Source organism: Stenotrophomonas sp. YJH_SMC_127 (assembly GCF_059372445.1).
In genome coordinates this window covers 1-210426 of the sequence record NZ_JCAFVO010000006.1, presented here as the reverse complement: position 1 = coordinate 210426, position 210426 = coordinate 1, and the positions used below count along the sequence as shown (strand labels likewise).

Annotated in this window: 186 protein-coding genes, 3 tRNA genes and 2 pseudogenes; 102 read left to right on the top strand and 89 right to left on the bottom strand. The window is 66.7% G+C overall.

What is annotated here, in order from left to right; all coding sequences use genetic code 11:
• Window positions 1-282 precede the first annotated feature (282 nt).
• The 9 genes from AC5QAB_RS15630 to baeS all read right to left on the bottom strand — a co-directional run bounded on the left by AC5QAB_RS15630 (window position 283) and on the right by baeS (window position 9884).
• Window positions 283-1581, bottom strand: coding sequence for a DUF58 domain-containing protein (locus AC5QAB_RS15630; protein ID WP_014648783.1), 1299 nt, complete (start codon window positions 1579-1581; stop codon window positions 283-285).
• The gene (locus AC5QAB_RS15625; RefSeq protein WP_014648782.1) at window positions 1578-2564 is read right to left on the bottom strand and encodes an AAA family ATPase; all 987 of its coding nucleotides are present in this window, start codon (window positions 2562-2564) and stop codon (window positions 1578-1580) included. Before AC5QAB_RS15625 ends, AC5QAB_RS15630 begins: the two co-directional genes overlap by 4 nt.
• On the bottom strand, window positions 2561-3745 hold the full coding sequence (locus AC5QAB_RS15620) for a DUF4350 domain-containing protein (RefSeq protein WP_134809407.1): 1185 nt from the start codon (window positions 3743-3745) through the stop codon (window positions 2561-2563). Before AC5QAB_RS15620 ends, AC5QAB_RS15625 begins: the two co-directional genes overlap by 4 nt.
• On the bottom strand, window positions 3742-5358 hold the full coding sequence (locus tag AC5QAB_RS15615; protein WP_075075643.1) for a DUF4129 domain-containing protein: 1617 nt from the start codon (window positions 5356-5358) through the stop codon (window positions 3742-3744). Before AC5QAB_RS15615 ends, AC5QAB_RS15620 begins: the two co-directional genes overlap by 4 nt.
• Complete coding sequence (locus tag AC5QAB_RS15610; RefSeq protein WP_014648779.1) at window positions 5348-6340, bottom strand: stage II sporulation protein M; 993 nt, start codon at window positions 6338-6340, stop codon at window positions 5348-5350. The genes AC5QAB_RS15615 and AC5QAB_RS15610 overlap by 11 nt, the downstream gene beginning before the upstream one ends.
• Window positions 6337-7026, bottom strand: a complete 690-nt coding sequence (locus tag AC5QAB_RS15605) for an RDD family protein (protein WP_049404933.1) — start codon at window positions 7024-7026, stop codon at window positions 6337-6339. The genes AC5QAB_RS15610 and AC5QAB_RS15605 overlap by 4 nt, the downstream gene beginning before the upstream one ends.
• A gap of 123 nt (window positions 7027-7149) precedes the next feature.
• Window positions 7150-7680: a gamma carbonic anhydrase family protein gene (locus AC5QAB_RS15600; RefSeq protein ID WP_014038860.1), complete on the bottom strand. Its 531-nt coding sequence runs from the start codon at window positions 7678-7680 to the stop codon at window positions 7150-7152.
• 126 nt (window positions 7681-7806) lie between these two features.
• The gene (locus AC5QAB_RS15595; RefSeq protein WP_014648775.1) at window positions 7807-8496 is read right to left on the bottom strand and encodes a response regulator; all 690 of its coding nucleotides are present in this window, start codon (window positions 8494-8496) and stop codon (window positions 7807-7809) included.
• Window positions 8493-9884: a sensor histidine kinase efflux regulator BaeS gene (gene baeS, locus AC5QAB_RS15590; protein WP_478443994.1), complete on the bottom strand. Its 1392-nt coding sequence runs from the start codon at window positions 9882-9884 to the stop codon at window positions 8493-8495. Before baeS ends, AC5QAB_RS15595 begins: the two co-directional genes overlap by 4 nt.
• Window positions 9885-10012: 128 nt before the next feature.
• On the opposite strand from baeS, the gene smeA reads away from it, so the two are divergent.
• From smeA to smeC, 3 genes are read left to right on the top strand one after another with little or no spacing between them, the layout of a single operon-like run.
• On the top strand, window positions 10013-11209 hold the full coding sequence (smeA, locus tag AC5QAB_RS15585) for a multidrug efflux RND transporter periplasmic adaptor subunit SmeA (RefSeq protein WP_049403957.1): 1197 nt from the start codon (window positions 10013-10015) through the stop codon (window positions 11207-11209).
• 12 nt (window positions 11210-11221) lie between these two features.
• A complete protein-coding gene (gene smeB / locus AC5QAB_RS15580; protein ID WP_495233491.1) occupies window positions 11222-14371 on the top strand; it encodes a multidrug efflux RND transporter permease subunit SmeB in 3150 nt (1049 codons plus the stop codon).
• On the top strand, window positions 14368-15783 hold the full coding sequence (gene smeC, locus AC5QAB_RS15575) for a multidrug efflux transporter outer membrane subunit SmeC (RefSeq protein ID WP_495233490.1): 1416 nt from the start codon (window positions 14368-14370) through the stop codon (window positions 15781-15783). The genes smeB and smeC overlap by 4 nt, the downstream gene beginning before the upstream one ends.
• A gap of 112 nt (window positions 15784-15895) precedes the next feature.
• Here smeC and mnmG read toward each other — a convergent pair whose 3' ends face one another.
• Window positions 15896-17785, bottom strand: coding sequence for a tRNA uridine-5-carboxymethylaminomethyl(34) synthesis enzyme MnmG (gene mnmG / locus AC5QAB_RS15570; RefSeq protein ID WP_164110993.1), 1890 nt, complete (start codon window positions 17783-17785; stop codon window positions 15896-15898).
• Between the two features lie 547 nt (window positions 17786-18332).
• Window positions 18333-18824 carry a hypothetical protein gene (locus AC5QAB_RS15565; RefSeq protein ID WP_046433057.1) on the bottom strand — a complete coding sequence of 164 codons (492 nt, stop codon included), beginning with the start codon at window positions 18822-18824 and terminating at the stop codon, window positions 18333-18335.
• Window positions 18825-18983: 159 nt separating this feature from the next.
• Between AC5QAB_RS15565 and AC5QAB_RS15560 the strand changes: the two genes are divergently transcribed.
• Together AC5QAB_RS15560 and AC5QAB_RS15555 are read left to right on the top strand one after the other, a co-directional pair.
• Complete coding sequence (locus AC5QAB_RS15560; RefSeq protein WP_142235062.1) at window positions 18984-19946, top strand: pyridoxal-phosphate dependent enzyme; 963 nt, start codon at window positions 18984-18986, stop codon at window positions 19944-19946.
• Window positions 19931-20575: a YdcF family protein gene (locus AC5QAB_RS15555; RefSeq protein ID WP_069117674.1), complete on the top strand. Its 645-nt coding sequence runs from the start codon at window positions 19931-19933 to the stop codon at window positions 20573-20575. The genes AC5QAB_RS15560 and AC5QAB_RS15555 overlap by 16 nt, the downstream gene beginning before the upstream one ends.
• Before the next feature lie 861 nt (window positions 20576-21436).
• Here the strand turns inward: AC5QAB_RS15555 and bioC are convergent.
• From bioC to bioB, 5 genes are all read right to left on the bottom strand, one after another.
• Window positions 21437-22321, bottom strand: a complete 885-nt coding sequence (bioC, locus tag AC5QAB_RS15550) for a malonyl-ACP O-methyltransferase BioC (protein WP_014648766.1) — start codon at window positions 22319-22321, stop codon at window positions 21437-21439.
• 12 nt (window positions 22322-22333) lie between these two features.
• Window positions 22334-23113 (bottom strand): SDR family oxidoreductase, encoded by a 780-nt coding sequence (locus AC5QAB_RS15545; protein WP_014648765.1) that lies wholly within the window; start codon window positions 23111-23113, stop codon window positions 22334-22336.
• Window positions 23114-23142: 29 nt separating this feature from the next.
• On the bottom strand, window positions 23143-23922 hold the full coding sequence (gene bioH, locus AC5QAB_RS15540; protein WP_164110986.1) for a pimeloyl-ACP methyl ester esterase BioH: 780 nt from the start codon (window positions 23920-23922) through the stop codon (window positions 23143-23145).
• An 18-nt stretch (window positions 23923-23940) separates the two neighbouring features.
• Window positions 23941-25164, bottom strand: a complete 1224-nt coding sequence (gene bioF, locus AC5QAB_RS15535) for an 8-amino-7-oxononanoate synthase (protein WP_014648763.1) — start codon at window positions 25162-25164, stop codon at window positions 23941-23943.
• Between the two features lie 67 nt (window positions 25165-25231).
• The gene (gene bioB, locus AC5QAB_RS15530; RefSeq protein ID WP_069117677.1) at window positions 25232-26275 is read right to left on the bottom strand and encodes a biotin synthase BioB; all 1044 of its coding nucleotides are present in this window, start codon (window positions 26273-26275) and stop codon (window positions 25232-25234) included.
• A gap of 103 nt (window positions 26276-26378) precedes the next feature.
• Between bioB and AC5QAB_RS15525 the strand changes: the two genes are divergently transcribed.
• The 6 genes from AC5QAB_RS15525 (at window position 26379) to AC5QAB_RS15500 (ending at window position 31005) form a co-directional block, all read left to right on the top strand.
• Complete coding sequence (locus tag AC5QAB_RS15525; RefSeq protein WP_481445923.1) at window positions 26379-26999, top strand: DUF3658 domain-containing protein; 621 nt, start codon at window positions 26379-26381, stop codon at window positions 26997-26999.
• 115 nt (window positions 27000-27114) lie between these two features.
• The gene (locus AC5QAB_RS15520) at window positions 27115-27675 is read left to right on the top strand and encodes an HAD family hydrolase (RefSeq protein WP_197561745.1); all 561 of its coding nucleotides are present in this window, start codon (window positions 27115-27117) and stop codon (window positions 27673-27675) included.
• A 123-nt stretch (window positions 27676-27798) separates the two neighbouring features.
• Entirely contained in the window at window positions 27799-29139 is a 1341-nt protein-coding gene (locus AC5QAB_RS15515) for a chloride channel protein (RefSeq protein ID WP_032957527.1), read from the top strand.
• A gap of 93 nt (window positions 29140-29232) precedes the next feature.
• Window positions 29233-29928, top strand: coding sequence for a ComF family protein (locus AC5QAB_RS15510; protein WP_032957525.1), 696 nt, complete (start codon window positions 29233-29235; stop codon window positions 29926-29928).
• Between the two features lie 58 nt (window positions 29929-29986).
• Window positions 29987-30538, top strand: coding sequence for a DUF308 domain-containing protein (locus AC5QAB_RS15505; RefSeq protein ID WP_197561746.1), 552 nt, complete (start codon window positions 29987-29989; stop codon window positions 30536-30538).
• The gene (locus AC5QAB_RS15500; protein WP_046433045.1) at window positions 30535-31005 is read left to right on the top strand and encodes a SecDF P1 head subdomain-containing protein; all 471 of its coding nucleotides are present in this window, start codon (window positions 30535-30537) and stop codon (window positions 31003-31005) included. The genes AC5QAB_RS15505 and AC5QAB_RS15500 overlap by 4 nt, the downstream gene beginning before the upstream one ends.
• A gap of 52 nt (window positions 31006-31057) precedes the next feature.
• On the opposite strand, the gene AC5QAB_RS15495 is transcribed toward AC5QAB_RS15500, so the two are convergent.
• The 6 genes from AC5QAB_RS15495 to AC5QAB_RS15470 all read right to left on the bottom strand — a co-directional run bounded on the left by AC5QAB_RS15495 (window position 31058) and on the right by AC5QAB_RS15470 (window position 38387).
• Window positions 31058-32836: an MFS transporter gene (locus AC5QAB_RS15495; protein WP_197561747.1), complete on the bottom strand. Its 1779-nt coding sequence runs from the start codon at window positions 32834-32836 to the stop codon at window positions 31058-31060.
• 192 nt (window positions 32837-33028) lie between these two features.
• On the bottom strand, window positions 33029-34144 hold the full coding sequence (gene nagA / locus AC5QAB_RS15490) for an N-acetylglucosamine-6-phosphate deacetylase (RefSeq protein WP_197561748.1): 1116 nt from the start codon (window positions 34142-34144) through the stop codon (window positions 33029-33031).
• Entirely contained in the window at window positions 34141-34917 is a 777-nt protein-coding gene (locus AC5QAB_RS15485; RefSeq protein WP_014038836.1) for a DeoR family transcriptional regulator, read from the bottom strand. Before AC5QAB_RS15485 ends, nagA begins: the two co-directional genes overlap by 4 nt.
• Before the next feature lie 33 nt (window positions 34918-34950).
• Window positions 34951-36285, bottom strand: a complete 1335-nt coding sequence (locus AC5QAB_RS15480) for a D-tagatose-bisphosphate aldolase, class II, non-catalytic subunit (protein ID WP_111206572.1) — start codon at window positions 36283-36285, stop codon at window positions 34951-34953.
• 16 nt (window positions 36286-36301) lie between these two features.
• On the bottom strand, window positions 36302-37240 hold the full coding sequence (locus AC5QAB_RS15475) for an ROK family protein (protein WP_197561749.1): 939 nt from the start codon (window positions 37238-37240) through the stop codon (window positions 36302-36304).
• Complete coding sequence (locus tag AC5QAB_RS15470; RefSeq protein WP_049405400.1) at window positions 37233-38387, bottom strand: SIS domain-containing protein; 1155 nt, start codon at window positions 38385-38387, stop codon at window positions 37233-37235. The genes AC5QAB_RS15475 and AC5QAB_RS15470 overlap by 8 nt, the downstream gene beginning before the upstream one ends.
• Window positions 38388-38708: 321 nt before the next feature.
• Between AC5QAB_RS15470 and AC5QAB_RS15465 the strand changes: the two genes are divergently transcribed.
• The 10 genes from AC5QAB_RS15465 to AC5QAB_RS15420 all read left to right on the top strand — a co-directional run bounded on the left by AC5QAB_RS15465 (window position 38709) and on the right by AC5QAB_RS15420 (window position 56382).
• Entirely contained in the window at window positions 38709-42068 is a 3360-nt protein-coding gene (locus tag AC5QAB_RS15465; RefSeq protein WP_495233489.1) for a TIM-barrel domain-containing protein, read from the top strand.
• Between the two features lie 134 nt (window positions 42069-42202).
• Window positions 42203-45178 carry a TonB-dependent receptor gene (locus tag AC5QAB_RS15460; RefSeq protein ID WP_495233488.1) on the top strand — a complete coding sequence of 992 codons (2976 nt, stop codon included), beginning with the start codon at window positions 42203-42205 and terminating at the stop codon, window positions 45176-45178.
• A 65-nt stretch (window positions 45179-45243) separates the two neighbouring features.
• Window positions 45244-46599, top strand: coding sequence for a Gfo/Idh/MocA family protein (locus AC5QAB_RS15455; protein WP_075076247.1), 1356 nt, complete (start codon window positions 45244-45246; stop codon window positions 46597-46599).
• Window positions 46600-46916: 317 nt separating this feature from the next.
• The gene (locus AC5QAB_RS15450; protein WP_495233487.1) at window positions 46917-51602 is read left to right on the top strand and encodes an RHS repeat-associated core domain-containing protein; all 4686 of its coding nucleotides are present in this window, start codon (window positions 46917-46919) and stop codon (window positions 51600-51602) included.
• Window positions 51599-52054, top strand: a complete 456-nt coding sequence (locus tag AC5QAB_RS15445; protein ID WP_032958733.1) for an SEL1-like repeat protein — start codon at window positions 51599-51601, stop codon at window positions 52052-52054. Before AC5QAB_RS15450 ends, AC5QAB_RS15445 begins: the two co-directional genes overlap by 4 nt.
• A gap of 397 nt (window positions 52055-52451) precedes the next feature.
• Window positions 52452-52817: a hypothetical protein gene (locus AC5QAB_RS15440; RefSeq protein ID WP_180886920.1), complete on the top strand. Its 366-nt coding sequence runs from the start codon at window positions 52452-52454 to the stop codon at window positions 52815-52817.
• Window positions 52818-53103: 286 nt separating this feature from the next.
• Window positions 53104-53364, top strand: a complete 261-nt coding sequence (locus AC5QAB_RS15435; RefSeq protein ID WP_197562012.1) for an ankyrin repeat domain-containing protein — start codon at window positions 53104-53106, stop codon at window positions 53362-53364.
• Between the two features lie 683 nt (window positions 53365-54047).
• Window positions 54048-54545, top strand: coding sequence for a hypothetical protein (locus AC5QAB_RS15430; RefSeq protein ID WP_236636274.1), 498 nt, complete (start codon window positions 54048-54050; stop codon window positions 54543-54545).
• Between the two features lie 956 nt (window positions 54546-55501).
• Window positions 55502-55936, top strand: coding sequence for a hypothetical protein (locus AC5QAB_RS15425; protein ID WP_049408873.1), 435 nt, complete (start codon window positions 55502-55504; stop codon window positions 55934-55936).
• The gene (locus tag AC5QAB_RS15420; RefSeq protein ID WP_495223689.1) at window positions 55933-56382 is read left to right on the top strand and encodes an adhesin; all 450 of its coding nucleotides are present in this window, start codon (window positions 55933-55935) and stop codon (window positions 56380-56382) included. Before AC5QAB_RS15425 ends, AC5QAB_RS15420 begins: the two co-directional genes overlap by 4 nt.
• 126 nt (window positions 56383-56508) lie before the next feature.
• On the opposite strand, the gene AC5QAB_RS15415 is transcribed toward AC5QAB_RS15420, so the two are convergent.
• Window positions 56509-56585, bottom strand: a tRNA-Arg gene (locus AC5QAB_RS15415).
• Between the two features lie 149 nt (window positions 56586-56734).
• Here AC5QAB_RS15415 and ubiA point away from each other — a divergent pair.
• The 3 genes from ubiA to AC5QAB_RS15400 all read left to right on the top strand — a co-directional run bounded on the left by ubiA (window position 56735) and on the right by AC5QAB_RS15400 (window position 59969).
• Entirely contained in the window at window positions 56735-57628 is an 894-nt protein-coding gene (gene ubiA / locus AC5QAB_RS15410; protein ID WP_005411493.1) for a 4-hydroxybenzoate octaprenyltransferase, read from the top strand.
• Between the two features lie 478 nt (window positions 57629-58106).
• Window positions 58107-59531: a short-chain fatty acid transporter gene (locus AC5QAB_RS15405; protein WP_014038818.1), complete on the top strand. Its 1425-nt coding sequence runs from the start codon at window positions 58107-58109 to the stop codon at window positions 59529-59531.
• A gap of 273 nt (window positions 59532-59804) precedes the next feature.
• Window positions 59805-59969: a hypothetical protein gene (locus AC5QAB_RS15400; RefSeq protein WP_005414774.1), complete on the top strand. Its 165-nt coding sequence runs from the start codon at window positions 59805-59807 to the stop codon at window positions 59967-59969.
• 54 nt (window positions 59970-60023) lie between these two features.
• On the opposite strand, the gene AC5QAB_RS15395 is transcribed toward AC5QAB_RS15400, so the two are convergent.
• A complete protein-coding gene (locus tag AC5QAB_RS15395; RefSeq protein WP_032958751.1) occupies window positions 60024-60650 on the bottom strand; it encodes a YiiX/YebB-like N1pC/P60 family cysteine hydrolase in 627 nt (208 codons plus the stop codon).
• A gap of 82 nt (window positions 60651-60732) precedes the next feature.
• On the opposite strand from AC5QAB_RS15395, the gene AC5QAB_RS15390 reads away from it, so the two are divergent.
• The 3 genes from AC5QAB_RS15390 to AC5QAB_RS15380 all read left to right on the top strand — a co-directional run bounded on the left by AC5QAB_RS15390 (window position 60733) and on the right by AC5QAB_RS15380 (window position 64560).
• On the top strand, window positions 60733-61245 hold the full coding sequence (locus tag AC5QAB_RS15390) for a hypothetical protein (RefSeq protein ID WP_032958753.1): 513 nt from the start codon (window positions 60733-60735) through the stop codon (window positions 61243-61245).
• 73 nt (window positions 61246-61318) lie between these two features.
• Complete coding sequence (locus AC5QAB_RS15385; protein ID WP_197561624.1) at window positions 61319-63157, top strand: M3 family metallopeptidase; 1839 nt, start codon at window positions 61319-61321, stop codon at window positions 63155-63157.
• Window positions 63158-63159: 2 nt separating this feature from the next.
• Window positions 63160-64560, top strand: a complete 1401-nt coding sequence (locus AC5QAB_RS15380) for a TPM domain-containing protein (RefSeq protein WP_197561631.1) — start codon at window positions 63160-63162, stop codon at window positions 64558-64560.
• Between the two features lies 1 nt (window position 64561).
• Here AC5QAB_RS15380 and AC5QAB_RS15375 read toward each other — a convergent pair whose 3' ends face one another.
• The 3 genes from AC5QAB_RS15375 to AC5QAB_RS15365 are packed head-to-tail and all read right to left on the bottom strand — an operon-like array spanning window position 64562 to window position 67208.
• Window positions 64562-65233 carry a VOC family protein gene (locus AC5QAB_RS15375; RefSeq protein WP_197561625.1) on the bottom strand — a complete coding sequence of 224 codons (672 nt, stop codon included), beginning with the start codon at window positions 65231-65233 and terminating at the stop codon, window positions 64562-64564.
• A 54-nt stretch (window positions 65234-65287) separates the two neighbouring features.
• Window positions 65288-66367, bottom strand: a complete 1080-nt coding sequence (locus AC5QAB_RS15370) for a poly(ethylene terephthalate) hydrolase family protein (RefSeq protein ID WP_197561239.1) — start codon at window positions 66365-66367, stop codon at window positions 65288-65290.
• Window positions 66368-66380: 13 nt separating this feature from the next.
• Window positions 66381-67208 carry an AraC family transcriptional regulator gene (locus AC5QAB_RS15365; RefSeq protein ID WP_197561240.1) on the bottom strand — a complete coding sequence of 276 codons (828 nt, stop codon included), beginning with the start codon at window positions 67206-67208 and terminating at the stop codon, window positions 66381-66383.
• Between the two features lie 186 nt (window positions 67209-67394).
• On the opposite strand from AC5QAB_RS15365, the gene AC5QAB_RS15360 reads away from it, so the two are divergent.
• The 3 genes from AC5QAB_RS15360 to AC5QAB_RS15350 all read left to right on the top strand — a co-directional run bounded on the left by AC5QAB_RS15360 (window position 67395) and on the right by AC5QAB_RS15350 (window position 71717).
• Window positions 67395-67796, top strand: coding sequence for a hypothetical protein (locus tag AC5QAB_RS15360; protein WP_014648738.1), 402 nt, complete (start codon window positions 67395-67397; stop codon window positions 67794-67796).
• Between the two features lie 217 nt (window positions 67797-68013).
• Window positions 68014-70416, top strand: coding sequence for a TonB-dependent receptor domain-containing protein (locus AC5QAB_RS15355; RefSeq protein ID WP_197561241.1), 2403 nt, complete (start codon window positions 68014-68016; stop codon window positions 70414-70416).
• Window positions 70416-71717, top strand: a complete 1302-nt coding sequence (locus AC5QAB_RS15350; RefSeq protein WP_197561242.1) for an aminotransferase class V-fold PLP-dependent enzyme — start codon at window positions 70416-70418, stop codon at window positions 71715-71717. The genes AC5QAB_RS15355 and AC5QAB_RS15350 overlap by 1 nt, the downstream gene beginning before the upstream one ends.
• A gap of 366 nt (window positions 71718-72083) precedes the next feature.
• On the opposite strand, the gene AC5QAB_RS15345 is transcribed toward AC5QAB_RS15350, so the two are convergent.
• Genes AC5QAB_RS15345 through AC5QAB_RS15330 form a run of 4 tightly spaced genes read right to left on the bottom strand, consistent with a single transcriptional unit; the run spans window position 72084 to window position 75956 of the window.
• Window positions 72084-73598: an aminotransferase class I/II-fold pyridoxal phosphate-dependent enzyme gene (locus tag AC5QAB_RS15345; RefSeq protein ID WP_197561243.1), complete on the bottom strand. Its 1515-nt coding sequence runs from the start codon at window positions 73596-73598 to the stop codon at window positions 72084-72086.
• 9 nt (window positions 73599-73607) lie between these two features.
• Window positions 73608-74207, bottom strand: coding sequence for a DUF6436 domain-containing protein (locus AC5QAB_RS15340; RefSeq protein WP_197561244.1), 600 nt, complete (start codon window positions 74205-74207; stop codon window positions 73608-73610).
• Window positions 74207-74485 (bottom strand): hypothetical protein, encoded by a 279-nt coding sequence (locus AC5QAB_RS15335; protein WP_169411283.1) that lies wholly within the window; start codon window positions 74483-74485, stop codon window positions 74207-74209. Before AC5QAB_RS15335 ends, AC5QAB_RS15340 begins: the two co-directional genes overlap by 1 nt.
• 55 nt (window positions 74486-74540) lie before the next feature.
• The gene (locus AC5QAB_RS15330) at window positions 74541-75956 is read right to left on the bottom strand and encodes an aminotransferase-like domain-containing protein (protein ID WP_164109663.1); all 1416 of its coding nucleotides are present in this window, start codon (window positions 75954-75956) and stop codon (window positions 74541-74543) included.
• 182 nt (window positions 75957-76138) lie between these two features.
• Here AC5QAB_RS15330 and cyoA point away from each other — a divergent pair, with 182 nt between their 5' ends.
• Genes cyoA through AC5QAB_RS15305 form a run of 5 tightly spaced genes read left to right on the top strand, consistent with a single transcriptional unit; the run spans window position 76139 to window position 80684 of the window.
• The gene (cyoA, locus tag AC5QAB_RS15325) at window positions 76139-77044 is read left to right on the top strand and encodes a ubiquinol oxidase subunit II (protein WP_014648731.1); all 906 of its coding nucleotides are present in this window, start codon (window positions 76139-76141) and stop codon (window positions 77042-77044) included.
• A gap of 5 nt (window positions 77045-77049) precedes the next feature.
• Entirely contained in the window at window positions 77050-79026 is a 1977-nt protein-coding gene (cyoB, locus tag AC5QAB_RS15320; protein ID WP_032958781.1) for a cytochrome o ubiquinol oxidase subunit I, read from the top strand.
• On the top strand, window positions 79023-79658 hold the full coding sequence (gene cyoC / locus AC5QAB_RS15315; RefSeq protein WP_164109665.1) for a cytochrome o ubiquinol oxidase subunit III: 636 nt from the start codon (window positions 79023-79025) through the stop codon (window positions 79656-79658). The genes cyoB and cyoC overlap by 4 nt, the downstream gene beginning before the upstream one ends.
• Window position 79659: 1 nt before the next feature.
• Window positions 79660-79992, top strand: a complete 333-nt coding sequence (gene cyoD, locus AC5QAB_RS15310) for a cytochrome o ubiquinol oxidase subunit IV (protein WP_006399830.1) — start codon at window positions 79660-79662, stop codon at window positions 79990-79992.
• A gap of 11 nt (window positions 79993-80003) precedes the next feature.
• Entirely contained in the window at window positions 80004-80684 is a 681-nt protein-coding gene (locus AC5QAB_RS15305) for an SCO family protein (protein ID WP_164109666.1), read from the top strand.
• A 259-nt stretch (window positions 80685-80943) separates the two neighbouring features.
• On the opposite strand, the gene AC5QAB_RS15300 is transcribed toward AC5QAB_RS15305, so the two are convergent.
• Window positions 80944-81522: a DNA breaking-rejoining protein gene (locus tag AC5QAB_RS15300; RefSeq protein ID WP_111205639.1), complete on the bottom strand. Its 579-nt coding sequence runs from the start codon at window positions 81520-81522 to the stop codon at window positions 80944-80946.
• A complete protein-coding gene (locus AC5QAB_RS15295; protein WP_197561245.1) occupies window positions 81522-83288 on the bottom strand; it encodes a S8 family serine peptidase in 1767 nt (588 codons plus the stop codon). Before AC5QAB_RS15295 ends, AC5QAB_RS15300 begins: the two co-directional genes overlap by 1 nt.
• A gap of 309 nt (window positions 83289-83597) precedes the next feature.
• Here AC5QAB_RS15295 and AC5QAB_RS15290 point away from each other — a divergent pair, with 309 nt between their 5' ends.
• Both AC5QAB_RS15290 and AC5QAB_RS15285 read left to right on the top strand, forming a co-directional pair.
• Window positions 83598-84038: a DUF2231 domain-containing protein gene (locus AC5QAB_RS15290; RefSeq protein WP_041863928.1), complete on the top strand. Its 441-nt coding sequence runs from the start codon at window positions 83598-83600 to the stop codon at window positions 84036-84038.
• Window positions 84031-85341 carry a PQQ-dependent sugar dehydrogenase gene (locus tag AC5QAB_RS15285; protein ID WP_197561246.1) on the top strand — a complete coding sequence of 437 codons (1311 nt, stop codon included), beginning with the start codon at window positions 84031-84033 and terminating at the stop codon, window positions 85339-85341. The genes AC5QAB_RS15290 and AC5QAB_RS15285 overlap by 8 nt, the downstream gene beginning before the upstream one ends.
• 131 nt (window positions 85342-85472) lie before the next feature.
• On the opposite strand, the gene AC5QAB_RS15280 is transcribed toward AC5QAB_RS15285, so the two are convergent.
• Window positions 85473-86135, bottom strand: a complete 663-nt coding sequence (locus AC5QAB_RS15280; protein WP_197561247.1) for an exopolysaccharide biosynthesis protein — start codon at window positions 86133-86135, stop codon at window positions 85473-85475.
• Between the two features lie 149 nt (window positions 86136-86284).
• Here AC5QAB_RS15280 and yidA point away from each other — a divergent pair, with 149 nt between their 5' ends.
• The 4 genes from yidA (at window position 86285) to AC5QAB_RS15260 (ending at window position 91281) form a co-directional block, all read left to right on the top strand.
• A complete protein-coding gene (gene yidA / locus AC5QAB_RS15275; RefSeq protein ID WP_069117700.1) occupies window positions 86285-87118 on the top strand; it encodes a sugar-phosphatase in 834 nt (277 codons plus the stop codon).
• A 749-nt stretch (window positions 87119-87867) separates the two neighbouring features.
• A complete protein-coding gene (locus AC5QAB_RS15270; RefSeq protein ID WP_197561248.1) occupies window positions 87868-90186 on the top strand; it encodes a TonB-dependent receptor domain-containing protein in 2319 nt (772 codons plus the stop codon).
• A gap of 177 nt (window positions 90187-90363) precedes the next feature.
• Window positions 90364-90753 (top strand): hypothetical protein, encoded by a 390-nt coding sequence (locus tag AC5QAB_RS15265; protein ID WP_032958799.1) that lies wholly within the window; start codon window positions 90364-90366, stop codon window positions 90751-90753.
• A gap of 93 nt (window positions 90754-90846) precedes the next feature.
• Window positions 90847-91281 carry an NUDIX hydrolase gene (locus AC5QAB_RS15260; RefSeq protein ID WP_049408006.1) on the top strand — a complete coding sequence of 145 codons (435 nt, stop codon included), beginning with the start codon at window positions 90847-90849 and terminating at the stop codon, window positions 91279-91281.
• A 25-nt stretch (window positions 91282-91306) separates the two neighbouring features.
• Here the strand turns inward: AC5QAB_RS15260 and AC5QAB_RS15255 are convergent, their stop codons facing one another.
• Window positions 91307-92812 carry a YifB family Mg chelatase-like AAA ATPase gene (locus tag AC5QAB_RS15255; RefSeq protein WP_197561249.1) on the bottom strand — a complete coding sequence of 502 codons (1506 nt, stop codon included), beginning with the start codon at window positions 92810-92812 and terminating at the stop codon, window positions 91307-91309.
• A gap of 332 nt (window positions 92813-93144) precedes the next feature.
• Between AC5QAB_RS15255 and AC5QAB_RS15250 the strand changes: the two genes are divergently transcribed.
• Entirely contained in the window at window positions 93145-94884 is a 1740-nt protein-coding gene (locus AC5QAB_RS15250) for a hypothetical protein (RefSeq protein WP_197561250.1), read from the top strand.
• A gap of 304 nt (window positions 94885-95188) precedes the next feature.
• Here AC5QAB_RS15250 and AC5QAB_RS15245 read toward each other — a convergent pair whose 3' ends face one another.
• From AC5QAB_RS15245 to AC5QAB_RS15235, 3 genes are all read right to left on the bottom strand, one after another.
• The gene (locus AC5QAB_RS15245) at window positions 95189-95782 is read right to left on the bottom strand and encodes a cold-shock protein (protein WP_262216891.1); all 594 of its coding nucleotides are present in this window, start codon (window positions 95780-95782) and stop codon (window positions 95189-95191) included.
• Window positions 95783-95830: 48 nt separating this feature from the next.
• On the bottom strand, window positions 95831-96187 hold the full coding sequence (locus tag AC5QAB_RS15240) for a hypothetical protein (protein ID WP_100450727.1): 357 nt from the start codon (window positions 96185-96187) through the stop codon (window positions 95831-95833).
• Between the two features lie 474 nt (window positions 96188-96661).
• Window positions 96662-97522 carry an OST-HTH/LOTUS domain-containing protein gene (locus AC5QAB_RS15235; RefSeq protein ID WP_495233486.1) on the bottom strand — a complete coding sequence of 287 codons (861 nt, stop codon included), beginning with the start codon at window positions 97520-97522 and terminating at the stop codon, window positions 96662-96664.
• A 254-nt stretch (window positions 97523-97776) separates the two neighbouring features.
• Between AC5QAB_RS15235 and AC5QAB_RS15230 the strand changes: the two genes are divergently transcribed.
• The 4 genes from AC5QAB_RS15230 to AC5QAB_RS15215 all read left to right on the top strand — a co-directional run bounded on the left by AC5QAB_RS15230 (window position 97777) and on the right by AC5QAB_RS15215 (window position 101429).
• Complete coding sequence (locus AC5QAB_RS15230) at window positions 97777-98379, top strand: DUF998 domain-containing protein (RefSeq protein ID WP_197561251.1); 603 nt, start codon at window positions 97777-97779, stop codon at window positions 98377-98379.
• Between the two features lie 55 nt (window positions 98380-98434).
• Window positions 98435-98800 (top strand): hypothetical protein, encoded by a 366-nt coding sequence (locus AC5QAB_RS15225; RefSeq protein ID WP_134971908.1) that lies wholly within the window; start codon window positions 98435-98437, stop codon window positions 98798-98800.
• Window positions 98801-99025: 225 nt separating this feature from the next.
• Window positions 99026-100432, top strand: coding sequence for a hypothetical protein (locus tag AC5QAB_RS15220; protein WP_197561252.1), 1407 nt, complete (start codon window positions 99026-99028; stop codon window positions 100430-100432).
• 703 nt (window positions 100433-101135) lie between these two features.
• The gene (locus AC5QAB_RS15215) at window positions 101136-101429 is read left to right on the top strand and encodes a hypothetical protein (RefSeq protein WP_134971912.1); all 294 of its coding nucleotides are present in this window, start codon (window positions 101136-101138) and stop codon (window positions 101427-101429) included.
• A 283-nt stretch (window positions 101430-101712) separates the two neighbouring features.
• On the opposite strand, the gene AC5QAB_RS15210 is transcribed toward AC5QAB_RS15215, so the two are convergent.
• The 3 genes from AC5QAB_RS15210 to AC5QAB_RS15200 are packed head-to-tail and all read right to left on the bottom strand — an operon-like array spanning window position 101713 to window position 103062.
• Window positions 101713-102171 carry a hypothetical protein gene (locus AC5QAB_RS15210; RefSeq protein WP_134971914.1) on the bottom strand — a complete coding sequence of 153 codons (459 nt, stop codon included), beginning with the start codon at window positions 102169-102171 and terminating at the stop codon, window positions 101713-101715.
• A gap of 31 nt (window positions 102172-102202) precedes the next feature.
• Window positions 102203-102478 carry a hypothetical protein gene (locus AC5QAB_RS15205; RefSeq protein WP_134971916.1) on the bottom strand — a complete coding sequence of 92 codons (276 nt, stop codon included), beginning with the start codon at window positions 102476-102478 and terminating at the stop codon, window positions 102203-102205.
• On the bottom strand, window positions 102475-103062 hold the full coding sequence (locus AC5QAB_RS15200; protein WP_197561253.1) for a hypothetical protein: 588 nt from the start codon (window positions 103060-103062) through the stop codon (window positions 102475-102477). Before AC5QAB_RS15200 ends, AC5QAB_RS15205 begins: the two co-directional genes overlap by 4 nt.
• Before the next feature lie 309 nt (window positions 103063-103371).
• On the opposite strand from AC5QAB_RS15200, the gene AC5QAB_RS15195 reads away from it, so the two are divergent.
• Window positions 103372-103737, top strand: a complete 366-nt coding sequence (locus AC5QAB_RS15195; RefSeq protein WP_134971920.1) for a hypothetical protein — start codon at window positions 103372-103374, stop codon at window positions 103735-103737.
• A 145-nt stretch (window positions 103738-103882) separates the two neighbouring features.
• A complete protein-coding gene (locus AC5QAB_RS15190; RefSeq protein ID WP_075075879.1) occupies window positions 103883-104329 on the top strand; it encodes a DUF4279 domain-containing protein in 447 nt (148 codons plus the stop codon).
• Here AC5QAB_RS15190 and arr read toward each other — a convergent pair.
• Both arr and ubiK read right to left on the bottom strand, forming a co-directional pair.
• Window positions 104322-104756, bottom strand: coding sequence for an NAD(+)--rifampin ADP-ribosyltransferase (gene arr / locus AC5QAB_RS15185; RefSeq protein WP_014648712.1), 435 nt, complete (start codon window positions 104754-104756; stop codon window positions 104322-104324). The two genes, AC5QAB_RS15190 and arr, sit on opposite strands and share 8 nt — an antisense overlap.
• 126 nt (window positions 104757-104882) lie before the next feature.
• Complete coding sequence (gene ubiK, locus AC5QAB_RS15180) at window positions 104883-105134, bottom strand: ubiquinone biosynthesis accessory factor UbiK (protein WP_005419983.1); 252 nt, start codon at window positions 105132-105134, stop codon at window positions 104883-104885.
• Window positions 105135-105289: 155 nt separating this feature from the next.
• Here ubiK and AC5QAB_RS15175 point away from each other — a divergent pair, with 155 nt between their 5' ends.
• Complete coding sequence (locus AC5QAB_RS15175; RefSeq protein ID WP_005411374.1) at window positions 105290-105628, top strand: P-II family nitrogen regulator; 339 nt, start codon at window positions 105290-105292, stop codon at window positions 105626-105628.
• A 125-nt stretch (window positions 105629-105753) separates the two neighbouring features.
• On the opposite strand, the gene AC5QAB_RS15170 is transcribed toward AC5QAB_RS15175, so the two are convergent.
• On the bottom strand, window positions 105754-106413 hold the full coding sequence (locus tag AC5QAB_RS15170; RefSeq protein ID WP_032958814.1) for an RIO1 family regulatory kinase/ATPase domain-containing protein: 660 nt from the start codon (window positions 106411-106413) through the stop codon (window positions 105754-105756).
• A 435-nt stretch (window positions 106414-106848) separates the two neighbouring features.
• Here AC5QAB_RS15170 and AC5QAB_RS15165 point away from each other — a divergent pair, with 435 nt between their 5' ends.
• The gene (locus AC5QAB_RS15165) at window positions 106849-107754 is read left to right on the top strand and encodes an aspartyl/asparaginyl beta-hydroxylase domain-containing protein (protein WP_032954620.1); all 906 of its coding nucleotides are present in this window, start codon (window positions 106849-106851) and stop codon (window positions 107752-107754) included.
• 124 nt (window positions 107755-107878) lie between these two features.
• Here the strand turns inward: AC5QAB_RS15165 and speE are convergent, their stop codons facing one another.
• Entirely contained in the window at window positions 107879-108733 is an 855-nt protein-coding gene (gene speE, locus AC5QAB_RS15160) for a polyamine aminopropyltransferase (RefSeq protein WP_008268330.1), read from the bottom strand.
• 191 nt (window positions 108734-108924) lie between these two features.
• Here speE and speA point away from each other — a divergent pair, with 191 nt between their 5' ends.
• Window positions 108925-110814 (top strand): arginine decarboxylase, encoded by a 1890-nt coding sequence (gene speA / locus AC5QAB_RS15155; RefSeq protein ID WP_014648708.1) that lies wholly within the window; start codon window positions 108925-108927, stop codon window positions 110812-110814.
• Between the two features lie 37 nt (window positions 110815-110851).
• Window positions 110852-111172: a DUF6122 family protein gene (locus AC5QAB_RS15150; protein WP_014648707.1), complete on the top strand. Its 321-nt coding sequence runs from the start codon at window positions 110852-110854 to the stop codon at window positions 111170-111172.
• 163 nt (window positions 111173-111335) lie between these two features.
• Here AC5QAB_RS15150 and AC5QAB_RS15145 read toward each other — a convergent pair whose 3' ends face one another.
• The 3 genes from AC5QAB_RS15145 to AC5QAB_RS15135 are packed head-to-tail and all read right to left on the bottom strand — an operon-like array spanning window position 111336 to window position 113601.
• Entirely contained in the window at window positions 111336-112655 is a 1320-nt protein-coding gene (locus AC5QAB_RS15145) for a sensor histidine kinase (RefSeq protein ID WP_169411307.1), read from the bottom strand.
• Window positions 112652-113311 carry a response regulator transcription factor gene (locus AC5QAB_RS15140; protein WP_495233485.1) on the bottom strand — a complete coding sequence of 220 codons (660 nt, stop codon included), beginning with the start codon at window positions 113309-113311 and terminating at the stop codon, window positions 112652-112654. Before AC5QAB_RS15140 ends, AC5QAB_RS15145 begins: the two co-directional genes overlap by 4 nt.
• The gene (locus tag AC5QAB_RS15135) at window positions 113311-113601 is read right to left on the bottom strand and encodes a PepSY domain-containing protein (RefSeq protein WP_049403791.1); all 291 of its coding nucleotides are present in this window, start codon (window positions 113599-113601) and stop codon (window positions 113311-113313) included. The genes AC5QAB_RS15140 and AC5QAB_RS15135 overlap by 1 nt, the downstream gene beginning before the upstream one ends.
• Before the next feature lie 145 nt (window positions 113602-113746).
• Here AC5QAB_RS15135 and AC5QAB_RS15130 point away from each other — a divergent pair, with 145 nt between their 5' ends.
• Window positions 113747-114181 carry a PepSY domain-containing protein gene (locus AC5QAB_RS15130; protein ID WP_065178854.1) on the top strand — a complete coding sequence of 145 codons (435 nt, stop codon included), beginning with the start codon at window positions 113747-113749 and terminating at the stop codon, window positions 114179-114181.
• 83 nt (window positions 114182-114264) lie between these two features.
• Here AC5QAB_RS15130 and AC5QAB_RS15125 read toward each other — a convergent pair whose 3' ends face one another.
• The 3 genes from AC5QAB_RS15125 to AC5QAB_RS15115 all read right to left on the bottom strand — a co-directional run bounded on the left by AC5QAB_RS15125 (window position 114265) and on the right by AC5QAB_RS15115 (window position 116587).
• The gene (locus tag AC5QAB_RS15125; RefSeq protein WP_014038776.1) at window positions 114265-114744 is read right to left on the bottom strand and encodes a hypothetical protein; all 480 of its coding nucleotides are present in this window, start codon (window positions 114742-114744) and stop codon (window positions 114265-114267) included.
• 126 nt (window positions 114745-114870) lie between these two features.
• Complete coding sequence (locus AC5QAB_RS15120; RefSeq protein WP_049441947.1) at window positions 114871-116079, bottom strand: NAD(P)/FAD-dependent oxidoreductase; 1209 nt, start codon at window positions 116077-116079, stop codon at window positions 114871-114873.
• 13 nt (window positions 116080-116092) lie between these two features.
• Window positions 116093-116587, bottom strand: a complete 495-nt coding sequence (locus AC5QAB_RS15115; RefSeq protein ID WP_032958822.1) for a lipocalin family protein — start codon at window positions 116585-116587, stop codon at window positions 116093-116095.
• Window positions 116588-116769: 182 nt separating this feature from the next.
• On the opposite strand from AC5QAB_RS15115, the gene AC5QAB_RS15110 reads away from it, so the two are divergent.
• Together AC5QAB_RS15110 and AC5QAB_RS15105 are read left to right on the top strand one after the other, a co-directional pair.
• Window positions 116770-117018, top strand: coding sequence for a hypothetical protein (locus AC5QAB_RS15110; RefSeq protein WP_014648700.1), 249 nt, complete (start codon window positions 116770-116772; stop codon window positions 117016-117018).
• Window positions 117019-117113: 95 nt separating this feature from the next.
• A complete protein-coding gene (locus AC5QAB_RS15105; RefSeq protein WP_075075884.1) occupies window positions 117114-119534 on the top strand; it encodes a DUF3772 domain-containing protein in 2421 nt (806 codons plus the stop codon).
• Between the two features lie 499 nt (window positions 119535-120033).
• Here the strand turns inward: AC5QAB_RS15105 and AC5QAB_RS15100 are convergent, their stop codons facing one another.
• Together AC5QAB_RS15100 and AC5QAB_RS15095 are read right to left on the bottom strand one after the other, a co-directional pair.
• On the bottom strand, window positions 120034-122139 hold the full coding sequence (locus AC5QAB_RS15100) for a phosphoglycerol transferase I (protein WP_134965948.1): 2106 nt from the start codon (window positions 122137-122139) through the stop codon (window positions 120034-120036).
• 244 nt (window positions 122140-122383) lie between these two features.
• Window positions 122384-124033, bottom strand: a pseudogene (locus AC5QAB_RS15095) (ABC1 kinase family protein); the annotation flags it as partial.
• Window positions 124034-124238: 205 nt separating this feature from the next.
• Here AC5QAB_RS15095 and AC5QAB_RS15090 point away from each other — a divergent pair.
• Window positions 124239-125165, top strand: a complete 927-nt coding sequence (locus AC5QAB_RS15090) for a DUF808 family protein (RefSeq protein WP_197561756.1) — start codon at window positions 124239-124241, stop codon at window positions 125163-125165.
• Between the two features lie 320 nt (window positions 125166-125485).
• Here AC5QAB_RS15090 and AC5QAB_RS15085 read toward each other — a convergent pair whose 3' ends face one another.
• Entirely contained in the window at window positions 125486-127024 is a 1539-nt protein-coding gene (locus AC5QAB_RS15085) for a GGDEF domain-containing protein (protein ID WP_014648695.1), read from the bottom strand.
• 106 nt (window positions 127025-127130) lie between these two features.
• Here AC5QAB_RS15085 and AC5QAB_RS15080 point away from each other — a divergent pair, with 106 nt between their 5' ends.
• From AC5QAB_RS15080 to AC5QAB_RS15070, 3 genes are all read left to right on the top strand, one after another.
• On the top strand, window positions 127131-127766 hold the full coding sequence (locus AC5QAB_RS15080; RefSeq protein ID WP_197561757.1) for an NAD-dependent dehydratase: 636 nt from the start codon (window positions 127131-127133) through the stop codon (window positions 127764-127766).
• The gene (locus tag AC5QAB_RS15075) at window positions 127766-128473 is read left to right on the top strand and encodes a WYL domain-containing protein (protein WP_197561758.1); all 708 of its coding nucleotides are present in this window, start codon (window positions 127766-127768) and stop codon (window positions 128471-128473) included. The genes AC5QAB_RS15080 and AC5QAB_RS15075 overlap by 1 nt, the downstream gene beginning before the upstream one ends.
• Window positions 128474-128777: 304 nt before the next feature.
• Window positions 128778-129164 (top strand): VOC family protein, encoded by a 387-nt coding sequence (locus AC5QAB_RS15070; RefSeq protein WP_014648692.1) that lies wholly within the window; start codon window positions 128778-128780, stop codon window positions 129162-129164.
• A 123-nt stretch (window positions 129165-129287) separates the two neighbouring features.
• On the opposite strand, the gene AC5QAB_RS15065 is transcribed toward AC5QAB_RS15070, so the two are convergent.
• The 4 genes from AC5QAB_RS15065 to pdhA are packed head-to-tail and all read right to left on the bottom strand — an operon-like array spanning window position 129288 to window position 133170.
• Window positions 129288-130676, bottom strand: coding sequence for a dihydrolipoamide acetyltransferase family protein (locus AC5QAB_RS15065; RefSeq protein ID WP_134967261.1), 1389 nt, complete (start codon window positions 130674-130676; stop codon window positions 129288-129290).
• Window positions 130673-131026 carry an SH3 domain-containing protein gene (locus AC5QAB_RS15060; RefSeq protein ID WP_012512332.1) on the bottom strand — a complete coding sequence of 118 codons (354 nt, stop codon included), beginning with the start codon at window positions 131024-131026 and terminating at the stop codon, window positions 130673-130675. Before AC5QAB_RS15060 ends, AC5QAB_RS15065 begins: the two co-directional genes overlap by 4 nt.
• A gap of 1 nt (window position 131027) precedes the next feature.
• Window positions 131028-132095 (bottom strand): alpha-ketoacid dehydrogenase subunit beta, encoded by a 1068-nt coding sequence (locus AC5QAB_RS15055; protein WP_005414714.1) that lies wholly within the window; start codon window positions 132093-132095, stop codon window positions 131028-131030.
• On the bottom strand, window positions 132088-133170 hold the full coding sequence (gene pdhA, locus AC5QAB_RS15050) for a pyruvate dehydrogenase (acetyl-transferring) E1 component subunit alpha (RefSeq protein WP_049404539.1): 1083 nt from the start codon (window positions 133168-133170) through the stop codon (window positions 132088-132090). Before pdhA ends, AC5QAB_RS15055 begins: the two co-directional genes overlap by 8 nt.
• Window positions 133171-133505: 335 nt before the next feature.
• Between pdhA and AC5QAB_RS15045 the strand changes: the two genes are divergently transcribed.
• The 4 genes from AC5QAB_RS15045 to AC5QAB_RS15030 all read left to right on the top strand — a co-directional run bounded on the left by AC5QAB_RS15045 (window position 133506) and on the right by AC5QAB_RS15030 (window position 138054).
• Window positions 133506-134381, top strand: coding sequence for a tryptophan 2,3-dioxygenase (locus tag AC5QAB_RS15045; RefSeq protein ID WP_100450714.1), 876 nt, complete (start codon window positions 133506-133508; stop codon window positions 134379-134381).
• 181 nt (window positions 134382-134562) lie between these two features.
• Window positions 134563-136062: a peptide MFS transporter gene (locus AC5QAB_RS15040; RefSeq protein ID WP_005411345.1), complete on the top strand. Its 1500-nt coding sequence runs from the start codon at window positions 134563-134565 to the stop codon at window positions 136060-136062.
• A gap of 19 nt (window positions 136063-136081) precedes the next feature.
• The gene (locus AC5QAB_RS15035) at window positions 136082-136687 is read left to right on the top strand and encodes a thioredoxin family protein (protein ID WP_014648687.1); all 606 of its coding nucleotides are present in this window, start codon (window positions 136082-136084) and stop codon (window positions 136685-136687) included.
• Between the two features lie 227 nt (window positions 136688-136914).
• The gene (locus AC5QAB_RS15030; RefSeq protein ID WP_075076646.1) at window positions 136915-138054 is read left to right on the top strand and encodes a hypothetical protein; all 1140 of its coding nucleotides are present in this window, start codon (window positions 136915-136917) and stop codon (window positions 138052-138054) included.
• Window positions 138055-138134: 80 nt separating this feature from the next.
• Here the strand turns inward: AC5QAB_RS15030 and AC5QAB_RS15025 are convergent, their stop codons facing one another.
• The gene (locus tag AC5QAB_RS15025; RefSeq protein WP_014648685.1) at window positions 138135-138629 is read right to left on the bottom strand and encodes a MarR family winged helix-turn-helix transcriptional regulator; all 495 of its coding nucleotides are present in this window, start codon (window positions 138627-138629) and stop codon (window positions 138135-138137) included.
• Window positions 138630-138758: 129 nt separating this feature from the next.
• Here AC5QAB_RS15025 and hppD point away from each other — a divergent pair, with 129 nt between their 5' ends.
• Together hppD and hmgA are read left to right on the top strand one after the other, a co-directional pair.
• Window positions 138759-139871, top strand: a complete 1113-nt coding sequence (hppD, locus tag AC5QAB_RS15020; protein ID WP_014648684.1) for a 4-hydroxyphenylpyruvate dioxygenase — start codon at window positions 138759-138761, stop codon at window positions 139869-139871.
• Window positions 139872-139956: 85 nt separating this feature from the next.
• Window positions 139957-141255 (top strand): homogentisate 1,2-dioxygenase, encoded by a 1299-nt coding sequence (gene hmgA / locus AC5QAB_RS15015; RefSeq protein WP_032957134.1) that lies wholly within the window; start codon window positions 139957-139959, stop codon window positions 141253-141255.
• A gap of 84 nt (window positions 141256-141339) precedes the next feature.
• Here the strand turns inward: hmgA and AC5QAB_RS15010 are convergent, their stop codons facing one another.
• Window positions 141340-141888: a hypothetical protein gene (locus AC5QAB_RS15010; RefSeq protein WP_164109710.1), complete on the bottom strand. Its 549-nt coding sequence runs from the start codon at window positions 141886-141888 to the stop codon at window positions 141340-141342.
• 125 nt (window positions 141889-142013) lie between these two features.
• On the opposite strand from AC5QAB_RS15010, the gene AC5QAB_RS15005 reads away from it, so the two are divergent.
• Together AC5QAB_RS15005 and AC5QAB_RS15000 are read left to right on the top strand one after the other, a co-directional pair.
• Window positions 142014-142670: a hypothetical protein gene (locus AC5QAB_RS15005; protein ID WP_197561760.1), complete on the top strand. Its 657-nt coding sequence runs from the start codon at window positions 142014-142016 to the stop codon at window positions 142668-142670.
• A 72-nt stretch (window positions 142671-142742) separates the two neighbouring features.
• Window positions 142743-143702: a sodium:calcium antiporter gene (locus AC5QAB_RS15000; RefSeq protein WP_014648680.1), complete on the top strand. Its 960-nt coding sequence runs from the start codon at window positions 142743-142745 to the stop codon at window positions 143700-143702.
• 74 nt (window positions 143703-143776) lie between these two features.
• Here the strand turns inward: AC5QAB_RS15000 and AC5QAB_RS14995 are convergent, their stop codons facing one another.
• The 8 genes from AC5QAB_RS14995 to AC5QAB_RS14960 form a co-directional block, all read right to left on the bottom strand.
• Entirely contained in the window at window positions 143777-144166 is a 390-nt protein-coding gene (locus tag AC5QAB_RS14995) for a Na+/H+ antiporter subunit G (protein WP_014648679.1), read from the bottom strand.
• Entirely contained in the window at window positions 144163-144447 is a 285-nt protein-coding gene (locus AC5QAB_RS14990; protein WP_006399171.1) for a K+/H+ antiporter subunit F, read from the bottom strand. Before AC5QAB_RS14990 ends, AC5QAB_RS14995 begins: the two co-directional genes overlap by 4 nt.
• Window positions 144444-144950: a Na+/H+ antiporter subunit E gene (locus AC5QAB_RS14985; protein ID WP_032957141.1), complete on the bottom strand. Its 507-nt coding sequence runs from the start codon at window positions 144948-144950 to the stop codon at window positions 144444-144446. Before AC5QAB_RS14985 ends, AC5QAB_RS14990 begins: the two co-directional genes overlap by 4 nt.
• A complete protein-coding gene (locus AC5QAB_RS14980) occupies window positions 144947-146482 on the bottom strand; it encodes a monovalent cation/H+ antiporter subunit D (protein ID WP_495233484.1) in 1536 nt (511 codons plus the stop codon). Before AC5QAB_RS14980 ends, AC5QAB_RS14985 begins: the two co-directional genes overlap by 4 nt.
• Window positions 146479-146871 (bottom strand): Na+/H+ antiporter subunit C, encoded by a 393-nt coding sequence (locus tag AC5QAB_RS14975; RefSeq protein WP_005414705.1) that lies wholly within the window; start codon window positions 146869-146871, stop codon window positions 146479-146481. Before AC5QAB_RS14975 ends, AC5QAB_RS14980 begins: the two co-directional genes overlap by 4 nt.
• On the bottom strand, window positions 146871-149699 hold the full coding sequence (locus tag AC5QAB_RS14970; protein ID WP_014648675.1) for a monovalent cation/H+ antiporter subunit A: 2829 nt from the start codon (window positions 149697-149699) through the stop codon (window positions 146871-146873). Before AC5QAB_RS14970 ends, AC5QAB_RS14975 begins: the two co-directional genes overlap by 1 nt.
• Window positions 149700-150032: 333 nt before the next feature.
• Complete coding sequence (locus AC5QAB_RS14965; protein ID WP_164166884.1) at window positions 150033-150518, bottom strand: Mpo1 family 2-hydroxy fatty acid dioxygenase; 486 nt, start codon at window positions 150516-150518, stop codon at window positions 150033-150035.
• A 147-nt stretch (window positions 150519-150665) separates the two neighbouring features.
• Window positions 150666-151592, bottom strand: coding sequence for a phosphoribosylaminoimidazolesuccinocarboxamide synthase (locus AC5QAB_RS14960; protein WP_014648673.1), 927 nt, complete (start codon window positions 151590-151592; stop codon window positions 150666-150668).
• A 144-nt stretch (window positions 151593-151736) separates the two neighbouring features.
• Here AC5QAB_RS14960 and AC5QAB_RS14955 point away from each other — a divergent pair, with 144 nt between their 5' ends.
• From AC5QAB_RS14955 to AC5QAB_RS14910, 10 genes are all read left to right on the top strand, one after another.
• A complete protein-coding gene (locus tag AC5QAB_RS14955) occupies window positions 151737-152066 on the top strand; it encodes a J domain-containing protein (RefSeq protein ID WP_005411327.1) in 330 nt (109 codons plus the stop codon).
• Between the two features lie 57 nt (window positions 152067-152123).
• Window positions 152124-152801 (top strand): ribulose-phosphate 3-epimerase, encoded by a 678-nt coding sequence (rpe, locus tag AC5QAB_RS14950; protein ID WP_006474082.1) that lies wholly within the window; start codon window positions 152124-152126, stop codon window positions 152799-152801.
• Window positions 152802-152813: 12 nt separating this feature from the next.
• The gene (locus AC5QAB_RS14945; RefSeq protein ID WP_065178874.1) at window positions 152814-153296 is read left to right on the top strand and encodes a GNAT family N-acetyltransferase; all 483 of its coding nucleotides are present in this window, start codon (window positions 152814-152816) and stop codon (window positions 153294-153296) included.
• A 254-nt stretch (window positions 153297-153550) separates the two neighbouring features.
• On the top strand, window positions 153551-154480 hold the full coding sequence (yegS, locus tag AC5QAB_RS14940) for a lipid kinase YegS (protein ID WP_075076640.1): 930 nt from the start codon (window positions 153551-153553) through the stop codon (window positions 154478-154480).
• A 299-nt stretch (window positions 154481-154779) separates the two neighbouring features.
• A complete protein-coding gene (trpE, locus tag AC5QAB_RS14935; RefSeq protein ID WP_012481441.1) occupies window positions 154780-156255 on the top strand; it encodes an anthranilate synthase component I in 1476 nt (491 codons plus the stop codon).
• Window positions 156256-156322: 67 nt separating this feature from the next.
• Window positions 156323-157108, top strand: coding sequence for an SIMPL domain-containing protein (locus AC5QAB_RS14930; protein WP_049404521.1), 786 nt, complete (start codon window positions 156323-156325; stop codon window positions 157106-157108).
• 2 nt (window positions 157109-157110) lie between these two features.
• Window positions 157111-157698, top strand: coding sequence for an anthranilate synthase component II (locus AC5QAB_RS14925; protein WP_014038739.1), 588 nt, complete (start codon window positions 157111-157113; stop codon window positions 157696-157698).
• A gap of 16 nt (window positions 157699-157714) precedes the next feature.
• On the top strand, window positions 157715-158746 hold the full coding sequence (gene trpD / locus AC5QAB_RS14920; protein ID WP_197562101.1) for an anthranilate phosphoribosyltransferase: 1032 nt from the start codon (window positions 157715-157717) through the stop codon (window positions 158744-158746).
• A 74-nt stretch (window positions 158747-158820) separates the two neighbouring features.
• Complete coding sequence (gene trpC, locus AC5QAB_RS14915; protein WP_495233483.1) at window positions 158821-159615, top strand: indole-3-glycerol phosphate synthase TrpC; 795 nt, start codon at window positions 158821-158823, stop codon at window positions 159613-159615.
• The gene (locus AC5QAB_RS14910; RefSeq protein ID WP_005419826.1) at window positions 159612-160328 is read left to right on the top strand and encodes a haloacid dehalogenase-like hydrolase; all 717 of its coding nucleotides are present in this window, start codon (window positions 159612-159614) and stop codon (window positions 160326-160328) included. The genes trpC and AC5QAB_RS14910 overlap by 4 nt, the downstream gene beginning before the upstream one ends.
• A gap of 112 nt (window positions 160329-160440) precedes the next feature.
• Here the strand turns inward: AC5QAB_RS14910 and AC5QAB_RS14905 are convergent, their stop codons facing one another.
• Both AC5QAB_RS14905 and crp read right to left on the bottom strand, forming a co-directional pair.
• On the bottom strand, window positions 160441-161202 hold the full coding sequence (locus AC5QAB_RS14905; RefSeq protein ID WP_014648664.1) for a sulfite exporter TauE/SafE family protein: 762 nt from the start codon (window positions 161200-161202) through the stop codon (window positions 160441-160443).
• 62 nt (window positions 161203-161264) lie between these two features.
• Complete coding sequence (gene crp / locus AC5QAB_RS14900; protein WP_010482649.1) at window positions 161265-161954, bottom strand: cAMP-activated global transcriptional regulator CRP; 690 nt, start codon at window positions 161952-161954, stop codon at window positions 161265-161267.
• Between the two features lie 149 nt (window positions 161955-162103).
• On the opposite strand from crp, the gene speD reads away from it, so the two are divergent.
• Window positions 162104-162898 (top strand): adenosylmethionine decarboxylase, encoded by a 795-nt coding sequence (gene speD, locus AC5QAB_RS14895; protein WP_014648662.1) that lies wholly within the window; start codon window positions 162104-162106, stop codon window positions 162896-162898.
• 167 nt (window positions 162899-163065) lie between these two features.
• Complete coding sequence (locus tag AC5QAB_RS14890) at window positions 163066-163386, top strand: DMT family transporter (protein ID WP_005419816.1); 321 nt, start codon at window positions 163066-163068, stop codon at window positions 163384-163386.
• An 81-nt stretch (window positions 163387-163467) separates the two neighbouring features.
• Here the strand turns inward: AC5QAB_RS14890 and coq7 are convergent, their stop codons facing one another.
• Window positions 163468-164112 (bottom strand): 2-polyprenyl-3-methyl-6-methoxy-1,4-benzoquinone monooxygenase, encoded by a 645-nt coding sequence (gene coq7 / locus AC5QAB_RS14885; RefSeq protein WP_049440046.1) that lies wholly within the window; start codon window positions 164110-164112, stop codon window positions 163468-163470.
• Window positions 164113-164309: 197 nt separating this feature from the next.
• Here coq7 and rplM point away from each other — a divergent pair, with 197 nt between their 5' ends.
• Both rplM and rpsI read left to right on the top strand, forming a co-directional pair.
• Complete coding sequence (gene rplM, locus AC5QAB_RS14880; protein ID WP_005414692.1) at window positions 164310-164738, top strand: 50S ribosomal protein L13; 429 nt, start codon at window positions 164310-164312, stop codon at window positions 164736-164738.
• A gap of 2 nt (window positions 164739-164740) precedes the next feature.
• Entirely contained in the window at window positions 164741-165133 is a 393-nt protein-coding gene (gene rpsI / locus AC5QAB_RS14875; protein WP_005411311.1) for a 30S ribosomal protein S9, read from the top strand.
• 323 nt (window positions 165134-165456) lie between these two features.
• On the opposite strand, the gene AC5QAB_RS14870 is transcribed toward rpsI, so the two are convergent.
• Together AC5QAB_RS14870 and AC5QAB_RS14865 are read right to left on the bottom strand one after the other, a co-directional pair.
• A tRNA-Gln gene (locus AC5QAB_RS14870) sits at window positions 165457-165531 on the bottom strand.
• Window positions 165532-165586: 55 nt separating this feature from the next.
• Window positions 165587-165663 (bottom strand) — tRNA-Met (locus AC5QAB_RS14865).
• 121 nt (window positions 165664-165784) lie between these two features.
• Between AC5QAB_RS14865 and AC5QAB_RS14860 the strand changes: the two genes are divergently transcribed.
• The 3 genes from AC5QAB_RS14860 (at window position 165785) to bfr (ending at window position 167336) form a co-directional block, all read left to right on the top strand.
• Complete coding sequence (locus tag AC5QAB_RS14860; protein ID WP_014648660.1) at window positions 165785-166405, top strand: RNA pyrophosphohydrolase; 621 nt, start codon at window positions 165785-165787, stop codon at window positions 166403-166405.
• Between the two features lie 108 nt (window positions 166406-166513).
• Complete coding sequence (locus AC5QAB_RS14855) at window positions 166514-166723, top strand: (2Fe-2S)-binding protein (protein ID WP_005411309.1); 210 nt, start codon at window positions 166514-166516, stop codon at window positions 166721-166723.
• 142 nt (window positions 166724-166865) lie between these two features.
• A complete protein-coding gene (gene bfr, locus AC5QAB_RS14850; protein ID WP_005419804.1) occupies window positions 166866-167336 on the top strand; it encodes a bacterioferritin in 471 nt (156 codons plus the stop codon).
• 1 nt (window position 167337) lies between these two features.
• Here the strand turns inward: bfr and AC5QAB_RS14845 are convergent, their stop codons facing one another.
• From AC5QAB_RS14845 to AC5QAB_RS14835, 3 genes are read right to left on the bottom strand one after another with little or no spacing between them, the layout of a single operon-like run.
• Entirely contained in the window at window positions 167338-169578 is a 2241-nt protein-coding gene (locus tag AC5QAB_RS14845; RefSeq protein ID WP_495233482.1) for an ATP-binding protein, read from the bottom strand.
• A gap of 1 nt (window position 169579) precedes the next feature.
• Window positions 169580-171469, bottom strand: coding sequence for an EAL domain-containing protein (locus AC5QAB_RS14840; RefSeq protein WP_134967083.1), 1890 nt, complete (start codon window positions 171467-171469; stop codon window positions 169580-169582).
• A gap of 44 nt (window positions 171470-171513) precedes the next feature.
• Window positions 171514-172131 (bottom strand): DUF4126 domain-containing protein, encoded by a 618-nt coding sequence (locus AC5QAB_RS14835; protein WP_049407839.1) that lies wholly within the window; start codon window positions 172129-172131, stop codon window positions 171514-171516.
• A gap of 179 nt (window positions 172132-172310) precedes the next feature.
• Here AC5QAB_RS14835 and AC5QAB_RS14830 point away from each other — a divergent pair, with 179 nt between their 5' ends.
• The 5 genes from AC5QAB_RS14830 to ampE all read left to right on the top strand — a co-directional run bounded on the left by AC5QAB_RS14830 (window position 172311) and on the right by ampE (window position 176028).
• Complete coding sequence (locus AC5QAB_RS14830; protein ID WP_495233481.1) at window positions 172311-173054, top strand: DUF6776 family protein; 744 nt, start codon at window positions 172311-172313, stop codon at window positions 173052-173054.
• 4 nt (window positions 173055-173058) lie between these two features.
• Window positions 173059-173523 carry a bactofilin family protein gene (locus tag AC5QAB_RS14825; RefSeq protein ID WP_032956754.1) on the top strand — a complete coding sequence of 155 codons (465 nt, stop codon included), beginning with the start codon at window positions 173059-173061 and terminating at the stop codon, window positions 173521-173523.
• A gap of 31 nt (window positions 173524-173554) precedes the next feature.
• Window positions 173555-173947 carry an iron-sulfur cluster insertion protein ErpA gene (gene erpA / locus AC5QAB_RS14820; RefSeq protein ID WP_005419789.1) on the top strand — a complete coding sequence of 131 codons (393 nt, stop codon included), beginning with the start codon at window positions 173555-173557 and terminating at the stop codon, window positions 173945-173947.
• A gap of 153 nt (window positions 173948-174100) precedes the next feature.
• Window positions 174101-175006 carry an NAD(+) diphosphatase gene (gene nudC / locus AC5QAB_RS14815; RefSeq protein ID WP_049407841.1) on the top strand — a complete coding sequence of 302 codons (906 nt, stop codon included), beginning with the start codon at window positions 174101-174103 and terminating at the stop codon, window positions 175004-175006.
• 134 nt (window positions 175007-175140) lie between these two features.
• The gene (gene ampE, locus AC5QAB_RS14810; RefSeq protein ID WP_014648654.1) at window positions 175141-176028 is read left to right on the top strand and encodes a regulatory signaling modulator protein AmpE; all 888 of its coding nucleotides are present in this window, start codon (window positions 175141-175143) and stop codon (window positions 176026-176028) included.
• Window positions 176029-176575: 547 nt separating this feature from the next.
• On the opposite strand, the gene AC5QAB_RS14805 is transcribed toward ampE, so the two are convergent.
• The 9 genes from AC5QAB_RS14805 to AC5QAB_RS14765 form a co-directional block, all read right to left on the bottom strand.
• Window positions 176576-177001, bottom strand: coding sequence for a DUF2752 domain-containing protein (locus AC5QAB_RS14805; RefSeq protein WP_197561964.1), 426 nt, complete (start codon window positions 176999-177001; stop codon window positions 176576-176578).
• 44 nt (window positions 177002-177045) lie between these two features.
• On the bottom strand, window positions 177046-177324 hold the full coding sequence (locus AC5QAB_RS14800) for a CD225/dispanin family protein (RefSeq protein WP_014648653.1): 279 nt from the start codon (window positions 177322-177324) through the stop codon (window positions 177046-177048).
• 34 nt (window positions 177325-177358) lie between these two features.
• On the bottom strand, window positions 177359-177646 hold the full coding sequence (locus tag AC5QAB_RS14795; RefSeq protein ID WP_005419784.1) for a CD225/dispanin family protein: 288 nt from the start codon (window positions 177644-177646) through the stop codon (window positions 177359-177361).
• A 221-nt stretch (window positions 177647-177867) separates the two neighbouring features.
• Window positions 177868-179757 (bottom strand): MFS transporter, encoded by a 1890-nt coding sequence (locus AC5QAB_RS14790; RefSeq protein WP_495233480.1) that lies wholly within the window; start codon window positions 179755-179757, stop codon window positions 177868-177870.
• Window positions 179758-179855: 98 nt separating this feature from the next.
• Window positions 179856-180650: an SDR family NAD(P)-dependent oxidoreductase gene (locus AC5QAB_RS14785; protein WP_014648651.1), complete on the bottom strand. Its 795-nt coding sequence runs from the start codon at window positions 180648-180650 to the stop codon at window positions 179856-179858.
• Window positions 180651-180792: 142 nt separating this feature from the next.
• A complete protein-coding gene (yccS, locus tag AC5QAB_RS14780; RefSeq protein ID WP_014648650.1) occupies window positions 180793-182970 on the bottom strand; it encodes a YccS family putative transporter in 2178 nt (725 codons plus the stop codon).
• Between the two features lie 188 nt (window positions 182971-183158).
• A complete protein-coding gene (locus AC5QAB_RS14775; RefSeq protein WP_495233479.1) occupies window positions 183159-186263 on the bottom strand; it encodes an efflux RND transporter permease subunit in 3105 nt (1034 codons plus the stop codon).
• 31 nt (window positions 186264-186294) lie between these two features.
• On the bottom strand, window positions 186295-189528 hold the full coding sequence (locus AC5QAB_RS14770; RefSeq protein ID WP_495233478.1) for an efflux RND transporter permease subunit: 3234 nt from the start codon (window positions 189526-189528) through the stop codon (window positions 186295-186297).
• A gap of 74 nt (window positions 189529-189602) precedes the next feature.
• A complete protein-coding gene (locus AC5QAB_RS14765) occupies window positions 189603-190847 on the bottom strand; it encodes an efflux RND transporter periplasmic adaptor subunit (RefSeq protein WP_495233477.1) in 1245 nt (414 codons plus the stop codon).
• Between the two features lie 186 nt (window positions 190848-191033).
• On the opposite strand from AC5QAB_RS14765, the gene AC5QAB_RS14760 reads away from it, so the two are divergent.
• The 9 genes from AC5QAB_RS14760 (at window position 191034) to AC5QAB_RS14720 (ending at window position 200150) form a co-directional block, all read left to right on the top strand.
• Window positions 191034-192353: a M20 family metallopeptidase gene (locus AC5QAB_RS14760; RefSeq protein ID WP_032957881.1), complete on the top strand. Its 1320-nt coding sequence runs from the start codon at window positions 191034-191036 to the stop codon at window positions 192351-192353.
• A gap of 616 nt (window positions 192354-192969) precedes the next feature.
• Window positions 192970-193788: an NADPH-dependent 7-cyano-7-deazaguanine reductase QueF gene (gene queF, locus AC5QAB_RS14755; RefSeq protein WP_049439336.1), complete on the top strand. Its 819-nt coding sequence runs from the start codon at window positions 192970-192972 to the stop codon at window positions 193786-193788.
• Window positions 193789-194073: 285 nt separating this feature from the next.
• A complete protein-coding gene (locus tag AC5QAB_RS14750) occupies window positions 194074-194367 on the top strand; it encodes a LysM peptidoglycan-binding domain-containing protein (protein WP_005419771.1) in 294 nt (97 codons plus the stop codon).
• Between the two features lie 45 nt (window positions 194368-194412).
• The gene (locus AC5QAB_RS14745; RefSeq protein WP_241884501.1) at window positions 194413-194925 is read left to right on the top strand and encodes a hypothetical protein; all 513 of its coding nucleotides are present in this window, start codon (window positions 194413-194415) and stop codon (window positions 194923-194925) included.
• Window positions 194926-195282: 357 nt separating this feature from the next.
• Window positions 195283-197505 carry an NADP-dependent isocitrate dehydrogenase gene (locus tag AC5QAB_RS14740; RefSeq protein ID WP_046432822.1) on the top strand — a complete coding sequence of 741 codons (2223 nt, stop codon included), beginning with the start codon at window positions 195283-195285 and terminating at the stop codon, window positions 197503-197505.
• A gap of 316 nt (window positions 197506-197821) precedes the next feature.
• Window positions 197822-198787: a hypothetical protein gene (locus tag AC5QAB_RS14735; RefSeq protein ID WP_014648642.1), complete on the top strand. Its 966-nt coding sequence runs from the start codon at window positions 197822-197824 to the stop codon at window positions 198785-198787.
• A complete protein-coding gene (locus tag AC5QAB_RS14730; protein ID WP_014648641.1) occupies window positions 198780-199328 on the top strand; it encodes a GTP-binding protein in 549 nt (182 codons plus the stop codon). The genes AC5QAB_RS14735 and AC5QAB_RS14730 overlap by 8 nt, the downstream gene beginning before the upstream one ends.
• Window positions 199321-199737: a roadblock/LC7 domain-containing protein gene (locus AC5QAB_RS14725; RefSeq protein ID WP_032961694.1), complete on the top strand. Its 417-nt coding sequence runs from the start codon at window positions 199321-199323 to the stop codon at window positions 199735-199737. Before AC5QAB_RS14730 ends, AC5QAB_RS14725 begins: the two co-directional genes overlap by 8 nt.
• A 53-nt stretch (window positions 199738-199790) precedes the next feature.
• Window positions 199791-200150, top strand: coding sequence for a hypothetical protein (locus AC5QAB_RS14720; RefSeq protein WP_014648639.1), 360 nt, complete (start codon window positions 199791-199793; stop codon window positions 200148-200150).
• A gap of 74 nt (window positions 200151-200224) precedes the next feature.
• On the opposite strand, the gene AC5QAB_RS14715 is transcribed toward AC5QAB_RS14720, so the two are convergent.
• Window positions 200225-200971 (bottom strand): KilA-N domain-containing protein, encoded by a 747-nt coding sequence (locus AC5QAB_RS14715; protein WP_495233476.1) that lies wholly within the window; start codon window positions 200969-200971, stop codon window positions 200225-200227.
• 155 nt (window positions 200972-201126) lie between these two features.
• Here AC5QAB_RS14715 and aceK point away from each other — a divergent pair, with 155 nt between their 5' ends.
• Both aceK and AC5QAB_RS14705 read left to right on the top strand, forming a co-directional pair.
• Window positions 201127-202857, top strand: a complete 1731-nt coding sequence (gene aceK, locus AC5QAB_RS14710) for a bifunctional isocitrate dehydrogenase kinase/phosphatase (protein WP_495233475.1) — start codon at window positions 201127-201129, stop codon at window positions 202855-202857.
• An 80-nt stretch (window positions 202858-202937) separates the two neighbouring features.
• A complete protein-coding gene (locus AC5QAB_RS14705; protein WP_495233474.1) occupies window positions 202938-203828 on the top strand; it encodes an energy transducer TonB in 891 nt (296 codons plus the stop codon).
• 39 nt (window positions 203829-203867) lie between these two features.
• On the opposite strand, the gene AC5QAB_RS14700 is transcribed toward AC5QAB_RS14705, so the two are convergent.
• The 3 genes from AC5QAB_RS14700 to trxA all read right to left on the bottom strand — a co-directional run bounded on the left by AC5QAB_RS14700 (window position 203868) and on the right by trxA (window position 207953).
• Window positions 203868-205442 carry a sensor domain-containing diguanylate cyclase gene (locus tag AC5QAB_RS14700; RefSeq protein WP_495233473.1) on the bottom strand — a complete coding sequence of 525 codons (1575 nt, stop codon included), beginning with the start codon at window positions 205440-205442 and terminating at the stop codon, window positions 203868-203870.
• 208 nt (window positions 205443-205650) lie between these two features.
• Window positions 205651-207396 (bottom strand): transcription termination factor Rho, encoded by a 1746-nt coding sequence (gene rho, locus AC5QAB_RS14695; protein WP_046429862.1) that lies wholly within the window; start codon window positions 207394-207396, stop codon window positions 205651-205653.
• 227 nt (window positions 207397-207623) lie between these two features.
• Window positions 207624-207953 (bottom strand): thioredoxin, encoded by a 330-nt coding sequence (gene trxA, locus AC5QAB_RS14690; RefSeq protein WP_005411275.1) that lies wholly within the window; start codon window positions 207951-207953, stop codon window positions 207624-207626.
• A 508-nt stretch (window positions 207954-208461) separates the two neighbouring features.
• On the opposite strand from trxA, the gene rhlB reads away from it, so the two are divergent.
• Together rhlB and AC5QAB_RS14680 are read left to right on the top strand one after the other, a co-directional pair.
• Window positions 208462-210183: an ATP-dependent RNA helicase RhlB gene (gene rhlB, locus AC5QAB_RS14685; RefSeq protein ID WP_049404055.1), complete on the top strand. Its 1722-nt coding sequence runs from the start codon at window positions 208462-208464 to the stop codon at window positions 210181-210183.
• A 164-nt stretch (window positions 210184-210347) separates the two neighbouring features.
• Window positions 210348-210426: pseudogene (locus AC5QAB_RS14680) on the top strand (cell division ATP-binding protein FtsE); the annotation flags it as partial.

Here is a 210426-nt window from a genome sequence, read left to right as displayed (position 1 = left end):
TTTCGTGCCAACCAAGGTTGGCACCTACCAGGGCGATGCATCGGTTGTTGCAGGGGTAGTGCCGGCCGCTGGCCGGCAACCGGTTTTGGTAGATGCCGACCTTGGTCGGCGCTGTGGGTTTCGGGCCAACCAAGGTTGGCACCTACCAAGGCGATGCGGCGGTTGTTGCAGGGGGTAGCGCCGGCCGCTGGCCGGCAACCGGTTTTGGTAGATGCCGACCTTGGTCGGCGCTGTGGGTTTCGGGCCAACCAAGGTTGGCACCTACCAGAGCGATCGCGGGTATCAGAGCAGCCCTTCGCGCTTCACCGCCAGATAGCGTTCCACCAGCGCGCCGGGCAGGGCATCGGCGGTCACGTCCAGCACCATCACCTTTTCGCTGCGCAGGGCCTCATGCGCCTTCGCGCGTTGCTGCAGGTACAGCGCGGCGGCACCGGCCTGGGTGGCGTCTTCCAGTGTCTGCACCTCGCCCTCCAGTGCGCCGTCCAGCTCGCGTTCGCGCAGGCTGGCCACGCACACCAGGTGGCGCCGCTGCAGCAGGCGCACTGCCGCCAGCAGGTCTTCGATGTCCTCATCACGCACGTTGCTGACCAGCATCACCAGCGCACGCCGGCGCTGGCGCAGCGACACCTCGGTGGCGGCGGCCAGGTAATCGGTGGCCACCGCGCGTGGCTGCAGGTCGTAGCTGGCGCGCAGCAGGTGCTCGACCGTACCCATGCCGCGCTGCGGTGCCACCCAGCGGCGTTCGCCACCGGCAGCGTACAGGCCGGCAGCGTCGCCCTGGCGCAGCGCCAGGTAAGCCACCACCAGCGAGGCGTTCAAGGCATGGTCGAAGTGCGAGAGCCCGCCTTCGCTGGCCAGCATGCGCCGGCCACTGTCCAGCATCAGCAGCAGCTGCTGGTTCTTCTCGTCCTGGTATTCGCGCGAGATCAGCTTGCGCGCACGGGCGGTGGCCTTCCAGTCGAGCTGGCGCAGGCTGTCGCCGATGCGGTACTCGCGCATCTGGTGGAAATCGGTGCCTTCGCCACGGCGGCGCTTCACGTGCGCACCAACCAGCCGCGAGGCTTGGTCGGCACTGAACAATGCGAAGCGGGTGAGCGGCACGAAGTTCGGATAGACCCGCACCTCCAGCGCCGGCGGCAGCGTGCGTTGCTGCCACCACAGGCGCCACGGCGAACGCATGCGCAGGTGCACCCCCTCGAAGCGGAAGTGCCCACGCTGCAGCGGCTGCAGGTGGTAGTGCAGGGTGGACGCCGTACCGGCCTGCAGGCGCACGCGCTGCGGCAGCGCTTCCAGCGGCCAGCCGCCGGGCACCAGGTCGAACACCTGCACCGTCATCGATTGCTCGGCCTGCAGGCGCAGCGCCGCCTCGCGGCGCACGCCCAGCGCCAGCGCTTCGGGCAGCTCGCGCTGTACCTGCGGCGACGGACGCCGCGACTGCCGCCACAGATCCCACAAGGCGGGCAGCGCGATGACGACGGCTGCCAGCGCCCAGCTCCAGCGCGGCAGCCACCCGCCCAGCACCAGGCCGCCCAGGGCAGCCCAGGCCAGCAGCAGCGCCAGCAGCAGCGGGGCCGGTCTCATCGGCGCGGTGCTTCCACCTTGGCCAGCAGCGCGCCCAGCACGTCGTCGGCGTCCTGGCCTTCGATCTGCAGCTCCGGGGCCAGTGCAATGCGGTGGCGCAGCGCCGGGCGCGCAATGTCGCGCACGTCGTCCGGCGTGACGAAGTCACGGCCGGCCAGCACCGCCTGCGCGCGCGAGGCACGCACCAGCGCGATGCTGCCGCGGGGGCCAGCGCCGACCGCGATGCCCGGCCACTGCCTCGTGGCCGCCACAATCCGCACCGCGTAGTCGATCACTTCGTCATCGACGGTGATCGCCGCGGTCGCGCGCTGCAGTTCCAGCAGCTCGCCGGCCCCCAATACACGCGGCACCTGGCTCAGGTCGAAATCGCTGGCGGCACGGCCACTGGTGATCGCGGTCACCATGCGCTTCTCGTCCTCCAGCTGCGGGTAGTCGATCAGCACCTTCAGCAGGAAGCGGTCCAGCTGTGCTTCCGGCAACGGGTAGGTGCCTTCCTGTTCCAGCGGGTTCTGCGTGGCCAGCGCCATGAACGGCGGCGCCAGGGTGAAGGCCTTGCCTTCGATGGTCACCTGGCCTTCCTGCATCACTTCCAGCAGGGCCGACTGGGTCTTGGCCGGGGCACGGTTGATCTCGTCGGCCAGCAGCAGGTTGGTGAACACCGGGCCGCGACGGATCTTGAAGCTCTCGCTCTTCGGGTCGTACACCGCGTGGCCACTGACGTCGCTGGGCATCAGGTCGGGAGTGAACTGCACGCGCCCGTAGTCCAGCTCCAGGGCCTGTGCCAGTGCACGCACCAGCAGGGTCTTGCCCAGACCGGGCACGCCTTCGATCAGCACGTGGCCACCGGCCAGCAGCGCCACCAGGATCTGGTCCAGTACATCGGCCTGGCCGATGAAGGCGTGTCCAACGGCGGTGCGGATGGCATCGACGCGTTCGATCAGGCGGGCGTTGGCGGCCGCCGGCAGCTCGGGGACTTCGGTCATAGCAGGGATCTCATCTGGAGCAGCAAGCGGATGCGCTCGCGCAGGGCGGAGGAATCGTGCGGTGGCGGGGGCGTGAGCGCGCTGGCAACACGGCCTTGCGGCCATTTCAGCAGCTCGGCGATGGCCTGATCGCGCGGCGCACCGTCCAGTGCAGCGGCTACCGGTGCGCGCAGGCGCAGGCGATGCAGGAACAGGGCGAACACGGCGTCGTACAGGCGCGTGCCGTGGCCGAAGCGCAGCAGCAGCTCGCCACTGGCACGCACGTGCTCCAGCAGCGAGCGGCGTTCCAGCACCGGCGACGGCAGCAGGCTGCCGAAGCGCTGCGAGCGGGCCCACAACCAGCCCAGCAGGGCCAGCAGCAGCGGCGCCCACAGCGGCCAGCCCTGGTAGAACAGGCGCGCCCACAGTGACGGCGGGCGGCTGGCATAGACCAGCCAGAACGCACCCTTGCCGTAATTCGGGTCGAGCAGGTAACGGGTCAGGTCGCGGTGCGAGAGATCGTGCAGGCCATCACTGGCCTTGCCCGCGGCCGACGCCAGGCGTGCCGCCGGCGAATCCACCTCGCCGCGCATGAATTCCATGTCGGCCAGCACGCTCACCTTGCCCTGGCCATGGTGCAGGCGTGCGAACACCAGGCTGTGCTCGTTGCCCCAGCGCCGTTCGGCCCGCGCATTGGCGGCAAAGCCCAGCGTGAAGCGACGGCCGCCGCAGAACTCGACGTGGCTGGGATCATCGATGACGTGGAATGGCTGGCAGTCGCTTTGCTGATACAGGCTGTCCACGCCCAGCTGGTCCAGCAGGGGCCCCTGCGTGCTGCTGGCGTCGTCCTCGGCGGGCGGCGGCGTACGCACCAGCAGATGGCCACCACCATCAACCCAGGCCAACAGGGCCCTGGCCGCCGGCGCCGGCAGCTCGCTGCTGTCCTGCAGCAGCACCACCGTATCGTGCGGGCCCAGCGCCATCTGCTGCAGGTCCAGCCGCGGCCGCGAGTGCACCTCGATGCCATCGGCACGCAGGGCCTGGCCCAGCACGTACAGCGGGTTGTAGCCAGCTTCGCCCTGCGGTGGCAGCTGCACGGTCTCGGTCACGCGTTCGTGCGTGCGCAGGTAAAGGATCGTCAGCGGCACGCCGAACAGTACCAGCCCACCCAGCAGCAGCGACCAGAACAGGCGCGGACTCATGCCAGCCACCTGTACTGCCGGCGCAGGGTATCGGCCAATGCATCGAAATCGGCGCGGCTGGGCAGGCGGCCACCGTAGGCGGCGTACTGCCACATGCGCACGATGCGCGCGAACAGGTCACGGTCGGTGGCATCGGGCATGCGCCGCGACGCGCGCAGGCATTGCGCTTCGGTAGCACCGGGCGGAAGCGCGATGCCGCTGCGCTCGCCCACCGTGCGCACGCTGGCGCGGTACAGCAGGGCCAGCGCCTGCCGCGGCCGCCCCTGGTCCCACAGCAGGCCGGCCTGGGTGGCCACGTCCGGCGGCAGCACGACCGGCAGTTCCACCGGTTCTTCCACTACCTCCGGTGCGGCCTCGGCCTTGCGCCGGCCACTGCCGCGCAGCCACGGCAGCCACAGCCGTGCGGTCAGCAGCAGCACCAGCAGCAGGACGCCCAGCAGGCCCCACAGGCCCCACTCGGCCAGGCGTGCCAGCCAGGCGATGCCGTCCTTGCGCGTTTTGCGTTCACCCTTGCTGTTGGTGTCACGCTGCAGCTGCTTGTCTTCCTTCTTTTTTTCCTCGGCCTGCTCGATCGGCTTCCAGCGCGTGACCTGGCGGGTCGGGCGCTGCAGCGGATCTTCATAGGCGCGGTTCACCGCCTGGCGGAAGCCGGCGGTGTCCACTGGCGCTGCACCGAAGATCATGGCCGGTGCATTGGCCGGATCGTTCGCCGCAGTGGCCGGTTCCTCCGCGCTGTCCTCGTCCTCTCCGGCATCGTCTGCCTGTTCTGCGGCCGTCTGCGCGTCCTGCGCATGCACTGGCGCGTAGGCCAGCGGCAGGGCAAGGCACAGCAGCAGGGCCAGCGTGGATGCCGCCGGCAGCAGCCGCTCGCGCAGGCGGCGCAGGGCGATCTCCACGTCCCACGCTTCCATCTGCGTGCGCCGGTTCAAGTACAGGCCGAAGCCGGCGCCGACGTAGAACGGACCGATCAGCACCGAGGCCAGCCAGCACGCCAGGTTGAAGCCGGCCCGCGCCCAGGCGGGTGTGTCCTGGCCGATCATGTCCCACGCGGCACGCCATGATTCGGACATCAGCTCCAGCGGCATGAACATGAACACCGCGCCGATCGCACCGGACACCAGCACCGCTTCAAACGCCATGCAGGCCACGGTCAGCACGGCGGCGGCACCCGCCGCACCAGCGGCCACAGCGCGGCGGCGTGCACCGCGCTGGGCCGGCGCATTGCCCTCCAGCAGGTTCACCGGCAGGCACAGGCTGCGCAGCACGCTGAAACGGCGCCAGCCCAGGTAGCCCCAGAAACCTGCATTGCCCCAGCTGCGTTGCGCGCGCAGGGCCGCCAGCGTACCGACCGGCTCGCCGAAGATGCCACGCGACAGCACGTACAGCGGCGCCCGTTCGAACAGCGGCTTGCACCACCACATCGCCAGCCACGCCCAGCCGAATGCATCCAGCCACCAACCCAGCGCGTTGAAGACCACGAACAGCGGCGCACTGGCCAGCAGCCAGCTGCCCCATACCGCGCGTGCGTGGCGGCGCGACAGGGCACTGCCCAGCTCCATTGCTTCCCAGCCGCTGCGCGCGCGCAGCACCACGTCCAGGTGGTCAATGCGCATGGCCGCCTCCGCGTCCGCCGCGCCACAGCCACAGCAGCACGCCGGCCCACAGCATGCCGGCCACGCTGAACTTGCCCCACGCCGGCACGTCGGCAATCGACGACCAGAAGGCTTCGATGAACGCGGCCACCAGCAGCATGAACGCCACGCCCAGGCACAGGCGCGCACCGATGCGGCCTCCCTCGACCAGTGCATCCAGGCGGCTGCGCCGGCCGGGTGCCAGCAGTTTCATGCCCAGCTGCAGACCGGCACCGCCGGCGATCACGATCGCGGTCAGCTCGAAGGCACCATGGCCTGCGACGAAGCGCCAGAACGGATCACCATGGCCGATGTGCTGCAGGTGGCCCGCCACCGAACCGATGATCACGCCGTTGAACAGCAGCACCAGCAGCGTGCCCAGGCCGGCCAGCAGGCCGCTGGCGAAGGTACGCAGGGCGATGCTGATGTTGTTGAGGATGTAGTGGCCGAACATCATCCAGTCGGTGCCGCTGTCGCGTCCCAGGCGCTCGGCGGCCGGATCGTACATGCGCTCCATCTCGGCGATCTGGCGGTTGTCCATCACCATGTGGATCAGGTCCGGATAGACCTGCACCAGCACGAAGCAGGCCAGCGCCGGCAGCGCGAACATCGCCAGCGCCACCCACATGCTGCGCGCCTGGCTGCGCACCAGCAACGGGAAGTCGGCCACCAGGAATTCCAGCGCACCGCGCCAGCGCGTCGGCGGCGTGCGGTACAGCACGCTGTGGCCCTGCTGCATCAACTGCTGCAGGCGCTGCACCAGCTGCGGGCTGTAGCCGCGCTCGCGGGCCAGCGCCAGCTGCTGGCACAGGCGCCGGTAGCGCTGCGGGAAGGCGGTATCGTCCAGCGCGAGCGCGCTGGCCTTGCGCCGCGTGCGGCGCGAAGCACCGGCGCGCAGCAGCAGCCAGTGTTCCAGGTCCTGCCATTCCTGCTGGTAGCGGGCGACGAACTGTTCCTGCTTCATCGCCGCCCCAGCAGCCAGTTGGCCATGGCATACAGGCGCAGCACGCCGACCTGGCCGTGGGTGCCGGTCAGTGGCTCGGCAATGCCGGCCAGTTCCTGCTGGCGTGCCGCCGACAGCCGCGGCGCGCGCTCGGCGAAGGCCATCAGCGCCGCCTGTTCTTCCGGTCGCAGCGGCTGCGGCGGGGCCAGCACGCTGTCGATGGTGGGCGGAGGCGGCAGGTACAGCACCGGTGCATGCACCACCACGGTACCGGCCACCAGGTCGCCGAGGCGGCGGCCGTGGGAATCGAACAGGCTGCTGATCAGGCCCAGTGCATAGCCGAACGGCAGCATGTCCACGGTGCGCAGCAGGTTGCGGGTGATGGCGGCCATCCAGCCCACCGGCGCGCCATCGCGCGCGAGCACGCGCAGGCCCAGTGCGCGCTTGCCCAGGGTGCGGCCCCACCGCGCTTCGCAGACGATCGGGTAGGCCCAGTAGACCAGGAACATCAGCACCAGGCCGAGCCCGGAGCCGAACGAATCCAGCAGTGCCAGCGGAATCGACATCAGCACCAGCACCGCGATGCGCACACCCAGATCGATCAGCCAGGCCATCGCCCGTGGCACCGGGCCGGCCGCCGGCAACTGCAGCGGCACACCCTCCGGCGTCACCACCTCGCGGTAGGTATCGAGCATCGGTGCGGCCATCAGCGCGATGGCCTTCGTTGTGGGCGGCGGAGTCCTCTCCGGCAGGCAGCCACAGGCATGGGGGTCTCGACAGGTCCTGGTCGGGCCCAGACTTTAGCAGAGCCGCATGGCGGCGTTGGCCGATCAGCCCAGGTATTCGTCCTTCAGCCGCACGTAGTGGTCGGCCGAATAGTGCAGCGACTCGATCTCCTTGTCGCTCAGCGTGCGCGCCGGGCGGGCCGGGTTGCCCACCCAGAGTTCACCTTCACCGACCACCTTGCCCGGGCCGACCACCGCTCCGGCACCGACGAAGCCATGGCGTTCCACACGGGCGCCATCGAGGATGCAGGCGCCCATGCCGATCAGGCTGTAATCACCGATGGTGCAGGCGTGGATGATGCAGCCATGGCCGACGGTCACGCCTTCGCCGATCAGGGTCGGGTAGCCGGCCTTGTTGTACGGGCTGTGGTGGCTGACGTGGATGATGGTGCCGTCCTGCACATTGGTGCGCGCACCGATGCGGACGTAATTGACGTCGCCGCGGATGATCGTACCCGGCCACACTGATACGTCCTCGGCCAGTTCCACGTCACCGATGAGGGTGCAGGCCGGATCGATGTACACGCGCTCGCCGAGGACGGGCATCTTGTCGCGGAAGGGGCGCAGCGGGTTCATCGGTGTCTCCGGAAATCAGGGCGTTCACCGCGATGATACCTGCGTGGTAGTGCCGGCCGCTGGCCGGCAACTTCAATGGGCGCACCTGGAATTCTGCGGTTGCCGGCCAGCGGCCGGCACTACCGGCTAGGGTTCGTAGCTGTAGCCCATGCCGTACACCGAACGGATCGGTTCGCCTTCCATGCCGGCGTCGGCCAGCTTGCGGCGCAGGTTGCGCACATGGCTGTCGACGGTGCGGTCGACCACCACGCGGTGGTCCAGGTAGAGGCGGTCGAGCAGCTCATCGCGCGCCCAGATCCGGCCGGGCGTGGCCAGCAGGGTGCGCAGCAGGCGGTATTCCACCGGCGTCAGGTCCAGGCCCTTGCCGTTCCAGGTGGCGCGTGCCGCCGGTTCGTCGATATGCAGCCCGCTGTTGGCGCGTGCAGCGGGGTCCGGGCGGTAACGGCGCAGCACTGCCACCACCCGCGCCACCACCTCGCGCGGACTGAACGGCTTGCAGATGTAGTCGTCGGCACCGATGTCCAGGCCCAGCAGGCGGTCGATCTCTTCCACCCGCGCGGTGACCATGATCACCGGTACGTCGCTGCCGGCGCGCAGTTCGCGGCACAGGTCCACGCCATCGCGTTGCGGCAGCATCAGGTCCAGCAGCACCAGGTCGGGCTGGTAGCGCGCGAATGCGTCGATCACCTGGCCGCCATCGTCCACCCATTCGCTGGTCATGCCGGCGGCGGCCAGGTAGTCACGCAGCACCGAGGCCAAGCGTGGCTCATCCTCGACGATCAGGATCTTCGCGGACGCGGCGGGGGACAGGCTCATGCGGACTCCGGCAGTGTGACGACCACGCGCAGCCCGCCCAGCGGCGAGGGATCGGCGTGGATATGACCGTGGTGGGCGAGGATGATGTTGTGGCTGATGGCCAGGCCCAGCCCGCTGCCGCCGCTGGCGCGGTTGCGCGAACTCTCCACCCGGTAGAAGCGCTCGAACAGCAGCGCGCACTTGTCGGCCGGTACGCCCGGCGCGGTGTCTTCCACGATCAGCTGCACGCCGGCGGGCACGCGCGCAGCCTGCACGCGCACGCGGCCGCCGCCATGGGTATAGCGCAATGCGTTTTCCAGCAGGTTGGCCAGCACCTGCTGCAGGCGGCGCTCGTCACCGGACACCTGCAGCGGTGTGGCGGGCAGCGCTTCTTCCAGTGCCAGCCCCGCCGTGGAGAAGCGCACGCGCATGCCATTGAGCTCGCTACGCAGCAGCGCCAGCAGGTCCAGCGGGGCGAAGCGGTAGGCCAGACCGCCGGACTGGGTCATCGACAGGTCGTGCAGGTCGTCGATCAACTTGCCCAGCTGGCGGATCTCGCCCTGCAGGGCACCCAGGTTGGCGCGGTCCAGCGGGCGGATGCCGTCCTCGATCGCCTCCAGTTCGGCGCGCACCACCGCCAGCGGCGTGCGCAGTTCGTGCGAGATGTCGGCAATGAAGGCGCGGCGGTTGCGCTCGGTGTCGTCCAGCGCCTGCGCCATCCGGTTGAAGTCGTTGACCAGTGCATCCAGCTCGTCATCGCTGGTGCGCTCGATGCGGGTGGCGTAGTCGCCGGCGGCGAGCCGGTGAGTGGCGGCGGCCAGCTTGGCCAGGCGCTGGCGCAGCGCGCGCGACACCAGCCAGGCCAGCACTACGGTCACCAGCAGCAGTGAGATGCCGATCACCCACCATGCGCGCATCTGGGTGTTGTAGAAATTCAGGTCGTTGGTGGCGATGACGGTCTGGAACGGCACCATGCCCAGCCAGCCGACGGTGTGCCCGTCCAGCTGCACCGGATGCGGCTCGTCGTCGCTGATCGCGTCCGGGTTGCCGGCCACGAACCGATGCTGCGCATCGAACAGGCCCAGCCGCGAGGGAACGCCGGTCTGGTCGGACAGCGGCGGCACGGGCCCCTCGTGCCCATGGCCCAGGTCCGGGCGCAGCAGCCGCGCCCAGCGGTCACTGTCGCCGCGCAGATGCTCCCAGCCGCCGTGCGTGCGGTACTCGCGCTGCAGGTGTGGCATCACGCGCTGCATGCGCAGGTCGCCCTGGTCGTTAAGGTAGTCCAGGAAGCCGGTCTGGAACGCCACGCGGCTGGCAATGCCGTTCACTGCCAGCACCAGCAGGCAGGCGGTGAAGATCGCGAGGAAGGTCTTCGCGGTCAGGCCGAATTTGAATCGAATCTTCGCCATCGCCGGGCCATTAGCGGCGCATGCGGCGCCGAAAGCAAGCGCCCGCTGAGCCGGTCGCACAATCTCCATATTCTCTGCACACTTTCACGGCAGCGTGCACGGGTCAACGAAAGGCCCCCACGCCCCCCATGTCACTCCTGCGTCCGCTGTTCCGCTCCCCCCGTGCGTTGTTGTTGCCCCTGCTGCTGGCCCTGGCGGCCTGCTCGGCGGGCAGGACCGAGGCCCCGGCCACCCCCGAAGTCGGCGTCATCACCGCCCGCGCGCAACCGCTGGCACTGCAGCAGACCCTGCCCGGCCGGGCGGTGCCGTTCGAGGTGTCCGAGGTGCGGCCGCAGATCGGTGGGCTGATCCGCCAGCGGTTGTTCACCGAAGGCCAGCAGGTCAAGGCCGGGCAGCTGCTGTACCAGGTCGATCCGGCGCCGTACCAGGCCGCCTTCGATACCGCGCGTGGCCAGCTGGCGCAGGCCGAGGCCGCTGTGCTTTCGGCGCAGCCGAAGGCCGAGCGCACCCGCACGCTGCTGGGCATGGACGCGGCCAGCAAGCAGGACGCCGACGATGCCACCTCGGCACTGAAGCAGGCCCAGGCCAACGTGATTGCCGCGCGCGCGGCATTGCAGGCCGCCCGCATCAACCTGGACTACACCCGGGTGACCGCACCGATCGACGGCCGCATCGGTACCTCCAGCGTCACCGCCGGCGCGCTGGTCGCCGCCGGCCAGGACGCGGCGCTGGCGACCATTCAACGGCTGGACCCGGTCTATCTGGATGTGACCCAGTCCAGCACGCAGATGCTGGCGCTGCGCAAGCAGCTCGACGCCGGCCTGGTGAAGGCCATCGATGGCAAGGCCCAGGTGAAGGTGCTGCTGGAGGACGGCAGCACCTATGCCCATGAGGGCACGCTGGAGTTCGTCGGCAGCGCAGTCGATCCAGGCACCGGCAACGTGGTGCTGCGCGCGGTCATTCCGAACCCGGAGGGCCTGCTTCTGCCGGGCATGTACCTGAAGGCGGTGTTGCCGATGGCCACCGATGCGCGTGCCCTGCTGGTGCCGCAGAAGGCGGTGCTGCGCAATGAACGTGGCGAGCCGCTGCTGCGCCTGCTCGACGCAAAGGATCGCGTGGTTGAGCGGCGGGTCAGTACCGGCCAGGTGGTGGGCAACCAGTGGCAGATCACGCAGGGCCTGAAGGCTGGCGAGCGGGTGATCGTCAGCAACGGCAGTGCGGTAGCGCTGGGCCAGCAGGTGAAGGCGGTGGCGGCCACCACGGCGCAGCTGGCGGCGATGCCGGCGGTCGACCCGAACGGCAACACCGACGAAAAGTCGCACTGAGGCCTGCCGCGCATGGTTCGTCTCTTCATCGACCGGCCGATCTTTGCCTGGGTGATCGCCATCGCGGTCAGCCTGCTCGGCCTGCTCGCGATCCTGATCCTGCCGGTGGACCGCTACCCGCAGATCGCCCCGCCCACCATCACCATCCGCGCCACCTACACCGGTGCCTCGTCGCAGACCGTGGAAAACGCGGTCACCCAGGTCATCGAGCAGTCCCAGCAGAGCCTGGACCACCTGATGTACATGACCTCGACCAGTGCTTCCGATGGCTCGGCGCAGGTCAACCTGGTGTTCGCCACCGGCACCAACCCGGACACCGCGCAGGTGCAGGTGCAGAACCAGCTGCAGGCCGCGATGGCCACGCTGCCGCAGGCGGTGCAGCAGAACGGCCTGACCATCACCAAGTCCAGCGGTTCGATCTTCGAGGTGCTGTCGTTCACCAGCGAAGACGGCAGCATGGACAACTTCGATGTCGCCAACTTCATGGAAGCGCGCATCGACGACCAGATCAGCCGCGTCAGCGGTGTCGGCAACATCCAGCCGATCGGCCAGGAATACGCCATGCGTATCTGGCTGGACCCGGAAAAGATGCGCCAGTACGCGCTGATGCCGTCGGACATCGAGACCGCACTGCAGGCGCAGAACACCGACGTGTCGGCCGGTGAACTCGGTGGCCAGCCGGCGCTGAAGGGCCAGCAGCTGGACGCGACCGTGACCGCGCGCAGCCGCCTGCACACGCCCGAGCAGTTCGCGCAGGTGGTGCTCAAGGCCGATGCCAATGGCAGCGTGGTGCACCTGGGCGACGTGGCGACGATCGGCCTGGGCCCGGAAAGCTATGACAGCATCAGCACGTTCAACGGCAAGCCGTCGGCCTCGCTGGGCATCGAGCTCAACGCCGGTGCCAACGCCATCGCCGTCTCCAAGGCCGTCGAGGCACGGCTGCAGCAGCTGCAGAAGTACTGGCCGCATGGCTACACCTACCACGTGGCGTTCACCACCACGCCGTTCGTGACCATCTCGCTGAAGGAAGTGGTGATCACCCTGATCGAGGCGATCGCGCTGGTCGTGCTGGTGATGTACCTGTTCCTGCAGAACTGGCGGGCCACGTTGATCCCGACCATCGCGGTGCCGGTGGTGCTGCTGGGCACCTTCGGCGTGTTGGCCGCGTTCGGGTACTCGATCAACACCCTGACCATGTTCGCGCTGGTGCTGGCCATCGGCCTGCTGGTGGACGACGCCATCGTGGTGGTGGAGAACGTGGAGCGGGTGATGACCTTCGAAGGGCTGGCACCGAAGCCAGCCACGTTGAAGGCGATGGGCCAGATCACCGGCGCGCTGGTCGGCATCGTGCTGGTGCTGACCGCGGTGTTCCTGCCGATGGCGTTCTTCAGCGGTGTCACCGGCGTGATCTATCGCCAGTTCTCGGTGACGATCGCCGCTGCGATGATCCTGTCGGTGCTGGTGGCGATGACCATCACCCCGGCGCTGTGCGGCAGCATCCTGCACCAGATTCCCAAGGGCGGCCATCCGCATGGCGACCACGCTGGCGAGCCGGGCCTGCTGGGCAAGTTCTTCATCTGGTTCAACCATCGCTTCGAGCGCACCTCCAACCGACTGCGCCATCGCGTCGACCGCTTCCTCGGCCGGCGCACGCTGGGCGTACTGTTCTACCTGGTGCTGAGCGTGGCCACCGGCCTGTTGTTGTGGCACCTGCCGGGCGCGTTCCTGCCCGATGAAGACCAGGGCATGCTCAACGCGCTGGTGAAGCTGCCCGCCGGGTCCACCCTGGAGCAGACCCGTGCCGTGATGGATCGCCTGAGCGCCGCCGCGGTGAAGGACGACAGCGTACTGTCAATCCAGGCCACCGCAGGTTTCAGTGTCAGCGGCAGTGGCCAGAACGTCGGCCAGGCCTTCATCCGGCTGAAGGATTGGGACGACCGCAAGGACGATGCCGATACCATCGCCGCGCGCTTGACCGCGGCCATGGCCAGCGTGCCCGATGCGCAGGTGTTCATCACCTCGCCACCGGCCATCCTCGGCCTCGGCGATGCCGGTGGCTTCACCCTGGAACTGCAGGACGAAGGCGGTGCCGGCCATGCCGCCGCCGTGGCCGCGCGCAACACGCTGCTGAAGGACGCTGCCAAGGATCCGAAGCTGGTCAACGTGCGCTACGCCAGCCTGGAAGACGCGCCGGTGTACGCGGTGAAGGTGGACGACGCCAAGGCGCAGGCGATGGGTGTCAATCCGCAGGACATCAATGACACCTTGAACGCCGCGCTGGGTGGCGACTTCGTCAACAACTTCATCTACAAGGGCCGCATCAAGAAGGTGTTCATCCAGGGCACGGCCGAAGCCCGCATGCAGCCGCAGGACATCGAGCGCTGGAGCGTGCGCAACCAGGCCGGGCAGATGGTACCGCTGTCGTCGCTGGTCAGCGCGCACTGGACCAGTGCGCCGGCCGCGCTGCAGCGCTACAACGGCGTCTCGGCGATGGAGATCACCGGCCAGCCGGCACCGGGCGTCAGTTCCGGCGAGGCGATGGCCGAGATCGCACGCCTGGCCGACACGCTGCCGGAAGGCTTCAGCCATGCCTGGTCGGACATGGCCTACCAGGAACAGCTGTCGGGGAACCAGGCGCCGATGCTGTATGCCATCTCGCTGCTGTTCGTGTTCCTGTGCCTGGCCGCGCTGTATGAAAGCTGGGCGGTACCGTTCGCGGTGATGCTGGCAGTGCCGGTGGGCGTGTTCGGCGCCGTGCTGATGATGAACCTGCGTGGCCTCAACAACGACGTGTACTTCCAGGTCGGCCTGCTGACCACGATTGGCCTGGCAGCGAAGAACGGCATCCTGATCGTCGAGTTCGCGCGCATCCTCGAGCAGCAGGGCAAGCGCACCCGCGACGCGATCCTGCAGGCGGTCTACCTGCGGCTGCGCCCGATCGTGATGACCTCGCTGGCATTCCTGATGGGTGTGCTGCCGCTGGTGTTCGCCACCGGCGCCGGTTCGGCCGCGCGCCGTTCGCTGGGTACCGGCGTGGCCGGCGGTACGGTCGCCTCGATGGTGCTGGGCATGTTCTTCGTGCCGTTGTTCTACCTGCTGGTGCGCCGCCTGTTCCCGGGCCGCGCGCCGGCCGACGCCACTGCCCCGGAGGCACGCCCATGAAGCCGATGCTGCTGCGCGCCCTGGCGGCCGCAACGATGACCACCGTGCTGGGCGGCTGCGTGAGCATGGCCCCGCACTACCAGCGCCCCGAGGCGCCGGTGCCGGCACAGTTCGCCAATGCCGCCACCGGCGAGACCGGGCCAGCACTGGCGATGCCGGCCTGGCGCGAGGTGTTTCTGGAGCCGCGCCTGCAGCAGGTCATCGCGCTGGCACTGCAGAACAACCGCGACCTGCGCGTGGCGGTGCTGCAGGTGGAGAAGGAACGCGCGCAGTACCGCATCCAGCGCGCGGCGCTGCTGCCGTCGGTGGATGCCAGCGGCAGCGTGACCCGTTCGCGGGTGAGTGATGCCAACAGCGAGATCGGCGTCAGCCAGGTGACCGAATCCGATGCCGTGCAGGTGGGCTTCAGCAGCTGGGAACTGGACCTGTTCGGGCGCATCCGCAGCCTGAAGAACGAGGCTCTGCAGAACTGGCTGGCCAGTGCCGAGAACCAGCGTGCGGCGCGCACCAGCCTGGTCGCCGAAGTGGCCACGGCCTGGCTGGCGCTGGCGGCCGACGAGCAGTCGCTGGCGTTCACCCGGCAGACGCTGGACAGTCAGCAGCAGACCCTGCAGCGCACCGAGGCCCGCCATGCACAAGGCCTGGCCTCGGGCCTGGACCTGTCGCAGGTGCAGACCAGTGTGGACGCCGCGCGCGCTGCGCTGGCCAGGCTGCAGACCCAGCAGGCGCAGGATCGTGATGCGCTGCAGTTACTGGTGGGTGCTCCGCTGGACGCGGCATTGCTGCCCAGCGCACAGGCACTGGACGGCACCGTGGCGCTGGCGCCGTTGCCTTCCAACCTGCCCTCGAGCTTGCTGCTGCAGCGTCCGGACGTGCTGTCCGCCGAACACGCGTTGCAGGCGGCCAACGCCGATATCGGCGCCGCGCGCGCCGCGTTCTTCCCGACGCTGACGCTGACTGCCAACTACGGCCACAGCTCCACCGCGTTGTCGACGCTGTTCTCGGCCGGCACCCGCGGCTGGTCGTTCGCGCCCAGCATCACGGCGCCGATCTTCCACGCCGGTGCGTTGAAGGCCTCACTGGATGCCTCGAAGATTGGCAAGGACATCGGCATCGCTCAGTACGAGAAGGCGATCCAGCAGGCCTTCAGTGAAGTGGCCGATGCCCTGGCCACGCGCGATCACCTGGCCGCGCAGGTGGAGGCACAACGGGCACTGGTCGCCGCCAGCCAGCGCAGCTACACGCTGGCCGAGGCGCGCTATCGCACCGGCCTGGACGGCTATCTGCAGGCGCTGGATGCGCAGCGCAGCCTGTTTGCCGCGCAGCAGGACCTGATCGCGCTGCAGCAGCAGGAAGCGGGAAACCGGGTGACGCTGTTCAAGGTGCTGGGCGGTGGCGCAGACGCACGGTAACGCGCCCTGCTCTGGTAGGTGCCGACCTTGGTCGGCACGGAAGCATGGAGTGTCGCGATCTGATGATTCGTGCCGACCAAGGTCGGCACCCACCAGAAGCGGACGGTGCTGCCTACGCCACGCGGCCCCGGCGTGCACGCTCCAGATGCACCAGCAGCAGCGAGATTGCCGCCGGGGTCATGCCCGGGATGCGCTGCGCCTGGCCGATGGTCTGCGGACGCACGCGTTCCAGCTTCTGCAGGGCTTCGGCCGACAGCCCGCGCACCGTGGCGTAGTCGAAGGCTTCAGCGATTGGCGTGGCTTCATGCCGCTGCTGGCGCTCGATCTCCTCGCGCTGGCGGTCCAGGTAGCCGGCGTACTTCACGCCGATCTCCACCTGCTCGGCCACCTTGGCGTCGGCCACGGCCGGGCCCAGCGACGGCACCTGCATCAGCTGCGCGTAATCCAGCTCGGGGCGCTTGATCAGGTCCAGCACGTTGGTTTCGCGGCTGACCGCCACGCCCAGCGTGTCCTGCACTTCGCGGCCCAGTGCGTTGGCCGGGGTCGCCCACAGCGCGCCCAGGCGCGCGCGCTCGGCGGCGACGGCGGCCTGCTTGGTCTCGAACGCGCTCCAGCGCTGGTCATCCACCAGGCCCATCTCGCGGCCGGCCGGGGTCAGGCGCTGGTCGGCGTTGTCCTCGCGCAGCTGCAGGCGGTATTCGGCGCGGCTGGTGAACATGCGGTACGGCTCGTTGGTACCGTGGGTGATCAGGTCATCCACCAGCACGCCCAGGTAGGCCTCGTCGCGACGCGGGCACCAGCCGTCCAGCCCACGCACCTGGCGTGCGGCGTTGAGGCCGGCCAGCAGGCCCTGCGCGGCGGCTTCTTCATAGCCGGTGGTGCCGTTGATCTGGCCGGCGAAGAACAGGCCGTTGACCAGCTTGGTTTCCAGCGAAGCCTTCAACCCGCGTGGATCGAAGAAGTCGTACTCGATCGCGTAGCCGGGGCGGGTGATGTGCGCGTTGCCGAAGCCGCGGATGCTGCGCACCATCTCCAGCTGCACGTCGAACGGCAGCGAGGTGGAGATGCCGTTGGGGTAGATCTCGACGATGCCCAGGCCTTCGGGTTCGACGAAGATCTGGTGGCTGGCCTTCTCGGCGAAGCGCACCACCTTGTCCTCGATGGACGGGCAGTAGCGCGGGCCGATGCCTTCGATCTGGCCGCTGTACAGCGGCGAGCGGTGCAGCGCGTCGCGGATGATCTGGTGGGTCTGTTCGGTGGTGTGGGTGATCCAGCAGCTGACCTGCTGCGGATGCTCGTCCACCGAACCCAGGAAGGACATCACCGGGCGCGGCGAGTCGCCGGGCTGCTCATCCATCACGCTGTAGTCCAGCGAGCGGCCGTCGATGCGCGGCGGCGTGCCGGTCTTCAGGCGGTCCACCTGGAACGGGCGCTCGCGCAGGCGCGCGGCCAGCGTGGTGGCCGGCGGGTCGCCCATGCGGCCGGCGGCGTACTGGGTCGGGCCGACATGGATCTTGCCGGCCAGGAAGGTGCCGGCGGTCAGCACCACGGCCTCGGCATCGAAGCGCAGGCCGGTCTGGGTGATGACCCCGCGCACGGCGTCGCCTTCGATGACCAGGTCATCGACGGCCGCCTGGAACACGGTCAGGTTGGCCTGGCCTTCAACGATGGCGCGGATCGCCATGCGGTACAGGTTGCGGTCGGCCTGGCAGCGGGTGGCGCGCACGGCCGGGCCCTTGGAGGCATTGAGGGTGCGCCACTGGATGCCGGCACGGTCGGCGGCATGCGCCATCGCACCGCCCAGGGCGTCGATTTCCTTGACCAGGTGGCCCTTGCCGATGCCTCCGATGGCCGGGTTGCAGCTCATCGCGCCCACCGTTTCGATGTTGTGGGTCAGCAGCAGGGTGCGCACGCCGGTACGGGCCGCGGCCAGCGCGGCTTCGGTGCCGGCGTGGCCACCGCCGATGACGATGACGTCGTAACGATGGAAGGACGGGTTCATGGGGCTGTTCAGCTGGGGGCAGGCGCGGCCGGGGCGGCGCCGGGGTGGCGATTTTAGCGCCATTCGGGGCCGCGGCGTCGGTGCCGGCCGGCCGGCGTCGAAATCAGCCCTAAAGTTGGCAGGATTATTGCAGATAACCCAATAGCACCCACCGTGGCTGGCGCCGCAGGCGCCCGTGACCGGAATTGGAACAGGGGCCGGTACAGGCGCACGGTGGGGGAGCAGAGGGCCGGCAGTCGGGGGACTGTCCGGCCCTGTTTTTTTGGGATTGCCGGGAAAGGCCCGACCACGCACGGCGTGGATCTACCGACGCTGGGGCTCTCTCCGGTTGGCGACCCGGCAAAACAGACGGCCCCGCAGTGCGGGGCCGTCTGTCTTCAGAGGTGCCGACATCCGACAGGGCCGGAACAGGGGGGATCCAGATGTTCCTGTCGGATATCGACGTAGAGATTTTCGCGGCGGCCCGTCTCGCTTTTTGTCACTTTGTGACGCGGGCCGTCACCGGTTCCGTAGAGTGCAACCTGGACCGGGTGAAATGCAAGACGGTTCAGCGCTCAACTGTGCGCTGCGTCCCACGATCCATGTTGCGCCACGGGGAACCGTTCATCCTCGGCGCGCTCGGCGCCGGGGTCGGACGGGCCGGCGGTGGCGGCGTCGACGGCTGGATGTTCGACTGCGGCGGGCGACGCATCGAGTCCATGTTCCGCCACGGCGAACCGCCGTTGTACGACGGCCGCGGCGGCGGCGGCGGACGGTTCTCGCCACCGTTGCCGGGCGGGCGCGGTGGCGGACGGTGGTTGTGCGGCGGGCGGTAGATCGGGCGCGAGTAGTACGGATTGCCATAGCCGCCGTAGTAGCCGCCATAGCCGCCGTAGTAAGGGTAGCCGTAGTTGTAGGGATAGCCGGCCGGGTAGCGGTACTCCACCGACGGCGCACCGTGGTAGTAGCTGCCGCTGCGGCCACCGCCGACATAGTCGTAGGTGGTGCAGCCGGTCAGGGCCAGCAACAGGCCACCGGCAAGCATCAGGCGCGTTTTCATGGTGGTTCCCCCAGAGGACGGGTTGTGCAGTCAGCTTCGTGCGCAGGCGTTGAATCGGCCCTTAACTTCACTGCCCAGGATGAATGGAGGTGAAGGCCCTCATGCTGGCATGACCTGTGCCGGGGTCGCCAGCGTGGGGCCATACGTTAATCTTGCGTCATGAGCGATTCACTGTTGCCCCGTGCCGACGATGTCCTGGCTGCCGCTGCGCGGATCGCGCCGCACGCCAGCGTGACCCCGGTGCTGCGCTCGCGCACGCTTGATGCGCTGGCCGGCGCGCAGCTGGCGTTCAAGGCCGAGCACCTGCAGCGCGGCGGCGCATTCAAGTTCCGCGGGGCCTGCAACGCGGTGTGGTCGCTGGATGCCGATCGCGCCCGTGCCGGCGTGGTCACCCATTCGTCCGGCAACCACGGCGCTGCCCTGGCCCTGGCCGCGCGCACCCGTGGCATTCCCTGCCACGTGGTGGTGCCCGAAGGTGCGGTGGCGGCCAAGCTGGCCAACATCGCCCGCCACGGTGCCACGCTCTGGCGCTGCCCGCCGACCATCGCCGACCGCGAGGCCGCCTGCGCCAAAGTACAGGCTGATACCGGCGCGACCCTGGTCCATCCCTATGCGGACCCGGCGGTGATGGCCGGGCAGGGCACCGCGGCCCTGGAGCTGCTGCACAGCGACGGTCCGTTCGACGTGCTGGTAGTCCCAGTCGGAGGGGGCGGCTTGGCCAGCGGTACCGCCCGGGCCCTGCAGTTCGCCAGCCCGCAGACCCGGCTGGTGCTGGCCGAACCGGCCGGTGCCGACGACACCGCGCGCTCGCTGGCCGCAGGCGAGCGCCAGGGCGCGTTCACCCCTGACACCATCTGCGACGGCCTGCGTACCCTGATCGGCGCCCCCAACTTCGCGCTGCTGCGCGCGGCCGGCGTCGAGGTGATCGTGGTCGACGACGCCGCCATCATGGTCGCGATGCGCCTGCTGTGGGAGGTGCTCAAGCAGGTGGTCGAGCCGTCCTCGGCCACCGTGCTGGCCGCGGTGCTGGCACAGCCGCAGCGGTTCGCCGGCCTGCGGGTGGGCCTGGTGCTGTCCGGTGGCAATGTCGACCTGCCCGCGCTGCGTTGGGGGGCGCCTTGAGCCGCGACCGGCACCGGCCCCGCACCGGCCTGCTGGGCTGGCTGTGGCGGCTGTTCGTGCTGCTGGTGGTCTGGCTGCTGGGCGTGACCGCCTGGATCGTCTGGGTGGGGGAGCGCGACCAGGCAGCCAAGGCCGACGCCATCATCGTGCTCGGTGCGGCGGCCTATGACGCCAAGCCGTCGCCGGTATTCGAAGAACGCATCCGTCATGGCCTGGATCTCTATGAAGCCCGGTACGCGCCACTGCTGATCTTCACCGGCGGCTACGGTGGCACCGGCGCGCGCTTTTCCGAATCGCAGGTGGCGCGGCGCTATGCGCTCAAGCATGGCGTGCCGGACGATGCGATCCTGATCGAGACCGCCTCGCGCAACACCGTGCAGAACCTGGTCGAGGCCAAGCGGCTGATGGACCAGCGCGACCTGCACCGGGTGATCATCGTCAGCGACCCGTTGCACATGGCGCGCGCGCTGCGCCTGAGCAAGGCGCTGGGCATCGATGCGCTGGCCTCGTCCACGCCCAGCACGCGCTTCCGCAGCTTCCACACCAGCTGGCGCTTCCTGGTGCAGGAAATCTATTTCTTCCACCGCGACCTGGTGCGGCCGCCGCTGAGTTCGCCGGCCAACACCTGAGGCGGAAACCTGATTTGGGCAGACGCCCATCGTGGAAACGTGAGGTTGCCGGCCAGCGGCCGGCACTACCAGCCGGTCAGGTCTGCCTGCGCCGGATCGGGATCGCCGACACCGCCCGGATTGGGTGGGTGCCGACCAAGGTCGGCACCTACCCGGGCGATTCGCGCACGGTGTTGCATGCGGTAGTGCCGGCCGCTGGCCGGCAGATGTCCATCGTGGAATCGTGAGGTTGCCGGCCAGCGGCCGGCACTACCAGACGATCAGGTCTGCCTGCGCCGGATCGGGATCGCCGACACCGCCCGGATTGGGTGAGTGCCGACCAAGGTCGGCACCTACCCGGGCGATTCGCGCGCGATGTGGCATACGGTAGTGCCGGCCGCTGGCCGGCAGATGTCCATCGTGGAATCGTGAGGTTGCCGGCCAGCGGCCGGCACTACCGGGCGATCAGATCTGCCTGCGCCGGATCGGAATCGCCGACACCGCCCGGATTGGGTGGATGCCGACCAAGGTCGGCACCCACCCGGGCGATTCGCGCACGGTGTGGCATGCGGTAGTGCCGGCCGCTGGCCGGCAGACGCCCATCGTGGAATCGTGAGGTTGCCGGCCAGCGGCCGGCACTACCAGCCGGTCAGGTCTGCTTGCGCCGGATCGGGATCGCCGACACCGCCCAAACTGGGTGGGTGCCGACCTTGGTCGGCACAACCTGTCAGATCGCGATGCCGCCGGCACTGTGCCGACCAAGGTCGGCACCTACCAGAGCGATTCGCGCACGGTGTGGCATACGGTAGTGCCGGCCGCTGGCCGGCAGAGGTCCACCGTGGAATCGTGAGGTGCCGGCCAGCGGCCGGCACGACCGGGCGATCAGGTCTGCTTGCGCCGGATCGGGATCGCCGACACCGGCACCGAGGCCACGTCGTGCCCGCCTTCGCGGATCGGTGCGCCCGGGTCCGGTGCCCAGGCGTGGGCGTAGATCACTTCCCAGCTGCTGGGCAGCTTGCCGTCGGCGCGTCGCATCGGTTCATACGCCGCTGCCGCCGCGGCGAAGCGGCCACGCCCGGTCAGCGTGTGGCGGCGGTCCACCCGCGCATTGGTCGCGCCCATCGCGCGCAGCTCCCGCATCAGCGAGGGCAGGTCGTCGTAGGTCAGGGTGAACAGGTCGCGGTCCAGCACCGGGTCGCGGAAACCGGCCATCATCAGCGCATCGCCGAACTGGGCGATCTGCGCGAAGCGGCTCACGTGCGGGCGGTCATCGGCGGCCGCGAACGCTTCGTTGAGTTCGACCAGCGTGTCCGGGCCGAAGGTGGAGCACAGCAGCAGGCCGCCGGGCTTGAGCACGCGACGGAACCCGGCGAACACCGCCGGCAGGTCGTCCACCCACTGCAGGCACAGGTTGCTGAAGATCACGTCCACGCTGTTGTCGGCCAGTGGCAGCGCGGCGGCGTCGCCGCACAGGCGCTGGAACGGCTTCCACCAGCCGGCCTGGCGCTTGGCCTGGTCCAGCATCGGCAGCGCCACGTCCAGCGCGATCACCTGCGCCTTCGGCCAGCGCTTCTTCATCAGCGCACTGGCGTGGCCGGTACCCGCGCCGATGTCCAGCACTACCTCGGGTTTACGTGCCTCCAGGTAGTCCAGCGATTCCACCAGCCGCGCCTGCACCTCGCGCTGCAGGGCGGCGGCGGCGTCGTAGCTGTTGGCGGCGCGGGCGAACGCGCGGCGGACATGGCGGGCATCGAAGTGGGACGGCATTGCGAAAGTCTCTTAGAACGTACCGGGGTAGGCGCCGCCGTCGATCAGCAGGTTCTGCCCGGTGAGGTAACCGGCCTGTGCGCTGCACAGGAAGGCGCAGGCCGCGCCGAATTCATCCGCCGTGCCGAAGCGGCCGGCCGGGATCTGCTGGCGGCGGCGTTCGGCCACTTCGGCAGCATTGCCGTCCTTGCCCGCACTGTGGGCGAAGTTGGCGCGCAGGCGGTCGGTGTCGAACTGGCCGGGCAGCAGGTTGTTGATGGTGACATTGTGTGCCACGGTGCGGCGCGACAGCCCGGCGACGAAGCCGGTCAGGCCGCTGCGCGCGCCGTTGGACAGCGCCAGGATGTCGATCGGGGCCTTCACCGCCGACGAGGTGATGTTGACGATGCGGCCGAAGCCACGCGCGATCATCGCGTCCACGGTCGCGCGGATCAGCGCGATCGGCGCCAGCATGTTGGCGTCCAGCGCGGCGATCCAGTCGTCGCGCTCGAAACTGCGGAAGTCGCCCGGCGGCGGGCCACCGGCATTGGTGACCAGGATGTCCACCTGCGGGCACGCGGCGAGCGCTGCGGAGCGACCGGCCTCGGTGGTCACGTCGGCGGCGACCACGCGGACTTCGGCGGCGCCGGGCAGGGCGCGCAGCGCTTCGGCGGCGGCCTGCAGCGCAGCCTCACCACGGGCCACGATCACTACGTTGACGCCCTCGCGCACCAGCGCACGCGCGCAGCCCAGGCCCAGCCCCTTGCTTGCGCCGCAGACCAGTGCCCAGCGGCCGTTGATACCCAGATCCATGCATCAATCCTGCGGAATGAGGAAGGCGCTCATTGTCCGCCATCGGCCGGTGACAGGCCGGCAACGAAGTGTTGCAGGGCGGCGGCCACCTCGTCGGCATGGCCGAGGAAGGGCGCATGGCCGCCGTGGGCGATGGTCAGCGCCTGCGCACCGGGGGCCAGTGCCGCGGCGGCCTGCATTGCCGCCGGAGACACCAGCCGGTCACGCTGGCCGGCGATCCACAGGCTGGGCTTGGCCAGCGTCGGCAGTGCGCCACGCAGGTCGGTGCTTTCCAGCAGGCGCAGGCCTTCCAGCAGGGCGCGTTCGGTGGGTGCACCGCGCTCGACCAGGCGCTGGCGCAGCGTGCGCAGCTCCTCGCGGGCGTGTGCCGAGCCCATGACATCCAGCGCCAGGAAGCGTTCCAGGGTGCCACCGAAGTCGGTGGCCAGCTCGCGCCCGAACTGCTCGAACACCGCCGGCTCCACCGCATGCGGCCAGTCCTCGCCACGCACGAAGCGCGGCGTGGCCGCGATCATCGCCAGCCCGCGCACCTTCGGCAGTGTCGCGGCGGCGTGCAGCGCGAACAGGCCGCCCAGCGACCAGCCGCACCACACCGCAGGGGGCGTGGCCGCGGCAATGGCATTGACCACGAACGGCAGGCGCAGCGGCGTGGTGTCCTCGCGGCTGTGGCCATGGCCCGGCAGATCAACCAGATGCAGGGTGAAGTGACCGGCCAGACGTTGCACCAACGGCGCGAACACGCCGCCCTGCAGGGCCCAGCCATGGATCAGTACCAGGTCCGGCCCCTGGCCGGTGACGTCGATATGCATGGGGAAACGGCAACAGGCTCAGGCAAAGACAGGCAGCGGCGGTGGCGCGGCCTCACGCGCGGCCAGGTCGACGCGATCGCGCGCGCTGGCAATGGCTTCGACCAGGCCACGCACCTGCTCGGGGGTGTGCAGCGCGGACAGCGTGACGCGCAGGCGCGCCTTGCCTTCGGGAACCGTGGGCGGGCGGATCGCGCCGACCAGCCAACCGGCCTGTTCCAACGCCTGGGACATCGCCACGGCGCGATGGTCGTCGCCACACAGCAGCGGCTGGATCGGCGTTTCCGAGGCCATCAGGTCCAGGCCATGGCGGCGGGCTTCGCCGCGGAACAGCGCGATCAGATCGGTCAGTTTCGAGCGCCGCCAGTTGTCACGGCGCGCCAGGCGCACCGCTTCCAGTGCTGCTGCGGCCAGCGCCGGCGGCATCGCAGTGGTGTAGATGTACGGGCGTGCGGTTTCGGCCAGGTGCTCGACCAGGTCGTCGCGGCCCAGCACCAGCGCGCCGGAACCGCCCAGTGCCTTGCCCAGCGTGACCAGCTGCAGCGGCACATCGTCCACGCCCAGCCCGGCGGCGGCCACGGCACCACGGCCATCACCGACCACGCCCACGCCGTGTGCATCGTCCACATAGAACAGCGCCTGCTGCAGGCGTGCCACCAGCGACAATGCACGCAGCGGTGCGATGTCGCCATCCATGCTGAACACACCGTCGGTGGCCAGCATCGCCGCGCCGTCGGGCGCGTGCTTGAGCTGGCGCATCGCGCCTTCGGCGTCAAGGTGCGGATAACGGCGCAGGCGCGCACCCGCCAGCCGCGTCGCATCGAGCAGGCTGGCGTGGTTGAGCTTGTCCTGCACGCACACATCGTTCTCTTCGCTCAGCAGCGCCTGCTGCACGGCCAGGTTGGCGGCGAAGCCACTGCCGAACAGCAGCGCGCGCGGGTAGCCCAGCCACTCCGCCACTTCGCGCTCCAGTGCCTCATGCAGAGCGTGGTGGCCGCAGACCAGATGCGAGGCGCCCGCGCCGGAGCCTTCGCGTGCGGCCGCATCCTGCAATGCGTTGACCACGCTGAACTGCTGGGCCAGGCCCAGGTAATCGTTGCTGCAGAAGCCGGTCAGCCACTGGCCGTCCACCTCCAGGCGGACGCCATCACGACGGCTGACCGTGCGCCGCGTGCGGCGACGGCCTTGGGCATCGCGCAGGGCGCGTTGGGCGTGGAGGCGGGCGGTCAGGTCGGGGCGGGCCATGGCGGCTGAATGCGGCGACGGGGCGGCTAGGGTAGCGCGTTGCCGCGGCGCCTGCTTGCGGCCCGTCTCAGGCCGCGTGAGCGCAGCCACAGGCGGGCGCATCGGCGCTGATATCAGCGTGCACGGTGCCGCCGTGGTCGTGGCCCTCGGCATCCACCTGCACCGCCATCGGCTGCAACCCCAGCCGCGCGAACAGGGCCAGGTCGCGCTCGCTCTCCGGGTTGCCGGTGGTCAGCAGCTTGTCGCCGTAGAAGATCGAGTTGGCACCGGCCACGAAGCACAGCGCCTGCAGTTCGTCGCTCATCGCCTCGCGACCGGCCGACAGCCGCACCATCGAACGCGGCATGGCGATGCGTGCCACCGCGATCATGCGCACGAACTCGAACGGATCCAGTTCGGCACTGCCATGCAGTGGCGTGCCCGCCACCTGCACCAGCTTGTTGATCGGCACCGAATCGGGATGCGCCGGCAGCGTGGCCAGCGCCAGCAGCAGGCCCACGCGCTGCGCGCGCGTCTCGCCCATGCCGACAATGCCGCCGCAGCAGGTTTTCAGACCGGCATCGCGCACGTGCGCCAGCGTGTCCAGGCGGTCCTGGTACTGGCGCGTGTGGATGATCGAATCGTAGTAGTCCGGCGCGGTGTCGAGGTTGTGGTTGTAGTAGTCCAGGCCGGCGTCCTTCAGCGCACGCGCCTGCTCGCCACTGAGCATGCCCAGCGTGGCGCAGGTTTCCAGGCCCAGTGCCTTCACCCCGGCGATCATCGCCGCCACCTTCGGGATGTCGCGGTCCTTCGGCGATCGCCACGCGGCACCCATGCAGAAGCGCGATGCGCCGGCAGCCTTGGCTTGGCGTGCCTTGGCCAGCACCGCCTCGGTGTCCATCAGCTTCTGCGCGTTGACCCCGGTGCTGTAGCGCTGTGCCTGCGGGCAGTACGCGCAGTCTTCCGGGCAGCCGCCGGTCTTCACCGACAACAGCGTGGACACCTGCACCTGCGCTGGGTCGAAGTGCTCGCGATGGACTGCGGCAGCGCGGAAAAGCAGCTCGGGGAACGGCAGATCGAACAGCGCCTGCAGTTCGTCGTGTTGCCAGTCGTGGCGGATGGCAGCAGCCATGGCGGGACCTTGGGTACGAGTGGAGCGAGGGCGGCAGTGTGGGTGGGTTGGTGAGCCCTGTCAACTTGGTTGCTTCCAATATGGTTTACATTGATTGACCGCCATGAATGCGCGCTACGGTGTAAGTTCATTGCTGCATACGGACGCGCGAGCACGTGCCATGAACAGCTACCAGCCCTACCCGATCCGCCGCGACGCGGTGCTGTGCAGCCTTGCCGAACTGCCCGACGGCGGCCTGCGCGTGGTGCTGGATGATCTTCGCCAGTCCGACACGCCAGGGGAGTGGAAGAACCACGTCTTCGTGACCTTCAAGGACTACCCGGCAGGGCAGCTCGATCCGGCGACGTTGCCCAAGGAGGAACTCGAGGCTTTCGGCCACTATGTGCTGGTTCGCCTGTTGGCCATCAATGGCTGCCTGCGCGATACGGACGAGCGCTCCGACAACGATGCCCATCTCACTGACCTGGCGCGGCAGAACATCGCCGCGCTGACCAGCGAGGACATCGCCTCGATCGATGAGCAGCTGTTCTCCCTCTGCGACGGGCAGTTCCGAAAGATCGCCTACATTGTGGGCATGGTCATGTCGCTGCAGCCGAAGTGCCGATCGGGAATTCCCGATGTGTTCTATGCAGGGCGTGTACGCATGCTGGTGGAACGGGGCATGTTGCAGGCACAGGGCGACCTCACGCGGATGGGCTGTTGCGAAGTGCGCGTCCGGCAGTAGGCTTGCGCCTACCAGGACCTCATTGGAACTGTGCTTACATCTACCTGCTGGAAGGACACATGCTGAAGTCCATCCAGAAGATGGCGGCATCTGAGGCAATGAAAGAAGGATGCGCATGGAACCGGACACGATGCCGCAGGGCGGAAAGCTGCTGATACTCGATCTGGATGAGACGCTGGTGCATGCCAGCGAGCGTGAACTGGAGCGAGCCGCGGATTTCCGCCTCGTCGGCTACCACGTCTACCTGCGGCCCCATCTGCAGGCATTCCTCGACTATGCCTTTGCCCATTTCACGGTGGGTGTGTGGACGTCGTCCGGGCAACTGTACGCCGAACCGCTGGTGGACCGGCTGATGCCGGGGCGTCCGCTGGCGTTCCTGTGGTCCGCGCCGCGGTGCAGCACGGCCCGTGATTGGGAAACCGGCGGTTACACCTCGCAGAAGCGGCTGGGCACGCTGAAGCGCCACGGCTTCCGTTTGGAGCAGATGATCGGTATCGATGACACGCCCGGCAAGTACGCCAGAAACTACGGAAATCTGGTCGCGGTGCGTGAGTTCACCGGTGATCCGGCTGATGACGAGCTGGCCCATCTGCAGCTGTATCTGGAGTGGCTGCGGCAGCAGCCCAACGTGCGAGCGGTGGAGAAGCGCCGGTGGCGGGAGCGCCTGCACGCATAGGTAGCTGCACAGGGCAGGTGCTATCGGCGAGCACCCGCACTCGCGCGTTTCACCGCATCCTGCAAGGCCTGCAGCCACAATAACCGCTGCCCAACGCAAGCGCTGGCGCGCAGACTGTGCCCCATGACCGATCTCCATCGCCTCCGCGGCCGCATCACCGCGCTGGTTCTCAGCGAGGCCTGGCGCCGCCGCGCCGCGCTCTGGGGCGGCGCTGTGGCCGTAGCGCTGGTGGCCATCCTGTTCGCCAAGGCCAGCGACGCGGCCTTCCATCTGTTCCAGCGCATCACCGCGCACTCGCCGTGGTGGGCCCTGCTGCTCACGCCGGGCATCTTCGCGCTGCTGGCCTGGTTGACCAGTGGCGTGCTGAAGCCCACGCGGGGCAGCGGCATTCCGCAGGTCATCGCTGCGTTGGACAAGCCCGATGAGCCATTCCGGAAGACCAATCTTTCGCCTGCGGTCTCAGCCGGCAAGCTGCTGCTGACCTCGTTGTCGCTGCTCGGCGGCGCGTCCGTCGGACGCGAAGGTCCCACGGTGCATGTGGGTGCCAGCCTGATGTACCTGTTCGGCCGCTGGTTCGGCTTTAGGGATCCTCGCGAGCTCTCGCACTTCCTGCTGGCCGGCGGTGCAGCGGGCATTGCCGCGGCGTTCAACACGCCGCTGGCCGGCATCGTATTCGCCATCGAGGAGCTCAGCGGCCGTTTCGAGCATCGCTTCTCCGGCACCCTGCTGACGGCGGTGATCGTCGGTGGCGTGGTGTCGCTGGGCCTGCTTGGCAACTACACCTACTTCGGCCATGTGAGCGCGCGGCTGCCGCTGGGGCAGGGCTGGCTGGCGATCCTGCTGTGCGGCGTGGTGGCCGGGTTGCTGGGCGGCCTGTTCGCGCGCGCGGTGCTGGCCAGTGCGGCGGGCCGCCCGCGTTGGCTGGGCCAGCTGCGCCAGCGGCATCCGGTGCTGCTGGCCGCAGGCTGCGGCCTGGCGGTGGTGGCACTGGCTTTGACGTTCGGCGACGGCGCGTTCGGCACCGGCTACGAACAGGCGCGCAGCCTGGTGCAGGGGCAGGCGTTGGTCGGCCACGAGTTCGGGTTGATGAAGCTGCTGGCCAACCTGGCATCGTACGTGGCCGGCATACCCGGCGGCCTGTTCTCGCCCGCGTTGGCGGTCGGCGCGGGGCTGGGCCACAATCTGGCGGTGCTGATGCCGGGCGTGGATCCGCGCGCGTTCGTGCTGCTGGGCATGTGCGCGTACCTGACCGGCGTCACCCAGGCACCGCTGACCTCGGCGGTGATCTCGCTGGAGCTGACCGACAGCGGCGATCTGCTCCTGCCGATCCTGGCCACGGTGCTGATCGCGCGGGGCGTGTCCGGTCTGGTATGCCGGGTGCCGATCTATCGTGGGTTGGCGGAGGTGTTGACGGCGTCGGCCGTTGCATCAACCGGGCCTGGGCAGGGCGGACGCCTTTCCTGATCGGCAGCACCCTCTGCAGTTGCGGGCAGTCCCGACACTGCGATCGGTGCTTCGCCGATGGCCGCACATGGGCAGCGCGATGAAGCATGGGCAATGCGCATTGATCTCCTGCGTTCGGCAACCCGTGTCTCCCGCGCACTGCTGGGTGTCCTGCTGCCACTGCGCTGCCTGGTCTGCGGCGATCCGGGCCATGATGATCTCGATCTGTGCCGCGCCTGCCTCGCCGGACTGCCCTGGGCCGGTCGCGCCTGCCTGCGGTGTGCACTGCCGTTGCCGGATGAGGGCCTGATCGTCTGCGGCAGCTGCCGCGAGGAAGCACCACCGCAGACGGCCACGCACGCCAGCCTGCTGTACCTGCCGCCGGTGGACCAGCTGCTGCTGCGCTACAAGTTCCATCAGGACCTGGCGGCCGGTCGCCTGCTGGCGCAGTTGATGCAGCGCGCACCACCGCCCTGGTCCTGCCCGCCGCTGGTGCCGGTGCCGCTGCACCGCCGGCGCCTGCGCCAGCGCGGCTACAACCAGGCTGCCGAGCTCTGCCGGCTGCTGCCGTCGCCGGTCTGGCAGGGGCTGTACCGGCGGCGGCACACCGCACCGCAGTCCGAACGCACGGCCGAACAGCGCAGGGAAAACCTGTTCGATGCGTTCGATGTCCACGGGCCGGTGCCCACGCATCTGACCGTGGTCGACGACGTGATGACCACCGGCAGCACGGTGATGGAAATCGCCGAAACCCTGCGCTGCGTGGGCGCCAGAGAGGTGCGGGTATGGGTGTGCGCGCGGGTGCCGTGATCGCTCCCTTCATCGCAACGGGCTAGGATGAACCCGGTTCCGGATCGAAGGAGTGACCATGAATTCCCCCTTGTCTCCCTTGTTGTCAGCGGTTGGCCGCAGCTGGTGGATCCTGCTGCTGTATGGCCTGGCCGCGCTCGGCTTCGGCATCATCGCCATCGGTTGGCCGCTGTCCGCAGCCATGGCATTGGCCTGGACGCTGGGCGTGATGGCCATCATCGAAGGGGTCATCAGCCTGTTCGCACTGATCAGAGGTGGCAGCGGCGCCTCGCGCGGCTGGCTGGCGCTGTATGCCATCGCTTCGCTGGGCTTCGGCATCCTGGCGGTGATCAACCCGCTGGCCACCGCCAGCGTGCTGGTGCTGTTCCTGGCGGCGTGGCTGCTGGTAGCCGGCATCTATCGCATCGTCTTCGCGATCCGCGTGCGCAAGCAGATCCAGGGCGAGTGGCTGCTGATCCTCAGTGGCGTGCTGGCGGTGGTGCTGGGGCTGCTGTTCGCGGCCAATCCGTATGCAGGCGTGGCGGTGACCACGCTGTGGATCGGCATTGGCAGCCTGCTGTACGGGCTGCTGCAGGTGCTGGTGGCGTTCAAGCTGCGGAAGCTGAAATGAGGGGCGCGCTTCCGCTCCTGCTGGGCGCGGCGCTGGTGCTGGCCGGATGCATGCCGGGTGCCACGCCCGGTGCGCTGGCAGGCAAGGATCATGCGCCGCGCGCCGGCGTGGACGTGCGCCTGAGCGCGGTCGATGCGGCTGGCAACGGCACTCCGGCGCACTGGCAAGGTGAAACCCTGGCCCTGCGCGAGCCGCCGATTGCCGGCAGTGCGGACATCGCCGATGTGCGCTACGTGCTGGACGATGCCAAGCAGCCAGGCCTGCAGATCCGCTATCGGCCAGAAGCGCATCAGCGCATCCACGATGGCACCTCGGCCCTGGTGGGCCAGCGCGCGGCGATCAGCGTGGACGGCCGCGTGCTGATGGTGGCGACGGTGAAAGGCCCCTTCGGGGAATCGATGATGCTGAGCGGGCTGCCGAGCATTGCCGAGGCGCAGGCGCTGGCCAGGCACATCACCGGTCAGTGACGGGCGCGCCAACACCACCACGCTACGCGCGGAGGTCGACCAAGGTCGACCGCTACCGTGCGAACCGTGCCTCGATCTCCTCCAGTGACTTGCCCTTGGTCTCCGGCAGCCAGAACGCGGCTACCAGGAAGAACACGAACGTGCACGCCGTCCAGAACAGGAACATGCTGGCGTAGCCGTAGTGGCCTACCGTGGGCAGGAAGATGGCGGCGATGGTCGTGGACACGAACTGGTTGATCAGCAGGGCGATGCTCATCCCATTGGAGCGGATGCGATTGGGCATCAGTTCCGACAGTGCCAGCCACACGCAGACGCCGGGGCCGACCGCGAAGAACGCGACGAATACTAGGATGCAGGCGGCTACCGCCCAGCCATGCGCCGGCGGCGGCACCGGGCCGATGCGGGCCTGCTCGATGCGCAGCGGTGCCTGTGCGGCCTTGGCCGGGTCGGCGAACGGGTTCAGATGCAGCTTGCGGAAGAACGCGCCGATCACACTGTCCGGCTGCACGGTCCCGGCACGCTCGATGCGCAGCTCGCGGTCGGTCAGGCTGTCGCTGCGCAGGGCGCGCACATTGGTGAAGTCACCGTAGGCGTACGACACGGTCAGCTGCATCGGCCGGCCTTCGCTGTTTATGCCACCGCCCAGGCGCTGCCACTGTGCGTCGTCCAGCACCAGCTGCAAGCCATCGGCGCTGACCGCCGCGTGCAGTTGCGGCTGCACGTCGGCGCGGCCACGCTCGGCCTGGAAGAACAGCGTGGCGGCGGCCAGCAGGGCCACGCAGATGCCGCCGCTGCCGAGCATCAGCAGGAACTTGCGGCCCTTGCGGTCGACCAGCAGCAGCGCGACCACGGTCATCACCGCGTTGAGCAGCTTGATCGCCACGTCGGCGCCGTTGGCCACCGAGCCGGACAGGCCGGCCTGGTTGAGGATGTTCACCGCGTAGGCCAGCACCGAATTGATGCCGGTGGCCTGGGTGCAGGCCAGCACCACGCAGGCCAGCACGAACGGCACCACGTAGCGTCGGCTGAGCAGTGGGTCGCGCTTGCCGTCGCTGCTGCTCGATTCCGGCGCCTGGATCTGTGCAAGGGTGGGTTCCACGTCGGCAGCAGGCAGCACCCGCTGCAGGCTGCGGCGGGCATCATCGACGCGGCCGCGGCGCACCAGCCAGCGCGGCGATTCGGACAGCCAGAAGATGCCGGCACAGAACAGCAGGCCGGGCGCCAGACAACTCCAGAAGATGGTGCGCCACGCATGATCCTTCACCGTGAACAGTTCCTGCGCCTGCTGCGCCAGCGGCAGCGAGCGCACGGCTTCGGCGGCGGCATCCACCGCATGTGCGTGGTACAGCCCGATCAGTGCCGCCAACACCAGGCCGATGGTCAGCAGCAGCTGGAACATCGCCGCACCGCGTCCACGCCGCTCGGGGCTGAGCACTTCGGCCAGGTACAGTGGAATCACCACGCCGATCAGGCCGCCACTGATGCCCTGCAGCAGCCGCCCGAGCAGCAGCGGCGTATAGCCTGAGGCCAGCGCCATGATCGGAATCGACGCGGTGAACAGCAGGCCGGCCAGCAGCATCGCACCGCGGCGACCGATCAGGTCGGCGACCATGCCGGCGAACAGCGAGGACAGCACGCTGCCCAGCAGCACCGCCGCCACCACGAAGCCGAGTTGCTGGCTGCTGAGCTGCCAGGCGTGGCTGGCCGTTGCCTCCAGGTAGGGCAGGGCACCGGCGATGATGCCGATGTCGATGCCGTACAGCAGGCCGCCGAGGCCGCCGATGAAGAGCAGGTAGCGTACGGGCCAGCGCGGGGCGGTGCTTGCAGTCATCGGCAGTTCCTGTGGTAGCGCCGGGCCAGGCCCGGCGGCGGTTCGTCGCAGAGTGCATTCTGTAGAGCCGAGCCATGCTCGGCTGCTTTCCGTTCCGATATCGAGGTTCCCCATGCCGCGCTTCGCGCGGTGAGCCGAGCATGGCTCGGCTCTACAGGGAGCCCGCGCGGCATCCGGGCCGCATCGCTTGCGTCAGGTCAGATCGACCACGCGCCCACCAATGACCACCTGCTGCAGGCGCAGTTCGGCGTCCAGCACCACCAGGTCGGCGCGGGCGTCGGGCGCGATGCGGCCGCGATCACCCAGGCCCAGATAGTCGGCCGGGAAGGTGGAAACCCGCTGCGAGGCGTCGGCCAGGTCCAGGCCGACGCGCACCAGGTTGCGCAGCGCCTGGTCCATGGTCAGTGCGCTGCCGGCCAGCGAACCCGTCGCCAGGCGCACGCAGCCGCCGCACTTGTGCACGCGCTGCTCGCCCAGCGCGTACTCGCCGTCGGGCATGCCGGTGGCGGCAGTCGCGTCGGTCACCGCGTACAGGCGCGGGATCGCGCGCGCGGCCAGCCGGATAACGCCGGGGTGGATGTGCTGCAGGTCGGGGATGATCTCGGCGTACTGCGCATGCGCCAGCGCCGCCGCCGCAATGCCCGGGCGATAGTGGTCGACGCCGGTCATGCCGTTGAACAGATGGGTGAAACCGGAGGCACCGGCCTGCAGCGCCGCCACGCCCTCCTCGTAGGTGCCGGCGCTGTGGCCCAGCTGCACGCGGATGCCCATCGCCGAAAGCGCGGGTATCAACGCGGTGTGCTCGCCGATCTCCGGCGCCAGCGTCATCACCCGGATCGGCGCCAGCGCGTGCAGCTGCTGCACCAGTGCCACCGTCGCCTCGATCGTACGATTGGGCTGTGCGCCCAGCCGCTGGGGGCTGATGAACGGTCCTTCCAGATGCACGCCGGCGATGCTGGCGGCGTCGGCATCGGGCGCCGCCATTGCCGCAGCGACGCCGTGCAGCGCGTGCTCGATCTCGTCCAGCCCGGCGGTCATGGTGGTCGCCAGCAGCGTGGTGGTGCCGAAGCGCAGATGGGTGCGGGCGATGGTGCGTGCCACGTCGCCGCCCTGCATCAGGTCCACGCCGGCCGCGCCATGCACATGCAGGTCGACGAAGCCGGGCAGGATCACCGGCAGCTGCAGGTCGTCGGCGCCGCTGTGGTCGTCCACCTGCAGCTGGCGCACGCGTGAATCGAAGTGGACGTGCCCGCGCCGCCAGCCCAGCGGGGTGAGGATGCGGCCATGCAGGGTGCGGGTCTCGGTCATGCGGTGGGCTCGGCGATGATCACTTCGATGCCCAGCCGCTGCAGCCCTTCGCGGGTTGCATCGTCGATGCCGGCGTCGGTGATGATGGCGTGGATCTGATCCAGCAGGGCGATGCGGTGCAGGCTGACGCGGCCGAACTTGGAGGCATCGGTCAGCACCACGATGCGGCGCGCACGCTCGACCATGCGGTGGTTGAGGCGGGCTTCGGCCTCGTCGTGGGTAGTCAGGCCGAACTGCAGGTCCAGGCCGTCCACGCCCAGGAACAGGGTGTCGAAGCTGTACGAGTTGAGGCTGGCTTCGGCCTGGCTGCCCTGCAGCGACAGCGACTGCTGGCGCAGCAGGCCACCGGTCAGCAGCACGGTGATGCCCGCGGCATTGGCCAGTTCCCAAGCGATGTTCAGGCCGTTGGTCATCACCGTCACGTCGCGATGCGCGCGCAGGTGGCGGGCCAGCGTCATCGTGGTCGAGCCGGAATCGATGATGATGTTGTCACCCGGCTGCACCAGGCGCGCAGCGCGCGCACCGATCGATTCCTTCAGTGGCAGGTTCAGCGCGTCCTTCTCATGGATGTCCTGTTCCTGCGGCGGCGTGCGCACCAGGGTCGCGCCGCCGTGGGTGCGGTTGGCCAGGCCCTGCGATTCGAAGTGGGTCAGGTCGGCACGGATCGTCACCGCCGACACGCCGAAGCGCTCGACCAGATCGGCCACCTGCACCGAGCCGTGCTCGATCAGCAGCTGCAGGATCTGTTGCCGGCGGGAGCGGGTGTTGCGCATGGCCATTCTCGGTTTTGCGGGAAAAGGTAGAGATTAGCCGTTCGCGGGAACGCCGGCAGCCGAACCTGCGTTCTGCGTGCGGGGTCCGGCCTGGTTGGCGCTGCAGGCACGGGCGTACTCACCCAGGCACAGGCCGATGCGGTGCTGCACCAGCGCGGTGGGGGTGTTGGCCAGGCTGCCTTCGCGCACGGCGCGGTACTGCTCCGGCAGGTACTGGCTGAGCAGCACCAGCGGCGGCGCATGCTGCTCCAGGTTGGCGAACAGGGTCTGCACCGCCTGTACCAGCGCCGGCTCGCCCCAGTAGTAGCGGCATCGGTCGCTGAAGGAATAACGGCGCAGCAGGCGCAGCGCGGCGGCATCGCCCTGGTAGTAGGACTGCCAGTACTTCGGCTGCGCCACCATCACCTCGTCCAGCACCTGCGGCAGGTGCGAGCACTGTGCGGCCGGCAGCAGTTCGGCCTCGATCGCGGCCAGCGCGAACAGCGCCTCGCGGTAGGCGAAGGTGGCCGCCGGGCCGACCTTGAGGATGGCGAAGTGGTCGCGTACCAGCGCATGCAGGCCGCTTTCGCGCTGGTAGTCGGTGGAATGCGCTTCGAACACGATGCGCGGCTGCCGCTCGAGGAAGTCGGCCAGCGCATGGGCGGCGTCCGGGTTGTACTCATGCACGCTGCTGTGGTCGAAGTCCACGCCAGGCTGCACCACCATCGCGATCACGCGCTGCCACGCATCGCGCAGCTGTGGCGTGTCGAACGCCTGCTGGTGGATGGCCAGGGTCTGCGCGGCGGCAGCCGGCGTGGTCACCTGCAGGCCTTCGGCCAGCGAGGCTTCGCCGCCGGGAATCGGCACCTCGGTACCGATCACGTAGACCGGCGGCGGCAGGCCGTGTTCGGCGGCGGTGCGTTCGGCGATCTCGGCAAGCTCGGCCGAACGTGCAGCGACGATGGCATCGGGCAGCGGCACCGGGTCATCGGCGCAGGACATGCTGCAGTCGAGGTGGATCTTGTGGAAACCGGCGGCGACGTAGGCTTCGATCAGCACGCGCGCGTGGGTCATCGCTTCGGCCGCCGGGCGCTTCTGCCAGGCATTCGGGCCGAGATGGTCGCCGCCCAGGATCAGCCGTTCGCGTGGGAAGCCTTCCTCATCGGCCAAGGCGCCGACGTAATCGCGGTACTGCGGCGGGGTCATGCCGGTGTAGCCGCCGAACTGGTCGACCTGGTTGGAGGTGGCCTCGACCAGCAGCACGGTGCCATGTGCCTGTGCCACGTGCATGGCCGCGCGCAGCACCTGCTCGTTGCTGCAGCAGACGCTGTACAGGCCGACATTGGCACCGGCGCGGTGAGAAGCAAGCAGGGTCTGCAACGGGGACATGGTCAGGCTCCGGACATCAGGAAAAGGAGGGTTGGCAGGCGAGCAGGGCGGCACCACGTGCGCCACCGGCATCGCCGAAGCGTGGCGGCACGATCGGTGGCACCTGCACACCCTTGAACAGGTGGGCGGCGATGGCGGCGGGCAGGTGCTGGTACAGCGGCGCGTACTGCGAAAGGCCGCCGCCGAGCACGATCACGTGCGGGTCCAGCGCCAGCACCAGCGCGGCCAGGCTGTGGCCGAGCAGGTCGCGATGGATGTCCAGCGCCTTGCGCGCGCGGGCATCACCGGCTTCGGCCAGGGCGATCACCGCGCTGGCGTCGGCGGCGCTGCCACCAAGGTGGCGCTCGATCATCGCCACGCCACTGCCGGACACATAACGCTCCACGCAGCCCTGCAGGCCGCAGGCGCAGTCGATCAGCGGCAGGCCGTGGCGCTGCAGCAGATGACCGGGCACGCTCCAGTGGCCCCATTCGCCGGCCAGCCCGTTGAAACCGGTCAGCAGGCGGCCCTGCACGCAGAAACCACCGCCAGCACCGGTGCCGAGGATGGCGCCGAACATGCTGGGGTAGCCGTCGGCGGCACCGCCGTGTGCTTCAGACAGGGCAAAACACTGCAGGTCGTTGCCGAAATGCAGCGGGCGTTGCAGCCGCGCCTGCAGGTCCGCGGCCACGCTGTGGCCGGTCAACGCAGGCACGTTCGCGCTGAGCTGGCGGCCGCTGCGGCGGTCGCGCACGCCGGGCAGGGCGATGCCGATCGCCGCATCACTGCGGCCCAGTGCGGCATCGGCCTCGGCGACCAGCGCCACGACTGCCTGCAGGAAACCGTCGTAGTCACCCTGTGGGGTGGCCACGCGGCGGCGCCAGGTAACCTGCATCGCCACATCGCACGCCACCAGCTCGATCTTGGTGCCGCCGATGTCGATGCCGTAGCAGGCGTGGACGATCAGCTCAGCCATGGTGGATGGTGACGCCCTTGACGACGCGGTTGACGGTGCCGTCCGGGAACGGGTTGTCCGGGGTCAGGCCCAGCGCGGCCGAGCGCTGCAGTGCGAACAGCTGCGCAAAGCCCAGCCACACCGGTGCCAGCCACGGATCGTCCAGTGCCGGCACGGTGAGGGTGTATTCGTCGTCGGCGCCGATGTCCGAATGCGGACCGATCGCCAGCACCTGGCCGGCCACGCCGTCGCGGCGCAGTTCTTCCAGCAGGTCCTGTTCGTAGCGGCGCGCCAGCGGCTGCACGCTGCGCAGCACCACCACCAGGGTGTTGCCATCCAGCGTCGACTTCGGGCCATGACGGAAGCCCAGTGGTGTGTTGGCCAGCGCCAGCACGCGGCCAGCGGTGAGCTCCAGCACCTTCAGCGCGCACTCGCGTGCCAGTGCTTCCAGCGGGCCGCTGCCGAGGTAGATGATGCGGTTGAACGGGCGCTGCGCCAGTGTCGCCACCGGTGCATCCCACTGCGCCAGGCCTTCGCGGGCCAGCGCGGCGATCTGCTTCAGGCGCGTCACGCGCGCATCCCACGGCGAACGATCGAACACGGTCAGCGCGGCCAGCAGCATGCAGGTCAGGCTGCTGGTCATGGCGAAGGCGCGGTCGCAGCTGGCCGACGGCATCAGCAGGGTGCAGGTGTCGGCACGGCCGGCGCCACGGCGGGCCAGCTCGCCATCGGCGTTGCAGGTGATGTCGAGGAAGCGCGCGTCATCCACGTCGCTGCGCACGCGGTCAACCGCCGCCACGCTCTCCGGGCTGGAGCCACTGCGGCCGAACGAGACCAGCAGGGTCGGACGGTCGCGCTGCAGGTACAGCGCCGGGTGGGTCAGCAGGCTGGTGGTGTGCACCACGCGCACCTCGGCAGGCCATTGCGCGTTGATCGCGTCGGCCACCATTTCGGCGATGAAGCCGGAGCTGCCGGCGCCGGTGAACAGCACGCGCTGGTTGGGATCGTTGAGGCTGTCGCCGAGGAAGGCCTGCAGGCGGTCGCGGGCACGCGACAGGTCCTGTGCCAGGGCTTCCCACAGCGCAGGCTGCTGGGCGATTTCGGTAGCGGTATCGGCTCCGCCAAGGCGCTGCCAGGCGGACACATCGGAAAGCAGGGTGACGTCCATTCGGAGGTTCCAGTTGGGCCAGCGCACCATCTGCGTTTTCTTTCGAAATGTCAAACATCGAAAGTAAAAAGAAAGAAAAAAGCTGGGTGGCTTGCCCTGCGCGCGATGCCGGGAAAAACGAAAGGACCGACGGAATGCCGTATCGCACAATGCTTAACAGGCACCTGCAAGCGCTTACACAAAGTATTGCGGCGCAGCAACTTTCGTTTCAATGGAATATATCTTCCTTTTTTCTTTCAATTTGTTGACATCTTTCGAATCGCTGCCCTAGAGTCGGCCCAACCGCTTTCGAAACGCCCGGTGAACGGGTTGGGAGTCCGCGTGGAAAACTGCGTTCGTCGCTCGCCGCTGATGCTGGCCCTGGTGCCGGCCTTGATGCTGGCGTCCATGACGGCCCGCGCCGAGCCGGTCGGCAACCTGCGTACGGTCAGCGCCAGCGCCAGCCGCGACGGCGTGCAGGGCTGGGACCTGCAGACCGACAAGGGCGCGCGCATCCGCATTGAACTGCCGGCGACCGACATCATCCGCGTGCAGGCCGGCCGCAACGGCACGTTGACCGGCGCCGGCGACAAGGCCGCACCGATCGTGCTGCCGCAGCCCAAGGCGAGCGTGCAGGCACAGCTGGAAGAAGACGCACGGGAAATCCGCGTGCGTACCGAGGCACTGGTACTTCATGTACAGCGGCAGCCGCTGCGCCTGCGCCTGGAACGGCTGGACAACGGCCAGCCCACCGCGCTGTGGCAGGAACTGCAACCGCTGGACCTGGATGCCACGCAGAGCGTGCAGGTGCTGTCCTCGCAGGCCGATGAGGGCTACTTCGGTGGTGGCCAGCAGAACGGCCGTTACCAGTTCAAGGGCCGCGAGCTGGAGGTGTCCTATTCCGGTGGCTGGGAAGAAGGTGATCGGCCGAGCCCGGCGCCGATGCTGCTGAGCAGCCGTGGCTGGGGCATGCTGCGCAATACATGGAGCGATGGCAGCTACGACCTGCGCCAGAGCGACCAGGCCACGCTGCTGCATCGCGAAGACCGCTTCGATGCGTACTACTTCGTGGGCGCCGACCTGCCCAAGCTGATCGAACGCTACACCCAGCTGACCGGCCGCCCCAACATGGTCGCGCGCTGGGCGCTGTCCTACGGCGATGCCGATTGCTACAACGACGGCGACAACAGCAGGAAGCCCGGCACCGTGCCCGAAGGCTGGAGCGACGGCCCGACCGGCACCACGCCCGATGTGATCGACAGCGTGGCCAAGCAGTACCGCGCCCACGACATGCCCGGTGGCTGGATTCTGCCCAACGATGGCTACGGCTGCGGCTACAAGCAGCTGCCGGAAACGGTGAAGGGGCTGGCCGGCTACGGCTTCCGCACCGGCCTGTGGACCGAGAACGGCGTCGACAAGATCGCGTGGGAAGTGGGCAAGGCCGGCAGCCGCGTGCAGAAGCTGGACGTGGCCTGGACCGGCAAGGGCTACCAGTTCGCGATGGACGCCAACCGCCAGGCATTCAACGGCATCCTCGACAATTCCGATTCGCGCCCGTTCCTGTGGACGGTGATGGGCTGGGCCGGCATCCAGCGCTACGCGGTGGCATGGACCGGCGACCAGAGCAGCAGCTGGGATTACATCCGCTGGCACGTGCCGACCCTGGTCGGTTCGGGCCTGTCCGGCATGGCCTACGCCAGCGGCGATGTGGATGCGATCTTCGGCGGAAGCGCCGAGACCTTCACCCGCGACCTGCAGTGGAAGGCGTTCACGCCGGTGCTGATGGGCATGAGCGGCTGGTCGTCGAACGCGCGCAAGCACCCGTGGTGGTACGACGAGCCCTACCGCAGCATCAACCGCGACTACCTGAAGTTGAAGATGCGCCTGACGCCATACATGTATGGGCTGGTGCACGAGGCCGCGCAGACCGGTGCACCGCCGGTGCGTGGCCTTATGTGGGACAACCCGCGCGATCCGCATGCGCAGGATGAAACCTACAAGTACCAGTTCCTGCTCGGCCGCGACCTGCTGGTGGCGCCGGTGTACCGCAGCCAGGCCGCCAGCCGTGGCTGGCGCCGCGACATCCACCTGCCGGCCGGCGGCTGGATCGACTACTGGGATGGCCGTCGCGTGCAGGCCGCCGCCGATGGCCGCCAGCTCGACCGCCAGGTGGACCTGGCCACGCTGCCGGTGTTCGTGCGTGCCGGTGCGATCCTGCCGATGTACCCGTCGATGCTGTTCGATGGCGAAAAACCGCTCGATGAAGTGACCTTCGACCTGTACCCGCAGGGCGACTCGCAGTACACGTTGTACGAAGACGATGGCAACACGCGCCGCTATCAGCAGGGCGAGTCGAGCACGCAGGTAATCCGCGTGCAGGCGCCGGCGCAGGGCAGTGGCCCGGTGCAGGTGCAGATCGACGCCGTGCAGGGCCAGTACAACGGCCAGCTGGCGCAGCGCCGCTACGGCCTGCGCGTACTCAGCCGGCAGGCACCACGTGCGGTGCAGGCCGGTGGCCGCGCGCTGCCGGCGCTGGCCGATGCTGCCGCCTTCAACAGCGCCAACGAGGGCTGGTACTTCGATGCCAAGGACCGCCGCGGCACCGTGCATGTGCGCACTGCCACCCAAGACATCCGCCAGCCACTGCAGCTGCAACTGGACTTCGCAGTCGCTGCCGCAGCCACCGATGATGCCTATCCGGCCGCACCGGTGCTGGGCCGCGAACTGCCGGCCGACAGCCTGCTGGTGGTCAACCGCCCGGCCGAAGAGCCTGGCCATGCGTTGGAAAATGCTTTCGACGACGATCCGGCCACCTGGTTCCGCAGCGTGCGCAACCAGGCCGTGCGCACCGGCGCCCACGAGTGGGTGATCGGCTTCGGCGAGCGGAAGATGATCGATGGCATCGACATCGCGCCACGCAATGACAAGAACTGGAAGCACGGGCAGGTACGTGACTATGAGGTCTACCTGGGCGACAGCAACGGTGAGTGGGGCGAGCCGATCGCCCGTGGCCGCCTGCAGTTGAAGGAAGGCGTGCAGCGCATCGACTTCCCGGCCCACGCCGGCCGCCTGCTGCGCTTCCGCGTGCTGAGCGTGCAGAACCCCGAAGGCGACGGCGCCAGCAGCACCGACCCGATGGTCACCGCCGCACAGGGCAGCGCCCGCGCGTTCGATGCACTGCAGCCGCGCGATGTCGGCCCGATCGCCCTGTCCACCTTCCACATTCTCGAACACCAGGAACCGGAGCGACCGGCCCGGCAGCGCTATCTCTCCGAGCTGCCGGTGCCGGCCGCGCTGGCCAGCCAGCTGCGTACCGACCAGTCCTTCCGTGGCGACGCCGGCATGCGCATGAACGGCCTGCAGTTCCGCCGTGGCCTTGGGGTCGGCGCCAACAGCCGCATCGACCTGCGCCTGCAGGGCGGCTGGCACCTGCTGCGTGCCGACCTCGGCATCGACGACGCCTGCCGCAACGCCGGCGGCCTGCAGTTCCAGGTATGGGGCGACAACCGCCTGCTGTACGACAGCGGCCTGGTGAAGGCGCCCGGCGTGGTCAAGCCGGAGCTGGACATCCGTGGCCTTTCCACCCTGAGCCTGCGCACGCTGGGTGCGCAGGGCAGCCAACCCGCCCAGGTCTGTGCCAACTGGGCCAACGCCGTACTGATCGGCCAGGAGGGCGACTCCGCCAGCATCGTCGCCCCATGACCCCCACGTAACACCGCTCCTCCCCCGCCCCATCCCGACTACGGCCCTCATGGCCGTGGCCCGGGAGCGTTTTGCCCGCCGAACGCCCACGCGCTCACCCAGTTGCGCCGCACCCTTGCCAGGAGAGAACCCCGATGTTGCCCGCCCGCCACCACCGCCCCCCCTGCCGCCCGATCGCTCCGCTGACGCTGGCCATTGCCGGCGCGCTGTTCTCGCTTGCCGCTCCTGCCTTCGCCCAGGAGAGCAAGGACAACGCCACCGACCTGGCCCGCATCGAGGTCACCGGCTCCAACATCCGCCGCACCGACGTTGAAACCGCCTCGCCGGTGCAGGTGATCAGCAAGCAGGACATCCAGAACATGGGTGCGCGCACGCTGCTGCAGGTGCTCGACAACCTGCCGGCCGCCCGCCCGGCGCAGCAGGACGCGCGCTCGCTGTTCACCGGTTCCGACGGTGCCTCGCAGGCCAATCTGCGTGGCCTCGGTGCCCAGGGCACGCTGGTGCTGCTGAACGGTCGCCGCCTGTCGTACTACGGTGCACCGGCCGGGTTCCAGACCCAGTTCGTCAACATCGATGCGATTCCGGCCGCGGCCATCGAGCGCATGGAAGTGCTGACCGACGGTGCCTCGGCGGTGTACGGCACCGACGCGGTGGCCGGCGTGATCAACGTGATCACCAAGCGCAACTTCCAGGGTGCCGAGATCAGCTTCACCAACGACACCTCCTCGCGCATCGATTCCTACGGTGAGCGCCAGGCCAGCATCACCGCCGGCTTCGGTGACCTGGCCGAGAACCGCTTCAATATCTATGGCGCGGTCAACATGTACCGTCGCGACGCGATTCCGCTGAGCGATTTCTACGACAAGCGTCCGGACCAGTACTACGTCAACAATCCGAACTACCTCAACAACCTGCGCCTGGGCGTGGGCAGCAAGCCGGGTCAATTCAATCCGGGCACCTACTTCGCCTTCGATCCGGTCACCGGCCGCCGCGTGCAGGAAGCTGCGCCGGGCTGCAGGAACGTGCTGACCAGTGAAGCGGCCGGCCCGCGTTGCGTCTGGGAAACCTGGATGAACAACGAGATCGATGCCGGCGCCAAGTCCGAGCGCAACACCGCCTACCTCAACGGCACCTTCCTGGTCGGTGACAACACCGAGATCTTCGCCGAGGCGACCTATACCGACATCGACCTGCGCGCCAACGGCGGCACGCCGCGCACCTATGGCACCACGACCGGCAACCCGACCAGCTGGTTCTCGCGCAACACCGGCAACACCGTCAACCAGTTCCTGTACCCGTTCCTGGGCCCGAACAACGAGTACAACCACGCCAGCCCGCAGTTGAGGGCCATGATGGGCGGCGTGGTCGGCCTGAACTACCTGCTGCAGGATGCCGGCCCGAACTATTTCGGCCAGCGCAATACCGACAAGAGCTACCGCGTGCTGGCCGGTGCGCGTGGCAACCGGGGTGACTGGAACTGGGAAACCGCCTTCGCCAGCGCGGGTACCCACTCCACCACCTACCAGACGATCAACGTCAACACCAAGGGCTTCGAGAAGGCCTTCGGCCCGTACACGATCGATCCAGGTACCGGTCGGGTGATCATCTCCGACCATCCGGCGTACAAGTTAGGCGAGATCAGCGACGCCAACGCCGCGCTGATCCGTGAAGCGTTCCCGACCTTCGACATCCAGTCGTGGACCCGCCTGCACACCCTGGACGGCAAGATCGAAGGCCCGCTGTTCCAGCTGCCGGCCGGCGAGATGCGCGCCGCATTCGGCTTCAACGCCAGCCGCGAAACCTTCTACACCCCGGGCAACGCCGATGCGGCCAACGGCCTGATCACCCAGCAGGGCGGCTCGTGGTTCGACGGCAAGCGCAACACCTACGCGCTGTTCGCCGAGACCGTGGCACCGATCACCGACAAGCTGGAGCTGGACGCCGCGGTCCGCGTGGACAAGTACCCGAACTTCAGCGCCAACGTCGCGCCGAAGATCGGCTTCAAGTACCAGGCGTTCGACCAGCTGATGCTGCGCGGTACCTACTCCACTGGCTTCCGCGCGCCGAGCCTGGCCGAGTCCGGCAATGGCGGCGTGTTCGCCCAGCTCGGCGGCTTCCGTGACGAGCTGCGCTGCGGCGAGACCAATGCCATCGCCAACCTGCTGCTGAAGTCGCAGCGGCCGGGCGATGTCGATTTGGGCAAGAGCCTGCTGAACGTCGATTGCAGCCGTACCGTCGCGCGCATGACCCAGCCGAACAAGGACCTGAAGCCGGAGAAGGCGAAGATCGCCACCCTCGGCTTTGTCTACGAGCCGGCCAGCTGGCTGTCGGTGTCGGCCGACTACTGGTTCATCTACCGCAACAACGAAATCGTCGCGCCGGACTATCGCCGCATGGAAGACATCATCTCGATGTCGCGCTCGCCGATCACCGACAGCGACCGTGCCAACCTGGCCCAGCTGGCGGCAATGTGCGCCGATCCGGCCAGCGGCGTGAGCTGCCCGGCCACTCTGCCGGGCTACTCCGCCGGCAACGTGGCCAGCGTGGTGGGCCAGTACAAGAACCGCGGCAAGACGCTGATCGACGGCTTCGACATCGACGCGCGCAGCCGCTTCTCGCTGGGCGACTGGGGCAACCTGAACATCGGCCTGGCCGCCACCATCGCCAACCGCAACCGCTTCTACATGGATGCGGAGAACGGCTGGTACTACGGCGACGTGGTGGGCTACTACAACAACCCGCGCCTGCGTGCCACGCTCAATGCAGACTGGACCTACAAGCAGGTGACCACCAGCATGTTCGTCAACTATGTCGGCGGCACCAAGTGGGCTACCGACCAGATCGACGAAGAGAGCAACAACAGGGAAACCTGCACCGGCGGCTACCTGGCCCTGCAGAAGAGCAAGTGCGATGGTGCACCGTCGTGGTGGACCGCCAACATGAGCGTCACCTGGCGCCCGGACGATGCGTGGAACCTGAGCTTCACCGTCAAGAACCTGTTCAACCGCCTGCCGTTCTACGATCCGAACAGCTTCCTGGGTGACTCCAGTGACTACGCAACCATCTTCGGTCGTGGTTACAGTGTGACCATCGGCTACCGGTTCAAGTAATTCCGTTTGCGTGACCTGGCGTGCCGGCTGCGGCCGGCACGCTGCCAAGAGGAGAGATGTTTGCCATGAAGCGTAGGGAATTCATCGCGGCCAGTGCCGCTGTTGCCGCCAGCAGCCTGCTGCCGCAGACCCCCGCCTGGGCACGCGGACGCAAGGTGCGTCTGGCCATGATCGGCACCGGCATGCGCGGGCTGGTGCTGCTGAAGGAGCTGGTGCGTCGCGACGACGTCGAAGTGGTTGCCCTGTGCGACATCGAGCCGATCATGCTGGGCCGTGCCACAGAGATGGTGGCGAAGGCCGGCAAGCCCGCGCCGAAGACCTATGGCCAGGACCGCGACACCAACGCGTGGAAGCGCCTGCTGGAACAGAAGGGCATCGATGGCGTGATCATCGCCACGCCGTGGGAATACCACGCACCGATGTCGATAGCCGCGATGCAGGCCGGCGTGGCCGTCGGCTGCGAAGTGGTGGCTGGCATCACCCTGCAGGACCACTGGGACGTGCTGAAGACCCAGCTGAGCACCGGCACCCCGTACATGCTGCTGGAGAACGTCTGCTACCGTCGCGACGTGATGGCGGCGCTGCAGATGGTGCGCCAGGGGCTGTTCGGCGAGCTGGTGCACCTGCAGGCCGGCTACCAGCATGACCTGCGCGGGGTGAAGTTCAATTCCGGCGACCCGAACCAGCCCTACGACAGCGGCGTGGAATTCGGCCCCAAGGGCTGGAGCGAAGCACGCTGGCGCACCGAGCATTCGGTGGAACGCAACGGCGAGCTGTACCCCAGCCACGGCATCGGCCCGTGCGCGATGTACACCGGCATCAACCGTGGCAACCGCTTCACCCACATCAACGCCTTCGCGACCAAGGCACGCGGCCTGCACGAATACACCGTGGCCAAGAGTGGCGGCACCACCCACCCCAGCACCAAGGTGAAGTTCAAGCTCGGCGACATCGTGACCACCACGCTGGCCTGCGAGAACGGCGAGACCATCCTGCTGCAGCACGACACCTCGCTGCCGCGCCCGTACTCGATGGGCTTCCGCGTGCAGGGCACCAAGGGCCTGTGGATGGACGTCAACCATTCGATCCACATCGAAGGCCGCAGCCCGCCGCACCAGTGGGAGGAGTTCAAGAAGTACCAGGACGAGTACGAACACCCGCTGTGGAAGCAGAATGCCGACACCGCCGCCAGCGCCGGCCACGGTGGCATGGACTGGTTCGTCATCCATGCATTTGTTGAAGCACTGAAGGCCAAGGCACCGATGCCGATCGACATCTACGACGCGGTGACCTGGAGTGCGATCACCCCGTTGAGCGAGCAGTCGATCGCCAACAGCTTCCAGACGCTGGAGTTCCCGGACTTTACTGCTGGTGCGTGGAAGACGCGCAAGCCGATCTTCGCGTTCGACGGTAAGTATTGAGGTTTACACCCTTCCACGCTGTGACGGAGACGCCGGGCACTGCCCGGTGTTTCCGTTTCTGGAAGCATTCGTCTTGTAGAGCCGAGCCCACGCCCGGCTGCTTGTTCGGTCGGTCGCTCGCTTTATCAGAAAACTCTGAAATCCGACCCACTCCACAGTTTCTGACTTGAATGTGTAAACCACATCGGAGATAACGTTCCCCGTGCGGTCATGGCCGCATTCCGGACCAGGGACGATCCGAAGCATGACGTGGTGAGGCAGCTGCCCCACGTTCTCGTTCCCGCCGGAGCTGTGTTCGTCCAGGAAGGAGAACAGGGATGTTGGAACGACTGAAGACCATTTCGTGTGCCGCACTGGCGATGATCGCGCTAGGGAGCTTGGCTCCTTGGGCTGCGCAGGCGCAGGAGGTGCAGAGGAAGTGGGAGAGCTACCTGTCGATGGGTCAGCCGCGAGCCACCGAAGCGGCGGTGCAGAAGGACATCAAGTCGCTCTTTTCCCAGTACGAAAAGGACAAACCCTTCGATTGGTATGTCAAACGCCAACGCGTCCTTGGAAAGAAGGTCATCTACGACTACCGGGTGAGGCCCGAGAAGATCGTTACTACCGACTGGGTCTACATCCACTCAGGGCAGGAGTACTCCTCCGAAGATCAGATTCGTAGCGTGATCCTCGCCACCCGCGTCAGCGACCCGCAGTGCCCGGCGACTTCACTCACGGAGGATCCTTGGGTGGAGCTCCTTGGACTTGGCAGGGGCGACGACGGTAGCGTCACCAACGAGGAGAAGGATTTCCATTACACCTTGAACTTCTATCATCAGAGCACTCAAGAATGCTCGTCGATAGTGGGGTGGGAGCGTGTGCGCCGGGCCAGAACGGCGCTTTGTCCGAATCGACCGTCCCTGACGTGGAATGAGGCCCTGCAGATGTGCTCACTGGTCCAGCAGGACGAGCCGCACATGTCGCCCATGCTCTCCTACACAAGCGCGCCGCTGCCGCCGCAGCAGTGTCCTGTTGGTAACCCGTGTGACCCGACCACTGGCGATAAATCCCAGCCTGAGCCGGATTTCAACCTTGGATGGGTGAGCTTCCAACGCCACTATCACTCCCTGACAAGCACGGCGGGCGGCGCGTTGGGCACGGGCTGGACCCATTCCCACAATCTGCGGCTTACCGCAGGCGTAGACGATTCCACCTTCCCTCCCAGCCCCGAACTGAAAGTTGGGCTGATCGGTGCCGATGGCGGGCAGACCGCATTCCAGAAAGTGGGGGCAAGCTACGAAGCCATGGACGGAAGCGGCGATCGCGCTGTCCAGCAGGGCACCAACTGGCAACTTTCACGTGCCGGAGAGCGCATTTATTTTGATGCCGCTGGCCTGATGCAGCGCCGCGATTTCGAAGACGGAACGTCGCTGACCTATGCGCACGACAGCCGTGGTCGCCTGCTCAGCATCACCCATTCAACCGGTCGGCGTGTGGACGTCCAGTATCTCGCGCCGGGTGACGATTCGCTGATCACGGCCCTGGTGGTCGCCGGCCAGCCTGTGGTGAGCTACACGTACTCTCCTGCTGGCGAGCTGACCACTGCGACCTATGCAGACGGCGCCAGCCGTACATACCACTATGAGGACGCCCGCTTCCCGGGCTACCTGACCGGCGTGACCGCCGAAGACACCCGGCGCTACAGCTGGTTCGGCTACGACGCCAAGGGGCGGGTCACCTGCAGCCGCCATTCCGGCGACTGCAGTCAAGCCGACGTGGGCATTGATGGCGTGCGCCTGGAGTACACCCCGGCAGGCACCACCATCGTCACCGACGCACTGGGCAAGCAGAGCACCTACGCATTGACCGCCAGCGGCGCCAGTGGCCTTCCGCGCAAGGTCAATGGCATCACCGAGAGCAATGGCAGTATCACTCGTGCCTATCTGCCCGAGGGCACCGATTTCCGGCGTCGGCTGCAGTCGGTGACCGATCGCCGTGGCTTTGTCACCCAGTATGCCTATGCCGAGGCCAGCGATCCTGCCGCAGGCGCCGTCAGCGTGACCACCACCACCGAAGCGGCCGGTACCCCGGATCAGCGCGTCAGCGAAACGCGCGTGGCCATGGATAGCAATCGGCCGGTGCAGCAGACCGTCGGTAACCGTGAGATCCGCATCGCACGCAATGCGCGCCTCCAGCCGACCACCATCACCGTGCGCGACATGGTGACCGGTGACACCCGCGTCACCACGCAGACCTACTGTGAGGCCGAGGGCCCGGAGTGCCCGCTGGTGGGACTGCTGCGTAGCGTGGATGGTCCGCGCAGTGATGTGGCGGATGTCTCCACCTATGCCTACTACACCGCGGACGACACGGGATGCGCGGCCAATGGTGCCTGCAGTTATCGCAAGGGCGACCTGCGCAGTGTGACCAATGCGCTGGGCCAGACGGTTGAGACCCTGGCCTACGACGCAATCGGGCGGCCCCTGTCGGCGAAGGATGCCAACGGCGTGGTCACGGCCTACACCTACCATGCCCGTGGCTGGCCGACCTCGGTCACCGTGCGCGGTGCCACCGCGGCCGAGGACCGGACTACCCAGATCAGCTACTGGCCGACCGGTCAGGTGCAACAGGTCACCGAGCCTGACGGCAGCAGCGTTACCTATGTCTACGACGCCGCCCAGCGCTTGACCGATATTGCGGACAACAGCGGCAACACGATCCACTACGCATTGGACAACGCCGGCAACCGGCTCAAGGAAGACACGCTGGATACTGGCGGCACCCTGCGTCGCACCTTGGCACGGACGTTCAACACGCTCGGCCAGCTGACCGCATTGAAGGACGCAGGCAATCACGCCACCGGCTTTGCCTACGACGCCAACGGCAACCCGCAGACGGTGACCGACGCCCTGCAGCGCGTGACCAGCCAGCAGTACGACCCGCTCAACCGACTGGCCCAGTCCCTGCAGGATGTGGGTGGCGTCGCGGCGGAGATCCGCAGTCAGTACAACGCGCTGGACCAGGTCACCCAGGTCACTGACCCGAAGGGCCTGCATACCACCTATGCCTACAACGGTTTCGGTGACCTGACCGGCCAGGTCAGCCCGGACAGTGGCGCCAGCAGCTTCACCGTGGATGCGGCAGGCAATCGCAAGACGGCCACCGATGCGCGCGGCGTCACCGCTACCTATCACTACGATGCACTCAACCGCCTGATCGGCATTGCCTACCCGGACCCCAATCTGGACGTGGGCTACAGCTATGACGTGGCGCCAGCGGTCTGTGCCGCCGACGAACGCTTTGCCAAGGGACGCCTGGGGCAGGTGCTGCATGCCAATGGCAGCACCCAGTACTGCCACGACCGCTTCGGCCAGGTCACCCGCAAGGTGCAGACCGTCAATGGTGTCGCCAGCACGCTGCGCTATGCCTACAGCAAGTCGGGTCGCCTGGCCGCGCTGACCTACCCGGATGGCAGCGTGGCTGACTACGTGCGTGATGCCCAGGGCCGCATCAGCCAGATCGGCCTGACCCGGCCTGGCCAGGCGCGCCAGATCGTGGTGAACAACGTGACCTATGCGGCCTTCGGCCCGGCGACCGGCTGGACCTACGGCAACGGCCGCCAGCTGCAGCGTCCGCTGGATCTGGATTACCGCCCGCAGGCGGTGCATGACCCGGCCGCCGGTGGCCTGTCGCTGGGCTATGGCTACGATCCCGTCGGTTCGATCACCGAGCTGAAGAACGGCACAGGCTCGACGGTGCTGGCCAAGTACGCCTACGACACGCTGGGCCGCCTGACCCAGACCCAGGACGGTACGACCGGCACGCCGATCGAAACCTATGCCTATGACGCCACCGGCAATCGCACTTCGCTGACCACTTCGGCGGGCACTGCCAGCTACACCTATCCAGCAACCAGCCATCGCCTGACTGCGGTGGATGGCGAAGCACGCAACCATGACGCAGCGGGCAACACCACCAGCATCGGCAGCAAGACGTTCATCTACAACGATGCTAACCGCATGAACGCGGTGAAGCAGGGCAATGCCGTACTGGAAAGCTACGGTTACAACCATCGCGGTGAACGCGTACTGCGTACCCCGGCCGGTGGCGCAGCGCAGATCACCCTGTATGACGAGGCGGGGCAGTGGCTGGGCAACTACTCGGCCACGGGCCAGGCGCAGCAGCAGGCGATCTGGCTGGACAACTACCCGGTGGCGCTGATCAGCGTGCCGGGTACCGGTGTGCCAGAGCTGGCCTACGTGCAGCCGGATCATCTGGGCACGCCGCGCGTGGTGATCGATCCGGTTCGGAATGTCGCGATCTGGGAATGGAGCAGCAAGAGCGAAGTGTTCGGCAACCAGATCCCAAGTGCCGATCCAGATGGCGATGGTGTGGCATTCGAGCTGGCACTGCGTTTCCCGGGCCAGCAGGCGACGGATGTGAGTGGGCTGCTCTACAACTACCAGCGCGAGTACGATCCGGCTGTGGGGCGCTATTCGCAGAGTGATCCGATTGGGTTGATGGGGGGGATCTCGACCTATGGGTACGCTAGCGCTTCCCCGGCAAGGCGGGTCGACCCTCACGGGCTCACCGACCTAAACTATATTCCACCCCACGACAATCCTGATTCTTATCTGGGCAATAAAATGATTCCGTCGCCCCCGAATATGCTTACCATTAGCATTCACCACAACGGAAGTAACTTCATAGGGCCCGATGGTAGAAGCATGTCTGTTGAATCGCTGGCGCAGTCAATTCGACGCGATGCAGATCTTTCAAAGTATCTGTATATCAGGCTCTATTCCTGTCGAACAGGTAAGTCGGTAAATGGTGGGCCGATCCCAGCTCAGCAGCTATCTAGGGCGCTGAATATGACGATTCAGGCGCCTACCGAGTACACCTGGGCAAAGAACGATCCTTTGTATCCGGATCAAGGAAACTATGGAAAAACACCTGAAGGGAAGAAAGATAAAAGCAATCCTGGAGAGTGGGTGAATTTCATGAAGGAGGGTGGGGTCAAATGAGCATGTTCAAGAAGACTGGTCTTGTCCTGTATCTGGTGGGTGCAGGGTATGTAAATGCGCAGGTGCCCCCTCAGCCGGAAAGGCCGGTGGTTGAGCTTGACGGCTCGATCGCGACGGATAGTGGCGCTGAGCTTGATGATAAGCAGCTACTTGCGTTGACTGGCCGCGCAGACGCGGGCGACGCTGAGGCAGCGTTTCGAATCTCACGCCACTTTGAGGGCAGAGGCACGGCTGGCAGCTCCCACATGTGGCTTGTCTATGCCGCAGCACTGGGGCACCCGATTGCACAGTACAACGTGTTCTTCATGTTGAAGGACAAGAAGGACTGCGCGTCATCAAGTGAGGCATACGCATGGCTCAAGAGTGCCGCGTTGAAGGGGGTGAGAGGCGCGGACTCTGAACTTGAGCAAGCGGCCCGCATAGCAGCTCAACGATGCGGTAGTAAAGGATAGGGAGAGAGAGGTCACTTGCCGATTGAGGGCTAACAACGTCCAGCTACGCACTAAGTCCCCAGGCTCACATGGTGCGCAGAGGATGGGCGTGGGCTTTCGGCTACCGGTCGTATGTCAATAGATGGGAATGACAATGGAATTCTCATCTTGTACGGGGTAATGGGACGTTGTGGGGAGCAAGTGCATCGAAGTGGTTGCTGTGAGCCTGAATAAGAGGCCTGCCAAGGTCTTCGGAGGGTGCTCAGGAGCGCTTTGAAGATTCTTAAGTGAGTGGGTCTGAGGTGGGAATAGGGAAGTGGGAATTTCATTTGCGAGCGTTCTGTTGGTGTGCTTGCGGGCGGGGCAGAGATTGCAGCTGTTGAGCCAGCTTGTAGCATTGGCCAAATAGAAGGAACTTGTGAGTATTGATATTCATGATCTCCAGTTAGCTGGAATTCGTCTTGATCCGGTGTCCGGAGTGACTGTTTCTCTGTTCGATGACTCTGTGCAGGGATCCTATGATTTGGTCTTTGGTCGAGTCAGGAAGGCGAGCATTGATGGTTTCTCTAGCCAGAATGTCGTGCTCGATCTTAAGGTCTTCAATCGAAAGGATGATTCCTTTGAATTCCAGCGGTGTTGCTTCCTCCTTGGTCTAGACCCAGTGGCTGCCCGGGAAATTGTCGATGGTGACACCTTGGTCTTCATTGAGGCCTCTGTCGGCGCAGAGATTGCACTTCTAGTAGAGGGCACTTGGGAAGGCCGGTTGATTCCTGTCAAATCATGATTCCTGAGCAGAGCTTCCCGGGGCGATCGAGCTATCGATCACCGGGGGCAACAGCAGACGGATACGCCGGATGGGGACGGAATTTTCATTTCCACGCGAATCCATCGTGGGTGCGGAGTGATCTGTTGAGGGTATCGCTCCACGACGCACGCTCCGCCTGGCTTGAGTGGGTGCGGGCTGCGGGGCATCTAGGTCGACACGGAGCTGACGGAGGGATGGATTACAGGACGGATCACCATCGGGCCAACGCAATGGGCTCTACCGTGCGTGCAGCCCGATGAACATCATGGATCCTGTACTCAGCGAACTGCTTTCCCGGCTCGGTGTCGGCACTGACTTCGGCGATACGGTGCTGACTTGTCCGGAGACCCAAGGGGCCTATGAGGACACGCCCCTGCATGTGGTGGCCTATTACAACGATGTGGCCCTCCTCAGCGCATTGATGCCCTTCGTGACCACCATCGATGTGCGTGGTGATCTTGATCTGACGCCGCTGGCAAGCGCGGTGGCACATGGCAGCGTCGCGGCTGCGGCCTATCTCCTATAGTGTGGTGCAGACCCACACGCACGGAATGAGCTTGATCGGACACCACTGGAAATGATGTGCCAGGACCCGAGGTTTGATGATGTGGTGCGTATGGTCGACGCCGCAGATGGAACCTGCTGATGGAAACTTCTGAAAAGAGGTTTTACCGATGCGCCTGATGACCTTCATCTGTCCACTTTGTGGCGCCAGCGGGCAGCGCTTTCCCCTGCGATTTGCTGGAAGGCGTCAAGCAAAGATGTCCTGCCGGAGGTGTCGCGTCGAGCTTCGTTCAGACCCGCGGTTGGGCACGTACACGCTCTATCTTCTGTACACACAGGTCATCATCCTGGTGGCAGCATTGCCGCTGATCGGGGCCAGTGTCGCGGGTGAATGGGCGCGGCTGGGAATGATCTGTGCGGTGGTGCTGGTGCTGTGCTGGTTCCCCGGCGCGATCAGGCACGCACGAAGTCCGATCGTGCGCGCTTGCCGGGATCCCGATTACAGTTATGCGCGCAGGCCGGGTGTTTCGACTACGCACGCTGCCGCAAACCCGGGGCAGAGTAGCGACACGCCAAGCGCCAGCCCATGATAGGGAAGTCAAGAAATGACATGCCATCTTGGGCACGAGGTGCAGTCCCTGAATCGTTTTGCAGAACGGGTTGCAGATGGTAACTAACATTTGGCCGGCCCTTTCTGGGGCTCTCATGTCCATGCCGAAGGCTGGTATCTTGCGTGCAGCGGTGCTGCTCTTGCCAATGCTAGGGGGCTGCAGCATTCACCAGTTTCAACATACGGAATGGAAGTCGGACTGGGTAGATGTTTCGTCCGATGCGATTTTCCCTGGCAATTCAACGACTCTGCCGCTTGACCGCATTTCCACGCTTGATCCTGATAGTGAAGCAGCCATTGCGGAGTGGATGTTGGAGCATTCGCTGGCCGTGGTATCGGCATCAGAGGTTGAAGGGAAGATCGGTCCAATGCCGTTGAGTGACCTGAAGCCAGCGCCCGGGGAGAGCGTCTACTTCGTCAGGGCCGCTTCGGATGAAAGTAGGGGCAAGTTCATCGGCTACGTCAACGACAAGGGACTTCTCATCATGTATGGGGTGATGGGGGGCTGCGGTGAGCAGAAGCAACGGGTGGTTGCCGTGAGCCTTCGGGAGAAGCCCGCCAACGTATTCGGTCGATGCTCGGCGGCGCTATAGTGCGCTGAAGCGCCGAGCTCCGCCTACTGCCTGGCGGATGACGCCAGGTGTGCGACCAATGGCGCGCTCGGCAACCGCAAGGGAGATCGGCGCAGCGCGACCAATGCGTTCGAGCAGATCGTTCTGGGGAGGTAATGGAAAACAGTCAAAGGAAATCGGGGTTGCTCAAGAGTTCTCTCGATGCCAAAGGCTTCTTCCTGCGCGCTTTGTCTGTCGCGTCCGTCTGTGTGCTCGCCCTGAGCGCATGCGAGAATGACCGCTTAGGGGAGCTGCAGCTGAAACCCATCTACGCGGAACTGAGTAGTGCGTATTACGGTGGGATGTGCGAGGGTGCAGCCGGTCCAGACGCCAGTATCGAGAAGGTTCGTGCGGTGCGCATTGGTACGATCGCTGGTGATTGCGCAGAGCTCTATTTGGACGGAGTAGATAGGAAGGGTGAGCCCGTGATCTATGGAGCGAAAACTGGGGATCGGCCTGAATGTGCTGGATTGATACGGAAGCTCGAAGTCGGACGGGCAAGCGCGGCAGTTCTCGGCAGGGCGCGGGAAATATGCAGATAGTGATTTTCAGATATTCTCCGTATGACCTCCACTGTTGGGGGGCGCAGATGCCCGCTGTGGGCCGGCAGTCGCAATCTTCTTCTCAGTGCCAGCCTGGCCTTAAGAAACTCGAATTCGGCGTCTGGTATGAAGATGAATTTGGATACCTTGGAAAAGGTCTCATCAATACTGTTCGACGCGCTCCGCTCCAGGGGCTTGCAAGAGAACTGGCCGCACTGTTCAGGAGGTATCGGATTCCACTGGCCCAGCTGCGAACGCTGGAGGCAGGCAGGTACTCTCGAGCGCTGCGCGATGCGTTGCGCGAGTAGGGCGCCAAGCGGGATGCAAGGTGCATGAGCTCCCGCGCTCCTCCACCAAAGAACGCGATCGGCCTGCACGCCCTCGGAGAGGTACAAGATGAAAGCCAGGCAGATTCTTCGGTACGGGCTGGCCTACGCGGTGTCGTGTGGAGCACTCTGGCTGTTCCTGCACTTTGTGGGCAGGGCGCTTTACGCCTTCGACTCACATCAGGTTTTCTTCTGGCTGTATGCCGTCAGCCTTCTGTTGCTGGGAATTGGCGCACGGGTTCCCGCCGCTGGCCGCCTGACGATCAGGCGGCTTGCCAAGGGGGCTGGCTTGGGGCTGCTCGCGGGCCTTCTGGCCCAGGTCGTGGTGCTTGTACTGGAAGCCTATAGATTCAGCGGATTCAGCCCATCGCTGCTCTGGCAGGTACCGGTTTCGCTGACGGTGATGAGCGTCGTGCTGCTCACGCCGCTCTGGGGCGCAGTGCTGGTTGCCCTCACTGCCGCTTGCCGCCGCGACAACAACCCACATCAGGCCTCGAACCCATGAAGCGCCTGACTGCCTTTTGCCTCGTGGTTGCACTGACATCCTGTGCGGCGCATCCGAACCGCACCACGAAGTGTCCGCCGGCCCATCTCACCTACGTCGGCACCGAGAGAGTCGACGGACTGACCTACGGGCGCTTCCAGATCACCCACAATGCTGATCAGCCGCTTCAGCTGTGGGTGGATGAGAGACGCAGGTTGAACTCAAGGACCGCTCGCGCAGAGATGAGGCGCACAGGCGAGGATGCCTGGCGGCCTCACAACGTGATCCTTGAGGAAATCACGCCGGGAGCGATCGGGCTGTCGATCGGACAGGGTGAACAGCAGAGCGTTTTTTTCGACGGTGATGGCCTGTTCCTGCCCGGGCAATCCAGCGCGGGTGAGGAGTACTCCATGGTGGTACGGGATGCAGCCGGTTGCGAGCATCGCTCGGCAACGTTCATTCCCTGACATTCCTGGCGGCGTGCCGGATGCATGGCCACCATCGCCCTAGCTTCCGCCGCAGGCGAGCCGGATTCCTCGCGACATCGCAGCATCGCCCAGTTGGGACGCTGCGTACAGGCAATGAAGGAAAAATGGCGCGCCCGGAGGGATTCGAACCCCCGACCAATGGCTTCGGAAGCCACTACTCTATCCGGCTGAGCTACGGGCGCGTTGTAGAACCGCCGCGCCGTCGGCCGGTGCCGGGGCGGGCATCGCAACGCCATGAAGCGGTGCGGGACCGGCATTCTATCCAGTTTCGCCGAACAAATCTCCCCCCACGGGCAAAGCCCTGCCAGAGGGGCAGGAGTATCCTATCGCCATGGCTGATACCCCCCTCACTTCGCCGCAGTCGCCGGCGACGCCGCGTTGGCGGCATTACTGGAGTCTGATGCGCGCTGATCGCCCGATCGGCACGCTGCTGCTGCTGTGGCCCACCTGGTGGGCGTTGTGGCTGGCCGCGGGCGGCCTGCCGCCGCTGTGGACGCTGTTCGTGTTCACCGCCGGCGTGTGGCTGACCCGCTCGGCCGGTTGCGTCATCAACGACTACGCCGACCGCTGGCTCGACCCGCATGTGGAGCGCACCAAGGCGCGCCCGCTGGCCACCGGTGCGATCAGCGGCCGCGCCGCGCTGGCGCTGTTCGCCGTACTGATGCTGGTGGCGTTCGGCCTGGTGCTGACCCTGAACGGGCTGACCATCGGCCTGAGCTTCATCGGCGTGTTCCTGGCTGCCAGCTATCCGTACCTGAAGCGCTACACCCATCTGCCGCAGGTCTACCTAGGCATGTCGTTCGGCTGGGGCATCCCGATGGCGTTCGCCGCCGTGCAGGGCGAGGTGCCGATGCTGGGCTGGCTGCTGTATGCCGGCAACATCCTGTGGTCCACCGCCTACGACACCTGGTACGCCATGGTCGACCGCGAGGACGACCTGAAGATGGGCTCGCACTCCACCGCGATCCTGTTCGGTGATCTCGACCTGGTCATCCAGGGCGTGCTGTACGCACTGTTCCTGGCCACGATGGCGCTGGTCGGCGTGCGTGGCGGGCTGGGCGGGTACTACCTGGCCGGCGTGGCCGTGGCCACCGCGCTGGTGGTGTACGAGTTCTGGATCTGCCGCAACCGCGAACGCGGCCCGTGCTTCAAGGCGTTCCTGCACAACAACTGGGTGGGTGCCGCGCTGTTTGCCGGCATCGCCGTGGACCTGGCGCTGCGTTGATCCCAAGGCCTGGTAGAGCCGGCCGCTGGCCGGCTGCGCCCGTGCGCGATCCCGAGGTTGCCGGCCAGCGGCCGGCACTACCGCCTTCCACCACCTGCGATGATGCCTGGATCTGGTAGAGCCGGCCGCTGGCCGGCTGCACTCGTGCGCGATCCCGAAGTTGCCGGCCAGCGGCCGGCACTACCGCCTTCCACCACCTGCGATGATGCTTGGATCTGGTAGAGCCGGCCGCTGGCCGGCTGCGCCCGTGCGCGATCCCGAGGTTGCCGGCCAGCGGCCGGCACCACCGCCTTCCACCACCTGCGATGATGCCTGGATCTGGTAGAGCCGGCCGCTGGCCGGCTGCACGACCATCCCGATTGGGAAATTGCCGGCCAGCGGCCGGCACTACCGTTCTGTGCCGCCTACGACCAATAGGTGGCTGACAGCCCGCACCCCACCGCCCAGAATCGGGCCATCGAACCTGGGAGGGTGAATGATGGCCTCTACGGCAGCAGTACAGGACGGCTGGATGGCGCGCGCAGCGCTGCGTTCGGCCGCCTGGGCGGAAAAGTGGTTCCCCGATGCGTATGTGTTCGCGGTGCTGGGCGTGGTCATCGTCGCGCTGGCCGCGATGGGCTTCGGCTCGACCCCGCAGGCCACCGCGAGCGCCTTCGGTGACGGCTTCTGGAGCCTGATTCCCTTCACCATGCAGATGGCCTTCGTGGTCATCGGTGGCTACGCCGTGGCGACGGCGCCGGTGGTCGCACGCTTCATCGATTTCCTCGCCCGGGTGCCGCGTACCGGCCGCGGTGCGGTGGTGTACGTGGGCCTGGTCAGCATGCTCGCCTCGCTGCTCAGCTGGGGGTTCTCGCTGGTGTTCGGTGGCCTGCTGGTGCGTGCGCTGGCCCGTCGTACCGAACTGCGCATGGACTACCGCGCCGCCGGTGCTTCGGCGTACCTCGGCCTGGGTGCGGTGTGGGCAATGGGGCTCAGTTCCTCGGCCGCACAGCTGCAGGCCAACCCGGCCAGCATGCCGCCGGGGCTGGTGGAGATCACCGGCGTGCTGCCGTTCACCGAAACCATCTTCCTGTGGCAGTCGATCGCGCTGACCTCGGTGCTGATCCTGGTCTCGCTGCTGATCGCCTGGCTGACGGCACCCGCGGCGGGTAGTGCGCGTACCGCCGAGGAGTTCCCCGGTGCTGCACAGGCCGAGCCGGAACCGCTGCAGCGACGCACGCGCCCGGGCGAATGGCTGGAATACAGCCCGCTGCTGACCGTGCTGCTCTCGCTGCTGGCGTTCGGCTGGCTGTTCAACGAGTTCGCCAACAAGCCGGTGATCACCGCCATCGCCAACCTCAATACCTACAACTTCCTGTTCATCTCGTTGGGCCTGCTGCTGCACTGGCGCCCGCGCAGCTTCCTCAACGCGGTGGCCAAGGCGGTGCCGAGTACCACCGGCGTGCTGATCCAGTTCCCGCTGTACGGCGGCATCGCGATGATCCTCACCCACGCCGCTGGCGGTGACGGGCAGACCCTGGCGCACCGGCTGTCGAGCCTGTTCGTGCACGTGGCCAGCACCGATTCGTTCGCGCTGGTGATGGGCGTCTATTCGGCCGTGCTGGGCTTCTTCGTGCCGTCCGGTGGCGGCAAGTGGATCATCGAGGCGCCGTACGTGATGCAGGCCGCCAACGAACTGAAGGCGCACCTGGGCTGGGCGGTGCAGGTCTACAACGCGGCCGAAGCCCTGCCCAACCTGATCAACCCGTTCTGGATGCTGCCGCTGCTGGGCGTGCTGGGCCTGAAGGCACGCGACATCGTGGGCTTCACCTTCATCCAGCTGCTGGTGCACATCCCGCTGGTGCTGGGCCTGTTGTGGCTGCTGGGCATGACCCTGGCGTATGTGCCACCGGTGATGCCATGAATGCAGAGCTGGCTTCCCTGCATGCGCCGGGAAACCAGCCTCGTTCAGCGCGTGTTTCCGGCTGCGAGCGCCATGAATGCGAGCAACGCTGGGGATGGCATGAGGACATGCCGAACCCGCATGAATCCTTCAGCCGCTTGTGCCACAAGGGCTTCTGCGCGTTCATTCACGCGCGTACACACCGGTGTAGCCGTCCGCCAACGCGCGATTAACTCTTCGCTGCAGACGATGGCCCCGTCCACCGCATTCCGCGCGTGGCTTTGGAGATCGGACATGGCACAGCAGAACCAGAACCCGAACCAGAAGCAGCAGGGCCAGCAGAACCAGCAGGATCAGCAGCAGGGCCGTGGCCGCGACCAGCAGCAGCAACAACAGCAGGAACAGCAGCAGCGCAACCAGCGCAATCAGCAGCAAGGTGGGCAGGACGAGGAAGAGTGACGTCGGTACCCACCCTGGGCAACCCCCGAAGCCCCGCCGCGCGCGGGGCTTCGCTTATTCCAGCACGCCGATGCGTTGCAGCACCGGGGCGGCCGACATGTCATTGGGATTGGTGCCGGGCTGATCCTGCGGCACCTCCATGCCCATGCCGCGGTACAGATCGACCCAGTGCTGGGCGATCTGCCCGGTCTGCGGATTGCGGAAGTTCATCGGCTGCAGCGCGAACACATGGTGCGCACGGAACGCACGCTCGATGAAGTCGGAACAGTAGTAGCTGTCCTCGTTCAACACATACGACGTGTTGTACGGCTTGCCCAGCATCATGCGCGCGGTGGCGACCGCATCCTTGATCGCCGCCTGCTGCGGTGCCCGCAGGCGATAGACCACGATCTGCCGCTGCTTGGTCCGGGCGTCCTGGCGGAACTCGACCAGCGATTGCCGACGCGATCCCTTCTCGTCCGCATGCAGTACCTCCCAGCCGTTTGGCGCCACAGCGACCAGGGCCACATGATCGAAGCTGGGCGCGCCCTGCTTGCCGGTGGCATCGTCGATGGCCGCACTGAGGCCGCTGCGGCCGGCGGTGACGAACAGCAGATCGCCTTCGTGGACATCGACGGCCATCGCCAGCGCTGGCCACAGGGCGGGCAACAGCAGGCCGATCATGAGCAGGAGGCGACGCATGGAGAGTCTCGGTCAGGCGGAATGCCGGAATTGTAGGGCGCGCGGTAGCATGGGACGACCCAACCGGATTCAGGATGAGCCCATGCGTCGAAACCGTTCCGCTGCCGTGCTGATGCTTGCCTGTGGCGTGGCCCTGGTTGCCTGCACGCCCGAGCCCCAGGTGACGCCCACGGAAGTGGCGCCTGCACATCCCGCGCCGTCGTCCACGGCGGCAGCGGTCCAGCCCGCACCGGTGCCTGCCAGCGGCGAATGCCCCTACTCGCAGTTCGATGCGTTCCTGAAGCACTTCGGCAACGAGATCGCGCTGCAGGAAAAGGCCACCGCCGATCCGCTGCTGGACAGCTACATCGATGCCGAGGCCGAGCCGGAACCGCGCAAGGTGGAAAGCCGCCTGGCGCTGGCCGATGTCGAGTGGCCGGTGATGCCTGATCCCGCCGCGTTGGCCGGGCAGGGCCGCGAGATGCAGGTCAGCACGCTGGCCGATGGGCAACGGCAGGTACAGATCCGCACGCCGGACAGCAGCGACCAGCAGACCTACACCTTCGCGCAGTCGCCCTGCTGGACGCTGGTCAAGCGCGAGGATGAGTCGATCTGATGCCTGTCCCGGCACAGGCGCGGCCGGGCGGGGGCTGCTAGGCTCGGAGCCTGATCCAGGCAGGGAGACGCCGATGCGGGCTCGCAGGATGTGCACCATCACCGCCACCATGACTGTCATGCTGGCAATGGCACCCTTCACCGGCGTCCAGGCGCAGTCGCTGCCGGCCGACGATAGCGCCTACTTCGCCAGTGCGGCAGCCGAACAGGCCGCGCGCGGCGAGCTGGGCAAGCGTGTCGAGGCCCTGCAGCAGGCTTCCGCGCTTGCACCTGCGCAACGCTTCCATCAGGCCGAGGCACTGCAGGCGCAGTGCCTGCGCCATCACAGCTATCTGCATCTGCAGGCCGCACGCAATGCCCGTGACCATCGCCCGACGCAGGCGCTGGACCAGATGATGGGGCTGTGCAGCCGCATCGCCCACACCGGCCGCGCGGCGCTGCGCGAAGCGCCCGCAGACGCGGCGTGGGCCGCACCGTATGCCTTCCTGCGCGCGCGTGCGCTGAAGGACGCTGCAGCACCGGCCAGTACCGCACTGGATGAGGCCGTGGAGGCCCTGGCCGATCCGGCGCTGGACAGTTTCGCACGGCTGCGTGGGCAGATCCTGCGCAGTGCCGAGTACCCGCAGATCGAGCGTGATGGTCGGCACTGGGACACCGGGCACGACAAGCAGGCACTGGCCCAGCAGCAGGACCGCGCGTTGCGGGAAGCGGGCTGGAAGGGTTACTGGCAGGGCCTGCACTCGCGCCGCGAGCCGATGGCCTCGGTGCTGCTGGGCCTGGTGCAGGTGAACGATGCCGCCGCGCGCCTGCAGGGCGATGGTTCTGCACCGGCGCGGGGCTACCAGCGCATGGGCCTGGATGCATCGGCGGTGGATGCTACGCTGCAGGCGATCGGACGCCATGCAGGGGACCGTCGCGCCTACCAGGACATGCTGCTGCGCCACGCCGCGCGCTCAGGCATCGATGCGCCGCAGCTCTGGGATACCACGTTGCCCGATGCCGGCTATATGCCACCGGTATTGACGCTGGCGCAGCTGCGCGACAATGCCGCCGATGCCATGCAGCACCTGGGGCCGGCGTACGTCAGTGAGCTGCGTGCGCTGCTCGATCCGGCCAACCGGCGCATGGATCTGGCCACCGAACGTGGTGACCGCAGCCAGGACGCGTTCTCGGTAAGCGCTCCCGGCGTGCCGGCAATGCTGTTCGTTGGCGTGCGCCGTGGTGATCTGGAAAGCGATGTCGAGATCGCCCATGAAGCCGGTCATGCCATGCACGGTGAGTGGATGCAGCGCGGCCATGCCTCGCCACTGCAGCGCAATGGCAGCCAGTGGCTGACCGAGGCCTTCGCCATCTACAACGAACTGCGCTTCCGCGACCAGCTGTACCAGCAGGCAGAGGACCCGCGGGCCAAGGCCTATTACCTGAAGTCACTGCTGGACGATATGGTGCTGCAGCTGTTCACGTCTTCCGAAGAGGCGCAGCTGGAGCAGTCGATCTACGAGGGCGTGGCGGACAACACGCTGGGTACCGCCGATGACCTGGACGCGTTGACCAGCCGGGTGCTGGCGCGCTTCGGGCAGGACCCGGAGCGCTATCCGCAGCTGCGCAACGGCTGGATCGGCAAGCGCCTGATGTATGACCACCCCAACTATCTGGTGAACTACCTCTATGCAGGGCTGCTGGCCGTGCAGCTGTTCGTGCAGGATCAACGCGACCCGGCAGGGTTCCGTGAACGCTATCTCGCGGTGCTGGGTGAAGGTTTCGATCGTGCGCCGACCGAGCAGGTGGCGCAGTTGCTGGGGCACGCGCCCGACTGGCCGGCGCTGGTCGATGCCGATCTGCAGGTGTTCAATCAGGCGGCCGCGCAGCTGCAGGCGCTGCATGCGCGGATCGAGGCAGGGCAGGGCACGTGAAGATGCTGCGCAGGACGACGTGCACCCGGGTCACGGCATGGCTGTTGATGCTGTTGTGCCTGTTGCCGATGGTGGTGATGGCCGGTGCTGCGGTCCCTGCGCTGGATGACCCGGTGGTGGACGCCGCCAACGCACTTTCGGCGGATACCCGCGACATACTGCGCACGCAGGCCCTCAAGTTGCAGGCGCGCACCGGCGCGCAGCTGCAGGTGCTGGTGGTCGACCATGCTGGCGACGAGGGCATCGAGGCCTACGCACAGCGGGTGTTCGACCAGTGGCAGCTGGGCCGGGAAGGCGTTGACGATGGCGTGCTGCTGCTCGTGGCCGTGCAGGACCGCCGTGTACGCATCCAGACCGGTTACGGTCTGGAGGGCGCGATTCCAGATGCCTATGCCGCCCGCATCATCGACAAGGCGATCGTGCCGCGTTTCCGCGATGGCGACCTTGACCAGGGCCTGCTGGATGGAACGAAGGTCGTGGTCGCGCTGATCGATGGCGAGGACCTGCCGGCCTGGGAAGCGCCATCGATGCGCAACGTGCTGCCGGCCGATTGGCGCAGCGCGGATTCCGTGGTTGCACTGACGCTGCTGGCCGGCTTCCTTGCGGGTCTGTGGCGCTCACCGCCCTCGGCGCCCGCGGCCAGGATGCCGGACGACCTCGCACGCAGGCACCGCGAGCGCCAGCGTGGAGCGCCACGCGAGGTCACCACGCCGCAGGCGCGCCCGAAGCGATTGCCGGCCTGGGCCCGCCCGATGCTGGTGACGGCTGTGGTAGCCGCGGGTCTGCTGTCGGCGGCTATGTGGGCGCCACGCCAGGCATTGGCAGCGGTCTGCATCGTATTGGCGTTGTGCGTACCGGTGGCGAGCCTGCTTGGCTGGTGCTGGCGCCGCAGCCGAGGTGTGCGCGTGGTGCTGCTCGGCATGCTCGGGGTCAGTTCGGGGTTCTTGGTGGTGATGGTGCTGCGTGGCCAGTTGCCGCCCAGTCTGGCCCTGCACACGTTGCTGGACCTGGCGGCAGGCATCGTAGCCATGCTGCTGTTCTTCCTCGTGCAGGCGTGCCGCGCGCGCTGGCACAAGGACCGCAGCAGCTTCGGGGTGAGGTTCGCAGTGCTCTTGCTGCTGACCGCTGGCTACGTGCTCTTCGCACTGCTGGCCATTGATCGCGCCGACCCGGTGGCACGCCTTGCCGCGACGATCGGGTGGAGTGCCGGCACGGTCGTGCTGTACTTCGCCTGGATTTTCACCATGCTGCCCGGTGAGAAGGCACGCGGCAGCCGCAGATCATCCGTCGGCCACCGCAGTGCGTCCAGCTCCCCGTCATCAAGTTCGTCTGCGAGCAGCTCCAGCAGCTGGTCCGGAGGCGGCGGCCGCAGCGGCGGAGGTGGTGCGTCGGGCAGCTGGTAGTTCAGGCTGCCTGTACCCGCCAGCCGAGCACAACGTCCTCCACGACACCGGGGCCAGCCACGTCGCCGACCTGCAGCAACAGCCCCTGCGCATTGGGCAGGTCCTTCTGCTCAGGAAACCACCGTCGATCGGCCGCGACCACGATCAGCAGGCCCTCGTCGTCGCCCATCGGTGCGAACTGCGGCGAAGCCGGGCTGATCGGCTGCAGGCCGAAACGTTGGTTGGACAGTTCGCGTACGGCCTCGACATCGCGGCTGGGCAGGCCGACTTCGCTCAGGCAGGTCAGCTCGCTGCCATGGAACACGCCTTCGCGAGCGCTGGCCGGCAGGCGGCGGCGGCCGATCACTTCAAGGATCAGGCCGTCCGGGCCGGTGAAGTACACCGACTGCGACTGCCAGCTGCTCTCCAGCGCGAAGTAGTCCAGCCCCGCCGGATTGCGCTGCAGCGGCGTGCGCTCACGCAACCACGTCATTGCCTCGCTGAAGCGGTTGTCCGGCACGTTGAAGGCCAGATGCACGCCACCCACCGGACGCCCCGCCGCAGGCTGAAGTTCGAGGGTGCTCCAGCCGATGTGCACATGGTTGCCGACCACGCGCTGCTGCAGCACATCGTGGAAATATGTGGCCACGGAAGCGACGTCGGATACCGGCAGAGTGAGGTGCAGCAGGCGCATGATCGATTCTCCGTGGACGCGCCCACTGTAGCGCCGGGCCATGCCCGGCGGCCACTAGCGCAGCGAATGGTTGAAGAACCGTATTGCCGCGTCCGCTGCCTGCGCGTGGGTCTGCGCCTTCGGCACCGATGTGCTGCACAGGTCCTGCAGCCGCTGTTGTCCGGCCGGGGTGCATGCGGCGAGGAAATCGTAATGGCCGACACCGGGCAGCACCTGCAGTGCAGCGCCCGCAATCACCGCACGCGCAGCCTCGCCATTGGTCTGTGGTGGCGCGATCGTGTCCGCCTGGCCCAGTACGATCGACACCGGCTGTTTCAGCGAGGAGAGCTGCTCGGGCGCAAAGGCCTGCACGATTGCCGGCGCCAGCAGGAACACCGCGCGCACGCCGGGAATGGCGCGTGCGTCGTTGGCGTGGGACATCCATGGCGACAGCTCGGGCGACGCCGCAGCGGCAACGCGCGCCTCCATCGTGTGCGTTGCCGCCTCCTGTTGGGGCCGGCAGACGCCGTCATCCGGATGTTCGGTGCAGAAGTCCCGCAATCGCTGCAGGTCCGGTCGCGCACCGGCTGCCAGCAGCGCGGTGTAGCCACCGGCCGAGAAGCCGGCGACCCCCAGGCGCTCAGGATCGACATGCGGGCCCAGCACCGGATCAGCTTGCACGGCCGCCAGTGCGGCACGCAGGTCATCGGCGCGCAACCAGGTCAGAAGGCTGCCGGGCAGGGTCATGGTGTCAACGCCGTTGTTGCCTGGATGATCCACCGCAATCACCAGATATCCGGCCCGCGCCAGCGCCGTGCCCAGCCAACCCATCATGCGCGCGCTGCCGCCGTTGCCATGCGAGAGCAGCAGGGTCGGCAGGCGATCACCCGCGACCGGCGCATCCTTGGCCGACCGGCCGACGTCGAACAGCGGCGCGTCGGGTGGACCGATGGTCAGCGCGTTTTCGCGGCTGCCGGCCTGTGCCGGATACCAGACCGTGTAGCGCAGCGCGTCGCGGTGCCCTGCGTCGCGCACGGCGGCGCTGGCCAGCGTCGTCGTGCCGTGGCGCTCGCCGGCGACGCCGCTTTCGCGCGCGGCGCCGACGCTCGCGAACGCCAGCAGCATTCCTCCCAGCACAGCAGCGGTCATGCGCATCTTCAACTCCTTGTCAGTGGGGACGTTCTTCCACCGGCAGCCAGATCTCCACGCCGCCGTTGCCGCTGTGCTCGTCGAACCGGGCGTCGTAGCGCTCCAGGTCCGGCGCATCGGCAAGGCTCAGGTTGGACGCAGGGAGATAATGATCCAGCAACCAGAACCAGGTCGAGCGGATGGCCGAGATGTGTCCGCCGTGCCAAGCCACCAGGTAGCGGCGCGCCGGGATGTCCACGCGTCGCCAGTGCGCAGGCACGCTCGGCACCGCGCTTGCCGGTAGTGCCGCAATGTAGTCGAAGCCACCATCGTCATCACTGTTGCAGCACACGCCGAAACTGACCGGTGCCGGCGTCGGCCACTCGCGGTTGAGCTGGGCCCATTGGCCCGGAATCGCGCCGCTGCTGTCGCGGGTATGCCGCATGCCGACGCCTGCCACCTGGAACGCGGGCGTATCGAGCAGCCGGGGGGCTTCAATGCAGGCTGACGGGGCCTCGTCCAGGCGGATCGCCTGCACCAGCGTCAGCCCATCGGTGCCCTGTTCGCGTACCCGTTCCGGTGTCTGCCCGAACTGTTCGCTGAAGGCACGGGTAAAGGCAGCATGGGTGGTGTAGCCGGCCCCCAGCGCCACCTGCAGGATGTCGCCCGCGCCGTTGGCCAACCGCTGCGCGGCAGCGGTCAGGCGGCGCCCGCGCAGGTAGCGCACCACCGAGGTGCCGGTGCGGGCCTGGAACAGGCGTGACAGATGAAACGGCGACAGGCCGGCCGCAGCGGCGATGTCGGCCAGCGCCAATGGCTGGTCCGCATGGGTTTCGATGTACCACAACGCCTTGCCTGCCGCGCTCATCCTGCCGTTCCCCGCATCCAATGCCGGCACAGTAGCGGATCGGCAGGCGCGGCGTTTAGCAGTTCTTGCGCTGCCGGGGCTTTGCGTCTGCCTGCGTACCGGCAACAATGCGTGCTTCATGGACGTGATGGGGGGCAGGGAGATGCGATCGACGACGGGGGATGCCAGGCCAGCGGAGCCCGGCCGATGATCGAGATGATCGAAATGCTGCTTGCCCTCTGGGTACTTCCCAGTCTGTTGACCCTGGCGCTGATGCTGCTGATGTTGTTCGGCGCGCCACGGTGGCGCGGCAACCCCTGGGTGTACCGTGTCGGCTTCGCGTTGCTGGGCGGGTTTCTGACACCGACGTTGTTGGGGGCCGGTCACGGTGGGTTGCCGTGCGCGACTATCGGCGGGCTGGTGATGATACTGACGCAGCTGCAATGGATCGGCGATCTGCAGGTCGACTTCATGGGGATCGGGATTCGCAACAGGGGCATCTGGATCATGTCCACCCCCGCCTTGGTGGTGTTCGCTGCCATGATGTTCGTTCCGCTGCGAACGGCACGGCCAGCCCGTTTCGGCTTTGGCGACGACGCCAACGGCTAGCCGCTGTGTGCGGGGATGGGGCGTGGGTCTGCATTGCCACCCATGCATGGCGTGGATCTACGGATGAGCCCTGGCAGGGGCCAACCTTGGTTGGCGCATCAAGCTGTCGTACTGACGTCATGCCTCCTTCACACATCGCGCCGAGACTGCGCGCCTTGTCCAGGCCTGTTGTGTGCGCACAGGTGCTGGCCCTGTCGCGTCCTCCCGGAGCCCTGCCGTGCATCGTTCGAAGCTTTCGCGTTCCATCCTCCTTGCCCTTTCCATGGCCAGCGCAGGAGGCGCGATCGCAACGGAGGCCGATGCGGTCGATGCCGCCGGCGGCAGCCGCGCCGCGCCCACCCAGCTCGACGCGATGCTGGTCACCGGTACCCGCGCGTCCAACCGCACCCAGTTCGAAACGCTGGCGCCGGTGGATGTGTTCAGCAAGGAAGACATCAGGTCCGTCGAATCCACCGACCTGAAGGACGTGCTGGCCCAGCTGGTGCCGTCGTTCGTGGTGCAGCGCCTGCCGATGGCGGACGGCCAGGTGTTCGTGCGTCCGGCCACGCTGCGTGGCCTGTCGCCGGACCAGACCCTGGTGCTGGTCAACGGTCGCCGCTTCCACCGCAGCGCGCTGCTCGGCAACCGTGGTGCACAGGCCGCTGACCTGGCACAGATTCCAACCAGCGCGATCAAGCGCATCGAGGTGCTGCGTGATGGCGCGTCGGCGCAGTACGGCTCGGACGCCATCGCCGGCGTCATCAACATCATCCTGGAGGATGGGCCGGGTAGCGAGATCACCGCCGGCTACTCGCAGTACGCGCAGGGCGACGGTGCTTCGCGCGATTTCAGTGCGCGCACTGGCTGGTCGCTGGGTGACTACGGCAGCCTGGTGCTGTTCGTCGAATCGTCCACCTCCGACGCCACCTCGCGCACCCGCCAGCGCCCCGATGCCATCGCCTTCCAGGCCGCGCATCCGGAGCTGGAGGTGCCCAACCCGGTGCAGCGCTGGGGCCAGCCGGAACTGGAAAGCCGCCGCGTCGGCTTCAACGTAAAGGCCAACGCCAGCGATACGCTGGAGCTCTACGCCTTTGGCCTGTACAGCCACAGCGATGGCGTCAGCGATTTCAACTGGCGCAACCCGGACACCACCACCGGCGCGTACCGCACCACCGCCATCTTCCCGGGCTGGAACCTGCGCTCGCTGTATCCGGTCGGCTTCAGCCCGCAGTACGGCAACGTGCAGAACGACCTGCAGCTGGTCGGTGGCCTGCGCGGCGAGATCACGCCGAAGCTGCGCTGGGATGTCAGCGCCTCGTATGGCCGCAACGCCATCGACTATCGCCTGAAGAACTCGATCAATGCCTCGCTCGGTCCGGCCAGCCCGACCGACTTCGATCTCGGCCGCCTCACCCAGACCGAGAAGAACGCCAACGCCGACTTCAACTACGAATGGGACGTGGCTGCGCTGTCCAAGCCGATCAACGTCGCCTTCGGTGGCGAGTTCCGCCAGGAAACCTACCAGGTGCGCGCCGGTGATCCGGCCTCGTACGCGGTGGGTCCGGGCGCGGCCGCGGGCCTGGAGGCCAACTCCAATGGCGCGCCGGGCTTCTCGGCCAGCCAGGCCGGGCAGTGGAGCCAGCGCAGCAAGGCCGCCTACGTGGACATGGAAGTGCCGCTGGGCGAGCGCTGGAGCATCGGTGCAGCCAGCCGCTATGAGGACTTCTCCAGCTTCGGCAGCACACTGGACGGCAAACTGTCGGCGCGCTTCGCGATCACCCCGGACGTCGCCCTGCGCGGCACCGTGTCCACCGGCTTCCGCGCGCCGACGCCGGCGCAGCTCAACACCACCAGCACCACCCAGGGGTTGGATACGCGCACGCTGCAGATCTTCACCAGCGGCCGCCTGTCGCCGAACGATCCGCTGGCGCAGCTGCTCGGTGCCAGGCCGTTGAAGCCGGAAGAATCGCGTACCGCATCGCTGGGCCTGACCTGGCGCACCGACCTGGGCCTGTCCGGCTCGGTGGATGTCTACCAGATCAAGCTCAGCGACCGCTTCAGCCAGTCGGCCAGTTTCGCCATTCCGGCCGGTACGCCCAATCCGCTGGGCTATACCTCGGTGAACTACTTCACCAACGACTTCGACACCACCACCACCGGCGTGGACGTGGTCGGCAACTACCTGCGCGACCTCGGCGCGGGCCGCATGACGCTGACCCTGGCCTACAACTACAACCGCACCCGCGTGGACAACGGCAGCACCTCGGTGGCCACCAACGAGACCCAGCGCGTGCTGTTTGAAGACCGCCTGCCCGAGCACAAGGGCAGCTTGACCGGCAGCTGGGACATCGGTGCCTGGTCGTTGATGGCGCGCATGCGCTACTACGGTGCCTGGACCGACTCCAGCGGCAATGCGGTTGGCGATATCTACCAGCGTTTCGGTGCGATGAGCTTCCTCGACCTGGCCGTCGGCTATCGCATCAACGAACATCACAGCCTGCGCGTGGGTGCCGACAACGTGTTCGACCGCTATCCGGACGAAGCCACCTTCCAGGCCAGTCGCGGCCTGGTCTACTCGCGCAACGCGCCGTACGACACCGACGGTGCCAACCTGTACGCACAGTACCGGCTGAGCTTCTGATGGACCGCAACCGCCGCGTCCTGTTGCGTGCCGGTGCACTGTTGCCGGCTGCAGCTGCGCTGTCTTCACTGCCCGCCATGGCGGCCGCGGGTTACGCTGCGCCCATGCAGATTCCCGCAACGACCGTAGCGCCGGACGCGCTGGCCCGCGATGAAGGCTACTGGGCCGCCGTGGCCAGCCACTTCGACATCACCGATGAAGTGAACCACCTGGAGAACGGCTACTGGGGCGCGATGGGCCGCGAGACGCTGGCCAGCTACCAGCGCCACACCGCCGAGGTGAACCGTGGCAACGCCTGGTACGGCCGTCATGAGTTCCCGGCGCAGTACATGGCGGTGCAGCGGCAGGTGGCCGAACTGCTGGGCGTGGGCGCCGACGAGATCGCACTGACCCGTGGCGCCACCGAAGCGATGCTGGCGCTGATCGGTGGCTACAACCGCCTGCGGCCCGGCGACCAGGTGCTGTACGCCGACATCGACTACGACAGCATGATCGGTGCGATGCGTTGGCTGCAGCAGCGCCGTGGCGTGCAGGTCGAGCGCATCGCGCTGCCGGTGGTGCCCGACCATGCGCAGATCCTGCAGGCCTACGAGGCCGCGTTCGCGCGGCTGCCACGCCTGAAGCTGGTGCTGCTGACCCAGGTCAGCCATCGCCATGGGCTGGTGCTGCCGGTGGCCGAGATCGCCGAGCGTGCACGCGCACGCGGTATCGACGTGATCGTCGATGCGGCGCACGGGTTCGGCCAGATCGACTACGCGGTGCCGCAGCTCAAGGCCGATTTCGTCGGCATCAACCTGCACAAGTGGATCGGCGCACCGGTCGGTGTCGGCGCGATGTACGTGCGCAGGGGCCGCGTTGCGGACCTCGACCCGTACATGGGCGAGACCGACGACGGCCGCGTGGGCAGCCGCGTACACACCGGCACGGTCAACTTCGCCGCTTACCTGGCACTTCCGGAGGCGATTGCCCTGCACCAGCGCATCGGTGCGGCCAACAAGCAGGCGCGCCTGCGTTACCTGCGCGAGCGCTGGACGCTGCCGGCGCGGCAGATGGCGCACATCGAAGTGCTGTCTTCGCCGGACCCGGCGCTGGCCAGCGCATTGGCCAGCTTCCGCCTGCGTGGGCGCACCAGCGTGGCTGACAACATCGCGCTGCAGAAGCGCCTGTTGGACGAACATCGCGTGTTCACCACCCATCGCGACGGCTTGGACTCCGGCGCCTGCGTGCGGGTGACGCCGTCGGTGTTCACCCGGCCGCAGCAGATGGATGCGCTGGTGCAGGCCCTCTCCGCCTTGGCCTGACCCTGCTTTGGTGGGTGCCAACCTTGGTTGGCACATTCCAACCGTGCCGGGGAATCTTCCGCCGGCCAGCGGCCGGCGCTACCGGTCGGGTGGGTGCCAACCTTGTTTGGCACATTCCAACCGTGCTGAGGAGTCTTCCGCCGGCCAGCGGCCGGCACTACCGATCTGGTGGGTGCCAACCTTGGTTGGCACATTCCAACCGTGCCGGGGAATCTTCCGCCGGCCAGCGGCCGGCACTACCGGTCGGGTGGGTGCCAACTGTTGGTTGGCACATTCCAACCGTGCTGAGGAATCTTCCGCCGGCCAGCGGCCGGCACTACCGGTCGGGTGGGTGCCGACCGTTGGTCGGCACATCCCATTCCAGGGCTACCGCTCGATCGCCGGCAACGCGTCCGACAACAACAACCGGTCAATCCGCCGCAACGCGCTCTCCAGCTGCCGGCGATCGGCCGCCAGCCCCAGCGACAGCCGCACGCCGTTCTGATGCTGCACCCCCGGCGGACAGAACGCCGAAGATGGCGCGATCGCCAGCCCCTGCAGCTGTGCGGTACGCACCAGGGTGGCGTCAGTCCATGGCGCTGGTACCCGGCACCAGGCATGCAGGCCTTCGGCGCGCAGCAGCAGCGAAGGCGCCAGCAGGTAGCGCGCCATGCGCATGCGCTCGTGCGCTTCGCTGCGCACCTGCGCCAGCAGCGATTGCGCCGAACCATCCAGCAGCAGCTGGCTGGCCAGCGCCGCCACCAGCGGATGCCCCATCAACCGGGTGGCGCGCAAGGCCGAAGCCATCGCCTCGGCGTGCGCGGCACCCGGGCAGCGCACGAAGGCCGTGCGCAGGCCGGGGCTGATCACCTTCGACAGCGTCGCCACGTAGAACACATGGCGCGGTGCCAGCGCCGCCAGCGGTGTCGGTGCATCCTCGGCGAGGTGCCAGTAAGGATCGTCTTCGATCGCCAGCAGGCCTTCCCTCTCCAGAACACGCGCCAGCGCTTCGCGCCGCTGCAGCGGCAGGCTCAGCGCGGTCGGGTTCTGGCAGGTGGGGTTGAGATAGACCAACCGCGCGCCGCTTTCGCGTGCCAGCCGGGCCAGCGCATCGGGGCACATGCCGTGTTCGTCGCTGTCCACCGGCAGCAGCCGCCGGCCCAGTGCGGCGGCGGCCTGCAGCAGGCCCGGATAGACCAGCGCATCGCAGAGGATCGCATCATCGTCGCGGCCCTGGCTGAGCAGGATCGCGGCAAGCGCCACCTGCGCGCCTTCGGTCAGCAACAGGCTGGCATCCTCCACCGCGCCCAGCATCGGTTGCAGCCAGCGCGCTGCCGCGTGGCGGTCGGTGGGATTGCCGCCGCCCAGGTGGTAGGTCATCAGGTTCGGCGCGTTGCTGCGCGCAAGCACGGCGGCGGCACCGCGGCGCAGGGTCTCGGCCAGCGCATCGGCATCGGGCACCGGCGGCACGTTCATGCTCAGGTCCACCACCTGGTCGAAGCCGGCCTTGGGTGGTGCGATGAAACTGCCTTGTGGCCCGCGCGCCTCGATCAGGCCGCGCTTGCGCGCTTCGTCGAACGCCCGCGTTACCGTGGTCAGGTCGACGCCGAGCTGCTGCGCCAACGCGCGTTGCGAGGGCAGGCGTTGTCCTGGTGCAAGACCACCGCGACGCACCGTGCGCTCCAGCGAATTGACGATGCGCAGGTAGATCGGCCCGTTGTGCGCGAGCACGTCCTGCACCCATTCGCGGGCTGCGACATCCGGTCGCGGCATGTACGGAGCATGTCGGGGCGTATCGTTGCTTCCAACGGCGGGAGCCTGTCCATAACCATCGGTCGGTTCGGACAGGTGACCGCCGTTATTGCTTGTGGCGGCCACAGCGGCCAGCGTCAGTGGTGTCATTGCGCGTCCTCAGCGCTTGGCCTGCCAGGGGCAGTAGCAGCCCACGGCAAGCAGTCCTTTCGGGCGCACGGTTTCGCCGCGCACCAGTCTGTCCAGCAGTGGTTCGACGAAGCTGTTGGCCGAGTTGCAGACCATGCCGATGCTGTACGGGCCGGCATAGGCGAGGTGGCCCTGCCGGTCCCAGATCGCCACGGCAGGGCTGGCCGGGATGTGTTCGATGCCGTCGATGGTCGGCAGGTTGATCACCTTGTTGCGCAGCGGCTCAGGCAGTTCGCCGTGGGTACCGGGGCGGCGGATCGCATAGAAGTCGATGCCGGCGCGGCGGTACATGCTGATCAGGTAGCTCAGGTGTGCGCCGGTTTCGCGGTTGCAGACGGCACACGCCGGGTCCCAGAAGTGCACCACGCGGATGCGGCCGGTATCACCGGCCAGATCGGACGGCAGGCGCAGCTGCGAGTCGTCGAAGACGATGGCCTGTTCGGTGAACGTCGACTGCGCGCTGTAGCCGAAGTACTGCCACAGCGCAGCCGCCACGCCGGCCATGAACAGGCAGGCGAGGGCGATCATCGTCGGCAGCAGCCAGCGGCGGCACGGCGCGGCTGCGCCCATCAGGACGCGTCCCCGCCGAACTTGTGCACGTACTGCTTGCGCATCTCGCGGCAGGAGTCGGCCTGCGCGCGACGCTGGATCTCGCTACGCGACGGATCCTCGCTGCGCTGCACGCATTGCTCGATGGCGTGGCGCTCGGCGGCCTGCACATCCACGGTCTGCGGCTGCAGGCAGACCCAGGCCAGCGCGGCCAGCATCAACACCACAAAGCCACCACAGCCGGCCATTACCAGGTGGAACTTCAGTCTCTCGGCGCGCATCGACGCACGTCCCTTCATCCATACATTGCATACAAAATATCATCTTGTATGGATACGGCGCCATGCGCCCGGTTCAGACGATGGCGTTGTGCCGGGCCTCGGGGGCCTCAGACAGGATCTCGTTCAGTTTGGCCAGCGCCCCGGCCAGCGCATCCTGGTCAACTGCGCCGCCCAGCGACAGGCGGATGGCGTTGCCCGGTGGCGGTTCCTCCACGCTGAAGGCGTCCGAACTGGCGATGCCCAGCCCCTGTTCCTGTGCGGCCTGGATCAGCCGGTACTGGTCCAGCCGCGGCGGTAGCGGCAGCCATACGTGCAGGCCGGCCGGGTGCGCCCGCGCGCGGGACGGCAGGTACTGCGCGGCAATCGCCTGGCGCTCGCGCAGCTCCTGCTGGAAGCGCTGCACCATGTCCTGGGCCTGGCCGCTGCGGATCCATTGCGACGCCACCGCCACCATTGACTGGGTCGGCATCAGCGCGATCGCACGCAGGGCGTCCAGCACCGGTTCCATCGGTTCGCCGCCCGGCACCACCAGGTAGGCGGTGCGCAGGCCCGGTGCCAGGCACTTGGACAGGGTGGAGATGTAATACACCGGGCAGCCGGCGTCGCGGTGGGCGGCCAGCGGCGGTGCGGCGTCCCCGGCCAGCAACCAGTAGGGATCGTCTTCGATCACGGTCAGATCGTGGCGCTTGGCAACCGCCAGCAGGGCCTGCCGGCGTTGTGCCGACATCGTCGCCGTGGTCGGGTTCTGGATGGTCGGTACCAGGTACAGCAGGCGCGGGCGGCGTAGCTGGCAGGCCTCTTCCAGCGCGTCGGGCAGCATGCCTTCGGCGTCCATCGCCACTGGCACCACACCCCGCTGCAGCACGCGCGTGGCGGCCAGCAGGCCCGGGTAGGTCAGCTGCTCGGCGGCGATCAGCTCGCCCGGCTGGGTGCGGGCCAGGATCAGTGCGCACAGTGCGGTCTGCGCGCCGGGGCAGATCACCACCTGGTCGGCACCCACCGTGCCCAGCACCGGTGACAGCCACTGCACGGCGGCGGCGCGGTCCTCGCGGGTGCCGGCGCCGACGTGGTAGCTCATCAGTTCGCCCTGGCCCAGCTGCTGGCCCACGTGCTGGAAACCGGCCTCCATGCCCTGTGCGAACGGCGCGCTGCCCAGCAGCGGCGGGATGTTCATGCTCAGGTCCACCGAGGTGCTGCGGTTGCCGGCCGACAGCGCGATGAAGGTGCCGCCGGCGCCCTGCGCATCCAGCAGGCCAGCCTGGCGCAGCTCGGCAAAGGCCCGGGTGACCGTGGTCAGGTCCACGCCCACCTGCTGGGCCAGGTCGCGCTGCGGCGGCAGCCGGTCGCCCGGACGCAGCACGCCGTCATCCACTGCCTCGCGCACCTGCTGGGCGATCTGCAGGTACAGCGGGCCAGCGCCCTCGCGGAAGGGGCGAACCCAGGTGCGATTGGGGTGTTTCAGGCGGCGGCCGGCGGCAGGTGGCGTCATCGGTCAGTTTTTCCATACGTGCAGATGCACAAGTCCATACAATGATGTATCTTGTATGGGCTTGATTGGGGTGGATCGCTCTCTTGTAGGCGACCTCGTACCCACAGTGTAGCCGCTCCACGCCCGGGCGCTGCGCGCAGGCGAGCCGGTCAAGCGCGCTTCTTCAACAGGGTTGACCTCCAATGAATATCTGCTGGAACCGCATCCGCCTGGCGCTGGTCGCCCTGGCCTGCGTCGGCCTGTCGGGCTGTGACTGGGTGCTGCTGGATTCGAAGGGCATGGTCGGGCTCGCCCAGCGCGACCTGATCCTGATCTGCATCGGCCTGATGCTGATCGTGGTGATACCGGCCATCGTGCTGACCTTCGTATTCGCCTGGCGCTTCCGCGCCGGCAACACCAAGGCGAAATACACGCCGGACTGGTCGCATTCCACCAAGGTGGAGATCGTGGTCTGGGGCGTGCCGCTGCTGATCATTGCCGGCCTGGCCGTGATCGTGTGGAAGTCGACCCACGAACTGGACCCGTACAAGCCGCTGGACGTGGCCGGTGAGCCGCTGCACGTGGACGTGATCGCCACCGACTGGAAATGGGTGTTCGTATACCCGGACCTGGGCATCGCCACGGTCAACCAGCTCAACTTCCCGGCCAACCGCCCGCTGGCGTTCAACATCACCTCCAACTCGACGATGAATACCTTCTTCATCCCGCAGCTGGGTGGGCAGATCTACGCGATGGCCGGCATGCGCACGCAGCTGCACCTGATCGCCAACGAGCCCGGCCAGTTCCGTGGCATGTCCGGCAACTACAGCGGGCATGGCTTCTCGAACATGAAGTTCATTGCCACCGCCAGCAGCAACGAGGAGTTCGAGCGCTGGGTGGCCGAGGTACGCAGCGCACCACAGGCGCTGGACTTCAACCAGTTCAAGGCGCTGGCCGCACCGTCGAAGAACGCGCCGGTGCAGCACTTCTCCAGCGTCGAACCGCTGCTGTTCAAGAAGGTCATCGACCAGTTCATCGGCGTCGGTGAGAACACCGCTGCTGCGTCCCCGGCGGGTGCTGCCGGTGGTGCCCAGGTTTCCCAGGAGTAACGAACATGTTGGGTAAATTGACGTGGGAGGCCGTGCCGCTGCACGAGCCGATCGTCGTGGTCACGCTGGCGGCCATGGTGCTGGGTGGCCTCGCGCTGCTTGGCGCGGTGACGTACTTCAAGCTATGGGGCGTGCTCTGGCGCGACTGGTTCACCACCGTGGACCACAAGAAGATCGGCATCATGTACGTGGTAGTGGCGCTGGTCATGCTGGTGCGTGGCTTCGCCGACGCGCTGATGATGCGCGCGCAGTTGGCCGCGGCCGGGCCAGGCAGTGATGGCTTCCTGCCACCGGAGCACTACGACCAGATCTTCACCGCGCATGGCGTGATCATGATCTTCTTCGTGGCCACCCCGTTCGTGGTCGGCCTGATGAACATCATCGTGCCGCTGCAGATCGGCGCACGCGACATGGCGTTCCCGTTCCTCAACGCCTTCAGCTTCTGGATCTTCGTGGTTGGCGCTGCGCTGATGATGATCTCGCTGGGCGTTGGCGAGTTCGCCATGACCGGCTGGGTGGCCTATCCGCCGCTGTCGGGCATCGAGTTCAGTCCGGGCGTAGGCGTGGACTACTACATCTGGGCGTTGCAGGCCTCGGGCATCGGCACCTTGCTGACCGGCGTCAACCTGTTCATCACCATCCTGCGCATGCGTGCGCCGGGCATGACCCTGATGAAGATGCCGGTGTTCACCTGGACCGTGCTGGTCACCAGCGTGATCATCATCGCCGCCTTCCCGATCCTGACCGTGGCGCTGGGTGCGCTCACCCTGGACCGCTACCTGGACTTCAACTTCTACACCAACACCTTGGGTGGCAACCCGATGATGTACGTGAACCTGGTGTGGGCCTGGGGCCACCCGGAGGTGTACATCCTGGTGCTGCCGGCGTTCGGCATCTTCTCTGAAGTCACCGCCACGTTCGCGCGCAAGAAGCTGTTCGGCTACAAGTCGATGGTGGGCGCCACGCTGGCGATCGGCATCCTGTCGTTCATCGTCTGGCTGCACCACTTCTTCACCATGGGTTCCGGTGCCAGCGTCAATGCCTTCTTCGGCATCATGACGATGATCATCGCCATTCCCACCGGCGTGAAGATATTTACCTGGCTGTTCACCATGTACGGTGGCCGCGTCGAGTTCAGCGTGCCCATGCTGTGGACCATCGCCTTCCTGGTCACCTTCACCATCGGTGGCATGACCGGCGTGCTGCTGGCCATCCCGGGCGCGGACTTCCTGCTGCACAACAGCCTGTTCCTGGTCGCGCACTTCCACAACACCATCATCGGCGGCGCGCTGTTCGGCTACCTGGCCGGCTTCGCCTACTGGTTCCCGAAGGTCTTCGGCTTCACCCTCAACGAGCGCCTGGGCAAGTGGTCGTTCGCCTGCTGGGTGATCGGCTTCTACCTGGCCTTCATGCCGCTGTACATGCTGGGCTTCATGGGCATGACCCGCCGCATGAACCAGTACGACAACCCGGCGTGGACGCCGTACCTGATTGCCGCCTTCATCGGTGCACTGTTCGTGTTCGCGGGCATCATCCTGATGCTGGTGCAGATCTACGTGAGCGTGCGCGACCGCAAGCGCAACCTGGACCTGACCGGCGACCCGTGGAACGCACGCACGCTGGAATGGGCCACGCCGTCGCCGCCGCCGTTCTACAACTTCGCCGTGGTGCCCAAGGCCGATGAGCTGGATGCCTTCCACGAAGCGAAGAAGCGCGGCCTGCCGCCGCCGCCGAAGACGTACGCCCCGATCCACATGCCGAAGAACACCGGCGTGCCGCTGATCCTCAACATCTGGATCCTGGTGCTGTGCTTCGCCCTGGTCTGGCACATCTGGTGGATGGCCGCGGCCAGCTTCATCGCGATGATCGTGACCCTGATCGTGCGGTCCTACGACGAGGACGTGGATTACTACGTCAGTTCCGAAGAGGTGGCGCGCACCGAAGCGGCCAACCTTGCCAAGCTGAAGGAGGTACGCGCATGAACCTGTTGACCCGCCCCGAGCTGGCCAGCGAAACGCAGGCGCACGAGGACCACCACGAGCACGACCACGGCCACGAACAGGGCGGCATGAAGGTGTTCGGCATGTGGGTCTACCTCATGTCCGACCTGGTGCTGTTCGGTTCCCTGTTCGCCTCGTACGCGGTGCTCAGCACCGCCTACGCCGGTGGCCCCACCGGCAAGGACCTGTTCTCGTTGCCGTTCGTGATGGCCGAGACCTTCCTGCTGCTGGTCTCCAGCATCACCTACGGCCAGGCCGTGCTGGCCATGCATCGCCACGACACCTCGGCGGTGTTGCGCTGGCTGGGCGTGACTTTCGTGCTCGGTGCCTCGTTCATCGGCATGGAGATCTACGAGTTCTCGCACCTGATCCACGAAGGCGCGGGCCCGAGCACCAGTGCCTACCTGTCGGCGTTCTTCGCGCTGGTCGCCACCCACGGCCTGCACGTGGCCAGCGGCCTGATCTGGATGGCGGTGGTCATGCACCAGGTCTACCGCCGTGGCCTGACCCCGACCAACATCACCCGCGTGTCGTGCCTGAGCCTGTTCTGGCACTTCCTGGACCTGGTGTGGATCTGCGTCTTCACCTTCGTCTACCTGATCGGAGCCTTCTGACATGGCCCACGTCGAAACCTCGCGCGCCGGCAATGCGCACGGCTCCACCAAGTCCTACCTGATCGGTTTCGTGCTGTGCGCGCTGCTGACCGTGGTGCCGTTCGCACTGGTGATGAATCCGGTGCTGTCGCGGCCGCTCACGCTGTTCCTGCTGGTCGGCTTCGCAGTGGCGCAGATCCTGGTGCAGCTGGTCTATTTCCTGCACATGGACCGCAAGTCCGAAGGTGGCTGGAACCTGGCCAGCTTCGTGTTCACCCTGGTGATCCTGTTCATCGTCGTCGCGTTGTCGGTCTGGATCATCTGGAGCATGCACTACCACATGATGATCAACTGAGCCTGCGAACCGTGAAAGGCATTGCGTTCCCCCATCGTGGCCTGCGCCTGGCCGCAGGCCTGCTGCTCGGCCTGCTGGCCGGCTGCAGCGCGCAGTCGCGCATGGACTTCTATGCGAAGGACATCGCCTGCGAAGAACTTGGCCAGCAGTGGTCGATGCCCGACAGCCACGGCACCGTGCGCGGCCCCAAGGACCTGCAGGGGCAGGTGACCTATCTGTTCTTCGGTTTCACCAGTTGCCCGGACGTGTGCCCGACCACCATGGTCGAGCTGAGCCAGGTCAAGCACCTGATGGGCAAGGATGCCGACCAGCTGCAGGTGGTGTTCGTCAGCGTTGACCCGGCCCGCGACACCCCGGAGGTCGCGCGCACCTACGTGGAAGCGTTCGACCCCAAGGCGATCGCATTGGTCGGCAACGAAGCACAACTGGCCGCGATGGCCAGCGACTTCAAGGCGTTCTACGAAAAGGAACCCGGGCAGGTACCGGATACCTACACCATGAGCCACATTGCCGGCGGCTACGTGTTCGACCGCCAGGGCCGCCTGCGCCTGTTCGCGCCGTACGGCATGCCGGTGGAAAAGCTGTTCTCGGACGTGCAGCGCCTGCTGCTCGAGCCCGGCCACCCGGCCGCCGGCAACGACGCGCTGGCCAGCTGCCACCTCAAGCACAGCGGCACACTGGCCGCGCGGTAACGCCGGTGGGTGCCAACCTTGGTTGGCACGTCCGAATCTGCTCCTGGTAGATGCCAGCCTTGGTTGGCACAGCTGTAGAGCCGAGCCCATGCTCGGCGCCGCGCGCACCGCGCCTGCGGCACCCCGTAGACAGCAGCCGAGCATCGGCTCGGCTCTACACGCGCACGGCCCCGGCAGGTGTCGACCGTTGGTCGGCACACCCCCACACCAATCCCCGGCCGGCCAGGAGAGCCAGCCGGCCGGGGCACCGCTCAACGCCTTACTTGGTCTCTTCCCACTGCACCACGTCCGGCTCGGTGGCGCGGATACCGGCGGTGGACAGCAGCTTGGTGCTCGCATCCAGCGCCGCGTTCACCGACGGGTACTCCACGATCGCCTGGCCCGACGCCTTGGAGACCTTCACCACGGTGCCACCGGTGGCCGTAGCCGCGCGCTGGGCCGATGCTGCATCGGTGAAGAACACCTTGACCCGCGAGGTCGCCACCACCGGCGCTCCGTCACGGGAGACCGCCGCCGCGAACTTGCCGGCACCGGCATCAGCAGGCGCCGCCGCGGCGCCATCCAGCGAACGCTTGGTACGCGCGCTGGTGGTCGCCGCCGCCTGCGGGGTGATCGTGAACTGGCCGCCGCTGGCCTGCTTTACCGTTGCCGAGGGCGACAGCTGGAAACGCGTGCCGCCCACATCGAACGAGCGGCCGGTAGCGGACGCCTTCAGTTCCTGAGCATCCACGGTCGACAGGGTCCTGGCCGGAGGGGTCTGTCCCGAGCTCTGTGCCCAGGCAGGGGAGGTCATCGCCGCGAAGGCGAGCGTGCTCAACAGAATGGTGGTCTTCATCATCAGTGCCCCAGAACGCGGATCTTGAAGAATTCGAGGTTGCCACGCGATGCAGCGGTCGCGGCCTGCCCCATGTCGGTCACTTCCAGCGTCCAGGTGCCCGTGGCGTTCTCATCCAGGAAGGCATTGCTGGACAGCAGGTCCCAGCTGGTGAAGTTGCTCTGCGCGCCACCCGTGCCCGAACCGATCGCGGTGAACGCCGGTTGCACCACGCTTCGGGTACCGCTGGGTGACACCAGCACGAACTGCAGCTGGCGCGTGTTGCGGTGGTTGACCCGGAAGCCCAGCTGCACGCTTTCGATGTTGCGCGCGCCGTTGGCCAACTGGAAGGTCAGGCGTGCGGCGGCGGCCGAGGTGTTGCCGATGGCCACGGTACGCGTGGTGTTGCGCCAGCCGCTGTCGACCAGCGCACCGAGCGACTGGAAGTTCTCGGCCACCTGCACCGCGCGTGCAGCGTTGACCACGCCGAAGCCATACCAGTTGCTGTAGGCACGGCCGGCAGCATTCACCGTCCAGCCCGGCACCAGCGTGCGCCCGTCGGCCAGCGTCACCGCCGGCTGGTTCGGGTGGTTGCGGGTGGCGGTGGTGGCCAGGATGTACTTCACATCGCGATAGGACAGGTTCGGATTGGCTTCCAGCACCAGTGCCGCCACGCCCGAGACCATCGGCGCTGACGCCGAGGTGCCGTTCATCTTGGCGGTGTAGTTGCAGGTGCTGTCGATGGCCGACAGGTTGCTGTCCAGCGTGTTCTGGCGGTTGGTGTTCTTGTTGCTGCCCTGCGCGCACCCGGTCACGTCGGTGGTGACGATGGCCGGGTCGTAGGCGCGTGCCACCAGGCCGGGGGCGTACTGGGCCTGCAGGCCGTATTCGCCGCCGAAGGCCGACACCCACAGCGCCGAGCCGGTGGAGGAATACGACGAGCGCACGCCATCGGCTCGCACCGCGCCTACCGTGATCACGTTGAAAAGGTTGTTGCGCGGATCACGGCCAGCCGGCACGCAGCCGGTGTTGCGGTTCTTGGTGTCGGTGGTGCAGACATCCTGGGTCTGGCTGATCGAGGCATTGTTGAAGTTGTTGCCCGCCGACTTCACGTAGATGCCGCCGCGGCCACCGCGCGTACCCGACAGTGCCTGCTCATACGAACGAATCGTGTTTTCGCTGTACGCCAGCGGCAGGTTCGGATTGCCCGGGCCGGCGCCCCAGCTGTTGTTGAAGACCTGCACGTCGGCCGATTCCGCGCCGTCCCACCAGGCGTACTCGATGTTGCTCTGCTGGTTGCCCAGGGCTGAGCGCGAAATCGGATTGAAGCCCTTCAGCGTCGCCGCCGGGGCCACACCGCGCACGCCCAGGTTGTTGGCGCCCACCGCGCCCGCAATGCCGCCGACCATGGTGCCGTGGTTGTCGACATCCGGGTTGGTCGGGGTGGGGTTGTTCGAGCCGTTGATGAAGTTCTTGCCGGCCACCGCGGCCACGTTGGCGGCCAGGTCCGGGTGCGCGATCTGCAGGCCATCGTCGACGATGGCGATGGTGACGCCCTGGCCGCGGATGCCGTTGCGGAACAGGCCATCCACGTTCAGGTCGTTGCCGGCCACCGGCAGGGTGTCGGCCGGGACGGTCTGCCCGGTGTTGAGCAGGTGCCACTGGATACCCGCCAGCGGATCGGCCTGTTGGGCCTGCGCGGTGGCGGCCAGGCTGCCCAGCACCAGGGCAGTGGCAAGGGCCAGGCGCGCAGAGCGCGGTGGCGCGGAGCGTTGCGTGTGTCGCTTCATACACGAATCCTTCTGTTGTGAATCGGCATGGCAGGACGGCGGGGCGGAACTGCCCCATCGCAACGAGCCAAACGCGACACAACGGAGAACCCCCTACCTCTTCACACAAGCAATCTGCAGATGTGCCAATTGCGTCACAAACGCTTATTCCGTGGGGTAATGACGGCTGCAGCGGCCCGCATCTGGTGGGTGCCAACCTTGGTTGGCACGCGTATCCACGCATGGCGCGAATCTACCCAGCATCATCGCGCGCCCTCACATCGCGCTGTGCTACTACAGCCCGTGCACCCTTCCGCACGGAGCACGATGATGGTCAATCCGCTCGCCCAGGCCCATCGCGGCCTCGGCACCACGCTGTTCAGCCTGTTGAACCCGATACCCTTCGGCTTCTTCGTCGGTGCACTGATCTTCGACGCGATCTATCTCAACAGCGCCGAGGTGATGTGGGGCAAGGCCGCCGCTTGGCTGATCACGTTCGGCCTGCTGATCGCCATCGTGCCGCGCCTGATCAACCTGTTCGCGGTCTGGCGCCGCAACGGCACGGCCACCCGCATCGACCGCATCGACTTCTTCCTCAACCTGGTCGCGGTGGTGCTGGCCATCTGGAACGCCTTCGTGCACAGCCGCGATGCGTATGCCGTTGCTGTGCCGGGCACGATCCTGTCGGCGCTGACCGTGGCCCTGATCGCCCTGGGCCTGATCCTGTTGTCATTGCAGCCGCCGGTGCTGCAGGGAGGTCGTCATGGCTAAGCACATCCTGCCCGCCGTGGCCGCGCTGGCACTGGCCGTCACCCTGTCGGCCTGCGCCGGCAAGGCCGAATACCATCCGGCCGACCAGTCGGGACCGCAGCCGCCACTGCCCAAGCCGGCCAACTTCCTGATGCCGCCGATGCAGGTGCCCAAGGGCGTGGGCTGGGCCGACGGCCAGGCCCCCACGGTGGCCGAAGGCCTGAAGATCGAGCGCATCGCCGCCAACCTGCAGCACCCGCGCCGGCTGCTGACCCTGCCCAACGGCGATGTACTGGTGGTGGAAGGCAATGGCCCCGGCGAAGAGCCGGTCACCACACCCAAGCAGTGGATCGCCGGCAAGGTGAAGGCGCGCTCGGGCAAGGCTGGCAAGGGCGGCAACCGGGTCACCCTGCTGCGCCGCTCGCCAGGCACGAACACCTGGACCCAGCACGTCTACATCGAAGGCCTGCACTCGCCGTTCGGCATCCAGCTGATCGGTGACACGCTGTATGTGGCCAACACCGGCAACATCATGCAGTACCACTACGTGCCCGGCGAAACCCGCATGGCCGACAAGGGCCGCGAGTTCACCGACCTGCCCAGCACCATCAACCACCACTGGACCAAGGAACTGCTGGCCAGTCGCGATGGCAGCAAGCTGTACGTGGGCGTCGGCTCCAACAGCAACATTACTGAAAATGGCCTGGCCGTCGAATACCGCCGCGCGGTCGTGCTGGAGGTGGACGTAGCTACCCGTGGCAGCCGCATCTTTGCGTCGGGCATCCGCAACCCGACCGGGCTGGACTGGGAGCCGAGCACTGGCCAGCTGTGGGCCGTGGCCAACGAGCGTGATGAGATCGGTGCCGACCTGGTGCCGGATTACCTCACCTCGGTGAAGGAAGATGGCTTCTACGGCTGGCCCTACAGCTACTACGGCCAGCACGTGGACGAGCGCGTGCAGCCGCAGCGGCCGGACCTGGTGGCCAAGGCGATCGTGCCGGACTATGCCATCGGCTCGCACGTGGCACCGCTGGGCCTGCTGTTCTACACCGGCCAGGCACTGCCGGCGCAGTACCACGGCGGCGCCTTCATCGGCGAGCACGGCAGCTGGGACCGCTCGCCACTGAGTGGCTACGAAGTGGTCTACGTACCGTTCAAGGACGGCAAGCCGACCGGGCGGCCGCAGACCGTGGTCAGCGGCTTCACCTCGAAGGACGAGAAGACCCTGATGGGTGCGCCGGTGGGCATGGCGATGGATGCCGAGGGCGCACTGCTGGTGGCCGACGACGTGGGCGACGTGGTGTGGCGGGTGTCGGCGAAATAGCTGTGTAGCGTCGAGCCACGCTCGACTGCTGTGGATCCGGCCTTTGTAGAGCCGAGCCCATGCTTGGCTTACGCGCGCAGCGCGCGGGTTTCCGTGCACCGAGCGAACAGCAGCCGAGCATGGGCTCGGCTCTACAGTTCGGCGGTACTGCTGCGGAACCCGCTGAACACCGATTCGGCGGCAAATCCCACGCCGCCCAGCAGCACGCCGAAGTACACCACCGTGGCCACCACGAAGCCGTAGCCGGCTGCCACCGCCGCACCATCGCGCTGGATGAAGCCAATCGCAAACGACATCAGCGCCAGCGCCGGCAGCGTGTTGCTGAAGGGAATCGGCCCGGCCGGCGCCATCAGCAGCAGGGTGGCCACGACCAGCGCCAGGTTGTTCAGGCGCATCATCCTCTTCGAGCGCACCATCACCGCCAGCCGCATCGGCCGCGACAGCCGCTCCATGCGGTGCACCCATTTCAGCGCACGGCCCAGGTTGGCCTTCAGCTTGTCGGTGGCGATCTCGCGGCGCGCCAGCTTCTGCGGCACCCATAGCGGGCGGTTGCGCACCCGGCTCAGGCCGATCAGCAGGATCGAGGCGCCGAACACGGTGCTCAGCCCGGGAATCGATACGGGAATGATGAAGATGGCCGACAGCAGGATCACGATCAGCAGCAGGCCTTCATCGCCCAGCGCGCTGAGCAGGGTGCCGACGCTGACCTGTTCGCCGGGCAGCTCGTCGATCATCTGCTCGATCTGCTGGGCCAGGGGCGCGCTGTCGTTGGTTTCGGGGGCACGGTAGGTCATGCGTCGCAAGGTTCTCCAGGGAAGGGCGGTCAGCGGGCCGTCCTGCGGTGGGGGACGCACAGGCTCCTGCAGTATCCCGGCCAACGTGGGCAAAGAGGTGAACCGGGCATGAGGGGGTAAACTGGCGTGCCCCGCACGAGTTGAACGCAATGGACATGGGCCGCAGGCAATCGACCATCGAACTGGTCGCCATCGACATGGATGGCACGCTGCTGGACCCGTCGCACCAGCTCACCCCCCGCGCCAGGAAGGCCATCGCGCAGGCGCGGGCGCTGGGCGTGCACATCGTGCTGACCAGTGGCCGCCCGGTTCCGGGCCTGGCGCCGTACCTGCACGAGCTCGGCATCACCGGCAACGACGACTACTGCATCGCCTGCAATGGCGGCCTGGTGCAGCGCATCGGCACGCGCGAAACCGTGGTCGAGTACCCGCTCAGCTTCGACGACTTCCTGTTCTGCGAGCAGGTCGCCCGCGACCTGGGCGTGCACTTCCAGGGGCTGGACAGCCAGCGCATGTACACGCCCAACCAGGACATCAGCTACTACACCGTGGCCGACTCGCATCTTTCGCGGATGCCGCTGTCGTATCGTCGCGTGGAAGACATGGACCCGTCGATGTCCTTCATCAAGCTGATGATGATCGACGAACCCGAGGTGCTGGACGCTGCCATCGCGCGCCTGCCCAGCGCGCTGACCGAGCGCTTCGCGGTATTGAAGAGCGCACCGTTCTTCCTGGAAGTGTTCGACCACCGCGCGGGCAAGGGGCCAAGCCTTCAGAAGCTGGCCGAGCACCTGGGCATTGAGCGGGCCAACGTGATGGCCATCGGCGACCAGGAAAACGACCTGACCATGCTGCAGTACGCCGGCACCAGCGTGGCGATGGGCAATGCCATCGACGCGGTGAAGGCGGTGGCGCGGTTTGAGACCAGCAGCAATGCCGACGAAGGCGTGGCGCGCGCGATCGAGCGTTTCGTCCTGCAGTAACCGCGCGTCCCTATGCTCTGGTAGCTGCCAACCTTGGTTGGCACACACAATCGGCAAGCGCCGACCAAGGTCGGCCTCTACCAGGCCCCATTCGCCCCGGCAGGTGCCAACCTTGGTTGGCACACACAATCGGCAAGCGCCGACCAAGGTCGGCCTCTACCAGGCCCCATTCGTCCCGGCAGGTGCCAACCTTGGTTGGCACACACAATCGGCAAGCGCCGACCAAGGTCGGCCTCTACCAGGCCCCATTCGCCCCGGTAGGTGCCAACCTTGGTTGGCACACACAATCGGCAAGCGCCGACCAAGGTCGGCCTCTACCAGGCCCCATTCGTCCCGGTGGGTGCCAACCTTGGTTGGCACACACAAACGGCAAGCGCCGACCAAGGTCGGCCTCTACCAGGCCCCATTCGTCCCGGTGGGTGCCAACCTTGGTTGGCACACGAGCACCGACCAAGGTCGGCCCCCACCATGCCGGGGCTATACCCGCGTATAGCCCACCCATCCCCACCGCCATCGGCGCTGTACCACCGCGCAATGGCGTATGCGGCAGCGCGATGCAAGAATTTCGCACGTCGAAATCACGCCATCGAATCCTGCGGCAGATGATCGTCTTCCTCTGCTGACCGGCGCGCACCGCGCCGTCGCTCTCTCAACGCAATCGCACCGCCAGCTAGGGCGCCGACACCGGCGCTGCAACGCGCTGGGCGTGCGCCTGCGCGGCTCTCTCCCTGCACCCTGGATCTACTGCCATGAACACCCCACCCACGACGCGCCTCGCCCTGGCCATCATCGCGGCCACCACTGCACCTGCCTACGCCGCAGAAACGCACGACGCCGCGCTCGACACGCCCACCACGCTCAACGCCCTGCAGGTCATCGCCACGCCGCGCGGTGCGGCCGTGGCACCGACCCAGGTGGTCGGTCCCAACCGCTACATCATCAAGGCCGAAGACCTCGACGCGATGGTCACCGGCAACAACGGCCTGGCCATGCTGAAGCAGGTGCCGGGCGCGAGCTATACCGCCACCGATGGGCTGGGCCTGGATATCTCCGCCACCAGCCTGTTCGTGCGCGGCTTCCGCATGAACGAAATGGGCATCACCTTCGAAGGCGTGCCGCTGAATGACAACGGCTTCCTCTCGCTTACCGGCACCAGCGTGGTGAACGTGGGCGTGCCCGATGGCATCGGCGCGATCACGGTCAGCCCCGGTGGCGCACCGGTCAGCGTGTTCTCCAGCAGCGTCAACGGCGGCAGCCTGGAATACCGCCTGCGCGACCTGCAGGACACGCCCAGCCTGCGCGTGAAGCAGGGCGTGGGCAGCAACAGCACGCTGGTCACCACCGTATCCGGGCAGAGCGGCCAGCTCGGTGAGCATGGCCCGAAAGTGCTGGTCGACCTGCAGCGCGTGTCCGCCGACAAGTACCAGGGCGAGGGCACGCAGAACTTCCTGCGCGGCGACCTGAAGCTGCAGCAGGACGTCGCCTGGGGCGATGTCACCGTGTTCCTGTCCGACAGCAAGGCCAAGGTCTGGGGTTACAACAACATTTCCTTCGACATGATCCGCAAGCTGGGCTGGAAGGCCGACATCTTCTACCCGGACTACGCCTGGGCGTACTACGTGGCCTCGCCGGAGAACGCAGACAAATCCTGCGGCGCCTATACCTGTGGTGAACTGTCCGGGCTGATTCCCTACGACACCGGCCAGAGCACGCGTGACCGCGTGTCCTCGATCAACCACCGCTTCCAGATCAGTCCGGCGCTGAGCGGCAACGTGCAGCTGTACAACGCCAACAGCCACACCCAGGCCACGCTGACCGACCCGAACGTGCCGTCCCCCAACGGCGCGCCGTTCTCCGAACAGGTGCAGACCCCGCGCCTCAACCGGCTGGGCGGCATGCTCAATCTGCAGTTCGAGACCGGCGCGCACACCGTCACCGCCGGTTTCTGGCAGGAGAAGAGCAAGGCCGCCGCCAAGACCGAGTGGTACCAGCAGCCGCTGCTGGGCGAGGGTCCGCCGCTGAAGGCCACCGGCCCGTTCGATGTGTACGGCCCCGCGTTCAAGACCGACAACGCATCGAGCTGGGTGACCCGCTCGCGCCAGTTCTACCTGCAGGACGACATCGTGCTGAACGACACGCTGAAGCTGGGTGTCGGCTTCAAGGCCGTGGACTTCCGCACCAGCGGTGGCGGCCTCGGTGATGCCAAGGACCGGCCGGTGAACGGCACGCTGCGCGCGAAGAGCAACTTCCTGCCGCATGTCTCGCTGTTCTGGAGCCCGACCGAATCCACCGATGCCTTCATCGACCTGGCCAATACCATGAACGGCTACCGCGTGGCCCAGCGCGGCAACATCGGCTACACCGCCTCGGCGTGGACCATCACCGACCAGGAGGAGTTCGACCGCGTGGCCGGCACGCTGCGCCCGGAGAAGAACTGGAACCTCACCGTGGGCGCATCGCATCGTTTCGACCGGCTGACGATCACCGGCGACGTGTTCTACAACGACATCCGCAACCGCTTGCTGTCGGCCGCCATCGGTACCCAGTTCGCGCAGATCAACACCGTGCGGCTGATGCCGAAGATGCACGTGATCGGCGCCGACCTCGGCATCACCGCCGACCTGACTGACCACCTGCAGTTCTACCAGGGCGTGGCCGTGGCCCGTTCGTACTACGACAGCGATTTCGTGGTGGGTGACACGGTGTACCCGATCAAGGGCAACGCGCAGCCGGGCTACCCGCAGATCTCGCTGGTCAGCGACCTGTCCGCCCACTTCGGTGACTGGCGTTTTGGTGCCACCAGCACCTCGTACCTGCGCCAGCCCTTCACCTACGAGAACGACATCCGCGTGCCGACGTTCTGGCAGGTCAACACCTATGCCGCCTACCGCTTCGGTGCCGACAGCGCCGTGTCCGGCCTGGAGCTGCGGCTGGACGTGAGCAACCTGTTCAACCGCCACAACATCGGCACCGCCACCATTGCCGGCTCGTCGTTCTCGGGGGATTACCAGACCCTGCAGCGCAGCGCGCCACGGCAGCTGATGTTCAGTACCTCGATGGCGTTCTGAGGCGATGAAGGTGGGGTCAGAGCCCTTTGCTGCGCAAAGGGATCCGACCCCGCAGCCACCCCGTGATCGGGGTCAGATCCCTTTGCGCAGCAAAGGGCTCTGACCCCCAAAACCCGCCTAGAAACCCGCCTTGCGCAAACAACAGGGGTTTTCTGGCGGCGACGCAAGGTTCCCACAATGTTGCTGGGTCATCCTGTTGGCATGGCACAGCACAACCCGCGAACCCCGTTGTTCGGCATCCGGGGCCCAGGACGGCCTCGGCAGGCGCTGTCCGTGGCGCCTGCAATCGACCTGCGGGCCGAGTACCGGTTCTGGCAGGTCTACGAACGCGTGGTCCGCCCGCTGCCCGGCGGTGGGCTGCGCCGGGCCTGGCTGGTGTGCCAGAAGGTGTACCGGGACCGCCTGCGGTTCCCGCATGACACCCGTGAAGCCGCGCTGGCGCGTGTGCTTTTCGGCAGCAACAGCACGCCCGAGCGCGCAGCCGAACTGCAGGACCTCTTCGGCCTTGTCAGCCGCCGCATGGCGTCCGTTGCCGTCCGGCGACAGGCGCCCATCCCGGGAAAGTGAATCACTGGCCAGGAATCGACACGCGTTGATGGCTTTCTCTTGGTCCGCCTGCTTTTGGCCTATTCTGGGGCGGGCCGGTAAGGACGGGAAACGATGGAAATCAGACGATCTGCACGCCTTGTGATCGTTGCTGAGGATGCGGTGTTGCTGTTCCGGTATCACGATGAACACCACGCTCCCTTCTGGGCTACACCGGGCGGGGAGCTTCTGCCCGGGGAGGGATATGCGGACGCCGCACGGCGTGAGCTCAGGGAGGAGACCGGATTGGATCTGCCGATAGGCGTGCGGCTGGAAAAGCGCGATGCCATCTACGCGGTCGCCCGATCAACGCCCGCGCGATGGCTGGAAGAATATTTTCTGGTCCGCAGCCCCAACCAGCCCGACATCCAGCGTGACGGGTGGACGGAGGAGGAAAATGCCACGATCAGGGCGTGGAAATGGTGGCGCGTAGAAGAGATGAGAGAACAGCCTGCTTCCCTGTTCAAGCCGGAATGGCTGCCGGATCTTTTTGAACGTGTGCCCGCATGACGCGGCCTGATTCTGCCCGCTGCAATTACGTGCTCGCCTTCCCGCGGTCCAACTGCCGGTAGCCAATGGCCTCGGCCAGATGCGCCGTCTGGATCGTTTCGCAACCCGCCAGATCGGCAATCGTGCGCGCCACCCGCAGAATCCGGTGCATCGCCCGCGCCGATAGCTGCAGGCGCTCGATGGCCTGTTCCAGCATGTCCTGATCTGCCTCGCTCAGTCGGGTACAGGCCCGCAGTGCCGCTGGCGGCAGATGCGCGTTGAGCCCGCCACGCACCTCCTGCTTGGCATGGGCGGCTTCCACCCGTGCACGTACCGCCGCACTGGGCTCCCCCAGCGGCGTGCTCTCCCGCAACTCCACTGCGTCCATGCGCGCCACACTGATATGCAGGTCGATACGGTCCAGCAACGGACCAGACACCCGCGCACGGTAACGGTTGATACGCTCTTCGCTGCACAGGCAGCGGTTGCTGCGGTCACCGGCCCAGCCGCACGGGCAGGGGTTCATCGCCGCCACCAGCTGGAATCGCGCTGGATACTGCACGCTGCGTGCCGCGCGGGCGATGCGGATGTGGCCGGACTCCAGTGGCTCGCGCAGGGTCTCCAGCGCGCTGCGGTTCCACTCTGGAAGCTCATCCAGAAACAGCACGCCGTGATGGGCCAGCGAGATCTCGCCGGGGCAGGGCGGATTGCCGCCGCCCACCAGCGCCGCCGCGCTGGCACTGTGGTGCGGTGCCCGGAAGGGCCGCTGCCGCCATCGCCTTGGGTCCAGCCCTTCGCCACTCACCGAGGCAATCGCGGCCAGCTGCAACGCCTCGGCTTCCTCGGTATCCGGCAACAGGCTGGGCAGGCGCGAGGCCAGCAGCGTCTTGCCGCAGCCCGGACTGCCGATCAGAAGCAAATGATGCCCACCCGCTGCGGCCACTTCCAACGCGCGCCGCGCATGCGCCTGACCGCGCACGTCGGCCAGATCGGGCAGCGGCAACGGCGTCGTGTCCACGCGCTCCACGGACGGCAATAGACGCGGATTGCCCAACCCGGCGCAGCACTCCAGCAGCGTGCGCGCCACACGCACATCAGCATGCTCGGCCAACGCAGCCTCGGCGGCATTACCCGGCGGCACCACCAGGATGCGCCCGGCTTCAGCGGCGGCGATTGCGGCGGGCAGCGCTCCGGCCACCGGCCGCAGCTCGCCAGTCAGCCCCAGCTCGCCCAGGAACTCGTATTGCAGCAGCGACTGCGGATCGACCTGGCCACTCGCGGCAAGAATGCCCAGCGCGATGGCCAGGTCGTAGCGCCCACCTTCCTTGGGCAGGTCGGCAGGCGCGAGGTTGAGCGTGATGCGCCGCTGCGGAAAGTCGAAGCGTGCACAGAGCAGGGCGGCACGCACGCGCTCGCGGGACTCGCGCACGCTGGTCTCGGCCAGGCCGACAATCTGGGTGGCGGGCAGGCCGCCAGAGAGGTGCACTTCCACCCGCACCAGCGGGGCATCGACCCCGGCGCGGGCACGGCTGTGGACCAGCGCCAGGCTCATGTGTGGATTCCTGCAGAAAGACGCTTGATGGTGCGGCAGGTGCTCTGCAGGGACTATCGGGAATTGCTGGTGAAGCGGCTAGGGGGATTCCGGCCAAACGCAGCCCGGTCCTCAAGCTGGTCCTCTGAATGGCATTTTGCGTAGCCCCACGCAGACTATTCGATCCGGCTGTGCGCAAGGTCGTTAGATATCCTCGCCGCTCCAAAATTGAGTTGTATATACGGGGTGTTTGGAATCGACGTCCCCCAGGTTCTGAGTGGCACGATCCGAGTCATTGCCTCGTTGATACGGTCCGGTCAAGATGCGAACTAAGCTCTTTTATTGGATGGCATATGGAAGCCTTGAGAAGATACCTGCTTGCGCCCCCGTCCGGCCACGCGATCTTGCTGAACGGTCCTTGGGGAAGCGGTAAGTCGTACCAGTGGAGCCATTTCTCGCTGTCACTAAGCGAGATCAAGCGAGAGCCGATTTCGCTGTCCGTCGCAGGACTTGTATCGCAAGAACAGCTTGAAGCCGCTCTCTTTCAGGCTTCCTTGAGTGGCCTTGGAAATGAGGCAATGAGGGAGGCTGCCACCGTGATCGGCCGAGCACTGCTTCGGACAGTCAGAATTGAACCGAATGACATTAAGCTGAAGTCCGATTTCTCTTCGGGAAAGACAGTTGTCTGTCTGGATGACGTAGAGCGATTTGAGGGGAAGTTCTCGATCCTCTTTGGATTTATCGTCAACCTGTTGGACAGAGCGCGAGTTCATTGCGTACTTCTGGCCGATGAGCGGAAGGCGATGGAGAAATTCGGTAGTGAATTCGGAGTATCCAAGGAACGAATCATTGGCCGTACGGTAGTGGTATCGTCCGATACTGCTGCATTCAGCGAGGAAGTGATCAAGGGGCTGGCGGATCAGGGAGCTCGGGATCTGCTGATGCACCATTTTCCCTATATTAGGAGCTTGCTGAATCTTAGTGGTACTTCGAATTTGCGGACAATTCGATACTTCCTCATGGAGGTTGCGTCTCTTATTTCTGACATTCGACCAGTGGAGGGGACTGCCGTGCGTCCTCTCCTCAGTGCTGTGTACTTCTGGGTTCTATCTGCAAGTCGGAACGCCGCAGAGCGCGACATTGCTGCGGCCGTCTTCCGCATGGGTGGAATGGCAGTAGCAATTCAAATCCACGTGAATCGAGACAGCCCCTCAGTGGCCGGTGACGACATTGCCGTCTGCGCAGCACGCCTTGTATATGATAGCGGTTTGATGGATGAAGCGACGACGTGGCCAAAGTCCACAGCATTCGCTACGTTGGTCGAGGGCGCTGAGGCCGATGTGGCGATGATTGCGGAGGATTTTAGCCTTCATGCTCCGGAATCTATCTCGAAGGTACGTGCTCTACAGGCAGCGCTCAATGGCTATAGCCAGATGACAGACGATGAGCTCCAGACGGCAATTGGCGAGGCGAAAGAGGCCATTAAGAGCGGTTTGGACGCTGATCTAGTGGAGCTAGTAGAGCTCTACCGAACGCTTCGTCATTTTCGGAATCTTGGGTTCATTGCGCAAACAGAGTCCGACTTCGACAAGGATATGAACCTTGCGTTCTCTACCTACGACCCGTCGGTCGTCAGCTGCGACCACGCGGGATTAGAGTTTCTGTCAGATCACCAGGGGGCTGATAGCCTTCCGATCTGGGGTGTGATTCGAGACCTCGCCGATCGTATTGAGCAGCATGCTAGAGTCGAACGGAACAGGAACATGCTGGCGCAACTAGCCGATCCTTCGAGCGAGCTCCCAGATATGATCGATTGCCGAGGGATGTTCGCAGATTTGGATCCACATGCCTACGCGACCGAGCTGATCGCTGGCGCTCCAGTTGCAACTGACCGGCTCTCGAAGGCAATTCGCAGGGCTTATCGAGTATCGAATGTTGAATCGTATCTCCGAGGTGAAGCACCATTCTACGAGGCTCTGGCCGCCGAGTTGGGCGCAATCCTTGTGCTCGATTCGCCGAGAACCATCGCTCAAGTTTCAGTCCTATCTGTTAAAGACCAACTGTCTGCTTTGGCGGCTCGGGTCGTGGTGTAGCGGTAATTTCATAGGTCGGAGGTGCTGTTCCCACTGTCGGCCTCATTCGAGATCTCCATTGAAGTCGATCCTGCCGCAACACGTATCGTTTCCTCTCGACCGGGCTGCCTCCTCTCTATTTGGTGCTGGACAAGTGGGGGCCCATTGAATCCGATCTCGGGTCAATGGTCCTGTCACTAGCGGTAAGCCCTTGCGAATAGGCTGCAAGGACCATCAGAGAGATAGAAGCTGCACAAACGTGTGAGTCGCAGCGGCAGGGATGTGGCGTGTGGGATGTGCGGTCGGCCGATCCTTGGCGGTGGGGCTAGCAGAGAGGAAGGAAGCAGGGCTCTTGCTGCTGGGCGAGGAGAAGTTGATCTCGATCTGAGGGGTCATCGCAGGTTGCTGACGAAGCGACTATGGGGCCCTGGCGGGCGCTGAGCTGTCCCCCAAGCAGGCACCGCTGCTCATCCAGCACCAACCCATTGAAGCGCCCAAACCGCGTCTCAATCCACGAAGGCCCCGCACTTTCCACCAGCAACCGCCCCTGGCTCTGGTGCAGATCCAGCCAGCGCTCGAAGCTGATGCGCAGACGTTCGATATCCGGTGCCCGCCAGTGGGCATCGGCAGGCATGCGGATCAGCACGCGCGAGGGCGCGTTCTCCACCTCCATCACCAGCACGCCCTTGCAGCGGATCTCGAAGGACGTCGCCCCGGCATGGCGCGCGTGCAGTTCAAAGCCCTCGTGGGCCTTCGCGGTCACGAAGCCGCGCGCATCACTGTGCAGCAGGCGGTAATCGGCCGGCTGCAGCTTCTGGTAGGCCCACACCTGATCGCCCGCGGGCTCGGGCCACTCCACCCACATCGCGCCGATCACTGCGATGCACACCACCGCAGCGGCCAGGCCGTGCATCTTCATTCGTCGCCCCCGCACACAGGCAGAAAGGTCCGCGCCATAAGCGTGCGCTCAGTCCTTGGGTCGCATCCGCTCGTGGATGAAGGCGGTCAGCGCCAGATCGGCCATCACCAGCCCCTCCATCACCCGGTCGCCGACGTACTGCTCGGGCTCACCGTTCTGGCGCGTGCGCTCGGCCGCCAGCAGGATCTCCTGCACGATGCGCTGGCCGGTGAGTGCGCAGTCGGCGTCGGACAACTGCATCTGCCGGCTGCGTAGATGATGCCGCTCGGGCCAGGGCTGGCCATCGGCCGCAGCGCCTGCGCCAATGGCGTGCAGGATGGCGATGAGGCTGTTGGGGTCAGGGCTCGGAGCGCGTGACGGCGCTTCCTGGATCGGGCGCGGGGGAGGGGAGTGCGGCGTGGTCATGGCGGGCTCCGTGCATGCAGGCAGAAGCCGCCACCGATAAAGGTGGCGGACAGGGCGTGGCTCGAAAACCGGTTGCTAGACAAAGCCGGCGGGCACGAGGCCCCCACGCCCCGCCCGCCATAGCCGGCAGACGGATTGCCAGCCGGCACCACGCGCGGTGGTGCCGGCTGGCAAGCGCAAACTTACGTCTAGCAATCCGGGTTTTCGAGTCCCGACCACCGATGCACGGTGGCGCAGTAACGATTACCTGCTGTTGTGCGGAATGCCAACGGGTAGGGGTCAATGCCGCCAAAACCCGAGACGCTTTTGGCATTGTCGCATAGCACCGGAAGCGGCGAGAGCCTTGGCGTGCTTGGCGCAGCGGCACTTCTGGAACGGAGTCGTCAGAACCTTCCGCTAGAGACGCAGGGAGCGGCAAATGCGACAGCACTTGGTAGGCGAAAGCGTATTGCTACTACCAATAGCGGCGCCTGGCTAGCCAGTCGAATCTGGCCGCTCGCGGAACCAAGCCCCGAACTGGCCGTGGTGCGCGAAGTGGCGCAGTTCGAACTGACGAGATTCGTGAATGACGTGCCGCCATCGGGCACAGCCGTACTTCTTGGGGGTTTGTTCCGGGTGGTGCTCTGCTACCCAGCGAACGGCTGTGTCCACACTCACCCAGCCGTCGATCGCCCGTTCTCGGAAGGCCTGTCTCAGCGCACTGACAATACCTGTGAGCGGCCAATGGATCTGCCCATCAGGCGCGATGCCGTTGACCATAAACTCATGGAACTGGGGAGAGTGAACCAGCTCCGCAAAGGCTTTCGCTCCCCGCGCAACATCTGCCGCAAGTGCACGCAGCCGTTGAAACTGGCGGTCGATCTGAGCGTAGGAACGGCTGAGTGCAGCCTGTGCCTTCAGGCATCCTTCGACAGTCTGGATATCGTATTGCTCGATGAAGTGGTGAACGAGCACGTTCCTGAGGTTCACCAGTTCGCGCAGGTCGGCTTGCAGCGTTGCATGGGATTGCTCTGGAAACTCTAGCCCCATGTGCAGAGCGACGAAGCTTGAATTGCTGTCGTAACCCGATGGGCCGCCAGGGGCTTCGCTGCCCTCTTTGACCACGCATTCGGCAGTCAGGTGACCTACCAGCACCCCCATGGTCTTGCCGCTGATCTCTGCTTTGCGCTTGTCCAAAGCCATTGGGAGTGTTTCCGGCGTACCGAACAACTTCTGAAAGGCGAGCATGGATTTCATCAGTTGCTCGCACTGCTGACGTCGCAGAATGCAACGGCCAAGAAGCTGTTGCACTTCGTGCTGTGCACCGACAATGTCATTCTGGTCGACGGCGGACATGGCAAACCTGAGCATGGGACACGTCGACTTTACAGCCAGAGATGGTGGAAGCTCAGGCTGGACCAGAATGATGAGGTTGTTGTCTGCATCGCTTGCGGGCATGAGTGACTTTCTGCCTATTGACCCCTTAGGGCGTCGCGCAGAAGGTGACTACCTCTGTAGTCAGCCGGAGCCACCCTGCCCCGATCAGGAAGGTTCTGCGGTGTTTGAACGGATTCCACCCACTGGCGCAGGCCAAACAAGGACCACTATACGTGTCACACCGCAGCCGACTGCTTCTCTGTGCGGGTCTGGTCCCGCTTCCGTGGTTCCTGTTCTGGACCAGCGTTGCCGCCCTGTTCGCGCCGGGCTACAACCCGCTTGCGCAGCACGCCAGCGAGCTGCTGCAGGCGCCAACGCTTGCAAGCATCTGCGGCAGGATCGCGGCTATCGGCTCCGGTATGGGCTTCGTGGCGTTCTCCATCGGGGTATGGCGGGAGTCCGGTCGCCGGATTGCAGTAGGTGCAATCTGCTGGTTGGTCTTTGGCATTTCCATGCTGACCAACGGGCTCTGGCCCATGGGCCATCCGATGCACGGCTTCTACACCATTGGTATCGCAAACATCATTGCACCGGCGATGTCGCACATCGAATTGAGCGCGTGGTCTGCCAACCGAAGGGCGTATGCCGTGACCGCTGTGGTGAGCATCGCGAGCATCGTCTATCTCTGGTTGAACGTGGTGGGAGCGGATCCGGAGGGCTACCGGGGGCTGACACAGCGCGTGTTCTCGTCGATCAACTCGCTGTGGCCATTCCTGGTTGCGTTGTATCTGCTGCGCCGGGGTTCAAGCGCGCTGAAGGCGCAGCCGACGCATTGATGGGCAGGCGTGCCGGCACATGGACGACCATTGAGCGTGTGGGGTTGAGAAGGGAATGAGGATTTTTCGCCGTCAGCTGATCTACGTTCGAGTGCACCAGGACCACTTCATTGCGCGCGTGGTGGGTGGAGACAGGACCATCCGTCGCCAGTGTCATGCCCTTGGCAATCGCGCGGGTCCGATCAAGGACTTTTCGAATATCCGGCCCCTGCTCAAGGCGATCTTCTTGGAACTCCTGCCCGGGTTCTCTTTCGTCAAGCCGTGGGGGATTCTGCACTTTGATCCGGTTGAGTACCCGATCACGAAGGAAGAGTTGGCCGGATTTCAGAAGGCTGCCATGCGAAGTGGCGTGAGCTTCTGTTTTCTCTCCACGTGGGAGCAGCGGCATGAAGACAGGGATCTGTTGGAGATGTTCAAGTAGGGTTCGGCCCGATACTTCGTTCTAGGACACGCAGATTCTTGGGCCGGTTCGAGGCACTGCGAGAGTCCGCCCTTGACCGAAGGCGGACACCGAGCTCCCCTCTTAACCGGACATTCAACGCGATAAACTAAGGAAATTTGGAGGCATTCGCTGGGTGGCGTGCAGAATGGCTTTCAAAAGGCACCTTACATGATTTCGTTTTAACAAGTATGGGAGTTCGAGCGCTTGAAGACGGCAGTGGAGACACATTTTCAGGGGCTTTGGCGGCGTGCTCAGGCGCCAAACGCTCCAGCCATCTCCACCGTGACCATCAAGGCGTGGGCGATGGAGAGGGGCCTCGACGTCTCCGATGTCCAAGAGTGCCGGGTCGGTCTCTTCCGGCCGATTCCTGCAGTGGTTCTGACCGCAAACGATGCCAAGGCGTGCTTCCCGTTGATCTCCAAGGACAGCCATGAGTGGCGGGCCAACCGCTCGGCCGCTGATCGCACTGCCGATCTATGGGCGCGGGTCGAATGGTTCGTCCCGCTCTGGGTGAGCAATCAGCAGATGTCGAAGCTCTTGGCCGCAGTGGAGCATCGGCATGGCGCCGACGCCATCAGTCAGTTCGACTATCACCTGTCGACGGTGTACAACTTGCCCTTCCAGTCTGTTTGCATCGCGCAGCTCCTGCCTCGAGCGCGCAGCTTGGCGCCATTCGCTCCGCTCGCACGCGAGGCATATCTCGCCTTCTACAGCGGACAACGTGCCGCAAGCGTGGCCGCGCTGATCCCGGTCATTGAAGGTGGTGTTCAACGGATCGCCGGCGCGGCTCCCCTTCTAAGTCCCCACGATGCGATCGACCACACAATTGAACGCGCCTGCAGTCTGGCAGCCGATTTGTATTTTGAAAGGATGTGGGTGCCGCAGGAGTACCGGTCGATCGATTTCCTGTTTGGTCAGGACGAGCGGGTTATGGTTTTCGAGACGTTCCGTCGGTGGCTCCAGACCTGCTTCTTCCAGAACATCGATAGCTACAGCGGGACGACATCTCTCAATCGACACTTGTTCGCTCACGGCAAGTCCACCGACTGGCAGCAATCATCAAATTTTTCTCGCTTGGTAGTAGCCATCACGATGCTCGGCGTTATCGAAGCTTGGCACGATGAAACCAACGTCGTTCCCTTGCTCTTCCCGGAGATGAATCAAGACAGCAAGTTGCTGTGGCAGCAGGCCTTGATAAGAGGTCAGCTCCAAATGGCGCTGAACCGGCATGAGCAAGCCGAGTTCCAGGCTCATGGTCGCTTAGTGCCGGAACTGCCCACCGACAATGGCGTGACTCTGCGGAAGGCCGTGCTTTCGGAAGATGCCATCAATGACCTGGTCCGTCCCCTGCGAGATGCCGGCTGGAGCGTAACGGTCACCGAGCCAGATCCGGCAGCGCTCTTTGTCATTGCAATCGCTACAACTCAAAAAAGGCGTCTCGAGGTCGCTCTGCTTTACAGCTGCGCGACCTCGAACGAGCTCTATCGCGAGCTTGCTTCAAAGGTCGACGTGATCCTGTATCGGGGAGCACCGTACGAGCAGGACAGCTTCGCGGCCGGTATTGCACTTCACGTCGGGCCAGTTGCGGGTTGGCAGCCTCCGCTCGCTTGAGATGGCTCTGGCCACCTTGACGTCTCTAGATCTGGCTTGGCGGGCTCGGCATTAGCGTTTCAGTCACTCATTTTGTGTCCGACCGAGGCGCTTGGGCGGTACTGAGCGAGACTGGTTGGTCTGCCAAGTGGGTCAGTTTCAGGAGGAGATGTGGATCGGTAGTCCGCAGTTGATCGGCTTCATAAGCAGACACTGGTTTACGCCTGCTATGGTCGACAGCAGACGTGCCGGCACCAGGCAACGGCGTCAAGAATGCTAGAGTCCGCCCTCAACCTAAAGCAGACCTCGCTCAGCCCGTTGGGGCGGCCACAAAACAGCTCCTTATCGCGCTGGCCGCGGGTCTCGTCGGTGCAATGCAGAAACACGCAAGGCCCCGGCACCAAGACGAAGTCAAACTCTCCTTGTAGCTGAGCCCGGCCCCTATACAAAAGCTTTGCGCCCATGCGATCACATCACGCTGCACCCGGCCCTTGCGGACATTTCCTCTCAGCGCCCGACGCCGGGCAGGAGTATGATCACGGCGCGTTCCCAAAAACCTTGAATAAGTTGCGGGTACGCCGAGATCTCGTCAGATCGCTTGACATAACTCGTCTGCTGTGGATAGAGAAGGTGCAGCCTGCCATATCTGCAGGTCACCTGAGTTCTCAATTTGTTCAAGTTGCCTCAGTACGAGCCCTAGCCCGCCTCTTCAATGGAGAAAACCATGGCATTAACCAAAGCTCAGATCGCTGAAATCGACAAGCTGATCGGAAAGAACAAGAAGGCCCCTGACATCATGCAGACGATGATCAAGGATCACGGTGCCGAGATCAGGGAGGTGACCGAGTACCTAAAGGAGAACAAGACGCTGCAGGCGATGCTCAAGACTGCAAGCCATCAAGTCAAGAAGCTCGAAGCTGCTGGTGACGCGGCGACGCGCAGCGCAATCGCCGCAGATCTCCAAAAAATCATCAAAAATTCGATCAAAATCGCTCGCTCAAACAACAGCGACGCCTGACGAGCCCCGCCAAGGTAGCGTCTCTTTGTCAGTTGGCATCCGGCGTCGGGAGACGCCGGGCGCACAATCGTCCGCCGCTCGAATACCTGAAAGCGGTCACCGATGGCAGTCCGCTCTTGGCCGGAGGCGGACATTTGCCAAAAGCTTAGGCTAGGGGCTGCTATCTAATATTGGGACTGATGCTGCGCTTGGAACTGGTTCTGAGTCGTCGCTCCGCCTCGTATTTGAAGAAACTACTCAGCACAAGCCGTCTGACGCCGTTGTCTCGTCTGTTCAACTGAGCTCATTGGACGGTGGCCAGCTGTGCGCAGGATGCGGTCAGGTATCCCATGAAGAACGATTCCGTCCCCGGGCTGTAGCGGCGCTTCTCCTCCAGCCATGCGATATCCGCTTGCGCATTCATGAATGCAGCAAATAGAAAATCCTGAGCTGGATCGAGCTTGTATCGATCAACCAACGCCTTGAAATACGGATCATCGCTGGAACCTGTTTTCCGATACTTCGCCGCCTGGTTGGTGATGCTCCCCAACTGCCCCGCTTCTTGTGCTTCCAAAGCCGCGGCTGAGCTCTTCAGGCAAGCGATGCTGATCATGCTGCGCTCCTCGTTGCCCTTCATCATGTCACGCAACTGCATTTGGACCGTTGGGGTAGATTCCGATTTCTCAGGCGCTGCTGACGCGCCGAGCGGGCCGGTGACCGTTACAAGGAACAGGAGCAAGCGACTGACAATTCGGGTAGACATGTTTCGTTTCCTTACTTTCAGAACCCGAGCCTCACGGGCCAAATGGTTTTTGCTCCACCAGGTCGGTTCCCCAGTAGTGATTGAGTGCGGATTGTAGTGCTTGCGGCACGTCGAAGGCAGTGGTCGGCGCTTTTACAATGGTCCGGCGGTTCCGTGTTATGGTCCAGTCGTAACGATCCTCACCATGATTCCGGAACACGCATATTTCATAGCGTGTGGACTCCTTGACTTCCACCGTTAGCCAGACGCTGCCATCGCTATCCGTACCAATGAGAAACTTGAGCTCTTCGGCTGCTGACCTATTCATAGCGCAAAGTTCACGTAACCGAGTGCTGACAACGCACGAAGGCTGTTGACCTCCGTGGCAAATTTTGTGCTGATGCCATGCAGAACTGCATGGCGATTCCGCCCGTCAAAATCGGCAGGCAGATCCTTCGTATCCTTAGAAAAAGGGCTGTCTTCTGCATATGGGGCTAGAAAAACCCAGTCCGCAGAACCGTCTTCTGCTGTCTTGGCCAGGGTCCTAATACCCCGATCTTTGCTCTTCGTGAAGAGCTGTCGTCCGCTTCTTCGGTCGTAGACAATACCGTCAGCTTGGATCAGAAAAACAGGGACGCTGAGCGCGTACTTACCTGCCTTGTGAGCCTCCCACGCGTCTTGGATGTGCTGGGCACGATCCGGTGCGTTGGCGCACATCCGAGAGACGATGGTGTCACCTTCAGCCTGATAGTATGCAATCAACGCGGCATCTGCCTCCGCCTCTTGGCCTGAAGAATAGTCATTGTCGAGGTGTATGACCGACGGAAGATCCATGTCGCTATCGATAAACCAGCCTTGCTGTACGATGCCGCGGATGCCGTCTCGAAGCATGTAATTCGATTCTTTGATCATGGCACCTATCCCCTCGAGTGAGGAGCGAGCTTCGTTAAGCTTTACAACAAACGGACGAATCGTAGCGCCAGTACCGCGAAGCATGGTCGGTAGAGTATGGGAGGCATCGAGGACAGGCTGCATGGCTGCGGTATACCTCTCCCGCAGCCCTGCGGTTTCCTCGCGTATGAACGACGTACTCTTGCAGCACTTTCACGGATGAAGGGCACAGCGCTTGGGTCCGTTGCGGCAGAATGCGCGGCGCAGGTCCGGCTTCCGGATGGCGCTTGATGATTTGCACGGCTGGGCTTTTGGGGGGCGGTGCGGGGAATGAAGATATTTCGCCGGCAATTGTTCTACGTTCAAGTGCACCAGGATCACTTCATCGCTCGCTTGGCAGGTGGTGACAGAACCATTCGTCGCCAGTGCCGCGCCCTTGGCAATCGCGCGGGGCCGATCAAAGACTTCTCCGCCATGCGACCCATGCTGAAGGAACTCTTCTCGGAACTCGCGTCCGGGTTCTCACTCCTCAAGCCGTGGGCGCTCCTGCACTTTGATCCGGTCGAGTATCCGATCACGAAGGAAGAGCTCGCGGGGTTCCAGACGGTTGCCATGCGCAGTGGGGTGAGCTTCTGCTTGCTCTCCACGTGGGAGCAGCGGCATGAAGACAAGGACTTGTTGGATATGGTCAAGTAGGGTCCGGCCAGCTCTCCGTTTAAGCGCAAGCCGATTCCCGCGCTTCAGGCTATTCTGAAGCTGCTGTCGTCCGGTTCCGGCTGGAATCTGACATCAACGAGGCCTACGTACTGGAGTTCCTTCCGAAAAGGACAACTGGATCCCAATGGCCGCATTCGATCATTCCCTGGTAACCCTCCGATTCTTCGGGGACGACCTCCTGCCCGAAGAAGTCAGTGCCTTGCTCGGGGCGACGCCGACCGCATCGCATCACAAGGGCCAGGAACTCAGAGACAGCCGATCAGGCACCGTGCGTATCGCCAGGACTGGCAGCTGGCAACTTGATGCGGAGCGTCGTGAGCCTGAAGATCTGGACGCTCAGATCTTCGAGATCCTCGATCAACTCACCGGCGATCTCGCCGTATGGCAGGCTCTGGCACGCTTCCGACCTGATCTGTTCTGTGGCCTTTTCATGGGCAGCAGCAATGATGGTGTCTCGCTTTCGCCTCGCGCGCTGCTCGCCTTGGGTGAGCGCGGCATTGAGCTCGGGCTGGACATCTATGAAGCCGATGAAGAAGTGCGCAACGCCCAGCGCCAGCAGGCCATCAGTTGATGATCTCCCCACTCCCCGAAGCAACAAACGCCTTCAACTGCCGAACGAACTCCGCGTCGTAGGCTTCCCACTCCGTAACCTCCCCAACCACCCGCAACGGCTGCGCACTCCGATACGATCGCGTCGGGTTGCCGGGAAACTTCTTGTTGGTCACGTTCGGATCGTCCTCGAACGGCCCGGTCGGCTCCACCACATACACGCGCGGTCGCCCTTCACCGCGAGCCATCTCCGCAGCCAACCCGGCGCCCTTGGCAATCGTGGTGAAGTAGATGTGGTTCATCACCACGCTGTCGCGATAGTTGGAGCGGAAGCCCGCGCTCAGCAAGTCGCCCACGGCCAGGTCAGCGCGGGTGCCGTGATAGAACGGCCCAGCCACCTGGTCGCAGGTGTCATGCGAAACGGGTGTCCAGTCGGTGTCCTGTGCCATTGCTGCTGCCCCTCTCTGTGCTGCCGGATCGACAGGCCGGCGAGTCTAGGGCGCCCGGTGGGCCTTGCTGCAAGGCCCCATCCGGGAAATAATCTGTAAACGGGAGGCGCAGTGCGCCTCCTTTTTTCATTCTGCGGCGCCGCGCCCTTCCAGCTCGCGCACGGCGGTTTCCAGCGCGTCCAGCTTCTGGCGGGTCTTCAGCAGCACGGCGCGCTGCACTTCGAACTCCTCGCGGGTGACCAGGTCGAGCTTGGCCAGGCCGGCCTGCAGCGCGCTCTTGAAGGTGGCCTGCAGTTCCTCGCGCGATTCGCGCAGGCCCGGCGGCACCAGGTCGCTGAGGCGACGGGCGAGGTCATCGATTTGATTCAGGTCGATCATGGGGTGCTCCGTGGGGGTGGGCCCGTGCATCCGGCGCGGGCAGGCCGTTCGGGCACAAGGATACTGCCGGCACCCACTGCCCGGACAGGCGGCAGCGGCTTCGCACGGGCCGTGTTCAGGCGCTATCCTCCACGCCGGAAGACAGGAGATAGACGATGAAGATGGTCATGGCGGTGATCAAGCCGTTCAAGCTCGACGACGTGCGCGAAGCGCTGGCCGAGCGTGGGGTTACCGGGATCACGGTGACGGAAGTGAAGGGCTTTGGTCGCCAGAAGGGCCACACCGAGCTGTACCGTGGCGCGGAGTATGTGGTCGATTTCCTGCCGAAGGTGAAGCTGGAAGTGGCGGTGACCGATGACCAGGTGGAGGCGGTGGTTGAGGCCATCGTGAAGGCCGCCGGCACCGGCAAGATTGGTGACGGCAAGGTGTTCGTGTACGACCTGGGCAGCGTGGTGCGTATCCGTACCGGCGAGTTGGACGCGGACGCGTTGTAACCCGCTCGGCGGGATGTTGTAGAGCCGAGCCCATGCTCGGCTGCATTTCGCGCGATGCAGGAACAGCAGCCGAGCGCGCGCTCGGCTCTACAAAGAGCGGTAAAGCGGTCGAGCGAGCTCGACCCCTACCGCCGCTTGGCCCACTTGTAGAACCGCTTCCAGCCCTGGCGCACGGCGGCGACCCAGCCCGGGTCGGCCACCAGTGCGGCCTGCGCGGCACTCGGCGCCTGGCCGGTCACGCGCTGGCGGATCTTCAGCAGGTTCTTCATGTCGCTGCGGCGCATCTGCCGGCTCAGCGGGCCACGGCGCAACCAGCGGGGTACGCGCCAGGCGGAGGTGAAATCCAGCAGGACCGGCACGCCGCCACTGACCACCACGTTGGTGCCATGCAGGTCGTTGTGGGTGATGCCGGCGGCATGCAGGCGGCTGAGCGCGTGTTGCAGCTGCTCGAACACGTCATTGCCGACGGCCTGCGCGGTGCTCAAGGTCTGGCCGGGAATGAACTCCATGCCGAGTGCCAGGCCGCCCAGGGTGCCGAGCAGCGCGGGGGCATGCTTCCAGCCGCCGAGGCGCTGCAGCATGCGTGCTTCACGGCGCACCATCAGCCGCGCGATCAGCGAAACGGGAGTGCCGCGGTAGCGGGAGTAGTCCTTGATGACCGCCTCGCGCCCGTCCAGGCAGGTGCGGTAGACGTCGGGGGCCAGGAAACGTTCGCCGCGCTTGAGCAGCAGCGGGGAGGCGGCATCATTGCCGCAGGAGGAGGGGGGAAGAGCAGGAAGATGCATGTCGGGGTCTCGGACGACCCGGTGGGTGGCGCAAAGCGTCAAGCGAACCGGTGTTACAGGGAGTTACTAAGTTTTCGTTAATTTTAGTACTCGCCAGTTCGCTATTCCACGATTTGTCGGAGAAATGTCGGGGTCGTGGCTGGAACAGTTCGTCACGCAGAATCGGACAATTCCGTCTCACTTAGAAGGTTTGCCCCGGTGAATCAATGAGTTGGGCGCGCTTCCAGCCCATTCATCGGCGGCGCGCTGAACGCCACGCACGTCCGGCTTGACCCCGGCGCACGCCCTGCCGACCATAAGCTGTTAACCCGCGACATCGGCGGCCGCCCCCTCCGGCACGTCCCCGTCCCCTGCCGCGTTCCGAACCGGTGCTGGCCGCCTGGCCGTGCATCGCCCCGTTTCCCGTTCCGGCCGCGGCTGGAGGAAAGTGCTTTGATCATCAAAATCGTCATTGCAGCGCTGTTCGTGGCCTGCGTGCTGTACATCCACTTCCGTGGCAAGGTCCGCGCGCGCTGGTCGCGCCAGCTGCTGGACCACTCCAGTTTCATGGCCCCGATCAACGTGGTCATGTACATGTTCTCGAAGGTGCCGACCACGCCGTTCCTGGACCCGGGCAAAGAGTTCCCGCAGCTGGAGCCGCTGCGCCAGAACTGGCAGATGATCCGCGACGAGGCGCTGGCGCTGCGCGACGCGCAGAAGATCGCTGCCTCCAGCACGTTCAACGATGCCGGCTTCAATTCGTTCTTCCGTCGTGGCTGGAAGCGCTTCTACCTGAAGTGGTACGGCCCGTCGCACCCGTCCGCGAAGACGCTGTGCCCGAAGACCACGGCGCTGATCGAGTCGATCCCGGACGTGCGTGCGGCGATGTTCGCGCAGCTGCCACCGGGCAGTGAGCTGCGCCCGCACCGCGACCCGTTCGCTGGCTCGCTGCGCCTGCACCTGGGCCTGAGCACGCCCAACGACGATGCCTGCTACATCGAAGTGGACGGCATCAAGAAGAGCTGGCGCGACGGCGAGTGGATGATGTTCGACGAGACCTACATCCACCATGCGCACAACGAGACGCAGCAGGACCGGGTGATCCTGTTCTGCGACATCGCCCGCCCGCTGCGCTTCGGCCTGCCGGGCCTGTTCAACCGCGCGGTGGCGGCCACGCTGCTGGCCGGTGGTGCATCGCCGAACCTGCCGGGTGACCCGACCGGTGGCGTCAACAAGGCGTTCGGCAGTGTCTACAAGGTGCGCCTGAAGGCCAAGGCACTGCGCGAGCGCAGCGTGGTGGCCTACCAGCTGATCAAGTGGGGCCTGGTGGTGGCGGTGATTGCGGGCATCTGGGCGCTTTGACTGTAGAGCCGAGCCCATGCTCGGCTGGGTTTACCGCAACCTGTCCGAAGAGCAGCCGAGCGTGGGCTCGGCTCTACAGAAAGCAGAAAACCCGCGCTGTCGCCAGCGCGGGTTTTTGTTTGGATCAACCCTTCAGTGCCGCCTGCACGAACGGCGGGGTCACCAGCACGCCGGTGTGCAGCGCGGCGGTGTAGTACAGGGTGTTGAAGGTCTTGGCGGCCGAGTCGGCCTGGCGGAAGTCGAAGCTGCTGTCGCCCTTGCGCGCCATGGTCACGCTCCACCAGCCGGTGGGGTAGCACGGCTGCGGGAACGGCAGGGTCTTGAACGAACCGAAGCCGGCCTTGCCCATCTCGGTGCGCATTTCGTTGATCAGGTCCAGCTGCATCAGCGGCGATTCGGACTGCTGCACCAGGATGCCGTCGTCCTTCAGGGCCTTGAAGCAGCTCTCGTAGAAGGCCTTGTTGAACAGGCCTTCGCCGGGGCCGACCGGGTCGGTCGAATCAACGATCACCACGTCCACGCTGCCGGCCGGGCAGTTGGCCATGTAGGCTACGCCGTCGTCGAACAGCAGCTCGGCGCGGGCGTCATCGTTGGAGTCGCACAGTTCCGGGAAGTGCTTGCGCGCCATCACGGTGACCTGCTCGTCGATGTCGCACTGGGTCACGCTCTCCACGCCCTTGTGCTTGAGCACTTCGCGCAGGGTGCCGCAGTCGCCGCCACCGATGATCACCACGCGCTTGGGCGCAGCGTGGGTGAACAGCACCGGGTGGCTGATCATCTCGTGGTAGAAGAAGTTGTCCTTGCTGGTCAGCATGATGGCCCCGTCGATGGTCATCAGGTTGCCCCAGTCGGTGGTCTGGAAGATCTCGATCTTCTGGAACGGCGACTGCACCTCGTCCAGCTTGCCGGTGATGCGGTAGCCGATGGCCGAGCCGGTGCGCTCGAAGTGTTCGATGTACCAGTTGTTGCTGTCAGTCATTGGAAAACAGTCCTGTTCGGAGGGGTGGAGCCGGGCTGGCGGGCGGGGCCGCGTGGCACAGATGCCACATCCGGACGGATCGGCCCGTTCAGGTTGGAACCTGTCACGGGCGCGGGCGCGCATGATAACGAACCTGTGGGCATATAGGCGTTATCATGCCCCCCCTTTTATTGCCAACAAGGCCGACTGAAATGACCGATTGGTCCCTCGACCAAGCCCGCAAGACCTACTCGATCCCGCATTGGGCGGACGGTTACTTCGACGTGGATCAGGCCGGGCACATGGTGGTGAGACCGACCGGGGCGGACGGCCCGGTGGTATCGCTGCCCAAGGTGGTGGACGCTGCGCGCGCGGCCGGTGCCAAGCTGCCGCTGCTGGTGCGCTTCCCGGACATCCTCGGCCAGCGCCTGGGCAAGCTGCAGGCGGCCTTCGCTCAGGCCCAGCAGGACTGGGAGTACAGCGGCGGCTACACCGCCGTGTACCCGATCAAGGTCAACCAGACCCGCGGCGTGGCCGGCACCCTGGCCAGCCACCACGGCGAAGGCTTCGGCCTGGAAGCGGGCAGCAAGCCCGAGCTGATGGCCGTGCTGGCGCTGTCCCGCCCGGGTGGCCTGATCGTCTGCAACGGCTACAAGGACCGCGAGTACATCCGCCTGGCCCTGATCGGCCGCAAGCTGGGCCTGCAGACCTTCATCGTCATCGAGAAGCCGTCCGAGCTGAAGCTGGTGCTGGAAGAGTCCAAGGCGCTGGACGTGAAGCCGGGCCTGGGCGTGCGCATGCGTCTGGCCTCGCTGGGCGCCGGCAAGTGGCAGAACAGCGGTGGCGACAAGGCCAAGTTCGGCCTGTCGCCGCGCCAGCTGCTGGACCTGTGGAAGTCGCTGCGTGACACCGAGTACGCCGACTGCCTGAACCTGCTGCACTTCCACATGGGCTCGCAGATCTCCAACGTGCGCGACATCGCCAACGGCATGCGCGAAGCCACCCGCTACTTCGTGGAGCTGTCGCGCCTGGGCGCGAAGATCACCCACGTCGACGTGGGTGGTGGCCTGGGCGTGGATTACGAAGGCACCCGTTCGCGCAGCTTCTGCTCGATCAACTACGGCCTGCATTCCTACGCCAGCAACATCGTGCAGCCGCTGGCCAATGCCTGCGAAGAGTTCGGCCTGACCCCGCCGCGCATCGTCACCGAGTGCGGCCGCGCAATGACCGCGCACCACGCGGTGCTGATCGCCAACGTGTCGGAAGTGGAAGAGGCACAGGAAGGCCGCGTGCCGGACCAGCACGACGACGAGCCGGCGGCGATCCGCCACCTGCGCGAGATCCACGACGAACTGGACGTGCGCCCGGCGGTGGAACTGTTCCAGGAAGCGCAGCATTTCCATGCCGAAGGCCTGGCCAGCTACGCGCTGGGCCAGATCGACCTGCCGCAGCGTGCGCGCATCGACGACCTGTTCTACGCCATCGCCCATGGCGTGCGTGCGCGCCTGAGCTACGACGAGAAGAGCCATCGCCCGGTGCTGGACGAACTGAACGAGCGCCTGGTCGACAAGTACTTCGTCAACTTCAGCGTGTTCGAATCGATCCCGGACGTGTGGGCGATCGACCAGGTGTTCCCGATCGTGCCGATCGAGCGCCTGGATGAAACCCCGGACCGCCGCGGCATCATCGCCGACATGACCTGCGACTCGGACGGCATGGTGGAAACCTATGTCGAGAACGAGAGCCTGGACAGCTCGCTGCCGCTGCACAAGATGAGGCCGGGCGAGAGCTATCGCATCGGCTTCTTCATGGTCGGCGCCTACCAGGAAATCCTGGGCGACATCCACAACCTGTTCGGCGATACCGACGCGGTGGAAGTGCTGGCCGATGCCGATGGCTATGCCATCACCCAGCAGCGCCGCGGCGACACCACCGACGTGATGCTGGACTACGTGGGTTACCGCCTGGACGAACTGCGTGCGACCTATGCGCAGCGCGTGGCTGCAGCGCAGCTGTCGCCGGAACGCGCACAGGAACTGTCGGACGCGCTGGAAGCCGGCCTGACCGGTTACACCTACCTGTCCGACGAGCCGCTGGTGTGATGGACGGCGCCGGGTTTGCCCGGCGCCACCGTTGCCGATGAGCGCGCGCGCGATCTTCCACCTGTTCCTGCATGCCGCCGTGCCAGCGTTGCTGGCATGGCTGTTCTGGCGCAAGCGCTTTGCCTCGGCGTGGCTGCTGATGCTGCTGGGCTGGATCATCGACCTGGACCATCTGCTGGCCGACCCGATCTATGCACCGAACCGCTGCAGCATCGGGTTCCACCCGCTGCACACCGCACCGGCCATCGCAGTCTATGCCGGGCTGTGCGTGCCGAAGAAAACGCGGTTGTTCGGCATCGGTTTGATCATCCACATATTGCTGGACGCGATTGATTGCTGGTGGATGCATCACCGTTGATGTTTGATGTGTGTCGACCAAGGTCGACACCTACCGGGTGTACGGCGACCGGTCGGATTGGCGCTCGGTAGAGCCGGCCGCTGGCCGGCTTCCGCTGGGTGTTCCCGGTGATCACGTGGCTGCCGGCCAGCGGCCGGCACTACCCACCGTTGGGTTGGCCGCGTCACGCCACCGGCAACCACAGCGTCGCACGAAGGCCCGGCTGTGCATTTTCCAGCTGCAACCGCCCGCCATAGCTGGCGGCGATATCGCCCACGATCGCCAGGCCCAACCCGCTGCTGCCTTCGCGCTCGTCCAGCCGCACACCACGCTGGGTGACCCGTTCCAGCGCGTCTGCGGCCAGGCCGGGGCCATCGTCGCGCACTTCGACGCGTAGCTGCCCTTCGCTGGTTTCCGCTTCGACAGTGACCTGCTGTTGCGCCCAGCGCCCGGCATTGTCCAGCAGGTTGCCCAGCATCTCTTCCAGATCCGCACTGGCGCCGGCGAACTGCAGCGCCGGATCGATGCCTGCCGCCGTGAACGTGATGCCACGTTCGCCATGCACGCGTGCCATCAGCCGGCACATCGCCTGTGCGACGGCCGCCACGTCGGTGCGCTGGCGATGGTCGGCAGCCAGTCCTGCAGCCAGGTAACGGTCAACACTGGCCTGCATGCGCGCACTCTGCTCGCGCACGGTGGCACGCCAATGCGTGCCGTCGCTGTCAGCTTCGGTGGCCAATACGCTCAGTGGAGTCTTCAGCGCGTGCGCCAGATCCTGTGCACTGGTGCGCGCACGCGCGACCATGCGTTGCTGGTGGTCCAGCAGCGCGTTGAGTTCCTCACCCAGCGGTGCGACCTCCGCGCCCAGTCCCTGTGTGTCGATGCGCTGCGCATCGCCGCGACGTACCCGTTCCAGCTGCGCACCGAGGCGATGCAGCGGGCGCAGGCCGAAGTGCACCTGGCTGGCCAGCACCGCCAGCCACGCCGCGACCAGCACGCCCAGTGCGATGGCGGTGCGCTTGCGGAACGCGGCAACATCGGCATCCAGCGCGCTGCGGTCGGTGGCGACCACGGCCACGAACGGTTCGCTGGCGCGTGGCAGGCGCACCTGCTGCACGCGTGCACGCAGGAATTGTTGCAGCGGCCCGGGCAGATTGCGCGTGGCCGGCCCGGCGGCCTTCGCCGGCAGGGTTTCATCCCACAGCGAGCGCGACTGCAGCAGCACGCGGCCATCGGCACCGGCGATCTGCCAATAGGCACCGGAAAACACGCGCTGGAAGCGCGCATCATTGGGTTCCTGGCGCAGGCGCAACTGCCCGTCCGGGTCCACTTCGGCCTGTGACAGCAGGGTCAGCATGTCCTGCTGCAGTTCGTGGTCGAGGCGGTCGCGCGCGCTGCGCTTGAACAGCTCGCCCAGCAGAGCGCTGGCCAGCAGCGAGACCAGCAGCAGCCCGACGCCGCCGGCCAGCAGCAGGCGCCGCCGCAGCGACGGTTGCCGGTTCATGGCTCGGCCAGCCGCCAGCCCTGGCCGCGCACGGTCTGGATCAGATCGATGCCGAGCTTGCGGCGCACGCGTCCGAGCAGCACGTCCAGTGCGTTGGAGTCCGGGTCGTGGCCGCCGTCGAATACCTGCTCGCCCAGCCGGTCGCGGCCGATCACTTGTCCGCTGTGGTGGATGAAGTAGCTGAGCAGGCGGAATTCCTGCGGACTCAGTGGCAGCGGCTGTCCATCCAGCTCGAAGCGGCCGGCGTTGACGTCCAGCTGCAGCGGGCCGCAGTGCAGGCGCGGGCTGGCGTGGCCATGGCTGCGGCGGATCAGGGCGCGCAGGCGCAGCACCAGCTCATCGGCCTGGAAGGGTTTGGTGAGGTAATCGTCGGCACCGGCATCGAAGCCGGCCAGCTTGTCGTGCCAGCGCCCGCGCGCGGTCAGCACCAGCACCGGAAACCCCCGGCCGTTGCCGCGCCAGCGCTCGATCACGCTCAGTCCATCCAGCCCGGGCAGGCCGAGGTCGACGATGGCGGCCTGCAGGTCTTCGATCTGGCCGATTTCTTCGGCCTCGCGGCCGTCAGCGACCACCGCCACCACGTAGCCGGCCTGTTCCAGCAGGGGCACCAGGCGCTGTGCCAGTGCGGCATCGTCTTCGGCCAACAGGATGCGCATCAGTCGTCGAGCTCCGTCTTCAGCAGCTTTCCGCTGCGCGCATCATAGTCCAGCTCCACCACTACGCCGTCGCCGCGCAGGATCTCCACTTCGTAGACGCCGTCGTCCAGCTCCACTTCCAGCAGCTGGCCCGGGTAGCGCTTGAGCGCATCGCGCACCACGCTCTCCAGCGGCACGTAGCGGCCCTGCTGCACGGCGCGACGCGCGACCTGCTGCGCCGGGTCCTGCAGGGGCGCGGCGGCGGTCGGGGCGTTGGCCAGGGCCAGCAGCAGGGGCAGGGTGGCGAGCATGCGGGTAAGGAAAGAGAGAGGGGTACAGGCGCGAGTGTGGCGGGGATGACTAACAGCCGGCTAACAGCCACGGCTAAGGCGCTGTTAACCGGGCCATGCATCGTGGCGTTGCCGGGATGGTCCGGCAACGAACAGGAGAACCCCCATGTTGAAGTCGCTCACCCTCGCCACTGTTGCCCTGCTTGCCGTCGCGCCGGCCGTACAGGCCGCGCCGCTGGGCATGGCCCAGGTTGAACAGACCCTGCGCAAGGCCGGCTACACCCAGATCCACGAGATCGAACGCGATGATGGCCTGTGGGAGGCTGACGTGAGCCGCGCCGATGGCCGCTTCAGCGAGGTCTACGTGGACCCGAAGACCGGCGAGATCTTCGATGAGCACAGCGGCCGCGCGCTGCTGACTACCGAGCAGGTGCTGGCACGGGCGCAGTCGCATGGCCTGCGCGAGATCCATTCGCTGGAACGCGATGGTGCGACCTGGTCGCTGGAAGCCCGCAATGCCCGCAACCAGAAGGTAGAGGTGCGCCTGAGCGGCTATGACGGCCGCATCCTGCACAGCGAGCGCGATGGCTGGCTGGATTGACGTTGGCCTCTGTAGAGCCGAGCCCATGCTCGGCTTTGCGGCCAACCGTAGCCGAGCATGGGCTCGGCTCTACAGGGGCTGGCTTACCAGCCGTACGGCGGCGGGTAATCCCAGCCAGGCCCGCGGCCGTAGTAGCCGCCATACGGGCCGAAGAAGCCCGGGCCCTTGCCCTCACTCACGTGGATGTTGAGGTTGACCCCGTGGGTCTTGCCTTCATCGGTGGTGTAGTTCTTGCTCAGGTTCAGCGTGGCCGCGTTGTAGTGGCTGTTGCCGCCGTTCTTCGAATAGCCGATGCCGGTGGTGAAGCTGCCGGACACCTTGACCTTGTCGTCGGTCACGTCGGCGATCTTCGCATCGTCGTGCACGCGCGGGCCGCTCTTGTCACCGTAATAGGTGCCGGGCGGGTCCTGCTGCAGGGCCGGGTCGTTGAGGTAGCGCATCGGCGCCTGCGGCAGCGTCAAGTCCAGGCCGGCAGCCTGCGGCGCAGTGGCGCCAGCGGCGGACTGGGCCAGCACGGTTCCCGGCAGGGCCAGGCACAGCAGCAGGGTCAGGGGGCGGATCATGACGGCGCTCCAGCGGACAGGTGGCCACGCAACACGCGGCGGTACAGGCCGACGCTAGCAGGGGTTGCTTGAATGATGCCTGTCGGCGCCCGCTTGCGGTAGAGCCAGGTCATGCCTAGCTGCACGCTACAACCGTTCGAACCCGAACAGCGATTCCAGCGCATGCCTGCGCCGCTCGATCCGGGCCCGCAGCAGCTGGGCGCCGATCATCGAATAAGTGATGCCGTTGCCGCCGTAGGCCATGGCGAAATGGACCCGCGGTCCCCACTGCGCGTGCGGGCCGAAGAAGGGCAGGCCGTCGGCGGTTTCGGCGAAGGTGCCGGCCCAGGAAAAGGCGGGTATCGGATCCAGCCGTGGGAACCAGTGCCGCAGCTGCTTCATCAGCTTGCCGGCCTTGCCATCAACGCGCCGGTCGCGCCGGGCGGGGATATCGATGGCGTCGTCCAGCCCACCCACCAGCAGGCGGCGGTCGCCGGTGGCGCGCAGGTACAGGTACGGGCGGGCGCTTTCCCACACCATCGTGTTGCGCAGCCTGCCGAGCACGTCCGCTTCGATGGGATCGGTGATGAAGGCATAGCTGCTGCGGTTGCGCGCAACCCGCTGTTCCAGCCACGTCTGGTTGGCATAGCCCATGGCCAGGACCACGTGGCGGGCACGGACCGAGGCGCCGGCCTCGGTCATCGCGGTGACGCCCTGCGCGCCAGGCTTGAGCGTGTGCAGCACGGTGCGGTCGTGCACATGGCCGCCGCGGCGGCGCACTCGTTTGAGCAGGCCGTAGGTGAGACAGTAGGGATCGACCCGCGCCGCCTGGCGGGTCAGCAGGGCGCCGCCGGCATCCACGTCGAAACGCTCGCGAAGCGCTTCGCGGTCCAGCCAGCGGGCATCCAGGCCGATGCTGCGCCGCGCCTCACCTTCGGCCATCAGGCGCGGCACGTCGCGATGGCGGCTGGCCAGGTACAGGCTGTCCATGCGCTGGAAATCCACGTCCTTCAACCCGCGTGCCACTTCGCCCAGTGCCGGGATTGCCTCCGCGCAGGCCCGGTACGCCCGTGCTGCGGCGTCCTGCCCGTAGCGTTCGGCCAGTTCGAGCAGATGGGTATCGATCTCGTACTGCAGCAGCGCGGTGCTCGCGGCCGTGCTGCCCCAACCGATATCGCGCTGCTCGATCACGGCCACGTCATGGCCATGGTGGGACAGCTCGTCGGCAATCAGCGCGCCGGTGATGCCGCCACCGACCACCAGCACGTCGCAGCGCAGATCCTTCTCCAGCGGGGGGAACGCCTGGATCAGTCCGTTGCGTACGGCCCACCACGGGTAACCGCTTTTCAGGTCCATGCGTGCGTGGGGCTCAGGCTGTGGGTTTGCCGGTATGTGGCGTCTGGATCAGTTCGGACAGATCGAAGCCCTGCAGGCGGGCCGCCGCCAGATAATGGTCCTGCACGGTCGCGTCCAGGCGCGGCTCGCGCGCCAGCAGCCACAGGTACTTGCGATCCGGGCTGCCGACCAGCGACACGCTGTAGTCCGGGGCGATCTGGATCACCCAGTAGTCGCCCTTGGCGAACGGCAGCCAGCGCAGGCCCTTGGGCAGGAAGCTGACCTCCAGCCGCGCGCTGTCGTTGTCGACAGCGCAGGCCTCGCCGGTGGCCTCTTCGATCTCGCCGTCCATGCGGCAGCGGTTGGTGACGCCGACATTGCCGTTGTCGAGCAGGGTGTAGTGCGCCGATACGTCGGTGCAGCCTTCCGGCTCGTGGCGCATCGGCAGGCGTGCGATCTCGTACCAGGTGCCCAGGTAGCGCGGCAGCTTGAGGTCGGCGACGGTTTTCAGCGGCGGGTGCTCGGTCATCGGCGGTCGTGGCAGGGGTGGGCCTCCACGATGCCGATGGCCTTGCCATGGGCGGGTGAAGCCGGGGCGATGGCCGTGTCCAGAACGTTCCGTCGCCCCGGCGGAGCGCCCGTTGTCACCGGCCTGGGGGTATCCTGCCGCCAGCGCCGTGTTTTCCTGATCCAACCGAGGTGGAGGTGCCGATGTACCAGGTGATCCTGTTGAAGAGTGAATCTGCGTTCGCGCGCGAACAGTGGCCGCAGGTCGACGAACTGGTCGACTACGAAGGTGTGAGTTACAGCCTGCGCGCCGGCCCGCGCCAGCCGCTGCCGACCGACCACGACTGGCACCCGGTGGCGGTGTACGCGCCCGATGAGATCACCGAGGAAGAGTTCCAGGACTGGTATGCGCTGCAGCAGCCGACGGTGGAAGAGCTTCGCCTGAAGTACTGATGCGCGACGCTGGCGGGGCCGCCCATCCGGCCTTGACCGGCTCTGCCGTATAGTCGCGCGCAGGCGCGGTGGTCCGCGCGAACCGGTGTGGCTGCGTGTCTTCTTTCCTGCGATCGATCCGTGCACGGGGGCCCTGGTGGGTCCTGCTGCTGTGCACCGCCTTCCTGCTGTCCGCGCCGGTGCTGGCGCAGGATGAGGACCCCACGCCGAAGCAGCAGCTGGCGGATATCGATTCCAGCCTGAAGGATGTGGAGCGCAAGCGTGGCGATGCAGAAGCCACCGAGACGCTGGCGATGCTGTCCGAGAATGCCTCGCAGGCACGGCGCGATGCCGAGGCGCTGGAAAAGGCGCTGCAGCCGCAGCTGGACCGACTCAACGAACAGCTGGCGCAGCTGGGAACGCCGGCAGAAGGGGCCGCTGAGCCGCCGGAGCTGGCGGCGCAACGGCGCACCCTCACCAAACAGCGTGACGGCCTGGCCGCTTCGGTGGTGCAGGCCAAGGCCAGTGCCGTGCGTGCGCAGCAGCTGGCGGCGGACATCGAGCAGCAGCGAGCCGCGCAACGCACGGAAGAACTGGGCCAGAAGGTGGCCTCGCCGTTGTCGCCCGCGCTGTGGAGCAAGGTGGCCGAGCGTCTGCCGATCGATATCGCGCGGGTTGTGCCATTGGCCGGGCAGGGCCGCGATGCGCTGGTCGCCGGTATCCGCGCCCATGGCTGGGGCACGCCGTTGCTGGGCCTGCTGGCCGCGCTGGTGATGATGTTCCCACTGCGGCTGTGGCTGCGCAGGCTGGGACGCCGCTTTGCTGCGTCCGAGCGTGCGCCCGATGGTCGCCTGCGCCGGTCCGGCCTGGCCATGTGGCTGCTGCTGGTGGGCACGCTGTTGCCCGGTTACGCCGTGGTGGTGCTGATGGCGGCGCTGGATGCCATCGATGCGATCGCGCCGCGCCTGCAGGTGGTGGCCGATGGCCTGGAGACCGCAACGTTCCGCGCGGCCTTCATCGCCGCACTCAGCGCCTGCCTGCTGGTGCCCAAGCGCCCGTCGTGGCGGCTGTTGAACCTGGACGACACCGCCGCGCTGAAGCTGCGCAAGTACGCCTGGGGCGCGGCGGCGCTGGCCTGGCTGAGCACGGTGCTGGTGGCCCTGGACCAGGCCACGCGCACCAGCGACGTCACCACGGTGGCGCTGGACGGACTGATTGCGCTGACTTACCTCGGCCTGATCATGGCCATGCTGGTGACCCTGGCGCGCCTGCATCGCCGGCAGACCGCCGAGGCCGAGGCCAAGCTGGAAGCGCAGGCCGATGGCGTGGGTGCAGCCACGCCGGTGCGCCGCAGCAGCTGGCTGGTACTGGCCCGGGTAGCGGGCAACATCGCAGTGGTGGCCGCCATCATTGCCACGTTGCTGGGCTACCTGAATTTCGCCAAGTTCGTGAACCAGCAATTGATCGGCGGTAGCATCGTGGTGTTGGCCGCGACGTTGCTGTTCAAGTTCGTCGATGACCTGAGCACGTGGATGCTCAACGCCGACAGCAAGGTCGGCCAGACCATCCTGCTCAGCACCGGCCTGAGCGTATCGCGGCTGGAACAGGCGGGCGTCCTGCTGTCGGCGGCGCTGCGTACCATCGTCGTACTGATCGCGCTGCTGGCGCTGGTGGCGCCGTTCGGCAACATCGGCGCGGTGGTGGAGCGCTTCACTTCACTGTTCACGACCGGATTCGATATCGGTGGCACCAAGCTCGCACCGGCGGGGATCGTGTTGGCGGTACTGGCGCTGCTGGCCGGCCTGGCGATCACCCAGCTGGTGCAGCGCTGGCTGACCGACACCTACCTGCCCAAGACCGAGCTGGACCTGGGCGCGCGCAATTCGGTGAGCACCGTTGCCCGATACGTGGGCATCATCATCGCGGTGATCTGGGCGCTGTCGGCGATGGGGCTGCAGCTGAGCAAGCTGGCCCTGCTGGTCAGCGCACTGTCGGTGGGTATTGGCTTCGGCCTGCAGGTGATCACCCAGAATTTCGTCTCGGGCCTGATCCTGCTGGCCGAGCGCCCGGTGAAGATCGGCGACTGGGTGAAGCTGGGTGACCAGGAGGGCGACATCCGCCGCATCAGCCTGCGATCGACCGAGATCCAGGTGGGCGACAAGTCGACGCTGATCGTGCCCAACTCCGAGCTGGTCACCAAGACCGTGCGCAACATGACGATGGGCAACAACCAGGGCCGCATCCAGATCCAGTTCGCGGTGCCGCCCAGCACTGATGTCGGCAACCTGCGGCAGGCGCTGCTGGATGCGTACACCGCGCACACCAACGTGCTGAAGCAGCCGGCGCCGACGGTCTACATCGACAGCATTGCCGGTGGCCAGATCACCATCAACAGTTTCGCGTACGTGGCCAGCCCGCGGCAGGTGTATGCAACCCGCAGCGATCTGTACTTCAGCCTGCTGCAGATCCTGGCCGAGCGGAACATTCCGCTGTCGACCCCGACCGATATCCACATCATCCGCGACCCGCAGGAGTAGGGGTTGTTTTGCAGGGCCGCGCCCTGCACCCGCGGTAGTGCCGGCCGCTGGCCGGCAACTTCAACAGCAACAGCAACAGCTGATTTCCTGCGGGATGGCGGGGTGGGACCGGTTGCGGGAGACGCCGTAAACCCCCAGGCCGGCCCAGCCGCTGGCGGCTGTGCGTTCGGGCGCTTGCGAAGCAGTGCTTCGCAAGCAAAGCGCCCTCACCCATGGGGGCTTGGCCGCGGCATCCATGCCGCGGACACTCCCGCGACCGGACCCACCCCGGCTTCGACAGTTTCCCGCGATCTGTCGGAAATGCTCTTGGGGTCAGATCCGTTTTCCGGAGGAAAACGGATCTGACCCCATCTTGATTTTCGATATCTGACAGAGTGTGTCGACCAAGGTCGACACCGCCCCGCCAAACTACGGATTGCACGCTGTTGCCGTTGCTTCTGAGGTTGCCGGCCAGCGGCCGGCACTACCACGGGTGCAGGGCGCAGCCCTGCAAAGAACCCTATCCCCGTGGTCGGCTGCGCGAGGGCACCAGTGCGAACGTATCCACCGCCAGCTTCTCGGCATGGTTCAACCACGCGCGGATCTCCAGATCATCCACTTCATGGTCCAGCCCGAACGACACGTTGATCTTGCCATCGGCATCGGGCTGCACCCACTGCTGGGCCAGCACCACCTTGCGCTGCGAGGACACCGCCTCGATCCAGAAACCGCGATCCGGGCGCGTGCTCGCCACCAGCTGCAGCATGTACTGGCCGGCACGGGTGCGGCGGCCCTTCTGGGTGATCATGTGCGCCTGGCGCACGCTCGGGCGCGGGCCCTGGAATGCGTCCAGCGGTGCATCGACCGCGATGCCGCCGCGCAGGTCGTTGTCGCGGTACAGCTTGATGCCGTTGTCGCGGTTGACGAGCAGCGCACACCAGTCGCCGTCGGCCGAGCCGTCCTCGAATGCGGTGCAGCGATCAACATAGGCCAGCGTGTTGTCCGGATCCGCGTCATCGAACTGGCGCGAGGTGTTCTCCAGGTAGACCGACTTCAGCCCCCAGTCCTTGTCGTACTCCAGCAGCACCGGTGGCTGCACGTGCTGCAGGCCGACCACGACCTGGTCATCGCCATCGATCTTCAGTTCGCGGGTCGGTTCGCCCAGCCACAGTGAGCGGGCGAAGGCCAGGTACTGCGGGTAGTCGCGGCCACCATCGCGCCGGGCCGCCACGCTGGCGCTGGGTGCGCGTTGGCTGTCGATCAGCGAGCGGCCAAAGCCCATCGTCTTCAGGTTCGGGTCCAGCAGGCTGAGCAGGGTCGCACCCGAATCCAGGGTGGTGCCGGCGTCGGCGCTGAGCTGCTGCGGGGCAATGCCATCGCCCAGGAACAGCAGCAGGTTCTCGCGCTTCTGCCGGGTCAGGATGTGGGTCAGATCGTTGGGCATCGCCAGGTGGTCGGAGGCGATCACGATCAGCGTGTCCTTGCCGTACGGGCTGGCCTGGATGCGCTGCACCAGCTGCGAGATCAGCCGGTCGCTGCACTTGAGCGCGTTGAGCATGTTGATGTTGCCGTACTGGCTCTGGTAGCGCTCGCCCTTGCACGATACCGGCAGGTGGCCCGCCGGGTGGTGGGTGTCCATGGTCAGCGTGGTCAGCATGAACGGTGAACCGGCGCGCGAGAGCTGTTCGAAGCGCTGGTAGGCGGTGTCCAGCAGCACGTCGTCGTGCACGCCCCAGGCCGAGTAGTGGATGCGGCCGATCTTCTTCTGCTGCTTGAACCACGCCAGGTCATGCACTTCGTCGAAGCCGTGGCTGGCCAGGAACTGGCCCTTGCCGGCGAACTGGCCGTTGGCCCCCCCCAGATAGTGGTTGGTGTAGCCCTGCTGCTTCAGGTAGTCGCCCAGGCACACCGCCTTGGGCAGGAAGCTGCCCATGCGGTCCATGCTGTTTTCATCGCCCTGCGAGGTGGTCAGCGGCACGCCGCACATCGACGACACCAGGCCGGCGATGGTCCAGCCGCTGCCTTCGGCCGAGGCCAGCCCACGCACGTCCAGCGACTCGGACGCCAGGCGGTTGAGGTTGGGCATCAGGCCGGGAAACACGGCCTCGTCCAGATAGGTGCGTTCCAGGCTTTCGCCGTAGATCCAGACGATGTTGCGCGGGCGCTGCAGCGGCTGCGTCGGCACCTGGTACTCAGGGGCGATGCGGGCGAAGTCGACCGGGCGCAGCTGCTGGTACAGGCGCTGGCCGTCACGGGCCAGCGGGCTGATCATGATCGTGGCCACCCACACGGCCGCGAAACCGGCGAACAACGCGCCACCGTGGCCGGGCCGGCGCCAGCGCTTCACCCGTGTGGCGAACAGTGGCAGCAGCGAGACCAGCGCCAACACGACGAAGCCGGCGATGTAGCCCTTGAAGTCGGAGACACCGGCACCTTCCATGTCGGCGCCGAGGTGGTACAGGGTGGCGGCATTGAGCCCATCACCGGACAGCTTGTCGATCAGCCACCACGCGCTGAGCATCAGCAGCAGCAGCGAGAACGCGCCGGCCTTCCACCACACCCACTTGTCGGACGCGAGGAACAACCAGCACAACAGCAACAACGACAGCAGCAGTATCCAGAGCATAGGCAGCTTCGGCAGTGACGGGGTGGTGGTGATGGACGTCGTACCGACGCGTGTCCATCCGACCGGCGCTGCCGCAAGCACATGCATGTGACAGGCCGATGACCCGATAGTGCATGCACGAACCTGACTGAAATGTTTGTTGAAATGACGCGCGCGTAATCGCGCTCAGAAGGTAAAACGAGCGTGAAAGGGGTGGCTGGATTGCATTAAAAAATGCATGAATACGGGCGTTTTCGTAGATGCGCTAGCGATGCCCGCGTTCTTCGCGTGCCCGCGCACGACGGTCGAACAGCAATGCACTGGTTACGATGCCCAGGCCGAGCACCACGCCGATGAACAACAGGATCAGGGCGATGAGCGGGTAACCGAACAGGTGCCAGCCGGTGTCGATCCTCATCATCATCGCGGCGGCCATGATCAATGCGGCGCTGATGATGCCGGCCGCCACGCGGTTGGCGATCTTCTGCAGGTTCTCCATCAGCCGCGATTCTTCCAGGCCGGTGACCTTCATCTGCAGGCGGTTCTCGGCCAGCAGCGCCATGATGTCCGACAGCTTGCGCGGCCCATCACGCAGCAGCTGCTGCAGCTCCATCGCCTCGCTGGCGATGTTGGCTGCAGACAGCGACTTCTTCAGGCGCGCACGCATCACGTGCTGCAGCTGGCGCTCGACGATGCGGCGCGTGTCCAGCTCTGGCGCCAGCAGCCGGCACACGGTTTCCAGGTTGAGCAGGGCCTTGCCGAGCAGGCTCAGTTCCGGCGGCGTGCGCAGGCCGCAGGCGGTGGCGATGCGCACCATGTCCAGCACCACGCGGCCTTCGGAGAAACTGCCGCTGGCCGCATAGCGCGCGATCAGCTGACCGGTCTCGCGCAGGTAGCGCTCTTCATCGAAGGCCTCCAGCCGCGTGCTGATACTGATCAGGTCATCGGCCACTTCCTCGCCACGGCCGTCGACCGCCGCGAACAGGATCTTCAGCAGACGCTCGCGCAGGCGCGGCGGCATGTGCGCGACCATGCCCAGGTCGAAGATCGCCAGCCGGCCATCGGGCATCACCCGCAGGTTGCCCGGGTGCGGGTCTGCATGGATCTCGCCATGCACGAAGATCTGGTCCAGGTAGCCGCGGATCAGCGCCGCCGCCAACGGGTCCATGTCCTGCTCGGTGCGGCGTACGCCGGAGATCGCATCCACGCGCACGCCGGTGGCAAGCTCCATCGTCAGCACGCGCTGGCTGCTGTAGTCCCAGATCGGCTGCGGCACCCACAGCCGGCGGAACGGCCGCAGGTGCCGTCCGAAGCGCGCCAGGTTCTCGGCCTCGGCGTGGTAGTCCAGCTCCTGCATCAGGGTCTTGGCGAACTCGTTGAGCCAGTCGCGCAACCGCACGCGGCGACCGACCTGGGTCAGGTGGTCGGCGGCCAGCGCGAAGCTGCGCAGTGCCTCCAGGTCCGAGCGCAGCTGCGCGGCCACTTCGGGCTTCTGCACTTTCACCGCCACCTGGCGGCCATCGTGCAGCACCGCGCGATGTACCTGCGCGATCGAAGCACAGCCCAACGGCTCGGGATCGAACGAGGCAAACAGCTTGTTCACCCCTACGCCCAGTTCCTGCTCGATGATCGCGTGGATGCGCTCGACGGGGATCGGCGCCACCTTCTCCTGCATGCGCTCCAGCGCCGTGGCGAACTCCACCGGCACCATGTCCGGCCGCGTGGACAGCATCTGGCCCAGCTTGACGAAGGTCGGCCCCAACGCTTCCAGGTCGCTGACGAACTGTTCCGGATTGCCGTCGGCGGGCACATCGGCCTGGTTGCTTGCCGCATCCAGGTTCATGCCCGAGAACACGCCCGAATGGCGGTAGCGCATCAGCAGGCGCAGGATCTGGCTGCGCCGGCTCATGCCTTTGACCAGCGGGGGATTGCCATTGGCGGCGGACGGATTGCTCAAGCGGGACTCCCATGCGACGAAGACAGGTAGCGCCGGCTGCGGGCCGGCAATGTCCGGATTCCGCAGTGTCGCCGGGGGGCGGTGGGCATGCGGTGAACCCGGTGTCTTCCGCAGTCCACACCGGATCGGTCAGAATCCGCCTATTCCCTTTCTTGGACGCCCCATGGCCGGTGCCAGCCTGTTCGCCCTGCTCGACGATATCGCAACCCTGCTCGACGATGTCTCGGTGCTGACCAAGGTCGCCGCGAAGAAGACCGCCGGCGTGCTCGGTGACGATCTGGCGCTGAACGCGCAGCAGGTCACCGGAGTCAACGCCAACCGCGAACTGCCGGTGGTGTGGGCGGTGGCCAAGGGCTCGCTGGTCAACAAGGTGATCCTGGTGCCGGCGGCCCTGGCGATCAGTGCGCTGGAAACCTGGCTGCACAGCCGCGGCTGGAACGTGCCCCTGATCGTGCCGCTGATGATGATCGGTGGTGCCTTCCTGTGCTTCGAGGGCGTGGAGAAGCTGGCGCACCGCTTCCTGCATTCGGCCGACGACGATGCCGAGCGCCAGACCGAACGCCGCAAGGCGCTGGCCGACGCGCAGGTGGACATGGTCGCGTGGGAGAAGGACAAGGTGAAGGGTGCGATCCGCACCGACTTCATCCTTTCGGCCGAGATCATCGTACTGACCCTGGGCGTGGTCGCCACCGCATCATTCACCAACCAGCTGGTCACGCTGGCCGTGGTTGCACTGGCGATGACGGTCTTTGTCTATGGGCTGGTGGCGGGCATCGTCAAGCTGGATGACGTGGGCCTGTACCTGTCGCGCAAGGGTGGGGCTGTGGCCGCCTTCGGTCGCGGCCTGGTCGCGTCGGCACCGTGGCTGATGAAGTTCCTTTCGGTGGCCGGCACCATTGCCATGTTCCTGGTCGGCGGCGGCATCCTGGTGCACAACGTGCCGGCGCTGCACCACGCAGTACAGGCGCTGGGCGGCGAGGGCCAGTGGGGCTGGCTGGTCAGTGCGGTGGGCAACATGGTGGTGGGCATCATCGCCGGCGCCATCGTGCTGGCGGCGGTGACCGGGTTCCAGAAGCTGCGCGGCAAGTAGTCACCGGCAGGTTCCCCGGTAGAGGCCGACCTTGGTCGGCGCTTTGTTTCCCACGCGTGCCAACCAAGGTTGGCACCTACCAAAGCGGTTCAAGGTGGTCGGCATCGTCGCCGGCGGGTTCCCCGGTAGAGGCCGACCTTGGTCGGCGCTTTGTTTCCTGCGTGTGCCAACCAAGGTTGGCACCTACCAAAGCGGTTCAGGGTGGTCGGGATCATCGCCGGCGGGTCGCCGGGTAGAGGCCGACCTTGGTCGGCGCTTTGTTTCTGCGTGTGCCAACCAAGGTTGGCACCTACCAACGTAGTTTGCTGCGGGCCGGACGGTCAGCCTGCCTGCACCCGGTTCTTGCCCTGCCGCTTGGCCGCATAGAGCGCGTCGTCCGCGCGCCGCAGCAGGGTCTCGGTATCGTCGCCGGGTTGCCATTGCGCCAGCCCGGCACTGAAATGCACCGGTACGCGCCGGTCCTGCACGGTCAGCACGCGATGCGCCAGTGAACGCTGAAGGCGCTGCACCGTGGCCATGCTGTCGGCGCCCTGGGTTTCCGGCAGCACCAGTACGAACTCGTCGCCGCCCAGCCGCGCGATGCCATCGGTGGCGCGCAGCAGCAGCTTGCAGACGGCCACCAGGTGCTGCAGCAGTGCATCGCCACCGGCATGACCATGTGCATCGTTGGTCTGGTGGAAATCATCCAGATCGATCACCGCCACGCCCAGCGGCGAGTTGTTGCGTGCGGCACGGGCCAGCTCGCGTTGCAGCAGTTCGTCCAGGCCACGGCGGTTCAGCGCCTGGGTCAGTGGATCGATGCGTGCCAGGTCACCGGCCGCGCGCAGTTCCTGCTCCAGCTCGGCGATGCGCTGCTCGGCACGCTCCACTTCCTGCCGTGCGTTGGCCAGGTGATCGCGCGCCTGCGCGGCCTGCTGCTGCACCTTGCCGGTGTCGCGCATCACGTCCTGCAGCAGCTGGTTGAGGTCGGCGATGCTGCGCGCCTCGCGCAGCTGCAGTGCGTAGCTGCCGATGCGATCGTGGTACTCGCCGGTGCTGGTGGCCATGCCATCCATGCGCTCGATGAACTCGCCCATCAGCCCGCGCATCGCCGCCTTCGAATCGTCGATGCCCTGGCGCAGCAGGCCCTGCTTGTAGATCACTTCGCGCAGTTCGGCGCGGGTGCGCTCGACCGCCTCAGCTTCCAACGGCCCGTCCAGCAGCTGGCGTACCGCGGCGATCTGGCCCTGCAGCCAGCTGCGGTCATCCAGCAGCTCGCTCACGTTCTCCAGCAGCAGCGCGAACAGCTCCAGCAGCAGTGCCTGCTGCTCCTGCCAGCTCTCGGCACGCACGCCGACCTGGTGGCCAAGTTCGCGCACGCCCTGCTCGATCGGTTCCAGCGCCGTGCCTGGCTGCCACTGGCGCAGGTGCATGGCCAGTGCCTGCGCCTGTTCGCGCAGGTCCGGGTCGTGCTGCAGCAGCGCCACCACCGCGCCGCCCAGCAGCAGCCGCAGCTGCTCGGACAGGCGCAGGCTTTCGGGTTGCCCATCCGGCGAATGCTGTTCGATGGTGCGGATGTACTTGTCGATCAACTGCCGCATCGCGCGCCCGTAGCGCGGCCAATCGGCGCTGGCCTGCGCCGACTGCAGGCGGTCGCCCATATCGCCCAGCTCGCCGGGCAGGGTGGCCATGCCGTTGGCGAACGCGGCCAGCAGCGGTTCCGGCGCGTCGGCGCCTGCGAACAGCTGCTGCAGCGCCACGCCACCGCCGCCCTGCAGCACCACGCGGTCGCCCAGCCCATCGTCCACCACCGCGCGCACGCGTGCCGGCGGCCCAAGGGCGGTACCGGGGGCAGGGCGGTGGTCGGGCTGGTCCGTCATGGAGCGAATCCTGGGGGCTGGCAGGGACTGGTTCCAGCATATCGGCGCGGCCGCCGACGGCTTGAACGGCTAGGATGGGCGACAGGATGCCGCAGTGGAGGTGGTGATGCGCGTGATGTTGCTGGGGGCGACCGGCCTGGTCGGTGGGCTGACCCTGCCCCGGCTGCTGGACGACCCGCGCTGCAGCGCCGTGATCGCCCCGACCCGTCGCCCGTTGGGCGCAGCCCACGGGAAGCTGGAGAACCCGGTACTGGCCTTCGATGCGCTGCCCGCCGCCGCCGGGTGGGCGGGCGTGGACGCGGTCATCTGCGCGCTCGGCAGCACCATTGCCCAGGCTGGCAGCCGCGAGGCCTTCCATCGCATCGACCATGATTACCCGCTGGCGTTCGCCCGTCTGGCGCAGGCGCAGGGTGCGCAGACCTATGTGCTGAATTCCGCAGCCGGTGCCGATCCGCGGTCGTCGATCTTCTACAGCCGGGTGAAGGGTGAATTGGAGCGCGATCTGCGCGCGCTGGGCTTCACCTCGTTGACCCTGGTCCGCCCAGGGTTGATCGGTGGCGAGCGCAACGAGGTGCGGCGCGGCGAACGCCTGGCACTGACGGTGCTGGGTGCACTGGGGCCGGTGTTGCCACGGGCATGGCGGATCAACCCGGCCAGCGAAATTGCCCGGGCGCTGGTCGAGGCCGCGCTGGCCCCTCAACCGGGTGAGCACGTGGTGGCATCGAGCGCACTGGCCGGCTGATGTCACGTGCGCTGCGCCTCACCCAGCTTCAACAGCTGCTGCGCCGCCATCGGCGGCCGGTGGCCGGCCAGGTGCTGGCCGACGCGCTGGGAGTCAGCCTGCGCACGCTGTACCGCGATATCGAAACCCTGCGCGAGCAGGGCGCCGACCTGCGCGGCGAGGCCGGCGTCGGCTACCAGCTGACGCCGAGCGATACCCTGCCGCCGATGACCCTGCCACCGGCCGAGATCGACGCGCTGGTGCTGGGCCTGCGCTGGGTTGCGGCCCGTACCGAACCCGCGTTGGCCGAAGCCGCACGCGATGCCCTGGCGCGCATCGCCCATGTGTTGCCCGCAGCGCGGCGCGAGACCCTGCGTGACAGTGGCCTGCGGGTGGGCCCTTCGCGTGCGGCGGCCAAGGTTCCCCCAGCTCGTCTGCAGGCCGTGCGAGAGGCTGTCGGTTCACAGCAGCGCCTGAAGTTCGGCTACGAGGACGCGCACGGCCAGCGCAGCGAGCGCATCGTCTGGCCGTTCGCGCTGGGCTACTTCGATGAGGTGCCGATGCTGGCGGCGTGGTGTGAGCGCCGCGAGGATTTTCGCCATTTCCGCCTGGATCGCATCCGCCAGGTGCGCGTGCTGGAGGAGCACTACCTCGTACCACGCGCCACGCTGCTGCGGCGCTGGCAGAAGGCGCAGGGCATCGCGCCGGACTGGCTGGACCGTTCGTAGCGTCGGGCCTGCTCGACTGTCATTGCGCTTCGCTTTCTGCTGCTGGTGCGATGGGTTGGCGGCTTTTGCTCTTTGCTCTTCGATCTTTGCTCCTGGTAGGGGGCGAGCTTGCTCGACCGCCTTTGATCTTCGCGAACAGCAGTCGAGCAAGCTCGACCGCTACCAGGGCAGTGGCAACAGCAGTCGAGCAAGCTCGACCGCTACCAGGGCGAGGGCAACAGCAGTCGAGCACGCTCGCCGCTACTGACAGAATCTGTCAGCAGGCTCGTACCACCATGATCGCTCCCAACAACGGAGCTTCCCCATGTTCACGCCCAGCACCCTGCTGCAGTACGTGCGCGACGTCGCCACCAGCGCCACCTTCTACAGCGGCATCCTCGGCAAACCGCCGGTCGAGCAATCGCCTGGCTTCGCCCTGTTCCTGCTCGGCGATGGCGCCGCACTCGGCCTGTGGCAACGCGATGACGTGCAACCGCCGGTGTCTGCGCAGGCAGGCGCCGCCGAACTGGCGATGGTGGTCGCAAACCCCGAGGCCGTGCAGCAGATGCACGATGCGTGGCGTGGGCTCGGCGTGCAGATCCTGCAGTCGCCGGTGACGCTGGAGTTCGGCCACACCTTCGTCGGTGCCGACCCTGATGGCCACCGGCTGCGTGTGTACAGCCGCGCCGAAGGCATGGTCGCGCGCGATTGATCGCCCGCATTGTGTAGATCCACGCCATGCGTGGATGCCGGAAAAAAAACGCCGGGCAATGCCCGGCGTTCTCTCCAAGTCATGTGCCAACCAACGGTTGGCACCCACCGGTCAGGTGGCCGATCAGCTGGCCAGTGCCAGGTCGTCCATCATCGCGCGCAGGAAGCGGGCGGCTTCACCGCCCGTGGCTGCGCGGTGGTCGAAGGTGACCGACAGCGGGATCACCTTGTGCGCTTCCACGCCGCCCATCACCGGGGTCATCTGGTGGCGGGCTCGGCCGGCACCGACGATGGCCACGCACGGCGGCACCACGACCGGGGTCGCGTAGCGGCCGGCGAACATGCCGAAGTTGGACAGCGAGATGGTGTAGCCACTCAGTTCCGACGCCGCGATCGAACGCGATTCCACCTGCTCGCGCAGGCGGTTGACGCCTTCGCGGATGCCGCGTGCGTCGAGCATGTCGGCGTTGCGCAGGGCCGGCACGAACAGGCCGTCGTCGGTGTCCACGGCGATGCCGATGTCCACCTGCGCGTGCAGGGTACGGGTCAGCGCTTCACCGTCGAACCAGGCGTTCATCGCCGGCACCTTCTGCGCGGCGACCACGATCGAACGCACCAGGCGCGCGGTGACGTCGTTGCCGGGCAGCCAGGCATGGATGTCGGCGTCGTCGTTCAGCGTGGTCGGCACGACCTTGCTGTGCGCATCGGCCATCACGCGGGCCATGTTGCGGCGCACGCCCTTCAGCGGTTCCGGCTGGCCCTTGGCGACCACGCCGGGCGGCTGGGTGCGCATCGGCTTGCCGGCGGCAGACAGCGGGGTGCGGGCTTCGCTCTGCACCGGGGCGGACACCTGCGCCGGGGCCGGCGTGGCATTCGCGGCGGCAGCGACCGGTGCCGGTGCGGCGCCGAGTTTGGCGGTGCCGTTGGCGGCGGCCTGCTTGACGTCGGCCATGGTGACCGCGCCATCGGTGCCGGTAGCGGCCACGCGGCTCAGGTCCACGCCCAGCTTGCGCGCCATCGCCCGCACGGCCGGCACGGCCTTGACGCCACCGACGGCCAGCGCCTGTTCGGCATGCACGGCATTGGAGCTCTGCATCGCGCCGACCACGGTACCGGCGTCATCGCGCTCGGCCGCGGCGGGCTTGGCCTCCTCGGCGGCTACCGGAGCGGCCGCAGCCGGCAGCGGCGGCGGGGTCGGTGCGGCCGCCGGTGCAGCGTGGCCATGGCTGTGGCCGGTGTCCTGGCCATCGGCTCGCTGCGGCAGGTTCGGGTCCAGTTCGAAGCTGGCCAGCACCGAGCCGGTCGGGATGATGTCGCCGGCGCCGCCGGACAGCTTCAGCACCTTGCCGGAGAACGGCGAGGGCACTTCCACCACGGCCTTGGCGGTCTCCATCGACACCAGCGGCTCGTCCAGCTTGATCACATCGCCTTCCTTGACGAACCACTCGACGATGGTCGCGTCCGGCAGGCCTTCGCCCAGGTCGGGCAGGTTGAAGTTCTTGGTCTGGCTCATTTGCAGTTCTCTTCCAGCAGTTCCAGTTCGCGGGCCGGCAGCCAGCCCGTCGCGCCATTGGCGCGCTCGGACCACCACCACCCGCCGTGTTCGTGATGAAGCTTCACCATCTCGCCGCTTTCCACATCCAGCTCGCGGGCGTCGTAGTCGCACAGCGCTTCGGCGCGACCCTCGTCCAGCAGCTGCAACCAGGCGATGGGCGCCCATCCAGCGCGCCCATCGTTGGTGCGTACCCAGGCAAACGCCGGCCATTCCTCGTCACGTACACCTACTTCGACGATCTGGCCGGTGCGGAACCGGAGCGGGTTGGGATACTGGCTGCGGTAAGCCCCCAGAAGGCGGGCCCGCATGTCAGCCGGCCGCCACCGCGCGCTTGGCCGCAGCCACGATCCGCTCAACGCTCGGCAGGTACTTCATTTCCAGGCGGAACAGCGGAATGTGGGTGTCGTAGCCAGTGACGCGCTCGACCGGTGCCAGCAGGTCGTAGATCGATTCCTCGGCCAGGCGCGCGGCGATCTCGGCGCCGAAGCCCGCGGTCTTCGGGGCCTCCTGCACGATCACGCAGCGGCCGGTCTTGGCCACCGATTCGGCGATGGTGGCGAAGTCCAGCGGACGCAGCGTGGCCACGTCGATGACTTCGGCACTGATGCCTTCACCGGCCAGCTTGTCCGCCGCTTCCAGCGCTTCCTTCACCTGCGCGCCCCAGGTCACCAGGGTCACGTCGGTGCCGTCGCGCAGCACGAAGCAGACGTCCAGCGGCAAGGCTTCGCCGTCGTTGACGACCACTTCCTTGTACTGGCGGTAGATGCGCTTGGGCTCCATGTAGATCACCGGATCCGGCTCGCGGATCGCGGCCAGCAGCAGGCCATAGGCACGCTGCGGCGACGACGGCAGCACCACGCGCAGGCCCGGCACGTTGGTGAAGATCGCCTCGTTGGCTTCGCTGTGGTGTTCCGGCGCGCGGATGCCACCGCCCCACGGCACGCGCAGCACCATCGGGCAGTGCAGGCGGCCACGCGTGCGGTAACGCAGGCGTGCCGCGTGGCAGACGATATGGTCGACCATCGGGTACATGAAGCCGTCGAACTGGGCTTCGGCCACCGGCTTCATGCCCTGTGCGGCCAGGCCGATGGTCAGGCCGGCGATGGTGGTTTCGTCCAGCGGGGTATCGAGGATGCGGTCCGAGCCGAAGCGCTGCTGCAGCCCGGCGGTGGCGCGGAACACGCCGCCGTTGACGCCCACGTCCTCGCCCAGCACCAGCACCGACGGGTCGTGTTCCAGCTCCCAGGCCAGCGCCTGGGTGATGGCTTCGATGAGGGTGATCGGGGTGGTGGTCATGCTCTCTTCTCCGCGCGCGACCGCAGCGCTGTCGGCGGCGTTGGTGTGCGCGCCGGGCGCGCCGTTCTTGATCTCATCCATGGCGCTTCTCCAGGGCGATCGCCTGGGCACGCTGGGCCAGCAGGTCCGGCGGCGGATCGGCATACAGGAAGTCGAACATCGCCTCGACCGGCTGCACCGGCGTGTTGAGGTACAGGTTCACTTCCTCGTCCACGCGCTTGCCGCACTCGGCGACCCAGGCGCTTTCCTCATCCTCGCTCCACACACCGGCGTTGATCAGGTACTTGCGCAGGCGCAGCATCGGCTCGCGCTGCCAGGCATCCTTCACTTCAGCATCGTCGCGGTAGCGGCGCGCGTCATCGGCGGTGGTGTGGTCGGACAGGCGGTAAGTCATCAGTTCCAGCACGGTGCCACCGTCGCCGGCCAGCGCACGTTCGCGCGCCTGCTCCATGGCAGCCAGCACGGCGATCAGGTCGTTGCCGTCCACCTGCAGGCAGTGCAGGCCGCCAGCCAGGCCCTTCTGCGCCAGCGTTTCGGCACCGGTCTGGGCCGAACGCGGGACCGAGATGGCCCAGCCGTTGTTGACGATGCACAGGATCAGCGGGAGCTTGTAGGCGCCGGCCGAATTCAGTGCCGCGTAGAAGTCGGTCTTGGAGCTGCCGCCGTCGCCGCACACCGCCACGGCGATCTGCGGTTCCTTGTTGAGCTTGAACTTCAGCGCGGCGCCTGCGGCATGCAGGCACTGGGTGGAGATCGGCACGCAGAACGGGAAGTCCTTGGCCGCGTTGCCGCCGTAATCGTTGCCGCGTTCGTCGCCGCCCCAGTACATCAGCACGTCGTGCGGGCGCACGCCACGCATGAACATCGCGCCATACTCGCGGTACGAAGGCGCGAACACGTCGTCCTTCTGCATCGCCGCGCCGATACCCACGTGCGCGGCTTCGTGGCCCAGGCAGGCGGCATAGGTGCCCAGCTTGCCGGTGCGCTGCAGTGCGATGGATTTGCTGTCGAACGTACGTACGAACAGCATCTGCTTGAACAGCGGTACCAGGACCTGGGGGTCGCGCAGCGACGCGGGCAGGTCATCGCGGACGAGTTTGCCGTCCGTATCCAGGTACTGCAGGTATTCGATCTTGAATTCAGCGGCAACCGTCATTGCGTACTGCACCTTCGACAGAGAAGTTACAAATGATATGAATCGCCATGTTAAGGAACGCGTACGGAATAGCCTTCCTGCGCCGCAACACGGCAACGCCCTGTTTTACCCCTGCCGGCGGGTGGGGGGCCAATAACAACAACGTATTCAGTCGTTGCTGCAAAGCATCAGAATACGCCTCTGGCTGACTGCTGGCGCAACGACCCGATCGGTTCCACGCGCAGGCCCCGCATCGGCCAATGCTCCACGGGGCACCGCACGCCCCGGTATGGACCCGGCGGCTGCCAGCGCGGCGGCAACGCGCTACCCTTGCCGCCCCCGATCTGGTCCCGCCCATGTCCGTCGACAACAACCAACGCGATCTCGAAGCCGGCATCCACACCGACCTGCAGGGAAGCCTGACCTACGGCGGCTACCTGCGGCTGGACCAGCTGCTCAGCGCGCAGCAGCCGCTGTCCAACCCGCCGCACCACGATGAGATGCTCTTCATCATCCAGCACCAGACCTCGGAGCTGTGGCTGAAGCTGCTCGGCCACGAACTGCGTGCGGCGATCGGCTTCCTGCAGCGCGATGAAGTCTGGCAGTGCCGCAAGGTGCTGGCGCGCAGCAAGCAGGTGCTGCGCCAGCTGACCGAGCAGTGGTCGGTGCTGGAAACGCTGACCCCGTCCGAATACATGGGTTTCCGCGACGTGCTGGGCCCATCGTCGGGCTTCCAGTCGCTGCAGTACCGCTACATCGAGTTCCTGCTGGGCAACAAGAACGCGCAGATGCTGCAGGTGTTCGAGCACGACCCGGCCGGGCAGGCGCAGCTGCGCACCGTGCTGGAGGCGCCGAGCCTGTACGAGGAATTCCTGAAGTACCTGGCCCGCTTCGGCCATGCCGTGCCGGCGGTCTACGAGGCCCACGACTGGACCCAGCCGCACGTGGCTGACGACGCATTGCAGCCGGTCTTCGAACGCATCTACCAGGACACCGACCGCTACTGGCGCGAGTACGCGCTGTGCGAGGACCTGGTGGACCTGGAGACCGCCTTCCAGCTGTGGCGATTCCGACACATGCGCACGGTGATGCGCGTGATCGGCTTCAAGCGCGGCACCGGCGGCTCGTCCGGCGTGGGCTTCCTGGCCAAGGCGCTGGAGCTGACCTTCTTCCCCGAACTGTTCCAGGTGCGCACCAGCCTGCAGGCGGCACCCCCGGCAGAACTGGGCTGACCCCCATTCAGCTTGGACCCCGGCCATTGGCTGGATCGTTTCAGATGCAAGTTCAGCGAGCAGGCTGGCACCTGCCTCAAACGGCGTGTATTTGACGTGAACGGCAGAAGTCGGTGATCCTCGCGCGTTGCTCCAACTGCACAGCGGACGTGCTCGTCATCCACCGAACCAGGAAATCCGCATGAGCGTAAACGCCACTGCGAACACCCCAGAGCCGGCGCTGCCGGACTTCAAGACCACGCTGGGCCACCCGCGCCCGTTGTGGATGCTGTTCATGACCGAGTTCTGGGAGCGCTTTGCGTTCTACGGCATCCGCTGGGCGTTGGTGCTGTACATCGTCGCCCAGTTCTACAACGGCAGCGCTGCCGGTGAAGGCGACGCCAGCCGCATCTATGGCGCCTACCTGGCCCTGGTATACGCCGCGGCGATCTTCGGTGGCTACGTGGCCGACCGGGTACTGGGCTACCAGCGCTCGATCCTGACCGGCGCGATCATCATGGCCGCCGGCCTGTTCATGATCTCGCTGCCGCAGGAGCACATCTTCAAGCTTGGCCTGGCCACGATCATCGTAGGCAACGGCCTGTTCAAGCCCAACATCTCGACCATGGTCGGCAAGCTGTACGGCCTGAAGGACGAGCGCCGCGACTCCGGCTTCACCATCTTCTACATGGGCATCAACATCGGCGCGATGATCGCCCCGGTGCTGACCGAGTACCTGGCCCGCAAGGTGTTCGGTACCGACGCGATGCCGTCCTACAAGGTCGTGTTCATCGCCTCTGGCGTGGGCATGCTGATCTCGCTGGTGTGGTTCTACATCGGTCGCGCCGGCCTGAAGGGCATCGGTGCACCGCCGGCCGGCGCTGAAGGCTTCGGCCGCATCATCATGGTGCTGGCCGGTGCCGTGGTCGCCATCCCGGTGGCGTACTTCCTGCTGGCTACCGGCGCCACCGCGCTGGCCTGGATCCTGGGTGCGATGTTCACCGCGCTGGCCGTCCTGCTGCTGGTCGAGGGCATCCGCGAAGGCAAGGTGCAGCGCGACCGCGTGATCGCCATGCTGATCATCTTCGCCTTCAACGTGATGTTCTGGATGTTCTTCGAACAGGCCGGCAGCTCGTTCACCTTCCTGGCCGAGAACATCGTCAACCGCCAGTTCGGTGACTGGACCTTCCCGACCGCGTGGTTCCAGTCGGTCAACTCGGTGGCCATCATCACCCTGGCACCGGTCATCGCCTGGATCTGGGTGGCCATGGGCCGCGCCAATCCGTCCATCCCGCGCAAGTTCGGCCTGGGCCTGCTGTTCAACGGCGCCGCCTTCGCCCTGCTGATGTTCGCCCTGTCGCAGATGGTCGTTGACGGCAAGATCCCGTTCTGGACCCTGTTCATGGTCTACGTCATCCAGTCCGTGGGTGAGCTGTGCCTGTCGCCGATCGGCCTGTCGATGGTGACCAAGCTGGCCCCGGTGCGCCTGGTCGGCTTCGGCATGGGTGGCTGGTTCCTGTCCACCGGCATCGGCAACAACCTGTCGGGCATCTTCGCCGGCGTGGTCAGTGGTGAAGGCGGCATGACGGTCGAGTCGGCCCTGAAGGGGTATACCTTCGGGTTCTGGGCCCTGATCGGCTCCGGCGTGGTGCTGTTCCTGATCGCCCCGCTGATCAACAAGCTGATGCACGGCGTCAAGTAATGATGAGAGGGTAGAAGGCATGCGAAGCAAGCTCGGTGGTGCAATGGTGGTGGTCTGTGCGGCGCTGATCGGCGCCTGTTCGCAACCGCAACCGCCTGCCGCCGCCGAGCCCACGCAGCCCCTGGATACCCGACCCACCGAGCCACCGGTTGCTGACCCCAGCGAACCGGTGGCCTCGGGCAACACCCCGGTGGCGGCGGACATCGCCGCCATCGCCGGGCTCGGCGCGCAGTTCGACCCGGCCCGCAACCCCGCCGACGACCTGGCCACCGCCAAGGTGGAAGCCCAGCGTGGCAAGAAGCGGATCCTGCTGGAGGTCGGCAACGCCGCCTGTGAGCGCTGCCGGGCGCTGGACGACGTGGTGGAAGGCAACGGCGACCTGCGTCGCTTCCGCGATGCCCACTACGTGTGGGTGAAGGTCAACGCCAGCGACGAGCAGCCCAACACCGCCTTCTTCGCCCAGTACCCGGTGATGGCTCGCGACTACCCGTACCTGCTGGTGCTCGATGCAGATGGCGGCCTGCTGGTATCGCAGGCCACCGGCGAGCTGCGCAGGGGCGAGGCGTTCCAGCCTGCGCGGGTGAGTGCCTTCCTCAAGCAGTGGGCGCCTGACAAACCGGAATAGGGTAGTGCCGGCCGCTGGCCGGCATGCTCTGGTGGGTGCCGACCGCTGACCGCCCACCCCGGTGGGTGCCGACCGTTGGTCGGCACTGAGGCGCATCCACGCCTGGCGCGGATCTACTGCGCGCACCGTCACACTCTCTGAATCGGCGTCTCAACTTCACCGTGAGCACGCCGTTACCGGCAAGGACCTCAGTCGACACCCCGTCGATGCAACCTTCCGGAACGCCCATGCACAGCGACCACGCCGAACGATTGCCCGAACCCGCCAGCGACCTGGCCGAGGGTGGGGCAGGCGAGGGCGTGACCCTGCCAGCGCAGGAGGCCCTGCTGGACGACGCGGGCACCGGCGAGGACGCCGTTGAACTGGCGCCGCCACGCCATCGCCTGCCGCAGATCGCGCTGCCCGACAACGTGGTGCTGAAGGGGGCGGTGCAGAAGCTGGTCGAGCAGAAGTCCCGGCTTGATGCGCTGGCCGCCGAAGGCCAGCTGGCCGGGCTGCTGCCGCCCGAATGGCAGGGCCACGGCGCGCGCGCGATCGAGCTGTCCACCTTCATCCAGGGCGTGCTGCCCTTCCTGCAGCCAGGCGAACGTGGCGAAACCGCTCCCGCGCGACTGCCGGTGCGGCACGTACTGGGCGATGACAGCCGCTGGGGCCTGGACGATGTGGCCGAACCGAAATCACTGGCGTGGTATCTGGCCAGTGACGAGCGCGCCACGGCCGGCAGCAAGGACGTCGCCGAGGCGTATCTGGTGGGCGCACTGGGCCTGGCGTGGATGCAGGAAGGTCGCAGCCGCCCCGGCTTCCTGCGCGCGATGGGCCAGGACAGCCTGGCCGCGCGGGTGACCATGCTCGGCTATCCGCCGGCCAACGAACTGGCGCTGTACAGCGTCACTGCGCACGGCCAGCCGCAGATCTGGTGCGTGCACGGGCGCCGCCGCATGCGCCCGCTGGTGGCGCCGTGGTTGAGCGTGCCGCTGCTGACCGCCTACGGCGTGCCGGCGCCGGTTGCGTGGCCGTCCAGCTTCCCGCCGGTGGAAGCGGTGGCCGAGCTGCTGGCGACCGCCCGCCTGGGGCGCGCGCTGCCGGAAGTGGACCTGGCCAAGGCCGTGGCGAAGATCGCCGAGGACGCTGCCTCGGACGCCTGGCAGCCGGTCAGCCTGCTGCAGCTCAACACCTGGTCACCGCGCTGGCACTTCTTCCTGGGCACCTTCGTCGGCCTGCCGTCGTTGCTGCTGGTGGCGGCGGCGCTGGCGCTGCCGGGGGCGGTCGAAGCAGCGACGGTGGCCGCCTCGCTGGGCTTCGCCGGCGGCGCCATCGCAGCACTGGCCGTGCCGTGGATCCACGCACGCCGCAAGCACCTCAGCTGAAAAAAGGGGACGGAGGGGATTAAGCCGCAATCAGCACAGGTGTGCCTGATGCGACTTAATCCCCTCCGTCCCCTTTTCTTCTAGACGCCTTCGCCCATCCGCTCCAGGCCTTCGCCGGCCAGGCGAAGGATCAGCTTCTCCAGCACCTGCTCTTCTTCTTCGCTCAGCACCGACATCAGCTTGCGGGTGATCTCGATCACCATCGGCGCGATGGTCTCGTACACCTCGAAACCGGCGGCCGACAGCGCAAGCACCGAGCGGCGGCGATCGTCGCCGTGGGTCTCGCGCTTGATGAAGCCGCGCTCCAGCAGGCGGGCCACGGCGCGGCTGACCGCCACCTTGTCCATCGCCGTGCGGTCGGAGACCTCGCTGGCCGAGGAGCCCGGGTACAGCGCCAGGATGGTGATCACCCGCCACTCGGGGATCGCCAGACCGTAACGATCGCCGTACAGCTTGGCGATGTTGCCGCTGACCCGGTTGGACAGCACGCTCAGCCGGTACGGCAGGAACTGTTCCAGGTCGAGCAGGACGTGCGAGGCACGCAGGCGGGTCGAAACGGGATCGGCGGGGCTCATGTTGCGGTGCACCTTGCTGGTGGTTTCAAGTGTAACTATAAGGGGTGGGTCCAGACCCTGCATTCTCGCCGGGTCCCTACCTGCCCGCACCTGGTTTGTACCGATGCGGTACCGATTCGGAGCCACGCCATGAATACCGCAGTCCCGACCGCCTCGCATCCCAATCCCGGCATGCAGGTCACCACCTTCGAGAACCCGATGGGCATCGACGGCTTCGAGTTCGTCGAATTCGCCGCCCCGGCCGGCCGTGGCCAGGAGCTGCACGAGTACTTCCGGAAGATGGGCTTCAGCGCGGTGCTCAAGCACAAGCAGCGTCCGATTACCGTCTATCGCCAGGGCGACGTCAACTTCCTGGTCAACGAAGACCCCGATTCGTTCGCCGCCGACTTCGCCGAAAAGCATGGCCCCTGCGCCTGTGGCTTCGCCATCCGCTTCAAGAAGCCGGGCCAGGAGGTCTACCAGACCGCGCTGGGCAACGGCGCCGAAGCCATCGCCTTCAAGCCGGACAGCAAGGCGGTCAGCGCGCCGGTCATCAAGGGCATCGGCGACTGCATGCTGTACCTGGTCGACCGCTATGGCAGCGCCGGCAGCATCTACGACGGCGACTACGAGCCGATCGCAGGGGCCGACCTGCACCCGTTCGGCTTCGGCCTGACCTTCATCGACCACCTGACCCACAACCTGTACTTCGGCAACATGCAGCAGTGGTCGGACTACTACGAGCGCCTGTTCAACTTCCGCGAGATCCGCTACTTCGACATCAAGGGCCTGAAGACCGGCCTGGTGTCCAAGGCGATGACCGCGCCGGATGGCATCGTGCGCATCCCGCTGAACGAATCGTCCGACCCGAAGAGCCAGATCAACGAGTACCTGGACGCGTACAAGGGCGAGGGCATCCAGCACATCGCCTGCTTCACCGAGAACATCTACGAGACCGTCGAAGCGATGCGCGCGCAGGGCGTGGATTTCCTCGACACGCCGGAAACCTATTTCGACGTGATCGACCAGCGCGTGCCGAACCACGGTGAAGACGTGGCGCGCCTGGCCAGGAACAAGATCCTGATCGACGCCGATCCGGAAACCCACCAGCGCAAGCTGCTGCAGATCTTCACCCAGAACTGCATCGGCCCGATCTTCTTCGAGATCATCCAGCGCAAGGGCAACGAAGGCTTCGGCGAAGGCAACTTCACCGCGCTGTTTGAAAGCATCGAGCGCGACCAGATCCGCCGCGGCGTGCTGTAAGGTCCGCAGGCAATGTCGGCGTCCCGCCGGCATTGCCTGTCCGAATGGTAGTGCCGGCCGCTGGCCGGCAATCTCTGGAGTTCCCATGTCCCCCGCCATCACCGCCCGCGGCTACCAGTCCGGCTTCGGCAATGAATTCGCCACCGAGGCCGTCGCCGGCGCGCTGCCGGTCGGGCAGAACTCACCGCAGAAGGTGGCCCACGGCCTGTACGCCGAACAGCTGACCGGCACCGCCTTCACCGCGCCGCGCGGCAGCAATCGCCGCAGCTGGCTGTACCGGATCCGCCCGGCGGTAACCCATGGCGAGTTCACTCCGTTCGCGCAGTCGCAGCTGCAGTGTGATTTCGGCGCACAGCCGGCTTCACCGAACCAGCTGCGCTGGAGCCCGCTGCCGCTGCCGGAGCTGCCGACCGACTTTGTCGAAGGCCTGTACACGATGGGTGGCAACGGCTCGCCCGACGCGCATGCCGGCGTGGGCATCCACCTTTACGCTGCCAACCGCGACATGGTCGGCCGCTACTTCTACGACGCCGACGGTGAACTGCTGATCGTGCCGCAGCTGGGCGCACTGCGCCTGCTGACCGAGCTGGGCGTGATCGAGATCGAGCCGCAGCAGATCGCGGTGATCCCGCGCGGCGTGCGGTTCCGCGTGGAACTTCCCGATGGCCCGAGCCGCGGCTACATCTGCGAGAACTACGGCGCGCTGCTGAAGCTGCCCGACCTTGGCCCGATCGGTTCCAACGGCCTGGCCAACCCGCGTGACTTCGAGACCCCGCACGCGGCGTTCGAGGATGTCGATGGCGATTTCGAACTGATCGCCAAGTTCGAGGGCCGCCTGTGGCGCGCGCCGATCGACCATTCGCCGCTGGACGTGGTGGCCTGGCACGGCAATTACGCGCCGTACCGCTACGACCTGCGTCGCTTCAACACCATCGGTTCGATCAGCTACGACCATCCGGACCCGTCGATCTTCCTGGTGCTGCATTCGCCCAGCGACACACCCGGCACCAGCAACATGGACTTCGCGATCTTCCCGCCGCGCTGGCTGGTGGCGCAGAACACGTTCCGCCCGCCGTGGTTCCACCGCAACATCGCCAGCGAGTTCATGGGCCTGGTGCATGGTGCCTACGATGCCAAGGCCGAAGGCTTCGTGCCGGGTGGCGCATCGCTGCACAACTGCATGAGCGGTCACGGCCCGGATGCGCCGACCTTCGACAAGGCCTCCAATGCCGATCTGTCCAAGGCCGATGTGATCAAGGACACGATGGCCTTCATGTTCGAGACCCGCGCGGTGATCCGTCCGACCGCGCAGGCGCTGGCCGCCGGCCATCGCCAGGGCGATTACCAGCAGTGCTGGAACGGCCTGCGCAACAACTACCGCTGACCCGAAAAAGGGGACGGAGGGGATTAAGCCGCAATCAGCACACGTGTGCCTGAAACGACTTAATCCCCTCCGTCCCCTTTTTCTTCAGGCGGCCTCGGTGAACGCGTCGCAATGCTCCAGCGGCAGCGCTTCCAGCAGGCGTTGCCGCACACGCTGGCAATAACCCTCCGAGGTCAGCCCGGGCAGCATCTGCATCGCCGAGTGCAGCACCTGCAGTACTTCACTTTCGGCGCGCGCCTGCTGCAGGTCGCGGAACAGCGCCGCCGCCTGCGGGTGGCGCTGCATTTCCAGGATGCCCAGTACATAGATGCGCGCGGCCACCAGCGAGCGGCGGCGCTCGCTGCCGGTTGCGGGTGCGGCCGGTGCCGCCGCCGGCGTGGTGGGTGCCGGTGCTGCCGCGTCTGCGGGTGGTGGTGGTGGCGGTGCGGCTGTGGCGCCGGTACCGGTGCTCAGGTAGCCGGCCTGCACCAGCTGGATGACCATGGCGGGCGCGTCCTGGCCGAGCAGGCCGGTCAGGTCGGCGATGCTGCGCTGGCCGTCGCACAGGATCAGCAGCCGGCGCTGGCGCATGTCCAGCGGCGCGCGATGGGCCTGCAGCGCGGTTCGGGCGAGTTCGGTCTTGCGCGGTTGCATGGAAGGGACAGCCAAGTCGGTGCACGCCGAGCCTGAACGAAGGCGATGAAACCGCGATGACAATGCAGCGCCTGCACACGGGATGGGCTAGCGTGCAGCCATCTTCGTGCCAGGGAACCGCACCGATGAAGCACCTTCCGCTTGCTGGTCTGTTGCTCCTTTCGCTCACCGCCTGCAGTGCTGGCCCCGACAAGCAGGGGGCGGCCGGCAGTGGCAGCGACACCCCGGCCGAAACCGCCTCGGCGACCGGGCCCGCGCAGTCGGCGGATCCCGACCTGGCCGCCCGCCCGGCCAACGACCTCCGCAAGGACAGTCCAGCGCGCCTGGACGGCTTCGGCGGTGCAACGCTGGGCGCCGGCATCGCCGAGGTCCGCAGCGGCTTCGGCACGCCGCTGCAGGGACTGGGCACCGACGCCAATGGCAAGCCCCTACCGGCCGACGACAGCAACGACGGCTGCTACTTCCTGCGTCCGCAGGGCGCCGAAGACCCTCGCCTGATGATCGAGGCACGCAAGCTGGTGCGCTATGACGTGCGCAGTGCGGCGATCATCGCTCCGGGCGGCGGCAAGGTCGGCATGACCCTGGGCGAGCTGCAGGTGCTGTACCCAGAGCGCGCGGACGTCGGCCCTGACAAGTACGACGAGAAGGCGCAGCACCTGCGCGTGCGGCCGGCGCAGGAAGGCGGGGCGGTCATCGACTTCGCGCTCGGCGCCGATGGTCGGGTCAGCGCCTGGCGGGTCGGCCAGACCCCGCAGGTCGATTACGCCGAAGGCTGTGGCTGATCCTTGATCCACCGCCCAGCCATGCGCTCGGGCCAAGCGTAGAATCGCGCCACCACTGCTGGGGAGTGCTCGATGATCGCCATTGCCATTGCCTGGTTCCTGCTCGGCCTGCTGTTGCTGGCGCTGGGCGGGGATTCCATCGTCAAGGCCGTGTCCGGCCTGGCCCAGCGCTTCGGGGCCAGCCCGTTCACTGCCGGGCTGCTGCTGCTCGGGGTGACCACCTCGTTGCCGGAACTGGCGGTCAATGCGCGCGCGCTGGCGGTCGGCCAACCGGAGCTGGCACTGGGCAATGCCGTGGGCAGCAGCATCGTCAACCTGGGCTTCACCCTGGCGGTGGCAGCCATCGCCGCCCCCCTGTTGCTGCGCGCGCGCCTGCAGACGGTGCTGTGGTGGTCGCTGCTGGTGGCCGGCGTGCTGCTGGTCCTGTTCGGGCTGGATGGTCGCCTGGCGCGCTGGGAAGGCGGCGTGCTGGTGGCAGGCTTCATCGTCATGCAGGTGCTGCTGCTGCGCCGCGGCCGCGTTGAGCGTGCCGAGGTGCAGGCGGCCATCGCCGAGTCCGCCCTGAGCCGCACCAGCCTGCCGTTGAACGTGCTGCGGGTGCTGATCGCAGCGCTGACGCTGTACTGGGGCGCGCGCCTGGTCGTGGGCGCCGCCGCTGACTTCGGTGCCGCGCTGGGCTGGACACCGCTGCTGGTCGGCCTGCTGCCGGTGGCGATCGGCACCGCACTGCCGGAGGTGGCAACCGCAATTGCTGCCGCGCGTCGCGGCCACGGCGACATGGTGCTTGGCCACGTGCTGGGCTCCAGCGTGGTCAACCTGCTGCTGGTGATCGGGGCGATGGCGGTATTGCAGCCGTTGGCGTTGCCGGCCTCGTTCGTGCGCCTGGAACTGCCGGCACTGCTGGCGTTCGCCCTGGTGCTGTACCCGATGCTGCGTGGCGATCTGAAGATCAGCCGCAGTGAAGGCGGAATCCTGCTGGTCGCGTTCGCCGGCTGGTTCGTGCTGGAGCTGCTGCTGGTCGGCGCGGCATGAGGTAGTGCCGGCCGCTGGCCGACAACCTCACTGCCTCTGACGGAACCCTTGCCACTGCCGGCCAGCGGCCGGCACTACCGGTTCTGCGTGGCTTCCTCTTCCCGCGCCGGTTCCGGCGGCGGAAGCTGTTCCTCGGCAGCCGGCTCGTTGCCCGGCAGGCTGGGACGGGTTTCCATCAGCAGCGACAGCGCCGCCTTGGCCATCATGTGGGCGCTGATCGGCGCGGTGATGAACAGGAATACGGTGATCAGCAACTCGCGCGGCTGCGGGTCCTGGCCCAGGAAGATGTGGTAGCAGACCGAGCACACCAGCACGCAGCCCACGCCCAGCGTGCTGGCCTTGGTCGGCGCGTGCAGGCGCTTGAAGAACGTGGACAGCTTCACCAGCCCCAGTGCGCCGACCAGGATGAAGAAGCAGCCGAACAGCAGCAGGATCGACAGGCCGATCTGGATCGCGGTGATCATTCGACGATGTCCCGGCGCAGCACGAACTTGCTCAGCACCACGGTGCTGCCGAAGCCGAGCATGGCGATGACCAGTGCGGCTTCGAAGTAGATCGCGGAGTTGAGGTACATGCCGAACAGCATCAGCTCGGCAATGGCGGTCACCGACAACGTGTCCAGTGCGAGGATGCGGTCGGGCACGGTCGGTCCGCGCAGCAGGCGCCAGGTGGCCAGCAGCATGGCCAGGCCGACCACGTGCATGCACACGACCAGCGTGGTCTGGATGATCTGGAATCCAGTCATGGGAAGATCTCCATCAACGGCGCCTCGTAGCGGCGCTTGATCGTATCGATCAGGTCCTGTGGGTCCTCCAGGTGCAGCACGTGCACCAGCAGGAACTTGCGGTCGTCGCTGAGCGCGGCCGAGACCGTGCCCGGGGTCAGCGTGATCATGCTGGTCAGCGCCGCGATGCCGTGGATGTTGGCGATGTCCAGCGGCAGCCAGATGAAACCGGGGTGAATCTTCTTCTCCGGGCCCAGCACCTGCAGGGCCACGCGGATGTTGGACATCAGGATGTCCCACAGGGTCACGCACACCAGCTTGGGCAGCGGCCGCAACGTGCCGATGCGCGCGAACTCGCGGTCCAGGCGTGCGGCGAACAGCGGCACCACCACGCCCAGCACCAGCCCCAGCACGATCTGGCCGAGGGTGAAGCTGTCGGACATCAGCAGCCAGAACGCCACCACCATGATGCTGAGCATTGGCGAGGGAATCAGGCGACGGAACAGGGAGCGCTGGGCGGTCATGGCTGGCGGATCTCCGGTGCGGTCGCGCGCAGCTGCTGCACGTACTCGCTGGGTTGCAGCAGCTGTGCAGCGGTGGCGTCGGTGTAGCGCATCAGCGGTGCAGCGGCCAGGGTCATGGCGATACCGTAGGCCAGCAGGATGCAGGCAGCGTACAGCTCGACCCGGCGCAGGCGTGCCTTGCGCGGCTTCGGTGCCTCCGGATCGACAGGCGGCACGCGCCAGAACAGGCGGATGCCGCCGCGGGTCAGGCCCATGATCACCAGCAGGCTGCTGACCAGCACCGCGGTCCAGACCGGAGCGGTGTACTGCGCCGGCATGCCGGCCAGCAGTGCGGCCTTGGCCAGGAAACCGGACAGCGGCGGCAGGCCGGCCACCGACACCGCGCCGATCAGGAACAGCACGGCGGGTGTCTCCTTGCCCGGCATCGGCGCGACCACTTCCTTGCGGTCGCTGGCACCGCCGCGACGACGGCGGATCAGGTCGGCGATCAGGAACAGCGCGGCGGCGACGAAGCTGCTGTGCGGCAGGTAGTACAGGCCGGCCGACAGCACCTGCGGTGTGCCCACCGAGAAGGCGATGAACAGCGTGGCTGCCGACACGATGACCAGGTAGGAGATCAGCACGCGCAGGCGGGTCGCGGCGAGGGCGCCCAGGCCGCCCAGCACCAGCGTCGCCACACCGGCCCACAGCAGCCAGTCACGGCCGTAGCCGGCCATCGCGCCGGCATCGTCGCCGAACCACAGCATCTGGATGCGCAGCACCGAGTACAGGCCGACCTTGGTCATGATCGCGAACAGCGCAGCCACCGCCGCCGGTGCGCGCGAATAGGCTTCCGGCAGCCACAGGTACAGCGGCATCAGGGCGGCCTTGGCGCAGAACACCAGCAGCAACAGGCCCATCGTCGCCTTCACCAGGGTCAGCTGCGCCGGCGGTACCTCGGCGATGCGCTGCGACAGCTCGGCCATGTTCAGCGAACCCAGCGTGGCGTACAGCAGGCCCAGCGCGATCAGGAACAGGGTCGAGGCGGTGACGTTGAACACCACGTAGTGCAGGCCGATGCGCATGCGCAGGCCACGGCCACCACTGAGCAGCAGGCCGTAGGAGGCGATCAGCATCACCTCGAAGAACACGAACAGGTTGAAGATGTCGCCGGTCAGGAACGCACCGTTGAGGCCGACCAGCTGGAACTGGAACAGCGCATGGAAGTGCGGTGCGCGGCGGTCCCAGCCCGAGCAGGCGTGCAGCAGGCAGGGAATGGCCAGCAGCAGGGTGGTCAGCAGCATCCACGCCGACAGCCGGTCGGCCACCAGCGCGATGCCCAGCCGCGACGGCCAGTCGCCCAGCAGGTAGACGCTGATCTCACCACTGGCGGTGGTGGCAAACAGCAGGCCCACCGCCAGCGCCAGCGCCGACAGCGCGGTCCAGGTCACCGCGCGCTGCACCCTGGGGCCGTAGCGGCGGTGTTCGACGAACAGCGACAGCGCGGCGCCGAGCAGCGGAATCAGGATCGGCAGGATCACCAGATGGTTCATGCGCGGTCCTCGCCCTGGCGCGGCGAGGCGCTCTCATCCTGCAGGTCGTCGTCGGGCTCGTGGGCGTCCACATGGTCGCTGTGGTTGTCGCTGCGGCTGCGCATGGCCAGCACGATGCTCACTGCGGTCATCGCGAAGGCGATCACGATCGCGGTCAGCACCAGTGCCTGCGGCAGCGGGTCGGTGTAGTTGCCCAGGTGGCTGTCCACGCCCTCCTGCAGCACCGGCGCCTTGCCCAGCACCACGCGGCCACCGGCGAAGATCAGCAGGTTGGTCGCATAGGACAGGAAGGTCATGCCGAGGATCACATCGAAGCTGCGCGCACGCAGCAGCAGGTAGATGCCGATGGCGGTCAGCACGCCGATCGCGGTAGCCAGGGCCAGTTCCATCAGTGCATCTCCCCGGTGCGTGCCGAGCGGCGTTGCAGGTCGATCTCACCCTTGCGGGCGGTACGGGTACGCGATGGCTTGATCGTGCCCATCATCGACAGCATCAGCATGGCACCGCCGAACACCACCAGATAGACGCCGATGTCAAAACCAATCGCACTGGCCAGCGGCACGTCGCCGATCAGCGGCAGGTGCAGGTCGAGGTGGCCGCTGGTCAGGAACGGCACGCCGAACAGCATCGACGCGCTGCCGCTGAGCAGGGCGATCAGCAGGCCCATGCCGATGCAGCGGATGTAGTCGAAGCCGAAGCGCGACTCCACCGACGCAGTGCCCTGGATCACGTACTGGATCAGCAGCGGCACCGCCAGCACCAGGCCGGCGATGAAGCCGCCACCCGGCGCGTTGTGGCCGCGCAGGAACAGGAAGATCGACACGGTCAGGGTCAGCGGGAACATGATCTGGGCCAGGTCGGCCGGCACCGGCAGCTTGATCGGCGGGCCGGGCATGATCTGCTCCGGCGCCATCCGCGTGCGCCGCAGCAGGGCATGCACCACCAGCGCGGCGATGCCGAACACGGTGATCTCGCCGAAGGTATCGAAGCCGCGGAAGTCGACCAGGATCACGTTGACCACGTTCTGGCCATAGGCCTCGGGCAGGGCACGGGCGAGCAGCTCGCCGGCCATGGTGTTCGGCGGCAGGGTCATCGCGGAATAGGCCAAGGCGCCAAGTCCGGCACCGGCGATGATCGCGATCACCGCGTCACGGCGCTTGCGCCAGCGCGGCCGCTCCGGCCCGGACTGCGCAGGCAGGTAGTTCATGCCCAGCAGCATCAGCACCAGGGTCACCATCTCCACCAGCAGCTGGGTCAGGGCCAGGTCCGGCGCGGACAGGAACACGAAGGTAAGCGCCACCATCAGGCCGACGCCGCCGACCAGCAGCACCGCCAGCAGGCGCTGCTTGTAGATACGCAGGGTAGCCACCGCGCAGGCCATCATCACCAGCCACAGCGCCCAGCCCAGCAGCGGGATCGGCTGTGGCCTGGTCCAGTTCGGCGAGGCGGGGTTGGCCACGAACGGCGCGGCGGCGGCCACGATCGCCACCAGCACCAGGCCCAGCAGCATGCGCTGAAGGCTGCCGTTGGCGATGCCGTTGGTCAGGCGCATGGCCAGTGCGGAGATCGCGTCCAGCTGCGCATGGAACACATTGCGGCCAGTGCTGACGTTGGTCACGGCGTGCAGGTTGATCAGCTTGCGCAGGCCGAAGTACAGCGCCACGCCGCCGATCACGCCGATCGCGCTCATCGCCAGCGGCAGGTTGAAGCCGTGCCATACCGCCAGGCTGTACTCGGGCATGGCGTCGCCGAGGATCGAGGCCGCAGCGGCGTGCAGCACCGGCGCTACGGTCAGTGCCGGTGCCACGCCCACCGCCACGCAGATCACCACCAGCAGTTCCACCGGCACCTTCATCCAGCGCGGCGGTTCGTGGGGCACGCGGTCCAGGTCGTGCGGGCCGGGGCCGAAGAAGGTGTCGTGCACGAAGCGCAGGCTGTACGCCACCCCGAATACGCCCGCCAGCAACGCTGCGATCGACACCGCCGTGCGCATGATTCCCGGGCCGCCTGCCGTGATCGCTTCGGCGAACAGCATTTCCTTGGACAGGAAGCCATTGAGCAAGGGGATGCCAGCCATCGCCAGCGAGGCGATGATCGCCAGCGCGCTGGTGAACGGCATCAGCCTGCGCAGGCCTCCCAGCTTGCGCATGTCTCGGGTACCGGTCTCGTGGTCGATGATGCCGGCGGCCATGAACAGCGAGGCCTTGAAGGTGGCGTGGTTGAGGATGTGGAACACGCCGGCCACCACCGCCATCGGCGTGGACAGGCCGAACAGCAGAGTGATCAGGCCCAGGTGGGAAATGGTCGAGTACGCCAGCAGGCCCTTCAGGTCATGCTGGAAGATCGCATTCCAGGCGCCGATCAGCAGGGTCAGTGCGCCGATGCCGCTGACCGTGTAGAAGAACAGGTCGCTGCCGGCCAGTGCCGGATGCAGGCGCGCCAGCAGGAACACGCCGGCCTTCACCATGGTGGCCGAGTGCAGGTAAGCCGAGACCGGGGTCGGCGCCGCCATCGCGTGCGGCAGCCAGAAGTGGAACGGGAACTGCGCGCTCTTGGTGAAGATGCCGGCCAGTACCAGGAACAGGGCGTAGGGGTACAGCGCGCTGGCGCGGATCTGCTCGCCAGCGGCCAGCACCACGTCCAGGTCGAAGCTGCCGACGATGCGGCCGATCAGCAGCACGCCACCGAGCAGGGCCAGGCCGCCGCCACCGGTGATCACCAGCGCCATGCGTGCGCCTTCGCGGGCGTCCTGGCGGTGCGACCAGAAGCCGATCAGCAGGAACGAACTGATGCTGGTCATTTCCCAGAAGATCATCAGCAACAGCAGGTTGCCCGACAGCACCATGCCCAGCATGGCGCCCATGAACAGCAGCAGGTAGCAGTAGAAGCGGTGCGCGTTGTCCTGCTGGCTCAGGTAGTAGCGCGCATACAGCACCACCAGCGCGCCGATGCCGAGCACCAGCCCGGCGAACATCCAGGCCAGCCCGTCCAGTCGCAGGGTGAAGTCCAGCCCGAGCTGCGGCAGCCAGGGCACCAGGGTGCGGACCACCTGGCCATCGAGCACCGACGGGGTCAGCCAGCCGAGGATGGCCAGCCCGCCCAACGGCGCCAGCGCCGCCAGCCAGGCAGCAGTCGAGCGCGAACTACGGGGGAAGGCCGCAACAGCCGCTGCCATCAGGAACGGCAGGGCCAGCAGCAGGGGCAGGCTGGGGAGCATGCAGGGAATCCATGATTCACGAGCAGGTCAGGGAGGATAACAGGCTGCGAAATGTCGCCGAAACCCATCGAACAGCGATCAATTGCATGTAACGTTCGCTGATTCATTTTTTCTGCGATGCAACATCACATTCCTGCATCCCTTCCCTGGCTGCCCTCGGGGGACACCCTACGCCCACGCAGGGAGACCGCAGGCCCTGTCGCACAGGGGCTGCCGTCGACGGGCGGGCAATGGGGAGCGGATCACCGGCGCAGGCTGGCAGGGCTCCCGTGGACTACGGGTGACGGAATCCGCCCGTTCAGGAAACGACGGCCGCTGTCGGCCGCCGCCAGGTCAGTAGCGCCAGTCCAGCTTGCGGTAGAACTTGGCCATCACCCAGGCCGGGCCGATCAGCAGGTAGGTCAGGTCGGTCAGGAAGCTGGGCTTGCGGCCCTCGAGTTTGTGGCCGATGAACTGCGCGATCCAGGCCACCACGAACACGCCCACCGCCAGCCAGCGCAGGGCCTGCAGGCCGATCTCGGCCTCCAGCAGCCGGCACAGGCAGCCGAACACGAAGAACTGGATGAGCATGCCGATGCCCAGCGGGCGCGACAACTTGTTGTAGAAGCACCACGCGCTGAACATCGCCAACGCCGACCAGATGCCGTACTGGAACCAGGTGATCAGCGGCGGCAGGCACCACAGCAGGGCCACCACCGACCACAGGATCGCCGGGACCGCCACCACGTGGATGCGCTGGTTGATCACATTGCGGTGGTCGTCGGAGTAGCTGGCGAAATAGCGGTCGATCGGCCGCGCAAGCTGGGTGGATGTCTGCATGCTGCGTCGCTTCCTCGGGCAACGGTAGTGCCGGCCGCTGGCCGGCACTCCAGAGCATAGCCGAGTTCGCGAGGTTGCCGGCCAGCGGCCGGCACTACCGCGATCAGAGCGCCCCCCGCCTTTCCGGCCGGGGGGGACGCGGGGGGATCAGTCGACGCTGATCCCGGCCAGGCGCTGCAGCGCCTCGGCGTACTTGGCGCGGGTGCGCTCGATGATCTCGGCCGGGATGCTCGGGCCCGGGGCGGTCTTGCCCCAGTCCAGCGTCTCCAGGTAATCGCGCACGAACTGCTTGTCGTAGCTCGGCGGGCTGGTGCCCACTTCGTATTCGTCGGCCGGCCAGTAACGGGAGGAATCCGGCGTCAGCATCTCGTCCATGATGTACAGGCGGCCATCGGCGTCGGTACCGAACTCGAACTTGGTATCGGCCAGGATGATGCCGCGCTCGCGGGCGTAATCGGCCGCGAACTTGTAGATGCGCAGGGTGGCGTCGCGCACGCGCTCGGCCAGTTCCGCACCGACCTGCTTCACCATCGCATCGAAATCGATGTTCTCGTCATGGTCGCCGACGGCGGCCTTGGTCGAGGGGGTGAAGATCGGCTCCGGCAACTGCTCGGCCTGGCGCAGGCCATCGGGCAGGTCAATGCCGCTGACCTTGCCGGTGCGCTGGTAGTCCTTCCAGCCGCTGCCGATCAGGTAGCCGCGGGCGATCGCTTCCACCGGCACCGGCTTCAGCTTGCGGGTGACCACCGCACGCTTGGCGTACAGGGCTGGGTCCACGCCTTCGGGCAGCACGCTGGCCACGTCGATGCCGGTAAGGTGGTTGGGCATCAGGTGCGCGGTCTTGGCGAACCAGAAGTTGGAGACCTGGCAGAGCATCTCGCCCTTGCCCGGAATCGGGTCAGGCAGCACCACGTCGAACGCCGACAGGCGATCGGTGGCGACCATCAGCAGGTACTCGCCCGGCGGGGTTCCGGCTGGCAGCCGCTCGCGCGGGATATCGAACACATCACGCACCTTGCCGCGATGGCGCAAGGGCAGGCCGGGGAGATCGGATTGCAACAGCGTGGTTGGCACGGGCACTCCTGGGGCGTTGTCGATACGGCTGCTGCCCAACGGACCCGGCGGGCCCGCTGACCAGCGGGCGGCCTAGTGTAAAGCGGTCCGGGCCCGCTGTGACGTAAAATGAGCGTCCATTTCGTCGGTCGACCCCGGAGCGCCATGCGCTGGTACGGAAAACTGCTCGGATTCATCGCCGGCGCCCTGCTGTTCCGGCCCAATCCGCTGTTCGGCGCGGTGGTCGGCCTGTTGATCGGCCACGCCTTCGATTCGGACTGGTTCCGCCTGAACAAGGAGAACCCGTACCGGGAGCTTGGGCTGACCTCCGAGGCCACCGATGCCGAGGTCGAGCGCGCCTACCGCAAGCTGATCTCGCAGTACCACCCCGACAAGCTGGGCGGTGCCGCCCCCGAGCTGCAGCAGCAGGCCGAGCAGAAGTCGCGGCGGATCAATGCCGCCTACGACCGCATCAAGACCCTGCGCAAGCGCTGATTCCAGAGTCCCGCCTGCGGGCGGGAGAACCTTTTCCCCGTTCCGAAGGCCCCGGCCATGTCCAACTGCCTCATCGCCCCCTCCATCCTGTCCGCCAACTTCGCCCGCCTCGGCGAGGAAGTCGACAACGTCCTCGCCGCTGGCGCGGACTGGGTCCACTTCGACGTGATGGACAACCACTACGTGCCGAACCTGACCATCGGCCCGATGGTCTGCCAGGCGCTGCGCAAGCATGGCGTCACCGCGCCGATCGACGTGCACCTGATGGTCGAGCCGGTGGATCGCATCATCCCGGACTTCGCCGAGGCCGGTGCCACCTACATCAGCTTCCACCCGGAGGCGAGCCGCCACGTGCACCGCACCATCCAGCTGATCCGCTCGCTGGGCTGCAAGCCGGGCATCGTGCTCAATCCGGCCACTCCGGTGGACATCCTCGACTGGGTGCTGGATGACCTGGACCTGGTGCTGCTGATGTCGGTCAACCCGGGCTTCGGCGGCCAGGCCTTCATCCCCTCGGCGCTGGACAAGCTGCGCGTGGTGCGCAAGATGATCGATGCCAGCGGCAAGGACATCCGCCTGGAGATCGATGGCGGCGTGAAGGCCGACAACATCGGCGAGATCGCCGCTGCCGGCGCCGACACCTTCGTCGCCGGTTCGGCCATCTTCAACGCCAGGACCAGCTACCAGGATGTGATCGCGCAGATGCGCGCCAACGTCGCTGCGGCACGGGGCTGAGCCATGAGTACGGTGGCCGTGTTGAACATCCGCCCGGCCACCGTCGCCGATGCGGGACTGATCCTGCATTTCATCCGCGAGCTGGCCATCTACGAGAAGGCCGAGCATTCGGTGCAGACCGATGAGATCGGCATCGCCGAGAGCCTGTTCGGCGCCGATGCCACGGCGCGCGCGTTGATCTGCGAAGCCGACGGCGAGGCCATCGGCTATGCGGTGTATTTCTACAACTATTCCACCTGGCTGGGCCGCAAGGGCATCTACCTGGAAGACCTCTACGTCAGCCAGGAAAAGCGCGGTGCGGGCGCCGGCAAGGCACTGCTGAAGTACATCGCGCGCCAGGCCGTGGCCGAGGGCTGCGGCCGTTTCGAATGGTCGGTGCTGGACTGGAACACCCCGGCCATCGAGTTCTACACCGCTGCCGGTGCCAAACCGCAGGACGAGTGGACCGTGTACCGGTTGCAGGGCCAGGCGCTGCACGATTTCGCCAACGGGTGAGGCGTGTGGTGGCTGCGTACCGCAACCCGGTGGGTGCGAACCTTGGTTCGCACTCCCTGCGTACCCCCCCCAAAAAAAAAGCCACGCCAATCACTGGCGTGGCCTCGCTGCATGCGTGGGAGGCTGATCCTGCCTCCATCCATCGTCCCTGCTATGGCCTTCCATTCTCCAGCAACTGAATGACACCTGCGTGACATTCACCGCGGGCAAACAGCGCATTGCTAGCCTGTGCCACCCCCTCCTGGAAGTACCGCATGACCACCCCGCGCTGGCGCCTGATCCTCAATGGCAAATCCGCAGGCAACGAGGAACTGCGCGAGGCTGTCGGCCATTGGCGCGGGCAGGGCGTGCAGCTGGACGTGCGGGTGACCTGGGAGGACGGTGACGCCGAACGCTACGTGGCCGAGGCCATCGATCATGGCGTGGACGTGATCGTTGCCGCCGGTGGCGATGGCACGCTCAGCGCGGTGGCCGAAACCCTGGCGCATCGTGAGGAAGCGGCGGATGCGCTGCCCTCGCTGGCGCTGATCCCGATGGGGACCGCCAACGATTTCGCCACGGCTGCGGGTATTCCGACCGAGCCTGAGGGCGCGTTTGCGTTGATCGGACAAACCACGCCGCGTGCCATCGATCTGCTGCGCGTGGATGCCGATGGCACGCCCTGGTGGTGCGCCAACCTCGCCAGCGGTGGCTTCGGCACGCAGGTGACGGTGGAGACCGATGCCGGCCTGAAGAAGATGCTGGGCGGGCTGGCCTATGTGATCACCGGCATCGCCAAGCTGGGCCGCATCGAGCCGATCACCGCGCGGCTGTCCGGCCCGGATTTCGCGTGGGAAGGCGACTTCATCGCCCTGGGCATCGGCAATGGCCGGCAGGCCGGCGGTGGCCAGCAGTTGTGCCCGCAGGCCGTGATCGACGATGGGCTGCTGGATGTCACCGTGCTTCCGGAACTGGAAGGTGAGGTCACCGCCACGCTCGGCCAGATGCTGAAGTCGGGCACCCAGGCGGCGCTCGAACAGCTGGCCACGCGCGCGCGGCTGCCGTGGCTGCAGGTGGAGTCCGAGCGCCCGTTGACCCTCAACCTGGACGGCGAACCAGTCCAGGCCCGCCAGTTCCGCATTGCGTGCGTGCCGGGCAGGGTGCGGATGCACCTGCCGACCGGATGCCCGTTGCTGGCCGGGTAGGGGGTAAAGTCGACTGTTGGTCGACTGCTTTTCGTTCCGACGGCGTAAAACCCCGCGCTACGCGCGCAAGTCGACCAACAGTCGACTCTACCGGTCCGCGTCGTTGGTTCCCGTGGCCGGCCCCGCCCGTCCCGTGGTTCAGTTTCCCAGGGTTCCCCTCCCGCCCCGGCTGCGATACAGTCAGGGGGTGTCCAGCCTGACGACCCCGCATACCCTTTCTTCCGCACGCCGTTGGTGGCGATGGTGGCCCGTTGCCGTCGTCCGCCCCCATAACGCTGTGTCCCGGAAGGAAAGTCGTCTTGAACTCGCACGCTCAGTTTCAGCAGCAGGCCGCTGAAGGCCACACCCATATTCCCGTCGTCCGTGAAGTGCTGTCCGACCTGGACACGCCGCTTTCGGTCTATCTGAAGCTCGCCGACGGCCCCAATACCTACCTGTTTGAATCCGTCGAAGGCGGCGAGCGCTTTGGTCGTTACTCGATCATCGGCCTGCCGGCGCGTCGCGTGTACGCCTTCCATGGCCACACGCTGACCGTGCGCGAAGACGGCCAGGTGGTGGACACCCGCGAAGTGGCCGACCCGTTCGCCGAGGTCGAGGCGCTGCGCAGCGCCCACTCGGTGCCGAAGCTGGAAGGCCTGCCGGGCTTCACCGGTGGCCTGGTCGGCTGGTTCGGTTTCGAGTGCATCGGCTACATCGAGCCGCGCCTGGCCCCGCCGGCCGGCCGCGATGAGCTGGGCACGCCGGACATCCTGCTGCTGGACTCCAACGAGCTGGCGGTGTTCGACAATCTCAAGGGCCGGCTGTACCTGATCGTGCACGCCGACCCGCGCGTCGACGGTGCCTTCGAGCAGGCCCAGGCGCGCCTGGATGCACTGACTGCCAAGCTGCGTGCACCGGGTGCCGGCTATCCGGCGCCGCTCAACAGCGACGTGCTGGACGAATCGGATTTCGTCTCCGGTTTCACCCGCGAAGGGTTCGTCGATGCGGTCCAGCGCAGCAAGGAATACATCCGCGCCGGCGACATCTTCCAGGTGGTGCTCAGCCAGCGCCTGAGCGTGCCGTTCAAGGCGCGCCCGGTGGATGTGTACCGCGCGCTGCGTGCACTGAACCCGTCGCCGTACATGTACTTCCTGGATGTCGGCGACCTGCAGGTGGTCGGTTCATCGCCGGAAATCCTGGTACGCCTTCAGGATGGCGAAGTCACCGTGCGCCCGATCGCCGGCACCCGCCCGCGTGGCGCCACGCCCGAGCTGGACCTGGCGCTGGAAGCCGAGCTGCTGGCCGATCCGAAGGAACGCGCCGAGCATCTGATGCTGATCGACCTGGGCCGCAACGATGCCGGCCGCGTCTCGAAGGCAGGTACCGTGGAGGTGGGCGAGCAGTTCGTGATCGAACGCTACAGCCACGTGATGCACATCGTCAGCGAAGTGACCGGGCAGCTGCAGCCGGGCCTGAGCTATGCCGACGTGCTGCGTGCCACCTTCCCTGCCGGAACGGTCAGCGGCGCGCCGAAGATCCGCGCGCTGGAAGTGATCCGCGAGCTGGAACCGATCAAGCGCAATGTCTACGCCGGCAGCATCGGCTACATCGGCTGGCATGGCGATGCCGATACCGCGATCGCGATCCGCACCGCGGTGATCAAGGATGGCCGCCTGTACGTGCAGGCCGGTGCCGGCATCGTCTACGACTCGGACCCGGACAAGGAATGGGACGAGACGATGAACAAGGGCCGCGCGCTGTTCCGCGCCGTCGCCCAGGCCGCCAAGGGCCTGTGATCCTCCCCGTGCCGTGGCCTGCGCCGCGGCACCTTCCGCTGTTCCCATTCAAGACAAGGAGTACCGCATGAAGCTGCTGAGCGCATTGCTGTGGTCGTCACTGCTGGCCACGATGGCCCCGTCTGCGTGGGCGCAGGCCAACACGATTCCCTCGCAGCCGCACCTGCTGGTGAAGGGGCAGGGCAGCCGCACGGTGATGCCGGACCGGTTCGGCCTGCAGTTGAACATCGAAGAGACCGACATGGACGCCGACGCCGCGCGCCGCCGCGTGCAGGACAACGTTGCCCGCGTGCTGGCACTGTTCAAGCAGCACAAGGCGGTGGAGGGCAGCGTGCGTGCGGACAACCTGCGGATCGGCCCGGCCACGCGCTATGAGCAGAACCGGCAGGTCTTCATCGGTACCCGCGTATCGCGCCAGCTGCGTGCCAGCTTCGCCAGCGTGAAGGCGATGCAGGATGTGCTGGGGGCGTTGAAGGCCAACGAGAACGTACAGGTGAGCAGCCTGGCGCCGACCTATTCGGGCGAAGTGGCGCTGCGCCGCGAACTCAAGGGCGAGGCAGCGGCCCAGACCCGCGAGTCCGCGCAGGGCCTGGCCAAGGCCTATGGAACAAGAGTGCGTGGCCTGTACAGCATCTCCGATGTGGCGCCGGACTTCGCCTACGGCATCCGGGCCGGGCAATGGCCGCAGCAGGGCGAGGACGGCGGGGACCTCGACAGGATCTCGGTGACCGGCAGCTACGCGCCCGCCTCCGCGCCCGCGCCCGCGCCCGCTGAGCCCGAATCCATTGAAGCCGGCCCCATCACCTACACCGAAAACGTGTACGCCATTTTCCTCATAAGCGACGGAACCTGACCATGTTGTGGATGATCGACAACTACGACAGCTTCACCTACAACCTCGTGCAGTACCTGCAGACGCTGGGCGCCGAGGTGAAGGTGGTGCGCAACGATGCGATGAGCGTGGACGAGATCGCCGCGCAGAAGCCCGAGCGCATTGTCATTTCGCCCGGCCCGTGCACGCCCAACGAAGCGGGCGTGTCGCTGGAGCTGATCCAGCGCCTGGGTCCGACCACGCCGATCCTCGGCGTTTGCCTGGGCCACCAGGGCATCGGCCAGGTCTACGGCGGCACGGTCATCCGTGCCGGCAACATCATGCACGGCAAGACCTCGCCGATCCGCCATGAAGGCAAGGGCGTGTTCGCCGGCCTGCCGGACCGCTACCAGGCCACCCGCTACCACTCGCTGGTGGTGGACAAGAACAGCCTGCCCGATGTGCTGGAAGTGACCGCCTGGACCGAGAACGACGACGGCTCGATCGAAGAGATCATGGGCCTGCGCCACCGCCAGTTCCCGGTGGAAGGCGTGCAGTTCCATCCCGAATCCATCCTCACCGAACACGGCCACGCCCTGCTGCGCAATTTCCTGCAGCGTCCGGCGGCCTGATCCAAGGAGCATTCCCATGAGCTTCTCCCCCCAGGAAGCCCTGCAACGCACCATCGAGCACCGCGAAATCTTCTTCGACGAAATGGTCGACCTGATGCGGCAGATCATGCGCGGCGACGTGTCGCCGATGATGACCGCCGCCATCCTCACCGGCCTGCGCGTGAAGAAGGAGACCGTGGACGAGATCGCCGCGGCGGCCACCGTGATGCGTGAATTCGCCCGGCCAGTGCCGGTGGCCGATACCTCCAACCTGGTTGATATCGTCGGTACCGGTGGCGATGGCTCGCACACGTTCAACATCTCCACCTGCTCGATGTTCGTCGCGGCCGCCGCCGGCGCGCGCGTGGCCAAGCATGGCAACCGCAGCGTGTCGTCCAAGTCCGGCAGTGCCGACGCGCTGGAAGCGCTGGGCGCGGTGATCGAACTGCAGCCGGATCAGGTGGCCGCCGCCATCGAGCAGACCGGCATCGGTTTCATGTTCGCGCCGATCCACCATCCTTCGATGAAGGTCGTTGCGCCGGTACGCCGCGAGATGGGCGTGCGCACCATCTTCAACATCCTCGGCCCGCTGACCAATCCGGCCAGCGCGCCGTCGGTGCTGATGGGCGTGTTCCATCCCGATCTGGTGGGCATCCAGGCCCGCGTGCTGCGCGAGCTGGGCACCGAGCGCGCCATGGTGGTCTGGGGCCGCGACAACATGGACGAGATCTCGCTGGGTGCCGGCACGCTGGTGGGCGAACTGCGCGACGGCAAGGTGCGCGAGTACGAGATCCACCCGGAGGACTTCGGCATCGCCATGTCGGCCAGCCGCAACCTGCGCGTGGACAGCCCGGAGCAGTCCATCCAGATGCTGCGCGCGGTACTGGACAATGAGCCCGGCCCGGCGCTGGACATCGTTGCGTTGAATGCCGGCGCCGCGCTGTACGTTGCCGGCGTGGCCAGCGACATCGGCGACGGCCTGGCCCGCGCCCGTGCCGCCATCGCCAACGGCAGTGCCCGCCAGCGCCTGCAGCAGTATGTTGAGACCACCCGCGCGCTGGTTGCCTGAGCGCGCGGTTCAGCCTGACCCCGTCGATGGCCGATAATGGCCGTCCTCACCGCCCCCGCACCGAACCGAAGACGATGAGCGACATCCTGCAGACGATCCTGGCCCGCAAGGCCGAAGAAGTGGCCCAGCGCCGCGCCCAGCGCCCGCTCGAGGCGCTGCAGGCCGCCGTGGCCAGCGCCCCGCCGGTACGTGGCTTTGTGCGCGCCTTGCAGGCGGCGGTGGCCAACGGCGATCCAGCGGTGATCGCCGAGGTGAAGAAGGCCAGCCCGTCCAAGGGCGTCATCCGCCCGGACTTCCGCCCGGCCGACATCGCCGTCAGCTACGAGTTCGGCGGCGCCAGCTGCCTGTCGGTGCTGACCGACGTGGACTTCTTCCAGGGCGCCGACGCCTACCTGCAGCAGGCGCGCGAGGCGTGCACGCTGCCGGTGCTGCGCAAGGACTTCGTCATCGACGCCTACCAGGTGTACGAGGCACGCGTGCTGGGCGCCGACTGCATCCTGCTGATCGTCGCCGCGCTGGACGACACCCAGCTGGCCACGCTGTCCGAACTGGCGCTGTCGCTGGGCATGGACGTGCTGGTGGAAGTGCACGACATCGACGAGCTGGAGCGTGCGCTGCAGGTGCCGGCGCCGATGATCGGCATCAACAACCGCAACCTGCGCACGTTCGAAGTGTCGCTGCAGACCACGCTGGACATGCAGAACGCGGTGCCGCGTGACCGCCTGCTGGTCACCGAGAGCGGCATCCTTGGCCCGCAGGACGCGGCGCTGATGCGTGACGCCGGCATCCATGCCTTCCTCGTCGGCGAAGCCTTCATGCGCGTGGAAGAGCCGGGCGAGGGCCTGCGTCAGCTATTCTTCGCGGCATGACAACGCACTATCCAACGCCGCGCGAGGATGCGCCGCTGGTGGTCTTCGACTTCGACCACACCCTGTACGACGGCGATTCGGGCACCCACCTGTTCGCCTCGCTGATCAAGCGCAACCCGCTGCGCATGCTGGCGGCGCTGCTGGTCACGCCGATCGCCGGGCCGATGGTGGCGATGCTGCCGACCCGTCGCGCGGGCATCTCGGTCTATGTGTGGATCGGCAGCTTCGGCCTGCACCGTGCGCGTGACTTCAACAAGGTGATCGACGCCTATGTGCTGCGCAACCAGGCGCAGATGCGCGCCAAGCTGCTGCCGCAGGCGCTGGAGGTGTTCGCCGCGCACCGCGCCAAGGGCGACCGCGTGGTGGTTGCCACAGGTGCGCCGCCGGAGCTGGCGCGCGCGATCCTGGCTTTCGTGGCCCACCAGGACGTACCGGTGATCGGCACCGAGGTCGGCCCACGGCTGGGCGGCGTCGGCCCGACCCGCCACTGCCACAATGAAGAGAAGATGCGCATGCTGCGCGAGCGCGGCTACGGCGACATCGATATCGCCTATTCCGACAGCACCGCCGACCTGCCGCTGCTGCTGGCGGCCAAGGCGCCGGTAGTGGTTAACCCCAAGCCGGGCCGGGTGGCGTTCTTCCGCCGCGTGCTGCCGGCGGGCACCCGCATCCTCAACTGGGGTTGCGTGGACCGGGGCGGCGACAAGGCCTGATCCCGCCGCACGGTGATGGATCTGCCGGCCAGCGGCCGGCACTACCCTTCTCCGTCGCGGTTGTGCCGGCGCTTCTCTGTCCCGGTAGTGCCGGCCGCTGGCCGGCAAACGCTCAGCGGTACAGGTGCCCGTACACCGCGTGGCCAATCTGGAACAGGCTGATCCCCAGCACCAGCACGCCGACGGCCACCAGCACCCAGCGCTCCTTCACCCGCTTGACCAGGATGGCCGCTACCGGCGCGGCCATCATGCCGCCGATCAGCAGGCCGGCGACGATCTGCAGGTGCTGCACCCCCATCGACAGCAGGAAGGTCGCCGACACCGTCAGCGTGACCACGAACTCCGCCGCATTGACCGTGCCGATCGTGGTGCGCGCCTGGCCACCCCGGGCGAGCAGGGTGGACGTGGCGATCGGCCCCCAGCCGCCGCCACCGCTGGCGTCGAGCAGGCCCGCGAAGAAGCCCAGCACCGGTACCCGGCGGATCTCGCCCTTGGGCATCCAGCGTCCGGCCGCGCGGGCCAGGATGATGATCGCCAGCACCAGCAGGTACAGGTAGATCAGTGGCCGGATGATCTCGCCCGGGATCTGCGTGAGCACGTACGCGCCCACGGCACCGCCCACCGCGCCAGGCAGGGCCAGGCGCAGGAACAGGCGCTTCTCGACATTTCCGGCTGCGAGGTGCGACACACCCGAGGCGCCAGTGGTGAACACTTCAGCGGTGTGGATGCTGGCGCTGACCTGCGCCGGGGGCAGGCCCATGCTCAGCATCACCGACGAAGACACCAGGCCGAACGCCATGCCCAGCGCGCCATCGACCAGCTGTGCGCCCAGGCCGATGAGGATGAACCACCAGAATTCGCTGCTCAGTTCCATGCCCCGAGCCTAGCGCGCGAAGGAGTGCGGACCAAGGTCCGCACCCACCGGGTGCTCAACGGTCAACGGGTGCCGTACAGCACCACGGTCTTGCCACGGGCATGCAGCAGGCCGTCGGTCTGCAGCTTCTTCAGCACGCGGCCGGCCATTTCCCGCGAGCAGCCGACCAGGCGTGCCAGCTCCTGGCGGGAGACGCGCAGCTGGCTGCCCTGCGGATGGCTCATCGCCTCCGGTTCCTGCGCTAGGTCGTGCAGGGTGCGCACGATCCGGTCGGTAACGTCCAGGAATGCCAGGCGGCTGGCCTTGCGGCTGGTGTCGAGCAGGCGCTTGGAGATCTGCTGGCCCAGCGCGTACAGCAGGCGCGGGGCGTCGGCCGACAGCGGGCCGAGGAACAGCTGATGCAGGCGCTCGTAGCTGATTTCAGCCAGCTCGCAGGCGGTACGGGTCCGCAGGATCACCTCGCGGCGGTCCGATTCGACGAAAAGGCCCATCTCGCCGACGAACTCGCCGGCACCGAAGTAGCCCAGCACAAGCTCGCGATCGTCATCTTCCTCGGCCATGATCGAAACCGAGCCGCTGATGACGTAATACAGGGTTCCCGCCGGGTCACCGGGTCGGAAGACGTCGGTACGGGTGGGATATCGCCGCCTGTGGCTGTGCGCCAGGAAACGATCGATTGTGGCGATATCCAGGGCCAGTGGACTGCTAGCTAGGCGCACGGTTGACACGATAGGGGCGCTCCCTCTGCGCATGAACGGATTCACGGGGTCGATAGCGGAGCTTAACCAGCGCAATTGTTAAGGGCAAACAGTGTGCCAGAACTCTTGCGTCTTCACGTTCCCCCCGGGGGCAGTTTGCCCCATAATTCCCCCTTTCCCTTCTTACACAGGAATCGACCGCCGTGGTCAAGCCGTTGCCTCGCCTGAGGCTGCAGGGTTTCAACAACCTCACCAAGGCGCTGAGCTTCAACATCTATGACGTGTGTTACGCGCGCACCGAAGAGGAGCGTCAGCGTTACATTGAATACATCGATGAAGAGTACAACGCCGACAGGCTGACTCAAATCTTGACCGATGTCGCCGAGATCATCGGCGCCAACATCCTGAACGTGGCCCGCCAGGACTACGACCCGCAGGGTGCCTCGGTGACCATCCTGATCTCCGAAGAGCCGGTGATCGACAAGAAGCAGGCCGGCAAGGAACTGATTCCCGACGCCGTGGTCGCGCACATGGACAAGAGCCACATCACTGTCCATACCTACCCGGAAACCCATCCGCAGGAAGGCATCGCGACGTTCCGCGCGGACATCGACGTGGCCACCTGTGGCGTCATTTCGCCGCTGAAGGCCCTGAACTACCTGATCGAGAGCCTGGAATCGGACATCGTGATCATGGACTACCGTGTCCGTGGCTTCACCCGCGATGTGAAGGGCAAGAAGCATTACATCGATCACAAGATCAACTCGATCCAGAACTTCCTGGCCAAGAACATCAAGTCGCGTTACGAGATGTTCGACGTCAACGTCTACCAGGAAAACATCTTCCACACGAAGATGCACCTGAAGGACTTCGACCTGGACCAGTACCTGTTCGAGGAAAAGGCCAAGAACCTGTCGTTCAAGGAACGCATGAAGATCGAAGCGCTGCTCAAGCGCGAGATCGAAGAGCTGTTCCACGGCCGGAACCTGTCCGAGTAAGCCCCATGTGCGATGCCCGCAGGCATCGCCGCCCAGGCGGGACGACCCGCCCCGTGGAACCAGTGCCCCGCACGCGTTACAGTTCCACGGTGATGTACCGACCCACGGCCCGGTGTGAAAACACCGGGCCGTTTCGTTTTTCCCAAAAAGGTAAGGAGCCCCCACCCATGCCCTGGATCTATCTGCTGCTGGCCGGCCTGTTCGAGATCGGTTTCGCCCTCGGAATGAAGTACTCCGAAGGCTTCAGCAAACCCCTGCCCACCGTTGCCACGGTGGTGTCCGCCCTGATCAGCCTGTACCTGATGAGCCAGGCGATGAAGAGCATCCCCGTCGGCACCGCCTACGCGATCTGGACCGGCATCGGCGCCATGGGCGTGGCGGTGCTGGGCATCTACCTGTTCAACGACAGTGCGTCGCCGGCCCGCCTGGCCTGCGTGGGCCTGATCGTAGCCGGCGTGATCGGCCTGAAGCTGGTCTCGCCGAACTGATTGATGGCCCGACCAACGGTCGGGCCCCACCGTCGCCCCCGCACCTCCTGGTAGGCCCGCACCGTTGGTGCGGGCGACCCTTCAAATGCGGTAGGCGATGGTCTTCATCACCCTGGAAGCCAGCGCCATCGCGCCCGGGATCGGGAACGGCAGGCGGCGTGCGCCGGCCTGTTCGGCGTGCTCCGCATGGCGGGCCTCGTCTTCCTTCATCACCTGGATGACCGCGCGGCTGCGCAGATCGCCGGCCGGCAGGTCGACCAGGTGCTCGTCCAGATGGGCTTCCACCTGGCGCTCGGTTTCAACCACGAAGCCCAGGTTCCAGCCGTCGCCGCGCAGACCCGCCAGGGTGCCGATGGTGTAGCTGCCGGCGTACCACAGCGGATTGAACAGGCTCGGGCGGCTGTCCAGTTCATCCAGCCGGGTCGCGCACCAGGCCAGGTGATCGGTCTCTTCCTGGGCCGCTTCCAGCAGGTGTTCACGGGTGGCCGGGTCGCGGGCCACGGCCGCCTGGCCGAAGTACAGGCCCTGTGCGCAGACCTCGCCGACATGGTTGATCCGCATCAACCCCGCGGCGTGGCGGCGCTCGGCGCGGCCCATGCCCGGCTCGCCGGTGCCTGCGGCCGGGTAGGGGCGGGCCGCCGGAGGGTTGCCGAACACCGTGTCCAGGGCGCGCTGCGCCTCGGTCAGCAGGTGGTCCAGCGGGGTGGTCTGGCGGAGCACGGTCATGGCGGCACGCGGTGGGGCGGGAGACCCGCCGATTCTCGCCCGCCCCCGCTCCCCCTGCCAACCCGGGGCAGGGCCAGCTTGCACCGAGGGCGTGACCTGCGTACAATCCCGCCTCTTGCGCTTCACCTTTCACAACGCGTGGCAGAGTTCCGGCGAGTCCTTCGCCGCAATGAGCCCGACCTAACCTAGAGTTCTTCATGAGCACTTTCACTGCCAAGAACGAGACCGTCCAGCGCGACTGGTACCTCGTCGACGCCGAGGGCAAGACCCTGGGCCGTCTCGCCACCGAGCTGGCCCGCCGTCTGCGCGGCAAGCACAAGCCGGTCTACACCCCCCACGTTGATACCGGCGACTACCTGGTCGTCATCAATGCAGAAAAGATTGCCGTCACCGGCAAGAAGCTGCAGGACAAGATGTATCACCGTTTCACCGGCTACATCGGCAACCTGAAGACCGAATCCCTGGCCCAGGCGCTGGAGCGCCACCCGGAGCGCGTGATCGAGATCGCCGTGAAGGGCATGCTGCCGAAGGGCCCGCTGGGTCGCCAGATGTACCGCAAGCTCAAGGTCTACGCCGGCACTGAGCATCCGCACGCCGCACAGCAGCCGCAGGTTCTGGATATCTAATCATGGCTATCACTCAAAACTACGGCACTGGCCGCCGCAAGTCCTCCACCGCTCGCGTGTTCCTGCGCAAGGGTTCGGGCAACATCACCGTCAATGGTCGTCCGCTGGACGAGTTCTTCGGTCGTGAGACCGCGCGCATGATCGTGCGCCAGCCGCTCGAGCTGACCAAGAACACCGAAAGCTTCGACATCCTGGTCACCGCCGCTGGCGGCGGCACCACCGGCCAGGCCGGTGCGATCCGCCTGGGCATCGCCCGTGCGCTGGTCGAGTACGACGAAACCCTGAAGTCCGAGCTGCGCAAGGCCGGCTTCATGACCCGTGACGCCCGTGAAGTCGAGCGTAAGAAGGTCGGTCTGCACAAGGCCCGCCGCGCCACCCAGTTCTCCAAGCGCTGATTTACCGCGCCTGGTTGGGCTCCTGTGGGTGCCCGCTGGTTGGAAAAGCAAAAGCCCGGCTTCGGCCGGGCTTTTGTCGTTCTGGGGTTGTGGATTTCCTGGTTGCCAGCCAGCGGCCGGCACTACCCGGGGTTTCGCATCTCGGAAGGGGTGGGGTCAGAGCCTTTTCCTTTGGAAAAGGATCCGACCCCGGGCCTCTCTCTGGAGAGGAGCCCCCTTGTTGTTCAAGGGGGTGCGCCGACAGGCGCGGGGATAAGGTGGAATGCGCGACCAAATTAAAAGCAAAAGGCCAGATCTTTCGATCTGGCCTTTTGCTTTTAATTTGGCTGCCCCGGATGGATTCGAACCACCGAATGCCTGAGTCAGAGTCAGGTGCCTTACCGCTTGGCGACGGGGCAAAACGTGCAACTATTTTCTCACTTTTCACACTGAAAAACAACTTGATTTTCAGTGTGGTGGCTATGGGTGGACTCGAACCACCGACCCCAGCATTATGAGTGCTGTGCTCTAACCGGCTGAGCTACATAGCCTTGGTGAGCCCGCTATTCTGCGGATGTGTATCGACCCTGTCAACACTTTTGTGTCGTGCTTGTGGGCCGACAGAGGGCATGGGATAGTCCCGACCAGTAGATTTTCTTAGGAGTCCGCATCGTGATCGATCCGGACGGCTATCGACCGAACGTCGGCATCGTGCTGATGCGGCAGGACGGCCAGGTGTTCTGGGCACGACGCGTGCGCCGGGATGGCTGGCAGTTCCCGCAGGGTGGCATGAACACCGACGAGACGCCTGTCGAGGCCATGTATCGTGAACTGCAGGAAGAGACCGGCCTGCTGCCTGAGCATGTGGAAGTGCTCGGGGCCACGCCCGGCTGGCTGCGCTACAAGCTGCCGGCGCGGGCCATCCGCCGCAACGAGCGGCAGGTCTGCATCGGCCAGAAACAGGTCTGGTTCCTGCTGCGCCTGACCGGCGACGAATCCCACGTGACGCTGGACCACACCGACTCGCCCGAGTTCGACCACTGGCGCTGGGTCGACTTCTGGTACCCGGTAGAGCACGTGGTGATGTTCAAACGCGGCGTCTATGCGCGTGCCCTGCGACACCTCGCGCCACTGGCGCGCGGCGTGGCCGGGCAGGGCGTCACCGCCATGCCCAAGAGCGCCGCGGAGGCCTGGATGCCGGGCCACACCGCCGGGCACGACCGCCCGCGCAAGCGCCCGCGGACCCGAGGGTACTGGCCGAAGAAGGTCACGGGCGACGGCCCGGCCAGCTGACCGGCTGAACGGTATCGAGAATGGTTCAGGTCTCTGATTGACAACCATTCTCGTTTCCATTGGAATAGCCACCAGGCCGCTTGTGGCCTGTCAGCCCGGTTCCCGCCTGTGTACGTCTGCATCTGCAACGGAGTCACCGACCACCAGATCCGCGAAGCCGCCAGCCATGGCGTCAGCACGGTGGCCGAACTGACCATGCGTACCGGTTGTGGTGCCACCTGCGGTTCCTGCCTGGACATGGCCGGCGACCTGCTGGCCAAGGCACGTGCGACCCACGATCTGCCGCTGCCGGTATTGGGCCTGGCGCAGGTCGCCTGATCGCCTTTTCGCGGCGCGTTGACGCCGCGCTTTCGCATCCTTCACTTTCGGCCGCGCAGGCCAATGCGCACGATTCGCGTTCCTTCACGAGCGCACGCGAGGCGTTAAAGTGCCTGCGTTTTCAGCGTGCAGGAGCACCCCCATGAAGGGCGACACCAAGGTCATCGAATTCCTCAACAAGGTCCTCTACAACGAGCTGACCGCGATCAACCAGTACTTCCTGCACGCCAAGATGCTGAAGAACTGGGGCATCAAGGAACTGGCCGAACACGAGTACAAGGAATCGATCGACGAGATGAAGCATGCCGACATGCTCGCCGACCGCATCCTGTTCCTTGAAGGCCTGCCGAATTTCCAGGCGTTGGGCAAGCTGCGCATCGGCGAGAACCCGACCGAGATCCTGCAGTGCGACCTGTCGCTGGAACGCGATGGCGTGGTCACCCTGCGCGAGGCCGTGGCCTATTCCGATTCGGTTGGCGACTACGTCAGCCGCCAGCTGTTCGTGAAGATCCTCGATTCGGAAGAGGAGCACATCGACTGGCTGGAAACCCAGCTGGACCTGATCGAGCGTATCGGCGAGCCGAAGTACCTGCTGAGCAAGCTGGAAGAGTGAGTCAGCCGCCCTGGCCGGCGCGGTGCTGTGCCAGGTAGCCCGTCAGTGCAACACGCGCCCGGGCGAATTCCGCAACCAGCAGCGCCACCGCCACCGCGGGGCGCTGCAGGCTGCCACTACGGGCTTCGTGCTCGATCCGCTGCGCGATCGCCGACAGCGACAATGCGCCGACGTTTGCACTCGATGACTTCAGGCTGTGCGCTGTGGCCTGCAAGCGCAGCTCATCGCCGTTCTGCGCGGCCAGCTGCAACTGCTGCACCATCACCGGCGCATCTTCAAGAAAGACCATGACGATCTGGGTGGCAGCGTCGCCGATCACGGTGTGCAGTTCATCCAGCACGTCGCGGTCGATCACCGGTTTCGGCGCGGCTTGGCTTGTCGTCTCCTGTAGAGCCGCGCCATGCTCGGCTGATGGAGTGGGAGTGCAACTGGCCGTCAGCCGAGCATGGCTCGGCTCTACGGACGGCTCCGCAGAAAGTTGTCCAGGTGATGCAGCTTTGCCGCCACCCCAACGCAGCAGCAGCGCATGCAGCGTGGCGCGCGCGATCGGCTTGGACAGGTAATCGTCCATGCCCGCCTGCAGGCAGCGCTCGCGGTCACCGGCCATGGCGTTGGCGGTCATGGCGATGATCGGCAGGCGCGCGCGCCCGGTCTCCACTTCTTCGGCGCGCCAGCGGCGCGTGGCGGCGTAGCCGTCCAGCACCGGCATCTGGCAATCCATCAACACGATGTCCACGCCGCCTTCGCGGAGGGCGGCCAGCGCCTGCTCGCCATCGGCGGCGTTGCGCACTTCGCACTGGAACACGCGCAGCAGTTGTTCGGCGACCATCCGGTTGACCGTATTGTCCTCCACCAGCAGCACACGCAGATGCAACGGCGGCAGCGTGGCAGCCGGTTGCTCGTTGTCCGCGCTGGCCAGCAGCGCAGCGGGGCGGGCGGGGGCGACCGGTGCAGCCAGCAGTGCATGCAGGGCCGCATCGTCGAAGTGCGGGGGCAGCTGGCGCTGGCGCTGGCGTTGTGGAAGTGCGCCCTCCTGCAGCCACAGCACCTGCAGCGCATCGTCGTCACCACGTTCACTCAGCGCCAGCTGCAGCGTGGCCTCACCGTTGCGGCGTGCGCGGGCATCGACCAGCAGCCATGCCGGTGCCGGTTGTCCGGGCCGCGCGGGAGCGCGCAGGCGCTCGACCACGGCATCCAGCTGTGCCAGCACCTGCACCTGCAGCCCATGGTGGGCGGCGATGCGCTCGATACGTGCCTGCAGCGTTGCATCGGCACTGAACAGCAGCAGCGGTGCCGGTGCGCGCGCCATCGCCGGCAGGTCGCCAGCGACCTTCAGCAGCGGGATCTCGAACCAGAAGGTTGCGCCCTGGCCCGGCGTGGAGTGCACGCCGATGTGCCCGTGCATCAGGTCGATGATGCGCTTGCAGATGGCCAGGCCCAGGCCGGTGCCGCCATAGATGCGGGTGGTGGATGCGTCGGCCTGGCTGAAGGACTGGAACAGGCGTGCCTGCAGCGCGTCGTCGATGCCGATGCCGGTATCGATGATCTCGAAGCGCAGCTGGTGCTGCGCGGCACTTTCACCCAGGCGCAGCACGCGCAGCTGCACCTGGCCGCGGGCGGTGAACTTGATGGCGTTGGCCAGCAGGTTGCTCAGCACCTGGCGCAGGCGCACCGGGTCGCCGCGCACCGGCAGGCGCACCGATGGATCCAGTTGCAGGCCCAGGGCCAGGCCCTTGGCGTCGGCGGCCCGCTGCATCAGCTGTACCACGCCATCGAGCAGGTCGCGCAGGTTGAAGCTGGTGATCTCCAGTTCCAGCGCCTGCGCTTCCAGCCGGGAGTAGTCGAGGATGTCGTCGACGATGCGCAGCAGCTGTTGCGAACTGGCCGAGGCGGTGGCCAGCATCTGCCGCTGGTCTTCGCCCAGCGGCCCGCGTGCGATCAGCTCCAGCATCGGCAGGATGCCGTTGAGCGGGGTGCGGATCTCGTGGCTCATCGTGGCCAGGAACTCGCCCTTGGCCAGCACGGCCGCCTCGGCGGCCTGCTTGGCCTGCAGCAGCTGTTGTTCCAGCTGGCCCTGGCGTTCGGTGGTATGGCGAAGCTGGTCGCGTTCGGCGGCCAGCGCACTGTGCGTGCGCTGCAGCTGGGCCAGCGCATGGTTGCGCGCGCGCAGGCGCAGGCCCAACAGCAGCAGCGCGATGGCGGCCGCAGCAAGGGCAACCAGCAGCACGCCCCACAGCGGCACGTCAGAGCACCGCGTTGTGGAAGTCGAAGTTCAGGTCGCTGCCGGCCGACTGCACCATGTTGCCCTGGATGTAGTCGACTCCGCCTACCCACATCGCCGCTGCAGCCTGCGGATCCTCGATCTGCTGGCCGATGATCTGCAGTCCGGCGGCATGGGCCTGTTCGATCGTCTTGCGCAGTTCCTCGCGCGTGGCCGGATTGGAGTGGCTGCTGGAGAAGCGCGCAGCCATGCGCACGAACGACAGCGGCAGCTGGGTCAGCAGTGCATCGGCCTCGCCGCTGGGTTCGAACTGGCTCAGGCAGAAGCGCACCCCCGCGCTGGCCATGCGCTGGCAGAACTGCTGCAGCGGCACGGTGTGGATCAGTGCGTCGGGCAGGCGCACGTCGATCACCAGCGCACTGCCGGGCAGGTCACGCTGCTGCAGTGATTCCAGCAGCCAGTCGGCGAAGGCATCGCGCTGCAGGGTGCGCAGCGACTGCGAGACGAACAGGCTCAGCGGCTGCGTTGCGTGCCGGTACAGATCCAGCAGGCCCAGTGCGTGGTCCATCACCTGCTGGTCGAGGTCGGCGATGCGCCCGGCGGCTTCCGCGGCGGGGATCACCTGGCCGGCCGCCAGCACCGTGCCATCGGCCTGGCGCAGGCGCAGCAGCAACTGGTATTGCGCGGTGTTGCCGCCTGCCACGGCGACGATCGGCTGGTAGGCCAGTTCCAGCTGGCCCTCCAGCAGCGCCAGGTGTTCCTGTTCGGTGACCGCCTGGCGATGCACATGGCCCGCCACGCCGGCGCTGAGCAGGCGCGCCTGCAGGGTGGTGCGCTCAACCGCTTCCAGCGCACTGCTGGCATCCTCGAAGCCCGGCGACAGCGGCGCATAGCCGACCACGCCGCGCAGATGCACGGATTCGTCGTCGCGGATCACGAAGGCGCGGGCCGACAGCTGCTCGCGCAGGCTCGCGGCGATGCCTTCGAGGGCGTCCTCGTCGGCGTTGCGGGCCAGCAGCAGGAAGCTGTTGTCGTTCAGCCGCGCCAGCAGGTGCGGATGGCCGGCTTCGGCCAGGCGCTGCCCGGCCTGCACCATCAGCCGTTCAAACGCGGCATAGCCATAGCGTTCGCGCAGGCCCAGCGCACTGGCCACTTCGATGAAGAACACGCCGCCCCGGTCGCGGTGGGCGAGTGCGGTGTTGAGCTGCTGCAGCACATGGTGGCGCGTCGGCAGGCCGGTTTCCGGATTGCTGGTGGCCGGTGCGCCGGTGGCGCCCGGCAGGGTCGCGGCCTGGGCACGCGCGCGGCGGATGCGGTTGGCCACCGCTGCGATCAAGTGGCGCGGCCGGATCGGCTTGCTCAGGTAGTCGTCGGCGCCGCTGTCGAGCACTTCGAACTGGCGCTCTGGATCCGGATCGCCGCTGAGGAACACGATCGGCAGCAGCTGCAGGCCGGGCTGCTGGCGGATCAGCGCGGTCAGGCGCATGCCGTCCAGCCCGGGCAGGTGCAGATCCATCAGGATCAGGTCGGGGCGGTGCTCCTTGATCGCCTGCAGCGCGGCATCGGCATCGCTGTGCACGATCGCCTGCATGCCGGCGCCGTGCAGCACGCTCTGCGCGAACAGCGCCTGGGCGCGATCGTCTTCAACGATCAGCACGCGGTAGGGCGAGTCCGAGGGCGGCGGGGCCAGATCGTTGTTGCCGGCTTCGGCCAGTGCGATCGGGCCGGGCAGCGGCGGCGGTGCGCTGTTGACCGGCGCCGGGGCATCGGTCGCGATGGGCGGCGGGGTCGCAACCGTCGGTGCGGCCACAGCGGGGCCTGCCGCCTCGGGCGCCCAGCGCTGCCAATGATCGGCCGGAGGGGTTTCAGCGCGTCCCGGGCGGGCGCCCGCGGGGGATTCGTTTGCGGCCATCGGTGCTCCTGGTGTTCGCGTCCATTATGCGACAAGCCCGGTGCTCAACCGGTACTGCTGTGCCCCGGCGGTGCTGCCGATGCACCGCGCGCCAGCCAGCGCACGCCCTTCCACAGCGCGCGCCAGACCAGCCACACCAGCAGCGCGCCGGCCAGGCTGCAGGCCAGCACCACGATCAGCGCGATCCACGGGTGTGCCAGGGCCAGCGCCAGGCCACCGACTACCACGGTGTCCTCGGCGGCGGAGGCGACCCAGTTGCTGGCCGGTTCCGGCGAGGTATTGAGCAGCGCGCGGGTACCGGCCTTCAGGCCGTGGCTGGCGAGGGCGACGCCGGCACCGGCGGCGAGTGCGCCGGCGCCGAGCTGACCGTCCGGCGACAGGGTAGCCGCTGCGAGGAACGCGCCGGCCGGCACGCGTGCGAGCGTCTGCACCAGGTCCCAGACCGAGTCCACGCCGGGAATCTTGTCGGCGAAGAACTCGGCGATGGCCAGCGCCGCCGACGTGCCCAGCACCCACCAGGATTCGGTGGCCTGCAGAGCGGGCGGCAGGTCGACCCAGCCGAGCAGGCCGGCAAGGCCGACGCCGAACACGGTGAGGTAGACGCGGATGCCGGCCAGCCAGGCCAGCAGGATGCCGATCACGAACAGGTGGGCTTCGGTCATGGCGATGCTCCGGCGACGGAACTGTGCAGGGGACCACACTATCGACGATGGCATGCCTGAACGCCACAGACCGTGGCCGGCCACGGCGCAGGAAACCCACCCGTCCTGTCATACACTAGCCCGTCGTTTGCCACAGGGGCCGTACCGGTGTCGCCCTCGCGATACCCCGGAAACCACCCATGACCAACCGTCCTCCCATGCGCGTGCAGGTACGCCTGCCCGGCGCGCCGCAACCGCCGGCCGACCGTCGCCGCCTACTGGTGATCGGCGGCATCTGGCTGCTCAGCCTGGTGCTGGCGGTGCTGGGTGGCTGCTGGATGGCCACGCCACGCGATGCCCAGGGCCAGCGCCTGCAGGCTGCCGAGAAGCGCGCCGAGACGCTGCAGGCGCAGCTGACCGAGCTGCGCCAGAAGCAGGCCACGCTGGAAGCCTCCGACCGCATCAGCCGCGCCGCCAATAACGAGGTGCAGTCCTCGCTGGCCGAGCGCGATGAGGAAATCGCCGGCCTGCGCGCCGACGTTGCCTTCTATGAGCGCCTGGTGGGTTCGACCAGCCAGCGCAAGGGCCTGAACACCCATTCGATCGAGTTCAGCCCGGAAGCGGCCGGCACCTGGCAGTACACCGCCGTGCTGACCCAGAACCTCAACCGCGGCGCCATCAGCCAGGGGCAGATGCGCTTCACCGTGGAAGGCGTGAAGAACGGCAAGCTGGCCACGATCAGCTGGGATGATCTGCACCAGCGCAGCAAGGTGCCGGGACAGGATTACTCGTTCCGGTACTTCCAGCAGCTCACCGGCAGCGTGATGCTGCCGGCTGACTTCACCCCGCAACGCGTGCGGGTGACATTGGGGAGTGGTACGGGGGGTACCACCCAGGTATTCGACTGGAAACAGGCCGGTGCGCCGGCCGGCAAAGGGGAGTAGGCAGATGTTCGGAAGCAGCAAATCCAACCGTGAAGGCCAGCTGGTGGTGGATGCCCTGATCGGCAACCAGGTGGTGATCCGCGGCGATGTGGAATTCAGTGGTGGCCTGTATGTGGAAGGTCGCATCCACGGCAAGGTGATCGCCACCGAAGGCGCCAGCGGCGCGACCCTGACGGTCGCCGAGCATGGCGTGATCGAGGGTGAGATCCGGGCCCAGGTGGTGGTCATCAGCGGCCGTCTGGACGGCGATGTACACGCCACCGAGAAGGTCGAGCTGACCCCCAGCGCACGGGTCAATGGCAACGTCCATTACCAGGTGGTGGAGATGAATGCGGGCGCCCAGCTGAACGGCCGCCTGATCCATGCCAGCGCCCCGATGGCGGCCCTGCCGGCGCCGGAAGGCGATGAGGCCAATGGCGGCAAGGGCGACACCGCCGCACGCCGCAAGCTGGCCGAGGCGATGGCTTGAAAGCCATCCCCGGCACCCCCATGCTGGCACCATGAGCACGCTAGTCTCCCTGCCCGGCGCCACCCCGGTTGCCGCGCCCGATTACCAATCGCTGGAGCGCCCGCTGAACTTCACCGAGTCGGCGGCCGCCAAGGTCAAATCCCTGATCCAGGAAGAGGGCAACCCCGACCTGGCCCTGCGTGTGTACATCGAGGGCGGCGGCTGTTCGGGCTTCCAGTACGGGTTCGAGTTCGACGAGAACCGTGCCGAGGATGACCTGGCGGTACAGACCAGCGGGGTGACCCTGCTGGTCGACCCGCTGAGCCTGCAGTACCTGATGGGCGCCGAGGTGGACTACACCGAGAGCCTGACCGGTGCCCAGTTCGTGATCCGCAACCCGAACGCAAAGACCACCTGCGGCTGCGGCAGCAGCTTCAGCATGTAAAAGGCCTGTGGCCGGAATGTGCCAACCAGGGTTGGCACCTGCCAGAGCGGGTAGATCCACGCCATGCGTGGATGAACCTTCCTGCATCCACAACGGCAGATTGCGCACAGCGCCGACCTTGCCACCCGCATCGATTGGCGGCACGCTTGCAGGATGCCCAATACTCCTTCGCCGCTTTCCGGTTTCGCCTTCGTGGGTGAACCGCTGGAGCGCGCCGATGCCCTGCGCGAAGATGCCGATGCACTGGCGCGCCTGTGGCCGGGCGCGCGCATTCTCGTGCTCGATCAGGACGGCAGCGCCTTCACCGGCGATGACGATCAGCCACTGGCGCTGACCGGCGCCGACATCGGCGGCGGCCCGGGTGCCGCGATCTTCCTCGGCCTGCGCGGAGAGCAGGCGTGGTTCTCGGTTGAAGCCACCAACGTCACCATCAGCGCACCACGCCGGCTTGATCTGCGCCAGGCCGCGCTGCTGTGGTCGATGGCCGATGCGACCGCCTTCAGCTATGCCCGCGGCATGTCGTACTGGCACTCGCGCACCCGCTTCTGCGGCGTGTGCGGCGGCGCCGTGGCGTTTGCCCGTGGTGGCTTCGTCGGCCGCTGCGGGCAGTGTTCCACCGAACACTACCCGCGTGTCGACCCGGCGGTGATCGTCGCCGTGGAAAACCAGGGCCGGCTGCTGCTGGGCCGGCAGTCGAACTGGGCCCCGCGTCGCTACTCGGTGCTGGCCGGCTTCGTCGAACCCGGCGAGACCTTCGAGCAGACCGTGGTGCGGGAAGTCCATGAAGAGAGCAAGGTGCGGGTGACGGCCTGCCAGTACCTCGGTTCGCAGCCCTGGCCATTCCCGGGTGCGCTGATGGTTGGCTTCCGCGCACAGGCGCAGGATGACCTGCCGACCGTGGACGGTGAGCTGGAAGACGCGCGCTGGTTCAGTGCCGACGAGGTCGGCGCGGCACTGGCGCGCGACGTGGAGGACGATGGCCAGGGTATCCGCCTGTCGCCGCCGATCTCGATTTCGCGCGGCCTGATCGAGCATTGGTACCGGCAGCAGGAGGGCTGAGCCGGGCCGGCTGGGGCGATTGCATTGCCGCCACCTGAACACGGCCCGGGTTACAGTGCGGGTCATCGCGGAGGGCGCCGCTGCGACAGGTAAGGTAGCGGCGCCGAGCGTTCTGTTTTGTAGGGAGACCTGCCATGTTCACCACTCTGGCCGCCGTGCTGGTGGCACTGGCCCTGGGCCATGTTGCTCCGGCCGCTGCTGCCTCGCTGCGCCGTTTCGACGGTTTCCGGCGTTGGCTGGGCTGGCTGGATGCGCGTGGTGGCAAGGCCTGGCAGGGACCGGCCGGCGTTGCCTTGGCACTGCTGCCGCCGCTGTTGCTGATGGTGCTGCTGGCGTGGCTGTTGCGCGGGGTGCTGTTCGGCCTGCCGTCGCTGCTGCTGGGCGTGGCGGTGCTGGCCTGGTGCTGGGGCCCGCGTGACCTGGACCGCGATATCGAGGCCATTATCGATGCCGATGATGCGGCGACGCGGCAGGCTGCAGTGCGCAACCTGCAGTCGGCCGGCGGCAGCCTGCGCGAGGACATTCCGTCACTGGTCGAGGCGACGGTGCTCAACGCACTGCGGCGCTGGTTCGCGGTGCTGTTCTGGTTCCTGTTGCTGGGCCCGGCTGGCGCGCTCGGTTACCGGCTGCTGGCGCTGATGGCGGAGAGCCCGATGCGCGCACGCGTGCCGGTGGAGCCGCTGGCGCTGGCGCAGCGCCTGCTGGGCTGGATCGAGTGGCCGGTGGCGCAGCTGATGGCCTTCTCGATGGCGCTGGTGGGCAATTTCGATACGGCGTGGAAGGCCTGGCGCCAGGCCCATGGCGAACGCCTGGCCGGCAACATCGGGTTCCTTGGCGCGGTGGCGCGGGCCAGCGTCAACGCCGAGCTGCGTGAGGATGCGCACGATTACACCGAGGCAGGGTTGCTGCCGGTGTGGCAGCGGTTGCCGGACCTGCGTGATGCGATGAGCCTGGTGTGGCGGATGCTGCTGCTGTGGCTGGCGGTCCTCGCCCTGCTGGTGATTGCAGGCTGGGTGACGTAGTTGCTGTTGCAGGGCTTGCAGCCCTGCACCTGCAGAAGCCAAAGCCAAAGCCAAAGCCAAAGCCAAAGCCAAAGCCAAAGCCAAAGCGGCTCTGGATTGCTGAGGGTTGGGCGGGGCGGTGTGGGGCTGCAGGACACGCCGTAAACCCGTCCCTGGGGGCTCGATGGCGCCATCCATGGCGCCAACGGTCCTGCTGCCCCACACCGCCCCACCCCCGACAGTTTCCCGGTGACGGTGGGTCAACCGCGACTGCCGGTGGGTGTCGACCTTGGTCGACACGGTCGATCCACGCCATGCGTGGATACAGAGCGAAGCGATCCGCTTCTGTTTTTGATCTTCTCTTTCTTTTCCGTGGTGGACGCACACGGAAACTGTCCGTGGCCGGGCGGGATGGGTTTGCGGGGGTGTCCGCGGCATGGATGCCGCGGCCAAGCCTCCACGGACGGATTCACGGCGTCCCCCGCAAACCCATCCCGTCCGGCCAACCCCAGGGCTTTTGCCTTCAAACGTCGCCCACCGCGAGGGGCTGCGCCGTTGGCTGGAAAACCTAGATCGGTGCCAGTGCGGTGAACGGTGCCCAAGGCAGGTTGCGCAGCAGCGCATACCCGGGCAGGACCCAGAGCCAGAACATGGGATTGGCCAGTACCCGCATGAGCGGGTCGAGCACGCGCGGCCGGATGCCGGCGACGTTCAGCAGCATCAGCAGCAGGAACGGCAGGCTGATGACCAGCAGCGGGTTCATCGCCATCGCGCCGGGCAGGTCGAAATGGACCAGTGAATACAGGCAGCGGGTGCTGCCACAGCCCGGGCAGTACAGGCCTGTCAGCGCGTACAGCGGGCAGCTCGGCAAAGGATTGCCGGCGACATACGGATTGACGTTGCGCAGCACCACCGCGGCACCGGCGGCCAGGCCGGTGGCGGCCAGCAGCGGTGCCCAGCGGGCGAATCGGGAGCGGGCGGGAAGTGCGGACATTGCAGCAACGGATCCGGCGCAGGCGCCGGATCCGTCCACGCGGATCAGTAGCCGCTGTTGTTCATTGCACCCATGCCGCCGACAGCGACGATCAGGATGCCGTACAGCACGCCGACCACGACGGCGGCGATGGCCGACCAGATCGCCCACTTCTTGGCCTTGGCGGCGGAGTCCTGGGCACCGGCGATGTCGCCAGCGGCCAGCTTGCCGTTGACCTGCGCGGCGTAGACGATCGACACGATGCCGGCCGGCAGGCAGCAGAACAGGGTGCTCAGGATGGCCCAGACCAGATTGTTCGGGACCTGCGGAGTGGCGGTGTTCATGGGTTCAAGCTCCTTGATGGGTGGTGGTGGTGAATCATTGGTCGGAAAGAGCGCCCAGTACGGCCAAGCCGCCGAACAGCCCGAACCACAACAGCAACAGGACCGGCAGGGCCACGGCCGAAGCCACCGCCCACCAGCCCGCCTTGCGCGACGCACTGTAGGCCCCCGGCAGGTCGCCGGCGGCGCGGCGGCCATCGACCTGGGAGGCATAGACGATCGACACCACGCCCAACGGCAGGCAGCAGAACAGCGTCGTCAGGATCGCCCAGACCAGATGGTTGGGGATGTAGACCGGACGGCTGAGCGGTGGCGGTTGATTCAAAGCAAGACTCCATTCCTTGGTGGCCGGCCATGATGAAACGGCCGAACCTCCCCCCTGTGGGTGCGTAATCTACCTCAACCCGCGCTGCATGTATGCGGTTACAGTCAGATACTGGCCGGTATGGCCCTTGATCTGACGCATCTGACGGACCTCTGCGATGCATCGGAGGGCGAGGATGGGGGCTTGTCGCTGGGACGGTCTACCCGTGTCCGTGCGGTCGATCAGGCGTGATCACCACGCAGGGCCCGCACCTGGGCCTCCAGCACCGGGGCGCTGGTGGTGCGGCCATCCACGGCCGGTGCCGCCACCACCTCGACCGTGGCGCGGAAACGACGCGGCACCCGCATGCGGCCAAGGCGGCTGTCGCGGCGGCTCCACATGCTCGACCACATGCCGCGCAGCGCCATCGGCACCACCGGCACCGGCCGCCGCTCGAGGATCTTCTCGACGCCGGACTTGAACGGCGCCATCTGCCCGTCGCGGGTCAGCGCGCCCTCGGGGAAGATGCAGACCAGTTCGCCTTCGGCCAGCGCCGCGTCGATCTCATCGAACGCACGCTGCATCAGCGCCGGGTCTTCGCGCGCCCCGGCAATCGGGATCGCCTTGGCGGTCCGGAAGATCCAGCGCATCACCGGGATGTTGAAGATCTTGTAGTACATGACGAAGCGCACCGGGCGCGGGATGGTCGCCGACAGGATCAGCGCGTCCATGTAGCTGACGTGGTTGCAGACCAGCAGTGCGGCGCCTTCGTCCGGCACGTTGGCCTCGATGCCGTGCGGGCGCAGCCGGTACAGGGTGCGCACCATCAGCCAGCTGAGGAAGCGCATCAGGAATTCGGGGACGATGGTGAAGATGTAGATCGCCACCAGGGCGTTGGCGATGGCCAGCGCCAGGAACTGCTGCGGAATGGTCCAGTGCAGCAGCTTGTGGGCGGCCAGCGACAGCAGCGCCGCAGCGACGATGAAGCCCGAGTTCTGGATGTTCAGTGCGGCGAACACGCGCGACATCTGCGCCTTCGGCGTGCGGCTCTGGATCAGTGCGAACAGCGGCACCACGAAGATGCCGGTGAACAGGCCGATGCCGATCAGGTCGATGACGATGCGGATGCTGCCGGGCTGCTGCAGGAACGGCCCGATGGTCAGCCCGTGCACTGTCGCTTCGCCGCTGCGGGCGAAGTACAGGTCGAGCAGGAACGCGGTCATGCCGAACGCGCCCAGCGGTACCAGGCCGATTTCCACCGTACGTGCTGACAGCTTCTCGCACAGCAGCGAGCCGACGCCGGTGCCCACCGAGAACAGGGCCAGCGCGAAGATGTACAGGGTCGGCTGGCCGCCCAGGTTGGTCACCGCATACGCCGGCAACTGCGAGGTCAGCACGGTGCCGACGAACCAGAACCAGGACACGCCCAGGATCGAGTTGCGTACGGCTTTCTGCTGGCGCGCCATGCGCAGCACCGCCAGCGATTCCGGCAACGGGTTCCAGTTGATCTTCAGGTTCGGGTCGCCGGCATCGACCTTGGGAATCAGGCGGGCGGCAATGTTGCCGCAGATCGCCAGGGCGATGATCGCGCACGCGGCCACCACCGTGCCGTGACTGCCAGCCACGGTGAACATCAGGCCGCCGACGATCATGCCGGAGAGGATCGACATTGAGGTGCCCATCTCGACCAGGCCGTTGCCGCCGGTCAGCTCTTCTGGCCTGAGCACCGACGGCAGCACTGAGTACTTCACCGGGCCGAACAGGGTGGACTGCATGCCGGTGCAGAACAGCGCGACCAGCAGCACCGGCAGGCTCTGGGTGAGGAAGCCGGTGGCCGCCAGCGACATGATCACGATCTCCATGGTGGTGGTGATCACGATCAGTCGCGATTTTTCCAGTTTGTCGGCGATCTGCCCGGCCAGCGCCGAGAACAGGAAATATGGCAGGATGAAGATGGCCGGTGCCAGGGTGGCGTACAACCCCAGTTCTTCCTCCGGCACAGCCATGAACAGCAACATGCTGATGATCGCCTGCCGGTACACGTTGTCGTTGAACGCACCGAGCGCCTGGACCACGAAGAACGGCAGGAAACGGCGCTGGCGCAGCAGGGCGAACTGGTTGTGACCGGACATGGAACCTCCTTGACCGGCGCAGCCTAGCATTCCTTCCCCTCTGCTGTGGATGCGGACCTGTGGGTGCGGACCGTTGGTCCGCACACCTGCCAGCACTCTCAGACGATATCGTCGACCACGCCGCCATCCACGCGCAGCGCCGCACCCGAGGTTGCCGAGGCCTGCGGCGAGGCCAGGTAGACCACCATGTTGGCCACTTCCTCGACCGTGGCGGTGCGCTGGATCACCGAGGACGGCCGGTGCGCCATCACGAACTCACGGCCGATCTGCTCCAGCGGCTTGCCGCTGCGCTGGCGTTCATCCTCGAACATCGCCGCAAAACCATCGGAGAGGGTCGGGCCGGGCAGCACCGCGTTGACGGTGACGCCACTGCCGGCCACGCGCTTGGCCAGGCCGCGCGACAACGACAGCTGCGCGGTCTTGCTGACCCCGTAATGGATCATGTCGGCGGGAATGTTGCGCGCTGATTCGGAGGAAATGAACAGCACGCGGCCCCAGCCGGCATCGACCATTGCCGGTAGCAGCGCACGCGACAGGCGCACGCCGGACATCACGTTGGTCTGCCAGTAGCGCTCCCAGGTCGCGTCATCGGTCTCGAAGAAGTCCTGTGGGCCGAAGATGCCGGCGTTGTTGACCAGGATGTCGACCTTGGGCAGGCCGGCCAACAGTGTTTCGACACCGGCTGCATCAGAGAGATCGGCGGCGACGCCGAGCACGTCGGCTCCCGGCACGGTGGCGAGCAGGTGCCGGCGGGCGCGCTCGACGCTGTCGGTGCTGCGGCCATTGAGAATGACACGCGCACCAGCGCTGGCCAGTCCTTGGGCGATGGCCCGGCCGATGCCGGCGGTGGAGGCGGTGACCAGCGCGGTGCGGCCACTGAGCTCGATTTTCATGGCGATAGTCCGGAGCGGGGGGATTGCCCAGTATCCGCGCGGCCGCGTGATCGAACCGCAGCGCCAGGCGCAACGCGCCGTTGCACACGGCGCAATTGACCCATGCCACGCGTGGGTGGGATCTCCGATCAGCGATGAGGAGTCAGGTCAGGCTGGTCACCGCTTCATTGGCCGCTGCCCGCACCTTCGGCAGCATTCGCAGCACCAGCGCCATCTGCGTGCGGATCAGCTGCAGTTTCGGCGGCATCGCCTCGTCGATCTGCTCCAGCTCGGCGGCCACCGCGCGGTCGGCGTCGTTGTCATCGTCGGCGACCGGTTGCCGTGCGGTCAGCGCCGAGGCCAGTTGCTGCAGTGCCTTGCGCACGCGCTCGCCGGCCGCCAATGCCAGCGGGTCGCCCGCATAGCTGTCCACCTGGTCGCGATGCGCGCCCAGCGCCGACAGGTGTCCCAGCAGTGTGTTGGACAGCGCCAGGAAGCGGAAGCCGGCATCCAGATTGCGGCGCACATGGCCGGGCTCACGCAGCATGTTCGACAGTGCGGTGGACAGCGCGGCATCGGCATTGTGCATGTCGCGCCGCGCGATGCGGTAGGCCAGGTCGTCGCGCATGCCGCTGCGGTACTGGCCCAGCACCGAATCCAGGTAGCGAGCCGCAGTGTCCAGCACGCGTGCCAGGACGAGATGCAGCTGCCGGCCCTGCCAGTCGGGCAGGACCAGGAACGCGGCCGCCGCTGCGATCGCGCAACCCAGCACCGTATCGACCATGCGCGGCACGATCAGCACGAAGCCGTCGCCGATCAGGTTGAAGCAGGTCAGTGCCATCACCGTGATCGCCGCCGACGCCACCAGGTAGCGGTCGGTGCGGGTGAAGAAGAACAGAAGTGCAGAGAGCAAGGCGATCAGCAGCTGCACGTGCAGCTGCGGGAACAGCTGCAGCAGCGCCCAGGTCAGCACCAGTCCGGCCAGGGTACCGACGATGCGCTGGGCCAGGCGTTGGCGGGTGGCGCCGAAGTTGGGCCGGCACACGAACACGATGGTCAGCAGTACCCACGAACCGTTCTGCGCATTGAACAGGCGGATCGCTGCAAAGCCGGCGATCAGCGCCAGCGCCATGCGCAGCCCATGCCGGAACAGCACCGAGCCGGGCGTAAGCTGCTGGCGGATGCGCACGCCCATCTCGCGCAGGGTGTGTGGGTTGCTGTCGCGCAGGCGGGTATCGACGTTGTCCAGGCTGGCTTCGGAGCGCTCGGCATCCAGCAGGCGCCGTTCGATGCTGCGCAGGTTGTGCACCAGCAGGTCCAGCGAGCCCAGCAGGCGCTGCCATTGCGGCCGCTGCTGGTCGCGCAGGTAGGCCAGCGCATCGGCCAGGTCGCGCCCGGCCTGCTGGTTGCCTTCGCCGTACACGAACGGACGGCGCAGCCGGATTGCCTCGCCCAGGCGGGCACAGGCCTGTCCCTGCAGGTCAAGCAGGCGCTGGCAGCGGTACAGCACGTCGCTGTGGAAGAACGCGTCCACCAGCGCGCCGTACGGGTAATGCGAGGAACTGGCGCGCTCGTGGAAATCCTGCGCCATGTAGTACAGGCGCAGGTAAAGGCCGGAGTTCACGCCGGGTCGGCCGGAGCGGCCGAAGCGGGCCAGGATCGCGGTCTTGGCCTCGTTCAGCGCGCCGACCACGCGGCGGTTCTGTTCGGCCAGGTCGAGCTGGCGACGTTGCAGGTCGGCTTCGCGCACCGGCTCGAACAGCGCGGCCTTCAGCTGCAGGTAGCGGCCCAGCTCAACGTACAGTCGCGCCACCCGCTCGCGGACCGGCCGGTTGGCGAACAGCGCGGTCCACAGGATCGACAGCAGGCCGTACCAGACCGCACCGGCCAGCAGGTGGCTGACCGCTTCCAGCGCACTGTGCAGGTCGCTGGCACCGTGCTGTTCCAGGCCGATCATGGTGTAGATCGCCAGCGTCACCGTGGCCTGGGCAATGGACGCATAGCGCTCGCCGAGCGCGCCGAGCAGGGTCAGGCCGAAGGTGGACAGCGCCAGCGCGCCGATGAAGATCCACGGCCACGGGAACAGCCAGATGACCGATGCTGCGGCAATGCAGAAGCACAACAGCGACAGCGCCACCGCCTTGGTCCGGCCCCACCAGTTGTCATCGGTTTCGGCGATGGCACTGGCGATGATGCCGAGGAACACGCCGGGCAAGGCGGTCAGCGCATCCAGCTGCCAGCACACCGCCAGCGCCGCGGTCAGGGCGATGAACACCCGCAGGCCGTAACTGGCCTTCTCGTGGGCCCACAGGCGGCTGAGGCGGGATTGTCGGGCGGACATGCAGGCTCGGCGGAAGGGTCTCCGACCATTATTGCGGGTGTGGGGTGAAGGGGACAGCCCGCGCAGGAATCCGGTAGTGCCGGCCGCTGGCCGGCAGATTTGCGGTACGGAGAAAGCCGGCCAGCGGCCGGCTCTACCCATAGATCCACGCCGCGCGTGGATGGGCCCTTCTACGCCCGCTGCGCGCGCTAGAGCAGCTTGGCTTCGCGCCTGCGTGCGCGGCGTGCGCGCCAACGCTCGGCCAGGCACGAGAAGATCACGTACAGCGCCGGCGTGCTGAGCAGGGTCAGGCTCTGCGAGAACAGCAGGCCGCCGATCATCGCGATGCCCAGCGGGCGGCGCAGCTCCGACCCTTCACCCAGGCCGATCGCCAGCGGCACGGCGGCCAGGATCGCGACCATCGTGGTCATCATGATCGGGCGGAAGCGCACGATGCTGGCCTCGCGTGCGGCGTCGCGCGGCGCCAGCCCATGCTCGCGCTGCGCCACCAATGCGAAGTCGATCATCATGATGGCGTTCTTCTTGACGATGCCGATCAGCAGAACCAGCGCGATCATCGAGATCACCGACAGTTCGGTGTTGGTGCCGAACAACGCCAGCAGCGCGCCCACGCCCGCCGCCGGCAGCGTGGACAGGATGGTGACCGGGTGGATCAGGCTCTCGTAGAGCATGCCCAGCACCAGGTAGACGGTCAGGATCGCGGCAAACACCAGGATCAGCATGTCGCTGGGATCTGAATTGAAGCCGAAGCCCGCATCGTCGGCCAGGCGGATGTCGCCAGGCATGCGCATGCCGGCGACGGTGGCATCGATGATCGCCTTGGCCTCACCCATGCTCACGTTCGGAGCCAGGTTGTAGCTGAGGTCCATCGTCGTGTACTGGTTCTCGTGGGTGATCTGCGAGGGGGCCAGGCCGGGCATCTGCGTGGCCACCGCGGTGATCGGCACCATGTCGCCGTTGCGCGCACGCACGTACACCTCATCCAGCGCCGCCGGGGTGGCGGTCTGCGAGGGCAGGGCGTTGACCACCACGCTGTACTGGTTGATGTCCGAATAGATGGTGGAGATCTGGCGCTGGCCGAACGCACCGTACAGCGCGCCGTCGATGGCGCCGACAGTGATGCCCAGGCGCGCGGCCTTGGCGCGGTCGATCTGGATGTTCTGGCGCAGTCCGGCATTGTCCACGTCGGTGCCGACGTCACGCAGCTTCGGGTTCTTCTTCAGTTCCGCCTGCAGCTTGGGCAGCCATTCCTGCAAAGCAGCCAGGTCGTTGCCCTGCAGGGAAATGCGGTACTGCGCGCCCTGGCTGGAACCGCCGCCATCGTTGCTGGGCAGGTCCTGGATCGCGCGCAGGCGCAACTGCAGGTCGGGGTAGCGATCGGCCTTGGCACTGAGTCGCGCCAACGCATGTGCGGTGGTTTCGCGGCGACCGTCGCTGCGTGACTTCAGCTCGATGTTGAACTGTGCACTGGAGCCCTGACGGCCGCTGCCGAGGCGCACACCCACGGTTTTCACTGCCGGGTCGGCCATCAGCATGTCGGTGATGCGACGCTGGCGGGCGACCATGTCCTCGAAGGAGACGGTGGCGCTGGAATTGGCGCGGCCCCAGATCAGGCCGGTGTCCTGCGGCGGGAACGCGCCCTTCTTCACCGCCCCGAACAGGAAGATGGTGACGCCGATCAGGATCAGCGGCGTCAGCGACAGCAGCAGCGCGTGGCGCAGCGAGAAGTCCAGGAACACGGTGTAGATGCGCAGCATGCGCTCGTGGCCGGCATCCAGCCAGCGTCCGAAGCGCGACGGCGGCGCGCTGTGGTCATGGGCGCTGAGGAAGCGGCTGCACAGCGCCGGGGTCAACGTCAGCGAAACGATCATCGAGACCACGATGGCCGCCACCAGGGTGACGGTGAACTCGCGGAAGAACGCGCCCATCATGCCGCTGGCGAACAGCAGCGGGATGAACACCGCGACCAGCGAGGCGGTGATCGAGACAATGGTGAAGCCGATCTCGCGCGCACCGGTCAGCGCCGCCTGCATGCGCGGCATGCCCTCATCGAGGTGGCGCATGATGTTCTCGATCACCACGATCGCATCGTCCACGACGAAGCCGATCGCGATCACCAGCGCCAGCAGGCTCAGGTTGTTCAGGGTGAAGCCCATCACGTACATCACCAGCGCGGCACCGGCCAGCGACAGCGGTACGGTCACTGCGGCGATCAGCGTCGGTGCCAGCCGGCGCAGGAACAGCGCCATGGTCAGCACCACCATCGCCAGGCTGATCAGCAACGTGATCTGCACTTCATGCAGCGACGAGCGGATGGTCGGCGTACGGTCGAAGTACGGCGTCATCGTGGTGCCGGGCTGCAGGTAGTCGCGCAGGGTCGGGATCTGCGCCTTGACCCGGTCCACGGTCTCCACGATGTTGGCGCCGGCACGGGTGAACACGTACATCACCACCGCCGGTTTGTGGTCGAACCACGCGGCCTGGTAGGCATCCTGCTGGCCGTCGTAGACATTGGCGATGTCCTTCAGGCGGATCACCCGGCCATCGCCCTGGGTCTTGACCACCAGATCGGCGAAGTCGGCCGCACGCGCCACCGAATCGTTGGCGATGATCGCGGTTGTGGTGTTGCCGTCGCTGAGGAAGCCGGTGGGCGAGGTCACGTTGGCCGCGCGCACCGCATTGCGCAGGTCATCGGCGGTCAGGCCCAGCGCGTTCATCAGGCGCAGGTTGACGTCCACGCGCACCGCTGGCGTCGACGCGCCGGCGATGTCGACCGAGGCGACGCCACTGATCTGGCGGATGCGCTGCGCCAGCAGCGAATCGGCGACGTTGTACAGCTCATCGGCCGACTGCGTCTGCGAGGTCAACGCGATGGCGATGACCGGGTCGTCGTTCGGGTTCGCCTTCTGGTACATCGGCGACCCCATGCCCGAGGGCAGGTCGGCCTGGGCCGAGTTGATCGCCGTCTGCACGTCCAGCGCGGCCGAGTCGATGTTGTGGCCGCTCTGGAAGATCATGAACACCAGCGAGCTGCCTTCCGAGCTCGACGAGCGCATGCGGTCGATGCCCGGCAGCTGGCCGAGATGGCGTTCCAGCGGCGCGGTAACCGTGGAGGCCATGGTCGCCGCATCGGCGCCGGACTGGCTGGCATGCACGAAGATCACCGGGATCTCGATGTTCGGCAGTGCCGATACGCCCAGGCGCAGGTAGCAGATCAGGCCGACCATGAACAGGCCGATGGCCAGCAGCGCGGTGCCGATCGGGCGGCGGATGAAGGGGCCGGACAGGTTCATCGTGCGGCCCCTTGCAGCAGCGGGGCGTGGATCATGCCTGCGGCTCCTGCAGCGAACCGTCGCGCAACGCACGCTGCTCGCGGCGGCGGGCAAGCCACTCGGAGAAACGCTCCATGTACAGGTAGATCACCGGGGTGGTGTACAGGGTCACCAGCTGCGACAGCAGCAGGCCGCCGACGATGGCGATGCCCAGCGGGCGGCGCAGCTCCGAGCCGATCCCGGTGCCCAGGGCCAGCGGCAGCGCGCCCAGCATGGCCGCGGCGGTGGTCATCATGATCGGGCGGAAGCGCAGCAGGCAGGCACGGCGGATCGCTTCGTGCGCGTTGGCACCGGCGCGGCGGGCCTCGATCGCGAAGTCCACCATCATGATGCCGTTCTTCTTGACGATGCCGATCAGCAGCACGATGCCGACGATGCCATCCACCGACAGGCTCAGGCCGCACAGCATCAGCGCCAGCAGCGCGCCGACACCGGCCGGCGGCAGCGTGGAGATGATCGTGATCGGGTGGATGTAGCTCTCGTACAGCACGCCCAGCACGATGTAGATCACCACCAGCGAGGCCAGCAGCAGCCACACCACGTCCGTCTGGCTGCCAGTGAACTCGGCGGCCTTGCCGATGAACTCGGCATGCAGGTGGGTGGGCATGTCCAGGCTGTCCTTGGTCTCCTGGATTGCACGCACCGCTTCGGACAGCGAATAGCCCGGCGCCACGTTGAACGAGACCGTCACCGCCGGCAGCTGCTGCTGGTGGCTGACCACCAGTGGCGCGCTGCTCACCTTGCCTTCGGCCAGCGCCGACAGCGGGATGATGTTGCCTGCGCCGACGGTGATGCCGGTGTTCTGCGCGCCGATGCCGGTGGCGGTCGACGAGTTCGACGAGGTGACCTGGCCGAAGCTGGTGGCATTGGTGCCGGTCAGCGCGCCGGCGCCATTGGAGGCCACCGCCAGCTGCTCCATCAACGCGGTGCTGGTGCGGAACTCCGGCGCCACTTCCAGCACCACGCGATACTGGTTGAGCTCGGTGAAGATGGTGGAGATCTGGCGCTGGCCGAACGCATCGTAGAGCGTGTCGTCGATGGTCTGCATCGGCACGCCCAGCACGCTGGCCTTGTCGCGGTCGATGTTCAGCTCCAGGGCGCGGCCCTGGTTGGACAGGTTGTTGTCGACGTCAGCCAGTTCCGGGCGCTTGCGCAGCGCTTCGGTCAGGCGCGTGGCCTGGGTGGCCACCGTTGCCGAATCGACGTCCGACAGCGAGTACTGGTACTCGGTAGCGGCCACGCGGGTATCCAGGGTCACGTCCTGCACCGGCTTCAGGTACAGCGCCACGCCCGGGATTCCGGCCACCGCCTTCTGCAGGCGCGGCAGGATCTGCTCCAGGCCATCGCGCTGGCTGCGCTCCTTCAGCACGATCGACAGCTGGCCCTGGTTGAGCGTGGGGTTCATGCTGCCGGCACCGATGAACGCCGACACGCCGGTCACATCCGGGTCGTGGCGCAGTGCTTCGGCGACCTGCTTGGTGCGCTGTTCCATCTGCGGGAAGGCGATGTTCTGGTCGGCCTGCACCACGCCGGTGATCAGGCCGGTGTCCTGTTCGGGCAGCAGGCCCTTGGGAATCAGCACATACAGCAGCACGGTCAGCACCAGTGCACCACCGGCCACGGCCAGGGTCAGGCGCTGGTGGCCCAGCACCCAGTCCAGGCTGTGCTCGTACAGGCCGACGGTGCGCGTCCACAGGTTCTGCTTGCCGGCGGCCGCTGCGCGCTCATGCGCGTCTTCGCCCTCGGGCAGGGCGTCGGGCTTGAGCAGGTAGGCACACATCATCGGGGTGAGCGTCAGCGAGATCAGCATCGACAGCACCACCGCGATGCTCAGCACCCACGCGAACTCGTGGAACAGGCGTCCGGTGACGCCGGGCATCAGCAGCAGCGGCAGGAACACCGCCACCAGCGAGACGGTCAGCGACAGCACGGTGAAGCCGATCTGGCGCGCGCCGATCTCGGCCGCTTCCTTGCCACTCTTGCCCTGCTCGATGTAGCGCACGATGTTCTCGATCATCACGATCGCATCGTCGACCACGAAGCCGGTGGCCACCACCAGTGCCATCAGCGAGAGGTTGTCCAGCGACATCCCGGCGAACGCCATCACCGCGAAGGTGCCGGCCAGCGACAACGGCACTGCTACCGACGGGATGATCGTGGCCCACAACCGGCGCAGGAACACGAAGATCACCGCCACCACCAGGCCGATGGTGAGGATCAGGGTGAACTGCACTTCATGCACCGAGGCGCGGATGGTCTCGGTACGGTCGTTGAAGATCTCCAGGTGCACGTCGGCCGGCAGCACGCCCTGCAGCTGCGGCAGGATCGCGCGGATGCGCTCGACGGTCTGCACGATGTTGGCACCAGGCTGGCGCCGGACTTCCAGCAGCACCGCCGGCTTTCCATCGGCCCAGGCGGCCAGCTGGTCGTTCTCCACGCCATCGATCACCTCGGCCACGTCCGACAGCCGCACTGGGCGGCCGTTCTTGTAGCTGATGATGGTGTCGCGGTACTCGGCGGCGCTGGCCAGCTGGTCGTTGGTGCCGATGCTGTAGGACTGCGTCTTGCCGTTCAACGAGCCCTTGGGCGCATTGACGTTGGCCTGGGTCAGTGCGCTGCGCAGCTGCTCCAGGGTCAGGCCCATGTTCGACAGCTGCGCCGGATTGACCTGGATGCGCACGGCAGGGCGCACGTTGCCGGCGATCGACACCAGTCCCACGCCCTGCACCTGCGACAGGCGCTGGGCCAGGATCGAGTCGGCGTAGTTGTTGACGTCGCGCAGCGGGCGCGTGTCGGAGGTCAGCTTCAGGGTGACGATGGCCGCGTCGGCCGGATTCACCCGGTTGTAGACCGGCTGGTAGGGAAGCGACGAGGGCAGGGTGGCCTGGCGGATCGCCGCCTGCACGTCCTGCGCGGCGATGTCGATGTCGCGGTCCATCGAGAACTGCAGGATGACCGTCGACAACCCGGCCGACGAGTCGGAGGTCATCAGCTCCAACCCGGAAATCTGCCCGAACTGGCGCTCCAGCGGGGTGGTGACCAGCGAGGCCATGGTGGTGGCGTTGGCGCCAGGGTACTGGGTGGTGACCACCAGGCTGGGCGCATCGATTTCCGGCAGCGCCGACACCGGCAGCTTGCGGTAACCGAGGATGCCCAGCAGCAACAGGCCCGCCATCAACAGCGAGGTAGCGATCGGGCGGCGGATGAAGATCGTCGAAAAGCCCACGGACTGATCCTTGCTGGCACTTCAATGTCGGCGCCGGCGGGTATGCCGGCGCGAGGGAGATCAGTGGCCTGCGCTCAGCGCGGGCCACCACCGCGGCGGCCACCGCCGCCTGCGTTCTTCTGCTCGGCCGCCTTCAGTTCGGCCTCGGTCGGTGCGGCCGGGGTCTCGCCCGGCTTCAACGCGGTGACCTTGCTGCCCGGCTTCAGGCGGAACTGGCCTTCACTGACCACCCGCTCGCCGCCCTTCAGGCCTTCGGCGATCTGCACCTGGCTGTCGCCCACTTCCACGCCGCTGCGCACGGTCTGCATCGTTACCGTGTTGTCGCCCTGCACGATGTAGACGTACTCGCCATCCGGGCCACGCAGCACCGCCTGGGTGGGGATGACCACACCACCGGCGATCGTGCGCAGCTGCATGCGCACGTTGACGAACTGGCCCGGCCACAGGCCGTTGTCGGTGTTGTCGAAAATCGCGCGCGCCTTGAACGTGCCGCTGTCGGCACTGATCAGGTTGTCGACCACGTCGAGCTTGCCGTCGCCGGACAACACATGCGAATCGGCACGGTCCAGCGCGGCCACCGGCACCGTGCCGGCGGCCTGCGCCTGGCGCACGTCGCCGAGCTGGCGCTCGGGCAGGTTGAACAGCACGTGGATCGGATGGATCTGGGTCAGCGTGACCAGCGCGGTGCCGGCGTTGACCACGTTGCCCGCGTCGACCGCGCGGATGCCGGCGATGCCGGAGATCGGTGCGGTGACCTTGGTGTACTGCAGCTGCACCTGCGCCGAACGCATGCTGGCCTCGTTGGCGGCCACGGCGCTTTCGTACTGTGCCACTTGGTTTCGCTGTGTATCCAGATCGGTCTTGGCGACGTACTGGCGATACTCAGGCGCGTTCGAGCGCTGGAAGTTGGAGCGCGCAGTGGCCAACAGGGCTTCGTTCTGGCGCTTGGCTGCGGCGGCCTGGTCATAGCTGGCCTGGGCCGTGCGCGGATCGATCACCGCCAGCACGTCACCCTGCTTCACTTCCTGGCCTTCGCGGAAATTCAGGCTCATCAGCTGGCCGCCGACCTGCGGGCTGACGGTAACGGTGTTCATCGCAGTCACCGTGCCCAGCGCGCTGGCATACACCGGCACGTCCTGGCGCGTGGCCTCCACCACGGTCACCGGTACTGGACCGGCATTCGGATCCTCGCCGCCCTGGCGCGCCCCCGCAGCTGCACCACCGGCCTTGTCCTTGCCCCCGCCCATGACGCGCAGGCCGACCACGGCCAGCACCAGCACTGCCACGACCAGCAGCACGATCTTCCAAACACGTGACATTACGAGGACTCCGAGAGGGCTGGACCAGGCGGGACGCCGGGGCAATGCGCAAAGCATACCTGTGCCACATCACGTTTCCTGCATGACGGATGGGACGGGCGCTAAGACCGGATCGAGCGCCGGAGGTTCCCGTGGCGGCGGTGTTGCCCTACATTCAGCTGGAACCCTTCTGCCGTGGAGATTGCGATGCGCCGTTCGCTGCTGCTGTCCGCCCTGCTGCTGGCCCTGCCGGCCCTTGCCCACGCCCAGGACGGGCAGCGCCCGGAAGTGACCGCCGCCGCGCAGCGGCTGCAGGCCAAGGTGGTCGAATGGCGCCGCGATTTCCACCAGCATCCGGAGTTGTCCAACCGCGAGGCGCGCACCTCGGCCGAGGTCGCCAAGCGCCTGCGTGCGATGGGCCTGAAGCCGAAGACCGGCATCGCCCACCACGGCGTGGTGGCGATCATCGAGGGCGGCAAGCCGGGGCCGAAGATCGCCCTGCGCGCCGACATGGACGCGCTGCCGGTGACCGAGCAGACCGGCCTGCCGTTCGCCTCCAAGGCCACTGACCAGTACCGCGGGCAGACCGTGGGCGTGATGCATGCCTGTGGCCATGACGCCCACACCGCGACCCTGCTCGGCGTGGCCGAAGCACTGGTGTCGATGAAGAAGGACCTGCCGGGCCAGGTGATGCTGATCTTCCAGCCGGCCGAGGAGGGCGCACCGCCGCCGGAAGAGGGTGGTGCGGCACTCATGCTGAAGGAAGGCCTGTTCGCCGATTTCAAGCCGGAAGCGGTGTTCGGCCTGCATGTGTTCTCCAGCGTGCAGGTGGGTCAGATCGCGGTGCGCGGTGGCCCGTTGATGGCGGCCTCGGACCGGTTCGGGATCAAGGTGATCGGCCGCCAGACGCATGGCTCGGCGCCGTGGAACGGGGTTGATCCGATCGTCGCCACCGCCGACCTGGTGGGCACCGCGCAGACCATCGTCAGCCGCCGCGCCAACCTGTCCAAGCAGCCGGCAGTGCTGACCTTCGGCGCGATCAACGGCGGCATCCGCTACAACATCATTCCCGATGAAGTGGAGATGGTCGGCACCATCCGCACCTTCGACGAAGGCATGCGCCAGCAGATCTTCGCCGACCTGCGCAACGTGGCCGAGCACACCGCCGCCGCGCATGGTGCCAAGGCGGTGACCGAGATCTACGAAGCCGACGGCAACCCGGCCACGGTGAACAACCCGGCACTGACCGCGAAGATGCTGCCGAGCCTGCAGGCGGTGGTGGGCAAGGACAACGTATACGAGCCACCGCTGCAGATGGGTGCGGAAGATTTCTCGCTGTACGCCAAGGAGGTGCCGGGCATGTTCTTCTTCGTCGGCTCCACCAGCGCGGGCATCGATCCGGCAACGGCGCCGGCGAACCATTCGCCGAAGTTCCTGCTGGATGAGAAGGCGCTGGATGTCGGGTTCCGCGCGCTGCTGCAGGTGAGCCTGGATTACCTGCACGGTGCCGGCACCCCGGCGGGGTGAGGGTTTCCGCAGGGCTTGCAGCCCTGCACCCGCCGAGACCAAAGCCACGTCAACGGCAAAAGCTGGTTTCCTGAGGGATGGCGGGGTGGGTCCGGTGGCAGGGGACGCTGCAAGTACGTCCATGTAAGCTCGGTCGCCGCATCCATGCGGCTCACGCCCCTGCCACCGGACCCGCCCCGCCTTCGACGGTTTCCCGCGAGCTGTCGGAACGACATCCTGCTTTGGTGGGTGTCGACCTTGGTCGACACGGCAGGCGTCGTGAACGTCTGAAGAATCGGCTTTTGATCTTGATTTTCTGATCTTTCCCGTGGTGATGGCCGCGCGCAAGGAACTGTCAGGGGCCGGGTGGGCAGGCGGGGCGGGGGTGTCCGCGGCATGGGCCCGAGGCATGCCTCGGGCGGGTTGGGCAGGACGCCCAACCCAGGCCTTGCCGTGTGCGCAAGACAGCGCACACGAGCAAGCCGCGGCCAAGCCCCCATGGACGGGTTTACGGCGTCCCCCGGCCAACCCACCCTCCCGGCCAGCTCCTGTATCCGGCAACACAACCACCACGGAGGGGCTCCGCCGTTGGCCAGCCCGGCCGAAGGCCCGCCGTCCGCGCGATACAATGGCGCCCATGAACACCCCACAGGATTCCAGCCTCGGTCGCGAGGTCAGTTACCCGTCGCAGTACGATCCCGGCCTGCTGTTTCCCATCCCCCGCAGCGGCGCCCGCGCCGAGATCGGCCTCGATGATGCCGCGCTGCCGTTCGTTGGCCACGACCGCTGGCATGCCTTCGAGCTGAGCTGGCTCGACGCGCGTGGCAAGCCGCAGGTCGCCGTCGCCACCGTGCAGGTGCCGTGCACCTCGCCGCGGTTGATCGAATCGAAGTCGTTCAAGCTGTACCTGAACTCCCTCAACAGCACCCGTATCGACAGCGCCGAGGCACTGCGCGCGCGCATCGTGGCGGATCTGTCGGCCTGCGCCGGTGCGCCGGTCGAGGTCGAGTTCGGCCTGCCGGGCCTGCGTGAGACGCCGCTCGGCGAATCCATCGATGGGCTGGACCTGGAGATCGACTGCTACGGCCCGCCGCAGGCAGACTTCCTCGCCGCTGATGCCGGCGAGGTGGTGGAGGAAACCCTGGTCTCGGCGCTGCTGAAGTCCAACTGCCCGGTTACCGGCCAGCCGGACTGGGCCACGGTCAGCCTGCGCTACCGCGGGCCGAAGATCGACCGCGCCGGCCTGCTGCGTTACCTGGTCAGCTACCGCGAGCACGCCGAGTTCCACGAGCAGTGTGTTGAACGGATCTTCAGCGAGGTGTCTGCGCGCTGCCAGCCGCAGTGGCTGGAAGTGGAGGCCCGCTACACCCGTCGTGGCGGCCTGGACATCAACCCCTGGCGTGCCAGCCCGGGCATCGCCGCCCCGGCCGCGACCTACCGCGAACTGCGGCAGTAACCGCCACAGGCGGTTGCCCGTTGCGCCGGGCCATGCCCGGCGAGCACCGGCCATCGGCCGGCACTACCATGATTCGCAGGCGGTTACGGGTGGAGCCGGCCGCTGGCCGGCAATCGGCCAAGGCCGGATCCCCCTGGCACAGCCGGCCAGCGGCCGGCACTACCGGGCGTCCATTCCCCCGATTGTTCAGCCGCCCCGGGGGGCGGCTTCACATCTGCACCATCCCCATTTAACAACCTCCATGGCACCGTGCGAATCACGTAGTCATGCAGACGGGAGTTGTGGATGAGTACCGAGAAGAAAGCCGATTTCTCCGGCGTCAGTGGCAGTGTCGACAGTACCGCCGAGCAGGTGCCGAAGGCGGACTTCTCCGGCGTCAGCGCTTCGGTGGACAGCACCGCAGACGTTGTCAGCGGCGGCACCTATACCGTGCAGAAGGGTGACTCGCTGTCGAAGATCGCCAAGCAGCATCTGGGCGACGCCAATGCCTGGAAAAAGATCTTCGAAGCCAACCGCGATGTGCTTGATGACCCGGACAAGATCTTCCCGGGCCAGACCCTGAAACTGCCGCCGAAGTAAGCCGGCCATCGAACGCCGTCCGACAATCCTTGGGAGGAACCCCGAATGATCAAGACCACCCCGCTACAGACCGCCCTGATCGCCGCCCTGCTGGGCAGCGTTGCCCTGGTCGGTTGCAAGAAGAAGGAAGAGTCGACCGACAGCAACGCCCCTCCGGCAGCGACCGCCCCGGCCGAACCCGCAGCTCCCGCGCCGATGACCGGCGCACCGCCGCCGATGGCCGAAGCCGCTGCGGTCAACGTCTCGTCGGTCACCGTCGGCAAGACCGCCGCCGCCGACAAGTCGGTTGCGACGACGGCTTTGTTCGCACCGAAGGATGACATCATCGTCTCGGTCAAGACCGACGGCGCTGCCAACAACGTCACCGTTGGCGCCAAGCTGACCTACCAGGACGGCCAGGTAGCCGGCGAACAGAACGCCACCCTGAACACCAGTGGTGCGGAAACCACCAACGTCACGTTCAAGAATGCAAAGGGCTGGCCGGCCGGCAAGTACCGCGCCGAGGTCACCGTCGATGGCAAGGCGGCCGGAACGCCGCAGGAGTTCGAGGTCAAGTAAGTCCTGCCGACTCTCTCCCGGCAGGGCTCACGATGGACGCAGCCGCGAGGCTGCGTCCTTTTTTGTTGGGCGATGGCTGGCTTCATCCACGCATGGCGTGGATCTGCTGATGCTGTGGGGGGCTTCATCCTGGCGCGGATGGATCACAGCGTTGCCGCCGTGCAGTACCGCCGCGTATGGCACAGCTTTGCCCCGCGCGGCTGAAAACGCGACAATGCAGGGGTTTCCCCGCCGCGCGCCCACCCTGACGGCGACGGGGGAAAGCGTGGGGCCCGGCCCCGCGCGCGACACGGTTGCACGTGGCCCGGCGCTGGCGCCGGCCTTCCCCTGAGCACTGCTACAGAGTCCAAGTCCCCCATGTCCAAGATCCTCTACACGCTGACCGACGAAGCACCGTTCCTGGCCACCCAGTCGCTGCTGCCGATCGTCGGCGCCTACACCGCCACCGCAGGCATCGTGGTGGAAACCCGTGACATCTCGCTGTCCGGCCGCATCCTGTCGCTGTTCCCCGAACTGCTCAGCGACGCGCAGAAGGTCAGCGACGACCTGGCCGAGCTGGGCCAGCTGGCGACCACCCCGGACGCCAACATCATCAAGCTGCCGAACATCTCCGCCTCGGTGCCGCAGCTGAAGGCGGCCATCAAGGAACTGCAGGACCAGGGCTATCCGCTGCCGGATTACCCGGAAACCCCGGCCGACGACCAGCAGCGCGACTACAAGGCGCGCTACGACAAGGTCAAGGGCAGTGCGGTGAACCCGGTGCTGCGCGAAGGCAACTCCGACCGCCGTGCACCGCTGTCGGTGAAGAACTACGCGCGCAAGCATCCGCACCGCATGGGCGCCTGGGCGTCGGATTCGAAGTCGCACGTCGCGCACATGGCCGCCGGTGACTTCTACGGCAGCGAGAAGTCGGCCACCCTGGCCAACGCCGGTTCGCTGAAGATCACCTTCCACGGCAAGGACGGCAGCGCCGTGGTGCTGAAGGAAAAGACCGCAGTGAAGGCGGGCGAGATCGTCGATGCCGCCGTCATGAGCCGCAAGGCACTGGCCGCGTTCATCGGCGAGCAGATTGCCGATGCCAAGGCCCAGGGCGTGCTGTTCTCGCTGCACCTGAAGGCGACCATGATGAAGGTCTCCGACCCGATCATGTTCGGCGTGGCGGTGAACGAGTTCTACAAGGACGTACTGACCAAGCACGCCGACGTGCTGAAGCAGGCCGGTTTCGATGCCAACAACGGCATTGGTGACCTGGCTGCGCGCCTGCCGTCGCTGCCTGAAGCCACCCGCGCCGCGATCGAGGCCGACCTGGCCGCCGAGTACGCGCAGCGCCCGGGCGTGGCCATGGTCAATTCGGACAAGGGCATCACCAACCTGCACGTGCCGAGCGACGTGATCGTCGACGCCTCGATGCCGGCGATGATCCGCGACTCGGGCAAGATGTGGAATGCCGAAGGCAAGCTGCAGGACACCAAGGCGGTCATTCCGGACCGCTGCTACGCCGGCGTGTACCAGGCCGTCATCGACGACTGCAAGGCGCACGGTGCCTTCGACCCGGCCACCATGGGCTCGGTGCCGAACGTCGGCCTGATGGCGCAGAAGGCCGAGGAGTACGGCTCGCACGACAAGACCTTCCAGATCGCCGCCGACGGCGTCGTCAAGGTCACCGATGATGCCGGCGCCGTGGTGTTCGAGCACGCCGTGGAAGCTGGTGACATCTGGCGCATGTGCCAGACCAAGGACGCGCCGATCCAGGACTGGGTCAAGCTGGCCGTCGAGCGCGCCCGCCTGAGCAGCACCCCGGCCGTGTTCTGGCTGGACGCCGCCCGCGCCCACGACGCGCAGGTCATCGCCAAGGTCGAGCAGTACCTGAAGGACCACGACACCACCGGCCTGGACATCCGCATCCTGCCGCCGGTGGAAGCCACCGCGTTCTCGCTGGACCGCATCCGCAAGGGCGAGGACACCATCTCGGTGACCGGCAACGTGCTGCGTGACTACCTGACCGACCTGTTCCCGATCATGGAACTGGGCACCAGCGCCAAGATGCTGTCGATCGTGCCGCTGATGGCCGGTGGCGGCCTGTTCGAGACCGGTGCCGGTGGTTCGGCCCCGAAGCACGTGCAGCAGTTCGTTGAAGAGGACTACCTGCGTTGGGATTCGCTGGGTGAGTTCCTGGCCTTGGCCGCGTCGCTGGAACACCTGGGCAACCGCTACGACAACGCCGCTGCCCGTGTGCTGGCCAAGGCGCTGGACGAAGCCAACGGCCAGTTCCTGGACAACGACAAGTCGCCATCGCGCAAGCTGGGTGGCATCGACAACCGTGGCAGCCACTTCTACATCGCGCTGTACTGGGCCCAGGCCCTGGCCGCGCAGGACGAGGACGCCGCCCTGAAGGCGCGCTTCGCCCCGCTGGCCAAGACGCTGACCGACAACGAGCAGAAGATCGTCGAAGAGCTGATCGCAGTGCAGGGCAAGGCCGTGGACATCGGTGGCTACTACCGCCCGGACGTGGCCAAGGCCAGCAAGGCGATGCGCCCGAGCGCGACCTTCAACGCCGCGCTGGAACAGCTGCGCGGCTGATCCACTGCCGTTCGGCCGTGACACCGGAACCCGCGCTTCGGCGCGGGTTTCTTTTTATGGCGCTGGGGTCAGATCCCTTTTGCAAGCAAAAGGGATCTGACCCCATTCGACCCGTGTCCAGAACCGTGACATCCGTCGGTCGTCGGAATGCCGTCAACGGGGCATGAAACTTGCCCGCGATGGCGGTCGCAGAATGGATCGGCGCGGTTTCGCAGTCGCCTTGAATCTGAGCAATCGATCACGACGGCCGCCGCTGGCGATGCCCTAGCCTTGGCGACGCGAGGCCACCGGGGAGGTGGCCGCACGGGGAACACGGATGGCACGCGTGCTGGTAGTGGGAACCGATATCCAGGGCGAGCAGGCCCTGCTGCAACGGCTGCGCTTGGCCTCGGCGCTGCCGGATGGCCAGGTCCGCCGCAGCCAGGATCTGGACGATTGTGATCTGCTGGTCATCCGCGATACCCCGGCGCTGCGCAACGCCGCCCAGCGCATGCGACAGCAACGTCCGCGCCTGCAGTGCTGGATTGAGGACATCGGCGGCCAGCTGCGTGATGGCGACGGGCATCAGGACGTGCTTGATGACGGTGCCATCGGTCGCGCGTTGCGTCGCATGCAGTTGGCACCGGAGCCCCTGGTCATGCAGACACCTGCGCCGATCCGCCTGGCAGATGGCGCGCACGCCATCACCCGCCTGCTGCGCGAGCGGCTGCCGCTGCGACAGGGCCAGGCACTGCTGGGTGATGCGGGCGAGCCTCTGCTGCTGATGGATCTGGAGCACGATCAGGCCGTGCTGTTGCAGGAGCCGGCTGCGGCGCTGGTGGAGCGGCTGGCCGATGCCTTTGAGCGCCTGCAGCTGGACGCGCTGACACCGGCGCGCCTGCAGGCCCTGGCCGGCGAGCGGCCACGCCAGCCGCTGCGGCCACTGCTGTGGCAATGGGCGCAACGCAGCCGCCATTGGCAGGCGCTGGACGAGCGCCTGCGCGGCGCCTCGGTGAAGCTGCTGCGCTGGCCGGACTTCCGCGTACTGGGCCATGACCACGATGGCTTCCGCCTGTGCTCGCTGCTGCTCAAGCGTGCGTGCACGGTTGAGGAATGCACGATGCTGCTCGAACTGCCGGCGGCGGCCGTTCGCGATTTCATCCATGCCGCCTATCTGTGTGGCTACGCGCAGCTGCAGGCCGCCCCGGCGACGCTGATGATGGCGGCAGGTGGCACCCGCACCGACAACGGACTGCTCGCCCGCCTGTGGCGGCACCTGCGCGGGAGCGAGCGCAATGCGTGAGCACAAGGTGGTCGTGCTGGGCGGCATGGGCAGCGGCAAGTCGACGCTGGTACGCAGCATCGCGGCTGGCGCGGTGGTCGACACGGATGTGGCCAACAGTGATCGCCTCGGCGCCGACAAGGCCTCCACCACCGTGGCGCTGGACTATGCAGACATCGACCTGCCCAACGGTGAACGCCTGCGTCTCTACGGCACACCCGGCCAGCAGCGTTTCGATTTCCTGTGGCCGATCCTGCTGCAGGGCGCGCGTGGCGCGGTGCTGCTGCTGGATGCGCGCCGCGCCGGCCTGGCCAGCGAGCTGGAAGGCTATCTGCAGGTGCTGCAGCCGTTCGCATCATCCTTGGCACTGGTCGTGGCGGTCACCCACCTGGACCAGGCACCGCAGGCCGCACTGGATGACTGGGCCATCCGTGCCTGCCTTGACGACCAGCCGCTGCCGCTGCTGGCCGTGGATGCCCGTGACCGAGGACAGGGACTGCTGCTGATGGATGTACTGATGAGCGAAATGGAAGCGCACGCACTGGTGGCTGCACATGGCTGACGGGCAGGTGGCGGTACTGCCCGACGCCGGTCAGCGTGAGCGCCTGCAGCCCCTGCTGCAGGACCTGCAGCAGCGGGTCGAAGGCGTGCGCACGGTCGTGCTGGCCAGCGTCGATGGCTTTGCCCTGGTCAGCGCCGGCGCCGAAGGGCGCGGCGAACGGCTGGCGGCGATGACCAGCGCGATGCTGGCGCTGGCTGCGGCGGTCGGGCGCGAACTGGTGCTGGGCGATCTGCAGACACTGATGCTGGAAGCGGCGGGCGGAAAGGTGCTGATGCTGGCGATCCAGGCCGAAGGGCGCGCACCGTTGCTGCTGATGGCGGCCTGCGACCAGCGCAGCGTGATCGGCCAGGTGCTTTGGCAGAGCAGGGAATGTGGCCAGGCGATCCTGGCCGAACTCGGCGGATCGTGAGCCCGGCCGCAGGGGAACAAGGGGCTCGGACCAACATCGACAAGGGGTGCGACGTGGCTGGATTGAATGATTCGTTGAACGCACTGATGGGCATCGACGGCGCGCAGGCAGTGGCGCTGGTCGATTACGAAAGCGGCATGCTGCTGGGCGAAGCCGGTGCTGGCATGGACATGGAAGTGGCCGCCGCCGGCAATACCGAAGTGATCCGCGCGAAGATGAAGACCGCCGCATCGCTGAACCTCAACGACAGCATCGAGGACATCCTGATCTCGCTGGGCAAGGCGTACCACATCATGCGCCCGGTGGCGAAGAAGAAGGGCCTGTTCTTCTACATCGTGCTGGACCGTACCAAGTCCAACCTGGCATTGGCCCGGCGCAAGGTGCAGGACGTGGAGGCCGAACTGGCGATCTGAGCGGCCGCCTCCGTAGCGCCGGACCATGCTCGGCTGCTTCCAGCCGAAGCAGCCGAGCACGTTCGGCGCTGCCTTCAGGCTGCTGGAAGCAGCAGTGCAGAGACGAACGAGAGAGCCTTGCTGTCGCGTGCGGCGAAGTACCTGGGCGCATGATCTGGCAGCCACACTTCGTTGAAGTGGCGGCGGAAGTCCTCGTAGAACTCGTTGGGATACAGCTTGGCCTGCACCGTGCGGCCGTCCGGGTAGGCGTGGTCATACGTGGGCAGCGCATCGGTGTCGACGCCGCGATGATCCCTCAGCCATTTGCAGAACAGGCGGCCTTCGGAGATGTCCGGCACCAGCGCCTGCGGGAGCGTATAGCCCGCCTGCTCCAGCGGTGCGATCAGGTTCAACGTCAGCTCGTTGAGCATCGAGAAATGGGTGTACGGCACCTTGGCACGGTTCTGCATGTAGCGGTCGATGTGCACGGGCAGCAACGCATTGGCGCGACCCTGCTGCCATTCCACCACCCACTGCGAGACCTTCACTGCGAACCTGCGCGACAGCCACTGGCCGAGGTGGATGGCGAGGTACGGGTGGATCCAGGTGCCCTGCATGGCCGGGTTCCCACCGGATACCACGTGGATCAGCTCATTCTCGGACAGCTTCGTCTGCGCCATGAGCTCCTGCAGGAACTCCTCCGTCGATTTCAGTGCCCGGTAGTCGGACCAACGCTTGCCGACGGACTGGCACAGGGCGGTCGCGCTGATGTGGCCGTCGCGGGCGCGCTGCGGGATGACGTTGCCTTCCTCCACGCGCGGAATAAAGGTCATTTGCTGCATGCGTCACCTCGTGCCGTTGTTGGGCCTGAAAGGGTAGGCAGCAGGGAGGCATCAGGTCTGTAGGAATCGTTGCGTTTGTCGCGGCATGCAGTGGCCCTACACAAGCCACCCCACGCCAGCGTATGGTGAGGCAGGTCCTCCCGGGTGAGCCCTGCATGTCCGAGCCTGACACCGTTGCCGACTTGGCGTCGCGCATCGCCGGCGCCATTCACGCCGGCTTCGAGCAGTATCACGCCCGCTTTGCGGCGATCACCGCCCGTGCGCGGCAGCGTTTCGAGCAGCGCGACTGGGTGGGCGCGCGCCGGGATGCAGTCGAGCGCATCGCGTTGTACGACCTGTGCATCGCCGAACAGATGGATGCGCTGCGGCGTCTCGCCGGCGAAGCGATCGGGGAACGCGCGCTGTGGCTGCAGGTGCATGCGCGCTATAGCGCACTGCTGCGGGGGCTGATCGACGCCGAACTGTACAAGACCTTCTACAACACGCTGTCGCGGCGCTTGTTCTCCACCCGTGGCGTGGACCCGGCGCTGGAGTTCATCGCCTTCGATGTCGAGCCGTCCGATGCGATCACCCACCCGGTCGCACGGCATACCTATGCGGTCTCGCCGACGCGGCCGGTGGAGGCTCTCCAGCGCGTGCTGGCCGATTACCGCTTCGACATTCCCTATGCGCACCAGCTGCGCTGCGCGGCGGCCATCGCTGTGCGCCTGCAGGATGATCTGGCCCACTGGGGTGATACGCCGGTGCGCAGCATCGAGCTGCTCGACACCGTGTTCTACCGGGAGCGCCGCGCCTACCTGGTGGGTCGCGTGTTCGGCGAACACCGCTTCTCACCGTGCGTGATCGCCCTGGTCAACGATGGGCAGGGCCTGCGTGCAGATGCGGTGCTGACCCGGCGTCGCGATGTCGCCCATCTGTTCGGCGTGTCGCGCAGCTATTTCCAGGCCGACCTTGCCACGGTGGGCGATGCGGTGGTGTTCCTGCGCAGCCTGTTGCCGGGCAAGCCCATCGATGAGATCTACACCGTGCTGGGTCGCGCCAAGCAGGGCAAGACCGAGCGCTACCGGACCTTCTTCCGCCACTTCAACGAACATCCGCAGGAGCGGCTGGTGCCCGCCGAAGGCACGCCGGGCATGGTCATGGCGGTGTTCACCCTGCCCAGCTATCCGCTGGTGTTCAAGCTGATCCGCGACCGCTTCGCCTGGCCCAAGGCGATGTCGCGGCAGCAGGTGGAAGAGAAATACGCGCTGGTGTTCAATCTCGACCGCGTCGGCCGCCTGCTCGATGCGCAGCCGTATCGCCACCTGCGTTTCCCGCGCGACCGCTTCGCCCCGGCCTTGCTGGAAGAGTTGCTGCAGCAGTGCGCGCAGAGCGTGCGCGTCGATGGCGACCAGGTGGAAGTCGCACTGTGCTACGTGCAGCGTCGCTTCCGTCCATTGAACCTGTACCTGCGCGAGCAGGGCGGCGACGCGGTGCGTGCGGCGGTACTCGACTACGCGCAGGCGATCACCGACATGGCGCGCAACAACATCTTCCCCGGCGACATGCTGCCGAAGAACTTCGGCGTATCGCGGCATGGCCGGGCAGTCTTCTACGACTATGACGAGCTGTGCCTGGTCAGCGACTGCGTGTTCCGCGCCTGGCCGCAGCCGCGCACGCCGGAGGAAGCCATGGCCGACGAACCCTGGTTCCATGTCGGGCCACGCGACGTGTTTCCCGAGCGCTTCGGCCCGTTCATGGGCCTGCCGGCGGGCGAGCTGGCGGCGGTGCGCGAACATTACCGGCACCTGTTTGATCCCGCGTGGTGGCAGGGCCTGCAGGCGCGCTTCGCCAGCGGTGATTATCCGGATACCCCGCCCTATGCGGCGGTCCATCGCCTGGCCTGAACGGCGTGGCGTGGACTGCCTGCCGGTCCCGCTCGGACTGCGGTACGCTCGGGGTTCACCTCATCACCATGGATCCGGCAATGATGCGTTCCCCCCTGTTCCTTGCGCTGGCCCTGGCGTTCGCCGCCGGTGCTCCCCTGCTGCCGGCCGATGCCATGGCCCAGAACGCGCGCGCCGTGCGCGCCACTGCCGAGATGAGCATGGTGCTGTCGGGCAGTATCGACGTGGCGGCCGATGGTTCGGTCAGCACGCTGGTCCTGGACCAGCGTGCCATGCTCGCACCCGGCATCGTGTCGTTCGTGGAAGGCGCCATCCGCGGCTGGCAGTTCGAACCGACGTTGCGCGATGGCACGCCGGTGGCCGTCCACGCGCCGCTGCGCGTACGCCTGCGTGGCAAGCAGCAGGAAGACGGCAACTACCAGATCAGCATGACCAGCGTCGACTTCAGTGAATATGATCCGAAGGCTACCGATTCGATCACCCAGAAGCGCATGCCGCCGCCGCGCTACCCCGAAGAGGCCTTCCGCAATGGCGGGCAGGGTGACGTACTGCTGCTGGTCAAGGTCGCACGCGACGGCACCGTGGCCGATGTCATTGCCGAGCAGGTGAACATGACCGTGGTCGCACCGGAACGGACCATGGCCAGGATGCGCGACATCTTCGCCAAGGCCAGTATCAGTGCGGCCCGCAAGTGGACCTTCTCGCCGCCGACCACCGGCGAGGACAGCACGCGGGATTCATGGACCGTGCGCGTGCCGGTCACTTTCGCCCTGAACAACAGCGACAACGGCCAGCCGGAACGCTACGGCCGCTGGCGTGCCTTCATCCCCGGCCCGCGCCAGGCCGCACCCTGGCGCACGCCGGATGGCGCCGGACAGGCGGGAAGTGATCTGCTGCCGGCCGGCGGCGTGTACATGGTCGGTGGCACCCAGCGCGGCCTGCGCCTGCTGACGCCGCTGGCGCAGCGCTGAGCCCGGTGCGATGGAGCGGTCGGCCAGGCCGGCCGCTTTTCAGTCCGCGTACGGGTAGACCACCACGCGGTTGCGGCCCTGTTCCTTGGCCATGTACAGGGCCTTGTCGGCCAGCCGCAGCGCCTGCTCGGCATCGACATGGAAGCTGGGGAAGTGGGCCACGCCCATCGACACGGTGATGGTGCCGACCGGCTCGAACGGATGATCGGCGATGTGCTGGCGCAGCCGCTCGCCGGCCTGGCGCGCCGAGTCGGTACTGATGCCCGGCAGCAGCAGCAGGAATTCCTCGCCACCGGCACGGCAGAGGATGTCGCTGTCGCGCGAGTAGCGGCGCATCTGGTCGGCGATATGGACGATGGCGGCGTCACCGACGTCATGGCCGTGGCTGTCGTTGATCGATTTGAAGCGATCGATGTCCAGCGCCAGGATCGCGAACGGAATGCCCTGCACCTGCAGCGCATCCAGCGCCTGCTGCAGGCCGCGGCGATTGAGCAGGCCGGTCAGCGGATCGGTACGGTTGGCGCGGTTGAGTGTGCCAATGCGGTCCTGCAGGGCGTTGAAGCTGTGCAGGACCGCCTGCTTGAGCTGGGCAACCTCGAAGTACCATGCGCGGATGCCGCTGACGTGGTTGATCGCGCTGCCGGTGTCCTCGCCACCCTGCACGTTGCGCGCAAGCTGCCACAGCGGCATCGAGATGCGCCGGGCGAACCACCAGGTGATCAGCAGTGACAGCAGGCCGAGCGGGATCGCGTTCCAGATCACCGCGGTCATCAACCGTGACAACGGCTGCAATGTGGCCTCGGTCGGCCGCTGGGCGATGATGCCCCAGCCGGTGGCCGGTACCGGCGCGTAACCGGCCAGCATCGACACGCCCAGGTTGTTACGGACCTGCTGCGCGCCGCGCTCACCGCGCACCACCGCCTTCACCGCCGGGTTGCCGACCACGTAGTCGCCGACCCGCTTGCCGTCGGCGTGGTACAGCAGGCGGCCATGGCGGTCGACCACGTACAGGTAGGAGCCGTCGCGGTAGTAGTGCTTGCCCAGCAGCGTATGCAGCGCGCTGCGCTGGCGCAGGTACAGGGTGCCGCTGACGTAGCCGCGATAGTGGCCCTGGCGGTCGAAGATCGGGTGCGACAGCGAGACCAGCAGCTTGCCTGTGGTCGACTGGTACGGGTCGCTGATCATCGGCTGGCGTGCAGCCAATGCGGCATTGTTGCCGACGCTGTGCAGGACCTCGCCCTGCAGCTGCAGGGTCTGCGGCGAGGTGGCGATCACCAGGCCGTCGGCGTCCACCACCAGCGAGGAATTGAAGCTGTTGGTCTGCAGCTGCAGGCGGCTGGCCTCGTCCTGCGCCTGTGCCGGATCGAGGTCACTCTGGCCGAGCCGGGTGGCGGCGTAGGCCAGCTCCTGCTGCGCGGCCAACAGGAAGTTCTGGGTGGTCTCGGCCAGCTTGGTGGCATAGACGCGGTTGGCTTCCAGGGTATTGCCGACCAGCTGGTCGCGCTGCACGCGGTAGCTGGCCAGCAGGGTATTGGCCAGGGCGATGATGGCGCTGAGCAGGGCCAGGGCGAGGATCAGCTTGCCCAGGTTGAGGCGGGGAGACAGCGTTCGCATGCGTCGACGGATCCGGCAGGAGGCTGGACCCGACCGGTTCTCCGGAAGGGGCGACAGCGGAATCGGTGGCCACGCCCGCAGGGCCGGGCAGGGTATCGGGCGGATTATCGCCAAAAGTCGGCGGCGGCAAAGTGAAGTGGGTCGCCCTGCCGGCAAAAAAAAACCTGCCGCAGCGAGCGGCAGGTTCCTTTCGATGCAATGCCGTGGATCAGCGCTTCATCGAGCCGAAGAACTCGTCGTTGGACTTGGTGTTCTTCATCTTGTCCAGCAGGAACTCCATCGCGGCCATTTCATCCATCGGATGCAGCAGCTTGCGCAGGATCCAGATCTTCTGCAGCAGTTCCGGCTCGATCAGCAGGTCCTCGCGGCGGGTGCCGGAACGGTTGATGTCGATGGCCGGGAACACGCGCTTTTCAGCGATACGGCGGCTCAGGTGCACTTCGCTGTTGCCGGTGCCCTTGAACTCTTCGTAGATCACCTCGTCCATCTTCGAGCCGGTGTCGACCAGCGCGGTGGCGATGATGGTCAGGCTGCCGCCTTCCTCCACGTTGCGCGCGGCACCGAAGAAGCGCTTCGGGCGGTGCAGGGCATTGGCGTCCACGCCACCGGTCAGCACCTTGCCCGAGCTCGGCACCACGTTGTTGTAGGCGCGGGCCAGGCGGGTGATCGAGTCGAGCAGGATCACCACGTCCTTCTTGTGCTCGACCAGGCGCTTGGCGCGCTCGATGACCATTTCGGCCACCTGCACGTGGCGCGCGGCCGGCTCGTCGAAGGTCGAGCTGATGACCTCGCCGCGCACGGTGCGCTGCATTTCGGTCACTTCTTCCGGGCGTTCGTCGATCAGCAGCACGATCAGGTGCACGTCCGGATGGTTGGTGGTGATGGCAGTGGCGACCTGCTGCATCATCATCGTCTTGCCGGCCTTCGGCTGGGACACGATGAGCGAGCGCTGGCCCTTGCCCTGCGGCGCCATCAGGTCGAGGATGCGGCCGGTAATGTCTTCCGACGAACCGTTGCCACGCTCCAGGGTGAAGCGGCGGCGCGGGAACAGCGCGGTCAGGTTCTCGAACAGCACCTTGTTCTTCGACGCTTCGATCGGCTCACCGTTGATGGTGTCGACGATGTTCAGCGCGAAGTAGCGCTCGCCGTCCTTCGGGAAGCGGATGCGGCCGGAGATGTGGTCGCCGGTGCGCAGGTTGAAGCGGCGGATCTGGCTGGGCGAGATGTAGGTGTCGTCCGGGCCGGCCAGGTAGCTGGCTTCGGCCGCGCGCAGGAAGCCGAAGCCGTCCGGCAGGATTTCCAGCACGCCATCGGCGGCAACGCCGTCGCCGTGGCGGGTAAGCACCTTCAGCAGGGCGAAGATCACGTCCTGCTTGCGGGCACGGGCCACGCCTTCGGAGATCTGCAGCTGCTCGGCGATCTCCAGCAGCTTCTGTGCCGGCATGCGCTTGAGGTCGCTCAGCGAGTAGACCGGGAAGCCCTCGGGCACGTTGGCGTGCGGGCGCGGCACGAAGGGCTGCTGCTCGCCGCCGTCCTGCGGCATGCCGTCATCGCGGCCACCGCGGTTGCGGTCGCGGTCGCGACGGTTGCGGAAACGGTCGCGGCGATTGCCCTGGCCCTGCTGGCCGTTCTGGTTGTAGGGGTTGTTGTTCTGACCCTGGCCCTGGTGCTGCCCACCGCCCTGGTGGTTCTGCTGGCGCTGTCCGGATTCGCGGCCTTCGCCACCCTCACCGCCGCCGGAGGCGGGGGCTTCAGTGGCAGGCGCGCTCGGCGCGGGGGCGGCTGCAGCCGGTGCCGGCGCTTCGGGCGCGGCTGCCAGCGGCAGGGTCGGTTGCGCCGGAGCGGCGCTGGTTTCGGCGGCTGCCGGGGCGGCGGCCTTGCTCACGCGGGGCTTGCGCACGCGCTTTTCGGCGGGCGCATCGGCGCTGCCGGTTTCGGAAGTGTTATCGGACAAGAGCGTTATTCCTCGCTTGAAGGTGCGAGCGCCCGGCTGGGGCGGCGAACGTTGGGAATGGGTCTGGAAGAAACTGCGTCCAGAGGGTGCGGCACGCGAGCGCGGCCGGATATGCCGACACTATCATCGGCCTGCGGCGGCATGCAAGGGTCGCCGGGAACAGCATTCATGATGGACGCGGGGCGCCCGCCGGCAGCCGCGGGCGGCGGCTGCCGGGAACAGCAGGATCAGGCCAGGGCCTTGTCCAGCAGGCCGGCCAGCTGGGCCTTGCCCACCGCACCGATCTGCTCGCCGACCTTCTCGCCGTCCTTGAACACGACCAGGTACGGAATCGAACGCACGTGGTACTTGGCGGCCAGTGCGCGGTTGTGGTCGACGTTGACCTTGGCGATCTTGGCGCGGCCCTGGTAGGCATCGGCCAGTTCGTCCAGCGCCGGGGCGATCATCTTGCAGGGGCCACACCACTCGGCCCAGAAATCGACCAGCACCGGTTCCTTGGAATTCAGCACTGCGCTATCGAAGTCGGCGTCGCCGACATGTACAACCTTGTCGCTCATCTTGGTTTCTCGTCTTGGATTGCACCCGGCCATGCCGGAGGTGGGTGAACTGGGCCATGCCCGGTGGCGCGACCCTCGTCGTTGCCTCGCGGCGCACTGCCGCGGTGCGTTCGGCGGGATGCCTGGACGCTCACGGCCGGCAGTGTACCCCTATCGCAGGGCAGGGACAGGCGCCGGTTGGAACCCAGCGTATCGTGATCGCTTCGATGGCCGGTATGTGTCGGATTTCACTGTCTTCCTGTACATGGGGCTGGCAGTGGGCGACACCAGCGAACCCGGGCAGGCCGTTCAAGTCCGGTGTGGCTGGGTGAAGGTGGCGTCTCTGGATGCCATGAGACGCTGCATTCCGGTTTGCCTGCCCGAGTGCGGTAAACTGGGGCATTGTGCGGCGCGCGGACCGGTGGTCCCAGCCTGCCAACCCGCCGCAGGGGCCGCAGTTTGCGACGGTGCCCCTAGACGATGAAGTGCCAGCCGCCCCACGGGCCGGCGGCCATACCAAGACGGACTCATGAGCGACAAACCGCTGACCGATTTGACCTTCTCCTCCTTCGAGCTGCATCCGGCCCTGCAGGCCGGCCTTGAAGGAGCCGGATTCACCCGCTGCACCCCGATCCAGGCGCTGACCCTGCCGGTCGCGCTGCCCGGCGGTGATGTTGCCGGCCAGGCCCAGACCGGCACCGGCAAGACCCTGGCCTTCCTGGTCGCTGTCGTGAACCGCCTGCTGACCCGCCCGGCGCTGGCCGACCGCAAGCCGGAGGATCCGCGTGCGCTGATCCTTGCCCCGACCCGCGAACTGGCCATCCAGATCCACAAGGATGCGGTGAAGTTCGGTTCCGACCTGGGCCTGCGTTTCGCGCTGGTCTACGGCGGCGTGGATTACGACAAGCAGCGTGAGCTGCTGCAGCAGGGCGTGGACGTGATCATCGCCACCCCGGGCCGCCTGATCGACTACGTCAAGCAGCACAAGGTGGTCTCGCTGCATGCCTGCGAGATCTGCGTGCTGGACGAAGCCGATCGCATGTTCGATCTGGGCTTCATCAAGGACATCCGCTTCCTGCTGCGCCGCATGCCGGAACGCACCATCCGCCAGACCCTGCTGTTCAGTGCCACCCTCAGCCATCGCGTGCTGGAGCTGGCCTACGAGCACATGAACGAGCCGCAGAAGCTGGTGGTCGAAGCCGAGACCATCACCGCTGCGCGCGTGCGCCAGCGCATCTATTTCCCGGCCGACGACGAGAAGATCCCGCTGCTGCTGGGCCTGCTGTCGCGCAGTGAAGGCGCGCGCACCATGGTGTTCGTCAATACCAAGGTGTTCGTCGAGCGCGTCGCCCGCTCGCTGGAAAAGGCCGGCTACCGCGTCGGCGTGCTGTCCGGCGACGTGCCGCAGAAGAAGCGTGAGAGCCTGCTCAACCGCTTCCAGAAGGGCCAGCTGGAAATCCTGGTGGCCACCGACGTGGCCGCGCGTGGCCTGCACATCGACGGCATCAAGTACGTCTACAACTACGACCTGCCGTTCGACGCCGAAGACTACGTGCACCGCATCGGTCGTACCGCGCGCCTGGGCGAAGAGGGTGATGCGATCAGCTTCGCCTGCGAACGCTACGCGATGGGCCTGCCGGACATCGAGGCCTACATCGAGCAGAAGATCCCGTCCGAGCCGGTCACCAAGGAACTGTTGACGCCGCTGCCGCGCCCGGAACGCCCGGCCCCGGCTGCTGGCGAGGAAGGTGAGGAGAACGAGAGCGTCGGCCAGATCTTCCGTGAAGCGCGCGAAGCCCGCGCCGCTGAAGAAGAGCGCCGTGGTGGTGGTCGCAGTGGGGGCCGCTCCGGCGGTGGCCGTGGCGAGCGTCGCGACGGTGAGCGCAGCGGCGAGCGCCGTTCGCGTGGCCCGCGCAAGCCGCGCGTGGAAGGCGAGCAGGTTGCAGCTGCCCCGGCCGAAGGTGCTGAAGCCGCTGTCGCCCAGGCTCCGCGTCCGCCGCGCCCGCCGCGCGCCGAGGGCGCGCCGGAAGGTGCCGTGGATGGCGAGCGCAAGCCGCGCAAGCGCCGTCGTCGTCGCCACGGACGTCCGGTCGAGGGTAGCGAGGGTGTGCAGGCCAACGCCGGCAACGGCGCCAGCCCGGTGACCCCGGTGCAGGTGATGGCCAAGCCGGTGCGCACGGCGGCCGACAGCGGCGATTCGTTCCTGACCCGCATCGGCCGCAAGATCCGCCGGATGCTGTCGGGCAGCTGATCGGCGCTGCCGATCAGCGGGTAGCACCCGACCGCTGGTCGGGTCGCTTTGAACGGTAGTGCCGGCCGCTGGCCGGCAACCCACATGGCTGCCGGCCAGCGCCCGGCACTACCGATCGGCGCGACCGTCTCCACGAGGTCGCGCCGCTCCTGCATAATCGGGGCATGAGTGTCCTGCGCTTCGACAATGTCAGCAAACAGTACGCCGGTGGCCACGAGGCGCTGATCGATGTCAGCTTCGAGG

What these genes read in the sequence shown, in the direction of transcription:
- AC5QAB_RS15630 (WP_014648783.1), bottom strand. Translation starts at nt 1,581, where the DNA reads ATGAGACCGGCCCCGCTGCTGCTGGCGCTGCTGCTGGCCTGGGCTGCC.
- AC5QAB_RS15625 (WP_014648782.1), bottom strand. Translation starts at nt 2,564, where the DNA reads ATGACCGAAGTCCCCGAGCTGCCGGCGGCCGCCAACGCCCGCCTGATC.
- AC5QAB_RS15620 (WP_134809407.1), bottom strand. Translation starts at nt 3,745, where the DNA reads ATGAGTCCGCGCCTGTTCTGGTCGCTGCTGCTGGGTGGGCTGGTACTG.
- AC5QAB_RS15615 (WP_075075643.1), bottom strand. Translation starts at nt 5,358, where the DNA reads ATGCGCATTGACCACCTGGACGTGGTGCTGCGCGCGCGCAGCGGCTGG.
- AC5QAB_RS15610 (WP_014648779.1), bottom strand. Translation starts at nt 6,340, where the DNA reads ATGAAGCAGGAACAGTTCGTCGCCCGCTACCAGCAGGAATGGCAGGAC.
- AC5QAB_RS15605 (WP_049404933.1), bottom strand. Translation starts at nt 7,026, where the DNA reads ATGGCCGCACCGATGCTCGATACCTACCGCGAGGTGGTGACGCCGGAG.
- AC5QAB_RS15600 (WP_014038860.1), bottom strand. Translation starts at nt 7,680, where the DNA reads ATGAACCCGCTGCGCCCCTTCCGCGACAAGATGCCCGTCCTCGGCGAG.
- AC5QAB_RS15595 (WP_014648775.1), bottom strand. Translation starts at nt 8,496, where the DNA reads ATGAGCCTGTCCCCCGCCGCGTCCGCGAAGATCCTGATCGTCGAGGAT.
- baeS (WP_478443994.1), bottom strand. Translation starts at nt 9,884, where the DNA reads ATGGCGAAGATTCGATTCAAATTCGGCCTGACCGCGAAGACCTTCCTC.
- smeA (WP_049403957.1), top strand. Translation starts at nt 10,013, where the DNA reads ATGTCACTCCTGCGTCCGCTGTTCCGCTCCCCCCGTGCGTTGTTGTTG.
- smeB (WP_495233491.1), top strand. Translation starts at nt 11,222, where the DNA reads ATGGTTCGTCTCTTCATCGACCGGCCGATCTTTGCCTGGGTGATCGCC.
- smeC (WP_495233490.1), top strand. Translation starts at nt 14,368, where the DNA reads ATGAAGCCGATGCTGCTGCGCGCCCTGGCGGCCGCAACGATGACCACC.
- mnmG (WP_164110993.1), bottom strand. Translation starts at nt 17,785, where the DNA reads ATGAACCCGTCCTTCCATCGTTACGACGTCATCGTCATCGGCGGTGGC.
- AC5QAB_RS15565 (WP_046433057.1), bottom strand. Translation starts at nt 18,824, where the DNA reads ATGAAAACGCGCCTGATGCTTGCCGGTGGCCTGTTGCTGGCCCTGACC.
- AC5QAB_RS15560 (WP_142235062.1), top strand. Translation starts at nt 18,984, where the DNA reads ATGAGCGATTCACTGTTGCCCCGTGCCGACGATGTCCTGGCTGCCGCT.
- bioC (WP_014648766.1), bottom strand. Translation starts at nt 22,321, where the DNA reads ATGCCGTCCCACTTCGATGCCCGCCATGTCCGCCGCGCGTTCGCCCGC.
- AC5QAB_RS15545 (WP_014648765.1), bottom strand. Translation starts at nt 23,113, where the DNA reads ATGGATCTGGGTATCAACGGCCGCTGGGCACTGGTCTGCGGCGCAAGC.
- bioH (WP_164110986.1), bottom strand. Translation starts at nt 23,922, where the DNA reads ATGCATATCGACGTCACCGGCCAGGGGCCGGACCTGGTACTGATCCAT.
- bioF (WP_014648763.1), bottom strand. Translation starts at nt 25,164, where the DNA reads ATGGCCCGCCCCGACCTGACCGCCCGCCTCCACGCCCAACGCGCCCTG.
- bioB (WP_069117677.1), bottom strand. Translation starts at nt 26,275, where the DNA reads ATGGCTGCTGCCATCCGCCACGACTGGCAACACGACGAACTGCAGGCG.
- AC5QAB_RS15525 (WP_481445923.1), top strand. Translation starts at nt 26,379, where the DNA reads ATGAATGCGCGCTACGGTGTAAGTTCATTGCTGCATACGGACGCGCGA.
- AC5QAB_RS15520 (WP_197561745.1), top strand. Translation starts at nt 27,115, where the DNA reads ATGGAACCGGACACGATGCCGCAGGGCGGAAAGCTGCTGATACTCGAT.
- AC5QAB_RS15515 (WP_032957527.1), top strand. Translation starts at nt 27,799, where the DNA reads ATGACCGATCTCCATCGCCTCCGCGGCCGCATCACCGCGCTGGTTCTC.
- AC5QAB_RS15510 (WP_032957525.1), top strand. Translation starts at nt 29,233, where the DNA reads ATGCGCATTGATCTCCTGCGTTCGGCAACCCGTGTCTCCCGCGCACTG.
- AC5QAB_RS15505 (WP_197561746.1), top strand. Translation starts at nt 29,987, where the DNA reads ATGAATTCCCCCTTGTCTCCCTTGTTGTCAGCGGTTGGCCGCAGCTGG.
- AC5QAB_RS15500 (WP_046433045.1), top strand. Translation starts at nt 30,535, where the DNA reads ATGAGGGGCGCGCTTCCGCTCCTGCTGGGCGCGGCGCTGGTGCTGGCC.
- AC5QAB_RS15495 (WP_197561747.1), bottom strand. Translation starts at nt 32,836, where the DNA reads ATGACTGCAAGCACCGCCCCGCGCTGGCCCGTACGCTACCTGCTCTTC.
- nagA (WP_197561748.1), bottom strand. Translation starts at nt 34,144, where the DNA reads ATGACCGAGACCCGCACCCTGCATGGCCGCATCCTCACCCCGCTGGGC.
- AC5QAB_RS15485 (WP_014038836.1), bottom strand. Translation starts at nt 34,917, where the DNA reads ATGCGCAACACCCGCTCCCGCCGGCAACAGATCCTGCAGCTGCTGATC.
- AC5QAB_RS15480 (WP_111206572.1), bottom strand. Translation starts at nt 36,285, where the DNA reads ATGTCCCCGTTGCAGACCCTGCTTGCTTCTCACCGCGCCGGTGCCAAT.
- AC5QAB_RS15475 (WP_197561749.1), bottom strand. Translation starts at nt 37,240, where the DNA reads ATGGCTGAGCTGATCGTCCACGCCTGCTACGGCATCGACATCGGCGGC.
- AC5QAB_RS15470 (WP_049405400.1), bottom strand. Translation starts at nt 38,387, where the DNA reads ATGGACGTCACCCTGCTTTCCGATGTGTCCGCCTGGCAGCGCCTTGGC.
- AC5QAB_RS15460 (WP_495233488.1), top strand. Translation starts at nt 42,203, where the DNA reads ATGTTGCCCGCCCGCCACCACCGCCCCCCCTGCCGCCCGATCGCTCCG.
- AC5QAB_RS15455 (WP_075076247.1), top strand. Translation starts at nt 45,244, where the DNA reads ATGAAGCGTAGGGAATTCATCGCGGCCAGTGCCGCTGTTGCCGCCAGC.
- AC5QAB_RS15450 (WP_495233487.1), top strand. Translation starts at nt 46,917, where the DNA reads ATGTTGGAACGACTGAAGACCATTTCGTGTGCCGCACTGGCGATGATC.
- AC5QAB_RS15445 (WP_032958733.1), top strand. Translation starts at nt 51,599, where the DNA reads ATGAGCATGTTCAAGAAGACTGGTCTTGTCCTGTATCTGGTGGGTGCA.
- AC5QAB_RS15435 (WP_197562012.1), top strand. Translation starts at nt 53,104, where the DNA reads ATGGATCCTGTACTCAGCGAACTGCTTTCCCGGCTCGGTGTCGGCACT.
- AC5QAB_RS15430 (WP_236636274.1), top strand. Translation starts at nt 54,048, where the DNA reads ATGTCCATGCCGAAGGCTGGTATCTTGCGTGCAGCGGTGCTGCTCTTG.
- AC5QAB_RS15425 (WP_049408873.1), top strand. Translation starts at nt 55,502, where the DNA reads ATGAAAGCCAGGCAGATTCTTCGGTACGGGCTGGCCTACGCGGTGTCG.
- AC5QAB_RS15420 (WP_495223689.1), top strand. Translation starts at nt 55,933, where the DNA reads ATGAAGCGCCTGACTGCCTTTTGCCTCGTGGTTGCACTGACATCCTGT.
- ubiA (WP_005411493.1), top strand. Translation starts at nt 56,735, where the DNA reads ATGGCTGATACCCCCCTCACTTCGCCGCAGTCGCCGGCGACGCCGCGT.
- AC5QAB_RS15405 (WP_014038818.1), top strand. Translation starts at nt 58,107, where the DNA reads ATGGCCTCTACGGCAGCAGTACAGGACGGCTGGATGGCGCGCGCAGCG.
- AC5QAB_RS15400 (WP_005414774.1), top strand. Translation starts at nt 59,805, where the DNA reads ATGGCACAGCAGAACCAGAACCCGAACCAGAAGCAGCAGGGCCAGCAG.
- AC5QAB_RS15395 (WP_032958751.1), bottom strand. Translation starts at nt 60,650, where the DNA reads ATGCGTCGCCTCCTGCTCATGATCGGCCTGCTGTTGCCCGCCCTGTGG.
- AC5QAB_RS15390 (WP_032958753.1), top strand. Translation starts at nt 60,733, where the DNA reads ATGCGTCGAAACCGTTCCGCTGCCGTGCTGATGCTTGCCTGTGGCGTG.
- AC5QAB_RS15385 (WP_197561624.1), top strand. Translation starts at nt 61,319, where the DNA reads ATGCGGGCTCGCAGGATGTGCACCATCACCGCCACCATGACTGTCATG.
- AC5QAB_RS15380 (WP_197561631.1), top strand. Translation starts at nt 63,160, where the DNA reads ATGCTGCGCAGGACGACGTGCACCCGGGTCACGGCATGGCTGTTGATG.
- AC5QAB_RS15375 (WP_197561625.1), bottom strand. Translation starts at nt 65,233, where the DNA reads ATGCGCCTGCTGCACCTCACTCTGCCGGTATCCGACGTCGCTTCCGTG.
- AC5QAB_RS15370 (WP_197561239.1), bottom strand. Translation starts at nt 66,367, where the DNA reads ATGCGCATGACCGCTGCTGTGCTGGGAGGAATGCTGCTGGCGTTCGCG.
- AC5QAB_RS15365 (WP_197561240.1), bottom strand. Translation starts at nt 67,208, where the DNA reads ATGAGCGCGGCAGGCAAGGCGTTGTGGTACATCGAAACCCATGCGGAC.
- AC5QAB_RS15360 (WP_014648738.1), top strand. Translation starts at nt 67,395, where the DNA reads ATGATCGAGATGATCGAAATGCTGCTTGCCCTCTGGGTACTTCCCAGT.
- AC5QAB_RS15350 (WP_197561242.1), top strand. Translation starts at nt 70,416, where the DNA reads ATGGACCGCAACCGCCGCGTCCTGTTGCGTGCCGGTGCACTGTTGCCG.
- AC5QAB_RS15345 (WP_197561243.1), bottom strand. Translation starts at nt 73,598, where the DNA reads ATGACACCACTGACGCTGGCCGCTGTGGCCGCCACAAGCAATAACGGC.
- AC5QAB_RS15340 (WP_197561244.1), bottom strand. Translation starts at nt 74,207, where the DNA reads ATGGGCGCAGCCGCGCCGTGCCGCCGCTGGCTGCTGCCGACGATGATC.
- AC5QAB_RS15335 (WP_169411283.1), bottom strand. Translation starts at nt 74,485, where the DNA reads ATGAAGGGACGTGCGTCGATGCGCGCCGAGAGACTGAAGTTCCACCTG.
- AC5QAB_RS15330 (WP_164109663.1), bottom strand. Translation starts at nt 75,956, where the DNA reads ATGACGCCACCTGCCGCCGGCCGCCGCCTGAAACACCCCAATCGCACC.
- cyoA (WP_014648731.1), top strand. Translation starts at nt 76,139, where the DNA reads ATGAATATCTGCTGGAACCGCATCCGCCTGGCGCTGGTCGCCCTGGCC.
- cyoB (WP_032958781.1), top strand. Translation starts at nt 77,050, where the DNA reads ATGTTGGGTAAATTGACGTGGGAGGCCGTGCCGCTGCACGAGCCGATC.
- cyoC (WP_164109665.1), top strand. Translation starts at nt 79,023, where the DNA reads ATGAACCTGTTGACCCGCCCCGAGCTGGCCAGCGAAACGCAGGCGCAC.
- cyoD (WP_006399830.1), top strand. Translation starts at nt 79,660, where the DNA reads ATGGCCCACGTCGAAACCTCGCGCGCCGGCAATGCGCACGGCTCCACC.
- AC5QAB_RS15300 (WP_111205639.1), bottom strand. Translation starts at nt 81,522, where the DNA reads ATGATGAAGACCACCATTCTGTTGAGCACGCTCGCCTTCGCGGCGATG.
- AC5QAB_RS15295 (WP_197561245.1), bottom strand. Translation starts at nt 83,288, where the DNA reads ATGAAGCGACACACGCAACGCTCCGCGCCACCGCGCTCTGCGCGCCTG.
- AC5QAB_RS15290 (WP_041863928.1), top strand. Translation starts at nt 83,598, where the DNA reads ATGGTCAATCCGCTCGCCCAGGCCCATCGCGGCCTCGGCACCACGCTG.
- AC5QAB_RS15285 (WP_197561246.1), top strand. Translation starts at nt 84,031, where the DNA reads ATGGCTAAGCACATCCTGCCCGCCGTGGCCGCGCTGGCACTGGCCGTC.
- AC5QAB_RS15280 (WP_197561247.1), bottom strand. Translation starts at nt 86,135, where the DNA reads ATGACCTACCGTGCCCCCGAAACCAACGACAGCGCGCCCCTGGCCCAG.
- yidA (WP_069117700.1), top strand. Translation starts at nt 86,285, where the DNA reads ATGGACATGGGCCGCAGGCAATCGACCATCGAACTGGTCGCCATCGAC.
- AC5QAB_RS15270 (WP_197561248.1), top strand. Translation starts at nt 87,868, where the DNA reads ATGAACACCCCACCCACGACGCGCCTCGCCCTGGCCATCATCGCGGCC.
- AC5QAB_RS15265 (WP_032958799.1), top strand. Translation starts at nt 90,364, where the DNA reads ATGTTGCTGGGTCATCCTGTTGGCATGGCACAGCACAACCCGCGAACC.
- AC5QAB_RS15260 (WP_049408006.1), top strand. Translation starts at nt 90,847, where the DNA reads ATGGAAATCAGACGATCTGCACGCCTTGTGATCGTTGCTGAGGATGCG.
- AC5QAB_RS15255 (WP_197561249.1), bottom strand. Translation starts at nt 92,812, where the DNA reads ATGAGCCTGGCGCTGGTCCACAGCCGTGCCCGCGCCGGGGTCGATGCC.
- AC5QAB_RS15250 (WP_197561250.1), top strand. Translation starts at nt 93,145, where the DNA reads ATGGAAGCCTTGAGAAGATACCTGCTTGCGCCCCCGTCCGGCCACGCG.
- AC5QAB_RS15245 (WP_262216891.1), bottom strand. Translation starts at nt 95,782, where the DNA reads ATGAAGATGCACGGCCTGGCCGCTGCGGTGGTGTGCATCGCAGTGATC.
- AC5QAB_RS15240 (WP_100450727.1), bottom strand. Translation starts at nt 96,187, where the DNA reads ATGACCACGCCGCACTCCCCTCCCCCGCGCCCGATCCAGGAAGCGCCG.
- AC5QAB_RS15235 (WP_495233486.1), bottom strand. Translation starts at nt 97,522, where the DNA reads ATGTCCGCCGTCGACCAGAATGACATTGTCGGTGCACAGCACGAAGTG.
- AC5QAB_RS15225 (WP_134971908.1), top strand. Translation starts at nt 98,435, where the DNA reads ATGAGGATTTTTCGCCGTCAGCTGATCTACGTTCGAGTGCACCAGGAC.
- AC5QAB_RS15215 (WP_134971912.1), top strand. Translation starts at nt 101,136, where the DNA reads ATGGCATTAACCAAAGCTCAGATCGCTGAAATCGACAAGCTGATCGGA.
- AC5QAB_RS15210 (WP_134971914.1), bottom strand. Translation starts at nt 102,171, where the DNA reads ATGTCTACCCGAATTGTCAGTCGCTTGCTCCTGTTCCTTGTAACGGTC.
- AC5QAB_RS15205 (WP_134971916.1), bottom strand. Translation starts at nt 102,478, where the DNA reads ATGAATAGGTCAGCAGCCGAAGAGCTCAAGTTTCTCATTGGTACGGAT.
- AC5QAB_RS15200 (WP_197561253.1), bottom strand. Translation starts at nt 103,062, where the DNA reads ATGATCAAAGAATCGAATTACATGCTTCGAGACGGCATCCGCGGCATC.
- AC5QAB_RS15195 (WP_134971920.1), top strand. Translation starts at nt 103,372, where the DNA reads ATGAAGATATTTCGCCGGCAATTGTTCTACGTTCAAGTGCACCAGGAT.
- AC5QAB_RS15190 (WP_075075879.1), top strand. Translation starts at nt 103,883, where the DNA reads ATGGCCGCATTCGATCATTCCCTGGTAACCCTCCGATTCTTCGGGGAC.
- arr (WP_014648712.1), bottom strand. Translation starts at nt 104,756, where the DNA reads ATGGCACAGGACACCGACTGGACACCCGTTTCGCATGACACCTGCGAC.
- ubiK (WP_005419983.1), bottom strand. Translation starts at nt 105,134, where the DNA reads ATGATCGACCTGAATCAAATCGATGACCTCGCCCGTCGCCTCAGCGAC.
- AC5QAB_RS15175 (WP_005411374.1), top strand. Translation starts at nt 105,290, where the DNA reads ATGAAGATGGTCATGGCGGTGATCAAGCCGTTCAAGCTCGACGACGTG.
- AC5QAB_RS15170 (WP_032958814.1), bottom strand. Translation starts at nt 106,413, where the DNA reads ATGCATCTTCCTGCTCTTCCCCCCTCCTCCTGCGGCAATGATGCCGCC.
- speE (WP_008268330.1), bottom strand. Translation starts at nt 108,733, where the DNA reads ATGACTGACAGCAACAACTGGTACATCGAACACTTCGAGCGCACCGGC.
- speA (WP_014648708.1), top strand. Translation starts at nt 108,925, where the DNA reads ATGACCGATTGGTCCCTCGACCAAGCCCGCAAGACCTACTCGATCCCG.
- AC5QAB_RS15150 (WP_014648707.1), top strand. Translation starts at nt 110,852, where the DNA reads ATGAGCGCGCGCGCGATCTTCCACCTGTTCCTGCATGCCGCCGTGCCA.
- AC5QAB_RS15145 (WP_169411307.1), bottom strand. Translation starts at nt 112,655, where the DNA reads ATGAACCGGCAACCGTCGCTGCGGCGGCGCCTGCTGCTGGCCGGCGGC.
- AC5QAB_RS15140 (WP_495233485.1), bottom strand. Translation starts at nt 113,311, where the DNA reads ATGCGCATCCTGTTGGCCGAAGACGATGCCGCACTGGCACAGCGCCTG.
- AC5QAB_RS15135 (WP_049403791.1), bottom strand. Translation starts at nt 113,601, where the DNA reads ATGCTCGCCACCCTGCCCCTGCTGCTGGCCCTGGCCAACGCCCCGACC.
- AC5QAB_RS15130 (WP_065178854.1), top strand. Translation starts at nt 113,747, where the DNA reads ATGTTGAAGTCGCTCACCCTCGCCACTGTTGCCCTGCTTGCCGTCGCG.
- AC5QAB_RS15125 (WP_014038776.1), bottom strand. Translation starts at nt 114,744, where the DNA reads ATGATCCGCCCCCTGACCCTGCTGCTGTGCCTGGCCCTGCCGGGAACC.
- AC5QAB_RS15120 (WP_049441947.1), bottom strand. Translation starts at nt 116,079, where the DNA reads ATGGACCTGAAAAGCGGTTACCCGTGGTGGGCCGTACGCAACGGACTG.
- AC5QAB_RS15115 (WP_032958822.1), bottom strand. Translation starts at nt 116,587, where the DNA reads ATGACCGAGCACCCGCCGCTGAAAACCGTCGCCGACCTCAAGCTGCCG.
- AC5QAB_RS15110 (WP_014648700.1), top strand. Translation starts at nt 116,770, where the DNA reads ATGTACCAGGTGATCCTGTTGAAGAGTGAATCTGCGTTCGCGCGCGAA.
- AC5QAB_RS15100 (WP_134965948.1), bottom strand. Translation starts at nt 122,139, where the DNA reads ATGCTCTGGATACTGCTGCTGTCGTTGTTGCTGTTGTGCTGGTTGTTC.
- AC5QAB_RS15090 (WP_197561756.1), top strand. Translation starts at nt 124,239, where the DNA reads ATGGCCGGTGCCAGCCTGTTCGCCCTGCTCGACGATATCGCAACCCTG.
- AC5QAB_RS15085 (WP_014648695.1), bottom strand. Translation starts at nt 127,024, where the DNA reads ATGACGGACCAGCCCGACCACCGCCCTGCCCCCGGTACCGCCCTTGGG.
- AC5QAB_RS15080 (WP_197561757.1), top strand. Translation starts at nt 127,131, where the DNA reads ATGCGCGTGATGTTGCTGGGGGCGACCGGCCTGGTCGGTGGGCTGACC.
- AC5QAB_RS15075 (WP_197561758.1), top strand. Translation starts at nt 127,766, where the DNA reads ATGTCACGTGCGCTGCGCCTCACCCAGCTTCAACAGCTGCTGCGCCGC.
- AC5QAB_RS15070 (WP_014648692.1), top strand. Translation starts at nt 128,778, where the DNA reads ATGTTCACGCCCAGCACCCTGCTGCAGTACGTGCGCGACGTCGCCACC.
- AC5QAB_RS15065 (WP_134967261.1), bottom strand. Translation starts at nt 130,676, where the DNA reads ATGAGCCAGACCAAGAACTTCAACCTGCCCGACCTGGGCGAAGGCCTG.
- AC5QAB_RS15060 (WP_012512332.1), bottom strand. Translation starts at nt 131,026, where the DNA reads ATGCGGGCCCGCCTTCTGGGGGCTTACCGCAGCCAGTATCCCAACCCG.
- AC5QAB_RS15055 (WP_005414714.1), bottom strand. Translation starts at nt 132,095, where the DNA reads ATGGATGAGATCAAGAACGGCGCGCCCGGCGCGCACACCAACGCCGCC.
- pdhA (WP_049404539.1), bottom strand. Translation starts at nt 133,170, where the DNA reads ATGACGGTTGCCGCTGAATTCAAGATCGAATACCTGCAGTACCTGGAT.
- AC5QAB_RS15045 (WP_100450714.1), top strand. Translation starts at nt 133,506, where the DNA reads ATGTCCGTCGACAACAACCAACGCGATCTCGAAGCCGGCATCCACACC.
- AC5QAB_RS15040 (WP_005411345.1), top strand. Translation starts at nt 134,563, where the DNA reads ATGAGCGTAAACGCCACTGCGAACACCCCAGAGCCGGCGCTGCCGGAC.
- AC5QAB_RS15035 (WP_014648687.1), top strand. Translation starts at nt 136,082, where the DNA reads ATGCGAAGCAAGCTCGGTGGTGCAATGGTGGTGGTCTGTGCGGCGCTG.
- AC5QAB_RS15030 (WP_075076646.1), top strand. Translation starts at nt 136,915, where the DNA reads ATGCACAGCGACCACGCCGAACGATTGCCCGAACCCGCCAGCGACCTG.
- AC5QAB_RS15025 (WP_014648685.1), bottom strand. Translation starts at nt 138,629, where the DNA reads ATGAGCCCCGCCGATCCCGTTTCGACCCGCCTGCGTGCCTCGCACGTC.
- hppD (WP_014648684.1), top strand. Translation starts at nt 138,759, where the DNA reads ATGAATACCGCAGTCCCGACCGCCTCGCATCCCAATCCCGGCATGCAG.
- hmgA (WP_032957134.1), top strand. Translation starts at nt 139,957, where the DNA reads ATGTCCCCCGCCATCACCGCCCGCGGCTACCAGTCCGGCTTCGGCAAT.
- AC5QAB_RS15010 (WP_164109710.1), bottom strand. Translation starts at nt 141,888, where the DNA reads ATGCAACCGCGCAAGACCGAACTCGCCCGAACCGCGCTGCAGGCCCAT.
- AC5QAB_RS15005 (WP_197561760.1), top strand. Translation starts at nt 142,014, where the DNA reads ATGAAGCACCTTCCGCTTGCTGGTCTGTTGCTCCTTTCGCTCACCGCC.
- AC5QAB_RS15000 (WP_014648680.1), top strand. Translation starts at nt 142,743, where the DNA reads ATGATCGCCATTGCCATTGCCTGGTTCCTGCTCGGCCTGCTGTTGCTG.
- AC5QAB_RS14995 (WP_014648679.1), bottom strand. Translation starts at nt 144,166, where the DNA reads ATGATCACCGCGATCCAGATCGGCCTGTCGATCCTGCTGCTGTTCGGC.
- AC5QAB_RS14990 (WP_006399171.1), bottom strand. Translation starts at nt 144,447, where the DNA reads ATGACTGGATTCCAGATCATCCAGACCACGCTGGTCGTGTGCATGCAC.
- AC5QAB_RS14985 (WP_032957141.1), bottom strand. Translation starts at nt 144,950, where the DNA reads ATGACCGCCCAGCGCTCCCTGTTCCGTCGCCTGATTCCCTCGCCAATG.
- AC5QAB_RS14980 (WP_495233484.1), bottom strand. Translation starts at nt 146,482, where the DNA reads ATGAACCATCTGGTGATCCTGCCGATCCTGATTCCGCTGCTCGGCGCC.
- AC5QAB_RS14975 (WP_005414705.1), bottom strand. Translation starts at nt 146,871, where the DNA reads ATGGAACTGGCCCTGGCTACCGCGATCGGCGTGCTGACCGCCATCGGC.
- AC5QAB_RS14970 (WP_014648675.1), bottom strand. Translation starts at nt 149,699, where the DNA reads ATGCTCCCCAGCCTGCCCCTGCTGCTGGCCCTGCCGTTCCTGATGGCA.
- AC5QAB_RS14965 (WP_164166884.1), bottom strand. Translation starts at nt 150,518, where the DNA reads ATGCAGACATCCACCCAGCTTGCGCGGCCGATCGACCGCTATTTCGCC.
- AC5QAB_RS14955 (WP_005411327.1), top strand. Translation starts at nt 151,737, where the DNA reads ATGCGCTGGTACGGAAAACTGCTCGGATTCATCGCCGGCGCCCTGCTG.
- rpe (WP_006474082.1), top strand. Translation starts at nt 152,124, where the DNA reads ATGTCCAACTGCCTCATCGCCCCCTCCATCCTGTCCGCCAACTTCGCC.
- yegS (WP_075076640.1), top strand. Translation starts at nt 153,551, where the DNA reads ATGACCACCCCGCGCTGGCGCCTGATCCTCAATGGCAAATCCGCAGGC.
- AC5QAB_RS14930 (WP_049404521.1), top strand. Translation starts at nt 156,323, where the DNA reads ATGAAGCTGCTGAGCGCATTGCTGTGGTCGTCACTGCTGGCCACGATG.
- AC5QAB_RS14925 (WP_014038739.1), top strand. Translation starts at nt 157,111, where the DNA reads ATGTTGTGGATGATCGACAACTACGACAGCTTCACCTACAACCTCGTG.
- trpD (WP_197562101.1), top strand. Translation starts at nt 157,715, where the DNA reads ATGAGCTTCTCCCCCCAGGAAGCCCTGCAACGCACCATCGAGCACCGC.
- trpC (WP_495233483.1), top strand. Translation starts at nt 158,821, where the DNA reads ATGAGCGACATCCTGCAGACGATCCTGGCCCGCAAGGCCGAAGAAGTG.
- AC5QAB_RS14910 (WP_005419826.1), top strand. Translation starts at nt 159,612, where the DNA reads ATGACAACGCACTATCCAACGCCGCGCGAGGATGCGCCGCTGGTGGTC.
- AC5QAB_RS14905 (WP_014648664.1), bottom strand. Translation starts at nt 161,202, where the DNA reads ATGGAACTGAGCAGCGAATTCTGGTGGTTCATCCTCATCGGCCTGGGC.
- crp (WP_010482649.1), bottom strand. Translation starts at nt 161,954, where the DNA reads ATGCGCAGAGGGAGCGCCCCTATCGTGTCAACCGTGCGCCTAGCTAGC.
- AC5QAB_RS14890 (WP_005419816.1), top strand. Translation starts at nt 163,066, where the DNA reads ATGCCCTGGATCTATCTGCTGCTGGCCGGCCTGTTCGAGATCGGTTTC.
- coq7 (WP_049440046.1), bottom strand. Translation starts at nt 164,112, where the DNA reads ATGACCGTGCTCCGCCAGACCACCCCGCTGGACCACCTGCTGACCGAG.
- rplM (WP_005414692.1), top strand. Translation starts at nt 164,310, where the DNA reads ATGAGCACTTTCACTGCCAAGAACGAGACCGTCCAGCGCGACTGGTAC.
- rpsI (WP_005411311.1), top strand. Translation starts at nt 164,741, where the DNA reads ATGGCTATCACTCAAAACTACGGCACTGGCCGCCGCAAGTCCTCCACC.
- bfr (WP_005419804.1), top strand. Translation starts at nt 166,866, where the DNA reads ATGAAGGGCGACACCAAGGTCATCGAATTCCTCAACAAGGTCCTCTAC.
- AC5QAB_RS14840 (WP_134967083.1), bottom strand. Translation starts at nt 171,469, where the DNA reads ATGGCCGCAAACGAATCCCCCGCGGGCGCCCGCCCGGGACGCGCTGAA.
- AC5QAB_RS14835 (WP_049407839.1), bottom strand. Translation starts at nt 172,131, where the DNA reads ATGACCGAAGCCCACCTGTTCGTGATCGGCATCCTGCTGGCCTGGCTG.
- AC5QAB_RS14830 (WP_495233481.1), top strand. Translation starts at nt 172,311, where the DNA reads ATGACCAACCGTCCTCCCATGCGCGTGCAGGTACGCCTGCCCGGCGCG.
- AC5QAB_RS14825 (WP_032956754.1), top strand. Translation starts at nt 173,059, where the DNA reads ATGTTCGGAAGCAGCAAATCCAACCGTGAAGGCCAGCTGGTGGTGGAT.
- erpA (WP_005419789.1), top strand. Translation starts at nt 173,555, where the DNA reads ATGAGCACGCTAGTCTCCCTGCCCGGCGCCACCCCGGTTGCCGCGCCC.
- nudC (WP_049407841.1), top strand. Translation starts at nt 174,101, where the DNA reads ATGCCCAATACTCCTTCGCCGCTTTCCGGTTTCGCCTTCGTGGGTGAA.
- ampE (WP_014648654.1), top strand. Translation starts at nt 175,141, where the DNA reads ATGTTCACCACTCTGGCCGCCGTGCTGGTGGCACTGGCCCTGGGCCAT.
- AC5QAB_RS14805 (WP_197561964.1), bottom strand. Translation starts at nt 177,001, where the DNA reads ATGTCCGCACTTCCCGCCCGCTCCCGATTCGCCCGCTGGGCACCGCTG.
- AC5QAB_RS14800 (WP_014648653.1), bottom strand. Translation starts at nt 177,324, where the DNA reads ATGAACACCGCCACTCCGCAGGTCCCGAACAATCTGGTCTGGGCCATC.
- AC5QAB_RS14790 (WP_495233480.1), bottom strand. Translation starts at nt 179,757, where the DNA reads ATGTCCGGTCACAACCAGTTCGCCCTGCTGCGCCAGCGCCGTTTCCTG.
- AC5QAB_RS14785 (WP_014648651.1), bottom strand. Translation starts at nt 180,650, where the DNA reads ATGAAAATCGAGCTCAGTGGCCGCACCGCGCTGGTCACCGCCTCCACC.
- yccS (WP_014648650.1), bottom strand. Translation starts at nt 182,970, where the DNA reads ATGTCCGCCCGACAATCCCGCCTCAGCCGCCTGTGGGCCCACGAGAAG.
- AC5QAB_RS14775 (WP_495233479.1), bottom strand. Translation starts at nt 186,263, where the DNA reads ATGAACCTGTCCGGCCCCTTCATCCGCCGCCCGATCGGCACCGCGCTG.
- AC5QAB_RS14765 (WP_495233477.1), bottom strand. Translation starts at nt 190,847, where the DNA reads ATGTCACGTGTTTGGAAGATCGTGCTGCTGGTCGTGGCAGTGCTGGTG.
- AC5QAB_RS14760 (WP_032957881.1), top strand. Translation starts at nt 191,034, where the DNA reads ATGCGCCGTTCGCTGCTGCTGTCCGCCCTGCTGCTGGCCCTGCCGGCC.
- queF (WP_049439336.1), top strand. Translation starts at nt 192,970, where the DNA reads ATGAACACCCCACAGGATTCCAGCCTCGGTCGCGAGGTCAGTTACCCG.
- AC5QAB_RS14750 (WP_005419771.1), top strand. Translation starts at nt 194,074, where the DNA reads ATGAGTACCGAGAAGAAAGCCGATTTCTCCGGCGTCAGTGGCAGTGTC.
- AC5QAB_RS14745 (WP_241884501.1), top strand. Translation starts at nt 194,413, where the DNA reads ATGATCAAGACCACCCCGCTACAGACCGCCCTGATCGCCGCCCTGCTG.
- AC5QAB_RS14740 (WP_046432822.1), top strand. Translation starts at nt 195,283, where the DNA reads ATGTCCAAGATCCTCTACACGCTGACCGACGAAGCACCGTTCCTGGCC.
- AC5QAB_RS14735 (WP_014648642.1), top strand. Translation starts at nt 197,822, where the DNA reads ATGGCACGCGTGCTGGTAGTGGGAACCGATATCCAGGGCGAGCAGGCC.
- AC5QAB_RS14730 (WP_014648641.1), top strand. Translation starts at nt 198,780, where the DNA reads ATGCGTGAGCACAAGGTGGTCGTGCTGGGCGGCATGGGCAGCGGCAAG.
- AC5QAB_RS14725 (WP_032961694.1), top strand. Translation starts at nt 199,321, where the DNA reads ATGGCTGACGGGCAGGTGGCGGTACTGCCCGACGCCGGTCAGCGTGAG.
- AC5QAB_RS14715 (WP_495233476.1), bottom strand. Translation starts at nt 200,971, where the DNA reads ATGCAGCAAATGACCTTTATTCCGCGCGTGGAGGAAGGCAACGTCATC.
- aceK (WP_495233475.1), top strand. Translation starts at nt 201,127, where the DNA reads ATGTCCGAGCCTGACACCGTTGCCGACTTGGCGTCGCGCATCGCCGGC.
- AC5QAB_RS14705 (WP_495233474.1), top strand. Translation starts at nt 202,938, where the DNA reads ATGATGCGTTCCCCCCTGTTCCTTGCGCTGGCCCTGGCGTTCGCCGCC.
- AC5QAB_RS14700 (WP_495233473.1), bottom strand. Translation starts at nt 205,442, where the DNA reads ATGCGAACGCTGTCTCCCCGCCTCAACCTGGGCAAGCTGATCCTCGCC.
- trxA (WP_005411275.1), bottom strand. Translation starts at nt 207,953, where the DNA reads ATGAGCGACAAGGTTGTACATGTCGGCGACGCCGACTTCGATAGCGCA.
- rhlB (WP_049404055.1), top strand. Translation starts at nt 208,462, where the DNA reads ATGAGCGACAAACCGCTGACCGATTTGACCTTCTCCTCCTTCGAGCTG.